This is a genomic window from Klenkia brasiliensis, from assembly GCF_900100695.1.
GTDB lineage: Bacteria > Actinomycetota > Actinomycetes > Mycobacteriales > Geodermatophilaceae > Klenkia > Klenkia brasiliensis.
Window position 1 is genome coordinate 393599 of record NZ_FNCF01000002.1, and the last position, 226724, is coordinate 620322.

227 protein-coding genes and 4 tRNA genes are annotated in these 226724 nt (G+C 75.8%); 122 read left to right on the forward strand and 109 right to left on the reverse strand.

What is annotated here, in order from left to right:
- Positions 1 to 76 precede the first annotated feature (76 nt).
- The 13 genes from BLT39_RS06205 to BLT39_RS06265 form a co-directional block, all read right to left on the reverse strand.
- Positions 77 to 1261: a protein kinase family protein gene (locus tag BLT39_RS06205; RefSeq protein ID WP_131801418.1), complete on the reverse strand. Its 1185-nt coding sequence runs from the start codon at positions 1259 to 1261 to the stop codon at positions 77 to 79.
- A gap of 142 nt (positions 1262 to 1403) precedes the next feature.
- On the reverse strand, positions 1404 to 2357 hold the full coding sequence (locus BLT39_RS22935; protein WP_242658199.1) for a methyl-accepting chemotaxis protein: 954 nt from the start codon (positions 2355 to 2357) through the stop codon (positions 1404 to 1406).
- A 1-nt stretch (position 2358) separates the two neighbouring features.
- A complete protein-coding gene (locus BLT39_RS06215) occupies positions 2359 to 2925 on the reverse strand; it encodes a PAS domain-containing protein (protein WP_091060554.1) in 567 nt (188 codons plus the stop codon).
- A gap of 75 nt (positions 2926 to 3000) precedes the next feature.
- Positions 3001 to 4287 carry an MFS transporter gene (locus tag BLT39_RS06220; protein ID WP_091060559.1) on the reverse strand — a complete coding sequence of 429 codons (1287 nt, stop codon included), beginning with the start codon at positions 4285 to 4287 and terminating at the stop codon, positions 3001 to 3003.
- Positions 4288 to 4331: 44 nt separating this feature from the next.
- Positions 4332 to 5336, reverse strand: a complete 1005-nt coding sequence (locus BLT39_RS06225) for a sugar phosphate isomerase/epimerase family protein (protein ID WP_091060563.1) — start codon at positions 5334 to 5336, stop codon at positions 4332 to 4334.
- Entirely contained in the window at positions 5336 to 6511 is a 1176-nt protein-coding gene (locus tag BLT39_RS06230) for a Gfo/Idh/MocA family protein (protein WP_091060567.1), read from the reverse strand. The genes BLT39_RS06225 and BLT39_RS06230 overlap by 1 nt, the downstream gene beginning before the upstream one ends.
- Positions 6512 to 6577: 66 nt before the next feature.
- Positions 6578 to 7600 carry a substrate-binding domain-containing protein gene (locus BLT39_RS06235; protein WP_242658200.1) on the reverse strand — a complete coding sequence of 341 codons (1023 nt, stop codon included), beginning with the start codon at positions 7598 to 7600 and terminating at the stop codon, positions 6578 to 6580.
- A gap of 73 nt (positions 7601 to 7673) precedes the next feature.
- Entirely contained in the window at positions 7674 to 8774 is a 1101-nt protein-coding gene (locus BLT39_RS06240; protein ID WP_091060574.1) for an ABC transporter permease, read from the reverse strand.
- Positions 8771 to 10306 carry a sugar ABC transporter ATP-binding protein gene (locus BLT39_RS06245; protein WP_242658201.1) on the reverse strand — a complete coding sequence of 512 codons (1536 nt, stop codon included), beginning with the start codon at positions 10304 to 10306 and terminating at the stop codon, positions 8771 to 8773. Before BLT39_RS06245 ends, BLT39_RS06240 begins: the two co-directional genes overlap by 4 nt.
- A gap of 141 nt (positions 10307 to 10447) precedes the next feature.
- Positions 10448 to 11620, reverse strand: coding sequence for an ROK family protein (locus tag BLT39_RS06250; RefSeq protein WP_242658202.1), 1173 nt, complete (start codon positions 11618 to 11620; stop codon positions 10448 to 10450).
- Between the two features lie 41 nt (positions 11621 to 11661).
- The gene (locus tag BLT39_RS06255) at positions 11662 to 12618 is read right to left on the reverse strand and encodes a DUF389 domain-containing protein (protein WP_207507663.1); all 957 of its coding nucleotides are present in this window, start codon (positions 12616 to 12618) and stop codon (positions 11662 to 11664) included.
- 21 nt (positions 12619 to 12639) lie between these two features.
- Entirely contained in the window at positions 12640 to 13200 is a 561-nt protein-coding gene (locus tag BLT39_RS06260) for a hypothetical protein (protein WP_091060577.1), read from the reverse strand.
- A 22-nt stretch (positions 13201 to 13222) separates the two neighbouring features.
- Positions 13223 to 15577 carry a 4Fe-4S dicluster domain-containing protein gene (locus BLT39_RS06265; RefSeq protein ID WP_091060580.1) on the reverse strand — a complete coding sequence of 785 codons (2355 nt, stop codon included), beginning with the start codon at positions 15575 to 15577 and terminating at the stop codon, positions 13223 to 13225.
- 204 nt (positions 15578 to 15781) lie between these two features.
- On the opposite strand from BLT39_RS06265, the gene BLT39_RS06270 reads away from it, so the two are divergent.
- The 8 genes from BLT39_RS06270 to BLT39_RS06305 all read left to right on the forward strand — a co-directional run bounded on the left by BLT39_RS06270 (position 15782) and on the right by BLT39_RS06305 (position 24306).
- Positions 15782 to 16837 (forward strand): GGDEF domain-containing protein, encoded by a 1056-nt coding sequence (locus BLT39_RS06270; protein WP_091060583.1) that lies wholly within the window; start codon positions 15782 to 15784, stop codon positions 16835 to 16837.
- A gap of 131 nt (positions 16838 to 16968) precedes the next feature.
- A complete protein-coding gene (gene dnaK, locus BLT39_RS06275; RefSeq protein WP_091060586.1) occupies positions 16969 to 18846 on the forward strand; it encodes a molecular chaperone DnaK in 1878 nt (625 codons plus the stop codon).
- Positions 18843 to 19586: a nucleotide exchange factor GrpE gene (gene grpE, locus BLT39_RS06280; protein WP_091060589.1), complete on the forward strand. Its 744-nt coding sequence runs from the start codon at positions 18843 to 18845 to the stop codon at positions 19584 to 19586. Before dnaK ends, grpE begins: the two co-directional genes overlap by 4 nt.
- Positions 19587 to 19680: 94 nt before the next feature.
- The gene (dnaJ, locus tag BLT39_RS06285; protein ID WP_091060592.1) at positions 19681 to 20907 is read left to right on the forward strand and encodes a molecular chaperone DnaJ; all 1227 of its coding nucleotides are present in this window, start codon (positions 19681 to 19683) and stop codon (positions 20905 to 20907) included.
- A gap of 1 nt (position 20908) precedes the next feature.
- Positions 20909 to 21337 (forward strand): heat shock protein transcriptional repressor HspR, encoded by a 429-nt coding sequence (locus BLT39_RS06290; protein WP_091060595.1) that lies wholly within the window; start codon positions 20909 to 20911, stop codon positions 21335 to 21337.
- On the forward strand, positions 21334 to 21882 hold the full coding sequence (locus BLT39_RS06295; RefSeq protein WP_242658203.1) for a MarR family winged helix-turn-helix transcriptional regulator: 549 nt from the start codon (positions 21334 to 21336) through the stop codon (positions 21880 to 21882). Before BLT39_RS06290 ends, BLT39_RS06295 begins: the two co-directional genes overlap by 4 nt.
- 151 nt (positions 21883 to 22033) lie before the next feature.
- Positions 22034 to 22504 carry a MarR family winged helix-turn-helix transcriptional regulator gene (locus tag BLT39_RS06300; RefSeq protein ID WP_091060598.1) on the forward strand — a complete coding sequence of 157 codons (471 nt, stop codon included), beginning with the start codon at positions 22034 to 22036 and terminating at the stop codon, positions 22502 to 22504.
- Between the two features lie 47 nt (positions 22505 to 22551).
- On the forward strand, positions 22552 to 24306 hold the full coding sequence (locus tag BLT39_RS06305) for an MDR family MFS transporter (RefSeq protein ID WP_091060603.1): 1755 nt from the start codon (positions 22552 to 22554) through the stop codon (positions 24304 to 24306).
- Between the two features lie 56 nt (positions 24307 to 24362).
- Here BLT39_RS06305 and BLT39_RS06310 read toward each other — a convergent pair whose 3' ends face one another.
- The 3 genes from BLT39_RS06310 to BLT39_RS06320 form a co-directional block, all read right to left on the reverse strand.
- The gene (locus BLT39_RS06310) at positions 24363 to 24686 is read right to left on the reverse strand and encodes a hypothetical protein (RefSeq protein WP_091060607.1); all 324 of its coding nucleotides are present in this window, start codon (positions 24684 to 24686) and stop codon (positions 24363 to 24365) included.
- 109 nt (positions 24687 to 24795) lie between these two features.
- Entirely contained in the window at positions 24796 to 25239 is a 444-nt protein-coding gene (locus BLT39_RS06315; protein ID WP_091060611.1) for an OsmC family protein, read from the reverse strand.
- Between the two features lie 61 nt (positions 25240 to 25300).
- Positions 25301 to 25762, reverse strand: a complete 462-nt coding sequence (locus BLT39_RS06320; RefSeq protein ID WP_091060615.1) for a MarR family winged helix-turn-helix transcriptional regulator — start codon at positions 25760 to 25762, stop codon at positions 25301 to 25303.
- A gap of 137 nt (positions 25763 to 25899) precedes the next feature.
- Here BLT39_RS06320 and clpB point away from each other — a divergent pair, with 137 nt between their 5' ends.
- From clpB to BLT39_RS06335, 3 genes are all read left to right on the forward strand, one after another.
- Positions 25900 to 28533 (forward strand): ATP-dependent chaperone ClpB, encoded by a 2634-nt coding sequence (clpB, locus tag BLT39_RS06325; RefSeq protein ID WP_091060619.1) that lies wholly within the window; start codon positions 25900 to 25902, stop codon positions 28531 to 28533.
- Between the two features lie 132 nt (positions 28534 to 28665).
- A complete protein-coding gene (locus tag BLT39_RS22695) occupies positions 28666 to 29406 on the forward strand; it encodes a hypothetical protein (RefSeq protein ID WP_091060623.1) in 741 nt (246 codons plus the stop codon).
- An 88-nt stretch (positions 29407 to 29494) separates the two neighbouring features.
- Positions 29495 to 30115 carry a hypothetical protein gene (locus tag BLT39_RS06335; RefSeq protein ID WP_091060626.1) on the forward strand — a complete coding sequence of 207 codons (621 nt, stop codon included), beginning with the start codon at positions 29495 to 29497 and terminating at the stop codon, positions 30113 to 30115.
- A gap of 3 nt (positions 30116 to 30118) precedes the next feature.
- On the opposite strand, the gene BLT39_RS06340 is transcribed toward BLT39_RS06335, so the two are convergent.
- Positions 30119 to 30553 (reverse strand): hypothetical protein, encoded by a 435-nt coding sequence (locus BLT39_RS06340; protein ID WP_131801419.1) that lies wholly within the window; start codon positions 30551 to 30553, stop codon positions 30119 to 30121.
- A gap of 97 nt (positions 30554 to 30650) precedes the next feature.
- On the opposite strand from BLT39_RS06340, the gene BLT39_RS06345 reads away from it, so the two are divergent.
- Complete coding sequence (locus tag BLT39_RS06345) at positions 30651 to 31289, forward strand: fasciclin domain-containing protein (protein ID WP_091060632.1); 639 nt, start codon at positions 30651 to 30653, stop codon at positions 31287 to 31289.
- 35 nt (positions 31290 to 31324) lie between these two features.
- Positions 31325 to 31879: an orotate phosphoribosyltransferase gene (gene pyrE / locus BLT39_RS06350; protein WP_091060635.1), complete on the forward strand. Its 555-nt coding sequence runs from the start codon at positions 31325 to 31327 to the stop codon at positions 31877 to 31879.
- Here pyrE and BLT39_RS06355 read toward each other — a convergent pair whose 3' ends face one another.
- On the reverse strand, positions 31880 to 32491 hold the full coding sequence (locus tag BLT39_RS06355; RefSeq protein WP_242658205.1) for a DedA family protein: 612 nt from the start codon (positions 32489 to 32491) through the stop codon (positions 31880 to 31882).
- An 80-nt stretch (positions 32492 to 32571) separates the two neighbouring features.
- On the opposite strand from BLT39_RS06355, the gene BLT39_RS06360 reads away from it, so the two are divergent.
- The 7 genes from BLT39_RS06360 to ppsA all read left to right on the forward strand — a co-directional run bounded on the left by BLT39_RS06360 (position 32572) and on the right by ppsA (position 41620).
- Positions 32572 to 33993 carry an FAD-binding oxidoreductase gene (locus tag BLT39_RS06360; RefSeq protein WP_091060638.1) on the forward strand — a complete coding sequence of 474 codons (1422 nt, stop codon included), beginning with the start codon at positions 32572 to 32574 and terminating at the stop codon, positions 33991 to 33993.
- Positions 33994 to 34012: 19 nt separating this feature from the next.
- A complete protein-coding gene (locus BLT39_RS06365) occupies positions 34013 to 35377 on the forward strand; it encodes an FAD-dependent oxidoreductase (RefSeq protein WP_091060642.1) in 1365 nt (454 codons plus the stop codon).
- Positions 35378 to 35440: 63 nt separating this feature from the next.
- Positions 35441 to 36472, forward strand: a complete 1032-nt coding sequence (gene fbaA / locus BLT39_RS06370) for a class II fructose-bisphosphate aldolase (RefSeq protein ID WP_091060645.1) — start codon at positions 35441 to 35443, stop codon at positions 36470 to 36472.
- Positions 36469 to 36876, forward strand: a complete 408-nt coding sequence (locus BLT39_RS06375) for a DUF3151 domain-containing protein (protein WP_091060649.1) — start codon at positions 36469 to 36471, stop codon at positions 36874 to 36876. The genes fbaA and BLT39_RS06375 overlap by 4 nt, the downstream gene beginning before the upstream one ends.
- Positions 36877 to 37176: 300 nt before the next feature.
- Positions 37177 to 38169: a type IV toxin-antitoxin system AbiEi family antitoxin domain-containing protein gene (locus BLT39_RS06380; protein WP_091060652.1), complete on the forward strand. Its 993-nt coding sequence runs from the start codon at positions 37177 to 37179 to the stop codon at positions 38167 to 38169.
- Between the two features lie 173 nt (positions 38170 to 38342).
- Positions 38343 to 39254 (forward strand): pyruvate, water dikinase regulatory protein, encoded by a 912-nt coding sequence (locus BLT39_RS06385; RefSeq protein ID WP_091060657.1) that lies wholly within the window; start codon positions 38343 to 38345, stop codon positions 39252 to 39254.
- Entirely contained in the window at positions 39251 to 41620 is a 2370-nt protein-coding gene (gene ppsA, locus BLT39_RS06390; protein WP_242658206.1) for a phosphoenolpyruvate synthase, read from the forward strand. The genes BLT39_RS06385 and ppsA overlap by 4 nt, the downstream gene beginning before the upstream one ends.
- Here the strand turns inward: ppsA and BLT39_RS06395 are convergent.
- Together BLT39_RS06395 and BLT39_RS06400 are read right to left on the reverse strand one after the other, a co-directional pair.
- Positions 41617 to 42459: an ATP-binding cassette domain-containing protein gene (locus BLT39_RS06395; protein ID WP_242658207.1), complete on the reverse strand. Its 843-nt coding sequence runs from the start codon at positions 42457 to 42459 to the stop codon at positions 41617 to 41619. The two genes, ppsA and BLT39_RS06395, sit on opposite strands and share 4 nt — an antisense overlap.
- A 10-nt stretch (positions 42460 to 42469) precedes the next feature.
- Positions 42470 to 43519, reverse strand: coding sequence for an ABC transporter permease (locus tag BLT39_RS06400; RefSeq protein WP_242658208.1), 1050 nt, complete (start codon positions 43517 to 43519; stop codon positions 42470 to 42472).
- 78 nt (positions 43520 to 43597) lie between these two features.
- On the opposite strand from BLT39_RS06400, the gene BLT39_RS06405 reads away from it, so the two are divergent.
- A complete protein-coding gene (locus BLT39_RS06405) occupies positions 43598 to 44839 on the forward strand; it encodes an MFS transporter (RefSeq protein WP_165640175.1) in 1242 nt (413 codons plus the stop codon).
- On the opposite strand, the gene BLT39_RS06410 is transcribed toward BLT39_RS06405, so the two are convergent.
- Positions 44830 to 45450, reverse strand: coding sequence for a hypothetical protein (locus BLT39_RS06410; protein WP_091060667.1), 621 nt, complete (start codon positions 45448 to 45450; stop codon positions 44830 to 44832). The genes BLT39_RS06405 and BLT39_RS06410 overlap by 10 nt on opposite strands.
- A gap of 64 nt (positions 45451 to 45514) precedes the next feature.
- Between BLT39_RS06410 and BLT39_RS06415 the strand changes: the two genes are divergently transcribed.
- Complete coding sequence (locus BLT39_RS06415; RefSeq protein ID WP_091060671.1) at positions 45515 to 46804, forward strand: adenylosuccinate synthase; 1290 nt, start codon at positions 45515 to 45517, stop codon at positions 46802 to 46804.
- Positions 46805 to 46951: 147 nt separating this feature from the next.
- Complete coding sequence (locus BLT39_RS06420; RefSeq protein WP_131801420.1) at positions 46952 to 47821, forward strand: DUF559 domain-containing protein; 870 nt, start codon at positions 46952 to 46954, stop codon at positions 47819 to 47821.
- Positions 47822 to 47906: 85 nt separating this feature from the next.
- Here BLT39_RS06420 and BLT39_RS06425 read toward each other — a convergent pair whose 3' ends face one another.
- On the reverse strand, positions 47907 to 48920 hold the full coding sequence (locus BLT39_RS06425) for a glycerophosphodiester phosphodiesterase family protein (protein ID WP_091060679.1): 1014 nt from the start codon (positions 48918 to 48920) through the stop codon (positions 47907 to 47909).
- A gap of 156 nt (positions 48921 to 49076) precedes the next feature.
- On the opposite strand from BLT39_RS06425, the gene rsgA reads away from it, so the two are divergent.
- Together rsgA and purD are read left to right on the forward strand one after the other, a co-directional pair.
- On the forward strand, positions 49077 to 50060 hold the full coding sequence (gene rsgA, locus BLT39_RS06430; RefSeq protein WP_091060682.1) for a ribosome small subunit-dependent GTPase A: 984 nt from the start codon (positions 49077 to 49079) through the stop codon (positions 50058 to 50060).
- Between the two features lie 11 nt (positions 50061 to 50071).
- Positions 50072 to 51343 carry a phosphoribosylamine--glycine ligase gene (purD, locus tag BLT39_RS06435; protein WP_091060685.1) on the forward strand — a complete coding sequence of 424 codons (1272 nt, stop codon included), beginning with the start codon at positions 50072 to 50074 and terminating at the stop codon, positions 51341 to 51343.
- 10 nt (positions 51344 to 51353) lie between these two features.
- Here purD and BLT39_RS06440 read toward each other — a convergent pair whose 3' ends face one another.
- Entirely contained in the window at positions 51354 to 52832 is a 1479-nt protein-coding gene (locus BLT39_RS06440) for an AI-2E family transporter (protein ID WP_165640176.1), read from the reverse strand.
- Positions 52833 to 52931: 99 nt separating this feature from the next.
- Here BLT39_RS06440 and BLT39_RS06445 point away from each other — a divergent pair, with 99 nt between their 5' ends.
- The 3 genes from BLT39_RS06445 to BLT39_RS06455 are packed head-to-tail and all read left to right on the forward strand — an operon-like array spanning position 52932 to position 55734.
- The gene (locus BLT39_RS06445; RefSeq protein WP_242658209.1) at positions 52932 to 53573 is read left to right on the forward strand and encodes a mismatch-specific DNA-glycosylase; all 642 of its coding nucleotides are present in this window, start codon (positions 52932 to 52934) and stop codon (positions 53571 to 53573) included.
- The gene (gene purB / locus BLT39_RS06450) at positions 53570 to 54877 is read left to right on the forward strand and encodes an adenylosuccinate lyase (RefSeq protein WP_091060689.1); all 1308 of its coding nucleotides are present in this window, start codon (positions 53570 to 53572) and stop codon (positions 54875 to 54877) included. Before BLT39_RS06445 ends, purB begins: the two co-directional genes overlap by 4 nt.
- On the forward strand, positions 54874 to 55734 hold the full coding sequence (locus tag BLT39_RS06455; protein WP_207507667.1) for a phosphoribosylaminoimidazolesuccinocarboxamide synthase: 861 nt from the start codon (positions 54874 to 54876) through the stop codon (positions 55732 to 55734). Before purB ends, BLT39_RS06455 begins: the two co-directional genes overlap by 4 nt.
- Here BLT39_RS06455 and BLT39_RS06460 read toward each other — a convergent pair.
- Together BLT39_RS06460 and BLT39_RS06465 are read right to left on the reverse strand one after the other, a co-directional pair.
- Positions 55701 to 56384, reverse strand: coding sequence for a PilZ domain-containing protein (locus tag BLT39_RS06460; protein WP_131801421.1), 684 nt, complete (start codon positions 56382 to 56384; stop codon positions 55701 to 55703). The genes BLT39_RS06455 and BLT39_RS06460 overlap by 34 nt on opposite strands.
- Before the next feature lie 7 nt (positions 56385 to 56391).
- Complete coding sequence (locus tag BLT39_RS06465) at positions 56392 to 57066, reverse strand: PilZ domain-containing protein (RefSeq protein ID WP_091060697.1); 675 nt, start codon at positions 57064 to 57066, stop codon at positions 56392 to 56394.
- Between the two features lie 105 nt (positions 57067 to 57171).
- Here BLT39_RS06465 and purS point away from each other — a divergent pair, with 105 nt between their 5' ends.
- From purS to BLT39_RS06485, 4 genes are read left to right on the forward strand one after another with little or no spacing between them, the layout of a single operon-like run.
- Entirely contained in the window at positions 57172 to 57411 is a 240-nt protein-coding gene (gene purS, locus BLT39_RS06470) for a phosphoribosylformylglycinamidine synthase subunit PurS (RefSeq protein WP_091060700.1), read from the forward strand.
- A gap of 3 nt (positions 57412 to 57414) precedes the next feature.
- On the forward strand, positions 57415 to 58083 hold the full coding sequence (purQ, locus tag BLT39_RS06475) for a phosphoribosylformylglycinamidine synthase subunit PurQ (RefSeq protein ID WP_091060704.1): 669 nt from the start codon (positions 57415 to 57417) through the stop codon (positions 58081 to 58083).
- Positions 58080 to 60347, forward strand: a complete 2268-nt coding sequence (gene purL, locus BLT39_RS06480) for a phosphoribosylformylglycinamidine synthase subunit PurL (protein WP_091060708.1) — start codon at positions 58080 to 58082, stop codon at positions 60345 to 60347. Before purQ ends, purL begins: the two co-directional genes overlap by 4 nt.
- The gene (locus BLT39_RS06485; RefSeq protein ID WP_091060712.1) at positions 60347 to 60736 is read left to right on the forward strand and encodes a sterol carrier family protein; all 390 of its coding nucleotides are present in this window, start codon (positions 60347 to 60349) and stop codon (positions 60734 to 60736) included. The genes purL and BLT39_RS06485 overlap by 1 nt, the downstream gene beginning before the upstream one ends.
- Before the next feature lie 76 nt (positions 60737 to 60812).
- Here the strand turns inward: BLT39_RS06485 and BLT39_RS22305 are convergent, their stop codons facing one another.
- Together BLT39_RS22305 and BLT39_RS06490 are read right to left on the reverse strand one after the other, a co-directional pair.
- Complete coding sequence (locus tag BLT39_RS22305; RefSeq protein ID WP_165640177.1) at positions 60813 to 60962, reverse strand: MFS transporter small subunit; 150 nt, start codon at positions 60960 to 60962, stop codon at positions 60813 to 60815.
- A complete protein-coding gene (locus tag BLT39_RS06490) occupies positions 60959 to 62371 on the reverse strand; it encodes an OFA family MFS transporter (protein ID WP_091060716.1) in 1413 nt (470 codons plus the stop codon). The genes BLT39_RS22305 and BLT39_RS06490 overlap by 4 nt, the downstream gene beginning before the upstream one ends.
- Before the next feature lie 164 nt (positions 62372 to 62535).
- Between BLT39_RS06490 and BLT39_RS06495 the strand changes: the two genes are divergently transcribed.
- Genes BLT39_RS06495 through purM form a run of 5 tightly spaced genes read left to right on the forward strand, consistent with a single transcriptional unit; the run spans position 62536 to position 67636 of the window.
- Entirely contained in the window at positions 62536 to 63627 is a 1092-nt protein-coding gene (locus tag BLT39_RS06495; RefSeq protein WP_091060719.1) for an S-(hydroxymethyl)mycothiol dehydrogenase, read from the forward strand.
- On the forward strand, positions 63624 to 64232 hold the full coding sequence (locus BLT39_RS06500) for an MBL fold metallo-hydrolase (protein ID WP_091060722.1): 609 nt from the start codon (positions 63624 to 63626) through the stop codon (positions 64230 to 64232). Before BLT39_RS06495 ends, BLT39_RS06500 begins: the two co-directional genes overlap by 4 nt.
- Positions 64233 to 64240: 8 nt before the next feature.
- Positions 64241 to 64948, forward strand: a complete 708-nt coding sequence (locus BLT39_RS06505; RefSeq protein WP_278246954.1) for a DUF72 domain-containing protein — start codon at positions 64241 to 64243, stop codon at positions 64946 to 64948.
- Positions 64949 to 65006: 58 nt separating this feature from the next.
- Positions 65007 to 66587, forward strand: coding sequence for an amidophosphoribosyltransferase (gene purF, locus BLT39_RS06510; RefSeq protein WP_091060726.1), 1581 nt, complete (start codon positions 65007 to 65009; stop codon positions 66585 to 66587).
- Positions 66584 to 67636, forward strand: a complete 1053-nt coding sequence (gene purM, locus BLT39_RS06515) for a phosphoribosylformylglycinamidine cyclo-ligase (RefSeq protein ID WP_091060729.1) — start codon at positions 66584 to 66586, stop codon at positions 67634 to 67636. The genes purF and purM overlap by 4 nt, the downstream gene beginning before the upstream one ends.
- A gap of 78 nt (positions 67637 to 67714) precedes the next feature.
- On the opposite strand, the gene BLT39_RS06520 is transcribed toward purM, so the two are convergent.
- Positions 67715 to 67933, reverse strand: coding sequence for a DUF3073 domain-containing protein (locus BLT39_RS06520; RefSeq protein ID WP_091060732.1), 219 nt, complete (start codon positions 67931 to 67933; stop codon positions 67715 to 67717).
- 183 nt (positions 67934 to 68116) lie between these two features.
- A complete protein-coding gene (locus tag BLT39_RS06525) occupies positions 68117 to 69187 on the reverse strand; it encodes a Glu/Leu/Phe/Val family dehydrogenase (protein WP_207507668.1) in 1071 nt (356 codons plus the stop codon).
- Between the two features lie 67 nt (positions 69188 to 69254).
- Between BLT39_RS06525 and BLT39_RS06530 the strand changes: the two genes are divergently transcribed.
- From BLT39_RS06530 to BLT39_RS06550, 5 genes are all read left to right on the forward strand, one after another.
- Positions 69255 to 70016, forward strand: a complete 762-nt coding sequence (locus tag BLT39_RS06530) for a GntR family transcriptional regulator (protein WP_207507669.1) — start codon at positions 69255 to 69257, stop codon at positions 70014 to 70016.
- Between the two features lie 58 nt (positions 70017 to 70074).
- Entirely contained in the window at positions 70075 to 71049 is a 975-nt protein-coding gene (locus BLT39_RS06535) for a sugar ABC transporter substrate-binding protein (RefSeq protein ID WP_091060737.1), read from the forward strand.
- Positions 71046 to 72089 (forward strand): ABC transporter permease, encoded by a 1044-nt coding sequence (locus tag BLT39_RS06540; RefSeq protein WP_091060740.1) that lies wholly within the window; start codon positions 71046 to 71048, stop codon positions 72087 to 72089. Before BLT39_RS06535 ends, BLT39_RS06540 begins: the two co-directional genes overlap by 4 nt.
- On the forward strand, positions 72086 to 72874 hold the full coding sequence (locus BLT39_RS06545; RefSeq protein ID WP_242658212.1) for an ATP-binding cassette domain-containing protein: 789 nt from the start codon (positions 72086 to 72088) through the stop codon (positions 72872 to 72874). The genes BLT39_RS06540 and BLT39_RS06545 overlap by 4 nt, the downstream gene beginning before the upstream one ends.
- Before the next feature lie 178 nt (positions 72875 to 73052).
- Positions 73053 to 74318 carry a M23 family metallopeptidase gene (locus BLT39_RS06550; protein ID WP_091060743.1) on the forward strand — a complete coding sequence of 422 codons (1266 nt, stop codon included), beginning with the start codon at positions 73053 to 73055 and terminating at the stop codon, positions 74316 to 74318.
- 60 nt (positions 74319 to 74378) lie between these two features.
- On the opposite strand, the gene BLT39_RS06555 is transcribed toward BLT39_RS06550, so the two are convergent.
- Together BLT39_RS06555 and BLT39_RS06560 are read right to left on the reverse strand one after the other, a co-directional pair.
- Positions 74379 to 74888 carry a hypothetical protein gene (locus BLT39_RS06555; protein ID WP_131801422.1) on the reverse strand — a complete coding sequence of 170 codons (510 nt, stop codon included), beginning with the start codon at positions 74886 to 74888 and terminating at the stop codon, positions 74379 to 74381.
- A 100-nt stretch (positions 74889 to 74988) separates the two neighbouring features.
- The gene (locus BLT39_RS06560) at positions 74989 to 75522 is read right to left on the reverse strand and encodes a hypothetical protein (RefSeq protein WP_091060750.1); all 534 of its coding nucleotides are present in this window, start codon (positions 75520 to 75522) and stop codon (positions 74989 to 74991) included.
- Positions 75523 to 75587: 65 nt separating this feature from the next.
- On the opposite strand from BLT39_RS06560, the gene BLT39_RS06565 reads away from it, so the two are divergent.
- The 5 genes from BLT39_RS06565 to BLT39_RS06585 all read left to right on the forward strand — a co-directional run bounded on the left by BLT39_RS06565 (position 75588) and on the right by BLT39_RS06585 (position 81090).
- Entirely contained in the window at positions 75588 to 76457 is an 870-nt protein-coding gene (locus tag BLT39_RS06565) for an MBL fold metallo-hydrolase (protein WP_091060753.1), read from the forward strand.
- Positions 76458 to 76488: 31 nt separating this feature from the next.
- Positions 76489 to 77799, forward strand: a complete 1311-nt coding sequence (locus tag BLT39_RS06570; protein WP_091060757.1) for a class I adenylate-forming enzyme family protein — start codon at positions 76489 to 76491, stop codon at positions 77797 to 77799.
- Positions 77800 to 77825: 26 nt separating this feature from the next.
- Positions 77826 to 79412, forward strand: coding sequence for a GMC family oxidoreductase (locus BLT39_RS06575; protein ID WP_165640148.1), 1587 nt, complete (start codon positions 77826 to 77828; stop codon positions 79410 to 79412).
- Positions 79413 to 79474: 62 nt separating this feature from the next.
- Complete coding sequence (locus BLT39_RS06580; protein ID WP_131801424.1) at positions 79475 to 80419, forward strand: MinD/ParA family ATP-binding protein; 945 nt, start codon at positions 79475 to 79477, stop codon at positions 80417 to 80419.
- Entirely contained in the window at positions 80416 to 81090 is a 675-nt protein-coding gene (locus tag BLT39_RS06585; RefSeq protein WP_091060764.1) for a GNAT family N-acetyltransferase, read from the forward strand. The genes BLT39_RS06580 and BLT39_RS06585 overlap by 4 nt, the downstream gene beginning before the upstream one ends.
- 1 nt (position 81091) lies before the next feature.
- Here BLT39_RS06585 and BLT39_RS06590 read toward each other — a convergent pair whose 3' ends face one another.
- On the reverse strand, positions 81092 to 81592 hold the full coding sequence (locus BLT39_RS06590; protein ID WP_091060767.1) for a hypothetical protein: 501 nt from the start codon (positions 81590 to 81592) through the stop codon (positions 81092 to 81094).
- Between the two features lie 10 nt (positions 81593 to 81602).
- Entirely contained in the window at positions 81603 to 83267 is a 1665-nt protein-coding gene (locus BLT39_RS06595; RefSeq protein WP_091060770.1) for a right-handed parallel beta-helix repeat-containing protein, read from the reverse strand.
- A 68-nt stretch (positions 83268 to 83335) separates the two neighbouring features.
- Between BLT39_RS06595 and BLT39_RS06600 the strand changes: the two genes are divergently transcribed.
- Together BLT39_RS06600 and BLT39_RS06605 are read left to right on the forward strand one after the other, a co-directional pair.
- On the forward strand, positions 83336 to 84253 hold the full coding sequence (locus BLT39_RS06600; RefSeq protein ID WP_207507670.1) for an SseB family protein: 918 nt from the start codon (positions 83336 to 83338) through the stop codon (positions 84251 to 84253).
- On the forward strand, positions 84250 to 84642 hold the full coding sequence (locus BLT39_RS06605) for a hypothetical protein (protein ID WP_131801425.1): 393 nt from the start codon (positions 84250 to 84252) through the stop codon (positions 84640 to 84642). The genes BLT39_RS06600 and BLT39_RS06605 overlap by 4 nt, the downstream gene beginning before the upstream one ends.
- 21 nt (positions 84643 to 84663) lie before the next feature.
- Here the strand turns inward: BLT39_RS06605 and BLT39_RS06610 are convergent, their stop codons facing one another.
- The 5 genes from BLT39_RS06610 to eccCa all read right to left on the reverse strand — a co-directional run bounded on the left by BLT39_RS06610 (position 84664) and on the right by eccCa (position 93903).
- A complete protein-coding gene (locus BLT39_RS06610; RefSeq protein ID WP_131801426.1) occupies positions 84664 to 85359 on the reverse strand; it encodes a hypothetical protein in 696 nt (231 codons plus the stop codon).
- Between the two features lie 5 nt (positions 85360 to 85364).
- A complete protein-coding gene (locus tag BLT39_RS06615) occupies positions 85365 to 86996 on the reverse strand; it encodes a type VII secretion protein EccE (RefSeq protein ID WP_091060781.1) in 1632 nt (543 codons plus the stop codon).
- Positions 86993 to 89062 carry a WXG100 family type VII secretion target gene (locus BLT39_RS23270; protein ID WP_091060786.1) on the reverse strand — a complete coding sequence of 690 codons (2070 nt, stop codon included), beginning with the start codon at positions 89060 to 89062 and terminating at the stop codon, positions 86993 to 86995. Before BLT39_RS23270 ends, BLT39_RS06615 begins: the two co-directional genes overlap by 4 nt.
- Position 89063: 1 nt before the next feature.
- Positions 89064 to 89840 (reverse strand): hypothetical protein, encoded by a 777-nt coding sequence (locus BLT39_RS06625; protein WP_091060790.1) that lies wholly within the window; start codon positions 89838 to 89840, stop codon positions 89064 to 89066.
- 100 nt (positions 89841 to 89940) lie between these two features.
- Positions 89941 to 93903 carry a type VII secretion protein EccCa gene (gene eccCa, locus BLT39_RS06630; RefSeq protein WP_091060793.1) on the reverse strand — a complete coding sequence of 1321 codons (3963 nt, stop codon included), beginning with the start codon at positions 93901 to 93903 and terminating at the stop codon, positions 89941 to 89943.
- Positions 93904 to 94025: 122 nt separating this feature from the next.
- Between eccCa and eccD the strand changes: the two genes are divergently transcribed.
- From eccD to BLT39_RS06650, 4 genes are all read left to right on the forward strand, one after another.
- Positions 94026 to 95381 (forward strand): type VII secretion integral membrane protein EccD, encoded by a 1356-nt coding sequence (eccD, locus tag BLT39_RS06635; protein ID WP_207507671.1) that lies wholly within the window; start codon positions 94026 to 94028, stop codon positions 95379 to 95381.
- 12 nt (positions 95382 to 95393) lie between these two features.
- Entirely contained in the window at positions 95394 to 96821 is a 1428-nt protein-coding gene (eccB, locus tag BLT39_RS06640; protein ID WP_091060800.1) for a type VII secretion protein EccB, read from the forward strand.
- Positions 96822 to 96996: 175 nt separating this feature from the next.
- Entirely contained in the window at positions 96997 to 97299 is a 303-nt protein-coding gene (locus BLT39_RS06645; RefSeq protein ID WP_165640178.1) for a WXG100 family type VII secretion target, read from the forward strand.
- 28 nt (positions 97300 to 97327) lie between these two features.
- Entirely contained in the window at positions 97328 to 97624 is a 297-nt protein-coding gene (locus BLT39_RS06650; protein ID WP_091060807.1) for a WXG100 family type VII secretion target, read from the forward strand.
- Between the two features lie 59 nt (positions 97625 to 97683).
- On the opposite strand, the gene BLT39_RS06655 is transcribed toward BLT39_RS06650, so the two are convergent.
- Positions 97684 to 98991, reverse strand: a complete 1308-nt coding sequence (locus BLT39_RS06655) for a S8 family serine peptidase (protein WP_165640179.1) — start codon at positions 98989 to 98991, stop codon at positions 97684 to 97686.
- Positions 98992 to 99123: 132 nt separating this feature from the next.
- Here BLT39_RS06655 and BLT39_RS06660 point away from each other — a divergent pair, with 132 nt between their 5' ends.
- From BLT39_RS06660 to BLT39_RS06670, 3 genes are all read left to right on the forward strand, one after another.
- Positions 99124 to 99522, forward strand: a complete 399-nt coding sequence (locus tag BLT39_RS06660) for a YbaB/EbfC family nucleoid-associated protein (protein ID WP_207507672.1) — start codon at positions 99124 to 99126, stop codon at positions 99520 to 99522.
- Between the two features lie 2 nt (positions 99523 to 99524).
- Positions 99525 to 99899 (forward strand): hypothetical protein, encoded by a 375-nt coding sequence (locus tag BLT39_RS06665; protein ID WP_091060813.1) that lies wholly within the window; start codon positions 99525 to 99527, stop codon positions 99897 to 99899.
- An 85-nt stretch (positions 99900 to 99984) separates the two neighbouring features.
- Positions 99985 to 109902 (forward strand): WXG100-like domain-containing protein, encoded by a 9918-nt coding sequence (locus tag BLT39_RS06670; RefSeq protein ID WP_091060816.1) that lies wholly within the window; start codon positions 99985 to 99987, stop codon positions 109900 to 109902.
- Positions 109903 to 109911: 9 nt separating this feature from the next.
- Here the strand turns inward: BLT39_RS06670 and BLT39_RS06675 are convergent, their stop codons facing one another.
- Genes BLT39_RS06675 through BLT39_RS06690 form a run of 4 tightly spaced genes read right to left on the reverse strand, consistent with a single transcriptional unit; the run spans position 109912 to position 112293 of the window.
- Complete coding sequence (locus BLT39_RS06675) at positions 109912 to 110496, reverse strand: hypothetical protein (RefSeq protein WP_091060819.1); 585 nt, start codon at positions 110494 to 110496, stop codon at positions 109912 to 109914.
- On the reverse strand, positions 110493 to 111107 hold the full coding sequence (locus BLT39_RS06680; protein ID WP_091060822.1) for a hypothetical protein: 615 nt from the start codon (positions 111105 to 111107) through the stop codon (positions 110493 to 110495). The genes BLT39_RS06675 and BLT39_RS06680 overlap by 4 nt, the downstream gene beginning before the upstream one ends.
- Positions 111104 to 111661: a hypothetical protein gene (locus tag BLT39_RS06685; protein ID WP_091060824.1), complete on the reverse strand. Its 558-nt coding sequence runs from the start codon at positions 111659 to 111661 to the stop codon at positions 111104 to 111106. Before BLT39_RS06685 ends, BLT39_RS06680 begins: the two co-directional genes overlap by 4 nt.
- Positions 111658 to 112293, reverse strand: coding sequence for a hypothetical protein (locus BLT39_RS06690; protein ID WP_091060829.1), 636 nt, complete (start codon positions 112291 to 112293; stop codon positions 111658 to 111660). Before BLT39_RS06690 ends, BLT39_RS06685 begins: the two co-directional genes overlap by 4 nt.
- Before the next feature lie 63 nt (positions 112294 to 112356).
- Here BLT39_RS06690 and BLT39_RS06695 point away from each other — a divergent pair, with 63 nt between their 5' ends.
- Positions 112357 to 113427 (forward strand): hypothetical protein, encoded by a 1071-nt coding sequence (locus tag BLT39_RS06695; protein WP_091060833.1) that lies wholly within the window; start codon positions 112357 to 112359, stop codon positions 113425 to 113427.
- Between the two features lie 8 nt (positions 113428 to 113435).
- On the opposite strand, the gene BLT39_RS06700 is transcribed toward BLT39_RS06695, so the two are convergent.
- The 3 genes from BLT39_RS06700 to BLT39_RS06710 all read right to left on the reverse strand — a co-directional run bounded on the left by BLT39_RS06700 (position 113436) and on the right by BLT39_RS06710 (position 114862).
- Complete coding sequence (locus tag BLT39_RS06700; RefSeq protein ID WP_091060837.1) at positions 113436 to 113660, reverse strand: hypothetical protein; 225 nt, start codon at positions 113658 to 113660, stop codon at positions 113436 to 113438.
- A 108-nt stretch (positions 113661 to 113768) separates the two neighbouring features.
- Positions 113769 to 114254: an SSI family serine proteinase inhibitor gene (locus tag BLT39_RS06705; protein ID WP_091060842.1), complete on the reverse strand. Its 486-nt coding sequence runs from the start codon at positions 114252 to 114254 to the stop codon at positions 113769 to 113771.
- On the reverse strand, positions 114251 to 114862 hold the full coding sequence (locus BLT39_RS06710; RefSeq protein ID WP_207507673.1) for a TetR/AcrR family transcriptional regulator: 612 nt from the start codon (positions 114860 to 114862) through the stop codon (positions 114251 to 114253). Before BLT39_RS06710 ends, BLT39_RS06705 begins: the two co-directional genes overlap by 4 nt.
- A gap of 53 nt (positions 114863 to 114915) precedes the next feature.
- Here BLT39_RS06710 and BLT39_RS06715 point away from each other — a divergent pair, with 53 nt between their 5' ends.
- Positions 114916 to 116037, forward strand: coding sequence for an ABC-2 transporter permease (locus BLT39_RS06715; protein ID WP_109502114.1), 1122 nt, complete (start codon positions 114916 to 114918; stop codon positions 116035 to 116037).
- On the opposite strand, the gene BLT39_RS06720 is transcribed toward BLT39_RS06715, so the two are convergent.
- The 6 genes from BLT39_RS06720 to BLT39_RS06740 all read right to left on the reverse strand — a co-directional run bounded on the left by BLT39_RS06720 (position 115934) and on the right by BLT39_RS06740 (position 120486).
- Entirely contained in the window at positions 115934 to 116695 is a 762-nt protein-coding gene (locus tag BLT39_RS06720) for an ANTAR domain-containing protein (protein WP_091060847.1), read from the reverse strand. The two genes, BLT39_RS06715 and BLT39_RS06720, sit on opposite strands and share 104 nt — an antisense overlap.
- On the reverse strand, positions 116692 to 117441 hold the full coding sequence (locus tag BLT39_RS22315; RefSeq protein ID WP_165640180.1) for a GAF domain-containing protein: 750 nt from the start codon (positions 117439 to 117441) through the stop codon (positions 116692 to 116694). The genes BLT39_RS06720 and BLT39_RS22315 overlap by 4 nt, the downstream gene beginning before the upstream one ends.
- Entirely contained in the window at positions 117438 to 117953 is a 516-nt protein-coding gene (locus BLT39_RS06730) for a GAF domain-containing protein (protein WP_165640181.1), read from the reverse strand. The genes BLT39_RS22315 and BLT39_RS06730 overlap by 4 nt, the downstream gene beginning before the upstream one ends.
- Positions 117950 to 118303 carry an STAS domain-containing protein gene (locus tag BLT39_RS22320; RefSeq protein WP_165640182.1) on the reverse strand — a complete coding sequence of 118 codons (354 nt, stop codon included), beginning with the start codon at positions 118301 to 118303 and terminating at the stop codon, positions 117950 to 117952. Before BLT39_RS22320 ends, BLT39_RS06730 begins: the two co-directional genes overlap by 4 nt.
- 192 nt (positions 118304 to 118495) lie before the next feature.
- A complete protein-coding gene (locus tag BLT39_RS06735; RefSeq protein ID WP_091060853.1) occupies positions 118496 to 119683 on the reverse strand; it encodes a 4-hydroxybenzoate 3-monooxygenase in 1188 nt (395 codons plus the stop codon).
- Positions 119684 to 119721: 38 nt separating this feature from the next.
- Complete coding sequence (locus BLT39_RS06740) at positions 119722 to 120486, reverse strand: IclR family transcriptional regulator (RefSeq protein ID WP_242658213.1); 765 nt, start codon at positions 120484 to 120486, stop codon at positions 119722 to 119724.
- Positions 120487 to 120589: 103 nt separating this feature from the next.
- Between BLT39_RS06740 and pcaH the strand changes: the two genes are divergently transcribed.
- From pcaH to pcaC, 5 genes are read left to right on the forward strand one after another with little or no spacing between them, the layout of a single operon-like run.
- Complete coding sequence (gene pcaH / locus BLT39_RS06745) at positions 120590 to 121330, forward strand: protocatechuate 3,4-dioxygenase subunit beta (protein ID WP_091060862.1); 741 nt, start codon at positions 120590 to 120592, stop codon at positions 121328 to 121330.
- Positions 121330 to 121989, forward strand: a complete 660-nt coding sequence (gene pcaG, locus BLT39_RS06750; RefSeq protein ID WP_091060865.1) for a protocatechuate 3,4-dioxygenase subunit alpha — start codon at positions 121330 to 121332, stop codon at positions 121987 to 121989. Before pcaH ends, pcaG begins: the two co-directional genes overlap by 1 nt.
- A 25-nt stretch (positions 121990 to 122014) precedes the next feature.
- Positions 122015 to 123334: a 3-carboxy-cis,cis-muconate cycloisomerase gene (gene pcaB / locus BLT39_RS06755; protein WP_091060869.1), complete on the forward strand. Its 1320-nt coding sequence runs from the start codon at positions 122015 to 122017 to the stop codon at positions 123332 to 123334.
- A gap of 9 nt (positions 123335 to 123343) precedes the next feature.
- Positions 123344 to 124114: a 3-oxoadipate enol-lactonase gene (gene pcaD, locus BLT39_RS06760; protein WP_091060872.1), complete on the forward strand. Its 771-nt coding sequence runs from the start codon at positions 123344 to 123346 to the stop codon at positions 124112 to 124114.
- The gene (gene pcaC / locus BLT39_RS06765; protein ID WP_091060874.1) at positions 124111 to 124518 is read left to right on the forward strand and encodes a 4-carboxymuconolactone decarboxylase; all 408 of its coding nucleotides are present in this window, start codon (positions 124111 to 124113) and stop codon (positions 124516 to 124518) included. Before pcaD ends, pcaC begins: the two co-directional genes overlap by 4 nt.
- Here pcaC and BLT39_RS06770 read toward each other — a convergent pair.
- Both BLT39_RS06770 and BLT39_RS06775 read right to left on the reverse strand, forming a co-directional pair.
- Entirely contained in the window at positions 124508 to 126769 is a 2262-nt protein-coding gene (locus tag BLT39_RS06770) for a diguanylate cyclase domain-containing protein (RefSeq protein WP_165640183.1), read from the reverse strand. The two genes, pcaC and BLT39_RS06770, sit on opposite strands and share 11 nt — an antisense overlap.
- A gap of 113 nt (positions 126770 to 126882) precedes the next feature.
- On the reverse strand, positions 126883 to 128478 hold the full coding sequence (locus BLT39_RS06775; protein WP_091060877.1) for a hypothetical protein: 1596 nt from the start codon (positions 128476 to 128478) through the stop codon (positions 126883 to 126885).
- A 337-nt stretch (positions 128479 to 128815) separates the two neighbouring features.
- Between BLT39_RS06775 and BLT39_RS06780 the strand changes: the two genes are divergently transcribed.
- Genes BLT39_RS06780 through BLT39_RS06805 form a run of 7 tightly spaced genes read left to right on the forward strand, consistent with a single transcriptional unit; the run spans position 128816 to position 135598 of the window.
- Positions 128816 to 130021: a glycosyltransferase gene (locus BLT39_RS06780; RefSeq protein ID WP_207507674.1), complete on the forward strand. Its 1206-nt coding sequence runs from the start codon at positions 128816 to 128818 to the stop codon at positions 130019 to 130021.
- Between the two features lie 16 nt (positions 130022 to 130037).
- Positions 130038 to 131009 carry a glycosyltransferase gene (locus BLT39_RS06785; protein WP_091060880.1) on the forward strand — a complete coding sequence of 324 codons (972 nt, stop codon included), beginning with the start codon at positions 130038 to 130040 and terminating at the stop codon, positions 131007 to 131009.
- Complete coding sequence (locus tag BLT39_RS06790) at positions 131006 to 131797, forward strand: glycosyltransferase family 2 protein (protein ID WP_091060883.1); 792 nt, start codon at positions 131006 to 131008, stop codon at positions 131795 to 131797. The genes BLT39_RS06785 and BLT39_RS06790 overlap by 4 nt, the downstream gene beginning before the upstream one ends.
- The gene (locus BLT39_RS06795) at positions 131794 to 132810 is read left to right on the forward strand and encodes a glycosyltransferase (RefSeq protein ID WP_242658214.1); all 1017 of its coding nucleotides are present in this window, start codon (positions 131794 to 131796) and stop codon (positions 132808 to 132810) included. The genes BLT39_RS06790 and BLT39_RS06795 overlap by 4 nt, the downstream gene beginning before the upstream one ends.
- A complete protein-coding gene (locus tag BLT39_RS22325; protein WP_165640184.1) occupies positions 132807 to 133712 on the forward strand; it encodes a glycosyltransferase in 906 nt (301 codons plus the stop codon). The genes BLT39_RS06795 and BLT39_RS22325 overlap by 4 nt, the downstream gene beginning before the upstream one ends.
- Positions 133706 to 134995, forward strand: coding sequence for a glycosyltransferase (locus BLT39_RS06800; protein ID WP_165640185.1), 1290 nt, complete (start codon positions 133706 to 133708; stop codon positions 134993 to 134995). Before BLT39_RS22325 ends, BLT39_RS06800 begins: the two co-directional genes overlap by 7 nt.
- 45 nt (positions 134996 to 135040) lie before the next feature.
- Positions 135041 to 135598 carry a hypothetical protein gene (locus BLT39_RS06805; RefSeq protein ID WP_091060892.1) on the forward strand — a complete coding sequence of 186 codons (558 nt, stop codon included), beginning with the start codon at positions 135041 to 135043 and terminating at the stop codon, positions 135596 to 135598.
- Here the strand turns inward: BLT39_RS06805 and BLT39_RS06810 are convergent.
- Both BLT39_RS06810 and BLT39_RS06815 read right to left on the reverse strand, forming a co-directional pair.
- Positions 135561 to 137048 carry an HNH endonuclease signature motif containing protein gene (locus tag BLT39_RS06810; RefSeq protein ID WP_242658215.1) on the reverse strand — a complete coding sequence of 496 codons (1488 nt, stop codon included), beginning with the start codon at positions 137046 to 137048 and terminating at the stop codon, positions 135561 to 135563. The two genes, BLT39_RS06805 and BLT39_RS06810, sit on opposite strands and share 38 nt — an antisense overlap.
- A 149-nt stretch (positions 137049 to 137197) precedes the next feature.
- Positions 137198 to 137578, reverse strand: coding sequence for a hypothetical protein (locus BLT39_RS06815; protein ID WP_131801428.1), 381 nt, complete (start codon positions 137576 to 137578; stop codon positions 137198 to 137200).
- A 73-nt stretch (positions 137579 to 137651) separates the two neighbouring features.
- Here BLT39_RS06815 and BLT39_RS06820 point away from each other — a divergent pair, with 73 nt between their 5' ends.
- Positions 137652 to 138371: a Type 1 glutamine amidotransferase-like domain-containing protein gene (locus BLT39_RS06820; protein ID WP_207507676.1), complete on the forward strand. Its 720-nt coding sequence runs from the start codon at positions 137652 to 137654 to the stop codon at positions 138369 to 138371.
- Here BLT39_RS06820 and BLT39_RS06825 read toward each other — a convergent pair.
- On the reverse strand, positions 138344 to 140254 hold the full coding sequence (locus BLT39_RS06825; RefSeq protein ID WP_091061796.1) for a mannosyltransferase YkcB-related protein: 1911 nt from the start codon (positions 140252 to 140254) through the stop codon (positions 138344 to 138346). The genes BLT39_RS06820 and BLT39_RS06825 overlap by 28 nt on opposite strands.
- Before the next feature lie 144 nt (positions 140255 to 140398).
- Here BLT39_RS06825 and BLT39_RS06830 point away from each other — a divergent pair, with 144 nt between their 5' ends.
- A complete protein-coding gene (locus BLT39_RS06830) occupies positions 140399 to 140821 on the forward strand; it encodes a hypothetical protein (protein WP_131801429.1) in 423 nt (140 codons plus the stop codon).
- A 12-nt stretch (positions 140822 to 140833) separates the two neighbouring features.
- Here the strand turns inward: BLT39_RS06830 and BLT39_RS06835 are convergent, their stop codons facing one another.
- The 12 genes from BLT39_RS06835 to BLT39_RS06890 all read right to left on the reverse strand — a co-directional run bounded on the left by BLT39_RS06835 (position 140834) and on the right by BLT39_RS06890 (position 147913).
- Positions 140834 to 141220 (reverse strand): STAS domain-containing protein, encoded by a 387-nt coding sequence (locus BLT39_RS06835; RefSeq protein WP_242658216.1) that lies wholly within the window; start codon positions 141218 to 141220, stop codon positions 140834 to 140836.
- A gap of 55 nt (positions 141221 to 141275) precedes the next feature.
- Positions 141276 to 142841, reverse strand: a complete 1566-nt coding sequence (locus BLT39_RS06840; protein ID WP_091060905.1) for a sensor histidine kinase — start codon at positions 142839 to 142841, stop codon at positions 141276 to 141278.
- 8 nt (positions 142842 to 142849) lie between these two features.
- Positions 142850 to 143605, reverse strand: a complete 756-nt coding sequence (locus tag BLT39_RS06845; RefSeq protein ID WP_091061798.1) for a response regulator transcription factor — start codon at positions 143603 to 143605, stop codon at positions 142850 to 142852.
- Positions 143606 to 143610: 5 nt separating this feature from the next.
- Positions 143611 to 143871, reverse strand: coding sequence for a ferredoxin (locus tag BLT39_RS22330; protein ID WP_165640186.1), 261 nt, complete (start codon positions 143869 to 143871; stop codon positions 143611 to 143613).
- Entirely contained in the window at positions 143868 to 145055 is a 1188-nt protein-coding gene (locus BLT39_RS06855) for an NADH-ubiquinone oxidoreductase-F iron-sulfur binding region domain-containing protein (protein ID WP_091060914.1), read from the reverse strand. The genes BLT39_RS22330 and BLT39_RS06855 overlap by 4 nt, the downstream gene beginning before the upstream one ends.
- Before the next feature lie 5 nt (positions 145056 to 145060).
- Entirely contained in the window at positions 145061 to 145690 is a 630-nt protein-coding gene (locus BLT39_RS06860) for a ferric reductase-like transmembrane domain-containing protein (protein ID WP_207507678.1), read from the reverse strand.
- Positions 145687 to 146610, reverse strand: a complete 924-nt coding sequence (locus BLT39_RS06865) for an FAD:protein FMN transferase (protein ID WP_091060918.1) — start codon at positions 146608 to 146610, stop codon at positions 145687 to 145689. The genes BLT39_RS06860 and BLT39_RS06865 overlap by 4 nt, the downstream gene beginning before the upstream one ends.
- Positions 146607 to 146882 carry a hypothetical protein gene (locus BLT39_RS06870; RefSeq protein ID WP_091060920.1) on the reverse strand — a complete coding sequence of 92 codons (276 nt, stop codon included), beginning with the start codon at positions 146880 to 146882 and terminating at the stop codon, positions 146607 to 146609. Before BLT39_RS06870 ends, BLT39_RS06865 begins: the two co-directional genes overlap by 4 nt.
- A 92-nt stretch (positions 146883 to 146974) precedes the next feature.
- Positions 146975 to 147048 (reverse strand) — tRNA-Phe (locus tag BLT39_RS06875).
- A 29-nt stretch (positions 147049 to 147077) separates the two neighbouring features.
- Positions 147078 to 147151 (reverse strand) — tRNA-Asp (locus tag BLT39_RS06880).
- A gap of 21 nt (positions 147152 to 147172) precedes the next feature.
- Positions 147173 to 147245 (reverse strand) — tRNA-Glu (locus tag BLT39_RS06885).
- A gap of 83 nt (positions 147246 to 147328) precedes the next feature.
- Positions 147329 to 147913: a hemerythrin domain-containing protein gene (locus BLT39_RS06890; RefSeq protein ID WP_091060924.1), complete on the reverse strand. Its 585-nt coding sequence runs from the start codon at positions 147911 to 147913 to the stop codon at positions 147329 to 147331.
- 115 nt (positions 147914 to 148028) lie between these two features.
- On the opposite strand from BLT39_RS06890, the gene BLT39_RS06895 reads away from it, so the two are divergent.
- A complete protein-coding gene (locus tag BLT39_RS06895; RefSeq protein ID WP_091060927.1) occupies positions 148029 to 148682 on the forward strand; it encodes an AMIN-like domain-containing (lipo)protein in 654 nt (217 codons plus the stop codon).
- Between the two features lie 4 nt (positions 148683 to 148686).
- On the opposite strand, the gene BLT39_RS06900 is transcribed toward BLT39_RS06895, so the two are convergent.
- The 3 genes from BLT39_RS06900 to BLT39_RS06910 are packed head-to-tail and all read right to left on the reverse strand — an operon-like array spanning position 148687 to position 151003.
- Positions 148687 to 149007 carry a hypothetical protein gene (locus tag BLT39_RS06900; RefSeq protein ID WP_091060929.1) on the reverse strand — a complete coding sequence of 107 codons (321 nt, stop codon included), beginning with the start codon at positions 149005 to 149007 and terminating at the stop codon, positions 148687 to 148689.
- 18 nt (positions 149008 to 149025) lie between these two features.
- Entirely contained in the window at positions 149026 to 150528 is a 1503-nt protein-coding gene (locus BLT39_RS06905) for a metallophosphoesterase family protein (protein WP_091060932.1), read from the reverse strand.
- A gap of 37 nt (positions 150529 to 150565) precedes the next feature.
- Entirely contained in the window at positions 150566 to 151003 is a 438-nt protein-coding gene (locus BLT39_RS06910) for a GtrA family protein (protein ID WP_091061801.1), read from the reverse strand.
- Positions 151004 to 151208: 205 nt separating this feature from the next.
- Between BLT39_RS06910 and BLT39_RS06915 the strand changes: the two genes are divergently transcribed.
- The gene (locus BLT39_RS06915) at positions 151209 to 152039 is read left to right on the forward strand and encodes a hypothetical protein (protein WP_131801430.1); all 831 of its coding nucleotides are present in this window, start codon (positions 151209 to 151211) and stop codon (positions 152037 to 152039) included.
- Positions 152040 to 152165: 126 nt separating this feature from the next.
- Here BLT39_RS06915 and BLT39_RS06920 read toward each other — a convergent pair whose 3' ends face one another.
- Positions 152166 to 153293, reverse strand: coding sequence for a glycosyltransferase family 2 protein (locus BLT39_RS06920; protein WP_091060939.1), 1128 nt, complete (start codon positions 153291 to 153293; stop codon positions 152166 to 152168).
- Between the two features lie 139 nt (positions 153294 to 153432).
- Positions 153433 to 153936 carry a putative immunity protein gene (locus BLT39_RS06925; RefSeq protein WP_091060942.1) on the reverse strand — a complete coding sequence of 168 codons (504 nt, stop codon included), beginning with the start codon at positions 153934 to 153936 and terminating at the stop codon, positions 153433 to 153435.
- Between the two features lie 18 nt (positions 153937 to 153954).
- On the opposite strand from BLT39_RS06925, the gene BLT39_RS06930 reads away from it, so the two are divergent.
- The 5 genes from BLT39_RS06930 to BLT39_RS06950 all read left to right on the forward strand — a co-directional run bounded on the left by BLT39_RS06930 (position 153955) and on the right by BLT39_RS06950 (position 156714).
- On the forward strand, positions 153955 to 154632 hold the full coding sequence (locus BLT39_RS06930; RefSeq protein ID WP_165640188.1) for a carboxymuconolactone decarboxylase family protein: 678 nt from the start codon (positions 153955 to 153957) through the stop codon (positions 154630 to 154632).
- A 12-nt stretch (positions 154633 to 154644) separates the two neighbouring features.
- Positions 154645 to 154717 (forward strand) — tRNA-Lys (locus BLT39_RS06935).
- A 136-nt stretch (positions 154718 to 154853) separates the two neighbouring features.
- Complete coding sequence (locus BLT39_RS06940) at positions 154854 to 155330, forward strand: DUF2975 domain-containing protein (protein ID WP_091060949.1); 477 nt, start codon at positions 154854 to 154856, stop codon at positions 155328 to 155330.
- The gene (locus tag BLT39_RS06945) at positions 155330 to 155554 is read left to right on the forward strand and encodes a helix-turn-helix domain-containing protein (protein ID WP_091060951.1); all 225 of its coding nucleotides are present in this window, start codon (positions 155330 to 155332) and stop codon (positions 155552 to 155554) included. Before BLT39_RS06940 ends, BLT39_RS06945 begins: the two co-directional genes overlap by 1 nt.
- On the forward strand, positions 155551 to 156714 hold the full coding sequence (locus BLT39_RS06950; RefSeq protein ID WP_242658217.1) for an NAD(P)/FAD-dependent oxidoreductase: 1164 nt from the start codon (positions 155551 to 155553) through the stop codon (positions 156712 to 156714). Before BLT39_RS06945 ends, BLT39_RS06950 begins: the two co-directional genes overlap by 4 nt.
- Here the strand turns inward: BLT39_RS06950 and BLT39_RS06955 are convergent.
- Genes BLT39_RS06955 through BLT39_RS06965 form a run of 3 tightly spaced genes read right to left on the reverse strand, consistent with a single transcriptional unit; the run spans position 156647 to position 158640 of the window.
- Positions 156647 to 156856 carry a hypothetical protein gene (locus BLT39_RS06955; protein ID WP_091060957.1) on the reverse strand — a complete coding sequence of 70 codons (210 nt, stop codon included), beginning with the start codon at positions 156854 to 156856 and terminating at the stop codon, positions 156647 to 156649. The genes BLT39_RS06950 and BLT39_RS06955 overlap by 68 nt on opposite strands.
- Positions 156857 to 156869: 13 nt before the next feature.
- Complete coding sequence (locus BLT39_RS06960) at positions 156870 to 157886, reverse strand: Rossmann-fold NAD(P)-binding domain-containing protein (protein WP_091060960.1); 1017 nt, start codon at positions 157884 to 157886, stop codon at positions 156870 to 156872.
- Positions 157887 to 157938: 52 nt separating this feature from the next.
- Positions 157939 to 158640: an IclR family transcriptional regulator gene (locus BLT39_RS06965; protein WP_091060963.1), complete on the reverse strand. Its 702-nt coding sequence runs from the start codon at positions 158638 to 158640 to the stop codon at positions 157939 to 157941.
- Between the two features lie 71 nt (positions 158641 to 158711).
- On the opposite strand from BLT39_RS06965, the gene BLT39_RS06970 reads away from it, so the two are divergent.
- Positions 158712 to 159461 (forward strand): enoyl-CoA hydratase/isomerase family protein, encoded by a 750-nt coding sequence (locus BLT39_RS06970; RefSeq protein WP_091060967.1) that lies wholly within the window; start codon positions 158712 to 158714, stop codon positions 159459 to 159461.
- A gap of 3 nt (positions 159462 to 159464) precedes the next feature.
- Here the strand turns inward: BLT39_RS06970 and BLT39_RS06975 are convergent, their stop codons facing one another.
- Positions 159465 to 160466 (reverse strand): YihY/virulence factor BrkB family protein, encoded by a 1002-nt coding sequence (locus BLT39_RS06975; RefSeq protein WP_091060970.1) that lies wholly within the window; start codon positions 160464 to 160466, stop codon positions 159465 to 159467.
- Between the two features lie 134 nt (positions 160467 to 160600).
- Positions 160601 to 161254: an FMN-dependent NADH-azoreductase gene (locus tag BLT39_RS06980; RefSeq protein ID WP_091060973.1), complete on the reverse strand. Its 654-nt coding sequence runs from the start codon at positions 161252 to 161254 to the stop codon at positions 160601 to 160603.
- A gap of 80 nt (positions 161255 to 161334) precedes the next feature.
- On the opposite strand from BLT39_RS06980, the gene BLT39_RS06985 reads away from it, so the two are divergent.
- Positions 161335 to 161685 carry a winged helix-turn-helix transcriptional regulator gene (locus BLT39_RS06985; RefSeq protein WP_091060975.1) on the forward strand — a complete coding sequence of 117 codons (351 nt, stop codon included), beginning with the start codon at positions 161335 to 161337 and terminating at the stop codon, positions 161683 to 161685.
- On the opposite strand, the gene BLT39_RS06990 is transcribed toward BLT39_RS06985, so the two are convergent.
- Positions 161682 to 163142: an MFS transporter gene (locus BLT39_RS06990; protein ID WP_091060978.1), complete on the reverse strand. Its 1461-nt coding sequence runs from the start codon at positions 163140 to 163142 to the stop codon at positions 161682 to 161684. The two genes, BLT39_RS06985 and BLT39_RS06990, sit on opposite strands and share 4 nt — an antisense overlap.
- Positions 163143 to 163341: 199 nt before the next feature.
- Here BLT39_RS06990 and BLT39_RS22335 point away from each other — a divergent pair, with 199 nt between their 5' ends.
- Positions 163342 to 163509 carry a hypothetical protein gene (locus BLT39_RS22335; protein WP_165640189.1) on the forward strand — a complete coding sequence of 56 codons (168 nt, stop codon included), beginning with the start codon at positions 163342 to 163344 and terminating at the stop codon, positions 163507 to 163509.
- Positions 163510 to 163513: 4 nt separating this feature from the next.
- Here BLT39_RS22335 and BLT39_RS06995 read toward each other — a convergent pair whose 3' ends face one another.
- From BLT39_RS06995 to BLT39_RS07010, 4 genes are all read right to left on the reverse strand, one after another.
- On the reverse strand, positions 163514 to 165304 hold the full coding sequence (locus BLT39_RS06995) for an acyl-CoA dehydrogenase (protein ID WP_091060981.1): 1791 nt from the start codon (positions 165302 to 165304) through the stop codon (positions 163514 to 163516).
- A gap of 35 nt (positions 165305 to 165339) precedes the next feature.
- Positions 165340 to 166254: an alpha/beta fold hydrolase gene (locus BLT39_RS07000; RefSeq protein WP_091060985.1), complete on the reverse strand. Its 915-nt coding sequence runs from the start codon at positions 166252 to 166254 to the stop codon at positions 165340 to 165342.
- 90 nt (positions 166255 to 166344) lie between these two features.
- The gene (locus BLT39_RS07005) at positions 166345 to 168267 is read right to left on the reverse strand and encodes an MDR family MFS transporter (protein WP_091060988.1); all 1923 of its coding nucleotides are present in this window, start codon (positions 168265 to 168267) and stop codon (positions 166345 to 166347) included.
- A complete protein-coding gene (locus BLT39_RS07010) occupies positions 168264 to 168842 on the reverse strand; it encodes a MarR family winged helix-turn-helix transcriptional regulator (RefSeq protein ID WP_091060991.1) in 579 nt (192 codons plus the stop codon). Before BLT39_RS07010 ends, BLT39_RS07005 begins: the two co-directional genes overlap by 4 nt.
- Positions 168843 to 169010: 168 nt before the next feature.
- Between BLT39_RS07010 and hrpA the strand changes: the two genes are divergently transcribed.
- Positions 169011 to 172955, forward strand: a complete 3945-nt coding sequence (hrpA, locus tag BLT39_RS07015) for an ATP-dependent RNA helicase HrpA (protein WP_207507682.1) — start codon at positions 169011 to 169013, stop codon at positions 172953 to 172955.
- Positions 172956 to 173026: 71 nt separating this feature from the next.
- Positions 173027 to 173191, forward strand: a complete 165-nt coding sequence (locus tag BLT39_RS22340) for a hypothetical protein (RefSeq protein WP_165640190.1) — start codon at positions 173027 to 173029, stop codon at positions 173189 to 173191.
- A 3-nt stretch (positions 173192 to 173194) separates the two neighbouring features.
- Here the strand turns inward: BLT39_RS22340 and BLT39_RS07020 are convergent, their stop codons facing one another.
- Complete coding sequence (locus BLT39_RS07020; protein ID WP_165640191.1) at positions 173195 to 174412, reverse strand: CynX/NimT family MFS transporter; 1218 nt, start codon at positions 174410 to 174412, stop codon at positions 173195 to 173197.
- 135 nt (positions 174413 to 174547) lie between these two features.
- Here BLT39_RS07020 and BLT39_RS07025 point away from each other — a divergent pair, with 135 nt between their 5' ends.
- Genes BLT39_RS07025 through BLT39_RS07035 form a run of 3 tightly spaced genes read left to right on the forward strand, consistent with a single transcriptional unit; the run spans position 174548 to position 178214 of the window.
- Positions 174548 to 176851: a xanthine dehydrogenase family protein molybdopterin-binding subunit gene (locus BLT39_RS07025; protein ID WP_091060994.1), complete on the forward strand. Its 2304-nt coding sequence runs from the start codon at positions 174548 to 174550 to the stop codon at positions 176849 to 176851.
- Positions 176851 to 177354 carry a (2Fe-2S)-binding protein gene (locus BLT39_RS07030; protein ID WP_091060998.1) on the forward strand — a complete coding sequence of 168 codons (504 nt, stop codon included), beginning with the start codon at positions 176851 to 176853 and terminating at the stop codon, positions 177352 to 177354. The genes BLT39_RS07025 and BLT39_RS07030 overlap by 1 nt, the downstream gene beginning before the upstream one ends.
- Positions 177351 to 178214, forward strand: a complete 864-nt coding sequence (locus tag BLT39_RS07035) for an FAD binding domain-containing protein (RefSeq protein WP_091061001.1) — start codon at positions 177351 to 177353, stop codon at positions 178212 to 178214. The genes BLT39_RS07030 and BLT39_RS07035 overlap by 4 nt, the downstream gene beginning before the upstream one ends.
- An 80-nt stretch (positions 178215 to 178294) precedes the next feature.
- On the opposite strand, the gene BLT39_RS07040 is transcribed toward BLT39_RS07035, so the two are convergent.
- A complete protein-coding gene (locus BLT39_RS07040; RefSeq protein ID WP_207507684.1) occupies positions 178295 to 179581 on the reverse strand; it encodes a sulfate adenylyltransferase subunit 1 in 1287 nt (428 codons plus the stop codon).
- 44 nt (positions 179582 to 179625) lie between these two features.
- Between BLT39_RS07040 and BLT39_RS07045 the strand changes: the two genes are divergently transcribed.
- Positions 179626 to 179856, forward strand: coding sequence for a hypothetical protein (locus BLT39_RS07045; RefSeq protein WP_091061004.1), 231 nt, complete (start codon positions 179626 to 179628; stop codon positions 179854 to 179856).
- Here BLT39_RS07045 and cysD read toward each other — a convergent pair.
- The 6 genes from cysD to BLT39_RS07075 form a co-directional block, all read right to left on the reverse strand.
- The gene (gene cysD / locus BLT39_RS07050) at positions 179847 to 180758 is read right to left on the reverse strand and encodes a sulfate adenylyltransferase subunit CysD (protein WP_165640192.1); all 912 of its coding nucleotides are present in this window, start codon (positions 180756 to 180758) and stop codon (positions 179847 to 179849) included. The genes BLT39_RS07045 and cysD overlap by 10 nt on opposite strands.
- 92 nt (positions 180759 to 180850) lie before the next feature.
- The gene (locus BLT39_RS07055; RefSeq protein ID WP_091061007.1) at positions 180851 to 181582 is read right to left on the reverse strand and encodes an inositol monophosphatase family protein; all 732 of its coding nucleotides are present in this window, start codon (positions 181580 to 181582) and stop codon (positions 180851 to 180853) included.
- Positions 181579 to 182310, reverse strand: coding sequence for a PaaI family thioesterase (locus BLT39_RS07060; protein WP_091061011.1), 732 nt, complete (start codon positions 182308 to 182310; stop codon positions 181579 to 181581). The genes BLT39_RS07055 and BLT39_RS07060 overlap by 4 nt, the downstream gene beginning before the upstream one ends.
- Positions 182311 to 182334: 24 nt before the next feature.
- On the reverse strand, positions 182335 to 183870 hold the full coding sequence (locus tag BLT39_RS07065; RefSeq protein ID WP_207507686.1) for a sensor histidine kinase: 1536 nt from the start codon (positions 183868 to 183870) through the stop codon (positions 182335 to 182337).
- 28 nt (positions 183871 to 183898) lie between these two features.
- A complete protein-coding gene (locus BLT39_RS07070) occupies positions 183899 to 184621 on the reverse strand; it encodes a response regulator transcription factor (protein ID WP_091061016.1) in 723 nt (240 codons plus the stop codon).
- Between the two features lie 121 nt (positions 184622 to 184742).
- A complete protein-coding gene (locus tag BLT39_RS07075; protein ID WP_091061020.1) occupies positions 184743 to 185519 on the reverse strand; it encodes a siderophore-interacting protein in 777 nt (258 codons plus the stop codon).
- Between the two features lie 291 nt (positions 185520 to 185810).
- Here BLT39_RS07075 and BLT39_RS22345 point away from each other — a divergent pair, with 291 nt between their 5' ends.
- Both BLT39_RS22345 and BLT39_RS07085 read left to right on the forward strand, forming a co-directional pair.
- Positions 185811 to 186020, forward strand: coding sequence for a hypervirulence associated TUDOR domain-containing protein (locus BLT39_RS22345; RefSeq protein WP_109502118.1), 210 nt, complete (start codon positions 185811 to 185813; stop codon positions 186018 to 186020).
- Positions 186017 to 186436 carry a DUF2795 domain-containing protein gene (locus tag BLT39_RS07085; RefSeq protein WP_091061025.1) on the forward strand — a complete coding sequence of 140 codons (420 nt, stop codon included), beginning with the start codon at positions 186017 to 186019 and terminating at the stop codon, positions 186434 to 186436. The genes BLT39_RS22345 and BLT39_RS07085 overlap by 4 nt, the downstream gene beginning before the upstream one ends.
- Positions 186437 to 186449: 13 nt before the next feature.
- Here BLT39_RS07085 and BLT39_RS07090 read toward each other — a convergent pair whose 3' ends face one another.
- Complete coding sequence (locus BLT39_RS07090; RefSeq protein ID WP_091061028.1) at positions 186450 to 187247, reverse strand: hypothetical protein; 798 nt, start codon at positions 187245 to 187247, stop codon at positions 186450 to 186452.
- A 105-nt stretch (positions 187248 to 187352) separates the two neighbouring features.
- Positions 187353 to 188477, reverse strand: a complete 1125-nt coding sequence (locus tag BLT39_RS22950) for a hypothetical protein (RefSeq protein ID WP_242658218.1) — start codon at positions 188475 to 188477, stop codon at positions 187353 to 187355.
- Here BLT39_RS22950 and BLT39_RS07100 point away from each other — a divergent pair.
- The gene (locus tag BLT39_RS07100) at positions 188476 to 189693 is read left to right on the forward strand and encodes an LCP family protein (protein ID WP_242658219.1); all 1218 of its coding nucleotides are present in this window, start codon (positions 188476 to 188478) and stop codon (positions 189691 to 189693) included. The genes BLT39_RS22950 and BLT39_RS07100 overlap by 2 nt on opposite strands.
- Before the next feature lie 265 nt (positions 189694 to 189958).
- Here BLT39_RS07100 and pstB read toward each other — a convergent pair whose 3' ends face one another.
- The 6 genes from pstB to BLT39_RS07130 all read right to left on the reverse strand — a co-directional run bounded on the left by pstB (position 189959) and on the right by BLT39_RS07130 (position 195904).
- A complete protein-coding gene (gene pstB / locus BLT39_RS07105) occupies positions 189959 to 190738 on the reverse strand; it encodes a phosphate ABC transporter ATP-binding protein PstB (protein ID WP_091061034.1) in 780 nt (259 codons plus the stop codon).
- A gap of 28 nt (positions 190739 to 190766) precedes the next feature.
- Positions 190767 to 191846, reverse strand: coding sequence for a phosphate ABC transporter permease PstA (pstA, locus tag BLT39_RS07110; protein ID WP_091061038.1), 1080 nt, complete (start codon positions 191844 to 191846; stop codon positions 190767 to 190769).
- On the reverse strand, positions 191846 to 192802 hold the full coding sequence (gene pstC / locus BLT39_RS07115; protein WP_091061042.1) for a phosphate ABC transporter permease subunit PstC: 957 nt from the start codon (positions 192800 to 192802) through the stop codon (positions 191846 to 191848). The genes pstA and pstC overlap by 1 nt, the downstream gene beginning before the upstream one ends.
- Positions 192803 to 192924: 122 nt before the next feature.
- Positions 192925 to 194016, reverse strand: a complete 1092-nt coding sequence (pstS, locus tag BLT39_RS07120) for a phosphate ABC transporter substrate-binding protein PstS (RefSeq protein ID WP_242658220.1) — start codon at positions 194014 to 194016, stop codon at positions 192925 to 192927.
- 212 nt (positions 194017 to 194228) lie between these two features.
- Positions 194229 to 195143, reverse strand: coding sequence for a mycothiol synthase (mshD, locus tag BLT39_RS07125; RefSeq protein ID WP_242658221.1), 915 nt, complete (start codon positions 195141 to 195143; stop codon positions 194229 to 194231).
- Positions 195144 to 195163: 20 nt separating this feature from the next.
- Complete coding sequence (locus BLT39_RS07130; RefSeq protein WP_091061054.1) at positions 195164 to 195904, reverse strand: winged helix-turn-helix transcriptional regulator; 741 nt, start codon at positions 195902 to 195904, stop codon at positions 195164 to 195166.
- Positions 195905 to 196102: 198 nt separating this feature from the next.
- On the opposite strand from BLT39_RS07130, the gene BLT39_RS07135 reads away from it, so the two are divergent.
- The 7 genes from BLT39_RS07135 (at position 196103) to BLT39_RS07165 (ending at position 200547) form a co-directional block, all read left to right on the forward strand.
- Positions 196103 to 196822 (forward strand): alpha/beta hydrolase, encoded by a 720-nt coding sequence (locus tag BLT39_RS07135; protein WP_242658262.1) that lies wholly within the window; start codon positions 196103 to 196105, stop codon positions 196820 to 196822.
- The gene (locus tag BLT39_RS07140; protein ID WP_091061057.1) at positions 196819 to 197640 is read left to right on the forward strand and encodes a hypothetical protein; all 822 of its coding nucleotides are present in this window, start codon (positions 196819 to 196821) and stop codon (positions 197638 to 197640) included. Before BLT39_RS07135 ends, BLT39_RS07140 begins: the two co-directional genes overlap by 4 nt.
- A complete protein-coding gene (locus tag BLT39_RS07145) occupies positions 197637 to 198323 on the forward strand; it encodes an LmeA family phospholipid-binding protein (RefSeq protein WP_091061061.1) in 687 nt (228 codons plus the stop codon). The genes BLT39_RS07140 and BLT39_RS07145 overlap by 4 nt, the downstream gene beginning before the upstream one ends.
- Positions 198324 to 198361: 38 nt before the next feature.
- Positions 198362 to 198805 carry a thioredoxin family protein gene (locus tag BLT39_RS07150; RefSeq protein ID WP_242658222.1) on the forward strand — a complete coding sequence of 148 codons (444 nt, stop codon included), beginning with the start codon at positions 198362 to 198364 and terminating at the stop codon, positions 198803 to 198805.
- Between the two features lie 156 nt (positions 198806 to 198961).
- Entirely contained in the window at positions 198962 to 199393 is a 432-nt protein-coding gene (locus tag BLT39_RS07155) for a DUF4395 domain-containing protein (RefSeq protein ID WP_091061064.1), read from the forward strand.
- Positions 199394 to 199418: 25 nt separating this feature from the next.
- Complete coding sequence (locus BLT39_RS07160; protein ID WP_091061068.1) at positions 199419 to 200252, forward strand: sulfurtransferase; 834 nt, start codon at positions 199419 to 199421, stop codon at positions 200250 to 200252.
- 1 nt (position 200253) lies between these two features.
- Positions 200254 to 200547, forward strand: a complete 294-nt coding sequence (locus BLT39_RS07165) for a DUF1416 domain-containing protein (RefSeq protein ID WP_091061071.1) — start codon at positions 200254 to 200256, stop codon at positions 200545 to 200547.
- 53 nt (positions 200548 to 200600) lie between these two features.
- Here BLT39_RS07165 and BLT39_RS07170 read toward each other — a convergent pair whose 3' ends face one another.
- Positions 200601 to 201275 carry a TetR/AcrR family transcriptional regulator gene (locus tag BLT39_RS07170; protein ID WP_242658223.1) on the reverse strand — a complete coding sequence of 225 codons (675 nt, stop codon included), beginning with the start codon at positions 201273 to 201275 and terminating at the stop codon, positions 200601 to 200603.
- A 119-nt stretch (positions 201276 to 201394) separates the two neighbouring features.
- Between BLT39_RS07170 and BLT39_RS07175 the strand changes: the two genes are divergently transcribed.
- The 3 genes from BLT39_RS07175 (at position 201395) to BLT39_RS07185 (ending at position 204746) form a co-directional block, all read left to right on the forward strand.
- Positions 201395 to 202312, forward strand: a complete 918-nt coding sequence (locus BLT39_RS07175; RefSeq protein WP_242658224.1) for an NAD-dependent epimerase/dehydratase family protein — start codon at positions 201395 to 201397, stop codon at positions 202310 to 202312.
- A gap of 137 nt (positions 202313 to 202449) precedes the next feature.
- Complete coding sequence (locus BLT39_RS07180; RefSeq protein ID WP_091061079.1) at positions 202450 to 203034, forward strand: heme-binding beta-barrel domain-containing protein; 585 nt, start codon at positions 202450 to 202452, stop codon at positions 203032 to 203034.
- Positions 203031 to 204746, forward strand: coding sequence for a DUF885 domain-containing protein (locus tag BLT39_RS07185; protein WP_091061082.1), 1716 nt, complete (start codon positions 203031 to 203033; stop codon positions 204744 to 204746). The genes BLT39_RS07180 and BLT39_RS07185 overlap by 4 nt, the downstream gene beginning before the upstream one ends.
- Here BLT39_RS07185 and BLT39_RS07190 read toward each other — a convergent pair.
- A complete protein-coding gene (locus BLT39_RS07190; RefSeq protein ID WP_091061085.1) occupies positions 204733 to 205116 on the reverse strand; it encodes a DUF6992 family protein in 384 nt (127 codons plus the stop codon). The two genes, BLT39_RS07185 and BLT39_RS07190, sit on opposite strands and share 14 nt — an antisense overlap.
- A gap of 27 nt (positions 205117 to 205143) precedes the next feature.
- Here BLT39_RS07190 and BLT39_RS07195 point away from each other — a divergent pair, with 27 nt between their 5' ends.
- Entirely contained in the window at positions 205144 to 205779 is a 636-nt protein-coding gene (locus tag BLT39_RS07195) for a hypothetical protein (protein ID WP_091061087.1), read from the forward strand.
- Here BLT39_RS07195 and BLT39_RS07200 read toward each other — a convergent pair.
- Entirely contained in the window at positions 205760 to 206470 is a 711-nt protein-coding gene (locus BLT39_RS07200; RefSeq protein WP_091061091.1) for a hypothetical protein, read from the reverse strand. The genes BLT39_RS07195 and BLT39_RS07200 overlap by 20 nt on opposite strands.
- A 411-nt stretch (positions 206471 to 206881) precedes the next feature.
- Here BLT39_RS07200 and BLT39_RS07205 point away from each other — a divergent pair, with 411 nt between their 5' ends.
- On the forward strand, positions 206882 to 207547 hold the full coding sequence (locus BLT39_RS07205; RefSeq protein WP_091061816.1) for an SDR family NAD(P)-dependent oxidoreductase: 666 nt from the start codon (positions 206882 to 206884) through the stop codon (positions 207545 to 207547).
- A 3-nt stretch (positions 207548 to 207550) separates the two neighbouring features.
- Here the strand turns inward: BLT39_RS07205 and BLT39_RS07210 are convergent, their stop codons facing one another.
- Entirely contained in the window at positions 207551 to 208396 is an 846-nt protein-coding gene (locus BLT39_RS07210) for an aminotransferase class IV (RefSeq protein ID WP_091061094.1), read from the reverse strand.
- Between the two features lie 243 nt (positions 208397 to 208639).
- Between BLT39_RS07210 and BLT39_RS07220 the strand changes: the two genes are divergently transcribed.
- The 9 genes from BLT39_RS07220 (at position 208640) to BLT39_RS07260 (ending at position 215385) form a co-directional block, all read left to right on the forward strand.
- Positions 208640 to 209611, forward strand: coding sequence for a squalene cyclase (locus BLT39_RS07220; RefSeq protein ID WP_091061101.1), 972 nt, complete (start codon positions 208640 to 208642; stop codon positions 209609 to 209611).
- Between the two features lie 9 nt (positions 209612 to 209620).
- Positions 209621 to 210076 carry a Fur family transcriptional regulator gene (locus tag BLT39_RS07225; protein ID WP_091061105.1) on the forward strand — a complete coding sequence of 152 codons (456 nt, stop codon included), beginning with the start codon at positions 209621 to 209623 and terminating at the stop codon, positions 210074 to 210076.
- Between the two features lies 1 nt (position 210077).
- Entirely contained in the window at positions 210078 to 211178 is a 1101-nt protein-coding gene (ygfZ, locus tag BLT39_RS07230) for a CAF17-like 4Fe-4S cluster assembly/insertion protein YgfZ (protein WP_091061108.1), read from the forward strand.
- A complete protein-coding gene (locus tag BLT39_RS07235) occupies positions 211175 to 212017 on the forward strand; it encodes a beta-keto acid cleavage family enzyme (protein WP_091061111.1) in 843 nt (280 codons plus the stop codon). Before ygfZ ends, BLT39_RS07235 begins: the two co-directional genes overlap by 4 nt.
- Positions 212014 to 212583, forward strand: a complete 570-nt coding sequence (locus BLT39_RS07240) for an RsiG family protein (RefSeq protein WP_091061115.1) — start codon at positions 212014 to 212016, stop codon at positions 212581 to 212583. Before BLT39_RS07235 ends, BLT39_RS07240 begins: the two co-directional genes overlap by 4 nt.
- Complete coding sequence (locus BLT39_RS07245; RefSeq protein ID WP_091061119.1) at positions 212583 to 213533, forward strand: asparaginase; 951 nt, start codon at positions 212583 to 212585, stop codon at positions 213531 to 213533. Before BLT39_RS07240 ends, BLT39_RS07245 begins: the two co-directional genes overlap by 1 nt.
- 65 nt (positions 213534 to 213598) lie before the next feature.
- On the forward strand, positions 213599 to 214075 hold the full coding sequence (locus BLT39_RS07250; RefSeq protein WP_165640193.1) for a helix-turn-helix domain-containing protein: 477 nt from the start codon (positions 213599 to 213601) through the stop codon (positions 214073 to 214075).
- Positions 214072 to 215028, forward strand: a complete 957-nt coding sequence (locus BLT39_RS22350; protein ID WP_242658225.1) for a hypothetical protein — start codon at positions 214072 to 214074, stop codon at positions 215026 to 215028. Before BLT39_RS07250 ends, BLT39_RS22350 begins: the two co-directional genes overlap by 4 nt.
- A gap of 69 nt (positions 215029 to 215097) precedes the next feature.
- Entirely contained in the window at positions 215098 to 215385 is a 288-nt protein-coding gene (locus tag BLT39_RS07260) for a DUF2516 family protein (protein WP_091061123.1), read from the forward strand.
- Between the two features lies 1 nt (position 215386).
- On the opposite strand, the gene BLT39_RS07265 is transcribed toward BLT39_RS07260, so the two are convergent.
- The 3 genes from BLT39_RS07265 to BLT39_RS07275 are packed head-to-tail and all read right to left on the reverse strand — an operon-like array spanning position 215387 to position 217331.
- Positions 215387 to 215581 (reverse strand): PspC domain-containing protein, encoded by a 195-nt coding sequence (locus BLT39_RS07265; RefSeq protein ID WP_091061126.1) that lies wholly within the window; start codon positions 215579 to 215581, stop codon positions 215387 to 215389.
- A 41-nt stretch (positions 215582 to 215622) separates the two neighbouring features.
- Positions 215623 to 216450, reverse strand: coding sequence for a spermidine synthase (locus tag BLT39_RS07270; protein WP_091061130.1), 828 nt, complete (start codon positions 216448 to 216450; stop codon positions 215623 to 215625).
- A gap of 29 nt (positions 216451 to 216479) precedes the next feature.
- Positions 216480 to 217331 (reverse strand): class I SAM-dependent methyltransferase, encoded by an 852-nt coding sequence (locus BLT39_RS07275; protein WP_091061133.1) that lies wholly within the window; start codon positions 217329 to 217331, stop codon positions 216480 to 216482.
- A 35-nt stretch (positions 217332 to 217366) separates the two neighbouring features.
- On the opposite strand from BLT39_RS07275, the gene BLT39_RS07280 reads away from it, so the two are divergent.
- A complete protein-coding gene (locus BLT39_RS07280; protein ID WP_091061822.1) occupies positions 217367 to 218371 on the forward strand; it encodes a UDP-N-acetylmuramate dehydrogenase in 1005 nt (334 codons plus the stop codon).
- Between the two features lie 78 nt (positions 218372 to 218449).
- Here the strand turns inward: BLT39_RS07280 and BLT39_RS07285 are convergent, their stop codons facing one another.
- Positions 218450 to 219220, reverse strand: a complete 771-nt coding sequence (locus tag BLT39_RS07285) for an SDR family oxidoreductase (RefSeq protein WP_091061137.1) — start codon at positions 219218 to 219220, stop codon at positions 218450 to 218452.
- A gap of 70 nt (positions 219221 to 219290) precedes the next feature.
- On the opposite strand from BLT39_RS07285, the gene mshA reads away from it, so the two are divergent.
- The 9 genes from mshA to BLT39_RS07330 all read left to right on the forward strand — a co-directional run bounded on the left by mshA (position 219291) and on the right by BLT39_RS07330 (position 225861).
- Positions 219291 to 220649 (forward strand): D-inositol-3-phosphate glycosyltransferase, encoded by a 1359-nt coding sequence (mshA, locus tag BLT39_RS07290; protein ID WP_242658226.1) that lies wholly within the window; start codon positions 219291 to 219293, stop codon positions 220647 to 220649.
- On the forward strand, positions 220646 to 221146 hold the full coding sequence (locus tag BLT39_RS07295; RefSeq protein WP_091061145.1) for a type III secretion system chaperone family protein: 501 nt from the start codon (positions 220646 to 220648) through the stop codon (positions 221144 to 221146). The genes mshA and BLT39_RS07295 overlap by 4 nt, the downstream gene beginning before the upstream one ends.
- The gene (locus tag BLT39_RS07300) at positions 221143 to 222654 is read left to right on the forward strand and encodes an MFS transporter (RefSeq protein WP_242658227.1); all 1512 of its coding nucleotides are present in this window, start codon (positions 221143 to 221145) and stop codon (positions 222652 to 222654) included. Before BLT39_RS07295 ends, BLT39_RS07300 begins: the two co-directional genes overlap by 4 nt.
- Positions 222655 to 222716: 62 nt before the next feature.
- On the forward strand, positions 222717 to 223046 hold the full coding sequence (locus BLT39_RS07305) for an ArsR/SmtB family transcription factor (RefSeq protein ID WP_091061150.1): 330 nt from the start codon (positions 222717 to 222719) through the stop codon (positions 223044 to 223046).
- Positions 223043 to 223519, forward strand: coding sequence for an SRPBCC domain-containing protein (locus BLT39_RS07310; RefSeq protein WP_091061153.1), 477 nt, complete (start codon positions 223043 to 223045; stop codon positions 223517 to 223519). Before BLT39_RS07305 ends, BLT39_RS07310 begins: the two co-directional genes overlap by 4 nt.
- Complete coding sequence (locus BLT39_RS07315; protein WP_091061157.1) at positions 223516 to 224064, forward strand: maleylpyruvate isomerase N-terminal domain-containing protein; 549 nt, start codon at positions 223516 to 223518, stop codon at positions 224062 to 224064. Before BLT39_RS07310 ends, BLT39_RS07315 begins: the two co-directional genes overlap by 4 nt.
- Before the next feature lie 72 nt (positions 224065 to 224136).
- A complete protein-coding gene (locus BLT39_RS07320; protein WP_091061161.1) occupies positions 224137 to 224760 on the forward strand; it encodes a hypothetical protein in 624 nt (207 codons plus the stop codon).
- Between the two features lie 29 nt (positions 224761 to 224789).
- Positions 224790 to 225089 carry a hypothetical protein gene (locus tag BLT39_RS07325; protein ID WP_091061164.1) on the forward strand — a complete coding sequence of 100 codons (300 nt, stop codon included), beginning with the start codon at positions 224790 to 224792 and terminating at the stop codon, positions 225087 to 225089.
- A gap of 13 nt (positions 225090 to 225102) precedes the next feature.
- Positions 225103 to 225861 carry a phosphoglyceromutase gene (locus BLT39_RS07330; protein WP_091061167.1) on the forward strand — a complete coding sequence of 253 codons (759 nt, stop codon included), beginning with the start codon at positions 225103 to 225105 and terminating at the stop codon, positions 225859 to 225861.
- 54 nt (positions 225862 to 225915) lie between these two features.
- On the opposite strand, the gene phoU is transcribed toward BLT39_RS07330, so the two are convergent.
- Complete coding sequence (gene phoU, locus BLT39_RS07335; protein ID WP_091061171.1) at positions 225916 to 226581, reverse strand: phosphate signaling complex protein PhoU; 666 nt, start codon at positions 226579 to 226581, stop codon at positions 225916 to 225918.
- Between the last annotated feature and the right edge of the window lie 143 nt (positions 226582 to 226724).

Genomic DNA, 226724 nt, shown 5'->3' on the forward strand with positions numbered 1-226724 from the left:
GTCGGGCTCATCTGCTGACGGGGACCACCATCCCCACGCCCGGTGAGGTGCCGAGGAGAGCTCGGTGAGCGCTCTCTCATCGGCCGGCGAGCAGGTCCTCGGCCAGCGCGAGCCGGGCCTCCGTCGCCTGCGGCCACGCCCGCCCCTGCACCCGGAACGGGCCGGTGGCCAGGCCCAGCACCACCGCGGCCACCCGGGGCGCCAGCTGCGCCGGGGGCCAGGGCAGCGCGGCGGTCAGCTCCCGCCGGTAGCCGTGCGCGCCCAGCACGGCCAGGTGGCCCAGCAGGTTCGCCAGGTCGTCGACCCGGTGCCCGGCACCTGCCCCGTCGACGTCGAGCAGGCCGCTGACCTGCCCGTCCGCCAGCAGCAGCTGCGCCTCGTACAGGTCACCGTGCACCGGCACGAGCGGGTGCCTGCCGGGGTCGGCCGCAGCCAGGGCGTCGGCCAGCGCGGACAGCCGGGGGCGCAGGTGCGGCACCACCAGGCCCAGCGCGGCGGCGTGCCCGGCGGCCCGCTCCAGCGGTCCGCGCACCGGCGGCAGCTCGGCCAGCGCGGCCGGCAGCCGGTCCAGCAGCTCGGTGAGGACGGCGGCCGACGGGCGCGTCCCCGGGTCGTCGAGGACGGCGCGCACCGGCGTCCCCGGGCGCTCGGCCAGCACCACCACGCCGTCGTCGTCCGCGGCCAGCACCTCGGGCACCGGCAGCCCGGCCAGCAGCCGGTGCCGCTGCACCAGCCCGTCGACCTCGGCCGGGCGGACCACCTTGACGAACCACCGCCCGCCCGGGGCCTGCACCTCCACCACCGCGCGCCGTCCGGGCCGGTAGGCACGCAGCCGCAGCCGGGCGCCCTGCGCGGGCGCGCCGAGCGCGGGCAGCCACGAGCGGACGGCCGTCGCCGACGTCGCCCGGGCCAGCGCCGGCAGCGCGGGGTCGTGCGGCCAGCGCCACAGCCCGACGTCGGTGCCGGCGCCGTCGGTGAGCACCGCGGCGCCGACCGGGATCCGGCTGCCGGTGGTGGCGGCGAGGGTGTCGGTGAGCGGGCGACCGGCGGCGTCGACCAGCTGCGCGGCGTACTGCACGGTGGCCGAGCCGTCGGCCCGCAGCGACACCGACGTCGCCCGCAGTGCGCGCAGCGACGCGCCCGAGGGCGCCAGCGCCGCCGTCCAGAGGTCGACGGCGGGTTCGCCGAGCAGCAGCCGCAGGGACGGCGGCCAGCGCTGGGCGAGGGCGGGACCGGCGGCGGGGGCGAGCAGCGAGGTCACCGCCCGACCCTGCGCCGGGGGCGTGACGCGCCGGTGAGCGCCGGATGAGGGATCCCTCATCCACCCGCCGCCCGGGGGTATCGGAAGCTCCACCCTGCCGATCGGGCCGGAAGAGAGGGGTGGAGCTCCCGATACCCGGGGGCTACTGGCGCATCGCCGCCAGGAAGCCGGTCATCTCCGAGCTGAGCTGCTCGGCCAGCCGCGACAGCCCCGTCTGGTCGGCCCCCGCCAGGGACGCCGAACCGTCGACGGCGGCCGCGATGCCCTCGACCAGCCCGGTCATGGCCAGCACGGTGTCCCCGACCGAGCTCATCACCGCGGCCACGTCGTCGCAGGAGGCCTGGATGGCCGCGACCTGCTCGGTGACCTTCTCGGTGGCCCGGCCGGTCTGGTCGGCCAGGTCCTTGACCTCGCTGGCCACCACGGCGAAGCCGCGGCCCGCCTCGCCGGCGCGGGCCGCCTCGATGGTCGCGTTGAGGGCCAGCAGGCGGGTCTGCCCGGCGACGCTCTCGATCAGCGCGATGACCTGCGCGATCTCGTGCGAGGACCGGGTGAGGGAGTTGATGGTGCCGCGGGCGGCGTCCACCTCGGTGCTGGCCGCCCCGGCCGCGCCGGTCAGCCCGGCCGCGGTGGCCGACAGCTCGGTGGCGGCGGTGGCCACGCCCTCCGACGTCGAGAGCACGACCGACTCGAACTCGTCGGCCAGCTCCAGCCGGGAGGCCGCGGCGGCGTCGACCCGGCCCGCGGAGGCCTTCATCGCGTCGCGGGCGTCGTTGATGGTGGCGGCGCTGCGGCGGAACGAGCCGGGCAGGCCGGTGAGCAGCACCTTGCGGTGGTAGCGGCCCTCCGAGGCCGAGGTCAGCGACGCGCTGGCCTCGCGGACGAAGGCGTCGGAGACGTCGAGGACCCGGTTGACCTCGTCGCGCAGCGCGACCAGCTCGGGGACGTCGGCGGAGCCGGGCACGGGGACGGCGCGGGCCTCGAGGTCACCGCGGGCGGCCGCGGCCAGGTCCTGGGTCAGCTGGCGCACGAAGGCGCGGTAGACGGCGATCTCGGCGGCGTCGGAGGACGACCCGCCACGGGACAGCAGGGACACGTCAGTTCTCCTCGGCGCCGATGATCGACCAGATGAGGTCCTCGTAGCTGGCGGCGCGCTCGGCCACCAGCCGGGTGAGCAGCTCGGAGGAGGCGGCCACGGCCGCGCGGGCGGTGGGGTGACGGCGCTCCTCGTCCAGCAGCGCGGTGTACAGCGGCCGCACCTGGGCCAGCGCGCCGGGGGAGGGACGGCGGCGGTTGGAGTGGTAGCCCACGATCTGCCCGCGCTCGTCGAAGGAGGGCGTGACGTGCGCCAGGACCCAGTAGTTCGCGCCGTCCTTGGCCAGGTTGTTGATGTAGGCGAACAGCTCCTGGCCGGCGGAGATGGTGTCCCACAGCAGCGCGAACACCGCCCGCGGCATGTCGGGGTGCCGGATGAGGTTGTGCGGCTGGCCCAGGACCTCGTCGAGGGCGTAGGCGCCCACGCGGCAGAACACGTCGTTGGCGTAGGTGATGACGCCGCGGCGGTCGGTCTTGGAGACGATCAGCTCGTCGGCGCCGAAGCTGCGCTCGACGCCGGTCGGTCGTACGGGGGTCCGGCCGCGGGCCGGGGCCTCCAGCGTGGTCATGGGCGTCCGTCTCGTCTCGGGGGGAGTCGCCTCCGTCTTCGGACGGACTGGTTCCGAGTTGAGCCGGGCCGCCGGTCAGCCGCGGTCGACGACGACCGGGGGCTCGGCGCCGGCGGCCTCCACCACGGGGGACCCGTCGGCCGGGCCGGTCAGCCCGGGCACCTCGTCGTCCACCTGGCGGGGTGCGCAGACCAGCCACCCGGTGACGAACAGCCCGGCGACCCCGGCGTAGACCAGCACGAACATGCCGGTGTACCCGCCGGTCCAGCCGCGCAGCAGGCCCACCAGCACCGGCCCGGCCGCCGACAGCGCGTAGCCCCAGCCCTGCACGACCGTCGACAGCGCGTTCACCGTCTCCGGCGTCCGGGCCCGCATGCCCAGCAGCGCGAGCACCATCGCGAAGGTGCCCATGCCGCAGCCCAGCAGCGACATCCACAGCCAGGTCAGGGTGAGCGGCGCGAGCAGCAGGCCGGTCCAGCCGGCGAGGTAGCAGGCCATGAACGCGACCAGCATCGGCCGCTGCCAGGCCTGCCGGACCGTGCCCACCGGCACCAGGGCGTTGAGCGGGATGACGATCAGCGCGTTGACGCCGACCAGCGCGCCGGCCGCCGCGGCGGACATGCCCTCGTCGCGCAGGTACTGCGCCGTCCAGCCGACGATCACGTAGGCCTGCATCGCCTGCAGGCCGAAGAACACCGCCAGCTGCCAGGCCAGCGAGCTGCGCACCAGCGCGCGCAGCCGCACCGCCCGGGCCGGCCCGCCGGACCCGCCCGCCCGCTTCGGCACGGCCAGCCACGGCAGCACCGCGAGGACGGCGAACACCGCCCACACCCCCAGCGCCCAGCGCCACCCGTCGGCGCCCACGGCGGCCGCGACCGGCGCGGTCGAGACGCTGGCGACCGCACCGCCGATCGCCATGGCCGTGCTGTAGGCGCCGACCAGCAGGCCGGTGCGGCCGGGGAACCAGTGCTTGACGATGCCCGGCAGCAGCACGTTGCCCAGCGCCCCGCCGACCATCGTGCCCACCGTGCCGAGCAGGAACAGCCAGAACGAGGGCGCCGCGGCCCGGCCGAGCACGCCGAGCGCCATCACCACCAGCGCGGCGGCCAGCACGTGGCCGTCGCGGAACCGGGCGGCCAGCGGCGGGCCGGCGAACCCGATCGCGGCGAAGCACAGCAGCGGCATCGTGGTGATCAGCCCGGCGGCACCGGAGGAGATGCCCAGGCCCTGCTCGATCTCCTGCAGCACCGGCCCGATGCTGTTGACCGCCGTCCGCAGGTTGAACCCGGTGAGCACGACGGCGACCGCGACGAGCGCCAGCCCCCGTCGGGTCGATCCGGCGGGGGCTGGCGCAGTGGTCACGGGGGTCCATGCTCCACCCGGGCGGAGGGCCCGGGCGGGGCGGGTCAGCTGCGGGAGAAGGCCGCGTCGAAGGCCGCGGACGGCGGGTCGAAGGCCAGCGAGCGGACGAAGGCCAGCGCCTCGGGGGCGCCGACCAGGCGGTCCATGCCGGCGTCCTCCCACTCCACCGAGATCGGGCCGTCGTAGCCGATCGTGTTGAGCATCCGGAAGCAGGCCTCCCACGGGACGTCGCCGTGCCCGGTGGAGACGAAGTCCCAGCCGCGGCGCGGGTCGGCCCAGGGCAGGTGGGAGCCCATCCGGCCGTTGCGGCCGTTGCCGACCTGCTTCTTCGCGTCCTTGCAGTCCACGTGGTAGATCCGGTCCTTGAAGTCCCAGAGGAACCCGACCGGGTCCAGGTCCTGCCAGACGAAGTGCGACGGGTCCCAGTTCAGCCCGAACGCCTCGCGGTGCCCGATGGCCTCCAGCGTGGCCACCGTCGTCCAGTAGTCGTAGGCGATCTCGGACGGGTGCACCTCGTGGGCGAACCGGACTCCGGCGGCGTCGAACTCGTCCAGGATCGGGTTCCACCGGTCGGCGAAGTCCTGGTAGCCCGCGGCCACCATCGACTCGGGCACCGGCGGGAACATGGCCACGGTCTTCCAGATCGAGGACCCGGTGAACCCGACGACGGTGGAGACGCCGAGGGCCTTCGCGGCGTGCGCGGTGGCCTTCATCTCCTCCGCGGCGCGGCGGCGCACGCCCTCGGGGTCGCCGTCGCCCCACACCCGCGGGTCGACCATGTTCTGGTGCCGGGCGTCGATCGGGTCGTCGCAGACCGCCTGGCCGTTGAGGTGGTTGGAGATGGTCCAGACCTGCAGGCCGTGCTGCTCGAGCAGGTCCTTCTTGCCCTTGAGGTACGCGTCGTCCTCGGTGGCGCGGACGACGTCGAGGTGGTCGCCCCAGCAGGCGATCTCCAGGCCGTCGTAGCCCCACCCGGAGGCCAGCCGGCACACCTCCTCGAAGGGCAGGTCGGCCCACTGGCCGGTGAACAGGGTGACCGGACGTGGCATCAGAAGGCTCCTGGGATCGGGGTGTAGGTGGAGTTGTCGGCCGCGCTGCGGGTCACCGCGTCCAGCACGCGCTGCACGGCCAGGCCGTCGGCGAAGGAGGGCGTGGGCTGCACACCCTCGGCCAGCGCGTGCACGAGGTCGACGACCTGGTGGGTGAAGCCGTGCTCGTAGCCCAGCCCGTGCCCGGCGGGCCACCAGTGGCCGACGTAGGGGTGGCCGGGCTCGGTGACCACGATCCGCCGGAAGCCGGCGGTCTCGTCGGGGTCGGCGCCGTCGAAGAAGTGCAGGGTGTTCATGTCCTCGAAGTCGAACGCCAGGCTGCCGGCCGACCCGTTGACCTCGATCCGGATGGCGTTCTTGCGGCCCAGGGCGAACCGGGTGGCCTCGAAGGTGGCCAGCGCCCCGCCGGAGAAGCGGGCCAGGAACAGCGCGGCGTCGTCCACGGACACCGTGCCGGTGCCTTCGCCGGCGGTGCCGGACAACGACCCGGCGGAGGAGGGCAGCGGGCGCTCCTTGACGAACGTCTCCAGGGTCGCGGCGACCCCGGTGATCTGCTCGCCGAGGATGTGCTGGGTCAGGTCGACCACGTGCGCGCCGATGTCGCCCAGCGCGCCGGAGCCGGCCTTGTCCGCCTCCAGCCGCCAGGACATCGGGGCCTGCGGGTCGGCGATCCAGTCCTGCAGGTAGGCCGCGCGGACGTGCCGGACCTGCCCGATGCGGCCCTGCTCGACCAGCTGGCGCGCCAGCGCGATCGCCGGCACCCGGCGGTAGGTGAACCCCACCATCGCGAACACGCCCCGCTCCGCGGCCCGGGCCGCCGCGTCCGCCATCGCCTGCGCCTCGGCGACCGAGTTGGCCAGCGGCTTCTCGCACAGCACGTGCTTGCCGGCCTCGAGCGCGGCGATCGCGATCTCGGCGTGGGTGTCGCCGGGGGTGCAGACGTCGACGAGGTCCACGTCGTCCCGGGCAATCACCTCCCGCCAGTCGGAGGCGCTGTCGGCCCAGCCGAGCCGGTCGGCGGCCGCGGCGGCGCGGTCGGCGTCCCGGCCGACGACGACGGCCAGCTCGGGGGTCAGGGGGAGGTCGAAGAAGCGGGGTGCGGTGCGCCAGGCGTGCGAGTGGGCGGCGCCCATGAACGCGTGGCCGACCATCGCGACCCGGAGTGGGGTGGTCATGCGGGTCCTCCTGGGGTGGGCCGGGGCCGCGCTCGCGCGCGGCCCCGGCGGTCGATCAGGGCTCGATCAGGACTCGAAGGCGCTGTCGATGTACTGGTCGACGTTGTCCGCGGTCACGACGGGTGCCGACAGCTTGATCTCGCGGGGCACCTCGACGTCGGTCAGGTCGGACAGGCCCTTGTCCTGGGCGAGCAGGCGGGCCAGCCGGACGCCGTCCGCGGCCTGGCTGGCCGGGTAGATGACGGTGGCCTGCAGGACCGAGTCGCCGGCCTGGATGCTGCGCATGGCGTTGGCCGAGCCGGCGCCGCCGACCATGAAGAACTCGTCGCGGCCGGCGTTGGTGATGGCGGCCAGGACGCCGATGCCCTGGTCGTCGTCGTGGTTCCAGATGGCGTCGATCTGCGGGGCGGCCTGCAGCAGGTTGGCGGTGACCTCCTCGCCGGACTCCACGGTGAACTCCGCGGCGACCCGGTTGTCGACGTCCAGGCCGCACTCGGCGAGGGCGTCGGAGAAGCCCTGGCTGCGCTCCTGGGTCAGCGGCAGGGAGTCGATGCCGGCGACCTCGGCGACCACCGCGTCGGGCTTGTCGCCCAGCTGGGAGCAGATGTACTGCCCGGCGGAGATGCCCATGCCGTAGTTGTCGCCCAGCACGGTGACGCGGGCGGCGTTGGGGTCGTCGAACTCGCGGTCGACGTTGATGACCGGGATGCCGGCCTGCATGGCCTCCAGCGCGATCGGGGTCATCGCCGCGCCGTCGAAGGGCAGCAGGACGATGGCGTCGACGCCGTCGTTGATGAAGGTCTCGACCTGGCTGATCTGGGCGTTGACGTCGTTGGTGCCCTCGGCGACGCGCAGCTCGACGTCGGAGTACCGGTCGGCCTCGGCCTGGGCAGCCGCGGTGATCTGGGCCATCCAGCCGTGGTCGGCCGCGGGGGCGGAGAACCCGATGACGACGGTGTCGCCCGGGTCGTCGTTCGAGCTGGCGGCGTTGTTGCCGCCGCCGCTGCCGGAGGAGCTGGCCTCGGGGGTGTTGCCGGTGCAGCCGGTGACCAGGGCAGCGGCGCCGACGACGGCGACGGTGGTGGTCAACAGGCGACGGTGCCGTGCGGACATGCGGGTTCTCCTTGAGGTGGTGGTGCGGGGAGGTCGGGGTGCGGGGGGATCAGGGGGCGGGGACGCCGGGGCTGGCGCCGGCGGGGGCGCCCTCCGCGGCGGTCGGCGGCACGGCCCTCGGCGAGCGGCGCTGGCGGCGGCCGGCGGCGACCCGCTGCTGCAGCAGGACGGCGGCGACGATGATCACGCCCTTGGCGACGGCCTGGGCGGAGCTGGACAGGTTGTTCAGCGTGAAGACGTTGCTCAGCGACGTGAAGATCAGCACGCCGAGGACGGTGCCGACGATCGTGCCGCGCCCGCCGACGAGCAGCGTGCCGCCGATGACCACCGCGGCGATGGCGTCCAGCTCCAGCAGCGTGCCGTGGGTGGAGCTGCCGGTCGTGGTGCGGGCCATGAGCATGACCGCGGCGATGCCGCAGGTGACGCCCGAGAGCACGTAGAGGGCGACGGTGTGCCGCTGCACCCGGATGCCGGCCAGCCGTGCGGCCTCGGCGTTGCCGCCGACGGCGAAGGTGCGCCGGCCGAACGTCGTCCGGTTGAGCAGCACCCAGCCCAGCGCCGCGACGACCGCGAACATCCAGACCAGGGTCGGCACACCCAGCGGCGAGCCGGAGAAGAACCGGAGGAAGTCCTGGTCCTGGACGATCTGGGTGCGCCGGTTGGCGATGATCTCGGCCAGGCCGCGGGCCGCGGCGAGCATGGCCAGGGTGGCGATGAAGGCCACGAGCTTGCCGTAGGCGATGACCACGCCGTTGACCAGACCGGCCACCGCGCCGACCAGCAGGGCGGTGCCGACCATGACGACCCAGTGCACGTCGGCGGCCAGGGCCTGCGTGGCGAGCGTGGTGGCCCAGACCGAGGACAGCGCGACCAGCGCGCCCACGGACAGGTCGATGCCGCCGCCGATGATCACGAAGGTCATGCCGACGCTGACCACGCCGGTGACCGCGGCCAGCCGCAGGATGGTCAGCAGGTTGTCGGTGCTGGCGAACCGGTCGCCGGCGGTGGCGATGCCGACGACGCAGAGGATCAGCAGGGCGATGACCAGGCCCGCGTTCCGGCCGGCCGGGCCGGACAGGAAGCCGGCCGCGGCGGGGCGCCGGGTCGCGGTGGACGTCGTCGGGGGTGCCTGGGTGGTGGGGGTGCTCATGCCGCGTCGTCCTCGCTGTGGGTGGGGGTGCCCTGCATGACCAGGTCGAGGACCTGGTGCTCGTCCAGTGCGCCGGCCGGCTCGTCGGCCAGCACGCGGCCCTCGGCCAGCACGAGGACCCGGTCGGCCAGACCGAGGACCTCGGGGATCTCGCTGCTGACGACGACCACGGCGACACCGCGGTCGGCCAGCGCGCGGACCAGCGCGTAGATCTCCGACCGGGCGCCGACGTCGACGCCGCGGGTGGGCTCGTCCAGCAGCAGCACCCGGCAGTCGCGCAGCAGCCAGCGGGCCAGCACGACCTTCTGCTGGTTGCCACCCGACAGCGTGCGCACCTCGCGGTCCACGTCGACCGGCCGCAGGTCCAGCGCCTCGGTCTGCGCGCGGGCGGCGGCCTTCTCCCCGCGGACGGAGAGGAACCCGCCGCGGGCGAACCGGGCCAGGCTGGAGAGGGTGATGTTGCGGTAGATCGGGTCGCCCAGCAGCAGGGCCTGGCTCTTGCGCTCCTCGGGGGCCAGGCCGACGCCGGCGGCGACCGCGGCGGCGACGTCCCCCGGGCGCAGCCGCTCGCCCCCGACCCGCACCTGGCCGCTGGTGGGCCGGCGCGCGCCGTAGACCGCCTCGAGCACCTCGGAGCGGCCCGACCCGACCAGCCCGGCCAGCCCGAGGATCTCCCCGGGGGCGACGGTGAAGGAGACGTCGGCGACGTGACCGGGCACCGTGATGTGCTCGACCTCCAGCAGCGGCTCCGCGGCGGGGGCCGGCCGGTCCTCGCGGCCGGGGAAGACGTACTCGATGCTGCGGCCGGTCATCAGCGCGATGACGTCGCGGGTGGGGGTGTCGCGCGCGGGCAGCCCGGTGGCCACGGTGCGGCCGTCCTTGATGACGGTGATCCGGTCGCCGATGCGGCGGATCTCCTCCAGCCGGTGGGAGATGTAGACGACGGCCACGCCGTCGGCGGTGAGGTCGCGGACGACGTCGAAGAGCCGCTCGACCTCCTCGTTGTCCAGCACGGCGGAGGGCTCGTCCATGACGATCAGCCGGGCGTCCTGGGACAGCGCGCGGGCCATGCTGACCATCTGCTGGCTGGCGGCCGACAGCGCGCCCACCTCGGTGCCGGGCCGGATCTCGGGGTGGCCCAGCCGCTCCAGCAGCGCGGTGGTGGCCCGGTGCGCCGAGGCCGGCCGGGACAGGCCGAAGCGGGAGCGCTCGCGGCCCAGGAAGACGTTGTCGGCCACGGACAGCCCCGCCACCAGGTCCAGCTCCTGGTAGATGGTGGCGATGCCGAGCTTCATGGCCGCCTGCGGGTCGGTGAGCCGCACGGCCTCGCCGTCCCAGCGGATCTCGCCCTCGTCGGGCTGGTGCGCCCCGGCCAGGACCTTGATCAGCGTGGACTTGCCGGCGCCGTTCTGGCCGAGCAGGCAGTGCACCTCGCCGGCCCGGACGTCGAGGTCCACGCCGCCGAGCGCGCGCACCCCGGGGAAGGTCTTGACGATCCCCTGCATCTGCAGGAGGACCTGGTTGTCGCGCACCACGCCGCTGCCCCTCGTCGGGCCGACCGTTGCACTTATGCGCAATGGTGAGCGTTAGTCCGCTCAGCGAGAACCTATGGGCGGCGCACAGCTGTGGTCAAGGTCTCGACGTGGCGTTACCGAAACGAGATTGGCTACGGGTCAGGACAGGGCGACGCGGACGCCGTCGTCGTCCAGGCAGGCCTCCACGGCCATCAGCGCGGCGCCGACCCGGCCGGACAGCTCGGGGGCCGCGCTGAGCTCGACGGCCAGCGTGCGGGCGGCCAGCGGCATCGCCCGGGCGTAGACCGACTCGCGGATCCCCGACAGCAGCGGCAGCCCGGCGTGGGCCACCCCGCCGGTGACGACGATCCGGTGCGGGTTGAAGAAGTTGACCAGGGCGGCCAGCACCGTGCCGATGGTGCGGCCGGCCTGGCGGACGAGCTCCAGCGCGGGTCCATCGCCCCGGGCGGCCAGGCCGACGACGTCGCGGGTGGAGCTGACCGGCAGCCCCGCGGCGAGGGCGTCGCGCAGCAGCGACGCGCCGCTGGCCAGCGCCTCCAGGCAGTTGGTGTTGCCGCAGCGGCACAGCACGGTGCGCCCGTCGGGCGCGGGCACGTGGATGTGCCCGATGTCGCCGGCGCTGCCCTGGGCGCCGCGGTAGACCCGGCCCTCGACCACCACGCCGCAGCCCACGCCGGTGCCGACCTTGACCACCAGGACGTCGAGGTCAGAGCCGGTCACACCCATCTCGCCCAGCGCCATCACGTTGACGTCGTTGTCGACGACCACCGGCACCGGCCACCGGGCGAACGCCTCGGGGATGGGGTGGTCGTGCCAGCCGGGCATGATCGGCGGGTGGGAGGGCCGGCCGGTCGAGAACTCCACCGGCCCGGGGACGCCCACCCCCACCGCGCGGACGTCGGCGTCGGACAGCCCGGCCGCGGCCAGCACCTCCGCGCCCAGCCGGACGGCCTCGCCGAGCACCGCCCGCGGCCCCTCGGCGATGTCGATCGGGTGGCCGGCGGTGGCCAGCACCCGGGCCGAGAGGTCGGTGACGGCGACGTCGACGCTGGTCACGCCGAGGTCCACGGCCAGCACGCAGCCGGCGCGGCTGTTGAACTGCAGCAGGGTCGGCGGCCGGCCGCCGGTGCTGTCCCCGCGCCCGCCCTCCAGCAGCAGGTCGGCGCCGATGAGCTGGTCGACGCGGCTGCTGATGGTGTTGCGCGAGGCACCGGTCAGCGCGGCCAGCTCGGCCCGGCTGCTGGCCCGACCGGCGCGCACGTGCTGCAGCAGCGCGGCCGGCGAGGCGGAGACCGACGGCTGCTGGACCACGCGCGACATGGTGGCACGGCCCCGCCGGGGGACCGCGGCGCTCAGCCCGCCTCGCCGAGGCCGCGGGGGACCGCCCGGGGCACCCGGCGCCACAGCGCCTTGAGCACGAGCAGGGTCAGCACCGCGGCCAGCATGATGCCGACGACGTTGATGCCCAGCTGCAGCACCGAGCGGGCGGCGTCGCTCCAGTCGCCGAACGCGATGCCCAGCGCGAGGGCGGCGACCGCCGGCACCGTGGTCACCGAGATGAAGACGCCGACCAGGCTGGCGGACTTCGAGCTGGTGAGGGCGAGCATGCCGGCCACCCCGGCGATGAAGGCCACCGGGAAGGACCACCGGTCGGGCCGGGTGATGAACCCGGTGGCCGGCCGCTCGGCGAGCAGGTCGGACACGTCGGCCCAGCCCCACCAGCGCAGCAGCAGCGCGAAGCCGACGGTCAGCACGGTGGCGACCGCGAACCCCACGCCGAGCGAGGCCAGCGAGTGCCGGATGACCTCCCGGTCGCGGTGCACCAGCCCCAGCGCGATGCCGGCCAGCGGGCTGAACTCCGGGCCCATGACCATGCCGCCGATGAGCAGCACCGCGGAGTCGGTGATGATCGCCAGCGCGGCCAGCAGGCAGGCGATGGTGAGGAAGGCGCAGAAGGTCCAGGTCAGCCGGGACTCCTCGTCGGCGGTGGAGACCACTTGGTCCCACACCACCGCGTCCGCGCCGTCCCCCGGGGCCTCCTGCTCGGCGCGGTCGGAGGCCGCCGACAGCGAGGTGTCCACCGACTCGATGGCGATGCCGCCGTCCTGGTCCACCCCGTGCAGCTGCAGCTCGTCGACGAGGTGGTCGACCGACTCCCGGGCCACGTCGCACATCACCAGGTCACCGGCCGGGCGGCGGACCGCACCCGGCAGGTGCACCAGGTGGGTCACCCCGGGGTGGTCGTCGAGCAGGGCGTGGACCTCGTCGGCCCGGTCGGCCGGGACGGTGATCCGCAGATGCAGCAGCACACCGTGATCCTGCCGTGCGGGTCAGCGGGTGCCCGACACCTGCAGCGTGGTGGTGGCGACCTGGCGGGTCGTGCCGTCGTCGGCCACGGCGAGGACGGCGACCTCGTGCGGGCCGTCGCCGGCGGGCGCGGCGATCGCCAGGCCGGGGGACAGGCACTGGGTGAGCTCGAGCGCCGGCCCGGCCGCGGTCTGGGTGTAGCTGACCGTGGAGCCGGCGTTGCCGCGGACCGGCTCGCCGTCGACCGTGACCACGTAGGGCACGTCGTCCGGGCCGGCCAGCCGCACGTACATGGTCTGCCCGGCGGTGACCTGGCTGGAGGACACCCCGATCGCGGGGGTGGTGCAGTCGGCGGCCAGCGGCACCTCGTCGGCACCGCGCGAGGAGGTGAAGCCCAGCACCGCGAGCACGACGACGGCCACGGCGAGCCACATCCAGTGATTGCCACGGCGGATGGGCGCCCGGTCCCCGGCCAGCGCGCGCTCGTCGCCGATGTCGCGGGCGAAGTGCTGCGCGGTGCGCCGGTTGCCGGCCGCCAGCTCGGGGTCCTCCCGCCCGCGGACGCCGCCGAAGATGAAGCTCACCCGGTCAGTGTCCCCCCGCCGGCTACTCGGCCGGGGCCGCGCCCGGGCCGGACTGGCCCTGCTGGGTCTCCCCGTGCTGGGTGCCCTGCGGGGCGGTGCCGCGGTCCGTGGCGCCCTCGGCGCCCGGCTGCGGGCCGGACTCCGCCCCGGCCGCCCCCGCCCCCACCGGGGCCATCGAGCGCAGCAGGATCTGGCTGACGTCGAGCACCTCGACGTGCTCGGCGGCCTCGCCCTTCTCCTTCTTGGAGTTCACCGCGTCGGACAGCATCGTGATGCAGAACGGGCACGCGGTGGAGATGACGTCGGGCTCGAGCTCGAGCGCCTCCTCGGTGCGGTTCACGTTGATCCGCGACCCGATCTTCTCCTCCATCCACATGCGCGCCCCGCCGGCGCCGCAGCAGAAGCCGCGGTCCTTGCAGCGGTGCATCTCCTGGGTGCGCAGGCCCTGCACGCTGTCGAGGATCTCCCGCGGCGGGGTGTAGACCTTGTTGTGCCGGCCCAGGAAGCACGGGTCGTGGTAGGTCACCTTGCGGTCGATCGGCGTGACCGGGGTGAGCCGGCCCTCCTCGACCAGCTGGCCCAGCAGCTGGGTGTGGTGCACGACGTCGTAGTCGCCGCCCAGCTGCGGGTACTCGCGGTTGATCGAGTTGAAGCAGTGCGGGCAGGTGGCGACGATCTTGCGCCGGCCGGCCTCCCGGCCCTCGAAGACGGTGTTGAGCGTCTCGACGTTCTCGGCGGCCAGCTGCTGGAAGACGAACTCGTTGCCCATGCGGCGGGCCGGGTCGCCGGTGCAGGTCTCGCCCGAGCCCAGGACGGCGAACTCCACGCCCGCGGTGTGCAGCAGCTCGGCGACGGCCTTGGTGACCTTCTTGGCGCGGTCGTCGATGGCGCCGGCGCAGCCGACCCAGAACAGGTACTCGACGTCGTCGTCGATGGTGCCCTCGACCTGGCGGACCGGGAAGGGCATGTCCTTCATCCACTCGTCGCGGGTGGACGGGCTGACGCCCCACGGGTTGCCGCGGTTCTCCAGGTTGCGCAGCATCACGCCGGCCTCGGAGGGGAAGCTGGACTCGATCAGCGTCTGGTAGCGGCGCATGTCGTTGATGTGGTCGACGTGCTCGATGTCGACGGGGCACTGCTCGACGCAGGCGCCGCAGTTGGTGCAGCTCCACAGCACGTCGGGGTCGATGACCCCGCCCTCCTCGAGGGTGCCGACCAGTGGCCGCTCGGCCTGGGCGTCGTTGGTGCCCTGGACCCGGGCGAAGCCGGAGTACCAGGTCTGCTCCATCGACGGGGCCTCCGGCGTCATGACGGACTCCCCGCCCGCGCTGTCGCCCTTGCCGTCGCCGACCTCGCGGGCCCCCACCAGGTACGGCGCCTTGGCGTACAGGTGGTCCCGCAGGTCCATGATCACCATCTTGGGCGACAGGGGCTTGCCGGTGTTCCAGGCCGGGCACTGGCTCTGGCACCGCCCGCACTCGGTGCAGGTGGTGAAGTCCAGCATCCCCTTCCAGGTGAAGTCCTCGATCTTGCCGCGGCCGAAGACGGCGTCCTCGTCGGGGTCCTCGAAGTCGATCGGGACACCGCCCGACGTCATGGGCTGCATCGGGCCGAGCGCGACCGCGCCGGACTCCTCGCGCTTGAAGTAGATGTTGAAGAAGGCGCTGAACCGGTGCCAGGCCACGCCCATCGTGAGGTTGCGGGCGATCACGATCAGCCACACCAGGCTGACCACGATCTTCACGAACGCGATGACGCTGACCAGGTCGGCGTTGTCCGGGAACAGGTTGGACAGCGCCGAGCTGACCGGGTGCGACCAGCCGGGGGCGTCGTCCAGGCCGGAGGCGATCTTGGCCGCCCGGATGGACAGGATGCAGATGCCGATGACCAGGACGACGGCCTCGACGAAGTAGCCGCGGCCCTCGTTGGAGCCGGTGAAGCGGCCGTTGCGGCCGGTGCGGCGCGGGTGGTCCTTCTGCCGGATCACGATCAGCACCAGGATGCCGAGCACGGTGCCCAGGCCGATCACGTCGACGAACAGGTTCCAGATGCCCCAGGTGCCGATCAGGGGCAGGTGGAAGGCCGGGTCGAACACCTCGCCGAAGGCCTCGACCAGGGTGAGGAACAGGCCGTAGAAGCCCACCATCACGAACCAGTGCGCGGCGCCGATGGTCGACCACTTGAGCATCCGGGTGTGGCCCAGGGACTCCACGGCGAGGTTCTTCAACCGGGGGCCCACGGGGCCGAACCGGGTGCCGTCGGGCTGGCCGGTCTTGATGACCGCCAGCATCTTCCGCACGGCCTGGGTCGCGAGGACCACGGCGACGACGAGCAGCAGCACGCACAGCGTGCCCAGGACGACCTGCAACGGGCCCACGGAACTCCCTCTCCCCACCGGTCGACGACGACCGAGGTGACGTGCCCGGACGATAGTCGAGCGCTCCGACAGGCTACTGGCGAGTAACCCCGGACGGTGCCCGCCGGGTCGCGTTGCCGTCCCCGGGTCCGCCGTGGCAACCTCTGGCGACCGCCCGACCAGCGCCGATCCGCGGCGCTGCGGGTCGGGACGGGGAGGCGGCACGTGCACGGGCAGGTGCGCCGCCGCGTCTACCTCGCCATCTGCGTGCTCGGCCTGGTCGGCTGCGGCTGGCAGATCGCCGGCGCCGAGGGCCACCCGCTGGAGCGCACGGTGTCCTTCCCGCTGCTGGCCGTCTTCCTGGTCGGCGCCGGCGTCGTCCTCGTGCGGCTGCCCGACCGCATCCGGTGGGTCGAGGTCGGCGGGTTCCTCGTGCTGGGCGGCGTGTGGCTGACCACGATGGCCCTGCAGCTGGCCACCGCCGCCGACGACGCCGCGGCCTGGGCCTCGCTGTTCCCCGGGGTGTTCGCCAACCTCTGCCTGCTCGTGGTGCTGGCCCACCTGTGGTTCGACACCCGGTGGGCACTGATCGCCTCCCTGGCCGGGCCGGCCGTGGCCCTGGTGGTGGGGCTGGTCCGCTTCGTGCCCGGCGAGCCCGGGCAGCGCAACTACGCCCCCGACCTGGTCGGCGCGCTGGGCTACGTGGTGGTGCTGGCGATGCTGGCGTTCCTCATGGCGCGCAGCAAGGAGGCGCTGGCGCTCAGCCGCGCCGAGGCCGCCCGGCTGCGGGAGCTCGCGCACACCGACGTGCTCACCGGCCTGCCCAACCGGCGCAGCCTCATCGACGCGCTGCACACCGCCGTCACCGACCGGCGGGCCGGCGGCAGCACCGCCGTCGTGCTGTTCGACCTCGACCACTTCAAGGCGGTCAACGACCGCTACGGCCACGACGTCGGGGACCTGGTGCTGCAGGAGGTGGCCGGGGTGGTGCGGGCCTCGCTGCGCCCGGACGCGGTGTTCGGCCGCTGGGGCGGCGAGGAGTTCCTCGTCGTCGTCCCGCGGGCCGACCTCGACGACGGCGCCGCGGTGGCCGAGCGGCTGCGCCGCGACGTCGCCGCCCACGGCTTCCCGGGCGGGCTGGTGATGACCGCCAGCTTCGGGGTCAGCGTGCTCAGCGACGTGGACTCGGTGGACGCGGTCCTGCTGCGCGCCGACCGGCTGCTCTACGTCGCCAAGGAGGGCGGGCGCGACCTGGTCGTGTCCCGGCTGCCCCGGCCCTGAGGACCCGGGAACACCGCCGAGAGGTTTGCCGTTACGGTGGGCAGGAAAGTTGAGCGGACGCGGCGCAAGGCGCCCGACGCGAGACCACCGGACCTGCACGGCACACCAGCGCACGAGAAGGGCCACATCCCATGGCACGAGCGGTCGGCATCGACCTCGGCACCACCAACTCCGTCGTCACCGTCCTCGAGGGCGGCGAGCCCACGGTCATCGCCAACTCCGAGGGCTCCCGCACCACCCCGTCGGTCGTCGCCTTCGCCAAGAACGGCGAGGTCCTGGTCGGCCAGTCGGCGAAGAACCAGGCGGTCACCAACGTCGACCGCACCATCCGCTCGGTGAAGCGGCACATGGGCACCGACTGGAAGACCGCCGACATCGACGGCAAGCAGTACACCCCGCAGGAGATCAGCGCCCGCGTGCTGCAGAAGCTCAAGCGCGACGCCGAGACCTACCTGGGCGAGCCGGTCACCGAGGCCGTCATCACCGTCCCCGCCTACTTCGAGGACGCCCAGCGCCAGGCCACCAAGGAGGCCGGTGAGATCGCCGGCCTGAACGTGCTGCGCATCGTCAACGAGCCCACCGCCGCGGCCCTGGCCTACGGCCTGGACAAGGGCGAGACCGAGCAGACCATCCTGGTCTTCGACCTCGGTGGCGGCACCTTCGACGTCAGCCTGCTGGAGATCGGCGACGGCGTCATCGAGGTCAAGGCCACCGCCGGTGACAACCAGCTCGGTGGTGACGACTGGGACCAGGCCGTCATGGACCACCTGGTCAAGCAGTTCAACGCGGCCAACGGCATCGACCTGTCCAAGGACAAGCTCGCCATGCAGCGGCTCCGCGAGGCCGCCGAGAAGGCCAAGATCGAGCTGTCGGGCGCGCAGTCGACCAACGTCAACCTGCCCTACATCACCGCCGGCGCCGACGGCCCGCTGCACCTGGACGTCACGATCACCCGCGCGGAGTTCCAGCGGCTGACCCAGACGCTGCTGGACCGCACCAAGGCCCCGTTCAACCAGGCCGTCCGCGACGCGGGCATCTCCGTCGGCCAGATCGACCACGTCGTCCTCGTCGGTGGGTCCACCCGCATGCCGGCCGTGTCCGACCTGGTCCGCGAGCTCACCGGCGGCAAGGAGCCCAACAAGGGCGTCAACCCCGACGAGGTCGTGGCCATCGGTGCCGCGCTGCAGGCCGGCGTGCTCCGCGGCGAGGTCAAGGACGTGCTGCTCCTCGACGTCACCCCGCTGTCCCTGGGCATCGAGACCAAGGGCGGGATCATGACCAAGCTCATCGAGCGCAACACCACGATCCCGACCAAGCGCTCGGAGATCTTCACGACGGCCGACGACAACCAGCCCTCGGTGCAGATCCAGGTCTTCCAGGGCGAGCGCGAGATGGCCGCCTACAACAAGAAGCTCGGCATGTTCGAGCTGACCGGTCTGCCGCCGGCCCCCCGCGGGGTCCCGCAGATCGAGGTGGCCTTCGACATCGACGCCAACGGCATCGTGCACGTCCACGCGAAGGACCTGGGTACGGGCAAGGAGCAGTCGATGACCATCACCGGCGGCTCGGCCCTGCCCAAGGACGACATCGAGCGGATGATGAAGGACGCCGAGGCCCACGCCGAAGAGGACAAGAAGCGCCGCGACGAGGCCGAGACCCGCAACCTGGCCGAGTCCCTCCAGTACCAGACCGAGAAGTTCCTGGCGGAGAACGGCGACAAGATCCCCGAGGACAAGAAGGACGAGCTCGGTGCGGCCCTGACCGACCTGCGCTCGGCCCTCGGCGGCTCCGACATCGCGGCCATCAAGACCGCGCAGGAGAACGTCGCCCGGATCTCCCAGGAGGTCGGCGGTGCGCTCTACGCCCAGCAGGCGGAGAACGCGGCCGGCGCCGAGGGCCAGCCGGGTGCCGCGGGGGCCGGTGCCGCGGGTGCCGCGGGCGCGACCTCGGGCAGCGACGACGACGTCGTCGACGCCGAGATCGTGGACGAGGACACCGACAAGAAGTGACCGACCGACCGCAGGACGAGGAGACCCCGCGCGTCGTCATCCGTGACGAGCGCCGGATCGACCCGACCAGCGGCCAGGTGCGGGAGCCGGCCGGCGAGACCGTTCTGGGCTCGCCGGCCGGCACCGCCGGTCAAGCAGGGTCGACAGCCACCCCAGGGGAGCAGATGAGCGAGCAGAACGGTCCGGCCCCCGAGGCCGGCCAGCCCGACCCGGTGACCCCCGAGGTCCCCGACACCCCGGCCGAGCTGGTCGGTGACGACACCGCCCGGCAGCTGGCCGAGCGGACCGAGGACCTGCAGCGGGTCACCGCCGAGTACGCCAACTACCGGCGGCGGGTCGACCGCGACCGGGTCGCGGTGGTGGACCAGGCGGCCGAGCGCTTCGCCGGCCAGCTGATCCCGATCGTGGACGACATCGAGCGGGCGCGCGAGCACGGTGACCTGACCGGCGCGTTCAAGGTGGTCGCCGACCGCGTGCTGGGCCTGCTCGACGGCCTGGGCGTCGTCACCTTCGGCACCCCGGGCGACCCGTTCGACCCGGCGTTGCACGAAGCCGTGCTGCACGACACCTCCGCCGACGTGCAGGTGCCCACCGCCACCACGGTGCTGCGCCCGGGATTCCGGCGCGGTGACCGGGTGCTGCGCACCGCGATGGTCGGCGTGAGCGACCCCGAGAACCCCGCGCCGCCGGCGCCGGCGGCCGACGGGGAGCAGCAGCCGGGGGACACCCCGGCCGGTTGAGCACGACGCGGGCGGGGCGGCTCCGGCCACCCCGCCCGCACCCGACCATCCCGTCCGGCCACCGGACGCACACCGAGCAGGAGGGGGGCGCCCGATGAGCACCCGGGACTTCATCGAGAAGGACTACTACGCCGCACTGGGCGTCGCCAAGGACGCCGACGCGGCCGCCATCAAGAAGGCCTACCGGGCCCTGGCCCGTGACCTGCACCCGGACAAGAACCCGGGCAACGCGCAGGCCGAGGCCAAGTTCAAGGAGGCCTCCGAGGCCTACGGGGTGCTCTCGGACGCGACCAAGCGCAAGGAGTACGACGAGGCCCGCCGGCTGTTCGGCAGCGGTGGGTTCCGGCCCGGTGGCGGCGGCGGTGGCGGGTTCCCGCCCGGCGGCTTCCCGGCCGGCAGCGCCGGTCAGCCCTTCGACCTCGGCGACCTGTTCGGCGCGGCCTCGGGTGGGGGCGGCGCCCGGGCCGGCGGCCTGGGCGACCTGTTCGGCGGGCTGTTCGGCGGCGGCGGTGGCGGGGCCACCGGCACCCGCAGCCGCCAGCAGGCCGCCTCCGGCCCGGCCCGCGGGCAGGACGTCGAGACCGAGGCGACGCTGGCCTTCGACGAGGCCGTGCTCGGCGTGACCGTGCCGCTGCGCATGCAGAGCCCCGGCTCGTGCCCGACCTGCCACGGCAGCGGAGCCAAGCCCGGCACCGCGCCGCACACCTGCCCGGTCTGCAACGGCGCCGGCGTCACCAGCCGCAGCCAGGGCGCGTTCGCCTTCTCCGAGCCCTGCCGGGAGTGCCGCGGCAGCGGGAGCGTCGTCGACGACCCGTGCGCCACCTGCAAGGGCAGCGGGATCACCGACCAGGTGCGCACGATCACCGTCCGCATCCCGGCCGGCGTCAAGGACGGGCAGCGCATCCGGCTGGCCGGCAAGGGCGCCCCCGGCCGCCGGGGTGGGCCGGCCGGTGACCTGTTCGTGGTCGTGCACGTCACCGGCAGCGAGCTGTTCGGCCGCAGCGGTGACGACCTGACCCTCGACGTCCCGATCAGCTTCGCCGAGGCCGCGCTGGGCACGACGCTGACCGTCCCCACCCTGGACGGCACGGTCTCGCTCAAGGTCCCCGCCGGCACCGCGGGCGGGCGCACCTTCCGGGTGCGCGGCCGCGGGGTGCACGGCAAGGGCCGCACCGGCGACCTGCTGGTCACCGTCAGCATCGCCGTCCCGACCACGCTGGACGCCGACGCCCGGGCCGCGGTCGAGGCGCTGGCCGCCCGGATCGACGAGGACCCGCGACCGCAGGTGACCGCCGCGGTGCGCGCGGGAGGGGGTGTGTGAGGTGAGCGAACCGCGGTCGGTGGCCGACGACGCCCCGGTCTTCGTCATCTCCGTGGCCGCCCAGCTGGCCGGGATGCACGCGCAGACCCTGCGCCAGTACGACCGGCTCGGCCTGGTCAGCCCGGGCCGCACGGCCGGTGGCGGGCGCCGCTACAGCCCGCGCGACGTCGCGCTGCTGCGGGAGGTGCAGCGGCTGTCGCAGGAGGACGGCGTCAACCTGGCCGGCATCAAGCGGATCATCGAGCTGGAGTCCCAGGTCGAGGCGCTGCAGGACCGCGTGCGCGGGCTGCTGGTCGAGGTCGAGGACGCCCGGCACCGCGCGGCGACGGCGGAGGCGGCCGCCACCGGCTTCCGCGCCGACGCCGGCTACGCCTCGCCGGGCACCGCGCTGGTGGTCTGGCGGCCCCGTGGACCGAGGAGCAGCAGGTGAGCGACGGGAACCCCACGCGGCCGGTGCACGTGGAGGACGACGTGAGCACCGCGACGACCACCACCGACCCCGCCGCCCACGAGGCCTACGTCGCCCTCGAGCGCGAGGTGGCCCTGCTGCTCCGGCGGGCCCGGGCGATCCAGGGCCGGCTCGCCGGTGAGCTGCACCGCGGTCTGGACGGCGCCGCCTACGGCCTGCTGGTGCTGCTCGACGACGCCGGTCCGCTGCGCGCCAGCGACGTGGTCGTCCGGCTGGGTCTGGACAAGTCCACGGTCAGCCGGCAGGTCGCCTCGCTGGTCGACGCCGGCCTGGTGGACCGGGTCGCCGACCCCGACGACGGCCGGGCGCAGGTGCTGTCCACCTCCGCCGAGGGGCACCGCCGGCTCTCCGAGATCCGCGACGCCCGCCGGGCGCGCTGGGAGGCCGACCTGGCCGACTGGCCCACCGACGACGTCGCCTCCCTCTCCACCCTGCTGGGCCGGCTCAACCGGCTCGGCGAGGCCCGCGAGGCCCAGGTCAGCGGCGCCGTCCCCGCCGCGGACTGAACCCACCCCGCAGCCCTCTCCCGGCCGCGTCCCCGCACGGGGGCGCGGCCGTCGTGCGTCCTGGGTGACCCACATCTCCGGCACATCGGTTGCAGACCTCAACCAACTGGGTGAAGATGGTTGAGGTCTACAACAACGTCGGAGGTGCAGCGTGCACGTCGCCCAGGACACGGCCGACCGGCTGACCGCCGGTCTGGGTCAGCTCATCCGCGCCGGCCGCCAGATCTCGCACCGGGCCGCCCACGAGCTCTACGGCGACCTGCCCGGCTTCGGCTGGGCCCTGCTGGTCCCCCTCGAGCGCGACGGCGAGCAGCGGTGCAGCGCCCTGGCCGCCGACCTCGGCGTCGACGGGTCCGTCGTCAGCCGGCAGGTCGCCGCGCTCGAGCGCGCCGGCTACCTGGTGCGCCGGCCCGACCCGGTCGACGGCCGGGCCAGCCTGATCGGCCTCAGCGAGGCCGGTGCGGCCGCCCTGGCCCGCACCCGCGAGGTGCGCGGCGAGTGGGCCGCGGCCGCGCTGGCCGACTGGACCGACGAGGAGGCAGCCACCCTGTGCCGCCTCCTCGAGCGCCTCACCGCCGACCTGGGGGTCGGCCGCGCGCCCCGGCCGGAGGCCGCGGCATGAGCACCCCCGCACCCGCCACCCACCACGAGCACGCAGGAGCAGCACGCATGGCGAGCACCACCACCGCCGACCGCGCGGCCGCACGCCCGGCCGAGGAGTCCCCGGTCGAGCAGCAGGGCCGGATGAGCCACCGGCAGATCCTCGAGGCCCTGTCCGGGCTGATGCTGGCGCTGTTCGTCGCCATGCTGTCCTCGACGGTCGTCTCCAACGCCCTGCCGACGATCATCACCGACCTGCGCGGGTCGCAGAGCCAGTACACCTGGGTGGTCACCGCCACCCTGCTGGCCAGCACGGCCTCCACCCCGATCTGGGGCAAGCTGTCGGACCTGATGAGCAAGAAGCTGCTCGTCCAGATCGCCATCGTGGTCTTCGTGACCGGCTCGGTGCTGGCCGGGTTGTCGCAGTCGGTGCCCATGCTGATCGGCTGGCGCGTGCTGCAGGGTCTGGGCCTGGGCGGTCTGCAGGCCCTGGTGCAGATCGCGATGGCCGCGATGATCAGCCCGCGCGAGCGCGGCCGGTACTCCGGTCTGCTGGGCGGCGTGATGGCCGTGGCCACCGTCGCCGGGCCGCTCATCGGCGGCCTGCTGGTGGACACCAGCTGGCTGGGCTGGCGGTGGTGCTTCTTCGTCGGCGTCCCCGTCGCCGTCGTCGCCCTGGTGCTGCTGCAGCGCACGCTGCACCTGCCCACCGTCAAGCGCACCGTGCACATCGACTACCTGGGCGCGGCCTTCCTCACCGCCGGCGTCTCCCTGCTGCTGATCTGGGTGACCCTGGCCGGTGACAGCTTCGCCTGGCTGTCGCTGGACACCGCGCTGATGGTCGGCGGCGGCGTGCTCGCCGTCGTGGCCTTCCTGGTCACCGAGACCCGCGCGAAGGAGCCGATCGTCCCGCTGCGGTTGTTCCGCGAGCGCACCACGACGCTGGCGATCATCGCCTCGGTGGCCGTCGGCGTAGCGCTGTTCGGCTCCACGGTCTTCCTCGGCCAGTACCTGCAGATCTCGCGCGGCTACTCGCCGACCGCGGCCGGTCTGCTGACCATCCCCATGGTCGGCGGGCTGCTGGTCTCCTCCACCGTCTCGGGCATCCTGATCTCCCGCTACGGCCGGTGGAAGGCCTACCTGGTCGCCGGGTCGGTGCTGGTCGCCGCCGGGTTCGGGCTGCTGTCGACGGTCGACCACACCACGAACATGGTGCTGCTGGGCGTCTTCCTCGCCGTCCTCGGCCTGGGCATCGGCATGACGATGCAGAACCTGGTCCTGGCGGTGCAGAACACCGTGGCCGCGACCGACCTGGGTGCGGCCAGCTCCGCGGTGGCCTTCTTCCGCAGCCTGGGCGGCACGATCGGCGTCTCGGTGCTGGGCGCCGTGCTCAGCGCCCGGGTCTCCACGCTGATCACGGCAGGGCTGCCCGCCGGGGCCGCAGCGCAGGCCAGCGGCGGGGACGTGGGCCTGGCGAACCTGGCCGACGCACCGGCCCCGGTGCAGGACCTCATCCGGGTGTCCTACGGCGACGCGACCGGCCGGATCTTCCTGGTGGCGGCGGTCCTGTCGGTGGTCACCGTGGTGTCCGTGCTGTTCATCAAGGAGGTCGCCCTGCGCACCGAGAGCGGCGACGAGCGGGCCCGCGCCGAGCGCGGCGGTGCGCCGGCCCTGGTCGACAGCACCGTCGCGGTGGACCAGCAGCTGGCCGGCCGGCACGCCGTCGGCGGGCTGGATGCCCCCGAGCACCCGGTCCGGGCGACGGTCTTCCTCGACGAGGAGGAGCACGGCCGCCACGAGGCGCCGGTGCCCGCCGGTCGCTGACCGACCCGCGACCCAGCAGGGCCCGCCCCCGGATCCCGGGGGCGGGCCCTGCGGCGTCAGGAGCTGCCGGAGCTCGCGTCGGCCCCGGAGCCCGAGGACGACGTGACGCCGGACCCGGCGGAGAGGCCCGGGTCGGAGCCGGTGGAGGACGAGCCGGTGGACGAGTCGCCGGACGTGCTGGACGTCGAGCCGGACGTGGCGGACGTCGTCCCGCTCGTGGACTCGGCGGTCGTCGCGGTGCCGGTGCCGGTGCCGGTGTCGGCCAGGGCGACCGTGGCGGCGCCGGTGCCGGCCATCACCGCGGCGGCCACACCGGCGGTGGCGATCCGCAGGCGCAGCGTGCCGCGCCGGCGTGCTTCGAACGGGGTCTCGGGCTCCATGGCGACGACGGTGCCCGGGGTGGCCGTGCACCGGCTGTGCGGCGGCTGGGGAACGCAGCAGGGCCCCCTCCCGCGGACGGGTGGGGGCCCTGCGCTGGTGCGGGGTGGGTCAGGAGACGAGCGCGGCGTCCAGCGTGATGTCGACGCCGGTCAGCGCCTTGCTCACCGGGCAGCCGGCCTTGGCGTCCTCGGCGGCCTGCTTGAAGCCGGCCTCGTCCAGGCCGCTGACCTCACCGCGGACGGTGAGCTTGATGCCGGTCAGCTTGAACCCGCCGTTGGCGGAGTCCGGGCCGAGCGAGACGTCGGCGGAGACCTCGAGGCTCTCCGGGGTGCCGCCGGCCTGCGCGATCAGGGCGGAGAACTGCATCGCGTAGCAGGCCGAGTGGGCCGCCGCGATGAGCTCCTCGGGGGAGGTGGTGCCACCGGCCTCGTCGGCCGCGCGCTTGGGGAAGGACACGTCGTAGGTGCCGACCTTCGAGCTGCTGAGCTCGACCTGGCCGGAGCCCTCCTCGAGGGTGCCGTTCCAGGCGGTGCGTGCGGTGCGAGTGGGCATGAGCGCTCCTTCGTCGTCTGGCCGCCGCTCTTCGACGGGCCGTTCGATCGCGCACAACCGATCAGTTCGGTGAACTGTTCCCGTCCGACGAGACGCGGTCCGTGAGGCTCCGCAGCTCGCCCTTCAGGTGGTCGAACTCGGCGATCGTCATGCCCAGTGCCCCGATCATGTCGCGTGACACCTCGACCGCCTGGCTCTCCAGCTCGCGGCCGGCCGCGGTGAGCTGGATGGACACCGAGCGCTCGTCGTCGACGCGGCGGTGGCGGGTGACCAGGCCGGCCGCGGTGAGGCGCTTGAGCAGCGGGGACAGCGTGCCGGAGTCCAGCGCCAGACGGCTGCCGAGCTGGCCGACGGTCTGGCCGTCCTCCTCCCACAGCAGCATCATGACCAGGTACTGGGGATAGGTGAGCCCCATCTTGTCCAGCATGGGGCGGTAGCGGGCGGTGACCGCCCGCGAGGCTGCGTAGAGGGCGAAGCACAGCTGGTCGTCCAGCTCGACGCTGGGCTGTGGGGTGTCCGGCATTCCACAAGCTTAGGGGGCGCAATGCAACCTCGTGATCCGGGCGGTCTCGTTGCGCCTTCCGGGTTGAGCGGAACAGACTCAACTCTGCGATCGTTGTCCCCGGCGACACCCTCCGACGGAAGGACCCCATCCCGACCATGGACAAGCTGACCACCCGCGCGCAGGAGGCCATCGCCGCAGCCCAGCGGCTCGCGGTCGACCGCGGCCAGGCCGCCCTCGAGCCGCTGCACCTCCTGCTGGCCCTGCTCGACCAGACCGACGGCATCGCCGGTCCGCTGCTGCAGGCCACCGGTGCCGTGCCCGGCGAGGTCCGCGCCCGGGCCGAGGCGGCCCTGCGGCGGATGCCCAGCGTCTCCGGCTCGACCGTGGCCGCCCCCTCGCCCTCGCGCGACTTCCTGCGGGTGGTCAACGCCGCGGGCGAGCAGGCCACCGCGCTCGGCGACGAGTTCGTCTCCACCGAGCACCTGCTGGTCGGGCTGGCCGCCGTCGGGGGCGAGGCCGGGTCGGCGCTGACCGCCGCCGGTGCCACCGACGAGGCGCTGCTGGCGGCCTTCCGCACGGTGCGCGGCAACCGCAAGGTCACCTCCGCCGACCCCGAGGGCACCTACCGGGCGCTGGAGAAGTACGCCGTCGACCTCACCGAGCGGGCCCGCGAGGGCAGGGTCGACCCGGTCATCGGCCGGGACACCGAGATCCGCCGCGTCGTGCAGGTGCTCTCCCGCCGCACCAAGAACAACCCCGTGCTGATCGGCGAGCCCGGTGTGGGCAAGACGGCGATCGTCGAGGGCCTGGCCCAGCGCATCGTGGCCGGCGACGTCCCCGAGAGCCTCAAGGGCAAGCGGCTGATGAGCCTGGACCTGTCGGCCATGGTGGCCGGCGCCAAGTTCCGCGGTGAGTTCGAGGAGCGGCTCAAGGCCGTGCTCCAGGAGATCACCGAGTCCGACGGCGAGGTCGTCACCTTCATCGACGAGCTGCACACCATCGTGGGTGCCGGCGCCAGCGGCGACTCCGCCATGGACGCCGGCAACATGATCAAGCCGATGCTGGCCCGCGGCGAGCTGCGGATGGTCGGCGCGACCACGCTGGACGAGTACCGCGAGCACATCGAGAAGGACCCGGCCCTGGAGCGCCGCTTCCAGCAGGTGTTCGTCGGCGAGCCCACCGTCGAGGACACGATCGGCATCCTGCGTGGCCTCAAGGAGCGCTACGAGGTGCACCACGGCGTCCGCATCACCGACGCCGCGATCGTCTCCGCGGCGACCCTGTCCGACCGCTACGTGACCGCCCGGTTCCTGCCCGACAAGGCCATCGACCTCGTCGACGAGGCCGCCAGCCGGCTGCGCATGGAGATCGACAGCCGCCCCGTCGAGGTCGACGAGGTCGAGCGGGTCGTCCGCCGGCTGGAGATCGAGGAGATGGCGCTGGCCAAGGAGGAGGACGAGGCCAGCCAGCAGCGGCTGGTCGCCCTCCGCGAGGACCTCGCCGACCGCCGCGAGCTGCTGGACCAGCTCACCGCCCGCTGGCAGCAGGACAAGGGCGCCATCGACCGGATCCGGGAGACCAAGGAGCGGCTGGAGTCCGTGCGCCAGGAGGCCGAGCGCGCCGAGCGCGACGGCAACCTGGCCCGGGTGGCCGAGCTGCGCTACGGCCAGCTGCCGGCACTGGAGAAGGCGCTGTCCGAGGCCTCGGCGAGCACCGCCGACGCCTCGATGCTCAAGGAGGAGGTCGGCCCCGACGACATCGCCGAGGTCGTGCAGTCCTGGACCGGCATCCCCGCCGGCCGGCTGCTCGAGGGCGAGACGGCCAAGCTGCTGCGCATGGAGGACGTGCTCTCCGGGCGCGTCGTCGGCCAGCCCGAGGCGGTGCGCGCCGTGGCCGACGCCGTCCGCCGCGCCCGCTCCGGCGTGGCCGACCCCGACCGGCCCACCGGGTCCTTCCTGTTCCTGGGCCCCACCGGCGTCGGCAAGACCGAGCTGGCCAAGGCGCTGGCGGAGTTCCTCTTCGACGACGAGCGGGCGATGGTCCGCATCGACATGAGCGAGTACTCCGAGAAGCACTCGGTGTCCCGGCTGGTCGGGGCGCCCCCCGGCTACGTCGGCTACGAGGCCGGCGGCCAGCTCACCGAGGCGGTGCGGCGCCGTCCGTACACGATCGTGCTGCTCGACGAGGTCGAGAAGGCCCACCCCGACGTGTTCGACGTCCTGCTGCAGGTGCTCGACGACGGCCGGCTCACCGACGGCCAGGGCCGGACCGTGGACTTCCGGAACACCATCCTGGTGCTGACGTCCAACCTGGGCTCCCAGGTCATCGCCGACCAGTCGATCCCCGCCGACGCCAAGCGGCGGGCCGTGGACGACGTCGTGCGGGCGCACTTCAAGCCGGAGTTCCTCAACCGCCTGGACGACGTCGTGGTCTTCCGCCCGCTGGGCACCGACGAGCTCACCGGCATCGTCGACATCCAGGTCGCGGTGCTGGCCCGGCGGCTGGCGGCCCGGCGGCTGACCCTCGAGGTCTCCGACGCGGCCCGGGAGTGGCTGGCGATGAACGGCTTCGACCCGGTCTACGGCGCGCGCCCGCTGCGCCGGCTCGTGCAGTCGGCGATCGGGGACCAGCTGGCCCGCGCGCTGCTGTCCGGGGACATCCGGGACGGCGACGTGGTGGCCGTGGACGTGGCCGGCGACCTCGACGCCGGGCTCGTCGTCCGCCGGGCCGGCAGCACCCCGCCGCCGGCCGACGGCGCAGCCGAGCCGCCGCGCGCACTGACCGTCTGACCTGCGGGCCGACCGACGGCGCCCACCGACCCACCCGGTCGGTGGGCGCCGTCGTGTTCCGGGTCGCCGGAGTCCGGGGCAGCCGTCATGATCTTCCCGCCCGGGTGCGCCGGGCCCGACGGAGGAGGACGCATGACGTCAGGACAGAACCCCGGCGAGTGGGGCCAGCCCGGACAGGGTCAGCCGCCGCAGGGTCAGCCGTACGGCCAGCAGCCCGGCTACCAGCAGGGGCAGCCGGGCCAGGGCCAGCAGCCCGGCTACCAGCAGGGCTACGGCCAGCAGCCCGGGTACCAGCAGGGCTACGGCCAGCAGCCCGGGTACCAGCAGGGGTACGGCCAGCAGGGGTACGGCCAGCAGCCCGGCGGCTACCCGGCCGCGCCGAACGCCGGCTGGGGGCCGCAGGGGCCTGGCGGTCCCGCGCCGGCCCGGCCGTCGACGGTCACCAACGGCGTCTACGCCTTCGTCGCGGCCACGGTCCTCGGGCTCATCGGGTCGATCGTGACCTTCCTGAACCTCGACACGATCCTGGACAACGCCTACCGCGACGCCGGCATCGACCCGAACTCGGTGGACGCCTCGCTGTCGGGGGTGAGCAACGGCGCCGCCACCGGGGCCGCCGTCTTCGGACTCATCCTGTTCGCCGCCTACTGCGCGGTCATCTGGTTCGCCTACCAGGGCAAGAACTGGGCGCGGATCGTGCTGTTCGTGCTCGGTGGGCTCAGCCTGATCGGCGGGATCGTCGGCATCGGTGGGAACGGGATCGCCATCCTGACGATCCTGAACATCCTGCAGCTGATCCTCACCGCGGCCGGCATCTTCTTCCTGGCCCAGAAGGCGTCCAGCCAGTGGTACGCCGCCATGAAGGGTCGCTGACCACCACCTGACCGGGGCCGTCGTCCACCTCCCGTGGGCGGCGGCCCCGCGCCGTCCGCCGTCGAGCGAGCAGCACGAGGAGAGCACGATGACCGGCTACGGCCCGCCGCCCGGCTACGGACCCCCGCCCGGGTACGGCCCTCCGCCCGGCTACGGACCCCCGCCCGGGTACGGCCCGCCGCCGGGCTACCCGTTCGGCCCGCCGCGGCCGGTCCCGCCGCCGATGGCCCGCCCGGCCGTCGTCACCGCGGGCGTGGCCGGGTTCGTCGCCGCCGCCCTCGTCGGCCTGGTCAGCTCGGTGGTCGTGCTGGCCAACCGCGACGCCTACGTCGAGCAGGCCCTGCGCGACGCCGGGCTCAGCGGCACCGGGTTCGACTCCGGGTTCGGCGAGGCCTTCATCGGCAGCGTCAGCACCGCGGCGACCACCGCCGCGGCGGTCGTCGCACTGCTGGGCGTCGCGCTCTACGCGACCATGGCCGCCTTCGCCCGGCAGGGCCACAACTGGGCCCGCATCGTGCTGTGGGTGCTCGCCGGCCTGGGGCTGCTCGGCCTGGTCGGCGCCCTGCAGGCACCGCTGGTCGCGGTCACCGTGCTCGGCCTGCTGCAGGTCGCCCTGCTGGCCGCCGGGTCGGTGCTGCTGGCGCTCGGCCCGGCGAACGCCTGGTACCGGGTCCGCGGGCTGCGCCGCTCGGCGAACCTGCCCGGCTGACCGTCAGCCCGCCCGGGTGGGCAGCCACTCCCGGGTCGCCCGGGCCAGCAGGCTGGCCACCGCCGCCACGCACAGCACCAGCACCAGCAGCGAGGAGATCGTCGTCCCGCCGGCGGTCAGCGACGACAGCACGGTGCGCAGGGCGATGAACAGCCCGACCGCCACACCGGTCCAGCGCGCCCAGCTGCGGCGGCGCAGCAGGAACACCGCGGCCAGCCCGGCCAGCAGGCCCAGCACCAGGTACAGCACCTGGCCCAGCACCAGGCTCCGGGTGACCGCGGCGCGGTCGAGGTCCGGCTGGGCCGCCAGGTACTGGTCGACCACGGTGTCGCGACCCACCAGGGTGAGCGCGGTGCTCGCGACGAGCAGCACCCCGACGGCGAGCAGGGTGCCGGCGGCCACCCGCACCGACGGGGGAGGGGGCGCGGCGGAGGTCACCGGCCCACCCTGGCACGGCGTGCACCGCGTCCAGGTGCCGGATGCCCGACACTGGTCCAGGCCCGAGCACGCTCACCGGACACCTGGAGCCCCGACCATGACCAGCACCCGCCCCGCGCGCGGCGCCCTGATCTCGGCCGCCGTCGCCCTCGTCGCCGTGCTGTCCGGCTGCTCCTCCGACGACGGCGGCGGCACCGCCGCCGCCAGCAGCGCCACCGCCACCTCCGCGCCGTCGACGGCGCCCTCGACCGACCCCGTCGGCGCCGGCTGCGCGCAGCTGCCCGCCGACGCCCTGGCCGCGCTGGCCACCCAGCCGGTCGGCTCCGCCCTGCCCGGCGTGCCGCTGCTGAGCACGCTGGCCACCGCGGTCGGTGCCGCGAACCTGACCTCGGCGCTGGACGCGCAGAGCGGGATCACGGTCTTCGCGCCGGTCGACGCCGCCTTCGGCGCCGTCCCCGCCGACCAGACCAACGCCCTGCTGGCCGACCTGCCCCGGCTGACGTCGGTGCTGCAGCACCACGTGGTCAGCGGCCGGCTCTCGCCCGACCAGGTGGTCGGGGACCACACGACGCTGCTCGGGGACACCGTCACGGTGACCGGCTCGGCCGACGCCCCCGTCGTCTCCGCCGACCAGACGCTGCTCGGCGCGGCCGACGCGACGGTCGTCTGCGGCAACGTGCAGACCGCGAACGCGACCCTGTACCTGGTCGACCAGGTGCTCGCCCCCCAGGCCTGAGCGGGCCGGTCGCCGTCCTGCGTAGGGTCGGCCGCATGACGGCGCCGACCTCGCACCCCGACCGGACCCGGCTGCTGGAGCTGATCACCGACCTCGCCGTCGTGCACGGGAAGGTGACGCTCTCCTCGGGCCGGGAGGCCGACTGGTACATCGACCTGCGCCGGCTGACCCTGCACCACGAGGGCGCCCCGCTGGTCGGCCGGGTGATGCGGCAGCTGACCGGCGACCTGCGCTACGACGTCGTCGGCGGGCTCACCCTGGGCGCCGACCCGGTGGCCACGGCGATGCTGCACGCCGCCGGCGACGGCGAGGGCTTCCTGGACGCCTGCGTGGTGCGCAAGCAGGGCAAGGCGCACGGCCTGCAGCGGCGGATCGAAGGGCCGGACGTCGCCGGCCGGACCGTGCTGGTGGTCGAGGACGTCTCCACCACCGGCAGCAGCCCCTTGACCGCGGCCGAGGCGCTGACCGAGGCCGGCGCCGAGGTCATCGGGGTGGCCGTCATCGTCGACCGGGGCGCCCGGGCCGCCGTCGAGGCCGCCGGCTACGAATACCGCGCCGCGTTCTCCCTCGAGGACCTTGGGCTGAGCTGATCAGGCGGGGCGGCCGCTGCGGCGGCCGCGCACGACCTCGATGACCACGGGGACGAGCGACAGCGCGACGACGCCGAGGATGAACAGCTCGACGTGGTCGCGGACGACGGAGACCTGGCCGAGGAAGTAGCCCAGCAGCGTCACCCCGGCCGCCCACAGCACCCCGCCGAGCACCGACCAGACCACGTAGCGGCGGACGTCCATGCGCGAGACACCGGCCATGACGGTGGCGAAGGTGCGCACGATGGGCACGAACCGGGCCAGCAGGATCGTCCGGTTGCCGTTGCGGTCGAAGAAGGCCTGCGCCCGGTGCACGTGCTCGACCTTGAACAGCCGGCTGTCGGGTTTGTTGAACACCGCGGGGCCCACCCGGCGGCCGATCCAGTAGCCGACCAGGTTGCCGGCGATCGCGGCGAGGGGCAGCGCGACCAGCAGCACCCACAGCGGCACGGTGAGCACCCCGCTGGCGACCAGCAGACCCGCGGTGAACAGCAGCGAGTCGCCGGGCAGGAAGAACCCGATCAGCAGACCGCACTCGGCGAACAGGATCACCATGATCCCGATCAGCCCGAAGGTGTTGATCAGGTGCGTCGGGTCCAGGAAGGAGCTCACGGCGCGGGACCGTACGTGCGCCGCCTGTGAAGCAGCTGGACGCGCTGGGGTGTGTCGGCACCAGGTCGTACCGTGGCCCCGTGACCGCCACCACAGCGACGACGACGTCGCCGGACGCCGCCACCCCCGACTGGCTCGCGGAGCTCACCGCCGCGCTGGGCAGGGACAGCGTGCTCACCGACCCCGACGTCACCGCCTCCTACGCCCGCGACCAGGCCATGCTGGCCCCGGCCGGCACCCCGGCCGCGGTGGTGCTGCCGCGCACCACCGCCGAGGTCTCGGCGGTGATGCAGATCGCCTCCGCGCACGGCGTACCGGTGGTGCCGCGCGGCGCCGGCTCGGGGCTGGCCGGGGCGGCCAACGCCGTGGACGGCGCGATCACCCTGGTCATGACGCGCATGGACGAGGTGCTGGAGGTGTCCACCGCCGACCGGCTGGCCGTGGTGCAGCCCGGCGTGGTGAACAAGGCGCTGCGCGACGAGGTCGCCCGGCACGGGCTGTTCTACCCGCCGGACCCGTCGTCCTACGACTGGTGCACGATCGGCGGCAACCTGGCCAACAACTCCGGCGGCCTGTGCTGCGTGAAGTACGGCGTCACCACCGACTACGTGCTCGGCATGGAGGTCGTGCTCGCCGACGGCCGGGTGCTGCGCACCGGCCGGCGCACGGTCAAGGGCGTGGCCGGCTACGACCTGCCCAAGCTCTTCGTCGGCTCCGAGGGCACGCTCGGCGTCATCACCGAGGCCACGCTCTCGCTGCGCCCGGCCCCGCGCACCCCGGTCACCCTGGTCGCCACGTTCTCCAGCACCGCGCAGACCGGCCAGGTCGTGGAGGCCGCGGTGAGCTGCGGCGTCGTCCCCAGCCTCATGGAGGTCATGGACCGCACCTGCATCCGGGCCGTGGACGACATGCTCAAGGCCGACCTCGACCGCGACGCGCACGCGCTGCTGGTCTCGCAGTCCGACGCCGGCGGTGAGGCCGCCGTCGCCGAGATGGAGGTGCTCGCCGAGCTGTGCCGGGACGCGGGGTGCGACCTGGTGCACGTCACCGACGACGCCGCCGAGGGCGACCTGCTGCTGGCCGCCCGCCGGATGGCCCTGCCGGCGCTGGAGCAGCTGGGCACCACCCTGATCGACGACGTCGCCGTCCCCCGGTCGCGGATCGCCGCGTTCCTCGACGGCTGCGACGCGGTCGCCCGCGGGCGCGGGCTGGTCATCGGGGTCGTCGGGCACGCCGGCGACGGCAACATGCACCCGACCATCTGCTTCGACCCCACCGACGCCGAGCAGGCCGAGCGCGCCCACCGCGCCTTCGACGACATCCTCGAGCTCGGGCTCGCGATGGGCGGCACCATCACCGGCGAGCACGGCGTGGGCAACCTGAAGTCGGAGTGGCTGGAGCGCGAGATCGGGCCGGTGTCGCTGGACGTGCACCGCTCCATCAAGCGGGCGCTGGACCCCGACGGCCTGCTCAACCCCGGGAAGATGTTCAGCGCGGGCTGAGCGGGGGCACCAGCGGACGGTGTCGAGACAACGGCTGCTGGTCATCGGGGGCGACGCGGGCGGCATGTCCGCCGCGGCGCAGGCGCGGCGGATCCGCGGCGAGGACGAGTTGGAGGTCGTCGTCCTGGAGCAGGGCGAGGACACCTCGTTCTCCGCGTGCGGGATCCCGTACTGGGTCGGTGGCCTGGTCGGCGGCCGCGGCGACCTGGTCGCCCGGACGCCGGAGGAGCACCGGCGGCGCGGCATCCAGGTGCACACCGGCACCCGCGCCGAGGCCGTGGACCTCGACGCCTGCCGGGTCACCGCCGCCGACGGCCGGACCTTCGACTACGACCACCTGCTGATCGCCACCGGTGGCCGGCCGACCCGGCCGCCGATCGAGGGGCTGGACGCCCCCGGCGTGTTCGGCGTGCACCGCCTGGACGACGGGGAGCGCATCCGGGCCGCGATCGACGCCCTGCCGTCGGACCGGCCCGGCAGGGCCGTCGTCCTCGGCGGGGGGTACATCGGCCTGGAGATGGCCGAGGTGCTGCAGCACCGCGGGCTGTCGGTCGACGTGGTGCTGGCCGACCCGCTGCCGATGGGGTTGCTGGACGCCGACATGGGTGAGCGGGTGTGCGCGGCCATGCGCGGGATGGGCATGGGCGTGCACACCGACCAGGCCGTGCGGGAGGTGCTGCGCGACGCCGACGGGCGGGCGTGCGGGGTGCGCACCGACCAGGGGACCTACGACGCCGACCTCGTCGTCCTCGGGCTGGGCATGGGCCCGGAGGCCCGGCTGGCCGAGGCGGCGGGTCTGGGCATCGGCGTGACCGGCGGCATCGACGTCGACGCCACCATGCGCAGCCGCACCCACGAGAACGTGTTCGCCGCCGGCGACTGCGTGCAGACGTACCACCACCTCACCGGCGAGCCCGCGCACGTGGCGCTGGGCACCCACGCCAACAAGCAGGGCCGGGTCGCCGGCTCGGTCATCGCGGGGCGCCCGGCGCGGTTCGCCGGCGTGCTCGGGACGGCGCTGACGAAGGTCGGCGACCTGGAGATCGGCCGCACCGGGCTGTGCACCACGCAGGCCGAGACGGCCGGGTTCGACTTCCGCACCGACGTCGTCGAGGGCACCACGCGGGCCGGGTACTACCCGGGCGCCGAGGAGATCGCCGTCAAGCTGATCACCGAGTCCGGGTCGGGGCGGCTGCTGGGCGGCCAGGTGCTGGGCGGGCAGGGCGCGGGCAAGCGGGTCGACGTGCTGGCCACCGCGATCTGGGGCCGGATGACCGCCGAGGAGCTGTCGGAGTCCGACCTGTCCTACGCGCCGCCGTTCTCGCCCACCTACGACGTGGTCGCGGTGGCTGCCCGGGTGGTCAGCCGGGCCGAGCGGGGCTGATCCCGCCGCGGGCGCGATACTGACGCCCGAGCAGCTCGTCCTCTCTTCGACAGGAGCGTCACCGTGCCCATCGCGACCCCCGAGGTCTACGCCGACATGATCAGCCGGGCGAAGGCGAACGGCTTCGCCTACCCGGCCATCAACTGCACCTCCTCGGAGACGGTGAACGCCGCGCTGCGCGGGTTCGCCGACGCCGGGTCCGACGGCATCATCCAGTTCTCCACCGGCGGCGCGGAGTTCATCTCCGGCACCCGGGTCAAGGACATGGTCGTGGGCGCCACCGCGCTGGCCGAGTACACCCACGTGGCCGCGCAGCACTACCCGGTCAACGTCGCGCTGCACACCGACCACTGCCCCAAGGACAAGCTGGACAGCTACGTCCGGCCGCTCATCGCGCTCTCCCAGGAGCGGGTCGACAAGGGCGGCAACCCGCTGTTCCAGTCGCACATGTGGGACGGGTCGGCCATCGACCTGGACGAGAACCTCTCGATCGCCGCGGAGCTGATCGAGAAGACCGCCGCGGCCAAGATCGTGCTGGAGCTGGAGATCGGCGTCGTCGGCGGCGAGGAGGACGGCGTCTCCCACGACATCAACGACAAGCTCTACACCGCCCCCGGCGACTTCGTGCAGACCGCGAAGACCCTGGGCCTGGGCGAGAAGGGCATCTACCTGCTGGCCGCGACCTTCGGCAACGTGCACGGCGTCTACAAGCCGGGCAACGTCAAGCTGCGCCCGGAGGTGCTCAAGGAGGGCCAGGAGGTCGTCGTCTCCGAACTGGGCCTGGAGGCCGGCGCCAAGCCGTTCAACTTCGTCTTCCACGGTGGGTCGGGGTCCTCGCAGGAGGAGATCCGCGAGGCGCTGAGCTACGGCACGGTGAAGATGAACGTCGACACCGACACCCAGTACGCCTTCACCCGGCCGATCGCCGGCCACATGTTCAGCAACTACGACGGCGTGCTGAAGATCGACGGCGAGGTCGGCAACAAGAAGACCTACGACCCGCGCACCTACATGAAGGCCGCCGAGACGAACATGGCCGCCCGCGTCACCCAGGCCTGCGAGGACCTGCTGTCGGCCGGGACCTCGCAGTCGTGACCCACGCCCACCGGGACCTGCTGGGCCCGCCGCCGGAGACCCTGCTGCCGGCCAACCCGGAGGCCGACGCCGCGCTGGCCGCGGGCACCCCGGCCGCCGAGGTGGCCGCCGCGCACCCGACGGTGAGCGCCGCCTGGGCCGCGCTGGCCGAGGAGGCGCTGGCCGGCGGCCGGGTCATCGAGGCCTACGCCTACGGCCGCACCGGCTACCACCGCGGCCTGGACGCGTTGCGCCGCAACGGCTGGAAGGGCTTCGGCCCGGTGCCGTGGTCGCACGAGCCGAACCGGGGCTTCCTGCGCTGCGTGACCGAGCTGGCCAAGGCCAGCGAGGCCATCGGCGAGACCGCGGAGACCCAGCGCCTCACCGAGCTGCTGCGCGACTGCGACCCCACCCTCGCGCCGTAGTCCTGCTGTCGTCCGGTCACCGGGGCCGCAGCCGGTCACGGGGCAGCAGCCGGTCACCGGGGCTGTAGCCGGTCACCGGGCAGCGATCCGGTCAGTGCACGCGCTGACCGGATCGCTGCTGCCCGACCGGCTGTACCCGGGCTGACCGGCTGGCTCCGCGGTCACCGACTGCGCACGGGGTGATCGGGTCGCTGGGCGGTGACCGGTCGTGGCCGTCGTGGGCCTGTGGACGGCGCGGTTTCGTCCACAGATCTCCGCCGACGGCACCGAGACCGCCCGGCGTGGGCCAGCGTCTGCGCCATGCACCCCTTCCTGCGCGCCGCCGCGGCCCGGCAGCACGGCGTCGTCACCACCCGCGACCTCGCCCGGGCCGGCATCACGCCGCAGGAGGTGCGGCGGGCCGTGGTCAACGGCGCCTGGGTCCGGTTGCGGCGCGGCGCGTTCGTCGAGGCCACCGCGCTGGCCGCCGCCGACGCGGCGGGGGAGCGGCACCTCGTGGAGGCCGCCGCCGTGGTGCGCACGGTGGACCGTCCCGGCGCGGTGCTCAGCGGGTACTCGGCGGCCACGGTGTGGGGGCTGCCCACGCCGCGGCGACTGGCCGGCACCGTCACGCTGACCGACCCCGACCAGCACCGCCGGGGTCGCGGCTACGTCATCACGCACGGCCCGTTGCCGCCGAGCTCGACCACGGTGCACCGCGGTCTGCCGGTCACCACACTGGCGCGCACGGTCGTCGACTGCGCACGGGCCTGGTCGATGGAGGAGGCGGTCATCCTGGCCGACGCCGCCCGCTGGGGTGACCGGCTGACCGCTGCGGAGCTCGGGGCGGCGCTCGACGCGGCGGCCGACCACCGGGGTGCGGCAGCCGCACGACGGGCGGCGGGCCTCGCGCGGGACGGCGCGGACTCCCCGCTGGAGACGCTGACCCGGCTGCGGTTGCACGAGTCCGACGTCGACGAACCCGACCTCCAGGTGCGGATCAGCGCGGACGGCGTGGTCCACGAGGCGGACGGGTGGTTCGGCGTCCACGGGATCGTCATGGCCTGCGACGGCCGGGGGAAGTACCGGCAGCCGTGGGGGACGACGACGGAGCAGAAGCACTGGCAGGAGAAGCGCCAGCGGGAGGTCCTGGTGGCGGCAGGTGTCCGTTTCTGGACCGTCACCAACGACGACGTCGAGGACGGCTGGCCGCGGGCGCTGGCGCGGCTGCTCGAGCTCATGGCGCGGACCCCGCCCGTCCCGCTGCGCGTCGTGGTGTCCGGCGAGCGCCGCCGGAGGCCGCGCGCCGGGTGATGCGGGAGCAATCCGATCACCGGGCAGCGATTCGGTCGCTGCACGCGCTGACCGGATCGCTGCGCGGTGACCGGATGGACGCAAGGTAACCGGACACCGCACCAGCAGGTCTGCACATATGTTCTGACGGTTGACACTTCTGTGCCGCGACATCCCGTGGCACGATGCGCGGGATGAGCAACGCAGCTCTGCCTCCGGTGGGCGCGCCGGACGACCGCACCGTCGTCCCGGTCTTCTTCCTGTCCGACTCCACGGGCATCAGCGCCGAGATCATGGGCAACGCGCTGCTGATCCAGTTCCCGGAGCTGAGCTTCGACCGCACCCTGGTGCCCTTCATCGCCACGGTGGAGATGGCCCGCGAGGTCGTCGCCCAGCTCGACGAGGCCATGGCGGCAGCGCGGGCCGGCACGGCGGCGGCGCCGCTGGTCTTCTGCACCGCCGTCGTCGACGAGGTGCGCGCCGAGCTCTTCCGCACCACGGCCCCGGTCATCGACCTGTTCGGCATGCACATGGCCCGGGTCGAGGAGCTGCTCGGCGTCCGCGGTCTGCGCGAGGCCCGGCGGCTGCACGGGGTGGGCGACGTCCGCCGCTACAACGACCGGATGGCCGCCGTGGAGTTCGCCATCGAGCACGACGACGGCCAGACCTTCCGGGCCATCGAGCGGGCCGACGTCATCCTGCTGGCGCCCTCGCGCTGCGGGAAGACGCCCACCGCCATGTACCTGGCCCTGCAGCACGGCCTGTTCGTCGCCAACTACCCGCTGGTCGACGAGGACCTGGAGAGCACCGACCTGCCCCGGCCGGTGCGGGAGCACGCGGCCAAGTGCTTCGGGCTGTCCACCACGGTCACCCGGCTGGCCCGGGTCCGCCAGGAGCGCCGGCCGAACTCGCGGTACGCCTCCGAGGCGCAGTGCCGCTTCGAGCTGCGCCAGGCCGCGGCGATGTACGACCGGCACCGGCTGCCCACGATCGACACCTCGAGCTCGTCGGTCGAGGAGATCGCCGCCGTCGTCCTGCAGACCCTCAAGCGCACCCGCCCCGGCACCCGCCGACCGGCGTCCGGCACCCCTGGAGGAAATCCGTGAGCACCGAGAACGTCCGCTGGTTCGCCGAGCTGGGGATGGCCGACCTGGAGGAGGTCGGGGGCAAGAACTCCTCGCTCGGGGAGATGATCTCCAACCTGGCCGACGCCGGGGTGAAGGTGCCCGACGGGTTCGCCACGACGGCGCACGCCTACCGGTCGTTCCTGGGCGACACCGGGCTGGCGGAGCGGATCAGCGAGAAGCTGGCCAGCCTGGACGTCGACGACGTACGGGCGCTCGCGGCGGCGGGCAAGGAGATCCGCGGCTGGATGGTCGACCAGCCCTTCCCGCAGGAGCTGGAGGCCGACATCCGCTCGGCCTACCAGCAGCTGGCCTCCGACGCCGAGCTGTCCTTCGCCGTCCGGTCGAGCGCCACCGCCGAGGACCTGCCCGACGCCTCGTTCGCCGGCCAGCAGGAGACCTTCCTCAACGTCCGCGGCATCGACAGCGTGCTGACCGCGATCCGCGAGGTGTACGCCAGCCTCTACAACGACCGGGCCATCGCCTACCGGGTGCACCACGGGTTCGCCCACGACGCCGTCGCGCTGTCGGCCGGCGTGCAGCGGATGGTCCGCTCGGACATTGGCTCGTCGGGCGTCATGTTCACCATGGACACCGAGTCCGGCTTCCCCGACGCCGTGTTCATCACCAGCGCCTTCGGCCTGGGCGAGGGCGTCGTTCAGGGGGCGGTCAACCCCGACGAGTTCTACGTCTACAAGCCCGCCATGAAGGCCGGCAAGGCCGCCATCCTCAAGCGCGGGGTGGGCGGCAAGGCCACCAAGATGGTCTACACCTCGGATGCGACGGTGGGCCGGACGACGGAGTTCGTGGACGTCGACGAGGCCGAGTCCCGGCTGCTCTCCCTGACCGACGAGGACGTGCTGACCCTCGCCCGGTACGCGGTGACCATCGAGGAGCACTACGGGCGCCCGATGGACATCGAGTGGGGCAAGGACGGCGTCGACGGCGAGCTCTACGTGCTGCAGGCCCGCCCGGAGACCGTGGTGTCGCGGGCGGGGTCGACCCTGGAGCGCTTCACGCTGACCGGCACCGGTGAGGTGGTGGTCGAGGGCCGGGCCATCGGGCAGAAGATCGGTGCCGGCGCGGTCAAGGTGCTCTCCGACATCGACCAGATGGCCGACTTCGAGCGCGGCGACGTCCTGGTCGCCGACATGACCGACCCCGACTGGGAGCCGATCATGAAGCGCGCCTCGGCGATCGTGACCAACCGCGGCGGCCGCACCTGCCACGCGGCGATCATCGCCCGCGAGCTGGGCATCCCGGCCGTGGTCGGCACCGGGAACGCTACGAAGGTGCTCGAGGACGGCCGCGAGGTCACCGTGTCCTGCGCCGAGGGCGACGTCGGCAACGTCTACGAGGGCCTGGTCGACTTCGACGTCAGCGAGACCAAGCTGGACGAGATGCCCGACATCCCCACCAAGATCATGATGAACGTGGGGACGCCGGAGCAGGCCTTCGCGTTCTCCCGCCTGCCGAACAAGGGCGTGGGGCTGGCCCGGCTGGAGTTCATCATCAACCGCCAGATCGGCATCCACCCCCGCGCCCTGCTGGACTTCGACACCCTCGAGGGCCGGCTGAAGGAGGAGGTCGCCGAGCAGATCGCGGCCTACCCCAGCCCCCGGGACTACTTCGTGCAGCGGGTCGCCGAGGGCATCTCGATGATCGCGGCGGCGTTCGCCCCGGAGCCGGTGATCGTGCGGATGAGCGACTTCAAGTCCAACGAGTACGCCAACCTGCTGGGCGGGGAGGCCTACGAGCCGGACGAGGAGAACCCGATGATCGGTTACCGGGGTGCCTCCCGGTACCTGTCGGAGGACTTCGCCGAGTGCTTCGCGATGGAGTGCGCGGCGCTCAAGCACGTGCGCGACGACATGGGCCTGACCAACGTCAAGATCATGATCCCGTTCGTGCGGACCGTCGCCGAGATCGAGGGCGTCGTCGAGCTGCTGGCCTCCCACGGCCTGGTCCGCGGGGAGAACGACCTGTCGGTCGTGATGATGTGCGAGCTGCCGTCCAACGCCCTGCTCGCCGACCAGTTCCTCGACCACGTGGACGGGTTCTCCATCGGCTCCAACGACATGACCCAGCTCGTCCTCGGCCTGGACCGCGACAGCTCCCTGGTCGCCGCGACCTTCGACGAGCGCAACCCCGCCGTCCTCAAGGTGCTCGAGATGGCCATCCAGGCCTGCACCGCGCGGGGGAAGTACGTCGGCATCTGCGGCCAGGGCCCCTCCGACCACCCCGACCTGGCCCAGTGGCTGGTGGAGCAGGGCATCGAGTCCATGTCGCTGAACCCCGACACCGTGGTCGACACCTGGCTGGCGATCGCGGGCGAGGAGAAGGGCTAGCGGCCCCGGCGCAGCTCGGCGGTGAGGGTGGCGAGGGCCTCGCCACCGCTCATCAGCTGGGTCAGGCCCTCGACGTCGACGTCCTCGCGGGTCAGGTCGGCGGCCACCCGGCCGCCGGCCAGCAGCACGAACCGGTCGCCCACCAGGTGCGCGTAGCTCGGCATCGACGTCACGAAGAGCACGGCCACCCCGGCGTCCCGGGCCGCGACCACGGTGCGCAGCACGAGCGCGTGCTGCGCCACGGTCAGCGGCGCGGCCGGCTCGTCGACCACCAGCACCCGGGCGCCGAAGTGCACCGCCCGGGCCACCGCCAGGCTGTGCCGCTGGCCCTGCTGCAGCGCCGCGGCCGGCTGGTTGACGTTGAGCCCCGGCAGCCCGACCCGCTCCAGGGCGCGCGCCGCCCCCTCGCGGGCGGCGTCCAGGTCGATCCGGCGGAACGGCCAGACCCCGCGGGTGGGCTCGTCGCCCAGCCAGAAGTTGCGCCACACCGTCATCAGCGGGACGACGGCCAGGTCCTGCCAGATCGTGGCGATGCCCCGCGCCCGGGCCTGCCGCGGACGCCGGAACCGCACCGGCCTCCCGTCGACGAGCAGCTCGCCCTCGTCGTGCCGCCGCACCCCGGACACCACCTGCACCACCGTGGACTTGCCCGCCCCGTTCTCGCCCAGCAGGCAGGTCACCGTGCCCGGGACCAGCCGCAGCGAGGCGCGGTCCAGCGCGGGCACCTGGCCGTAGCGCACCGTCACGCCGCGCAGCTCCAGCGCCGGCGCGGCCGAGACCGGCGGCAGGACGGGCGCGCCGTCCGGCTCGGGGAAGGGCAGCGCCTCCTGAACGCTCACGACGGCCCGCTCACGAGCGCGGCACCGCGATCAGCCGGCGGCGGGCCACGCCGTTGGCCAGCAGCGCGACCACCAGCAGCACGCCGAGCACCACCTGGAAGGCCTGCGGCGGCCAGCCGGCCACCCCGATGCCGGTGCGCACCGTGCCGTAGAGCAGCGCGCCCGCGGCGGCGCCCACCGCCGAGCCGTAGCCCCCGCCGAGCAGGCAGCCGCCGATCACCGCGACCACCAGGTACTCGATCTCGGCCCCGAAGCCCGGCGCCACCGGCACCCCGCCCTGGCGGACCAGCGCGAGCGTGCCGAGCAGCCAGGCCGCCGTCGCGGTGAGCAGGTACAGCGCGACCGTCGTCCAGGCGGTGGGCACGCCCAGCTCGCGCGCCGCCCGGCGCGACCCGCCCAGGGCGTAGACGGCGTTGCCGAACCGGGTGCGGCGCAGCAGCCAGCCGGCCAGCAGCACCGCCGCGACCCACCACAGGACGTCGACCCGGAACCGCCCGTCGCCCAGCGTGAGCACCGACCCGAAGACCGCGTCGACCGACGTCCAGCCGGGTGCGCCCTCCACGCCGTCGACCAGCGACGTCCCGGCCACCGTCTGCGCGACCACCAGCGTGCCGCCCTGCAGCACCAGGAACGTGGCCAGCGTGACCAGGAAGCTCGGCAGCCCGGTGACCACCACCAGCAGCCCGTTCACCGTGCCGACGGCCAGCGCGGCGAGCAGGGACACCGCCAGCGACGGCCACAGACCCCACCCGGCCTCGGTCACCAGCAGCCCCGTGGTGACGCTGCTGGCCACCGACAGGACGCCGATCGAGACGTCGAACTGCCCGGCCACCAGCAGCAGCGTGATGGCCACCGCCCCGATCCCGATCAGCGCGCTCGCGTCCAGGACCGAGGCCCAGCCGCCCGCGCCGAGCAGCTGCGGCGCCTGCACGCCGAACACGACCAGGGCCACGACGACGCCGGCCAGCGCGGGGGTGCTCGGCCGGGTCAGCAGCCGGCGCCACCGGGACGGCGGGCGCCGGTCCGGCACCCCGAACACCGGGCGCTGGGCAGCGGTCACCACGGGCGACGGGCGACGGTCGGCGGCAGGGGGGCCTCCTCGGGGGTGCAGGAACCCAGTGTCCCCTACGGTGCTGAGGTGGACCCCGTCCGGCAGCGCCGCCGGCTGCTGGTCGCGCTGTTCGCCACCGCGGTCAGCACGCAGTCGCCGTCCCCGCTCCTGCTGCACTACGCCGACCGGCTCGACCTCGGGGCGCTGACCCTCACCCTGTTCTTCGCCGCCTACGCGGTCGGCCTGGTCCCCTCGCTGCTGCTGGCCGGCCCGCTGTCGGACCGGGACGGCCGCCGCCGGGTCGTCGTCGGTGGGGTGCTCGCGGCGCTGGTCTGCACGCTCGTGCTGGTCGCCGCCGACGTCGGGGGCGTGTGGTTCCTCGCCGTCGGCCGGGTGGCGCAGGGCCTGGCCAGCGGCGCGGTGTTCACCGTCGGCACCGTGTGGCTGCGCGAGCTGTCCGGGGGCACCGACGCCGGCGCGCCCGGCCGGGTGCGCCGCGCCGCGGCGGTCGCCAGCGCCGCGATGGCCGCCGGGTTCGCCGCCGGACCGCTGGTCGCCGGCCTGCTCGTGCAGTGGGGTCCGGCGCCGCAGCTGGTCGCGCTGGCGCCCGCGGCGGTCCTCCTGCTGGTCGGGGTGCTGGGTCTGCGCGGGGTGCCCGAGACGGTGACCGAGCGCCGTCCCGGCCGGCTGGCCCTCGGCGTCCCCCCGGTCGCGCGGCGGGCGTTCTGGGCCTACCTGCTGCCGGTGGGGCTGACCGTCTACACCTACGCCGTCCTGTCGCTGACCGTCTTCCCGCTGCTGGTCGCCGAGGCGGGGTTCGGGGCGGTGTTCGCCCTGGTCGGGGTGTCGGCGCTGCTGGTGCAGGGCAGTGCCGCGCTGGTCACGCCGCTGGCGACCAGGCTCGGGCCGGTGGTGTCGGGGCCGCTGGCCGCCGTGCTCGCCGCGGCCGGCTGCGGGCTGGGGTACCTCGCCGTGCAGCCCGGCGGGTGGCCGTGGGTGCTGCCCGCCTGCCTGCTCATCGGGCTGGGGGAGGGGCTCGGCATGACCTCCGGCGTCGCGGTCTGCGACCGGGTCGCCCCGCCGGACCGCCGCGGCGCGCTGCTGAGCGCCTTCTACCTGCCGGTGTACGCCGGGTTCGTCGTCCCGACGGTGCTGGCGCTGGTCAGCGGGGACGCGCTGCGCGGCGGCGTGCCGATCCTGGTGCTCGGGGGCGTCGGGCTGGTGCTCGGCGGCGTGCTGCTCGGGCCCGGCCGGTGGGCGCTGCGGGCGGCCGGGGCCACCACCGCGCCCGCGCTGGTGCCCGTCGTGGAGACCGGGCCTCAGGGCTGAAGGCGCCAGCGCACCCGGTCGTCGGCGTACCAGGTCCAGCGCTGCACCTCGCGGTCGACGGCCACCCCGTCGCGGAGCACCCGCGCCGGGTCGCAGGCCACCTGCAGCGCACGCCCCGTCGTCCGGCCCGGTCGGCGCAGCGGCACGGTGACGACGGCGACCGCGATCTGGTCCGCGACGTCCCACCTCGGCCGGACCTCGATGCGGGTGATGTCGCCGTCGGCGACCTTCTCCGCGTCGTGGTGGGCCTGCGCGCCGAACCGGCGGGCCAGGGCGCGCCCGGGCGCGGCGGACTCGATCCGGCCGTGGTGCAGCAGCACCCCGCCGTGGTCGTCGCGCACCAGCGGCAGCTCCCGCACCGACCCGGTGCCCAGGCCCAGGTCGCGGGCCAGGTCGCGGCAGTCGGCGTCGCCGTCCACGGGCTCCCAGCCGACGGTCACCGCGGGCAGGCGGTCGCTCTTCCACAACCGGGCCAGGACGGCGGCCAGCGCCTGCACCGGACCCTGCACCACCACGGCGTCGTCCACGGCGTCGACGACCGACGCGACGTGCCGGCGGGAGGGACCCTGGCCGGGCGCCAGCCCCCGCAGGTCGAACCGGGCGGTGCTCACAGCGATACCCTGCCACCTGCCAGCCGGGGACCCTCCGGATGCTGACGCGAAGGAGAACGGCCCGATGCCGGCAGTCGTGCTGATCGGTGCCCAGTGGGGCGACGAGGGCAAGGGGAAGGCCACCGACATCCTCGGCGGCCGGGTGCCCTACGTCGTCCGCTACCAGGGCGGGAACAACGCCGGGCACACCGTGATCACCCCGGACGGCGAGCGGTACGCGCTGCACCTGATCCCGTCGGGGATCCTGACGCCGGGCTGCACGCCGGTCATCGGCAACGGCGTCGTGGTCGACCCGCAGGTCCTCATCGGCGAGCTCGCCGGCCTCGAGGAGCGCGGCGTGGACACCTCGCGCCTGGTCATCTCCAGCGACGCGCACCTGATCATGCCGCACCACCGCGCGCTGGACCGGGTCACCGAGCGGTTCCTGGGCAAGTCCAAGATCGGGACGACGGGGCGCGGCATCGGCCCGGCCTACGGGGACAAGGTCGCCCGCGTCGGCATCCGCGCGCAGGACCTGCTCGACCTCGGCATCCTCCGGCAGAAGCTCGAGGCGGTGCTGCGGGAGAAGAACCAGATCCTGGTCAAGGTCTACAACCGCAAGGCCATCGACGTCGACGAGGTGGTGGAGGAGTACGCCGGCTACGCCGAGCAGCTCAAGCACCGCATCGCCGACACCCGGCTGCTGCTGGGCAACGCCCTCGACCGCGACGAGTGGGTGCTGCTGGAGGGCTCGCAGGGCACCCTGCTCGACGTCGACCACGGCACGTATCCCTTCGTCACCTCGTCGAACCCGACCGCCGGCGGCGCCTCGGCCGGCTCGGGCATCGGGCCCACCCGCATCGAGCGCGTGGTCGGGATCCTCAAGGCCTACACCACCCGGGTGGGCTCGGGTCCCTTCCCGACCGAGCTGTTCGACGCCAACGGCGAGTACCTGCGCAAGCAGGGCGGCGAGGTGGGCGTGACCACCGGCCGCGACCGGCGCTGCGGCTGGTTCGACGCCGTCATCGCCCGCTACGCCTCGCGGGTCAACGGCATCACCGACTACTTCCTCACCAAGCTCGACGTCCTGTCCGGCCTGGAGACGGTGCCGATCTGCGTGGCCTACGAGGTCGACGGCGTCCGGCACGACGAGATGCCGATGACCCAGACCGACGTGCACCACGCCACCCCGGTGTACGAGGAGATGCCGGGCTGGTTCGAGGACATCACGCACTGCCGCACCTTCGAGGAGCTCCCCGCGAACGCGCAGGCGTACGTGAAGCGGCTCGAGGAGCTGTCGGGCGCGCGGGTCAGCGTCATCGGCGTCGGCCCCGGCCGCGACGAGAACATCCTCATCCGCGACCTCCTCGACTGACCCCCGCCCTTCCCGCGCGTGGCGGCGCGCGACGAGAACGGGGTTCGCGGGGTCCAGGCACGAGCCGCAACCCCGCGAACCCCGTTCTCGTCGGTCGCCTGTGGACAACGGGCCGTCCATCGCGGCGTCCGGGGCAGGCTGCTCCCCGTGCGCCCGCCCTCCCGACCTGCAGGCCTCGTCGGTCAGGTGTTCCTGGGCGCCGACGCGGTGCGGGCCGGGGTCCTGACGCGGGAGCAGCTGCGGTCCTCCGCGTGGCGGCGGCTCCTGCGCGGTGTCTACGTGGACGCCGCGCTGGCGCCGCACCCCGAGCACCGGCTGCGCGCGGTCGAGCTGGTGGCCCCGCCGGCCGTGGTCTTCGCCGGGCGCACCGCCGCCTGGCTGCTCGGCGTGGACACGGCCTGGGAGGAGGCGCACCCGGTCGAGGTCGTGGTGCCTCCCGGCGCGCGGTGGGGACCGGTGGCCGGCGTCCGCATCCGGCACGCCCGGTTGGTGGCCGGGGACGTCGTCCGGATCGGCCGTCGGCGGGTCACGTCGGCGGTCCGCACCGCCGCGGACATCGCCCGGTCGGGGCCGCCGGCGGAGACCGTGCCCGTGCTCGACCCGTTGCTGGCCCGCACCGGGGTGCTGGTCTCCGAGGTCTGGCGGGTCGTGGGTTCCGGCCGCGGGTGCGCCGGTGCGCGCGAGGCCCTGACCCGGGTCGACCGCCGCGCCGAGTCCCCGCAGGAGTCCCGGCTGCGCCTGCTGATGTGGGCGGCGGGCTTGCGACCGGTCAGTCAGCACGTCGTGCTCGACGCGCAGGGGCGGTTCGTCGCCCGGGTCGACCTCGCGTTCCCCGAGCAGCGGGTGGCCGTCGAGTACGACGGCCTCTGGCACGCCGAGCGCGGGCAGTTCTCCCGGGACCGGCGTCGGCTGAACGCCCTGCAGGCGGCCGGGTGGCGCGTGCTGCACGTGACGGCGGCCGATCTGCACGACCCCGCGGCGCTGGTCGCGCGGCTGCGCGCGCTGCTCGCGGCCTGACCCTCGAGATCGGGGTTCGCGGGGTCGAGGGCGCCCGCAGAACCCCGAGAACCCCGCAGTCGAGCGGCGGGGTCGAGCGGGCCGGTTACGAGCGGGGGCGGACGGGGGCCAGGGCGGGGGCGGCCAGGGCGGCGCGCTCGCGGACGGCGATCTCCGGGTTGTCGGTGATCAGCCCGTCCACACCCAGCGCCAGCAGCAGGCGCGCCTCGGTGCCGGCGTCGCCCAGCCCGGCCGGGTCGGTGCCCCGGCGCAGGTGCAGCGGCAGGAAGGCGTTCTCGGCGCGCACCGTGTACGGCGCCACCGTGAGGCCGGCCCGGTGCGCCTGGGCGACCAGGTCCGAGACGCCGACCAGGGTGCCGTGCCGGTCGCGCTGCAGGATGCGGTGCTTGGAGGGCCCGATGCCACCGGCGTAGGTGCTGATCCCGCGCAGGCCGGCGGGGGTGACCAGGTGGTCGTGCGCGGCCTCGTCGCCGATCAGCTGCACCACCGACGCCGCGGCGCCCAGCCGGGCGCGCAGCTGCTGCATGCCCACCACGTCGAAGCTCTGCCACACCACGTCGGGGGCGGCGCCGACCTCGGCGCAGGCCAGCTCGACCAGCGGCAGCCCGACCGAGGCTGACCAGGTCGGGTTCTTCAGCTCGGCCTGCACGCCCATGCCGCGCGCGCGGGCGATCTCGACGACCTCGGCGAGGGTGAGCACGGTGCCCTCGTGCAGGGTGCCGCCCGGGCGCAGGTGCGGCCAGCGCTCCACGGCCCGCAGCGTGCGCAGCTCGGCCAGCGTGAAGTCCTCCACGAACCAGCCGGTGACCTCCTCGCCGGCGACCTCCTGGGTGCGGTGGCGGCTGGCGAACCGCGGGTGCGCGGCGACGTCGGTGGACAGCGACAGCTCGTTCTCGTGCCGGACGACGAGCACGCCATCACGGCTGACCACGACGTCGGGCTCGACCCGGTCGGCGCCGAGGTCGGCGGCCAGCTCGTAGCCGGCGCGGGTGTGCTCGGGCCGGTGGGCGGCGGCGCCGCGGTGCCCGATGACCACCGGACGCCGGGCGCGCAGGCGCGCAGCGGTGGCAGGGACGGTCGCCAGACCGGTCTCGTGCATGCCGTCCAGAACACCCTCGCCAGGTGTACCGATGGCGAACTGCACCTGACAATCTTCTGTCATGTCAGCTACTTCGGCCTGACCAGGGGGTTCGCAACCCTGTTGTGGCCAGCGTCACCGCCGAAAACGGGTCGACGGGGTGCGGAGCATGGCGGTGTGGCCGTCCTCCACCCGCAGGTCCCCGCCTGGGGCGCCGCCGCGCCGGCGCCGCCGTCCGGTGCCCGGCTGGGCCGCGTCGTCCGGGTGGACCGCGGCCTGCTCACCGTCGTCACCGCCGAGGGCCCGGCCCGGCTGCCGCCCGACCAGCGCCTGCGGGACGGCGCCGCCCCCGCGGTCGGCGACTGGGTCGCGGTCGTCGGCGAGCGGGTCGCCGAGGTGCTGCCCCGGCGCACGGCGCTGACCCGCACGGTCGCCGGCCGGACGTCGGCGGCCCAGGTGCTGGCCGCCAACCTCGACCTCGTCCTGGTCGTGGACACCCTCGTCGAGCACGCCCGGGTCCGCCGCGTCGAGCGCTTCCTGGCCATGGCGTGGGGCAGCGGCGCCGTCCCGCTGGTGGTGCTCACCAAGGCCGACGCGTGCGCGGACGTCGAGGCGGCCGTCGCGCAGGTGGCCGAGGACGCGGTCGGCGTCGACGTGCTGGCCGTCAGCGCGCACACCGGGGCGGGGCTGGCCGACCTGCGCGCCCGGCTGGCCCCGGGGACGACGTGCGCGGTGGTCGGTCCCTCCGGGGTCGGGAAGTCCACCCTGCTCAACGCGCTCGCCGGCCACGAGGCGGCGACCACCACCGAGGTCCGGGGCGACGGACGCGGCCGGCACACCACCACCGCGGCGCAGCTGCACGTGCTGCCCGGCGGCGCCCTGCTGGTGGACACCCCGGGCCTGCGCGAGCTGGAGCTGGCCGACGACGAAGGCCTGGCCGCAGCGTTCGCCGACGTGACCGACCTGCTCACCGGCTGCCGGTTCCGCGACTGCGCCCACGCCGGTGAACCCGGCTGCGCGCTGGGCGCCGCCGTCGACGACGGCCGGCTGGACCCGGCCCGCTACCGGGCCTGGCGGAAGCTGCAGGCCGAGGCCGAGCGGACCGGCCTGCGGCGGGCCGAGCGCCGACGGGCGCGGGGGAGGGCGCAGCGGTCCCGGTAGCGTCCGGGCCCATGCGCGTGCTCGTCATCGGTTCCGGAGCCCGGGAGCACGCCCTGTGCGTCGCCCTGCGGGCCGACCCCGCCGTCACGGCGCTGGCCTGCGCCCCGGGCAACGCCGGCACCGCCGCGGTCGCCGAGGCCCACCCCGTCGCCGCGGCCGACCCCGCCGCCGTCGCCGCGCTGGCCACCGGGTGGTCGGCGGACCTGGTCGTCGTCGGGCCCGAGCTGCCGCTGGTCGCGGGCGTGGCCGACGCCGTCCGCGAGGCCGGGGTGGCCTGCTTCGGGCCCGGCGCCCAGGCCGCGCAGATCGAGGGCTCCAAGGCCTTCGCCAAGCACGTGATGACCGCCGCCGGCGTCCCCACGGCGCAGGCCTGGCCGGTCGGCACCGAGGCCGAGCTGCACACCGCGCTGGACGAGGTCGCCGCGCTCAACGCCCCCGGCAGCCCCTACGTGGTCAAGGACGACGGCCTGGCCGCCGGCAAGGGCGTCGTCGTCACCGCCGACCGGGACGCTGCCCTGGCCCACGGGCTCGCGGTGCTCGAGGGTGGCCACCCGGTGCTGGTCGAGGAGTACCTCGACGGCCCCGAGGTGTCGCTGTTCGCCGTCACCGACGGGACGACGGTGCTCCCGCTGCTGCCCGCCCAGGACCACAAGCGCCGCGACGACGGCGACGGCGGCCCCAACACCGGCGGCATGGGTGCCTACGCCCCGCTGCCCTGGGCGCCCGACGGCCTGGTCGACGAGGTGCTCACCCGGGTGCTGCAGCCGACGGTGGACGAGATGGCCCGCCGCGGCGAGCCGTTCAGCGGCCTGCTCTACGCCGGCCTCGCGCTCACCTCGCGCGGGGTGCGGGTGGTGGAGTTCAACGCCCGCTTCGGCGACCCCGAGACCGAGGTCGTGCTGCCGCTGCTGCGCACCCCGCTGGCCGGGCTGCTGCACGCCGCGGCCACGGGGACGCTGGCCGACCACCCGCCCCTGGAGTGGGCCGACGGCGCGGCGGTGGTGGTCGTCGTGGCGGCGCCGGGCTACCCGGAGTCCCCGCGCACCGGGTCACCGATCACCGGCGCCGACGGCGAGGGCGTGCTGCACGCGGGCACCCGCACCGCCGCCGACGGCTCCGTGCACAGCGCCGGCGGGCGGGTGCTGGCGGTGACCGCGGTCGGCGCCGACCTGGCCGACGCCCGCCGGGTGGCCTACGAGCGGGTCGCCGGCGTCCGGCTCGAGGGCGCGCACTGGCGCACCGACATCGGCCTGGCCGCCCTCGAGGGCCGCATCACCGTCTGACGGGCGCCGCCTAGGAGGCCCGGACGGCGGCGCGGGCGCGGCGGGTGTCCGGCGTCGGCGGCCGCGGGCCCTGGTGCCGGCGCGAGAGGTAGGTGCCGGCCACGTTCGCGCAGGCGATCACCGGGACGGCGATCAGCGCGCCGAAGATGCCGGCGACCAGCAGCCCGGCGGCGATCGCCAGCACCACCGCGAGCGGGTGCACCGACACGGCCCGGCCGAGCAGCAGCGGCTGCAGCACGTGGCCCTCCAGCTGCATGATCAGCACGATGATGCCCAGCGCGATCAGCGCCTTCACCGGGCCGACCGCCACCAGGGTGACCAGCACGGCCACCGAGCCCGCGAGGAACGACCCGATAATCGGGATGAACGCGCCGAGGAACACCAGCGCGGCCAGCGGCACCACCAGCGGCGTGCCCAGGAAGGTCAGCCCGATGCCGATGAACACCGCGTCGAAGGCGGCCACCGCGGCGGTCGCCCGGACGTAGGAGATCAGCGTCCGCCAGGACCGGCGGGCGGCCTCGTCGATGTAGGCCTGCGAGTTGGGCGGGGTGAGCCCGACCAGCCACAGCCAGATCTCGCGGCCGTCCATGAGGAAGAAGAACAGCGTGAACAGGGCCAGCACGATGCCGGTGAGCACCTCGCCGAGCGTGGCTGCGGTGGTCAGCGCCCCGGCGGTCAGGGTCTCCCGGTTGTCCATCAGCGCCTGCTGGATGCTGGTGCTGGCGTTGGCGAGCAGGTCGTTGAGGTCGCCCTGGGTGACCGGGAACGTCTGGACCACGAAGTCCTGGATCTGGGTGAGGCCCTGTCCGACCTGGCTGGCCAGGTCGTCGTAGCCGGCGGCGAACTGCTCGACCACCAGCGTGACGATCCCGGCGACCACGCCGAGCCCGACCAGCAGCATGAGCAGCGCGGCCAGCGACTTCGGCCAGCCGTGCCGGACGAGGAAGGCCGCGCCGGGCTGCAGCAGGGCGGCGAGCAGCAGCGCGACGATGACCGGCACCGCCACGACGGCGACGTAGGCCAGGCCCATGAGCACCAGGTACAGCGCGACGCCGATGGCGACGGCCCGCCAGGACCACGCCGCGGCGATCCGGAGGCCGTTGGGCACCTCGTCGGAGGCGTTGCGGGGGTGCTCGCTGGCCAGCAGGCTGCCGGTCGAGCGGTCCCGGTGCTGCGGGACCGGCGGGGGGCCGCCGGGCCGGGGGGGACCGCTGACGCCGTCGGCGACGTCGCTGTCGGGCGCGGCCGGGTCGGGGGACCCCGCGGGGTGGGCGTCGGCGGGGCGGGGGCCGTCCTCGGTGCGGTCGACCGCCGGCGGCTGCGGCTGCGCCGGGTCCTCGACGTGCTCGACGACGGCGCGGGAGCCGTCCTCCAGCACCAGCACGGTGCCCTCGGGCCAGGCGTGCGGGTCGTGCTCGCCGGCGGCGCGGATGCGCTCGCGGGCGCGGCGCACCAGGGACGTCGCCCGCGATGAGGTGCGGTCGAGCACGTGGACCTCCAGGACGGACGGGTGCGTGGGCGAAGCAGGATGGACCCGCCACGCCGCGCGTCCGGTCCAGGATGCCCGCCGTGGTTGACGACTACACCCATGATCGGGGACGAGATGCGGTTCACCCGTTCGGAGCTGCTGGCCTTCGCCGGCGCCGAGGTCCCCGACCTGCTGCCACCGGGCCGGGTCCGGCTGCTGTTCGTCGGCATCAACCCCGGGCTGTGGACCGCGGCGGTGCAGACCCACTTCGCCCGGCCGGGCAACCGGTTCTACCCGGCCCTGCTGCGGGCCGGCGTCCTGACCGAGCCGGTCGACGCCGGGGCCGGGATGACCGACGCCGACCGGGCACGCTTCACCGGCGCGGGCATCGGGATCACCAACCTCGTCCGCCGGGCCACCGCCCGGGCCGACGAGCTGACGGCCGCGGAGCTGCGGGACGGCGGGGCCCGGCTGGTGCGGCTGGTCACCGAGCGCCGTCCGGCCGTGGTCGCCGTCGCCGGGGTGACGGCCTTCCGGCAGGCCTTCGGCGTCCCTCGGGCCCGGACCGGGCGGCAGGACGTCCTCCCGGCCGGCTGGCCCGACGGCGTGCAGCTGTGGGTGGTGCCCAACCCGAGCGGCCTGAACGCCCACGACACGGTCGAGACGCTGGCCGCCGCGTACGGCGAGGTGGCCCGTGCGGCCGGCGTCGGGTCGGGTGGGGTGCGGCCGGGAAGTGGTCGTGCGGGAGGATCACCGGCGTGATCGAGCGGTACACCCTCCCCGAGATGGGCCGGGTCTGGAGCGACGCCCACAAGTACGCGCTGTGGTGCCGGGTCGAGACCTTGGTGCTGGAAGCGCACGCGGCGGCCGGCCGGGTGCCGGCCGACGTGGTCGAGCCGGTGCGCCAGGCGCCCCCGCCGACCCCGGAGCGGGTGGCCGAGATCGAGGCGACCACGCAGCACGACGTCATCGCGTTCCTCACCGCGTGGGCCGACAACACCGAGCCCCGCAGCGCAGCCGCCTACGTGCACCACGGCATGACCAGCTCGGACCTGCTGGACACCGCCCTGGCCGTGCAGCTCACCGACGCCACCGACGTGCTGCTGGCCAAGGCCGACCGGCTGGTCGCCGCGCTGCGCGACCACGGCCTGGCCCACCGGCACACGCTCAAGGTCGGCCGCACGCACGGCGTGCACGCCGAGCCCGACGTCTGGGGCCACCGGGTCGCCGACCTCGCCTTCGCCGCGGCCCGCTGCCGCGACCGGCTGCGCACCGCCCGCACCGCGGTCGGCGTCGTGGCGATCTCCGGCGCGGTGGGCACCTACTCGCTCATCGACCCCTCGGTCGAGCGGATCGTCGCCGAGGCGCTGGACCTGCGCGCCGCCGACGCCTCCACCCAGGTGGTGCTGCGCGACGGCATCAGCGAGTGGGTCTCGGCGCTCGCGGTGTTCGCCACGGTGTGCGAGGCGGTGGCGCTGGAGGTCCGGCACGGCCAGCGGACCGAGGTGCGGGAGCTGTCCGAGGCGTTCGGGTCGGGCCAGAAGGGCTCGAGCGCGATGCCGCACAAGAAGAACCCGATCCGCTCCGAGCGGATCGCCGGCCTCGCCCGGGTCGTGCGGGCCGCGGTGGTGCCGGTCATGGAGGGCATCCCGCTGTGGCACGAGCGCGACATCTCGCACTCCTCCACCGAGCGGGTCTTCCTGCCCGACGCCGCGATCACCCTGGACTACCTGCTCGACCTCACCGCCGGCCTGGTGGAGAACCTGGTCGTCGACGCCGAGCGGATGCGGGCGAACCTGGACTCCACCGGCGGGCTGATCTACACCTCCGCCGTCCTGCTGGAGCTGGTCGAGGCCGGCATGGGCCGCGAGCAGTCCTACGCGCTGGTGCAGGGCGCGGCGATGCAGACCTGGCAGACCGGCACCCCGTTCCGCGAGACGCTGCGCGCCCGGGCCGCCACCGAGGGCGTGGCGCTGGACGAGGCGCGGCTGGACGACATCTGCCGGCCCGAGCGGTACGTGGCCAACCTCGACCCGCTGTTCGAGCGGCTCGCGGCGCTGTCGTGACCCTCGACCTGCCCCTGGTCGCCCGCGGCAAGGTGCGGGAGGTCTACGACGCCGGGGACGACCGGCTGCTGCTGGTGGCCTCGGACCGGATCTCGGCCTACGACCACGTGCTGCCCACCCCCATCCCGGACAAGGGCGCGGTGCTCACCCGGCTGTCGGTGTGGTGGTTCGACCAGCTCGCGCAGGTGCTGGCGGAGCACGGCGCGCAGCACCACCTGGTCAGCGCCGACGACGTCCCCGCCGAGGTCGCCGGGCGGGCGATGCTGGTCCGCCGGCTGGTGATGGAGCCGGTCGAGTGCGTGGCCCGCGGGTACCTCTCCGGCTCGGGCACGGTCGAGTACGGCCGCACCGGGGCGATCGTGGACGTCGAGCTGCCGGCCGGGCTGGTCGAGGGCTCGCGGCTGCCGGAGCCGGTGTTCACCCCCTCCACCAAGGCCGAGGTGGGGGAGCACGACGAGGCCATCTCCTTCGCCCGCACCGTGGAGCTGGTCGGTGCGCAGCGGGCCGAGCAGCTGCGCGAGCTGACCCTGGCGCTGTACCGGCGCGGGCACGAGGTCGCGCAGCGGGCCGGGATCGTGCTGGCCGACACCAAGTTCGAGTTCGGTACCGACGGCGACGTCCTGGTGCTCGCCGACGAGGTGATGACCCCCGACTCCTCCCGGTTCTGGCCCGCGGCCACCTGGGCGCCGGGTGCGGTGCAGCCCTCCTACGACAAGCAGTACGTCCGGGACTGGCTGACCTCCTCGGGCTGGGACCGGCAGTCCCCGCCGCCCGAGCTCCCCGAGGACGTCGTCGCGGCCACCCGCGAGCGCTACGTCGCCGCCTACGAGGCGCTGACCGGTTCGCCCTTCGCCTGACCCGGGTCGCCGGCCGGGTCGCTGGCGAGCACGAAGTCGCGCAGCTTGACCCGCTGCTCGTCCAGGTCGCCGGTCACGAACACCCGCACGTCGCGGGTGCCGTCGGGCAGCACCGACGCCCGGACGACCGAGACCGGCACGGCGACCCGCTCGTCGTCCAGCAGCAGCGCCAGCTCGCCGGCCGTGCCCGGCTCGGGCAGGTCGCCCGCCGCGGCGTTGCTGACCGGCGGGAGCGCCAGCCGGACGCCGGCGACGCTGAGGTCGACCGTCTGCCCGGACCACCGGGCGTCGGCGAGCACGAGGACGGCGGGCAGCGCGAGGGTGTGCCGGGGGACGGCCCGGCGCGTGCCCTCGACCGACGGGGACAGCGGCACCAGCCGCCAGCTCGGGTGCCCGGAGACGGTCGAGACGACGTCGGCGACCCGGTAGGGGCGGGTGCGGACCTTGTCCCGCCACCCCCACGACACCTGCAGCTCGGTGCCCAGCGCCAGCCGCGGACGCCGTCCGGAGCGGGTCATCGGCACCTCGGCCAGCAGCTCGACCTCGCTGGAGGCACCGGCGGTGGTCACCAGCGGGACGCCGTCGAGCACCACGTGCAGCGACGACCCGCGCTCGGGCCGGTCGCGGCCGAACACGCTGTTGGTGCCCACGACCACGTCACCGCCTCCCGGTGGTCAGCTGCCGGCCGATCTCCTGGGAGGTGGTGGCGCGCAGCTGGAGCCGGACGTCCTCGGGCAGGGTCTCGAAGCGGGCCCGCAGCAGCCGGCAGCCGTCGGGCCGGCGGCGCACGTCGAGCACCCGGCTGCGCAGCTCGGTGCGGGCGCCCCCGAGCACCAGCGCGAGGGTGACCAGCTCGCCGACCTCGGCGAAGGGCTGGGTGGCGTCGCCGAACCCGGTGGTGGGCGGCGCGGCGAACAGGGCCCGCAGGCCGCCCTCGCTGATGTCGGTGGTCGCGCCCAGCACCATCCCGAGCGGGGTCAGCAGGCCCACCGGGACCTCCATCTCCACCCGGGGCGTGGCGCGCCGGTCGCCCACGGAGGCGGCGTCGGTCGGGTGCAGCACCCAGACCGGGTGCGGGCCGCCGCGCACGTCGGCGACGGCGTGCGGGCGGTAGCGGACCGTGCCGTCGGCCATCGTCCACCAGACCAGGACGGCGACGCCCAGGCCCAGCCGCACCCGCCGGCCCTCCGCGTCGGTGCCGACGGCCAGCACCAGCTCCTCGTCGGCGCTGTCCTCGACCCGGGTCACGGCGTGGGCCGGGCCCTGGACGGCGACGACCTCGACCTGGTCGCCGATGGGCGGCCGGTCGCCGACGGTGGACGTGTCGGGCACAGGCAGCCTCCTCTCGTGGGCGGACAGGTCGTGCACGCGGTATCGGCAGCTCCTGCGCCAACTCGCCTCGAAACCTCCACCACCGGGCCCGGTACCCTCGCCCCCGTGCCGCGCGTGGTCGTCGACGTCGTCCTCAAGCCCGAGATCTCCGACCCCCAGGGGCAGGCCGTCCTCGGCGCCCTCGGCCGGTTGGGCCACACGGGGGTGACCGGCGTCCGGCAGGGCAAGCACTTCGTCCTCGACGTCGAGGGCACCCCCGACGAGGCCGAGCTCCGCGAGATCGCCGAGAACCTGCTGGCCAACCCGGTCATCGAGGACGTCGAGCTCCACCTGTCGGAGGACTGAGCCGTGCGCATCGGGGTCGTCACCTTCCCGGGGTCGCTGGACGACGTCGACGCCGCCCGCGCGGTCCGGCTGGCCGGCGGCGAGGTCGTGCCGCTGTGGCACGCCGACGCCGACCTGCCCGCGGTCGACGCCGTCGTCCTGCCCGGCGGGTTCTCCTACGGCGACTACCTGCGCGCCGGCGCCATCGCCGCCCGGCAGCCGCTGATGCGGGCCGTGGTCGACCGGGCGCACGCCGGCATGCCGGTGCTGGGCATCTGCAACGGCTTCCAGGTGCTCTGCGAGGCCGGGCTGCTGCCCGGCGCGCTGACCCGCAACGGCCACCTGCACTTCCGCAACCGCGACCAGGCGCTGCTGGTCGAGCGGGCCGACACCGCGTGGACGTCGTCCTACGCGCAGGGCCAGACCATCGTCGTCCCGGTGAAGAACGGCGAGGGCCGCTACGTCGGGTCCGACGCCGACCTCGACCGGCTCGAGGGCGAGGGCCGGGTCGTGGTGCGCTACGCCGGCGGCAACCCCAACGGCAGCTCCCGCGACATCGCCGGCGTGACCAGCGCCGACGGCCGGGTCGTCGGCCTCATGCCGCACCCCGAGCACGCGGTCGAGGAGCTCACCGGCCCCTCGGTCGACGGCCTCGGCTTCTTCACCAGCGTGCTGGAGGGCGTGCTCTCGTGATCGACACCGTCAGCCACGCGGGGGAGACCCCCGACGAGGAGCAGCCCTACCGCGAGCTGGGCCTGCGCGACGAGGAGTACCTGCGGATCCGGGACATCCTCGGCCGCCGGCCCACCACCGCCGAGCTGGCCATGTACTCGGTGATGTGGAGCGAGCACTGCTCCTACAAGTCCTCCAAGGTGCACCTGCGCACCTTCGGCGACCTGCCCCGCAGCGAGGCGCTGCTGGTCGGCATGGGCGAGAACGCCGGCGTGGTCGACGTCGGCGACGGCTACGCGGTCACCTTCAAGGTCGAGTCGCACAACCACCCCAGCTACGTCGAGCCCTACCAGGGCGCGGCCACCGGCGTGGGCGGCATCGTGCGCGACATCCTCACCATGGGCGCCCGGCCGGTCGCCGTCATGGACTCGCTGCGCTTCGGCCGGGCCGACGCCCCCGACACCGCGCGGGTGCTGCCCGGCGTGGTGGCCGGCGTGGGCGGCTACGGCAACTGCCTGGGCCTGCCCAACATCGGCGGCGAGATCCTGTTCGACGACTGCTACGCCGGCAACCCGCTGGTCAACGCGCTGTGCGTGGGCGTCATGAAGCACGAGGACGTCCGGCTGGCCAAGGCCGAGGGCGTGGGCAACAAGGTCGTGCTCTTCGGTGCCCGCACCGGTGGCGACGGCATCGGCGGCGTCTCGGTGCTGGCCAGCGAGACCTTCGACGAGCACGGCCCGGCCAAGCGGCCGAGCGTGCAGGTCGGCGACCCGTTCACCGAGAAGCTGCTCATCGAGGCGTGCCTGGAGATCTTCGCCGCCGACCTCGTCACCGGCATCCAGGACCTGGGCGGTGCCGGCCTGTCCTGCGCCACCAGCGAGCTGGCCGCGGCCGGCTCGGGCGGCATGCGGATCGACCTGGAGACCGTGCCGCTGCGCGACTCGACGTTGACCGCGGCCGAGATCCTGATGAGCGAGTCGCAGGAGCGCATGTGCGCCATCGTCGAGCCGGCCAAGGTCGAGGAGTTCCTCGCGGTCTGCGCGAAGTGGGACGTGCTGGCCACCGTCATCGGTGAAGTCACCGACGGCGACCGGCTGCTCATCGACTGGCACGGCGAGCGGATCGTCGACGTCCCCCCGCGGACCGTCGCGCACGACGGCCCGGTCTACGAGCGGCCCTACCACCGGCCCGCCGACCTGGACGACCTGCAGGCCGACCTGCCGCCGACCGCCTCGGCCGACCTGCGCGCCGACTGGCTGGCCGTGGTCGGCAGCCCCGACGGCTGCGACAAGTCCTGGGTCACCGAGCAGTACGACCGGTACGTGCAGGGCAACACCGTGCTCGCCCAGCCCGAGGACGCCGGCCTGGTGCGCATCGACGAGACCACGCACCGCGGCATCGCCCTGGCGCTGGACGGCAACGCCCGGTTCGCCCGGCTGGACCCCTACACCGGTGCGCAGCTGAACCTGGCCGAGGCCTACCGCAACGTCGCCGTCTCCGGCGCGGTGCCGCTGGCGGTGACCAACTGCCTGAACTTCGGCTCCCCGGAGGAGCCCGAGGTCATGTGGCAGTTCGCCGAGGCCGTCCGCGGGCTGGCCGACGGCTGCCGCGCGCTGGGCCTGCCGGTCACCGGCGGCAACGTCAGCCTCTACAACCAGACCGGCGACGTCGCGATCAACCCGACCCCGGTCATCGGCGTCCTCGGCGTGCACGACGACGTGCGCACCCGGGTGCGCGGCGGCTGGCGGGCGGCCGGCGAGACCGTGCTGCTGCTGGGGGAGACCCGGCCGGAGTTCGGCGGCTCGGCCTGGGCCGGCGTCGTGCACGGCCACCTCGGCGGGCTGCCGCCGCGGGTGGACCTGGACGCCGAGCGCGCGCTGGCCGGGTTGCTCGCGCACCTGGCCGCCGACGGCGCGGTGACCTCGGCGCACGACCTGGCCGACGGCGGGCTCGCCCAGGCGCTGACGGAGTCGGCGCTGCGGTACGGCACCGGCGCGACCGTGCGGGTCGTGGGCGACACCACGGCGGCGCTGTTCGCCGAGTCGGTGGCCCGCGCCGTCGTCACCACCACCGACCCGGCCGCGGTGCGCGCCGCGGCGGAGGCGGCCGGCGTCCCGGTCACCGAGCTGGGCACCACCGGCGGCGACGCCCTGGTGGTGGAGGGCGTGCTGGAGCTGCCGCTCGCGGAGCTGCGCAGCACCTGGACCCGCACGCTGCCCGACCTGTTCGGCCACCCCGAGGACGTCGTCGGCGCCGTGCCCACCGGAGCGGTCCCCACCAGCTGATGCCGGCGCCCATCCCCGCCGAGGAGCTGCGCGCGGCCGTCGCCGCGTGCCGGCCCTGGCTGGCGGGGGAGGCGGAGAAGCCGGGTCGGGCCGTGCTGGGTGCCGCGGTGAAGACCTCGGCCCGCTGGCTGGCCCAGCAGGTGCCCGGCCGGTCGGTCGAGGTGCGGGTGCCCCCGCACGTGGCGGTGCAGTGCATCGAGGGCCCGCGGCACACCCGCGGCACCCCGCCCAACGTGGTGGAGACCGACGCCGCCACCTGGCTCCGGCTGGTCACCGGGATGCAGACGTGGGAGGACGCCGTGGCCGGCGGGGCGGTGGCGGCCAGCGGCAACCGGGCCGACCTCGCCGCGGTGCTGCCCCTGCGCCCGCTGCGCGACGACCAGCCCTGAGCAGGGGAAGCCCTGCACCCGCCGACGGACCTCGTCAGCGGGTGCAGGGCTTCCCCTGCCTGGTGGAGCGGGTGGATCAGCCGCCGGTGAACAGCGGGGCGGCGGTGATGATCGTGCGGACCAGGCCGTAGACCAGCGGGATGCTGACCAGGAGCCAGGCGAGGACGATCAGCAGGGTCGGGGTGCTGCTGGGCTGGGTGCCGGTGCTGCGCTGGGCCGAGCTCATCGGGCCGCGCTCCTCTCGGGGGTCGGGGTGGTGCCGGCGGCCGCGCCCTTCGGCTCGTGCCACTTGCTGTCGACCGGGCGCACCAGCAGGTTCGCCACGAACCCGACGGCGAGCAGGCCGACCATGATGAACAGCGCGATGCGGTAGTCGGCGGCGACCAGCTCACCCGGGGTGCCCTGGGTGTCCAGCACGCCGTTGACGATCAGCGGCCCGGCCACGCCCGCCGCCGACCACGCGGTCAGCAGCCGGCCGTGGATGGCGCCCACCTGGTAGGTGCCGAAGAGGTCGCGCAGGTAGGCCGGGATGGTGGCGAACCCGCCGCCGTAGAAGCTGATGATGACCGCGGCCAGCAGCACGAACAGCCAGGTAGCCGAGCTGCCGACGGTGGCCAGCGCGACGTAGAGCAGCAGCCCGACGCCGAGGTAGACCATGTAGATCGGCTTGCGGCCGATCTTGTCCGACGTCGAGGACCAGACGAACCGGCCCGCCATGTTGAACAGCGACAGCAGGCCGACGAACCCGGCCCCGGCAGCCGCGGCCACCGTGGAGGCGTCGCCCTCGCGGAAGAAGTCCTGGATCATCGGGCTGGCCTGCTCGAGGATGCCGATCCCGGCAGTGACGTTGCAGAACAGCACGACCCACAGCAGCCAGAACTGCGGGGTCTTGATCGCGTTGGCGGCCGAGACGCTGTCGGTGGTCACCAGCGCCTTCTGCTTGACCGTCGAGGGGTCGAAGCCCTCGGGCTTCCAGTCGTCGGCCGGCACCCGCACGATGAAGGCGCCGAAGAGCATGTAGGCCAGGTAGACGATGCCGAGGGTGACGAACAGCCCGGCGACCGCGCCCCCGCTGGGGGTGGTGGCGGCGGTGCCGTCGTAGGCCGGGTCGTAGAAGCTCATCAGCTGGCGGGACAGCGGGGTGGCGATCAGGGCGCCACCGCCGAAGCCCATGATCGCCATGCCGGTGGCCAGGCCCGGGCGGTCCGGGAACCACTTGATGAGCGTCGACACCGGCGAGATGTAGCCGATGCCCAGGCCGATGCCGCCCAGCACGCCGTAGCCCAGGTAGAGCAGCCACAGCTGGCTGGTCGCGATGCCCAGGGCGCCGACCAGGAAGCCGGCGGACCAGAAGCAGGCGGCGGTGAACATCGCCGCGCGGGGCCCGTTGCGGTCGACCCACGTGCCGAAGACCGCCGCGGACAGGCCGAGCATGACGATGGCGATGGAGAAGACGACGCCGATCGAGGTGAGGCTGGCGTCGAAGTGCGAGACCAGGGCGGTCTTGTAGACGCTGGTCGCGTAGGCCTGCCCGATGCACAGGTGCACCGCCAGGGCGGCCGGTGGGATGAGCCACCGGTTGAAGCCCGGCTTCGCGACGATCCGGTCGCGAGCCAGGAAGCCGGGAACGGCCACGGAGGTCCTCCTGTCCGGGGACGGGCCCCGGGTCTGCTGGGTGCCCGCTGTGTGACGCGGGCCATGCCCGCGCGAGGTTAGTGCGGCACACAACCGTCCGCTCGGCGACCGAGACCAGATCGTCACCCGGCCGGGGGTCCCGTCCGACCCATAGGCTCCGGTGCATGCCGTACGAGGTGCAGGGCGTCGTCGCCCTCAGCAAGGGAGCCCCCGTCAGTCTCGAGACGATCGTCGTCCCCGACCCGGGTCCGGGTGAGGCGGTCGTCGACGTGCAGGCCTGCGGGGTCTGCCACACCGACCTGCACTACCGGGAGGGCGGGATCAACGACGAGTTCCCGTTCCTGCTCGGCCACGAGGCCGCCGGCGTCGTCTCCGCGGTCGGCGAGGGCGTCACCAACGTCGCCGTCGGCGACTACGTGATCCTCAACTGGCGCGCGGTCTGCGGGCAGTGCCGGGCCTGCACCAAGGGCAAGCCCTGGTACTGCTTCAACACCCACAACGCGGCCCAGAGGATGACGTTGAAGGACGGCACCGAGCTCTCCCCGGCGCTGGGCATCGGCGCGTTCGCCGAGAAGACCCTGGTCCACTCCGGCCAGTGCACCAAGGTCGACCCGGCGGCCAAGCCGGAGGCGGCCGGGCTGCTCGGCTGCGGCGTCATGGCCGGCGTGGGTGCCGCCATCAACACCGGAGGCGTGGGCCGCGGCGACACCGTGGCCGTCTTCGGCTGCGGCGGAGTGGGCGACGCCGCGATCGCGGGGGCCAAGCTGGCCGGCGCGGCCAAGGTCATCGCCGTGGACATCGACGACCGCAAGCTCGAGTGGGCCACGGGCCTGGGCGCCACGCACACGGTGAACTCCAAGGAGATCGACGCGGTCGCCGCGATCAAGGAGCTGACCGGCGGCTTCGGCGTCGACGTCGCCATCGACGCCGTCGGCCACCCGGCGGTCTACCAGCAGGCCTTCGACGCCCGCGACCTCGCCGGCACCGTCGTCCTGGTCGGCGTCCCGAACCCGACGATGGAGATCACGCTGCCGCTGATCGACGTCTTCGGCCGCGGCGGCGCGCTGAAGTCCTCGTGGTACGGCGACTGCCTGCCCAGCCGCGACTTCCCGATGCTCGTCGACCTGTACCTGCAGGGCCGGTTCGACCTCGACGCGTTCGTGTCCGAGACGATCGGCATCGGCGACGTCGAGGCCGCGTTCGAGAAGATGCACCACGGCGACGTGCTGCGCTCGGTCGTGGTGTTCGACCAGTGAGCGTCTACATCGACAAGACCGTCGTCAGCGGGGTGTTCAGCCTCGACGGCCAGGACTTCGACGTGGACAACAACGTCTGGCTGGTCGGCGACGAGGAGACCGTCGTGGTCATCGACGCCCCGCACGACGCCGCGCCGATCCTGGAGGCCATCGGCCCCCGCACGCTGGGCGCGATCGTGCTGACCCACGGGCACAACGACCACATCACCGCCGCGGTGGCGCTGCGCGAGGCCACCGGGGCGCCGATCTGGTTCAACCCCGAGGACCGGATGCTGTGGGACGTCGTCCACCCCGACGCGCAGCCCGACCACGACCTGGTCGAGGGCACCACCTTCGACGTCGCCGGCACCCAGCTGGTCGCCATGCACACCCCGGGCCACTCGCCGGGCAGCACCTGCCTCTACGCCCCCGAGCTGGACACCGTCTTCACCGGCGACACCCTGTTCTGCGGCGGCCCGGGTGCGACCGGCCGGTCCTACAGCGACAAGCCGACCATCCTGAACTCCATCCAGGAGCGGCTGCTCACCCTGCCCGGCGACACGGTCGTGAAGACCGGCCACGGCGACGACACCACGGTCGCGGCCGAGGTGGACAACATCCACTGAACGCACGGATCGGTACCTCCGGCTGGAGCTACGACCACTGGGACGGCGTCCTCTACCCACCGGGGACGCCGTCCCGGGACCGGCTGGCCCACTACGTGGCCGAGTTCGACACCGTCGAGCTGAACGCGTCCTTCTACCGCTGGCCGCGCGACGCGACGTTCGCCGGTTGGCGGCAGCGGCTGCCCCCCGGCTTCGCGATCAGCGTCAAGGCCGCCCGCGGCCTGACCCACGCCAAGCGGCTGCACGACCCGGAGACCTGGATCGGCCGGATGGCGTCGGGCTGGCACGAGCTGGCCGACCGCCGCGGCGTGCTGCTGGTGCAGCTGCGCCCGGACCACCAGCGCGACGACGACCGGCTGGCCTGGTTCCTGGCCCACCTGCCGCCGTGGCTGCGGGTGGCGGTCGAGCTGCGGCACCCCACCTGGCAGCACGACGACGTGTTCGACCTGCTCGCCCGGCACGGCGCGGCGTACTGCGTGGTCAGCGGGGCCGGCATCCCCTGCGTGCTGCGGGTGACCGCCCCCTTCGCCTACGTGCGCTGGCACGGCCCCGACCACGAGCACCTCTACGCCGGCTCCTACCCCGACGAGGACCTGCACTGGTGGGCCGACCGCATCCGGGAGTGGGGGAGCACCGAGGTGTTCGGCTACTTCAACAACGACGGCGAGGGCCATGCCGTCCGCAACGCGCGGAGGCTGCGCGAGCTGCTGCGCTGAGCTGCGGGTCACCCTCGTGGTGCTGACGCACCCACCTGCCGCCGGTACCCTCGCACCCGTGCCTCGCGGTGATGGACGGCTGACGCACGACCTCGACCCCCAGGACGCAGGACCCCAGGACGCGTGCGGCGTCTTCGGTGTCTGGGCGCCGGGGGAGGAGGTCGCCAAGCTCAGCTACTTCGGCCTGTACGCCCTGCAGCACCGCGGTCAGGAGGCGGCGGGCATCGCGGTGTCCGACGGCGCCTCCGTCGTGGTCTACAAGGACCTGGGCCTGGTCAGCCAGGTCTTCGACGAGTCGACGCTGTCCAGCCTGCGCGGCTTCCTCGCCGTCGGCCACACCCGGTACTCCACCACCGGCGCGTCGACCTGGGAGAACGCCCAGCCGACGTTCCGCACGACCGGCGGTGGCAGCGGCATCGCGCTGTGCCACAACGGCAACCTGGTGAACACCGCCGAGCTGGCCAGCCGGGCGGCCGACGAGGGCGTCTCGGGGGCCTTCTCGGCCACCACCGACTCCGACATCGTCACCGCGCTCATCGCCGCGAAGCAGGACCTCTCGGTCGAGGCCGCCGCGATGCAGGTGCTGCCCACCCTGCGCGGCGCGTTCAGCTTCACCTTCATGGACGAGACCACCCTCTACGCCGCCCGCGACGCCCAGGGCGTGCGCCCGCTGGTGCTGGGCCGGCTCGAGCGCGGCTGGGTCGTGGCCAGCGAGACGGCGGCGCTGGACATCGTCGGCGCCTCCTTCGTCCGCGAGGTCGAGCCCGGTGAGCTCATCGCCATCGACGAGGACGGCCTGCGCTCCCAGCACTTCGCCCCGGCCGAGCCCAAGGGCTGCGTGTTCGAGTACGTCTACCTGGCCCGCCCCGACACCACGATCTCCGGCCGCGGGGTGCACGCCGCCCGCGTGGAGATCGGTCGCCGGTTGGCCCGGGAGCACGCCGTGGAGGCCGACCTGGTCATCCCGGTGCCCGAGTCGGGCACACCGGCCGCGGTCGGCTACGCCGAGGCGTCGGGCATCCCCTACGGCCTGGGCCTGGTGAAGAACTCCTACGTGGGCCGCACCTTCATCCAGCCTTCGCAGACCATCCGGCAGCTGGGCATCCGGCTCAAGCTCAACCCGCTGCGCGACGTCATCCGCGGCAAGCGCCTGGTCGTGGTCGACGACTCGATCGTGCGCGGCAACACCCAGCGGGCGCTGGTGCGCATGCTGCGCGAGGCCGGCGCGGTCGAGGTGCACGTGCGCATCGCCTCGCCGCCGGTGAAGTGGCCCTGCTTCTACGGCATCGACTTCGCCTCCCGGGCCGAGCTGGTCGCCAACGGCCTGGACGTCGACGGCGTGCGCGCCTCGATCAACGCCGACTCCCTGGGCTACGTCAGCGAGGCGGGCATGGTCGCCGCGACCGAGCAGCCGGCCAGCCGGCTGTGCTCGGCGTGCTTCACCGGTGAGTACCCGATCCCGCTGGGCGAGCCCGAGGTGCTGGGCAAGCACGTGCTCGAGGGGATCACCAAGCGCACGCTGCCGGTCATCGACGACGTCGACCGCGAGGCCGCCCGCGCGGTCAGCGGCTGGACCGGCCAGCAGGCCGGCAGCCCGAGCGTGGCCGGTGGCGCCGACGACGCCCTGACCCGCCCGTGACCGGGGGCTTCACCTACGCCGCGTCCGGCGTCGACATCGACGCCGGCGAGCGGGCGGTGGCGCTGATGAAGGGCGCCGTGGAGGCCACCAACCGGCCCGAGGTGGTCGGCGGGCTCGGCGGGTTCGCCGGCCTGTTCGCCCTCGACGTGCAGAAGTACCGCCGTCCGCTGCTGGCGTCCTCCACCGACGGCGTCGGCACCAAGATCGCGCTGGCCCGGCAGCTGGACCGGCACGGCACGGTCGGGATCGACCTGGTCGCCATGTGCGTGGACGACCTGGTGGCCTGCGGGGCCGAGCCCCTGTTCCTGCAGGACTACGTCGCGTGCGGCACCGTCGTCCCCGAGCGGATCGCGGCCATCGTCACCGGCATCGCCGAGGGCTGCCGGCTGGCCGGGGCCTCCCTGGTCGGCGGGGAGACCGCCGAGCACGGCGACCTCATGGGGCCCGACGACTACGACCTGGCCGCCACCGCGGTCGGGGTGGTCGAGGCCGACGCGGTGCTCGGCCCCGAGCGGGTGCGCGCGGGCGACGTCGTCGTGGCCATGGCGTCCTCGGGCTTCCACTCCAACGGCTACTCCCTGGTCCGCCGGGTCGTCGCCGAGGCCGGCCTGGACCTGCACGCCACCCCGGCGGGGCTGGACCGCGAGCTGGGCACCGAGCTGCTGGAGCCCACCCGCATCTACGCGCTGGACTGCCTGGCGCTGGTCGCCGAGCTCGGCGTGGAGGGCGTGCACGCCTTCGCGCACATCACCGGCGGCGGGCTGGCCGGCAACGCCGCGCGCGTCGTCCCCGACGGCCTGGAGGCCGTGCTGGACCGCGGCACCTGGGCCCTGCCGGCCGCGGTGCAGCTGCTGGAGTCGCACGGCGTGCCGCGCACGGAGTCCGAGCGGGCGTTCAACTGCGGCGTCGGCATGGTCGCCGCCGTCGCCCCCGAGGTGGCCGACCGCGCGGTCGAGCTGCTCACCGGTCGCGGGGTGCCCGCCTGGGTGGCCGGGACCGTGCAGGCCGGTCCGGGCGCCTCCGCCCGGCTGGTCGGCTCCTACCGCTGAGCAGCACGACAGCACCGCCGTCCCGGGGGACGGCGGTGCTCGTGGTGGTGCGGTCCAGCAGAGGGTCGACGACCCCGGTCAGCGGCTGGCGACCCAGCCGTCGTCCGCGTCGTCGTCGTCGTCGATCCATCGCGAGGCGATGTCGTCCTCGTCGTCGTCCTTGACCGCCTTCGCGGTGTAGGACGACGGCTGGCCACCGAGTTCCCGCTGCAGCGCAGTCAGGTCGGTGGAAGGTGAGCTGTACTTGAGCTCACGGGCCACGCGTGTCTGCTTGGCCTTCGCTCGGCCGCGCCCCATGGCTCGACCCCCTCGTGACGGAGTGGCGGCCGTCCAGCACTGGGCTTGGACGGCCCGTGTGGCGACCCCGACTGAGTGATTGTGTCCGGGGACGAGCTTACGTCACGGATCGGAGGTCGGCACACGTCCTCGCCGCGCGTCCCCCGGACGGGCAGGTCAGCGGTCGCGGAGGTGACGCGGGTCTCAGCGGGTGGCGGGCAACCGGATGGTCGACAACCGCCCGACCGACCGCATCCGCTCCTCCGCGAGGCGGTCCGCGGCGACCGCCGGCGAGACGCCCTCGGCGTCGGCGGCGGCGAAGACGCGCAGCGCGACGTCGAAGATGGTGGCGGCCTTGGCCTCGGCGCGGGCGAAGGAGAACCCGTGCCGCTCGTCCTCGACCTGGACCACGCCGCCGGCGTTCACCAGGTAGTCGGGGGCGTAGAGGATGCCGCGGTCGGCCAGCGCCTGCGCGGTGCCGTCGGAGGCGAGCTGGTTGTTGGCGCCGCCGCAGACGATCTCCGCGGGCAGGACGGCGACGGTCTCGTCGTCCAGCGCCCGGCCGAGCGCGCAGGGGGCGTAGACGTCGTGCGGGGTGCGCACGAGCTCGGCGGTGTCGGCCACCGCCCGCACCCCGGGGTGCTTGGCCCGCACCCGCTCGACCGCGGCGGCGTCCACGTCGGTGACGACGACGGAGGCGCCGTCCTCGACCAGGGAGTCGACCAGCCAGGAGCCCACCTTGCCGACCCCGGCCACCGCGACGGTGCGCCCGGCCAGCGTCGGGGCGCCCCAGCGGTGCTGCGCGGCGGCGCGCATGCCCTGGAAGACGCCGAACGCGGTGAGCACCGAGGAGTCGCCGCAGCCGCCGACGGCCAGCGACCGGCCGTGGGCGAACCGGGTCTCCCGGCCCACGACGTCGAGGTCGGCGTTGTAGGTGCCCACGTCGCAGGCGGTCAGGTAGCGGCCGCCCAGGGCCTCGACGAACCGGCCGTAGGCCCGCAGCAGCGCCTCGGTCTTGTCCACCTGGGGGTCGCCGATGATGACGCCCTTGCCGCCGCCGAGGTCGAGGCCGGCCAGGCTGTTCTTGTAGGACATCGCGCGGGACAGGGCCAGCGCGTCGGCGACCGCGGCCTCCTCGGTCGGGTAGGGGAAGAACCGGGTGCCGCCCAGCGCCGGGCCCAGCGCCGTGGAGTGGATCGCGATGACCGCCCGCAACCCGGACTCCCGGTCGTTGCAGAAGACCACCTGTTCGTGCCCGGAGCCGAAGATGTCCACGTCCGGGAGCCTACGAGCCGGGCCCGTGCCACTGTGTGGCCCAGGTCGCAGAGGGAGGATCCACACCATGAGGACCGGCGACGGCGTGCCCGACCCGGTCGCCGGGCTGCGGCTGGACCGCTCCAGCCCGGTCCCGCTGCACCGGCAGGTGGCGCAGTGGCTGGAGGCCGGCATCGCGTCCGGGCGGCTGCCGCCGGGCACCCGGCTGGACAACGAGGTCGCCCTGGCCGACTCCCTGGGGCTGTCCCGGCCGACCCTGCGGCAGGCGATGCGCTACCTGGTCGACAAGGGCCTCATCGTGCGCCGCCGCGGGGCCGGCACCCGGGTCGGCCAGCCGCTGGACCTGCCCGCCCCCGTGCCGGACAGCAGCTACGACGAGCTGCGCCGGGCCCACCAGGAGCCCACCACCCGGGTGCTGTCGCTCACCGCCGGGCCCGCCGACGCCGCCACCGCGCGCACCCTCGCCGTCCCGGCCGGGTCGGCCGTGCTCACCGTCGAGCGGCTGCGGGCCGTGGACGGCGCCCCCATCGCCCGGCTGACCAACTGGCTGCGGGTCGGGCTGCTCGACCTGGACGCCGGCGAGCTCGAGCACACCGGTCTCTACGCGACCATCCGGGACGCCGGGATCGACCTGCACGCCGCCCGGCAGGTCATCGGCGCCCGGCCCGCGACGGCCGCGGAGGCCGAGCTCCTGGGCACCGAGCCGGGCGGGATCCTGCTCACGATGGAGCGCACCACCTACGACCAGCACGGCACGCCCGTGGAGCACGGCCGGCACGTCTACGTGGCGGCGCGGTGGTCCTTCGAGATGAGCCTGCTCACGCCGTGAACCCGGGGCATACATACTGGTTGCTTTGGTAGGTCCCCGTCACGAGGAGAAGCACCACATGCGCATCACCCGATCGGCCGGCGTGCTCGCCGTCGCCGGGGTCCTGGCCCTGGCCGGTTGCAGCGGCACCGGCCAGGAGGACTCCTCCGGCGAGGGCGCCGCGGCCGCCACCGACCTGGACATCGCCGTCATCACCCACGGCGCCCCCGGCGACTCCTTCTGGGACGTCGTCCGCTCCGGCGCCGACCAGGCCGCCGCCGACCTCGGTGTCACCGTCGACTACAACAGCGACCCCGACCCGACCCGGCAGGCCGAGCTGATCGACAACGCGGTCTCCCAGGGCGTGGACGGCATCGTGGTGTCGATGGCCAACCCCGACGGCCTGCGCGACTCGGTCGAGGCCGCCGTCGCCGCCGGCATCCCGGTCATCACCATCAACTCCGGCCAGACCCAGTCCGCGGAGTTCGGCGCGATCACCCACGTCGGCCAGGACGAGACCACCGCCGGCCAGGCCGTCGGCGAGCGGCTGAACCAGGAGGGCCAGACCGGCAAGGTGCTCTGCGTCATCCACGAGGCCGGCAACGTGGGCCTCGAGGACCGCTGCTCGGCGGTCGCCGCGACCTACGGCGGCACCGTGGAGAACCTGCAGGTCGACGGCACCGACACCGCGCAGGTGCAGGACACCATCCTGTCCAAGCTGCAGTCGGACCCCAGCGTCTCCGTCGTGCTGGCGCTGCAGGGCCAGGTCGCGGTCGCGGCCGTGTCGGCCACCTCCGACGCCGGCTCGTCGGCCGAGGTCGACACCTTCGACATCTCGAAGGACGTCACCGACGCGATCTCGGCCGGTGACATCACCTTCGCCGTCGACCAGCAGCCCTACCTGCAGGGCTACCTGCCGGTGTCGTTCCTGCAGCTCTACGCCACCAACGGCAACGTCGTGGGCGGCGGGCAGCCGGTCAACTCCGGCCCGGCCTTCGTCACCTCCGACAACGTGGACGACGTCGCCCGGTACGCCGCCAACGGCACCCGGTGACCACCACCGCCCCGGCCCGGGACGCCGACCGCGAGGCGGCGCCCACCGGGCGGGCCCCCCGTGCGCTCCGCCGTCCCGAGGTCGGGGCGGCCGTGGCGGCCCTCGCCGTCCTGGTCTTCTTCGCCGTCGTCGCCGAGCAGTTCCTCACCCCGTCCGGGATCGGCACCTGGCTGAACTCGGCGTCCCGGTTCGGGATCATGGCCGTCGCGGTCGCGATGCTCATGATCGGCGGCGAGTTCGACCTCTCCGCCGGCGCGATGACCGGCGCCACCGGCCTGCTGGTCGGCGTCGCCACCACCGGCTACGGCCTCAACGTGTGGGTGGCCGTGCTGGTCGCGCTGGTCGTGGCGGTGGCCATCGGCGCGCTCAACGGGTTCCTGGTGGTGCGCACCGGGCTGCCCAGCTTCATCGTCACGCTCGGCACGTTCTTCGTGCTGCAGGGCATCGACCTCGCGCTGGTCAAGCTCGTCTACGGGCAGGTCGCGGTGCAGGGCTTCTCCGACGTGCCCTACTTCGACTCCGTGCGGCCGCTGTTCGGCGGGGTCATCAGGGTCGGCGGCGCCAGCATCTCGGTGTCGGTGCTGTGGTTCCTCGCCGTCACCGCCGTGGCCACCCTGGTGCTGCTGCGCACCCGCGCCGGGAACTGGGTCTTCGCCGTCGGCGGCGCGCAGGCCAGTGCCCGCGCCACCGGCGTCCCGGTGGCGCGCACCAAGATCGGCCTGTTCATGACCACGGCCGGCGCGGGCTGGCTGGTCGGCATGATCAGCCTGTTCCAGTCCTCGACCGTGCAGAGCTCCACCGGCGTCGGCGACGAGTTCATCTACATCATCTGCGCCGTGGTGGGCGGGTGCCTGCTCACCGGCGGCTACGGCTCGGCCGTCGGCGCCGCGCTCGGCGCGCTGATCTACGGCATGACCCGGCAGGGCGTCGTGTACGCCGGCTGGGACTCCAACTGGCTCTACGCCTTCCTCGGCGTGATGCTGCTGGCCGCCGTCCTGGTCAACAACTGGGTGCGGCAGCGGGCGGAGCGGCTGCGGTGAGCGCGCTGATCGAGGTCACCGACCTCGGCAAGAGCTACGGCAGCGTCGTCGCCCTGCAGGGCGTCACCACCACCGTGCGCGCCGGCGAGGTCACCTGCGTGCTGGGCGACAACGGCGCCGGCAAGTCCACCTTCATCAAGATCCTGTCCGGGGCGCACGAGCACTCCGAGGGCACCTTCGCCGTCGACGGCGTCGAGCAGCACATGGCCAGCCCGCGCGACGCGCTGGCCCTGGGCATCGCCACCGTCTACCAGGACCTGGCCGTCGTCCCGCTCATGCCGGTCTGGCGCAACTTCTTCCTGGGCTCGGAGCCCCGGAAGGGTCCGTTCCGGATGCTGGACGTCGACCTGATGAAGCGGACGACGCGGGACGAGCTCGCCGCGATGGGCATCGCGCTGCGCGACGTCGACCAGCCGATCGGCACGCTGTCCGGCGGTGAGCGGCAGTGCGTGGCCATCGCCCGGGCCGTGCACTTCGGGGCGCGGGTGCTCATCCTCGACGAGCCCACCGCGGCGCTGGGCGTCAAGCAGTCGGGTGTGGTGCTGCGCTACATCGCCCGGGCCCGCGAGCGCGGGCTGGGCGTCGTGTTCATCACCCACAACCCGCACCACGCCTACCCGGTGGGCGACCGGTTCCTGGTGCTGCGCCGCGGCCGGAGCATCGCCGACCGGGTCAAGGCCGACATCACCCGCGACGAGCTGGTCGAGCTGATGGCCGGCGGGGCGGAGCTGGAGGCGTTGGGCCACGAGCTGGAGCGCACCCCGGGGGTCGACCCGGTGGTCTGAGCCCCGGCGTTCAAGTCGGGGCCGTTCCGTGTCGATGGGACAGGGACAGACGGAGCGGGCCGGGAGGCACGTGACGGACTGGTCCCAAGCTGCCCCGGCGTGTTGCGCGTGTGACTCGTGGGGCGGATGGGACAGTCCATCGGCTCGCCCGCCATCCCTCTTCCCCAGGGAGCGCCCCATGTCGCAGCGTCCGCTGCGTGCCCTGCTCGTCGCCTCCGTGACGGCTGCCGCCGTCGTGCTCGGCGCCGGCCCGGCCCTGGCCGCGCCGCCGGCACCGGGCAACCCGAGCGACGGCGAGATCACCGCGGCCCAGGCCGCCCAGGACGCCGCCGCCGCCGAGGTGGGCCGGGTCGCCGGGCTGGTGGCCGCCGCCGAGGCGCAGCTGCAGCAGGTGCAGGTGCAGGCGGAGTCCGCCGGCATCGCCTACGAGGCCGCGCAGGAGGCGCTGGCCCAGGCGCAGGCCGCGGCGCAGGAGACCGCCGCGCAGCTGGCGGCCGCGACCGAGCAGGTCACCGCCGCGCAGGGCCGCCTCTCCGACTTCTCCCGCGACAGCTACATGAACGGCGCCGCGCTCACCAGCGAGGTCGTGCTGCTCGACGTCCGGGGGCCGGGCGAGCTGGTGCAGCGGGCCGCGATGCTGGAGTGGGTCGCGGACAACCAGCTCGACGTGCTCGGTGACCTGGAGAACGCGCAGCTGGTGCAGGCCAACGCCGACTCCGCCGCCCGGCAGGCGGTGGACCAGCAGGCCGCCGCCGAGCAGGCCGCCGCCGACGCGAAGGCCGCCTCCGACGCCCAGGTCGCCGTGCAGCAGACCGCGTTCGCCGAGGTGAGCGCGCAGAAGGCCGGCTACGACGCCCAGCTGCAGGCCGCCCAGGTGCAGCTGCTGTCGCTGCAGGGCGCCCGCAACGCCTACCAGGCCTGGCTGGACCAGCGGGCCGCCGAGGAGGCCGCCGCCGCGCGGGCCCAGCAGCAGGCGGCCGCCGCTGCCGCCGCCGCGGCCGCCGGTGCCCGGAACGCGCCGTCGGCGTCCGGGGCGCAGGCCGGCTACGTGCTGCCGGCCGCCGGCCGGACCAGCAGCTGCTACGGCTCGCGCTGGGGGACGACGCACTTCGGCGTGGACATCGCCGCCCCGATCGGCACCCCGGTCTACGCGGCCACCGCGGGCACCGTGCAGCGGGCCGGCGCGGCCACCGGCTTCGGCCAGGCGGTCTACGTGCTCGGCACCGACGGCGCCGTGACCGTGTACGGCCACGTCAGCCGCTACTACGTGCGGGCCGGGGACCGGGTCCAGGCCGGCGAGCAGATCGCCGACGTGGGCAACGAGGGCCAGTCGACCGGGCCGCACCTGCACTTCGAGGTGCACCCCAGCGGCGCGATGTACAGCGGTGCGGTGGACCCGGTGCCGTGGATGTCGGCCCGCGGCGTGGTCATCCGCGGCTGCTGAGCACCCGGACGCGACGGAGGCCCGGTCCCACCAGGGACCGGGCCTCCGTCGTGCCGGGGGTCAGCTCGTCGGGCTCGCGGTGCCCGCGCAGTTGGCGTCGGTCCAGGCGCTCAGCTCGTCCTCGGCCGGCTGGGCCGTGCTGCCGAGGTCGCTGGCCGCCTGCTGGAAGGCCGCCTGGCCCTCGGGCGTGGTGAGGTCGTTGGCGGTGGCCGCCTGGGCCAGCTGGTCGTAGGCGTCGCGCAGCGTCTGGAAGGCCGGGGCGATGTCGGCCGGCGGCTCGAGGGTGTCCAGCGTCGACACGAGCTGGGGCAGGAGGGTGGCGAACTGGTCGGGGGTGGCCGTCTCGACCTGGTCCTGCAGGCCCGACAGCGCGGCCTCGCCCTCGGTGCAGAAGGCCTGGGCCTCGGCGTCGGCCGAGCCGGTGGCGTCCGCGCTGCTGCTGGGGGCGGCCGAGGAGGTGCCGGCGGCGCTGCTCGAGGGGGCGGCGGCGGTGTCGTCGGAGCCCCCGCAGGCGGCCAGGCCGAGCAGGGCGGTCGCGGACAGGGCGGCGAGTGCTGGTCGCAGGCGCATGCCCAGCACCGTATCGGCCGGGCCGAGCCGTCGCCGGGCCGTCACCGGGCTGTCACCGGGCACCGCCGGCCGCGTGCGCGGGCCGGCGGTGCCGCAGGCGTCAGCTGGTGGGGGAGGCGGACTCGGTGCTGCCCAGGGTCCCGCCGCAGTTGGCGGCGACGTAGGACTGGATCTCGCCCTGCGCCGGGCCGGCGGAGGTCTGCAGCTGGTTGACCTGGTCGAGGAAGGCCTGCTGGCCCTCGGGGGTGTTCAGGTCCAGGCCCTGGATGCTGGCGGCCAGCTGCTCGACCGCGGAGGTGGCGGTGCCCCAGGCGTCGGCGATCTCGGCCGGCGGCTCGATGGCGGTCAGCCGGGAGGCGGCGTCGGCGAACAGGCCGGGGATGGCCGAGGGGTCGGCGGTGGCGGTGACCGCGTTCTCCAGGTCGCTGAAGGCGTCCTGGGCATCGGTGCAGAACGCGGCGGCCTCGGGGTTGTCCGAGGCGGAGGTCTCGGCGGCGCTGCTGCTGGTCGCCGCGGAGGACGAGGAGGAGCTGGACGAGGCGGCGGTGTCGTCGGAGCCACCACCGCAGGCGGTCAGCAGGGCGAGGGCGGCGGCCCCGGCCAGGGCGGTCTTCAGGGGGGTCGTCAGGCGCATGGGGGCAGGCTACGGACCGGCTGGGCGTCCGCCCTGCTCATCGGCCGGGTGTCTAGAGTCCGGCTGTGGACGCCCCCGTCGACCCCCGCCGCTCCTGGTCGCTGCCGGCCCCCGGCGAGCTGCCGCGGGTGGCCGACCCCGAGCCGCTGGTCACCCGGGTGCTGGCGCCCAACCCCTCGCCGATGACGCTGGACGGCACCAACACCTACGTCGTCGGGGCCCCGGGCAGCGGGCAGGCGGTCCTGGTCGACCCCGGGCCGGACGACGCGGCGCACCTGGCCGCGGTGCAGGCGGCGCTGGCCGCCCGCGGCGCCGAGGTGGTCGGCGTGCTGGTCACCCACCACCACGGCGACCACGCCGAGGCGGCCCTGCCGTGGGCGGCCCGGTTCGGGGTGCAGGTGGCGGCCGGCAGCGGCGACGTCGCCGGGCCGGACGGCCGGGTGCTTGCGGACGGCGACGCGGTGGCCCTGGCCGGCACCCGGCTCGACGTCGTCGCCACGCCGGGGCACACCCGCGACCACCTCGCCTTCCGCACCGAGACCGGGTCGGTGCTGGTGGGCGACCACGTGCTGGGCCGGGGCACCTCGGTGCTCGCCCACCCCGAGGGCGACGTGCTGGCCTACCTGGACTCGCTGCGCCGGGTGCACCGGCTGGGCCCGTCGGCCCTCTACTGCGGGCACGGCCCGGAGCTGACCGTGGACGTCGGCGCGGTGCTGGAGTTCTACGCCGCGCACCGCGCGTACCGGGAGTGGCAGCTGCTGGACGCGCTGCTGCCGGAGGCGCGCACCGTGGCGCAGCTCGTGGCGCACGTCTACGCCGAGGTGCCGCGGACGGTCTGGCCCGCCGCCGAGCAGTCCACCCGGGCGACCCTGGCGAAGCTGTCGGCCACCGGCCAGGTGGTCCGCGGCGCCGGGGACAGCTGGCGCCTGGCCTGAGCACCCCGCCGCGCCGTGCGACGCTGACCGGGTGAGCGAGCACAGCGCGGTGCCCCTCGTCCGGGCCGCGGACAGCGAGGCCGACCAGCGGCGGGTGGCCGGGGAGCTGCGGGCGCGCGGCATCGGCCGCGGGGAGCGCCTCGTGGTCAGCGCGGGCGCCTCGCCGCAGCTGCTCGCCGTCGTCCTCGGGGCGCTGCGCTCCGGCGTCGTCCCGGTGGTGCTGGACCCGGCCCTGCCGGCCGCCGAGCGGGCCGCCCTGGTGGCCGACGCCGACCCCGCCCTGGACGTCGGGGACGACCCCGGTCGGCTGGTCGGGGACGCCGACGCCGACCTCGCGGAGTTCCCGCTGGCCCGGCCGATGCACTACACCTCGGGCACCACCGGACGCCGCAAGGGCGTGTGGTCCGGCGTCCTGGCCGACGACGACGCCCGCGCGCTGGCCCGCGAGGAGATCGACCTCTGGGGGTTCACCGGGACCGACCGGCACTTGCAGCTCTCGCCGCTGCACCACTCGGCGCCGCTGCGGTTCGCCACCCACACCCTGCTGGCCGGCGGCGAGGTGCTCCTGCCCGGTCCGTTCGACGCCACCCGCCTGGCCGCCACCATCACCGCGCAGCGGCCGACCACCACCTTCTGCGTGCCCACCCACCTGCAGCGGCTGCTCCGCGAGGACGTCGACTGGTCCAGCTTCCGGCTGCTGGCGCACGCCGGCGCGCCCTGCCCCGAGCCCACCAAGCGCGCGGTGCTGGCCGCGCTGCCCGACGGCGCGGTGCAGGAGTTCTACGGCTCCACCGAGGTGCAGTTCACCGTCTGCAGCACCGCTGACTGGCTGGCCGCCCCCGGCAGCGTCGGGCGCGCCCGCCCCGGCCGCCGGCTGTCCACCGACGAGCGCGGCCAGCTGTGGTGCGAGGTGCCGCGGTGGGCCCGGTTCGAGTACTGGCGCGCCCCGGAGAAGACCGCGGCGGCCTGGGACGGCGACCGGGTGACCGTCGGCGACCTGGGCCGGGTCGACGACGACGGCACCGTCTGGCTGGACGGCCGCCGCGAGGACCTGGTCATCTCCGGCGGGGTGAACGTCTACCCGGCCGAGGTCGAGGCGGTGCTGGACGGCCACCCCGACGTCGTGGAGTCCGCCGTCTTCGGGGTGCCCGACGACGAGTGGGGCCAGCGGGTGGTCGCCGCCTACGTCGGCCCGGTGGCGCCCGAGGAGCTGTCGGCATGGGCGCGGGAGCGGCTGGCCCCGGCCAAGCGCCCCAAGTCGGTGCACCGCATCCCCGACCTGCCGCGCACCTCCACCGGCAAGGTGCGCCGCCTCGACCTGCCCGGGGTCCTCGGCCTGTGACCGGCCGGGCGGACGCGGACTTGGACGTGGACGCGGACGTGGTCGTCGTCGGCGCGGGCTCGGCCGGGTGCGCGCTGGCCGCCCGGCTGGTGGACGCCGGCCGGCGGGTGCTGCTGCTCGAGGCCGGCGCCGACCACCGCCGCCCCGAGGACTTCCCGGCCACGATCCGCGACGCCGCCACGATGGGCGCGGCCGTCCCCGGCCACCCGGCGAACTGGGACCTGACCGGCGAGCTGGTCGAGGGCGTGCGCTGGCCGGTGCCCCGCGGCCGGGTTCTCGGCGGGTCCAGCGCGCTCAACGGCACCTACTTCATCCGGGCCACCCGCACCGACTGCGACGGCTGGGCCGCCCGCGGCAACGACCTGTGGTCGCACGCCGCGCTGCTGCCGGCCTTCCGGCGCTGCGAGTCCGACCCGCTGCACGGCACCACGGGGCCGGTGCCGGTCAGCCGCAGCACCGACCCGCACCCGGTCGCCGACGCCTTCACCGCCGCCTGCCGGGAGCTGGGCTTCCCCGCCGAGCCGGACAAGAACGCCGACGCCCCGCCCGGGGTGGGGCCGGTGCCGGTCAACGTACGCGACGGCGTGCGGGTCAACACCGCGATGGCCTACCTGTCCCCGCGGCGCGGCCACCCCGGGCTCACCGTGCGCGGGGACAGCCCCGTCGTCCGGGTCCTGGTGGAGCGCGGCCGGGCGGTCGGCGTCCGGTGCGCCGACGGCACCGAGCACCGCGCCGCCGAGGTGGTGCTCTCGGCCGGCGCCGTGGGCTCGCCGCACCTGCTGCTGCTGTCGGGGATCGGCCCGGCCGACCAGCTGCGTGCCCTGGGCGTCGACGTGCTGGTCGACGTACCGGGCGTGGGGGCGGAGTTCACCGACCACCCCGACCTCTACGTCACCTACGCCCCGGCCCGCCGCACCCCGATGCCGCGCGGGATGCTGCCGCTGACCACGGCGCTGAACACCCCCGACCACCTCGAGGTCATGCCCTGGCTCAAGCCGTTCTCGAAGGTGATGCTGTCCCGCTCGCAGGGCGGGGCGCTGTCCGGGCTGGCCGAGGTGCTGCGCCGGCCGGCCGCCACCCTGCGGGCCGTCCGGCACGCCGACCCGCGGAAGGTGCTGCAGCACGCCCGGACCCGGGACGACCTGTACCTCGGCGTCGCGCTGCAGGCCGAGGACAGCCGGGGCCGGATCAGCCTGACCAGCACCGACCCGGCCGTGCAGCCGCGCATCGAGTACCGGTACCTGTCCACCGGCGGCGACCGGCGCCGGATGCGCGAGGCGGTGCGGCTGGCCGCCGACCTGCTCGCCACCCGGGCGATGTCGCCGCTGGTGGCCGGCCGCACCGACCTGCCCGACGACGTGCTGGGCGACGACGCGGCGCTGGACACATGGACCCGCGCCCACCTGGCCACCGCGGTCCACCTCGCCGGCAGCGCCCGGATGGGCCCGGACGGCGACCCCGGTGCCGTCGTGGACCAGCACCTGCGGGTGCGCGGCGTCGAGGGGCTGCGGGTCGCCGACACCTCGGTGCTGCCCGTCGTGCCCACCCGCGGACCCGCGGCCACCGCGGTGGCGATCGGGGAACGGGCCGCCGAGCTGATGGGCGCGGCCTGAGGCCTCCCGCGCCGTATCCTGCGCACCATGAGGCGCACGGGGTCCGGGGAGCTGCTGCCCCGGTGAGCTCGCCGTACCCCCCGATGCCCTACTCCGGCCAGCAGGGTGCCCCGCACCTGGACCCCGGTGTCGCGGGCCTGGACGCCCCGCGCGCGCCGCAGCGCCGCCGGCTGTTCGGCCGCGGCCTGGCCGAGGGCGAACCCACCCCGAGCGCCGCCGACGTCGCCGCCTGGACCGGGCTCCTCGGGGCGCCGGTGCCCTCGCCGCGGCGGATCGGCGTCGTCGCGCTCAAGGGCGGGGTCGGCAAGACCACCCTGGCGGTGCTGCTGGCCAGCACCATCGCCCGGTCCCGCCCCGACCCGGTGCTGCTGTTCGACACCGACACCACGTTCGGGTCCCTGGCGCTGCGCACCGGGGTGCCGCTGCAGGCCTCGGTGCACGAGCTGGCCGCCGCCGGCGACCCCGGCCGGTTCGAGGTCCTCGCCGGCGCGCTGGCCCGGTCCCCCGACGGCGCCTGGGTGCTGCCCAGCGGCCGGGACCCGGAGCAGAGCGCGGCGCTGACCGAGGAGCGCTACGTGCAGGCGATGAACGCCGTCCACCGGCACTTCGCCGTCATGGTCACCGACTGCGGGGCGGGCCTGGCCACCCCGCTCATGCGGCGGGTGGTCAGCGGCTGCCACAGCCTGGTGCTGGCCACCTCGCCCGGCGTCGACGGCGTGCTGGCCGCGCACAACGTGCTGCGCTGGCTGCGGGCCAGCGGGTTCGCCGCCCTGGCCGACCGCAGCGTCGTGGCGGTGACGAACGTGCCGGCCCGGGGCGCGGCCGTCGACCTCGTCGAGGCCCGCAACCGGTTCGCCGGGCTGGCCGGGGACTTCCTGACCGTGCCCTCCGACGCGCACCTGGCCACCGGCAGCCAGCTGCGGCTGGAGGCACTGGACGCCGGTACCCGCGCGGCCGCCGTCCGGCTGGCCGCGTCGGCGCTCGGGGCGGCGCTCGCCACCCGATGACCGAGCTGGACGACCCGGTCGGCGGCTCGCTGCGCGGCGCGCACGCCGCGCTGGCCCGCACGGTGGGCCGGGTGGCGACCTACCCGGCCGACGTGGCCACCTTCTGCGCGGTGCCCGCCGACCCGACCGACCAGGACTGGGCCGACCTCGCCCGGCTGGTCGGCCCCGGCGGGCTGGCCGACCTGTTCACCGCCCCCGGCACCCCGCCGGCGGACTGGGCGCCGGAGTTCGCGATGCCCGGCCGCCAGCTGGTCGCCCCCGACCCCACCGGGGACGTCGACCCGCGGGTGGTCGAGCTCGGCCGGGCCGACGACGCGGCGATGCTGGAGCTGGCCACCCGCACCCGGCCCGGCCCGTTCTTCACCCGCACCGCGCAGCTGGGCACCTTCCTCGGCATCCGGGACGGCGGGGAGCTGGTCGCCATGGCCGGCCAGCGGCTGCGCCCCGGCGGGTGGGTGGAGATCAGCGCGGTCTGCACCGACCGGCGCGCCCGCGGGCAGGGCCTGGCCGCGGTGCTGGTCGCCGCGCAGGTCGCCCGCACGGTCGCCGACGGCGGACGGCCGTTCCTGCACGTGGTGGACACCAACGCCGGTGCCCGGGCGCTCTACGCCCGGCTGGGCTTCACCGAGCGGCGGCGCGTGGTGTTCCGCGGGTTCCGGGTCCCCGCCTGACTCAGCCGGTCGCGGTGGGCGGCGGGACGATGCCGCAGGTGTCGGCCAGGTAGGTCTGCACCCGGGTGGACGCCGGCCCGACGGCGGCACCGACCTGCTGCAGGGTGCCGGCCACCGCCTGCTGGCCCTCGGGGGTGGTGACGTCGACGCCCTGCACGGCCTGGGCCAGCTGCCGCCCGGCGTCGACCAGGGTCTGCCAGTCGGCGGCGACCGCCTCGGGCGGGGTGACGGCCTCGAGCTGATCGGTGGCCTGGGTCAGCACCGACGACAGCTGGGCCGGGTCGGCCTGGGCGTCGGCGACGGCCTGTTGGTTGGCCCGCAGCGCCACCTGGGCCTGCTGGCAGAAGGCGGCGTCGGCACCCGCCGTCCCGCCCGCCGTCCCCGTGGGGGAGGCCGCCGCGGACGAGGACGGCGCAGCGGCGCCCCCGTCGTCCGACCCGCCGCAGCCGGGCAGCAGGAGGAGGGCGGCGGCGGTAAGGGCGGCGGGCAGGGCACGGCGCATGCCCGGGACGCTAGTCGGCGACGGCGGTCCGGACGTCGTCCACGGTGAGGGTCTGCAGCTCCTCGAGCGTGGGCTGGCGGCCGGCGAGCCGCAGCCGCTGGGACTGCACCTTGCGCAGCTTCTCGAACAGCTTGCGGGCCTCGCGCGCGTTGCCGAAGTCCGACCCGCGCGGCACGGTCTCGAAGTGCAGCCGGAGCAGGGTGGCGGCCTGCGGCCCCAGCAGGTAGTCACCGCTGGTGATCATGCTGGTGATGATCCGGGTGAGCTGCTCGGGGTCGTAGTGCTCGAACTCCACGGTCTTGACGAACCGCGAGGCCAGGCCCGGGTTCGCGTCGAGGAACTGCACCATCTCGTCGGTGTAGCCGGCGGCGATGACGGCCAGGGAGTCGCGGCGGTCCTCCATCAGCTTGACGATCATGTCGACCGCCTCCTGGCCGAAGTCGTTGCCGCCGCCCGCCTGGCGGGTGAGCGTGTAGGCCTCGTCGAGGAAGACCACCCCGCCGGCGGCCTCGTCGAACACCGCGGCGGTCTTCTCCGCGGTGTGCCCGATGTACTGGCCCACCAGGTCGCGGCGCGAGACCTCCTTGAGCGGTCCGCCCGGGAGCACGCCCAGGGCGGCGAGCAGCTGGCCGTAGATGCGCCCCACGGTGGTCTTGCCGGTACCGGGGGCGCCGGCGAAGACCAGGTGGTGGCTGGCCCCGCCGACGGCGAGGCCGGCGGCCCGCCGCCACTCGTTGACCTGGATCTCGTCGATGACCGCGCGGACCTCGGCCTTCACGCCGGCCAGCCCGACCATCGCGTCGAGCTCGGCCAGCAGCTGCTCCACCCGCTCGGGGTCGCCCTTCGCGGCCGGGGAGCTGCCGACGCCGACCGACGCCGCCGCAGGCGCCTCGGTGACCGTGACGTCCGCCCCGACGGCGACCGAGACCCCGGCGTCCCCGGTGCGCTCGGTGCGGCACGCCTCGACCCGGCCCGACGTCCCGGCGCCGAACTCGACGTCGGGGCCGCCGGTGCCGCGCACCGAGCACCGGCGCAGCGTGGCCGAGGCCCCCTGCGCCACCGCCACCCCCGGGCCGCCGGAGGTCTCGACCTCGCAGCCCTCCAGCACCGGGCGGGCCGAGGCGTAGGCGTAGACCCCGCGGGCACCGGACCCGCGCACCACGCAGTCGCGCAGCACGGGGTCAGCGCCCAGCCGGACCACCACCGCGTCGTCGGCGCTGTCGCTGACGGTGACCCGCTCCAGGGTGCCGCCGGAGTCCTCGACGACCAGGCCCTGCTGGGCGCCGGTGACGGTGCAGTCGGTCATCTCCAGCGTGCTGCGGTCGGTCACCCGCACGCCCGCGCCGAAGCCGGCCTCCAGGACGCAGTCGGCGAGCACGAGCCGGGAGTCCTCGGCGTCGACGACGTGCGCCTGCCGGCCCACCAGCACCAGCCCGCGCACGGTGACCGAACCGCCGCGCACCCGCAGGGTCGGCTCGAGCGCCGACCCGCCGAGCCGGACCTCGGCGTCGGGGGCCGCGGCGATCACGACGTCGCGCGCCCGGACGTCGAGCACCTCGTCGTAGCTGCCGGCGGCGACCACGACGGTGGCCCCGTGCGGGGCGTCCAGCAGCGCCTCGGCGAGGGTGGGGTAGGCCCCGGGGCGGTCGGCGTCCACGTGCAACGTGCCGCTCATCGTCGGGTCAGCTCCTGTCGTCGGACCGGCCCGACCCTAGTGCGCGGCCCGGCCCTAGGCTCGCGGAGGTGACCGGGCCGACCGACGCGGACCCGGCCCCGGGCGGCCTGGACGGACCTGCCTTCGGGGCCGCCCTGGAGGCCGCCGCCGAGGCCGGGGACACCGCCGCCTGCCTGGCCCTGCTGCGCACCGCGGAGCTGGCGCTGCCGCTGTCCCCGGGCGCCGCCGCCGGCACCGAACCCCCGGCCTGGCCGACCGCGGTGGCCGACGGGCGCACCTGGCTGCTGGCCTACACCTCCGTCGACCGGATGGGGGAGCTGACCGGCGGGCAGGTGCGGCACTGCCGGGCCGTCACCTTCACCGAGCTGGCCGCCGGCTGGCCGGACACCCGCTGGGGGCTGGCGGTGGACCCCGGTGCGGCCCACCCGTTCCTCCTGGAGTCCGGGACGGTGGCCCGGCTGGCCGCCCCGACCCTGGTCGAGGACGCCCTCGCCGAACCCGACCGGCTGCCCCCGGTGGTGCAGCAGGTGCTGTCCCCGGCCGAGGTGGCCGGCCGGCTGGCCGACGGCGACGGCCGGGTGTCCGGGTACGTGCAGCACGCCCGCGACACCGCCCACGTGGGTGCGCCCACCGCCCTGCTCGACGCGGTGGGCCGGGCGCACGAGGCCGACGAGCTGCTGTCGGGCACCGGCTCGGTGACCGTGCTGCGCTGGGCGGTGGTGGGCCGGGAGCTGTACCGCACGCCGCTGGGCGGCACCGACGACGAGCGCTGCGCCGCTGTCGCCGGCTGGGTGGTCGAGGAGCCGCCGTTCACCGGCACCGGGTTCGCCTCCCCGGACTCCCTGGTCCGCGAGTACCGCGTGCAGGGCCTGCTGCTGCCGCACGGCGCACAGCTGCTCGAGCTCGAGCCGGACGGCACGGAACGCCGCCGCGCGCTGTGGGACGGGCTGCGCGAGACCTGGGTGCTCGTCGTGGAGCCCTCGTGAGGACGGTGGGCCACCGCGCGCGGTGGGCCGGCCAGGACTGGCGGGCCACGCCCGAGCAGCGCGGCGACGGCCTGTGGGTCTGGCTGGTCGCCGACCGCCCGCACCCGGGCTTCCTGGCGCTGACGGAGGAGGGGCCGTGGGTGCACGAGGTGCCGGCCGCGGCCTGCGACGCCGTCCTGCTGGTGCGGCTGACCGGCGTGTGGCGGGGCACCGACGTGCTGGTGGTCGACGAGCGCCCGGACGACCTGCTCGTGGAGTCCCGGAGCGGCTCGGTCCTCGAGGCCCGCGCCGCCGGCTTCGAGCGGGTCGCCCGCGGGGTGCACCGGCGGTGGGTGCCGCGGGACGAGCTGCGCGGCCTGCGCGAGGAGCAGACCAGGGTCGACGGCTGAGCGGGCGGCTGAGCGGGCCGCTCAGCCCCGCCGCTCGGCCGCCGCGCCGAGCAACCAGCGCTCGACCGACGTGGGGCGCACCCGGGCGCACCGCACCTCGCCCCGGCTGACCAGCACCACGTCGTCGGGGTCCCGCCCGCCCAGCACGGCCTCGCCGTCGGCCAGCCCGAGGGCCCGGCCGACCGCGGCGGCCTGGGCCAGCGGCAGGCCCTGCACCACGGTGACGTCGGCCGAGCCCAGCCCGGCGGTGTTCCAGCGCCCGGCCGTGCCGGCCACGGTGAGCTGCGCCGACCACGCGCCCAGCCGGTGGGCGTCGGCGGCGCCGGACTCGCCGTCCACGACGAGCAGCCGGGGGACCAGCAGCGTGCCCGGCGGCTGCGGCCCCACCCGCCCGGCGACGACGACGGCGTCCGGGCGCCCGGTGGCCAGCGACCCCACGGCGGACCAGCCGCCGGGCCGGGTGGTCTCGACCGCGACGTCCGCGCCGAGGGCCAGCGAGCGCAGCACCAGCACCACGGCCAGCGGCACCGGCGCGACCAGCACCACCGACACGGGTTCGGGGCGGAACAGGTCCAGCTGCACCAGCTCGCCGTCGGGGTCGGGCCCCAGCACCAGCCCGCCGCCGCCGGCGTCGACGTGCAGGGCGTCGAGGGTGGCGGCGTCGGTGCGGGCGGGCGGGGAGGCCGGGCCGGGGACGGCGGGACCCGTGACGGGCACGCGGGTCACCGGACGAACCCGCCCAGCGCGAGGGTGCCGGCCACCCCGGCCCGGTGCTCGCCGTCGGCCCGGCGCAGCCGCGCCCCGGCCGCCCGGGCGGCCTCCCGCACGTCGTCGACGACGGTGCCCTCCGGCTCGTCGGCACCGAGCACCAGCCGCAGCGTGCCCTCCACGTCCAGGTCGCCGTCCGGGGTGCGGCGGGCGGCCACGGCCACGACCGACGGCACGGGTGCGGCGGCGCCGAGGGCGGTCACCAGCCGGGCGCCGCCGGGGTCGGCGCCCAGGTCGGGCCAGTCGGTGACCCGCAGGGCGACGTGCCGGCGGTCGCCCGACGTCCAGCCCCGCCACCCGGCCCGGCTGCCCGAGCCGCCGCCGGGCAGCCGTACCCGCCCGTCCGGGCCGGCCTCGGCCCCGGCCAGCGCGAGCAGCCCGGCCCGCGCCTCGTCGGGGGTGAGCAGGTGGCCCCGCAGCCCGGCGCGGCGGACCTGCCGCTGCACCCGGCGGACGGCGTTGACCACGGTGGCGCGCAGCTCGCCCGGGTCGGTGACCGCAGGGGTGCGCTGCACCTGCAGCACGATCCAGCAACGCCGGCGGGCCACGGCGCGGCCGCCGGTCAGCTCCTGCCAGGACAGGCCGACCGGTGTGCCGGCGCGGGCCCGGCCGGGGGCGGGCACCGTCTGCACCAGCAGCTGGGCGGTGAGTCGGGTGTCGGCGTCCTCGCCGGCCGGCAGCAGCGCGGCCAGGGAGGGCAACCGGACGGTGCCCCGCGCGAACCGGTTCTCGGTGGCCGGCATGGCCTCCACCGCGACCGCGACGCCGCCCGGGTGGTCCAGCAGGGCGGCCGGCTCGCCGTCCACGACCACGGTGTCGACCCAGCCGCCGCCGGCGAGGGCGGCGAGCAGGTCGTCGGCGGTCGCCCGCGGGTCGGCCCCGGCGGTCGGGACGGCGGCGCCGCGCGGGGTGGTCACGTGCCGCAGCCGGCGCCCCACCCGCTGCCAGAGCCACCGACCGTCGTGCCGGCCGAGGGTCAGCACCGCGGCCAGGACCGCCGCGGCGACGACCGGGACGAGGACCGGCCACGGCTCGCGGTGCACCAGCACGACGGCCACCAGGGCGACCTCGACGACGACCAGCTGCAGCACGTGGACCCCGAGCAGGGTCCAGGGCCGCCGCGGCACCACCGGCCGCCCGGGCCGGCGGACGGGCGGGCCCCGGTGGTGGTCCGGTGCCGCCACGGCGTCCGCGGGGCCGGCTGCTCCCGCCGCCGCGAGGTCGGCCCGGTCGTCGAGCACGGCGGGTCGGGAGGTGCCGGTGCCGACGCCGGCGGCCAGGGCGGTGGCCGCCCACGCCGCGTCGGCCCGGACACCGTCCTGCCCGCGGCCGCGGGTGTACGCGGCGGCCGGCGTCAGCACACCGGGCGCCCCGGGTGCCGCGGCCTGCACGGCCTGGACCTCCGGGGCGGGGACCTCGGCGGGCACCGCGGGTGCGGTGGCGGGTGCGGGCCCGGCGGTCCGGGGACGGCCGGTCACCACGCCGGGCGGCTGGGCGGCGGTGCCCGGCCGGGCCGGGTCGGCCGCGGGCGGCGGGACGGCGGCCTGCCCGGGTGGGGGCAGCGGCCGGGCGGCGGGGTCGCTCACCGGTCACCGCCGCCCAGCGCCGGGCCGGCGCGGCGGGGTGCCGACCGGTCCTCGGGCCGGTCGACGACGCCGGAGGGGGCCTGGTCGACGTCGAAGAGCTCGGCGTCGCCGACCTGCTCGGGCCGCCGCACGGTCTCCTCGTCCTCCTCGCGCCGACGGGTCGGGCGGGGTGCCACCGGGCCGCCCGCGGGTCGCCCCGCGGTGCGGGTGGCCGCGGGCCCGGTCGTTGGGGTGCGCCCCTGCAGCCCGGCGCGGACCTGGCCCCGCACGGACTCCGCCGGGCCCGGGGCCGGGGTGCGCTGGGCCGGGCGGCTGCCGCGGCCGCCGAGACCACCGGGTGCGGGGGTCCACGGTTCGCCGGGGAGGCCCGACGGCGGGCGGCCGGCCGGGCCCGCGGTGCGCGCTCCGCCGAGCGACGGAGGCACCCCGGGCCGGCCGGGCGCGCCCGGGCCGCCGGGTCCACCCGGGCCACCCGAGGGCAGGCGGGGGGCGGTGCGGCCGTCCAGACCGGCCGCCGGGCGCGCGGGGGCGCCGGGGAAGCGCTGACCACCGGGACCACCGGGGCCACCGGGGCCACCGGGCCGGGCGCCACCGGCGGGGCCGCCCGGCGAGCCGGGCCGGGCACCGCCGGGCGGGCCGCCGGGGGCGCCGGGACGGGCACCGGCCGGGGGCCCAGCGGGGGCGCTCGGGGACCCGGGACGGGCACCGGCGGGCGGTCCGCCGGGGGCGCCGGTACGGGCCCCGCCACCGGGGCCGCCCGGGGCAGCAGGGCTGCCGGGGCGGGCTCCGGCGCCCGGGCCGCCGGGGGCGCCGGGCGCGCCGGGAGCGGCTCCGGACCCGCGGCCGGGCAGCTGGGGTGCCGCCCCGCCGCCACCGCCACCGGCGGGCGGTGCGGCGGGGGCGGTGCGGCCCTGCAGGGCGGACGGGGCCCCGGGCGGGCCCGCCGGGCGGGCGCCGGCGGCGGCCGCGGACGGGGGAGCGGCCGGTGCGGTCCGGCCGGCCAGCCCGGCGGGCATCGCCGGCACGACCGGACGTGCGGCAGCGGCCGCCGCGGCGGCACCGGCGGCTGCGGGAGCCACCGGCGGCGCCCCGGGCCGGGCCGCCGCCGGGGGGACGGCGACCGGGGCGACCGCGACGATCGGCGGCACCACCGGTGCGACCGGGGCAGCGGGGGTCCCGGTCGGGGCGACGGGCGCCGGCGGGGCGACCGGGGCGGGGGCCACCGGGACGCCGACCAGCGTCGGGTCGCCGGGCGCGGTGCCCGGCGCCGTCCCGGGTGGCGCGGACGGCGCCGCGCCGGGCGCCGCCCCCGGGGCGCCGGGCGCTCCCGGGGCACCCGGCGCTCCCGGGGCACCGGGTGCGGCGGGGGACCCGGGTGCACCGGGCGGCACGAGGCCGTAGGCGCCGGCCATCGCGGCGTCGCTGGGCAGGGGCGCGTCGGTCGGCCCGGTGAACGCCGGGGCCTCCGACAGCCGCGCGGACGCCACGGCGTAGTCGGTCATGAGGGGGTTGACCACCTCGTCGAGCGCCCGCTGCGTGAAGTGCCGCAGGTTCTGCTCGTGCCGGTCGTCGCCGATGTCCTCGAACTCCAGGCCGAACAGGCCACCGTTCTCGTCGTCGTCCTGGAGCTCGGCGGTCTTCTGCTCGTACTCGCGCCAGAGGGCGGTCATCGCCGCCTGGTACGTCTCGATCGTCCCCGCCAGGCCGTCGAGGGTCCCGCTGTTCTGCGCGGCGGCCTGCTGCCACTGCTCCAGCGACCAGGTCGTCTGGCCGACCCGGGTCAGGAACGCCCGGGAGGCGTCGGAGTCCCAGTCGTCCTGCAGCGCCTCCGCACGGCGCACCAGGGTGTCGCGCTGGGAGCCGAGGAGCGTGGCGAGCGAGCCCCACGACTGCGCGGCGGCCCGGATGCTCTCCGGGTCCTCCATCTGGACGACCATCGGGTAGAGCTGCTTGATGGTGTAGTCCTCGGGGTTCGCCGCGCCCTGCGTGGCCTGGGTGTAGCTGGCCCGCTCGACGTCGTAGTCGGCCTGGTACCCCTCGGGCGTGTAGCCGAAGTCGCCCGGCACGTCAGGAGGACGGCGTGGGTGACGGCGTGGGGGACGGCCCCGGGGTGGCGGTCGGGACGCCGGTCCCGTTGCTGCCGCTCGGCGAGTTCGTCGGCCCCGACGTGGTCGGCGTCGGCGCGTGGCCCGGGGTGGGGGTCGGCGTGGGGTCGGCCGCCGCCTGCTCCCGCTCCTCGCGCTCGGACCGGAGGTCGATGGCCTCCTGGTCGTCGTAGCCGTCCTCCTCCGCGCGGTCGTCGTGCGCCTGCACCTGCTGCGTGGGGGTGGGCGCGACGCAGACGTTCGCCGGGGTCGTCGTCACCGTGGGGGTCGGGTCGTAGCCGTCCTGGTAGGTGCCGTAGTCGTCCGGGTCCTCGCCCATGCGGCGGAGCATGACCCGGCGCTGGGCCTCGGCGCGCGCGGCGTCCTGCTGCGCGCGGGCGGCCCGCCGCGCGATGGAGTCCTGGCCCGGGGCGGGGGTGAACGCGGCGTCGACGCCGTCCATCAGCACCTGCTGCTCGGAGTCGCCCTCGCGGTAGTTCTGGGCCACGGTGATGCCCGCGTAGCCGAGCGCCGTCAGCCCCTGCGCGGTGTCCTGCACGAACCTGAGGGAGGCCTCGGCCAGGCTGCCGTACCGGGAGCGGGCCAGCGCCGCCTCGGGGAACCCGCTGCCGCCGATGTTGGCCGACATCAGGCCGGTCATCGAGCTGCTGAGACCGGAGGTCAGGTCCTGCGACTGCTCCGCCGTCTGCTTGCCGAAGTCCGAGATCTTGTCCGGCCGGGCGAACGTGCCCTCGCTCATGTCGTCTCCCGATGCTCGTCGTGGTGGCTGCACCCTCGTCGCGCGACGGGAAGGGTACCGGTCCGGCCCGGTCCGCCGCTCGCGCGCGGACCGCCCGGGGTCACAGCTCCGGCGGCAGCCAGGCCAGCTGGACCAGCTCGGTACCGCGCCGGCGGGTGACCAGCCAGCCGCGTCCCGGGGGCTGCGGACCGGGCTTGACCGCGCCGACGAGCGCGCCCTCGCCCTTGTCGCCGTCCATGACGATGCCGGGGGTGGCCAGCTCGCGCAGCCGCAGCAGCACCGGCTCGAACAGCGCCCGGTTCGCCCCGCCGCTGCGCCGGGTGAGCACCAGGTGCAGCCCGATGTCGCGGCCCTGGGCGAGGAACTCCAGCAGCGGTGCCAGCGGGTTGGGGCTGGCCGCGGCGACCAGGTCGTAGTCGTCGACCACCAGGTACAGCTCGGGTCCGTCCCACCAGCTGCGGTCGCGCAGCTGCGCCGGGGTGACGTCGGGCCCGGGCAGCCGGCCCTGCATCACCTGGGCCACCTCGGCGACCATCTCGCGGGCCGTCGGGGCCGACGTGGCGTAGCCGATGCTGTGCTCCTCGCTGACCGCGCCGAGCAGGCTGCGCCGGAAGTCGACGGTCAGCACCCGGACGTCGTAGGGCGTCCACTGGTCGGTGACCCGGCGGACGAAGGACCGCAGGAAGGTGCTCTTGCCGCACTCGGCGTCGCCGAACACCACCAGGTGCGGCTCGCTCTGCATGTCCAGGTGCACCGTGGACAGGTCGCTCTCGGTGATGCCGACGGCGATGCCGCGGTTGGGGTCGGCCAGCAGCTGGCCGTGCTCGACCAGGGCCGGCAGCAGGCGGACGCCGGGGGCGACCGGGCCGTGCCAGCGGGTCTTGACGGCGTCCACCAGCCCGGCCACGCCGTCGGCGAGGTCCTCGGTGCCCTGCTCGCCGTCGATGCGGGGCAGCGCGGTGAGCACGTGCAGCTTGTCGGCGGTGATGCCGCGGCCGGGCGTCTCGGCCGGCACGTTGACCGCGGTCCGGCGGTCCAGCAGGGAGTCACCGGGGTCGCCCAGCCGCAGCTCCACCCGGGTGCCGAACAGGTCGCGGATCGCCGGGCGCAGGTCCAGCCAGCGACCGGCCGACACCACCACGTGGATGCCGTAGGACAACCCGCGACCGGCCAGGTCGGTCACCGCGGCCTCGATGTCCTCGAAGTCGTTGCGCACGGTCAGCCAGCCGTCGACGACGAGGAACACGTCCCCGTAGGCGTCGTCGGCGACCTGGCCGGAGCGCAGCCGCCGCCGGTAGGTGGCCATGCCGTCGACGCCCAGCTGGGCGAAGGCCAGCTCCCGCCGGGCCAGCAGGGTCTGCAGCTCGGCGACCGTGCGCCGCACCTGGTCGGCGTCGCTGCGGGCCGACACGCTGCCCACGTGCGGCAGCTCGCGCAGCCCGGCCAGCGTGCCGCCGCCGAAGTCCAGGCCGTAGACCTGCACCTCGCGCGGGGTGTGGGTCAGCGCCAGGGAGGCCACCAGGCTGCGCAGCGCGGTGCTCTTGCCCGACTGCGGGCCGCCGACGACGGCCACGTGGCCGCCGGCCCCGGACAGGTCGAGCACCAGGGGGTCGCGGCGCTGGTCGGCGGGCTTGTCGACGACGCCGACGGCGACCCGCAGCCCGCCCCACAGGTCGGGGGCGTCGACGGTCATGCCCCGGTCGGGGTGCTCGACGAGCGGGGGGAGCAGCTGGTCCAGCGTCGGCGGCTCGGCCAGCGGCGGCAGCCAGACCTGGTGGGCCGGGGTGCCGCGGCCCTCCATCCGGTCGACCAGCACGTCGAGCAGGCTCTCCCCGACCGCGGTGCCCTCGTCGGCGGCCGCCTCGGCCTCGCCCTCCGCAGGGGTGACCGGCACCGGCGGCGCGAGGTACTGGGTGTCGTAGGTGTGCACCACCGGCCCGGCGGCGGCACCGACCTCCCGGCGCTCGGTGGGGCGCTTGTGCACGCCGCTGACGTAGGCGGCGCGGAAGCGCTCGAGCGGGTCGGTGCCGTACTTCATGAACCCGTGGCCCGGGGCGCGCGGCAGCTCGAAGGCGTCGGGGGCGGCCAGCACGACCCGGCTCTCCATGGCCGAGTTGGTGCGCAGCCCGATCCGGTAGGACAGGTGCGTGTCCAGGCCGCGCAACCGGCCCTCCTCGAGCCGCTGGCTGGCCAGCAGCAGGTGCACGCCCAGCGAGCGGCCGACCCGGCCGATCTGCACGAACAGGTCGATGAAGTCGGGCTTGGCGCTGAGCAGCTCGCTGAACTCGTCGCAGATGATCAGCAGGGTCGGCACGGGGGGCAGGGGCACCCCGGAGGTGCGGGCGCGCTCGTAGTCCCGCAGCGAGCTGTAGTTCCCGGCCGAGCGCAGCAGCTCCTGGCGGCGCAGCAGCTCGCCGTTGATGGCGTCGACCATGCGGTCGACCAGCGGCAGCTCGTCGGCGAGGTTGGTGATGACGGCGCTGGTGTGCGGCAGCCGGTCGAGCTTGGTGAAGGTCGCGCCGCCCTTGAAGTCGACGAGCACGAAGTTCAGCGTCTCGCTGTCGTGGGTGACCGCCAGGGCGAGCACCAGGGTGCGCAGCAGCTCGGACTTGCCGGCGCCGGTGGCCCCGACCAGCAGCCCGTGCGGGCCCATGCCGTCCTGCGCGGACTCCTTGAGGTCCAGCTCCACCGGGGCGCCGTCCGGCCCGACGCCGATCGGCACCCGCAGCCGGTCGCGGTTGGGGCGGGGGGCCCACCCCTGCTCCACGTCGTAGCCGTAGGGGTCGGCGATGTCGAGCAGGTCGGCCAGCCCGGTGGCGGTGGTCAGGGCGGCGTCGCCGCCGCGGCTGCCGGCGGAGAGCCGGAAGGGGGCCAGCTGGCGGGCCAGGGACTCCGCGAGCGGGCCGGCCAGCTCGTCGGCCCGGCCGATCTCGGCGGTGCCGTCGGTGGTGCGGCTGCGCAGCGTGCCGTCGTCGTCGACCTCCAGCACCAGGGTGCCGCGGTCCAGCAGCCGGGGCGGCGGGGTGCTCAGGTCCAGCACGGTGACGCCCTCGACGCCGCCGTCGGTCATCAGGTGGCTCGAGCCGGCGACCTCGCCGCCGTCGAGGACGACGACGACGTGCGGGCCGGGGACCGGCACGCCCGACCCGCTGGGGTCGAACCGGGGCCGGACGGCGAGGAAGTCGTCGAGCAGGGCCTCCAGCGCCGGCACCGTGGGGGAGACCAGCCGCAGCCGGCCCAGGGCGTCGGTGCGCTCGGGGTGCTGGCCGTGCGGGAGCCACTTGGTCCACTCCCACCCGGCCCGCTCCTCGGTGCCGGCGGCGACGGCGACCAGCAGGTCGTCGGGGCTGTGGTGCACCGCGAGCTGGGCGACGACGGCCCGGGCCAGCGACCGGCGGCGCGCCGGCGGACCCAGCACGTGCACCCGGCCGAAGCCGTTGACCGCCATCGCGACCGGGAGCTCGGGCACCACGGAGTAGGTGAGGACGAACCGGCGCAGGGCGCTGGCGCACAGCGGCTCGAGCTCGTCCAGCGGCCGGGTCTGCGGCGGCACCACGGGGGTGGCCAGGGCCTGCGGGCCGCGGCCGATGCGCACCACGCCGAAGTCGGCGTGCTCCCGGCGGCGTTCCCAGAGCCGGTGGCTGGCGGCGGTGACCCACAGCTGGTCGGGCTCGGGGTGCCGGTAGAGCATCGCCTCGCGCTGGGCCTGCGCGGTGCGCCGCACGCTGCGGCGCTGCAGCGCCAGGTGCCGCATGTAGGCCCGGCGGTCCTCGGCCAGCTGCCGCTTGGCGGAGCCGCCGGAGTTCATCAGCCCCATGGCGACCATGCCCAGGGCGGAGACGCCGAGCAGGCCGCCGGCGACGTAGCCCAGCGGGCCCCCGCGCCCCTGGGTGAACAGCAGCGCCATCGCCCCGGCGCCGGCCAGCATCGGCAGCATCATGAGGACCTGGCCCCAGCGCCGGCCCTCGGTGGGGATCTCCGGGGGAGGGTCGAGCACCACCTCGCCGCTGGGCAGCTCGGGGGCCTCGCGCCGGGGCTGACGGCGGAGCACGACGGTGCTCATCGGTTCCTCCTGACCGCGAGAGTGATCCGTATCGTATGGGCCGGCCGGGGAAGCGGGCCGCTGGACCGACGACGGACGGGTGGTGCGATGTGACGCGGTCCCTCGGCGGTGGACTGGCGCGGGTGACGGTGGCCTCGCCGCAGCGCCGGGTGGACGTGGCGCTGCCCGACGCCGTCCCGGTGGCCGAGCTGCTGCCCGCCCTGCTGCGCAACGCCGGCGAGGGCCTGGCCGACGACGGCCAGGAGCACGGTGGCTGGGTGCTGCGCCGGGTCGACGGCCAGCTGGTCGACCCGGCGCGCTCGCTGGCCGCCCAGGAGCTGCGCGACGGCGAGGTGCTGCACCTGGTGGCCCGCCAGGACGACTGGCCGGAGCTGGACTACGACGACGTCGTCGACGCCATCGCCGGGTCGGCACGGGCCACCAGCCCGGACTGGGGTCCGGCCGCCACCCGCCGCACCGGGGTGGGCGTCGCGTGCGCCGCCCTGCTGCTGGCCCTGGGCCTGGCCGTGACGGGCCCCGACCACGCCCTCGCCGGGGTCGCCGCGCTCTGCCTGGCCGTCGTGGCGCTGGCCGGCGGCGTGGTGCTGGCCCGGCTGGCCTCCGACGCCGAGGCGGGGACGGCGCTGGCCGTGGTGGCGATGGTCTCGGCCGCCGCCGGCGGGGGCCTGGTGGGCCTGGGCGAGCAGCCGCTGTCGGCGCTGGGCCCGGCGCAGGTGCTCACCGCCGCGGTCGCGCTGGTGCTGGTCTCGCTGGTCGGCGTGGTGGGCGTGGCCGGGCGCACCCAGTACCCGGTCGGCGGCGTGGTCGTCGGCGTGCTCGGCACGGTGGCGGCGCTGCTGGCGCGCGCCGGGTCGGTCGACGGGGTGGACGCGGCCGCCGTCGTGGCGGTCCTGGTCGTCGTGCTGGCCCCGCTGGCCCCGCTGCTCTCGCTCCGGCTGGGCAAGCTGCCGGTGCCGGCCCTGCCCGCCACGACGGAGGACCTGCTCGCCGACCCGCCGCCGGTCGGGCGGGCCCGGGTCGAGGCCCGCGTGCGGCGCACCGACGAGCTGCTGACCGGCATGCTCGGCGGTGGCGCGGCCGCCGCCGTGCTCGCCACCCCGGTGCTGCTGACCAGCGGCCGTACCTCGGCGCTGTGGCTGGTCGGCCTGGTGGCGGCGGTCTCCCTGCTGCGGGCCCGCTTCTTCCCCGCCGCCCGGCACCGCCTCCCGCTGCTGCTGGGCGGCCTCCTGCCCGCGCTGGCCCTCGGGGTCGCCGCGGCCGCGCTGCCCGGGCCCTGGGTGCTGGCCGGTGCCGTGCCCGCGCTGGTCGTCGTGGCCGGGCTCGCGGTGGCGGCCGGGCTGGTGTTCCGGCACCGCGCGCCCGGCCCCTACCTCGGCCGGGTCGCCGACGTGCTCGACGTCGTCCTGGTGCTGGCCGTGGTGCCGGTGGCCTGCGCGGTGCTCGGGCTGTACGGCTACGTCCGCGGCCTCTACGGCTGACCGGGGTCGTCCGTGGCGAGCAGGCGGGACCTCTACCAGAGCTACCAGTTCCTGGTGAAGCGCGTCGTCTCCGGCGTCGTGCTGCGCGAGACCGACCCCGCGCAGAGCCCGCTGCGCCGGATGGGCGGGGCGGTGTTCGGCAGCGTCATGGTCGCGGTCCTCGCGCTGGCCGTCGCGGGGATCGTCGGCGTGGTGTCGCCCGGGGGGAACGACCGCTGGAAGGACCAGCCGGCGGTCATCGTGATGGAGGAGACCGGGGCGCGGTTCGTCTGGCTCCCCGACCAGGCCGACGTCTACCACCTGCACCCGGTCGGCAACTTCGTCTCCGCCGCGCTGCTGGCCGGGACCTCCGACGTCGTCGAGGTCTCCCGCGCCTCGCTGGCCGGCGCCCCCCGCGGGCAGGCCCTGGGCATCGACGGCGCCCCCGACGCCGTCCCCGACCCGGACCAGCTGGTCGGCGCGCCCTGGACGCTGTGCGCCGTGCCGGTCGACCTGGCCAGCGGGGAGCAGGTGACCCGCACCGCGCTGGTCGTCGGGGGGACCGCCGACGGCGGGCGGGACGTCGGCGACGCGGGCTTCCTGGCCCGCGACGTCGACCGGGGCACGCTGCACTACGTCTGGGACGGCGTGCAGTACCCCGTCCCCGACGAGGGCGCGGTGCTGCAGGGGCTCACCCTCGGCGACGAGGTCCAGGTCCAGGTCGGGACGGCGTGGCTGTCGGGCCTGCCGGAGGGCGCCCCGCTGGCGCCGCAGCCGGTGGCCGGCCGCGGGCAGCCCTCCACCGCGCTGCCGGGTGCGGTCACCGGCCAGGTGGTGGTGGTGCAGTCGGAGTCGGGCGGGCAGCTGTACTACCAGGTCGCCACCGACCGGCTGGTCGGCATCAGCCGGGTGCAGGCCGACCTGCTGCTCGCCGACCCGACGCTGTCGGCGCTGGCGTACGGGGGCGCGCCGCCCACGGCGCTGCCGGTCAGCCCGGCGCAGACCAACGGCGCGACCCTGGTGCCGCTGCCCGAGCGCGGCCCGGTCGACCTGCCGGACGAGCAGCCGCCCACCCTGCCCGTGACCTCGGCGACCGAGACGGTGTGCGCGGCCTTCGACGGAGTGGGCCAGCGGCCGGCCGTCGCGCTCGGTGCCGACGTCGACGCGTCCGGCGCCGCGCTCAGCGAGCAGCGGACCGCCGACGGCACGGTGCTGGCCGACGCGGTCGTCGTCCCGGCCGGTGGCGGTGCACTGGTGCGGGCGCAGGAGTCGGACTCCGCGGCCGACGGCTCGTTGTTCCTCGTGACCGACCAGGGCCGCGCCTACCGGGTCCCCGACGCGGCCGTCGCGGGGGTGCTCGGGTACGCCGGCGTGACCCCGGTGGCCCTGCCGGCCGCGCTGGTCGCCCGGGTCCCGGCCGGGCCGCCGCTGAGCCCTGACCTGGCCCGGGGCGCCGGCTGAGGGTCCACCCCGGGCTGTGGACAACGGTTCGCACGCTGCGGATCTGTCCAGTACCGTTCGCCGTGCTCACCGACGCCCCGCCGGCGTCACCACGATCCGACCCGGTCGAGACACCCGGCCGATCTGGAGGGATGAGGAACAGATGGCAGATGGAACAGGTGCCAGCCCGGAGCAGATGGCGACCTTCGCCCGGTCGGCCACGGACGCCTCGGAGCAGCTCAACGCGCTCTTCCGCACCCTGAACAACCAGCTCGCGACCCTCGAGTCGCAGTCGCGCGGCCAGTTCGCGACCGCCTTCGCCCAGGTGAAGAACACGGTCAACACCGAGAGCGCCAACATGAACGCGGCCCTGGGTGCGATCGCGCAGTCCGTCGGCCAGGCCGGTGCCAACTACACCCGCAGCGACGAGGAGATGCGCGGCCAGATGACCAGCGTCGAGAACGTCACCACGGGCATCACCAGCGGCCTCGTCCGCTGACCCGACGCATCGAGAAGAGGGAGCAGACATGAGCGGTGGCGAGTACCAGGTCAGCTGGTTGCTGCAGAACGAGGCCGCGGGCTTCGTCAACGGCGCCTCCTCCGGCCTCGACTCCTCGTTGAGCGAGGTCAACAACCAGGTGAACTCCCTGATGAGCACCTGGACCAGCGACGCGCAGGTCGCCTACGGGGCCCGCCAGGCGCAGTGGAACTCGGCGGCCGACCGGATCAAGGAGGCGCTGATCTCCTTCCAGACGGCGCTGGCCTCCTCGGCCGAGACCTCCCAGTCCACCGAGCAGACCAACGTGGGCATCGTCTCCGGCTGAGCCGGCACCTGCCCGACGGCCGCTCCCCGTTCGCGGGGGGCGGCCGTCCTGCGTCCGGGTCAGGGCGCCGGCGGGGTCCGGAACAGCGCCTCGCCGGGGACGAACTCCGGGTCGCGCTCGACGCGGCGGGGCGGCGGCAGCGCACCGGACCGCCAGCGGCGCCGGCGGAGGCGCGGGACGAGCACGGCGACGAGGACGACGGCCGCTGCGGCACCCAGCAGCGCCAGCGACCAGCGCACCGCGGTCGCGCCCGCGCGGTCGGCCACCTCGGCCCGGGCCTCGGCGGCGCGGTCGACCGGCGGCGGGCGGTAGTCCGGCAGGGCGACGGGGCCCCCGGGAACCAGCGGTTCGGTGACCGCGCGGGCCGGCGACAGCTCGCCGGCCCCGTAGCCGGCCACGCCGGCGGCCGGTGTCGCCGTCCCCGCCAGCTGGGCGGCGACCGCTGCGCTCCGGTCCGCGCCCTGCGGCAGGGCGACGGCGGGGGAGCTGACCAGCACCGCGGCGGTCGCCGCGACGAACGCCGCCGCGAACGCGGTGCCGCTGTAGACGGCCTGGGCGGTCGACCCGGCCCCGACCACGTCGGTGCCCGGCGCCACCACGTCGACGTACCCACCGATCTGGGAGCCCCGGGAGCGCTGGCCGTCACGGTCCACCGCGCCGACGCCGACCACGCCGTCGTAGGCAGCGGGGTACGGGGTCAGCGACGCCGGGTCGGGGACGTCCCCGTCCTCCTCGTCGTGGCCGTCGCCGACCGGGGCGACCACCACGACCCCGGCCGCCAGCGCGTCCGACACCGCCGCGGCCAGCACCGGGGCGTCGCCGTAGACCACCGTGCCCACCAGCACGACCTGCGCCCCCGAGGCGACCGCGTACCCGATGCCGGCGGCCAGCCGGGCGGGGTCGACGGGGTCCGCACCCGGGTCGGTCGCCGGCTGGTCGGTGACCTGGACGGGGAGGACCGTGCTGTCCGGTGCCAGGCCGCGCAGGCCGATGCCGATCTGCTGCCGGGCCGCGACCAGGCTGGCCAGGGCGGTGCCGTGGGTGGTGCAGTCGACGTCGGCCGGGCCGGACCGCACCAGGTCGGCGCCGGGCAGCACGGCCCCGGCCAGCTGGGGGTGGGCGGCGGAGACGCCGGTGTCCAGCACCGCGACCGTCGTCCCCGCGCCGGTGCCGAACGGCCACACCTGCGCCGGCGGGTCGTAGCGCAGCTGCGGCCAGGGCACGTCCTGGATGACCGCGGACGCCGGGAGCGCGGAGTCGCAGACCTGGGCCGCGGCGGCGGGGGAGGCGGTGGCGACGACGGCGGGGCCGGCAGCGAGGGCCAGCGCGGTCAGCGCGGCCGCCCAGCGGGCAGGTGGTCGCCGCACGCGTGCCCCTCCCGGTCGTCGCGGGCGGTCCACCGCGGGGTGCGGGAACCGGCTGGGCCAGTATCGTCGGTGCACGTCCCGTCCGGGTGCCGGGCCCGCCGGCACCTCCGCCCCGTCCGTCGAGGAGGCCGCGTGGAGCCCACGACGTCCGACACCACGGCCCTGCGGGCCTACGCGGAGCAGCTGCAGCGGCAGTTCGAGACGATGGTGACCGAGGCGCCGGCCGTGATGGCCCGGGCCAAGGCCGTGCAGGTCACCGAGAAGTCCCGGGACGGCCTGGTCACGGTCACGGTGGGCCCGCGGGGCGACCTGGTCCGGCTGGACCTGGACCCGCGCATCTACCGCCGTCCCGACTCCCGGGAGCTGGCCGACACCATCACCGCGACGGTGCAGAAGGCGGTCTCCGCGGCCCGGGAGGCCGTCGTCGAGACGTTCTCGGCGATCGTGCCGCCGGAGCAGATGCGCGCGACGCTCGACGGCGACCTGGACACGATCATCGGCGACCTGGACCGACGGACACGAGGAGCCTGACCATGAGCACGCCGAACAGCGGCAACAGCGTCTCGATCGACCCGGCCCAGGCGGAGAAGGGCCTCGCCGAGTGGGACACCGCCGAGGGCGCGCTGACCCGGTCGGTCGGCGACCGGCTGGCGGCGATCCGGGGCATGGAGGCGGCCAAGCCGTGGGGCGGTGACTCCGGCGGGCAGGCCTTCGAGGGCGAGGGCAGGTACCCCGAGAACTCCGCCGCCGTGGCCGCGGCGATGCACCAGGTCACCGGTCAGATCGGCGAGCAGGGCCGCGGTGCCCGGACGGCGGTGACGCGGTCGCTGGCCTCCGACGCCGAGCAGGCAGCGCAGGTGGCACCGGTCGAGGGCCAGGTCTCGGGCGCCGGGACGCCGGGCAGCTGAGACGCGCCGCGGGCCGGCCGCGGCGTGGGACAGTGCTCGCGCGCCCCGGCGGCGCCGAGGGACGCGACCAGGTGCGGGGGGTGACGTGAGCTCCGGCGACGTCACCCCTGCCTGGGAGGTGGGCGACCAGCCCGACTGGTTCGTCGACCTGGTCTCGATGGTCGTGTCCGGTCAGAGCTGGCCCGACGGCAGCGAGACCGCGGTGTGGGCGATCAGCGAGGAGTGGTCGGCGCTCGCCCAGGAGCTGGCCGACGCCTCCAGCGGGCTCACCGACGCCACGGGCAGCCTGATGGCGGGCTGGAGCGCGCCCGCCGCCGACGTCTTCCAGGACCTGGCCACCCAGCTGGTGGCCTCACCGCAGTCGGGCATCCCGGCGTTGGTCGAGAACGCCACGGCGATGGCGCGGCAGACCGACGGCTTCGCCCGCGAGACCCAGTTCGGCAAGATCTCGGTCAACGTCGCCTTCTGGGTGGCGGTGATCGCGGCCTTCATCGCGCTGCTGGCCATGTTCTTCACCGGCGGGGCCACCGGTGGGCTCCTCGGCCCGATCGCGGCGACCGCGCGGACGGCGATCGGCCAGATCATCCAGAAGATCGCCGCCGCGGTGGCCCGCCAGTTCGCGACCAAGGCGATCACCCGGGCGGCGGCGCGGGAGGTCGCCACCGAGGTCACCGAGACCGTCGCCCGGGGCGCCGTCTCGCGGGTGCTCGCCAACCACGTCGTGCAGCACGTCGGTCGCGAGGTCGTCGAGGAGACCCTCGAGGAGGTGCTGATCGACTCCGTCTCCCAGGCGATCCAGATGGGGATGGGCACCCGGGACGACTGGAACTGGAACAGCACCGCCACCGCGGCCGCCGGCGGTGCCTTCGGCGGGGCGCTCGGCGGCGGGGTGGTGGGTCCGCTGCTCGGCCGGGCCGGGCGCAACCTGCCGCTGAACCGGATGGGCCGCGACGCGGTCGGCGACCTGCCCGGGCTGGGCAACGCCGTCCGGCGGTGGCCGTCCAACGCCGCCAACGCCGCGGCCAACAACGTCATCACCTCGCCGGTCGCGAGCACCGTGACCAACGGCCTGGTCAACGGCCAGTGGTCGTGGCCGTCGGGGGAGAGCTACCTCGGCGCCGCGCTGGGCGGCGCCGGCCGGGCGGGCACCATCAGCCCGACCAGCGTGGAGGTCATCTCCGCCGTCACCCGGCCCACGCACGCCCTGGGCAACGCGGTGCTGGACCAGGGCGCGGCCGCCGTCGCCCGCGGCGACCTGGCCCAGGGCCGGCTGGACGCCGCGGCCGCGTCGTCGAACGCCGGGGCCACGTCGAACGCCCCGGTCTCGTCGGGAACCCTCGGCGGTGCGCCCGCGGGTGCACAGGGTGCGGCGGGCCAGCCGGGTGGGACGTCGTCGCAGGGCGGGGCCTCGGCGCAGGGCGGGGCCTCGGCGCAGTCCGCGGGCGGGCAGGCATCGGGTGCGCAGAGCTCGGCTCCGCAGGGCGGCGCCTCGTCGCAGTCCGCGGCCAGCCAATCCGGTTCGACGTCTCAGCCGTCGTCGGGCAGCCAGCAGGGGGCGTCGACGCAGCAGGGCGGCGGCAACCAGTCGACGACGACGTCCCAGCAGGGTGCGACGTCGCAGCAGACCTCGCCGTCCCAGGCGTCGGGCACCCAGCAGACGTCGGGCACCCAGCAGGGCACCTCGACCCAGCAGGGGCTGTCGACGCAGCAGGGCGCCGGCAACCAGTCGACGGCGACGTCCCAGCCCGGTGCGACGTCGCAGCAGACGTCGCCGTCCCAGGCGTCGGGCACCCAGCAGGCGACGGGCACCCAGCAGGGCACCTCGACCCAGCAGGGGCTGTCGACGCAGCAGGGCGCCGGCAACCAGTCGACGGCGACGTCCCAGCCCGGTGCGACGTCGCAGCAGACGTCGCCGTCCCAGGCGTCGGGCACCCAGCAGGCGACGGGCACCCAGCAGGGCACCTCGACCCAGCAGGGGCTGTCGACGCAGCAGGGCGCCGGCAACCAGTCGACGGCGACGTCCCAGCCCGGTGCGACGTCGCAGCAGACGTCGCCGTCCCAGGCGTCGGGCACCCAGCAGGCGACGGGCACCCAGCAGGGCACCTCGACCCAGCAGGGCACCTCGAGCCAGCAGGGCACCTCGAGCCAGCAGGGCACCTCGAGCCAGCAGGGCACCTTGAGCCAGCAGGGCGCCGGCAACCAGTCGACGTCTCAGACCGGTTCGACGTCGCAGCAGACGTCGCCGTCCCAGACGTCGGGCACCCAGCACACGACGGGCACCCAGCAAGCGACGAACACCCAGCAGGGCACCTCGACCCAGCAGGGCACCGGCAACCAGGCGGCGACGCAGCAGGCGTCGGCCAATCAGCAGGGACCAGGCGCCCAGCAGTCGTCACGGTCGCAGCAGCACTCGGGTTCGACGACGCAGTCGGCGCCGACGCAGGCGAACACCACGACGACGGACACCACGTCGACCGGCCCCGCGACCACCGGCCCCGCGACCACCGGCCCCGCGACCACCGGCACCGCGACCACCGGCACCGCGCCCACCGGGACCGCGACGACCGGGACCGCGGCACCGGCCACGCCGGACGGCCACGCGGTCGCGTACAGCCAGGCCGTCGTCGCCGACCTCACGGAGAGGTTGAACAGCGGTCTGCCGGCGTCGGAGCAGCTGAGCCGCGCGGACGTCGAAACTTTTCTTCGCCAGCGCGCCGCGCACCACGGTGGCCTGCACACCGACGCCTCTGCGGGGCTGCTCACCGGCAGCCCCTCGACCACCCTCGCATCGCCGGGCAGCGACGCCTCCCCGACGACCGACGCGGCGCCCGGCAGCACGGACCAGGTGGACGAAGTCCCGTCCACGGCCGCCTCCCCGACCCCGTCGACGGGCACCACGCCCGGCGACGTCGCACCGGGACCGCCCGGTCCACCGCCCACCGGCGGGCCGGTGCGGAGCGACAGGGGGAACCCGCCCGCCGGACCGGCCGACCAGCAGACCTCGGCGGACCAGCAGACGCCGACCGTCGACGTCCAGGCCGGAGGTGCCGTCCGACCGCGCTCGGACCTGCAGGCGGAGATCTGGGCGGAGTCGGCCTACGACACGATCCGGGCGGACACCTCCGACGTCGCCGACATCGTGCGGGCCACCGCCGGGGTGGAGCGGGGCGGCGGCCGCACGGGGTTCACGACGGAGGAGGTCGCCCGGGTCAAGCAGCACGTCTTCGAGGCCGAGCACCGCCTGGGCGTCTACGACGACGACGGGGACCTCGTCCCGGACGCCTACGAGATGGGTCGGTTCGCCCCCGACCCGGACATGGCCGAGACGTGGATGAGGCTCACCAGCTTGTCGGACCCGCGCGACGTCGAGCTCCTGCTGCACGAGCTGGCAGAGGCCGACCACATGGCCAGGAACCCGACGGCCACCTACCCCGAGGCCCACGCGGACGCCGAGGCCAAGCACCCCTGGTACCGCAACCGCCGCGAGGCCACCTACGAGAACACCGACACCTGGAGTGCACGCGATGGCGCTGCTGCTGCGCTACAAGCTGGAGACCCGGACGCCGTCGGCGGTGACCTACCGGTGGGGGAGCGACCAGGACGAGCTGCCCTGGACGGTCACGCTGGACCCCAGCGACCCCGGAGCACCGTCGACGGGGGACGGGGACCCGAGGACGCGCGGGAAGGTGGCCGGCCGGGTCGCCCTGCGGGCGATGCGGGAGGGCGACTGGCCGTCGGGGGGCGCGATCCAGAGCTGACGCCCGACGCACCGACGGACGGGACCGGGGGCGGACGACCTGCACCCGGTGCGCCGGCCGGTCCTGACCCCGAGGCCCCACAGCCGCCGGTCAACGCGGGACCGGACGGGCAGGTGGAGCTCGCCGGCGGCGCCCGGGTCACGCCGTCCTACGCGCTCGCCTCGCTGGACCTGCCGCCGTCCTTCGACCGCGACCTGGCGTCCTACCTGCCGCCCGGGGTCACCCCCGAGGCCTACGACACCCTGCGGACCACCCCGGTGGCCTCGCTGGACGCCGACCAGCGGGCGGTGCTGCGCGCGGTCCGCGACGCCGTCGTGCTCACCGACGGGGACCTGGTGCAGCGCGCGCTCACCGGGGAGCACCTGCGCAACTACCTCGCGAACACCCAGGTGGTCGTCGACGGCCGGGTGCTCTTCGACCCCGCGGGCGCCAAGGGCTTCACCACCCGGCTGTCCGACGTGCAGGACCTGCGCACCCCGGCCGAGGTCGTCGACGGACTCCAGCTCGAGTACGACGACCCCGGCTACGTCGAGCGCAACGGCCGGCCGCCCTACGCCCCCGACGACTCCGCGACCCCGGTGCTCCGGTTCCCGGTCGAGTCCGCGGGCCCGCTGCACGTGCCCTACTCGCCCGAGCTCGGGGGGCGCGACCGGTGGGACGCGCCGTTCACCGGCAACGGCCTGACCGCCAGCCCCGACGTGCGGGTGCCCGAGTTCCTCGCCGACGACTTCCTGCCGCTCCCCGACGGCGCCGAGATCTACGCGGTCGGCGCCGACGGCCGGGAGACGCTGCTCGCCGTCCACGAGGACGGGCAGTGGTTCCCGACGCCCGAGGGAGCCCGCTTCCAGCAGACCAGCACGACCCCCACGACGGAGGACGCCGATGCCCGAGGAACCGACCCGGCCGGACGGCCTGTACGCGGACTGGCAGGGCCGCACGTGGGAGGCCGCGACGACGGGCCGGCCGCCGGGCTCGGTGAAGGTGTTCGCCGAGACCCAGGAGGACCCGGGGTTCAGCCCGACGCTGACGGGCCGGTGGGCCCGGGTGCTCCCGCGCACCGAGGTGGTCCTGTACCGGCTGGCGACGTACGCGCGGTGGCGGGGGGCGCCGTTCCGGGTGGAGGGCGAGGCCCCGTCGGGGGACCTGCGACTGGGGTACCTGGGCCGGAGCGAGCCCGAAGCGGTGTCCCTGGGGCTGACCAAGGCCGGGCCGGGGGTCTACGTGGGGACGGCGCCCCGGTCGGAGCTGACCGACCTGGAGCAGCGCCGGACGGACCTGACGGACCCCTCGACGGCCTGACCGCGGGGGAGGACGTCGTCCGGTCGGCGCTCGGTGCGGGACCCGGTGCCGGGGTCGAGCCGCTCGGTCGGTTCGCCGGCCACGACGTCGTCCGGGTGGCCGGGGCGCTGGCCGTGGTCGGGCCGGCCGGGGCCCTCGACCCGGACACGGCGCTGGGCCAGGTGGCCGCCGCGCTGGCGGCCGACCCGGACCAGCGGCCGACCGCCGCGGCGCTGGCGGACGGCCTGCGCACGGGCACGGTGCGGTACCTGCAGGCGACCGGTGCACCGAACGGGACGACGGACCTCGTCGAGCGGCCGACGACCCCGACCTGGGAGTCGGGGCAGGACGAGACCGGCGTGCCCCGCGACGTCGTGGAGCGGGGGCGCTACACCGCCCCCGGCACCGACGTCGGGACCGCGCTCCGCGCGGCGCACCGGGCAGCGCAGGGGGACCCCGCCGCCTGGGTGCCGGCCGTCAACCCCCACCTGGGCGAGCACCCGCCCGGGGCCACCGGGGCCGAGCAGTGGGCGAACAACTGCGGCGACTGCGCCCGCCGGGTCGCCGACGCCGTCCAGGGGTTGGCGGTGCGGCCGGCGTCGGGCGACCCGCAGCTGGGCGAGTACGCCGAGATGTGGGCGTGGACGGGGGACCGGCCCGCGGCGCAGGCGGTGGCCCCCGCGCCCCCGGTCGACCCGGACGGCCGGCCGGCGGTCGACGACACCAGCGACTTCACCGCCCGCACCTGGGCCGACCTGGGCCGCGCGCTGGACGGCGCCCCGGTCGGCACGGTGGCCGTCGTGGGCGTCGACTGGCACGTGCCCGGCCTGCCCCGCGGGCACGCCGGTGGGCACTGGTTCAACGCCGTGGTCACCGACCGCGGCGTGCTGTGGGTGGACGGCCAGGACGGGACGGTGGCCGGGTGGCCGCCGTCCTACCCGAACGCGATCTGGCGCGGCGAAGCAGTGGTGCGGCGGCCCGGGGCCGCCTGGGAGGGAGTGGACCTTGGCGCAGGACGGGACACCGGGCACACCGGAGGGAGCGGTCGCGGCGGTGCTCCGCCGGACGGGGGTCGACGACCAGGCGACGGAGGGCAGCTGGGCGGCCAGCCCGTTCCGGGACGCCTGGCTGGTGACCCGGCCGACGACGCGGCGCGGGGCCCCGCTGTTCCTGGTGCGGGGCGACCTGGTGCGACCGGTGCACCTCGCCCGGGAGACCCTGGACCAGGCCTGGGAGCGGATGCAGCAGACCTGAGCGACCCGGCCCGGGCGGGAGCCGTCGGCCCGGCGGCGACCGCTCGACCGGCGGACGTCGCGGTCCGCGCCGACGAGCTGGTGCGGCTGGCCGAGCAGGTCACCTCGCCCGACCGCGGGGTGCGGCGGCGGGCCGCCGCCGCGGCCGCGGAGCTGCTCCCGCTGCTGGGCCTCGACGAGGGCCGGTACGCCGCCGACGGCACCCGCACCGGCGGGTCCCCGGACGTCGAGGCCACCGTCGCCGCCCTGCCCGCCGACGCACGCACCGCCGTCGCCGTCCTCGCACTGGCCGCCGACCCGGCCCTGCTGCCCAGCGGCCTGCCCGGCCTCGGCGCCGCCGTGGTCAAGGTGGGGCTCGGCGGGGTCACCGCAGCGGTGGCCACGGGCGGCACCGCGGTCGCCGTGGGGCTCGCCACGGGAGACGCCGGGCGGGTGGTCACCGCCGGCATCAGCGCCGCGGCCGCCGTGCTGGGCCAGGTCGCGGCCGCCCGCGCCGACCGCCGGCTGGCCCGGCTGGCCGAGCTGGTGCGCGCGGTGGACGACGTGCGCCGCGGGCTGCCCCCCGACGCCGTCGCCGTCCACGACCGGGCCGTCGCCGACGCACTGCGCCGGGCGGGTGCCGACCGCGCCACCGCCGACGCCGCCCTCGACGCGCTGGCCGACGTCGCCGGCCGGTCCGTGCCTGCGCGACCCGTGGCCGCCGTCGCCGGTGCGCTGCGCCAGCGGCTGGCCGGCATCTCCCCGCCGACTGGTCCCGGGCGGGCCGCGCGCGTGGGCACCGACCCCGACCGGGCCGCCCAGCTCGACGTCCCCGGGGCGACCACCCCGGCGTTGCGGGCCTGGGCGGGCAAGGCGTTCACCGGCCCGCTCGTCGTGGCCACCGTCGCCGGGGTCGGGTTCGCCGTGGCCGCGGGGCTCGGCGCGGTCGCGGTCAGCGCCGTCACCGTCGGGTCTCTGGTCGCCGCGGTGGCCGCGGCCGGGGTGACCACGGCTGTCGAGCACGCCCAGGCGCGGCACAAGGCCGGTCTGGAGGCGGGCCGCGCCGCGGTCGAGGAGGCCCGTCGGCGGGCCCGCGCGGTGGCCGAGGACGCCGCCCGGGCCGCCGCCGACGACCGGGACGGGGCCCGGGTGGCCGCGGAGACCCGGGCGGCCGACCGCCTCGCCCGTCGGCTGGACGCGCTCCTCGCCGACGTCGCGGCCGGGGCCCGGCCCACCACGCCGCCGACCACCACCGACCCGACGAGCACCGACCCGACGAGCACCGACCCGACGAGCACCGACCCGACGACGGGTGCCGGCGACCAGCTGGCCCCCGGCCCCCGCACCGGGCCGCTGGACTCGGCCGACCTCAGCGCGGCCGACCGCGCCCGGGTCGCCGACCTGCAGGCGGCGGTCGACGCGGCGGAGGCCTCGCGGGGCCGTGCCCGCACCGCGGCCGTGGCCCGGGCCCGCGCCCTGGCCGTCGACCTCGGGCTGGCGAGCCCGCCGACGACCGGCGCGGACCCCGACGCCCTGGGCTGGCCGCACCGGCGAGCCGCCCTGGAACCCGGCCTGCAGCTGCAGCTGGCCGCCCTCGACGAGCTGCCCAGCGCGGTGCCCGGCCCCCGCTGGGCCCTCGCCAAGGGGCTGGCCGGGTCGCTGCTGCCGTCGGTGGCCGCTGCCGTCCTGGGCGCAGCCACCCTCGGCGTCGCCCCGGCGGTCGGGCTGGCGGTCGGCCCGGTCGCGCTGGCGGTGAGCGCCGCCCTGGCCGAGCGGGCGAGCGCGGTCGGCAAGCAGGCCGGCAAACGACCCGGCAGCCTGTGGTCCCCGGCGGCCGCCGCCGCCCTCGACGCCGCCCGGGCGCAGCGGGCAGCCGCGGCCGACGCCGCGGCGACGGACCTGGCGCGGCAGGTCGCGGAGAACGAGCGACGGCAGGCCGCGCTGGCGGAGCTGGCCGAGCAGCGCGCACCCCGACCGGCCCGGCGGCGCCGGACCGCGACCGCGCCGCCGCCCCCCACCGCTGCCGCGGTCGTCGACCCGGTCGGCGGGCCGCGAACGCCGTCGGCCCCCGCGCCGACGACGGCGCCCGCGCGGACCACCCCGGCCGGGAAGCCGCAGCTGGGGGCGGCACTGGCCCGGGTCGCGGGTCCGGTCACCGTGGTCGTCGGCGGCGCCGCGACGGTGCTCGCCGTGACCACCCCGCTGAACCCGCTCGACGCCCTGTCGCCCACGGCGTGGCAGGCCCTGTCCGCCCCCGTGGTCCCGGTGGCGGCCGCGGCGGCCGGCGCGGCCACCGCCGCCGTCGCGGCGCTGGCCGCGGCCGCCGGCGAGGTGGTCGCCGGGCGGTCGGCGTTCGACCGCGAGGCCGCCCGCGCGCGGGCCGCCGATGCCCGGCGGACCCGCTGGACGCGGATCGCCGACGCCGCCGACCGGGCGGCGGAGGCCGCGGAGGTCCGGGCCCGCGCCGACCTCGACGCCGCCCGCGCCGACCTCGCGGACGCCCGCGCCGAGCTGGACGCGCGGGCCGTGCGGGCCCACCGGCCCGGCCTGCTGCAGCGGCTGCTGGACCGCGCCGCGGCCGTGGTCGCCGCCGTGGAGGCCGCGCTGGGCCGGCTCCCCGACCACCCGGACCGCACCGGTCCGGCGGACGCCACGCCGGTGGACACCACGCCGCTGGACACCACGCCGCTGGACGAGGCGGTGCTGGCCCGACGGGTCGAGGTGCTCGAGCTCGTGTCTCCACCCGAGCGGGCCGCCCGGGTGCAGGAGGTGGTGGCCGAGGCCCGCCGGCTCGGCCTGCTGGACCCCGGCCCGGACGCCGCCCGCCGGCGCACCGCACTGCCCGCCGCGCTGGCCGCGGTGTCGGCGGCCCTGGTCGGCACGACGGCGGTCCCCGGTGCCCTCGAGGGCGAGCAGTTCTGGCGCTGGGTGCGCACCATCAGCAACGCGACCGGCTGGTGGCCCGAGGAGGGCTGCCCGTGCCCACCCGGCGCGCTGTGCCGCTGCCCCGACCCGGTAGCTCCCCGTTCCCCGGCCGCCCCCGAGCCGGCCGCCACGCACCCGTCGACTGGGACCCGCCCGCCGGCCGGGGCGCGCCCGACGGCAGAGGCCCGCCCGAGCCCTCCGCCGGCGCCGCGCCCGGCCCGGCCGCCGCTGCCCTACGCCCCGCCGCCCACCGCCGCCCCGGCCCCGGCGCCCGCCCCGGCCCCGGCGCGGGCCCCGGCGCCCGCCCCGGCCTCGGCGGCCGCGGCTCTCCCCGCGGACGTACCGGCCCCGGTCGTCGACGTCGAGGTCTGGTCGGGCGGCGTGGGCCGCACGCTCGCCGCCGTGGTCACCGTCCTCGCGCCCGGCGGCGCCTCGGTCGACCTGCTGGTGCGCTGGGTCGACCCCGGGCGCGGCGGCCGGCCGGTGCTGGTGCTGTCCGAGGTGCCGGGCGGGTCGTTCTGGTGGGGCGTCCCCGCCGCGGTGGTGCAGGCCGCCGCGCAGGCCGTGGCGGCGCTGCAGCCCGACCCGGCCCAGCTCGACGACGCCGTCGTCCTCGGCGAGCGGGGCGGCCCGGAGCCCGGCCTCGCCGAGCTGCCCGTGGCGCTGGGCGGCGGGCCGGCGCGGCTGGTCCCCGGCCGCGGTCCCCGTCAGCTGCCGGCCGGCGAGGCAGCCGCGGCCACCGCGGCGTTGCGGCTGCGCCCGGTGCCCGACCTGCTGGGCCGGCTGCGCCAGGTGCTGGCCCGCCGCTGACCGGCCCGGTCAGCCCCGGGGGTCGGCCAGGTCCAGGTAGCCGCAGTGGTGGCTGAGCAGCACCGGCAGGTCACCGACCACGTCGGCGAGCGCGGCCCGCACCGCCGCGGGGTCACCCAGTGCGCCGGCGGCGAGCTCGGCGGCCTCCTGCAGGTCGGCCGCCGTGCCGGTCGACTCCCAGCGCAGCGCGGTGGCGAGGGGGAGCTCCAGGACCGGCCAGCCGGGCAGGCCGAGCGCCCGGGTGGACGGGTCCCGGCCCGCGCCGATGCCCACCAGCAGCGGGCGGGCCACCAGCCGGCGGGCGAGGTCGGCGAGGTCGTCGGCGGACGGCGGGACGTGCACCAGCAGCGACCGCCCGGCCAGCCGCGCCACGACCGCCTCGGGCTCGGCCACCCCGACCGCGGCGGCGTGGGCCAGCAGCAGGTCGTGCCCGCAGAGCGGGTCGTCGCCGGCCAGGCCGTGCGCCAGGTCCCACACCCGGGCCTCGTCCTCGTCCAGGGCGTGCCGCGCCCAGCCGAGCCGCACCGACCCGGCGACGGCCGCCGGCACGGTCTCGGGCCCCAGCCGGAACCCGACGGGGAGGACGACGGTCACGGCCGGCCGACCGCGAGGTCGACGTAGGCCGCCGTGGTCGACAGCAGCGCCGGCAGCGACTCGACGAGGTCGGCCAGCAGCAGGTCGGCGTCGACGGCCCCCGGTGCATCGACGCCGGCGGCGAGGTACCCGGCGGCGTGCCAGGTCACCGATGCCCAGAGGTCGGCGAACAGCGGGCCCCAGGCCCACACGTCGCGCAGCGGGCGCGACAGCTCCGCGACCGGGTGGCCGGGCAGGCCGACCTGGTGCAGCGCGGCCCGGCCCGGCACCTCGCCGAGCCCGGGCTGCAGCGGGTGCAGCGTGTGCGCGGCGGCCCAGTCCCGCCGGCCGTCCGGGGTGTCCTCGAGGTCGGCGACCGCGCCGAGCTCGCGCAGCTGCGCCCAGCCGGCCGTCGTGCCCGCGTCGTCCAGGCCCCAGCCGCGGGCGAGCGCCTCGACCTCGACGGGGTCGCCCGACCGCCGGGCGGCGTCCCACAGCAGGGTGGCCGGACCGCCCAGCTCGAGCTGCTCGCCGTCCACGTGCACGAAGCCGCGCACCGCAGCCGGGTCGGCCTGCCCGGAGAGGGACAGGTCGACGACCGTGAGCCGGCGGCCGAGCGGGACGACCCTCACGCCGGTGGTCCGGACCCGGCGTCCCGGGGCACGTCGAGGTAGAGCACGCCGGCGGCCAGCAGCTCCGGCAGCCGGGCGACCAACCGCTCCAGGACGGCGTCCGGGTCGTCGCCGGCGACGGCGGAGGCGCCGGCCAGCCCCGCGGCGGCCGCGGCGAGGTCGGGGAACAGGTGCGCCCACGCCCAGATGTCGAAGGCCTCCGGGTCCAGGGTCGCGACGGGGGCGACCCAGGTGCCGACCACCCGCCCGCCGTCCTCGCCGCCCAGCGTGCCGAGGCCCAGGGGCTGCACCCGGTGGGCCCGGGCGAACGCGCCCCGCGCCTCGGGGGTGTCCTCGACCCGGACCAGCAGGCCGCGCCCGACCAGGGCGTCGACCACCGCCGGGTTCCGCGCGTCGCCGGGCTCGCCGACCGCGAGCTCCCAGGTGCTGCGCTCCACCTCGCCGTGCAGCTTCGGGGTCGCCCAGCCCACCCGGACGACGTGGTGCCGGGCGAAGGCGCCGGGGGCGGGGTGGAAGGGGCCGAGGGCGTGGCCCACGCGCAGCAGCAGCGTCACGCCGCCACCCCCCAGGTGTCCAGGCAGACGGCGCCGGTGGCCAGCAGCGCGTGCAGGGCGGTGAGCAGGCCGGTCAGCAGCTCCTCCGGCTCGACCAGGCCGGGGTCGGTGGCACCGGCCCGGGCCGCGACGGCCGCCGCGGCCGCGCACGCCCGCCACAGGCTGGTCTCCAGGTGCGCCCACGCGACCAGGTCGTAGGTCGTGGAGCTGGCGACGGCGAGCAGGTGGTCGGCGGTGCCCAACCGGTAGACCAGCGGCTGCTGGGCGGTGTTGCCCCGGCCGGTGGTCAACGGCAGCAGCCGGACCCGGTCGGCGAGGTCGCGCGCCGACGGGCCGCCGGGCTCGACCCGGGCCAGCAGGCCGCGCCCGACCAGCGACCCCAGGTGCTCCTCGGCGCCGGCCAGCCCGGCCTGGTCGGCCGCGGCCAGCACCCCGGCCGTGCCCCAGGGCGCATCGCCGCCCGCGGGGTCGCCGTGGGCCAGCGACCAGACCGCGAACTCCGCCAGGCCCAGCTCCTCGACGTCGGCGCCCAGCCGCACCTGCACCGCCCCGCGGTCGGCGTCCAGGCCGAGGGAGTGGCCGAGCGGCAGCAGCAGCTCCACCGGCGACGGGGTCTGCGCGGCGTCGGACATCGCCGCGACCCTATCGCCGCCGGGCCCCTGCCTGCCCGGGGCGCGTGTGCCAACCTCGGCCGCATGACCGCCCCGCGCCGGCCGCCGCTCACGGAGAGCCGCAAGGTGCTGGCGGCCGCCCGTCCGCCCGAGGGCACCGGGCCGACCACGGCCGCCGTGCTGCGCGGCCTGGCCCGGGTCCGCCCGCCGCTCCCGGTCCTGCTCGCGACGGCCCTGCTGGCCCTGGTCCCGCTGGCCCTGCTGGCCGTGGCCGGGTGGTGCGCGGTGGGCATCGCCGGGGGTGACTGGCCGCTGCTGGGCAAGCTGGCCGGCGGGACCCTGCTGTGCGGGGTGCTGGTCCTGCTCGCCGCGCTGGCCCACCGCGGCACCAAGCGGGTGCTGCACCTGGGGTCCTACGCCGAGGGCTTCTTCCCCGCCCGGCTGCTCACCATCGCCTGCGTGGTCACCGGCCTGTTCCTCGCGAAGTACGTCCTCCTGGACGGCGAGCCGACCGACCCGACGATGGTGCTGCCCTTCGTCGCGCTGGCGGTGGCCTGGGCGCCGTGGCCGCTGCTCCTGCTGCCCTCGGCGCAGGCCTGGCCGCGCCGGGTCGCGCTGCGCTGGTCGCGTGCCGCCCGGGACGCCGACGAGGCCGTGCTGGTGGCGCTGCTGGCGCCGCACCCGTGCCCCGGCGGGGTGCCGCCGTGGCCGTGGGCGGTGGACCCGCTGGTCGCCGAGACCGGGCCGGGGTGGCGGGTGCACGGCCCGTGCCCGCGCTGCGGGGCGCCGGTCGACGTCCCGGTGCGGGCTGCGGACGTGCCGGCCGAGGGGCTCGGCGGCGGGGACCTGCACGCCCTGCGCACGCGGCTGGCCCCGGCGCCCGGCGAGGGCCCGGACCTCCCCGCGCGGCTCGACGACGGGTCCCTGCTCCTGCTCCGGGCGCGCTCGGCCACCGGGGTGGACGTCCAGGACCGGTTGTTCGCGCTCGTCCCCGACGGGGCCGACGCCGTCCCGGGCCGGCGGCGCACCGGCACCCCCGTGCCGCTGCTGACGCCGGAGTCGGAGTTCGGCCGCCCCGTGCTGCAGGAGCGCCGCGAGCAGCACGCCGCGCTGCTGGCCGCCGCCGACGCGGAGCTGGCCCGGCGCGGCCGCTGACCTCGGGCCTAGCGCTGGGCGCGGATGTGGGTGCTGGTCTGGGACAGCGGGTCCCAGGCGTCGGGGTGCCGCTGCCCGGAGTCGACCACCCAGCCGGGGGTGCGCGCGGCCGACCGCGATGCCGTCGTCGTGCCGCGGCGGTCCGCCGGGCGGGCGCTGAGCTTGACGATCAGCGCGAGCAGCCCGACCAGTGCCAGGAGCACACCACCGATGATCACCAGCGTCGACATCATGACCTCGACGCTAGGTGACGGCCCGGTCCGTCGCCCCGACAGATGTCACCGAACATCACCGCGCAGTCGCGGACAGTGTGCCAATCCTGGTCCCACCCGCCCCAGGTGTCACCGGGTGGTGGACAGCAGCTCCGACAGCGCATCCCAGCGGCTGATCGCGCAGCCGTCGCTGCGGCTGAAGGCGGCGTCGACCGGTTGACCGGCCACCGTGCCGCTGACCGTGGCGGTCTGCGGGCCGTCGAACTGCTGGGTGCACACCGCCCCGGGGTCGGGGGCCGCGAACCCGGCCGGGCCGACGGCGGCGACCTGGGCGCAGGCGGCGTCCGGGTCGGGCACGTCCCCGCCGGTGGGGTCGCAGCTCAGGGTGCCGACGACGACGGACTCGCCGCTGCCGTCGGGGTCGACGACCACGGTGAGCGCGGTGCCGCCGACGGCGGGTGCGCCCGGGGACGCGGTCGTCGTCCCCGGCGCGGAGGAGGACGTCGGACCCGAGGACGCCGGACCGGAGGACGTCGCGGGTGCGGAGGTCGGGTCCCCGCCGCCGCACCCGGCCAGCAGCAGCACCGCGCCCGCCGCCAGCAGTGCCCGCCTCACGGCGCGGCGTCCAGGAGGTCGGCCAGCACGCGCGGCAGGACGTCGTCGGGCACGGCCCCCGGGTCGGGCAGCGACTCCAGGGCCAGGCCGTGGGTGAGCGCCAGGATCACGACGGTCAGCCTGCCCGCATCCCACCCGGTCTGCACGGGGTGCTCGGCCAGGAACCGCTCGACGGCTGCGGCGACCCGGGAGCGCAGCTCGCGCCGGGAGGCCGTGAACGCGGTGCGGACGGCGGGGTCGCGCACCGCCCGCTGCCAGAACTCCAGGTAGAGCAGCTGCCAGGCGGGGTCGGGCCGGGACAGCTGCGCGCCGACGGCGGCTAGGGCGCCCGGCAGGTCGGTGGTGCCGGCGAGCGCCTGCTCCACGGCGGCGACCCGGGCGGCGCCCTCGGCGGTCATCAGCGCCAGGAACAGGTCGTCCTTGCTGCCGAAGTTGGAGTAGACCGCGCCCTTGGTGAAACCCGCCGCGGCGGCGACCAGGTCGGTGCTGGCCCCGGCGAACCCGCGCTCGGCGAAGACCCCCCGCGCCGCCTCGAGCACCCGCGCCCGCACCTCGTCGCGGCGCGGGCGGGTGCGCACCGTCACGTCGGTCCCCCTTGCCCCGGTCACGGCCACGAGCATACTGGTCCGTATCGGATACGCACCGGTATCGAGGAGTCGGGATGAGCGCACACGGTCAGCACGAGGCACCGCGGCGGGAGCTGCTGCCGGGGGTGACCCGCCGCGCCGCCGTCCTGGTGGTCGGCGTCCTGCTGCTGCAGTTGGGCTTCGTGCTCAGCTACGTCGGGGCCTTCCACGCCCCGGTCCCGCGGGAGGTCCCGCTCGCCGTCGTGGCCCCCGCCGGTGCCCCCGCCGGGACCGCCGAGCAGCTCGTCGCCCAGCTGGACGGGCTCCCCGGCCGCCCGCTGGACGCCACCGCCCACGGCAGCGAGGACGACGCTCGGCAGGCCCTGGCCGACCGCGACGTCGACGGCGTCCTGCTGGCGGGCAGCGGGTCGCAGGACACCCTGCTGGTGGCCGGCGCCGAGGGCGGCGCCGTGGCCACCGCCCTGGAGCAGGTGCTCACCCAGGCCGACGCGGCCCAGCAGCGCACCCTCACCACCACGGACGTGCTGCCCGCCGGGGACGGCGACGCCCGCGGCCTGTCCGCGTTCTACCTCGCCGTCGGCTGGGTGGTCGGCGGGTACCTCGTCGCCTCGATCATCGGGGTGAGCGCCGGGTCGCGGCCGGCCACCCGCGGACGCGCCGGCACCCGGCTGGTGGCGCTGGCCCTGTACGCGCTGGTCAGCGGGCTGGGCGGCGCGCTCATCGCCGGCCCCGTGCTCGGCGCCCTGGACGGCGGGCACACGCTCGAGCTGACCCTGTTCGGCGCCCTGCTGGTGTTCGCCGTGGGCGCCGCGACCGCCGCCCTGCAGGTCTGGACCGGCCTGGTCGGCATCGGGCTGGCCATCCTCGCCTTCGTGGTGCTGGGCAACCCCAGCGCCGGCGGCGCCTACCCCGCCCCGTTGCTGCCGCCGTTCTGGGCGGCCATCGGCCCGTGGCTCCCGCCGGGTGCGGGCACCGGCGCCGTCCGCGGCATCGTCTACTTCGACGGGGCCGGCGTCGGGCAGGCCGTGGCGGTGCTCGCCGCCTACGCCGTCGTCGGCACGGCGGCGACCCTGCTCGGGGCCGGACGGGGCATCACCGCCGCGCCGACCCCTGAGCCGACCCCGGAGCCGACCCCGGAGCCGACCCGGGACCGGGCGGCCGGTGCGCCTCCGGCAGGTCGGGCACCAGCCCGGTGAACAGGATCTCCTCGGCCAGCTCGCCGAGCCGGGTGTTGGTGTGGTTGCTCAGCATGCGCAGCAGCTCGGCGGCCTGCTGGTAGGGCAGGCGCCGGCTGATCATGGTGATGCCGATGGCCGCGCCGATGGTGCGGTTGGTGGTCAACGCGACCTGCAGGTCGGCGACCTCGAGGCGGGCCCGCACCACGCAGACCGCGGCGGCGAGGTCGGGCACCACGTCGGCGAGCGCACCCCCGGCCGCGGCCTCCAGCAGGTCGTCGTCCGCGCCGTAGACGGTGAGCACGGCCCGGGCCCGCTCCGGGCCGGGCAGCGCGGTGGCCACGACCGAGCGCACCGGAGGGGTGCCGTGCGCGGTCGGCAGCCGCCACCGCTGGTCGGTCCACAGGTCGTTGCTCACCACCGGCCGGCCCGAGGCGTCGGCGGCCGCGGGGAAGGCCGGGCCCTGGCCGACCTTCGCCTGCAGCCGGTCGACGTCGGGCCCGGCGGGCCCGGCGCCGGCCCAGGGGCGCAGCCGGGGACCGGCGACGGTCACCACGGTCGCCGACACGGCCCCGGGCAGCGCCCCGACCTGCTCGGCGAGCAGGGCCTGGGTGAGCGCGGGCAGCTGATCCTCGGCGCAGGCGGCCGCGCGGGAGGCGGCCGGCAGGACGGCGGTCACGACGGCTCACCGGGCAGGCGCCCCGTCAGGGTGAGGCCGCGGGCGACGTCGGCGATCGGCCGGCGGGAGGACCGGGCGGCTCGGCGCAGCGCGGCGAAGGCGTCGCGTTGGTCGAGGCCGTCGCGGGCCATGAGGTAGCCCACGCCGCGCTCGATGGGCGCGCGGTGGCCGATCGCGTAGTCCAGCTGGGCGGCCAGCCGTCCGGCCTGGTGGGCCTGCACGCCGACCGCCAGGATCGTCTCGGCGACCCGGCCGAACCGCTCCAGCGCCCGGACCTGCTCGCCGGTCCACCCCATCGGCGCCGAGTGGTGCACGTCCAGGCTGCCGACCACGGTGCCGTGCAGGCGCAGCGGGGTGCCCAGCAGCCCGCCGATGGGTCCGGTCGCCGTTCTCGCCTCGACCGCCCGGGCCAGCGCCGCGCCGAACCGCGGCCACCGCTGGTCGGCGGCCACGTCCCCGGTGGTGGTCGTGGTGCCCTGCTCGAAGGAGTCCACGCAGGGGCCCTCGCCGGTGGTCAGCTGGGCCTCCTCGATCGCCCAGCTGGTGTCGTCGGTGGCCACGACGTAGCGCAGCCCGCCGTCCTCGTCGGCGAGCATCAGGCCGCAGCCGGCGATGTCGAACAGGCCGGCGCAGGCGTCCACCACCCGCTGCAGCGAGGCGTTGAGCAGGTCCTCCCCGGCGGCCCGGGGGTCCTCGCCGAGGTCGCGCAGGGTGCGCGCGAGGGTGTCGGCGTCGATGGCGCTCACGAAGCGGCTCCGTCCAGGTCGGCGAGTCGGTCGGTCAGGTGGGCCACGTCCTGGCCGCGGCCGGCCGCGGACAGCAGCAGCAGGTCGGCGACGAGGGCGGCGAAGGTCTGCAGGGCGGCCTGCTGCCGGTCGGTCCAGCCGTGCGGCCAGGCGTCGACCGCGTTGAGGTTGCCGATCACGGCGTCGTCGGCCACGACCGGTGCGCTCAGCACGGCGCGCACGCCGTCGCCGCGGACGAGCGGGACCAGACCGGCGTAGTCGGGGACGGCGAGGACGTCGGGGACGGCGACCGGGATGCCGGCCCGCTGCACGTCCGGGCCCGGGCCCACCCCCGTGGCGGCCTGGGCGCGCTCGAGCGCGGCCGCGGCCGCGCCGCTGGTGGTGACGGTGCGCATCTGGTCGTCGCTGTCGCGCAGCAGCAGGCCGACGCACTCGACCTCGAGCAGGGCCGCGACCGAGTCGACCAGGTCCTCCAGCCGCCGCGCCACCGCTGCGGTGCCGGCGCCGTTCACGCGGCGGCCCCGGGCGAGGTGGCCGGGACCAGCTCGAGCCGCCCCGGGAAGCTGCGGCAGACCAGCCGCAGGGAGCGCGGCGGGTCCAGCACCAGCAGCCGCCCGCCGGCGTCCTCGACCTCGCCCTGCAGCCGGACCAGGGCGCGGAAGCCGCGGGCGTTGACGAAGTCGCAGCCCTCCAGGCGGGCCAGCACGACCTCCCCGCGCCGGACCCGCCGGCGCAGGCAGCCGGCGAGGTGGGCCGCGGCGGCGTCGTCCAGGGGTGTGCTGACGCGCACGACCACCTGACCGGTCGTCACGTCGACCGGTCGGCGGGAGGTGGACAGGTGGTGTCGTCGGGTGGTGAGCACGGCGCGCTCCGTCCGTCGTCGACCATGAGGTCACCGCGGACACAGGGCGGTGGGTGGTACGTCCCCGCGGTTCTGCAGGAACGGCACCGACTGTTCTACGTATTCAGCCGATGGACAACCGCACGGGGCGAACGGTCGGCCGCACGGAACGAAGTGCGGGCCACCCGGCTGTGCAGCGCCGGGCCGGGCGCGTCACCGCTCGATCGGCAGGCCCGTGTAGTTCTCCGCCAGCTCGCGCTGCGCGGCCTCGGAGGCGAACACCCGGCGCAGCTGGGAGAGCTGCAGTTGGTGGTCGAAGTCGTCACCGCCCTGCGCCGCCGACACGGTGTGCAGCATCGAGGTCATCCACCAGGAGAAGTGGGTGCACCGCCAGATCCGGCGCAGCGCGGTGTCGGAGTAGGCGTCGACCAGGTCGGTCTCCTTCTCCTGCAGCAGCCGGACCAGGGCGGTGGCCAGCAGCGTCACGTCGGCCACCGCCAGGTTCAGACCCTTGGCGCCGGTGGGCGGCACGATGTGCGCGGCGTCGCCGGCCAGGAAGAGCCGGCCGTGCCGCATCGGGGTGGAGACGAACGACCGCATCGGCAGGATGGACTTCTCGGTGATCGGGCCCCGGTTGACCGACCAGCCGGACAGGCCCAGCCGCTCGTCCAGGGCGTCCCAGATGCGCTCGTCGGACCAGTCCTCGATCTTCTCGGTCGGGTCGACCTGCACGTAGAGCCGGGACACGCTGGGCGAGCGCATCGAGTACAGCGCGAAACCGTCGGGGTGCCAGGCGTAGACGAGGTCGTCGGTGGCCGGCGCGGCGTCGGCCAGGATGCCCAGCCAGGAGAAGGGGTAGACCCGCTCCCACACCTTCCCGCCGGTCGCCGCGGTGACCAGCGGCCGGGAGACGCCGTGGAAGCCGTCGGCGCCGACCACGACGTCGCACTGCAGCTCCTGCGCGACCCCGTCGGCGTCGGTGAAGGTGATCCGCGGGGAGTCGGTGTCCACGTCGTGCGGCTGGACGTCGGTGACGCAGAACAGCAGCGGCGGGCCCTCGTCCAGCTGCGTGGCGATCAGGTCCTTGACCACCTCGGTCTGGCCGTAGACCCACACGGTGCGCCCGCACAGCGCCTCGAAGTCCAGGTGCACCCGCTCGCCCGGGATCTGCAGGTGGATGCCGGTGTGGTGCAGGCCCTCGCGGTCGAGCCGGTCGCCCACGCCGACGTCGCGCAGCGTCTGCACGGTGTGGCTCTCCAGGATGCCGGCGCGGATGCGGGCCTCCACGTAGGCCCGGTCGCGGTTCTCCAGCACGACGGAGTCGATCCCCTGCACGTGCAGGAGCCGCGACAGCAGCAGCCCGGCCGGTCCGGCCCCGATGATCCCCACCTGAGTACGCACGACCGGAGTGTGACCACGGTGACGTCCCAGCGGCGAGGTCAGGTTGCCGCTGAGCGGAATTCCTCCGTGCGGGCCAGGGCGCGGCCGATGCCGCGGGCGGCCACCTGCAGGACCGGCACCAGCCGGGGCAGGTCGCGCTCGGCCCGGTGCGTGGGGACGACGATGCCCAGCGCGGCGGCCACCGGTGACCGGCCGTCGGTCAGCTCCACGGTCACCGGGACGGCGACCGACGCCGCGCCCAGCGACATCTCCTCCGACGTCCGGGCCGACCCCGACCGGCGCACCTCGGCCAGCTCCCGGCCCAGCCGCACCGGGTCGACGACGGTGTGCCGGGTCTGCCGCTCGAGGGCCTGCAGCGCCTGCTCCACCACCTCGGGCGGGGCGGCGGCCAGCAGCACCTTGCCCACCCCGACCGCGTGCAGCGGCAGCCGGCTGCCGACCTGGCTGACCACCGGCACCGACTCCCGGCCCGACACCCGGTCCACGTAGAGGGCGTGCAACCCGTCGCGGACGGCCAGGTGCACGGTGTCGCGGGTGGCGGTGTGCACGTCGAGCAGGAACGGGCTGGCCACCTGGCGCAGCTCGGCCTGGACCGGGGCCAGCAGGCCGAGGTCCCAGAGCCGGCGGCCGATCTCGTAGCGGCCGTCGGCGCGGCGGGCCAGCGCGCCCCAGGAGGTGAGCTCGGCCAGCAGCCGGTGCGCCGTGGTGAGCGGGGTGCCGCTGCGGGCGGCGATCTCGGACAGGGTCAGCCGCGGGTGGTCGACGTCGAAGGCCTCGAGCACCCCGAGGGCCCGGGAGGTCACCGACCGACCTGCCCGGGTGCCGCCTCCGGCCATCCGGCTCTCCTTCCACCCAGCGGGAAGGTCAGGGTGCCAGACGCCGCGGCGATCTCGTACGTTCCCGGGCATGACCGGGACCACATCCAGGCTGGTGCTGCCGCGCTACCTGCGCGAGGAGGACGGCCACCGCACCCCCGTCGCCTCCGACGGCTACCGCTCCACCGCGCTGCGCGCGCCGCTGCGCACCCCGGTCGACCTGCCGCACCGGCTGACCGAGGTCACCGGCCCGGTGCTCGGCGAGGACCGGGTGACCCCCGGGGACGCCGACCTCACGCTGCGCGCCGGGGGCGAGGCGCAGGGCCAGCGGATCATCGTGTTCGGCCGGGTGCTCGACAGCGGTGGCCGGCCCGTGCCCGGTGCGCTGCTGGAGATCTGGCAGGCCAACGCGGCCGGCCGCTACCGGCACGTGGTCGACAACTGGCCCGCGCCGCTGGACCCGCACTTCGACGGGCTGGGCCGCGTGGTCACCGACTCCCTGGGCCGCTACGAGTTCACCACGATCAAGCCCGGCGCCTACCCGTGGGGCAACCACCACAACGCCTGGCGGCCGGCGCACATCCACTTCTCGCTGTTCGGCCAGGCCTTCACCCAGCGGCTGGTCACGCAGATGTACTTCCCGGACGACCCGCTGTTCGGCCAGGACCCGATCTTCAACGCCATCCCGCCGGCCGCCCGGCACCGCGCGGTCGCCGGGTTCGACCTGGGCCGCACCCAGCCGGACTGGGCGCTGGCCTTCGAGTGGGACATCGTGCTGCGCGGCACCGACCAGACGCCCTTCGAGACCGACGACGACGGGGACGTGGCCTGATGGGGTTCGAGCACGACTCACCGCTGGTGCGCGACGCGGACGAGACCAACGAGCGGCGGCCGGGCACCCCGCGCCGCGGCACCGGCTTCCTCGACGAGCCGCCGACCCTGCGCACCACGCCCAGCGCGACCGTGGGCCCCTACCTGGCCATCGGCCTGACCTGGCCCGACGGCGCCGACGCGGTCGCCCCCGGCACGGCGGGGGAGGTCTGGCTGCGCGGCACGGTCCGCGACGGCAACGGCGACGTCGTCCCCGACGCGGTGGTGGAGACCTGGCAGGCCGACCCCGACGGCCGGTTCGCCCACCCCGGCGACCCGCGCGGCTCCGCCTCGACCCCGGGGTTCCGCGGCTTCGGCCGCTCGGCCACCCCGGGCGGGGAGTTCGCCGTCCGCACGCTCAAGCCGGGCCCGGTGCCCGACGGCGAGGGCGGCCTGCAGGCCCCGCACGTCGACGTCTCCGTCTTCGCCCGCGGCCTGCTCGACCGGGTGGTCACCCGCATCTACTTCGCCGACGAGGCTGAGGCCAACGCCGCCGACCCGGTGCTCTCGGCGCTGCCGGAGGACCGCCGGCGCACGCTGGTCGCGCGGCGCACCGAGGACGGCTACCGGCTGGACATCAACCTGCAGGGCGACGCCGAGACCGTCTTCTTCGCCGTCTGACCACGGCCCCTGTGAGGATGACCGCATGAGCGGGCTCTGGGACGGCACCTTCGCCCGCGGGGGTGCCGCCGCGGCGGTCTCCGACGACGCCTGGCTGCAGGCGATGCTCGACGTCGAGGCCGCGCTGGCCCGGGCCGCCGCCCGCTGCGGCCTGGTCAGCGAGACCGCCGCCGCCGAGGTCACCCGGGTGGCCGGCACGCCCGGGGCGCTGGACGTCGCCGCGGTCGTCGCCCGCGCGGCCGACGCCGGCAACCCGGTGCCGCCGCTGGTGCGGGTGCTCACCGATGCGGTGGGCCCGCACGCCGCCGGCGCGGTGCACGTCGGCGCCACCAGCCAGGACGTCGTGGACACCGCGATGGTGCTGCTGGCCCGCCGGGCGGTCGCCGCGATCGACGCCGACCTGGCCGCCGCGGCCGCGGCCTCCGCCCGGCTGGCCGCCGACCACCGCGACGACGTCGCGATCGGCCGCACGCTGCTGCAGCAGGCGCTGCCCACCACCGCCGGGTTCCGGGCCGCCGCCTGGCTGGCCGGCCTGGACGGCGCCCGCGCCCGCCTGGCCGCCGTCGACGCGTCGTTGCCGGTGCAGTACGGCGGCGCGGTCGGCACGCTGGCCGCCACCGACGGCTCGGGGACCGACGTCCGGGCCGCGCTCGCCGACGAGCTGGGGCTGACCACCACCGCCGTCCCCTGGTTCACCGTGCGGCTCCCCGTCGCCGACCTGGCCGGGGCCCTGGGCGCCGCCGCGGGCGTGGTGGCCACCGTGGCGCTGGACGTCGTCCTGCTGGCCCAGACCGAGGTCGCCGAGGTCGCCGAGTCCGGCGAGGGCCGCGGCGGGTCCAGCGCCATGCCGCACAAGCGCAACCCGGTCGCGGCGATCTCCGCCCGGGCCTGCGCCCGCCGCGCCCCCGGCCTGGTCGGCACGCTGTTCGCCGCCATGGAGCAGGAGCACGAGCGCTCCGCCGGGGCCTGGCACAGCGAGTGGCCCACCCTGTCGGCGCTGCTGGCCACCACCGGGTCGGCCGCGGCCTGGCTGGCCGACTGCCTGGGCGGGCTCCGGTTCGACACCGCCCGGATGGCCGCCGTCGTCGAGGCGGCGGGCGGCGCGCAGCTGGCCGGGGCGCTGGCCGACGCGCTCACGCCGTCCCTGGGCCGCGGCCCCGCCCACGACGCGGCCGCCGACGCCGTGCGGCAGGCTGCCCGGGAGGGCCGGTCGCTGGCCGACGTCGTCGCCGGGCGCACCGACGTCGACGTCGACGCGCTGCTGGCCGGTGCCGCCCCGGACACCGGCCAGGCCGGCGCGCAGGTCGACGCCGCCCTGGCCGCCCACACGATCGCCGAGAGCTGAGGAGCCCCGTTGCCCATCGACGTGCACGCCGTGGTGGAGGGACCCGAGGACGCCCCCGTCGTCCTGCTGTCCAACTCCCTCGGGACGACGCTGGAGATGTGGGACCCGCAGGTGCCCGCGCTCGCCGAGCGGTTCCGGGTGGTCCGCTACGACACCCGGGGCCACGGCCGGTCGCCGTCCCCGCAGGGGGACTCGACCGTCGACGACCTGGCCGACGACGTCCTCGCGCTGCTGGACCGCCTGCACGTCGCCCGCGCGCACGTGGTGGGCCTGTCCATCGGCGGCATGACCGGGCTGCGGCTGGCCGCCCGCGACCCGGAGCGGGTCGACCGGCTGGCCGTGCTGTGCACCTCGGCCCACCCCGGCAACCCCGACGCCTGGACCGATCGGGCGGCCACCGCCCGCAGCCAGGGCACCGGCTCGCTGGCCGACGCGGTGGTCGGCCGCTGGTTCACCCCCGGCTGGGCCGCCGAGCACCCCGACGTCGTCGCCCGGATGCGGCAGGGCATCGCCGACTGCGACGACGAGGGCTACGCCAGCTGCTGCGCCGCGGTCGGCGCGCTGGACCTGCGCGACCAGCTCGACGCGGTCACCGCGCCCACCCTGGTGGTCAGCGGGGCCGACGACCCGGCGCTGCCGCCCGAGCACCAGGAGGCCATCGCGGCCGGCATCACGGGCGCGGCGCTGCTGACGCTGTCCCCGGCCGCGCACATCGCCAACGTCGAGCAGGCCGAGCACGTCACCGCCGCGCTGCTGGCCCACCTGGGAGGCATCCGATGACCCACCCGGGCCCGGACGGGCCCACCACCGACGAGGCCCGGCGCGAGGCCGGCATGCGCACCCGGCGGGAGGTGCTCGGCGACGCCCACGTCGACCGGGCCGTCGCCGGGGTGACCCCGCTGACGGCCGACTTCCAGGACTTCATCACCCGGGTGGCCTGGGGCGACCTGTGGCAGCGCCCCGGCCTGGACCGGCGCACCCGCTCGATGCTCACCCTGGCGATCACCGCGTCGCTGCGGCACTGGGACGAGTTCGCGCTGCACGTGCGGGCCGCGGTGCACAACGGGCTGACCGACGAGGAGGTCGCCGAGGTCTGCCTGCACACCGCGGTCTACGCCGGGGTGCCCGCCGCCAACCACGCCCTCGCCGTCGCCAAGCCCATCCTGGCCGAGCTCAGGAGCTGACCAGCGGGCCGCCCTTGACCAGGTACATCCGCTGGTCGGCGGTGTGCAGCAGGGCCTCGAAACCGGCGCCGTCGTCCGGGGAGACCGCGCAGCCGATGCTGGCGCCCACCCGAACCGGCTCGCCGCGCAGGTCGACGGGCTCGCCGAGCGCGGTGGCCAGGGTCGCCGCGACGCGGGCGGCCTCGGCCGCCGCGGTGTCGATCGCCAGCCCGGGCAGCGCGACCAGGAACTCGTCGCCGCCGAGGCGGGCCAGCAGGTCGGTGCGCCGCACCGAGGACCGCAGCCGGGTGCTGATCTCGACCAGCAGCTCGTCGCCGGCGGCGTGGCCGAGCCGGTCGTTGACCGCTTTGAACCCGTCGAGGTCGACGAACAGCAGGCCCACCGCGGTGCCGGCGGCGTCGGCCTCCCACAGCGCGAGCTCCACCTGCTCCTGCAGGCGGCGCCGGTTGGGCAGCCCGGTCAGCGGGTCGGTCCAGGCCAGCTGCTCGATGCGGGCCAGGTACTGCCGGGTGCGCTCCTGCTCCCGGGCCAGCCGCTGCTGGGCCTCGACACGCGCGGTCACGTCGTTCTGCACGCCGATGTACTGCACCACCCGGCCGGCGGCGTCGGTCACCGGTGCCAGGTGCAGCTCGTTCCACCACGGCGTGCGGTCGGGCCCGCGGTGGTTGAGCAGGGTCTCGCGGCACTCCCGGCCGGCGTCGAGGGCCTCGCGGATGCGGGACACGGCGGCCAGGTCGGTGTCGGCGGTCTGCAGGAACCGGCAGTTGCGGCCGAGCACCTCCTCCCGCGGGTAGCCCGAGAGCTCCTCGAACGCCCGGTTGACGTAGACCAGCGGCTGGTCGGGCAGGTCCATGTCGACGATGACCACCCCGCTGGTGGTCGCGGCCAGCGCCCGGTGCAGCAGGCCCTCGCCGGCGGCGGGGGCGAGCGCGGGGAGCTCGGGCAGCCGGGGCGCGGTGGCGGCGGCCGCCGTCCGCTCGACCGGCACGGCCCGGCGCTGCTCGCGCGGCACCACCCGGGCGACCAGCGCGTGCGCGGCGCGGGCGACGGTGTCCCGGTCGTAGGTCAGCGCGAACTCGAAGGTGCGCTCGAGGTCGGGGCCGGTGTCGCCGAGGTCGCGGGCCAGCAGCGCGGCGCTGAAGTGCGGCGCGATGACCGCCACGTCCCACTCGCCGCGCACCTCGTCGGCGACGGACAGCTCGGCGCCGCGCACGCCGGCCACCGGCTCGGCCGACAGCCCGTCGCCCAGCGCGCAGACGAACCCGGTGCGCTCGGCAAGGCCGCGGTAGCGGGCCACGGTGGACGGGGTGAAGTGCCGGGCCTCCTGGAAGGTCGAGGCGACGACGGCGGTCTCGCCCAGCCGCAGGGCGTGCCGCTCCAGCTGCTTGGACAGCTCGATGAGCAGCTTCTTGGGGGAGCGGCGCAGCACGGTGCCCGGCGGCAGGCAGCCGAACGGGGACACCTCGGTGCCCGGCGGGTCCAGCGGGGCGGGCGGCAGCAGCAGCTCCCCGGTCGGCAGGTGCGCGGCCGGCCCGGGCTGCGGGCGGCCGAACATCCAGCCCTGGCCGAGGGTGGCGCCCAGCGCGAGGGCCTGCACCAGGTGGGCGTCGGTCTCGATGCCCTCGGCCAGCACCACCGCGCCGGTGCGCTCGGCGTAGGCGTTGACCGCGTTCATGACCTCGGCCACCTCGGGGCCGGGACGGTCCTGCACCAGCCGCAGGTCGAGCTTGACCACGTCGGGGCGCAGCAACGGCATGAAGGCCAGCGACATCGCGTCGGCCCCGACGTCGTCCAGGGCCAGGCCCCAGCCGATCTCACGGATGCGCTGCACGGTCTGCAGGAGCTCGGCCGGGCGGGCGGCGATGGCCCGCTCGGTGATCTCCACGACGACCCGCAGCTGGCTGGGCGCGGACTCCGCGATGGCCAGCAGGTCGGCGAGCGGGGCGCTGTCGAGCACCTCCGGCTCGACGTTGACGAACACCGTCAGCGGGGCCAGCAGCCCCTGCTCGACCGCGCCGCGGAAGGCCGCCGTGCGGCAGGCGGCGTCCAGCTCGGCCAGCCGACCGGCCGCGCGGGCGGCGGCGAAGAGCTCGACGGGGGACCGCAGCGGGCCCTCCGGCCCCCGCGCGAGGGCCTCGTAGGCGACGACGGCGCCGCTGTCGAGGTCGACGATGGGCTGGAAGACGCTGGTCACGGCCTCGTCGGCGAGGACGTCGTGGATGGTGGTGATCGGAGGACCCCGTCCGGACATGGCCGTCCCCCCGGGTCCCCACGGCTGGGGACGGGACGGCGCTCACGGGGGTCATCGGCCGGGACGGGCGCGAGCACACCCGTCCCGGCCGGGCCCTCACCCGGATGGGGGCGTCAGCCGGCCGGGACGGTGACCGGGAAGGACAGCGTGCCCGGCTGGAAGTCGACCGTGGCGCCGTCGGGGTAGGTGAAGACCCCGCCGAAGGTGATCGTGCCCGCGGTGAAGTCGGCCGGGACGTCGAAGGCGGTGGCCACCAGCGCCGGGTCGTCCACGATGTCCTGGGCGGGCACCACCGTGCCGTCGGGCAGGGTCAGCGAGAAGTACTGCGGCGGGCCCTCGCCGGCGCTGAAGGTGTCGGCGACCAGGTCGGTGTCGATCACCAGGAACGCCCGGTCGGGCGCCGAGGGCCGGGCCGTGACGTTGGTGCCGGCGAACCAGCTCAGCGAGGCGCTCTGCACGGTCACCGTGAACGTGAACGGCGTGGTCACCCGGCCCGGCGCGCTGATCACGCCGGGGATCTGCTGCGGGCCGACCGGGTCGGCGGTGCGGTTGCTCCGGGTGGTCACCTGCAGGTTGTCCGCACCGGGGGTGCCGTCGACCAGCGACAGCGTCTGGGTGTTCTCGCCGTCCACGACGACGAGCCGGACGTCGGCGTCCTCGGGGGCCGACAGCAGGCCCTGGACGGAGGCGCCCGGGGTGACCAGCGAGGGGTCGACGGGCACCTCGTCGCGGCCGTCGACGGTGTAGGACAGCAGCGGGGCGTCGTCGGCGTAGCCCTCGCCGCGCTCGAGGGTGTACTCGAAGACCCGGAAGACCTCGCCGTCGGCGGGCCGACGGGCGTCGTCGCCGGTGTCCACCCGGTCGGCCGTGCCCAGGCCGGTGACCGTCACCCGGGCGGATGCGCCCGACAGCGTCGCCGGGCCGTCGGGCGCCTCGAGCTGCACGTCGTCGAACGGGCCGTCGGCGGTGAAGCCGGGGTCGGCCGCGCGCGGCTCGGGGGCGGTGAGGTCCCCGGCGCCGTCGGGTGGGGTGCGGCCGTCGGGCCGGGTGAGCAGCTCGCGGTCGGCCAGCGGCTGCGGCTCGGGGTCGGCGGGCTCGGTCGCGACGTCGAAGGTGACGTCACCGCCGCCGCCGGACGGGGTGAGCGGGAACTCCAGGTAGGTGGCCGAGGGGTCGCCGTCGACGAAGAGCACCGGCCCGCAGACCAGGTCGTCCTGGACGTCGGAGGTGTCGGCCGACAGGAACCGGTACCAGCAGCCGGTGTCGTCGCCGCTGGCCCCGCCGCGGTCGGCGACGTAGGCGTCCAGCGCCGCCTCGCCGTCGTCGATGGCCCGCTGGGGCTCGGCGACGGCGCGGCCGGCGTAGCTGAGGTCGTCACCGCGCAGGAGGAGGAACAGGCCGCCGCCGACCAGCAGCAGGACCAGCAGCGCCGCGCCGCCGACCAGCAGCGGGGTGCGCCGGCTGCGCGGCGCCGGCCGGGGTGCCCACGGGGCAGGGCCCTGGGCGGGGTTCCACGCGCCCTGCGGGAGAGCGGGCGGGGGGCCCGCGGGGACGGCGCCGAACTGCTGCGTCGGCTCCCGGCCGTCCCAGCCCGGCTGGTGCGGCGGGGGACCCTGCTGCCAGCCGCCGGGCGCACCACCGGGCGCACCGCCGGGGCCACCACCGGGGTTCCCCCAGGTCTGCCAGCCACCGTCGCCGCGCTCGGTCACACGCCCCTCCTCCTGGCCGGGCGGGTGCCGGGGACCCGCTCCGTGCAGGTCGGAACGCTATCGGACCCGCAACGGCACCGTCCGGTTCGCGCAGGCCGGGGGGTGGAAACCGCGCTTGCGCTCCCCGGATGGGGTGACCCCGGCCACCTCGACGACAGGTCGAGGTGCGGGGGGAGGGGGGGTCTGTGAAGATCGCGGAGTTCGGTCCCTCGTGGTCCGTGGGCGCTCCGGGGGGCGTGCCGGTCACGGAGATGCCTCATGAAGCGGGGCGGCCGTCGTCCCTGCCTCGCCGGCGCACCCCGCGAGGTGCCCCGCTGCCAGGAGGTGTCGCTCGCCCGTGCCCGAGGACCTCGCCCCGACCCTGCGCGCCCGCACCGCCGGGCGCCGCCGCTCCCGGCTGCACGCCGTCCCGCCCGTCGCGACGACCCCGTCGGTGGCGGCCGACCCGGGCCGGCGGCTGCGGATCGCGCTGATCGCCTCCAGCCGCTACCCGATCGCCGAGCCCTTCGCCGGTGGTCTGGAGTCGCACGTCTGGCAGCTGACCCGGTCGCTGACCGCGCGCGGGCACGACGTCACCCTCTTCGCCGCCCCCGGCTCGGACCCCCACCTGTCGGTGGAGCGGCTGCCGGTCCGGCCGCTGCGGATCAGCGCCACCGCCCGGGCCGACGTGAGCATGGCCCCCGACGTGTTCCTCGAGGACCACCACGCCTACCTCGCGCTGATGCTGGACCTCACCGGCCACCGGGCGCTGGACTTCGACATCGTGCACAACCACGCCACGCACTACCTGCCGCTGGCCATGGCGCCCGCCCTGCAGGTGCCGATGGTGTCGACCCTGCACTGCCCGCCCACGCCGTGGCTGGAGTCCGCGCTGCAGAGCGCCGGCCCCACCCCGGCGCACCTGGTCGCGGTCAGCGGGCACACCGCCGCCGCGTGGCAGGGCAGCCCGGCCGTCGGCCAGCGCGTCGGCGTCGTGCCCAACGGGGTGGACCTGGACCGCTGGGTCGCCGGCCCCGGCGGCGGCCCGCTGATCTGGTCGGGCCGCATCGTGCCGGAGAAGGGCACCCACCTGGCCGTGCAGGCGGCGCTGGCCGCCGGCCGCGAGCTGCAGATCGCCGGCCCGGTGGTCGACCGCGGCTACTTCGACCGCACCATCGCGCCCTTCCTCGGCCGCGGGGTCACCCACCTGGGCCACCTGGACCACCCCGAGCTCGCCGCCGCGGTCGGCCGGGCCTCGGTGGCGCTGGTGACCCCGTGCTGGGACGAGCCCTACGGCCTGGTCGTCGCCGAGGCGCTGGCCTGCGGCACCCCCGTCGTGGCCTTCGCCCGCGGCGGCATCCCCGAGATCCTCACCCCGCAGTGCGGCCGGCTGGTGCCGGCCGGGGACGTCGCGGCGCTGGCGGCGGCCATCCCGGAGGCCGAGCAGCTCTCGCGGGCGGCGGCCCGGGAGCGGGCGCGCGCACACTGCTCGGTGGACACGATGGTCGACCGGTACGAGCAGCTCTACGGCTCGCTGGTCAGCGCGGCGGTGGCCACCGCGTGAGCAGGAGGGGGACCCGGTGATCGGCTGGTACGTGCACCACCAGGGGCGCGGGCACCTGCACCGCGCAGCTGCGGTCGCCGCGCAGCTGGGCACCCCGGTGGTGGGCCTGTCGTCGCTGCCGTCCCCGGGCGAGCCGTTCGCCGACTGGGTGCCCCTCGCCGACGACGCCGGCCACCCCGTCGAGGAGGTCACCGCCGGCGGCGCGCTGCACTGGGCCCCGCGCGGGCACGACGGCATGCGCCAGCGGATGGCGCGGCTGGCCGCCTGGGTCGAGCAGGCCCGGCCCGCGGCGGTCGTCGTCGACGTGTCCGTGGAGGTCAGCGTCTTCCTGCGGCTCATGGGCGTGCCGGTCGTGGTCACCGCCATGCCCGGGGACCGCACCGACGCCCCGCACACCACCGGCTACACCGTCGCCGAGCGGGTGCTCGCCTTCTGGCCGCAGGACGTGCTCGACCCGCCGTGGCTGTCCCGGCTGGGCGACCGGGTGGTGCACGTGGGCGCGGTGTCCCGCTTCGACGGCCGCGAGCCCGCCGAGCCGGCCCCCGGCACCGCGGTGCTGCTGGCCGGCGGGGGCGGCAGCGCGGTCACCACCGAGGACGTCGCCGGCCTGCGTGCGGTCACCCCGGGGCTGGACTGGACCGTGCTGGGCGGCCCCGGCGACTGGTCGGCCGACCCGTGGCCGGTGCTGTCCTCGGCCGAGGTGGTGGTGACCCACGCCGGGCAGAACGCGCTCGCCGAGGTGGCCGCGGCCCGCCGTCCGGCCGTGGTGGTCGCCCAGGAGCGCCCCTTCCGCGAGCAGCACCGCACCACCGACGCGCTGCACCGCTCGGGCATCGCCGTCGGCCTGCCCCGGTGGCCGGACACCGCGGCCTGGCCGCGGCTGCTGGAGCAGGCCCGGGCACTGGGCGGCGACGGGTGGGCCCGCTGGTCCCCCGGGGACGCCGCCCGGCGCGCGGCGCGGGAGATCGAGGCGGTGGCGCGCACGTGAGGACGGCGGTCGTCACCGTCGTGCACGGCCGGCACGACCACCTCGCCCGGCAGCTGGCCGGCTTGGCCCGGCAGACCCGTCCCGCCGACGACCACGTGGTCGTCGCGATGGGCGACGCCGGCGTGCGCGCCGTGGTGGGGGACCGGGCGCGGGTCGTCGACCTCCCCGCCGGGCCGCGACTGCCGCTGGCCGCCGCCCGCAACGCCGGCGCCGCCGCTGCGCTCGCCGCGGGCGCCGGCCACCTGGTCTTCCTCGACGTCGACTGCATCCCCGCCCCGGAGCTGGTGGCCCGGTACTCAGCCGTCGCCCAGGACGGCGTGCTCGACTCGGGACCCGTGAGCTACCTGCCGCCGGCCGCCGACTACGACCTGGACGACCTGGCCTCCCTCGCCGACCCGCACCCCGCCCGGCCCGTCCCGGCCGACGGCGAGGTGCTGGCCGCCGAGGACCACCGGCTGTTCTGGTCGCTGTCCTTCGCGCTGACCGCGGCGACCTGGACCCGCCTCGGCGGGTTCTGCGAGGCCTACGCCGGCTACGGCGGCGAGGACACCGACTTCGCCGAGACCGCGCACGCCGCCGGCGTCGGGCTGCGCTGGGTCGGCGGTGCCGCGGCGTTCCACCAGCACCACCCGGTGTCCCGGCCCCCCGTCGAGCACCTGGACGACGTGCTGGTCAACGGTCGCGTCTTCGCCGACCGCTGGGGCTGGTGGCCGATGCAGGGCTGGCTGGAGGCCTTCGCCGAGCGCGGCCTGGTGCGGCGCTCGGGCGAGGACTGGGTGGCCGCGTGATCCGCGTCGCGACCGTCCCGTACGCCCACCCGTACCTCGACGCCGTGCTGCCCGCCGGCGTGGTGCGGGTCGGCCCGCCGCCCCCGCCGGAGGACCCGTGGGCACCCAGCCCGTGGCTGGACCCGGCGTACCTGACCGCGCACGCCGACGAGGTCGACGTGGTGCACCTGCACTTCGGCTTCGACCACATGACCCCCGACGAGGTGCTGGCCTGGACCGAGGCGGTGCGCCGCAGCGGGGTCGCGCTGGTGGTGACCGTGCACGACCTGCGCAACCCGCACCACTCCACCCGCGAGCGGCACGACCGGCACCTGGCCGCCCTGCTGGGCGCGGCCGAGGTGGTGCTCACCCTCACCGAGGGCGCCGCCGACGAGATCGCCGAACGGTTCTCCCGGTCCTGCATCGTGGTGGCGCACCCGGGTCTGGTGACCCCGCTGCCCGACGTGGGGCGGGAGCCGCGGCTGGTCGGGGTGCACCTGAAGTCGCTGCGCACCAACCTGCTCGACCCGCTGGACGTCGTCCGCTCGGCGGCGTCGGGTGCGGTGTCCGGGGGCGGGCGGCTGCGGGTGGACGTGCACGACGACGTCGACCTCGACGCCCGGGTGCCCGGTCTGCGCGAGGGCGCGGAGGCCGGGGAGTACGAGCTGGTCGTGCACCCGCGCTTCGACGACCGGGAGCTGACCGCCTACCTGCAGACGCTGACGGTGTCGGTGCTGCCGCACCGGTTCGGCACGCACTCCGGGTGGCTGGAGGCCTGCCGGGACGTCGGCACCCGGGTGGTGGCCCCCACCTGCGGCCACTACGCCGACCAGTGGGACGACGTCGTCCTCTACGGCAACGACGAGGTGCGCGGCCTGGACGCCGGGTCGCTGACCGCCGCCGTGCTCGTCGCCGTCACCCGGCCCTGGCCGGCGCGGGCGGACGCGGCCTGGCGGGCCGAGCAGAAGGCCCAGCTGCGGCAGGTGCACGACCACGTCTACGGCCGGGTGGCGGCCGACCGCGCACGCGCGTGAGGGTCGGCCACCTGGTCGTCGGCCCGCCGGAGCACGGGGTGACCCGGTACGCGCGCGAGCTCGCCGAGGCCGCCGGCGACGCCGCCGACCCCGACGTCGTGCACGTGCACTACACCGACCGGCTGTTCGGACCCACCGCCGAGGAGTCCGCCACCGCCTTCGCCGCCCGGGTCGCCGAGCTCGGCCGGCCGGTGGTGGTGACCCTGCACGACGTGCCGCCGGACGACGGCTCGGTGCTGCAGCAGCGGCGCGCCCGGGCGTACGCGGCGGTGGTCGACGCCGCGGCGGCGGTGGTCGTCAACAGCGACCACGAGGCGACCCGGCTGGCCCGGTTCTCCCCGGTCCGGCCGGCGGTGGTGCCGCTGCCGGTGCAGCCGCTGCCGCCCGGGCCGGTGCCGCCTCCGGACGGCCAGGTCGTGGTGCTGGGCTTCCTGTACCCGGGCAAGGGCCACGAGGAGGCGCTGCGGGCGCTGCCGCCGGGCACCGGGCTCACCGCGCTGGGCCGGCCGTCGGACGGCCACGCCGACCTGGTGGACCAGCTGTCGGCGCTGGGGCCGCTGACCGTGACCGGCTACGTGCCCGACGAGGAGCTGCCCGCCCGGCTGCGCGCGGCGTCGGTGCCGCTGGCCCCGCACCGGCACGTGTCGGCGTCGGGCTCGATCGGCTCGTGGCTGGCCGCCGGCCGACGTCCGCTGGTGCCCGACGTGGCCTACACGCGGGAGGTCGAGGCCCGCTCGCCGGGGACGCTGTGGCTCTACGACGAGCTGGGCCCCGCGCTCGCGCACGCCCTGGCGGAGCCGTCGCTGACCTGGCTGGCTCCCGGGACGCCGGTCGGCCCGTCGTGGGTGGCGACGGTGGCGGCGTACCGGGCGGTGTGGGCCGGGGTGTCGACGGCGTGCTGAGCCCGCCCGTCGTCCGGGGGAACGACTGGTCGGTGCTGGCCGACGCCCGCCCCGCGGAGCCGCCCACGGTGAGCGTGGTGGTGCCGTACTACCGGGCGCAGGCGCAGCTGGACCTGGTGCTGGCCGGCCTGGCCGCGCAGACGCACCCGGCCACCCGGCTGCAGGTGGTGGTGGCCGACGACGGCTCGCCGGAGCCGCCGGGGGTGGGTCCCGGCGTGGTGGTGGTGCGGCAGGAGGACCGGGGGTTCCGGGCCGCCGCCGCCCGCAACCTCGGCGCCGGGGCCGCCGAGGGCGACGTGCTGCTGTTCGTCGACGGGGACACGGTGCCCGAGCCGGGCTACGTCGAGGAGCTGGCCGCGCTGCCCGCGCTGCTGCCCGACGCGCTGGTCACCGGCCGGCGGCGGCACGCGGACCTGACCGGCTGGACGCCGGAGCGGCTGCGGGCGTGGTTCGCCGGCCGGACGGCGCCGGAGGAGCTGACCGAACCGGCCTGGCTGCGGCAGGCAGGGTCGCTGCTGGACGCCGACGACCGGTCCTACCGGTTCGTGATCAGCGCGGTGATGGGGACGTCGCGGGCGCTGTTCCGCGAGGTCGGCGGGTTCGACGAGACCTTCGACGGCTACGGCGGCGAGGACTGGGAGCTGGCGCACCGGTTGTTCACCGCCGGTGCCGTGCTGGCGCACCGCGAGCGGGCGGTGGCCTGGCATGACGGCCCGGACTGGGGCCTGCGGGGGGACGACCCGGTGGCGGCGCGGAGGGAGAAGAACGCCGAGACCCGGTCGCTGGCCCGGCTGCTCCCCGACCCCGCGGCGCGCGGGGTGGGCGGCTGGTGGCGGTACCCCGACGTCGTGGCCCGGCTGTCGCCCGGGTCGGACGTCGACGCGACCGTGCTGGGCGTGCGGTCGCTGCTCGCGGCGGGGCTGGACCTGCAGGTGTGGGGAGTCGACCCGGACCTGCTGGACGGCGACCCACGGGTGCACGCGGGGGAGCCGCCGGCCGCGGTGCTGGCCCGGTGCCGGACCCAGGTCGCGCTGTCCGGCCCGCTGCGCTGGGCACCGGGTGGCCTGGCCGGGCTCGTCGAGCGGGTGCGCCCCGGCGGGGTCGGCCGGCTGACGGGGTCGGTCGACGGGGTGCAGGTGGAGGTGGCGGCGACCCGGGCGCTGCGCCGGTGCGCCCGGTGGGGTGTCGACATGTCGACCCTGTTCGGGGAGGCGGTGGTCGACGTCCCCGCCGAGCCGCTCGGCCAGCACCCCGACCTGGCGCACTGGCTGCCCCGGCTGTGACCGCGCCGGGTTGACCTGCGCTGCGCTGCCCTCGATGGTGTCCGCGTGACCCAGTCCGACCGGGTGGTGCCCGCGGTGAGGCCTCCGGCGCGACGCGTGCTGGGCGCCGCGGCGGTGTGGGGTGCCGTGCTGGGCGGCGTCCTCGGTGTGCTGACCGCCGACCTCGCGCCGGCGGCGGACCTCTTCTACGGAACCCTGCTCGGCGCGCCCCTGGGAGCCTGCGCCGGCGTGCTCTGCGGGGCCGCAGGTCTCGCGGCGGCGGCCCTGGCCCGGTCGGGGAAGGCGCCGCCGCAGGCCGAACGGGCGTCGTTCGTGGTGGTCAGCTGCGGCAGCGGTCTGCTGGTCTGCTGGCTCGCCCTCGCGGGCGCGCCGTGGTCGTGGGCATCCGCGACGCCGTGGGTCGTCATCGCGGGCCTGGTGGGCGCCGGCGTGCTGGGGGACCGCGTCCTCGCCCACCGGGTGGCCGGGGACGTACCGGATCGTCGGGGCCCGGCCGCGCCACCCCGGTCCTGGCGGCGCGACGGGCGCCTGGGCCGGACGTGGTGGGGCCATGGCCGACTCGGGCTCAGCTGCAGGTCGGCGCCCCGGCCGGGTAGCCGGTGATGATCTCGGTGCCGTCGGCGCGGGTGGTGCGCCATCGGCGTCCGTCTGGGTCCCACCGCACCGAGTAGCCGTGGTGCACCTTCGTGTGGTGCCGTTCGCAGAGCAGGGCGGTGTTCTCGACGCTGGTCTCGCCGTGGTCGGCGATCCACTCGTCCACGTGGTGGGCATCGCACCACCAGCTGGGGGCGGTGCACCCGGCGAAGACGCACCCGCCGTCGCGGGCCTCGGCGGCCCGGCGGATGTGCGGCGGGACCAGCCGCTGGGACCGGCCGATGTTCAGCGGCATGCCGTCGGGGCCGAGGAGCACCCGGGTGATGACCGAGTCGCAGGCGACCCGCCGGGCGGTCGTGTTGGAGACCTGCTGGCCGGAGCCCAGGCGCGCGGAGCCCGCGACCTCGTCGGTGTCGAGCAGGTCCTCGGCGGCGATCGTGACCGCGACGTGCGCCCGGTTGCCGCGCAGCACCGGCGTGGTCGCGGCGGCCAGGGCGTTGTCGCAGAGCTGCACCAGGGCGTCGGCCATCTGCTGGGCGTGGCTGCGGTCGTCGTCCTTGGTCCGGCCGGCCTGCTGGTAGGCGGTGAGCGCGGTCAGCACCTTCTCGAACCCGACCGCGTCCCAGCGCCCGTGCGCCGACCCGCCCGAGCCGTCGGTGTCGCGGCTCAGGTGCAGCTCGCGCCGGCGGGTGGGGTCGGGCTCCGGGCCGTCGGGGTCGATCCAGTCCAGGGTGCGCTTGACCACCGCCGGGAGGGCCTCGGGCTGCGGACCGGTGGCGCAGGCGGTGAGGGTGGCGTCCAGCCCGTCGTCCCCGTGCACGTCGACGCCGAGGTCGGCCGCTGCCGCCAGCCGGGCGGGGGTGGCCACGCGGGCCACGACGGCGGTCTGGTCGGGGGTGGTGCGGCCAGCGGACGCCGCGGCGTCCCACTGCGGGAGCTGCTCGAGCGTGCGGCCGGCGCGGACCAGCCGGGACGCGGTCGCCGGGCTCACGCCCAGGTGCCCGGGCATCCAGGACCGCAGCGACTTCTGGCCGTCGAACTCGGCGGCCTGTGCGTTCTCCGCGGCCCGGACGGCGTGGGCCAGCGCCGTGTCGACGACGTTGGCCAGCTGCTGCAGCCCGCGCACCCGGGCCAGCAACGCCGGCGCGACCACGCCGGCACCGCCGGGGGGCGTCACCGCCTCGACCACCTCCCGAGCGGCAGCGAGCACGGCTGCGACGTCGTCGGGGACGGTCATCGACACCTGCCTGGCCGCGTCCCTGTCGGCGGCCCGCGCAGCCCGGTCGGCCGCGGCGGCGGCCGCACGCGCGGGGTCGGCGGCCCGCTCCGCTGCCCGGGTGGCTGCGACCTCGGTGTCGAGTTCCGCCCAGGCCGCCGCCACCGCGGAAGGACGGGACGCGGAGAACATCCCGGAGTCGGGAAAGGGGTCGAACGGCGCGCCGTCGGTCAGCTCTCCCACCGTCGCCCACCCCCTCCGCCTATTCGATCAGGTGTTCGAATTCTACCTCCCCGGAGTCGACGCGACAACACCAAACAGCAGGTCGAATTAGGTTTTCGCTGAGAGCCCAGGAGCGACACACGGCCGCCCGGGCGCCAGCGGGGGAGTGGTCAGCCGTCCTGGCCTGGCCGGGCCGCGCTCCAGCGCAGGTCGTCCCGGGGGGCGGGTGGCGCGCCGGGGACGCCGGCCCGGGTGCGCATCCAGGCGTGGAGGCGGTCGAGCACCCGCTGCGCGCGGTCCTCGTCGGCCCGGAGCTCGGCGAGCTGCGGGAAGCCGTCGTCCGTGGGCACCCCCTCCGCAGCCGCGGCAGTGGCGAGCGCCTGCACCCACCCGGGCCCGAACGCGGACTCGGCGCCGTCGGTCACGACGGCGTGGGCGGCGTCGACCTGGGCGCCCGACTCGAGCAGCAGCTCGACCTCGACCCAGGCCAGGAGGGTGTACAGCGACGGCCCCGGCCAGCGGTTCGCTGCTCCGTCCACGGGGGGCTCCACGCCGGCAGGGTGGCACGGCTGCGCACCGGGCGCCGGGTCCGATGAGGAACGGCCCGGACGGCGGTCCTCACCGGTGGACGTCCACCACGAGAACGAGGTCACCGTGAAGCTGCTGCTCACCTCCGGCGGGATCACCAACCCGACGATCCACGAGGCCCTGGTCGACCTGCTCGGCAAGCCCGTCGAGCAGGCGAGCGCGCTGTGCATCCCGACCGCGCAGTGGGGCCACCCGGTGTGCGGTCCGGCGTCGGCGCGGGCCTTCGTCGCGGGGCAGCCACCCTCGGGCTCGATGACCGGGCTCGGCTGGGCATCGCTGGGCCTCCTGGAGCTCACCGCCCTGCCCACCGTCGACCGGGACCGCTGGGTCGGCTGGGTCCGGGAGGCCGACGCGCTGCTGGTCGACGGCGGCGACGCGACCTACCTGCACCACTGGCTGCGCGCCTCCGGCCTGGCCGACCTGCTGCCCGAGCTCACCGACACCGTCTGGGTCGGTGTCAGCGCCGGCAGCATGGTGCTGACCCCGCGCATCGGCGACCTGTTCGTCGAGTGGTCCGGTGCCCCCGACGACCGGACCCTCGGCCTCGTGGACTTCTCGCTCTTCCCGCACCTGGACGCGTTCCCGACCAACACCGTGGCCGCCGCCGAGGAGTGGGCCGCGGACATCGGCGGCCCGGCGTACGCGATCGACGAGCAGACGGCGCTGCGGGTGGTCGACGGCCGGGTCGACGTCGTCTCCGAGGGCCGGTGGCGCCGCTTCCCCAGCGGTCAGGACGCCGGGGACGTCAGGTCGTAGACGGTCTCCCCGTCCACCGTCTGCGCGGTGAAGGTCGCGGCCACCCACTGCCCGATCCGGCTGGCCGGCCCACCGCCCCCGCGCCCGGTGCCGTCCCCGATGAACCAGTGCACGTCGCCGGCCGCGACCCAGGCCTGGAACTGCGCCAGCGTCGGGCTCGGGTCGCGGCCGCTGAAGCCGCCGATGGCCATCACCGGGTCCCCGGTCGCCAGCTGGTACAGCGCGGCGGTCTGCGACCCGATCGTGGCGGCGACCCACCGGTAGGACCCGGCGCCGGGCTCCAGGAGCGCGACGACGTCCGCCGACGCGGTCCGGTCCCCGCCCGCGCCGGCCGGTCGGTCACCACGGCCCGTCGTCGCCTGCCCGCCGGGGAACTGGCCGTCGTCCGAGCCGCTGGGGACGCCACCCGGGGAGCCGCTCGACGGCCGGGTGCCGCCGCCGCGGGGACCGGCGAAGGCCGACGTCCCACCGGCCACGGTCGGCCCGGCCGTCGGCATCGACCCGGTGTGCGACGTCGCGACGGTCTGCACCGCGTACGCCGTCGGCCCCGCGAGGACGGCGACCACCGCCACCGCCGCGGCGAGCCGGCGCAGCCTGCCGATCACCAACCCGACCGCCGCGGCCAGGCCCAGCACGAGCACCGCCCAGCGCAGCCACGGCAGGAAGTCCGCCGACCGCCCGAGCAGCACCCACGCCCACACCGCGGTCACCGCGGCCGTGGCCGCGAGGACCACCCGCGCCCCGCGCTGCCACGCCAGCCCGGCCCCGATGCCGACCAGCGCGGCGACCGCGGGCGCCATCGCCACGGTGTAGTAGCCGTGGAACGTCCCGCTCATCAGGCTGAGCACCAGCGCGGTCACCACCAGCCAGCTGCCCCACACGAGCAGGCCGGCGCGCACCTGGTCGGTGCGCGGGCGGCGGGCCGTCCAGACCAGCCCGGCGACCAGCGCGATGATCGCCGCCGGCAGCAGCCACGCCACCTGGCCCCCGAGGTCGGCGCCGAACATCCGCAGCAGCCCCGGGTCCCCCGAGCGCGGACCGGCGCCGCTCCCGTCGAGCCGGTCCAGCCCGTTGTAGCCCAGCGCCAGCTCCAGCACCGAGTCGTCGGTCGAGCCGCCGACGTAGGGCCGGGAGCCCGCCGGCCACAGCTGCACGACCGCCACCCACCAGCCGCCGGCCACCAGCAGCGCGGCGCCCGCGGCGAGCAGGTGACCCAGCCGCCGCCGCACCGGCCCGGGCGCGACCACCAGGTACACCAGGGCGAAGCCGGGCAGCACCAGGAAGGCCTGCAGCATCTTGGCCAGGAAGGCCGTCCCGACCAGCGCGCCGGCCAGCACCACCCAGCGCAGCGCCCACGGGCTGCCCAGTGCCCGCACCAGCGCGTACCCCGCCGCGGTGAGCAGCAGCACGAGCAGCGCGTCGGGGTTGTCGAACCGGAACATCAGGACGGCGACCGGGGTCAGCGCCATGGCCGCCCCCGCCAGCAGCGCCGGTCCGGCCCGGCCGACCGTCCGGCGCACCGCGGCCACCACCAGCGCCACGGTGGCCACGCCCATCAGCGCCTGCGGCACGAGCAGCGACCACGAGCTCAGCCCGAACAGCCGCACCGACAGGCCCATGACCCACAGAGACGCCGGGGTCTTGTCCACGGTGATGGAGTTCCCGGCGTCCAGCGAGCCGAAGAAGAACGCCTTCCAGCTCTGCGACCCGGCCTGCGCGGCCGCGGCGTAGAACTCGTTGCCGTACCCGTTGGCCGACAGCCCCCAGAGGTGGAGGACGGCGGTGGCCGCGAGCAGCGCGGCCAGGGCGGGCCGCGCCCACCGCGGCCGCGCCGGTCCGGGGGTGCCGGCGGGGGCGGCCGGTGCGTCCAGCAGCGAGGTCACCGGCACACGGTGCGCCCACGACCTGCACAGCGGCCGGGGAGGACCCCCGTGATGGCTGTGCGGCCGTCCGGACCGGGTGCACCAGGTCGCGCCGGGCGTGCTGAGCACCCATCGTGTGGGCCACCCACCGACCCGGAGGACGACGTGCCAGCAGCCAGGCAACCCGAGGACGCGGCCGACCTGAGGTCCTGGCGGCGCACGGGTCTGGTGGTCGGGTACGCGGCTCTGCTCTGCTTCACGGCCGCGGTCGTCGTCCGGGTCGCCGTCGGCCGCAGCACCGCGACCACGGTGCTGGCTGTGGGCGCAGTCCTGACGGCGATCGTGTCCGCGATCTACCTGCAACGCGTCGCGTCCGATCCCGGGATGGCGGGCCTGCCGACCACGGCCCGGCTCCGGCGGCTGGGGTCGCTGGCGAGCACGTCCTACGTCGTCGCGCTGCTGGTCAACGCATTCGTCCCCGACGGGGGCGGGCCGTGGGCGCTGCTGCCGGCGGTGCCGGGCAGCGTCGCCGTCGTCGCCGGGGTCGCCGCCCTGGTGCTGGCCACCAGGACCCGGGTCCCCGGCTGACGACCTGCGGGGTCAGCTGCCGGGCGGCCGCTCGTCGCGCACGTGGAAGCGGTGCCACAGGCCCGACAGCTGCAGCGGGCGGGCCACGACGGTGCTGCCCACCAGCAGCTCCAGCTCTGCGCCGCGGCCCTCGAGCATGCGGTGCAGCTGGACGACGGTGGACAGGCCGGCGGAGTTGAGGAACGTGACGCCGTGCAGGTCCAGCAGCACCCGTGACGGCGGGTCGGCACCCAGCAGCAGGTCGGTGACCTCGCGGATGACCGGGCGCCGGGCCTCGGCGGTGAACTCGCCGGTGACCGTGAGGCGGGCGCCGTCCGGGCCGGTCCGGTCCACCCGCACCTCCGGGGCGTCGGGGGCGGACTCGGCGGGGGCGGGCGGCGGATCACCAGGACTCGTCACGCCGCGCCCCTACCCGGCGACGACGCAGGTCACGCCTCGGCGTGCCGGGAAGTGATCACCGGGCGTCGTCGACCAGCGACGCGTCGGCCTCCAGCTCCGGGTCGAGGTCGGCCGTCACCACCGTCGCGTGCGGCAACCGGATGGTGAACGCCGTCCGGCCGGGGCCGCCGGCGACGGCCACCGTGCCGTGGTGGGCGGTCACCACGGCGTCCACGATGGCCAGCCCCAGCCCCGTGGAGCCGGCCTGCCGCGAGCGGGAGGAGTCGCCGCGGGCGAACCGCTCGAACACGTGCGCCTGCAGCTGCGGCGGGATGCCCGGGCCGTCGTCGACGACCTCCACCACCGCCCAGCCGTCCTCGGTGCGCAACCGCGCGGTGGCGGTGGTGCCGGCCGGGGTGTGCGTGCGGACGTTGGCCAGCAGGTTCGCCAGCACCTGGTGCAGCCGGGCGCCGTCCCCGGGCACCACCACGCCATGGTCGGGCAGGTCGACCCGCCAGCGGTGGTCCGGGCCGGCGACGTGGGCGTCGGAGACGGCGTCGACCAGCAGCGCGGCCAGGTCCACCTCGTCGACCGACAGGTCGCGGCCGGCGTCCAGCCGGGCCAGCAGCAGCAGGTCCTCCACCAGCCCCGACATCCGCACCGCCTCGGACTCCACCCGGCGCAGCGCGTGGCCCACCTCGGGCTGGACGTCGGCGTGCTGGCGGCGGACCAGCTCGGCGTAGCCGCGGATGGAGGCCAGCGGCGTGCGGAGCTCGTGGCTGGCGTCGGCGACGAACTGCCGGACCTGGGTCTCCGACGCCTGCCGGGCGGCCAGCGAGCCCTCGACGTGGTCGAGCATCGTGTTCAGCGCGGCCCCGACCTGGCCGACCTCGGTGCGCCTGTCGGTGTCGGCCGGCGGCACCCGCTCGGCCAGCTGCACCTCACCGGTGGACAGCTCCAGCTGCGAGACCCGGGTCGCGGTGGCCGCGACCCGGTCCAGCGGCCGCAGCTGCCGCCGGATGGTCAGCCCCGCGGCCAGCGCGGCGAGCAGGACGGCGACCACCCCGGCGACCAGCTCGACCAGCACCAGCCGGGTCAGTGCCTTGCTGACCCCCTCCAGGGGCAGACCGGTGACGACGACGGCGCCGTCGTTGACCGTCTCGGCGACCACCCGGTACTCGCCCAGCCCCTCGCCGAGGTCGACCGTCTCGGGCCGCGTGTCGGCGGTGAGCCCGGCCAGCAGCGCCTTCTGCGCCGTGGACAGCCCGGTGTAGTCACCGGCCCGGTCCACGAGGACGGCGTTGGTCACCTGCCCGCCCTCGACGTAGGCCACGACGGTGCCCTCGCCCTGCCCCGGGCCGCCGAGCTCCTCGGGGCCCTGCACGGGTGGCTGACCACTGGCCGGCGCGCCACCGGGGGGCTGGTCGTCGTAGTCGTAGACCTGGCGCAGCGCACGCTCCCCGGCCCCGCCGAGCCCCTCGTCGACCTGCTGCACCAGCTGGTGCCGCAGGGTGAGGGTCGAGGCCAGGCACACCACGCCCAGGACCAGCACGGTCGGGACGAGGAAGGCCACCAGCAGCCGAGCCCGCAGCGAGAGCCGCCGGCGGGCGGGTCGGGCTGCGGGCTCGGTGCGGGCGGTCATGCGTCCTGTCAGACGGCGGGCTTGATCACGTAGCCGGCGCCCCGCAGCGTGTGGATCATCGGGGTGCGGCCGGCGTCGATCTTGCGGCGCAGGTAGGAGATGTAGAGCTCGACGATGTTGCCCTGGCCGCCGAAGTCGTACTGCCAGACGCGGTCGAGGATCTGGGCCTTGGACAGCACCCGCTTCGGGTTGCGCATCAGGTAGCGCAGCAGCTCGAACTCGGTGGCGGTCAGCCGGATGTCGTCGCCGCCGCGGGTGACCTCGTGCGACTCCTCGTCCAGGGTCAGGTCGCCCACGACCAGCAGGCCGTCGTCGGTGACCGCGCGGGAGGTGCGGCGCAGCAGGCCGCGCAGCCGGGCGGCGACCTCCTCCAGGGAGAAGGGCTTGGTGACGTAGTCGTCGCCACCGGCGGTGAGACCGGCGATGCGATCCTCGACGGCGTCCTTGGCGGTGAGGAAGACGACCGGCACGAGCGGGGAGTCCGCGCGCAGCCGGCGCAGCACCTCCAGGCCGTCCATGTCGGGGAGCATGACATCCAGGACCACCGCGTCGGGGCGGAACTCCCGCGCGGCGCGCACGGCCTCGGCGCCGTCGGCGGCGGTCTTGACGTCCCAGCCCTCGTAGCGGAGGGCCAGGGAGAGCAGCTCGCAGATCGAGCGCTCGTCGTCGACGACGAGCACCCGCAGGGCGCTGCCGTCCGGGCGGGTGAGCTGGGCCCGGGAGGCATTGGCGGTCCCGGCGGGGCGAGAGTCGATCGCGGTCATGGCGCTCACTGTGGGGTCCTTCCCTGCGCGCTTCCTGTGAACCTTCCAGGAAGTGGCTGTCGGGCATCGGTGCGCTCCAGCAGGAGGGCCCGCGCCGGGCAGGCCGCGACGGCGCGGCGGGCCGGCCGGTGCAGCTCGCGGGGCAGCTCCCCGGCGGCCAGTAGCGGGTAGCCCCACTCGTCCAGCGCGACCGCCTCGGGCAGCAGCTCGGCGCAGGCGCCGTGGCCGGTGCAGGCGATCGGGTCCACCCGTAGCCGCTCGCTCACCGGGCACCGCCCGGCACGGGCAGGAACGCGGGCACCCCGGGGACGGCGGTGCACCGGCCGGCGGCGTGCTCGGCGAGCTCGGGGGTGAAGACCCGCAGCGCGCTGGCCACCAGCCGCACGCTGCCGTCGGGGTGCGTGCACGCCCCGCGTCCGACCACCAGGCCGGCCCAGCGCTCCAGGTCGGCCAGCAGGCCCGGGGGCCGCGGTCCGGGCCGGGCCAGCAGCTCCAGGGCGGCCGCGATGCGGGGCAGGCCGTTCAGGCACGGCCCGCACTGGCCGGCCGACTGCGCCGCCAGGTAGCCCACCACGGCGGCCGTCTCGCGCAGGCCGCACCGGTCGGCGGGCAGCGCGGCCAGGACGCCGGCGCCGAGCGAGGCGCCGACCGAGGCCAGACCGGACCGCTCCAGCGTGAGGTCGGCCGCGACCGCGGTCGGCAGCCAGCTGCCGTGGTACCCGCCGACCAGCAGGGCGCGGGTGCCCGGGTCCAGGGGCAGCACGTTGACCAGCCGGGCACCCAGCGGCACCTCCGCGACGTCCACCCGCCCGGCGGTGTGCCGGGTGACCAGGGTGTGCCCGGCCGCGGCGTCCCCGCGGGCCAGCAGGGCCAGCCGGGCGAGGGTCTCCACGTTCTGCACGAGCGTGGGGCGGCCCTGCACGCCGCGGTGCCGCACCGGGGGCACCTTGCCGCGGGGGAGCGGCGGACCCCCGTCGACGGCGGACACCAGCGCGCTCTCCTCGCCGGCCAGGAACCGGTCGGGCAGCCCGACCAGCCGCACCCGGCCGCGGTCCCCGCGCTCGGCCAGCGCCCGGTCCAGCCCGCCCAGCTGCGGGTGCCCGGCGGCGAGGACGACGGTGTCGGCGCCGACCGCGCGGGCGGCCAGCTGCAGGCCGTCGAGCACCAGGTGCGGTGAGCGGGCCAGCAGGGTGGCGTCCTTGGCCGAGGCCGGTTCGCCCTCGCCGCCGTTGCCGACGACGACGGCCGGCACCCGGGCGGCCCGCGCGGCCTCGGCGACCGCCTGCAGCTTGCGGGCGGTGGGGAACCCGGCGCCGCCGCGGCCGGTCAGCTCCCCGGCGACGGCGGCCGGGTCCCCGTCGTGCGGCAGCGGGCCGTGGGTGGCCAGGTGCGCGGCCAGCGACGGGTCGCCGGTCCCGAGCAGGCCGCGGGTGAGGGGTGGGGCGCTCATGGGGGTCACCTGTTCCGGAAGGCCGGGACGCGCCCGGCGGGGAGGGTGGAGCGGGTCCGCGCCAGCGCGGCGGGGGCGCGGTCGAGGGCGGGCCGGGCACGCAGCCGCCCGCCCAGGGCGACGGCGGAGGCGACCGCGACGGCCACCGCGCAGCCCACCGCGCCGGCCAGGACCCACCCCGAGCCGAGGTCGGTGCCGGCGCCCAGGCCGTGCACGAAGGCCAGCGGCCACAGCGCGTAGGACGTCCAGTGCACCCCGCGCCAGACCCGCACGGGCAGCCGGCCGCGCAGCAGGCTGGTCACCACGACCAGGGCGGTCAGGTCGACGGCCAGGGTGCCCAGCCCGACCCAGAAGGTCTCGTACCCGGCGACGAAGGGGACGACGGTGTCCAGCCAGCCGATGCTGACGTAGCCGTCGACGACCGCGCTGGCCACGTGCACGACCAGCAGCACCGCCGAGACCAGGGAGACGTTGCGGTGCAGCCCGACCGCGCCGAAGCGGGGCAGGCCGGGCAGCCGCACCTGCCGCTGCACCAGCACGCCGAGCACGATCGTCAGCGTCATCAGCAGCAGGGAGACCAGGCCGGTCGCGCGGTTGAGGTACCAGAGGAAGGCCCCGTCGGACAGCACGCTCACGCCGGCCACCCCCCGGTGGTGACGACGTCCCCGTGCTCGGTGACCAGCCGGGCCGGCAGGCCGAGCTCCCGCAACCACGGCAGGGCGGCGTGCCCGCGGACGACGGCGGCGGTGCTCACCGTGTTGGCGTCGGTGCAGCTGCCGGCCGCCACGCTCACGGTGCGCCAGACCGGGCGGGCGGGCTGTCCGGTGCGGGGGTCGACCAGGTGGTGCACCTCGACCCCGCCGCGCCGCCAGCGCCGGGCGCGGGTGCCGGAGGTGGCCAGCCCGCCGTCCACGACGGAGACGACGGCGGAGCCGGTCGGCGCGGGTGCGTCCGGGTCGCCGGTGACGTCCTCCACCCGGATCCGCCAGCCGCCCTCCGGTGCGGGGCCCGCGACCGCGACGTCGCCGCCGATCGAGACCAGGGCGCCGGCGCCGGTGCGCGCGGTGACCGCGGCCGCGGCGCGGTCGGCGGTCCACGCCTTGGCGGTGGCGCCGAGGTCGAGCCGGGTGCCCCACGGGGTGCGCACCCGGTCGCCGTCCAGCTCCACGGTCCACCAGCCGGCGACCGGGGCGAGCACGGGCGGCACGGTGCCGGGGTCGACGCGGTCGCGGTCGCGGTCGTAGCCCAGGGCGAGCAGGGCGCCGCCGACGGTGGGGTCGACGTCCCCGTCGGTGAGCCGCGCGGCGCGCAGGGCGACGGCGAGTGCCTCGGCCAGCAGCGGGCCGACCGGCGTCCAGCGGCCGGAAGCCGCGTCCACGGCGGCCAGCTCGCTGTCGGGCCGGAACCGGCTGCACGCCCGGTCGACGGCGGCGAGCTCGGCCGCGACGACGGCGCGCGCCTCGTCGAGGGCGGCGGGCTCGGTGACGGCGAGGCGGACCCGGCAGGTCCAGGCGGTCCAGTCGGCGGTCGCCACCCCGTCGCGGAGGGCGGTCACGAGGAACCGCTCGAGGTGTGCGCGTGGCCGCCCGAGCCGTTGCCGACCCCGCTGGAGGGGGGCACGGGCCGGCTGCCGCCGCCCGGGCCGGTGGTCGTGCCGCCGTCGGTGGTGACCGCGCCGGACGGCGCCGCGTCCTCGGCGGCGGCCGGGTGGGCCTGGGCCACGGCGACGGTCAGCGCGCCGGTGCCGACCAGGGCGCCGCCGGCGACCGCGGCGGTGACGAGCCGCACGCGCCGGGTGCCGGTGCGGCGGGGATCGGTGGGTTCCACGGGTCCTCCTCGGGTGACGAGGAGGACGCTGCCCGGCGCGACGGTGAGGAGCCGGTGGGGATCGTGTGCGGAGTCTGTGCGACTCAAGGGGGTGGCCAGGGGCGGGGTCGAACCGCCGACCTCTCGCTTTTCAGGCGAGCGCTCGTACCGACTGAGCTACCTGGCCCCAGCCCGACATCCATGGACATCGGTCGGCGACCCTGACGGGACTCGAACCCGCGACCTCCGCCGTGACAGGGCGGCGCGCTAACCAACTGCGCTACAGGGCCTTGCTGTGCTGCTGTGGTGCGTGCCCCCAACGGGGTTCGAACCCGTGCTACCGCCTTGAAAGGGCGGCGTCCTGGACCACTAGACGATGAGGGCTCGTGCTCGCTGGAGGCAGGGAGAACCATACATGCCCGCCGGACCCCGTCGTGACGGGGGGCCCGGCGGGTCGCCTGCAGGGGTCAGTGGGCGGTCACCGAGGACCGGTCCACGGGGTGCGCGACGGGGTCGGCGACCGGCGAGGAGCGGTACTGCTCGATGTACTCCTCGGGGTCCTTGTCGTAGGTGATGCCCTCGCCGGAGTCGTGCGCGTACCGCCAGTCCAGCCAGCGCAGCGCCAGCTCGGCGCGCAGCTCGACCGAGGCGTTGCGCCGGAAGTCCGGCAGCGCGTCGTGCTCCTCCTCGGCGAGGTGGTCGTCGTTCTCCTCGCGGGCCTTGCGCACCGCGGCCCACCACGCCTCGGTGCCCGGCTCCTCCTTGTCCGCGGCGGCGACGGCGTCGCGGATCTCGTCGTGGTCGCCGATCGCGTCGTCGGTCTCGTCGACGACGTCGCCCTCGGTGGAGTCGTCGTCGCCGGAGTCGCCGTACTTCAGCAGGTAGGGGTAGAAGACCTCCTCCTCGCAGGCGGCGTGGACGTCGAGCATCCGGGCCAGGCCCTTCCAGATCATCCCCAGCGCCCGCGGGTCGTCCCAGCAGTCGTCGAGCAGGGCGAACTGGCGCCGCATGGTGTGGTGGTCCTCGAGGACCAGGTCGCAGACGTCGAGCACGGGGAGCCTTCCGGTTCGGGGGTGTTCCGGGCGCAGCCGTCCCCGGTCGCGGCCCCGGCGAAACGCGGCCGCGCCGCTGTCCCGCCCGGGCGCCCGGGACTGCCACCCTGGGCGCATGCGCTCCGCAGCCCGCCACCTGGCCGCCGTCCCGCTGTCCGCGCTCGTGCTGCTGGCCGGCTGCGGCGGTGGCGGGACCGACGAGGCCTCCAGCACCGCGTCGGCCACGGCGGGGGCGAGCACGTCCTCCTCGGCGTCCGGCACGTCCGCGGCCCCGGCCACCAGCACCGGGCCCACGGCCGGTGCGGAGCCCGGCGCCTCCGCCGCGCCTGCCTTCCCGGCCGACACCGCCGCCGACACCGGCGAGGCCGTCGCGGGGGAGGGCCCGACGGTGGTGACCGGCATCCGCGTCCAGCAGCAGGAGGGCTACACCCGCACGGTGTTCGACCTCTCGGGGACAGCCACCCCCGGGTGGGACGTCGCCTACACCGGTACCCCCACCCAGGAGGGCAGCGGCAGCCCGCTCGAGGTGCCTCCGGGGAGCTACCTGCGCGTGTCCCTCACCGGCATCACCAACCCCTACGAGGCACCCGACGTGCAGGAGGCCACGGTCGGCTACGTGGCCACCGCGACCGACCCGGTGCAGGGCGTCTACTACGACTCGGTCTTCGAGGGGCAGGCGCTGGCCTACGTGGGGCTCACCGCCGAGCGGCCCTTCCGGGTGTTCGCGCTGAGCAACCCGACCCGCGTGGTGGTCGACGTCCAGCAGTAGCGGGTCAGCCCAGCGAGGCCGTCAGCTCCACCGAGTCGTCCCCGACGCTGGTGCAGGTCAGCGACAGCGGGCCGGCGCTGACCCTCTCGCCGGTGGCGCAGGAGACCTCCGCGTCGCCGACGGACAGGGTGGCCCGGCCGTCCTGCGTGCCGGCGAACACCAGGGAGGTGCCCAGGATCGACGCCTCGGAGCCCTCGCCGCTCAGCGTCGCGGTGCACGAGTTGCCCGAGCAGGAGACGTTGTCGGAGCTGAGCGAGCACCCGGCCACCGCCGCGGCGGCGACGAGCAGGGGGACGGCGAACCGGGCGGCGCGGAGGGACGTCATGCCCGGTCACGGTAGGGGTCAGGGGGTCGGCAGCGCGGGACCCTGCACCGGCTCGTCGGTCGGCGCGGGCTCCTCGCCGTCCCCGGTGGGCAGCGGGTCGACGTAGGTGCGCTGGATGGTCACCTCGGACTGGCCCAGCCCGCCGAGGGTGATCTCGTCGTAGGCGGTCAGCTCGCCGGTGGCCGGGTCGAGGTAGAGCACGGTGCAGCTCAGCGGCGTGGGGTCCTCGCCCTGCAGCCCGCGCAGACCGGCCCCGCCGGTGGAGCCCTCGACCATCAGCCGGGTGCCGTCCTCCAGCACCGACACGTCGCGCTCGTGGGTGTGCCCGGCCAGCACCAGCGGGACGACGCCGTCCAGCGGGTCGGCCTGCGGCGGCTCGTGGACCATCGCGATGGCCGGCGGCTCGTCCAGCGTGGCGATGTACTCGGCCAGCTCCTCGCCGGACTGCTCGAGCGTCTCGCCGTCCTCGTCGCCGTCCTTGTCCGGGGTGAAGCGGGGGTCCGGCGCCCCGGCGACCGTGATGCCGGCGACGGTGGTCGAGCTGTCGTCGAGGACGACGGCGTTGGGCTGGGCCGCGACCGCGGCGGCGGTGACCGCGGAGTCGTGGTTGCCGCGCACGTACACGTAGGGGACGCCGAGGCCGCCGATCCAGCCGAAGGTCTGGTTCTCCACCGGGCTGCCCCAGTCCACGACGTCCCCCGTGTCGAGCACGGCGTCGACGTCGAACTGGCCCACGACCTGGCTGACGAGGTCGGCGCCGGCCGGGTTGAGGTGCAGGTCGGAGACGTGCAGGAGGGTCACGCTGTCGCCGGTGGTGCTGGGGTCGGGCAGCGTGGAGACCGCCGAGTAGAGCGTGCTGACGTTGCTGACCAGGTCCTCCAGCGAGGCCCGGTAGGCGTCGTAGCGCGCGACGATGTCGCGGGCCGAGCCGATCAGGCTGTTGGCGTTGACCAGCAGGCCGGTGTAGGTCGGCTGGGACAGCGCCTCGGGTCGCCAGGTCGCCGCACCGAGGCCGGCCGTGCCGGCCAGCAGCAGCGAGGAGAGGCCCAGGGCGACCCACTGCTCGCGGCGGCGGCGGAAGACGACGAGCGACAACACCAGGGCGCCGCCGACGCCGGCCCCGGCGGTGGTCCACGCGAGCTCCGCCACGGCGGCGCGCAGGTCCTCGCTGACCCGGTCGACGACGCCGTCCAGCTGGCTGGGGTCGGTGGCCAGTGCCTGGGCGCGGGCCTGGTCGACGCGGCGCAGCTGCACGTCCAGCCGCAGCGGGCCGTCGTAGGCGTCGACCGCCAGCGAGCCCAGCGGCGGGATCTCCACCTCGGCGCCGCCCGAGGGGGCCGGGGTGAAGGCGACGGTGGCGTCGAAGGGGCCGATCGGTGCCTGCACGTGGCCCAGCAGCGCGATGCCCAGCGTCGCACCGACGACCGCCACGACGACCCGCTGGGACCACCGCACCACGGCGCGCAGCCGACGGCGGCCGGTCCCGTCCTCCTCGGGTGCGGCGTCCGCGGGCTCGGTCACCGGACGACGGTAACGAGCGGCCGCCCGTCGGCGCTGGTCAGCGGCGGCTGAGGGCCCGGGCGGTGAACACCCAGGCGCGCAGGGCGACGAACCGGGCGAGCCCGATCGCGCCGGTCACGGCCCCGATGAGCAGCACCTGCAGCTCCCAGGACGCGTCCCCGGTGAGCTGGTCGAGACCGGCCAGCGCCAGCGAGGTGGCGACCAGGCCGATCGCGGCCAGCCCGCCGCCCTCCCACTGCGCGGTGAACCAGCCGACCCGGCCGTCGGCGTGGAAGGTCAGCCGGCGGTGCAGCTCGTTGGCCAGCAGCGTCGACCCGATGGCGCCGGCCAGGTTCGCCGGCTGGTCGCCGATGCCGTCGAGGGCGAGGAAGAGCAGGGCGTAGAGCGCGCTGGAGACCGCGCCCACGAAGACGAAGCGGGCGAACTGGGAGCGGCCGTCCTCGCCGTCGCGCAGCCCCGCCAGGAGGGTGCCCAACCGCGACCGGTCAGCGTCCTCCGCACGGGGGCGGTGGAGCAGGGTCGCGCAGGTCACGTGGGTCTCCGGTCATCCAGGGCAGATGGTTGCGTCTGCCCACAGTCTTCGGGTCCAACCGGTGATCCGGCTGTGCATTCCCGGTGCCTGACGTTAGCCCGGTGATGGTTGTCACAAACAACTGCCGCGCCGGTCCTAGGGTGCCGGCATGAGGGGCGTGCCGGTCACCGTCGTCGTCCTCGGGCTGCTGCTGGCCGGCTGCTCGGCCGACCGCGTCCCGGCTGCGGCGAGCCCCACCCCGGTCCCCGCTTTCGACGAGGTCCCCGGCATCTCCGGGGAGGTGGTCCGGCTGCGCACCGACGACGCGGTCGGCGGGCAGGTGCAGGTGCGGCTGACCGACACCGGTGGGGACCCGTTCACCGTCACGGCGGTGGGGCTGGTGAGCGCCGCGTTCGCCGAGCAGCCGATGTCCCCGCGGACCGCGACCTACGCGCCCGGCCGCACCATCGACCTGCCGGTGCCCGTCGGCGCGGTCGACTGCGCCGCCGACGTGCACCCGGTCGGTGCCCGGGTCGAGCTGGACCGCGGCGCCGGTCCGGAGGAGGTCGTCGTCCCGCTGGACGGCGACGCGCTGGACCTCGTCGCCGGGGAGCAGTGCGCCGCGCAGCGCCTGGCGCAGCACGTGGCGATCGCGGTGGAGGGGTTCACCGACGACGGCGACGGCGTCCGGGGGACCGTCGTCCTCACCCGGGTCGACGACGGCGGCGACGTCCGGGTCGACGCGCTGGGCCGCAGCGTGCTGCTCGAGCCGGCCGCGCCGGACCTGCCGGTGACCCTCGCCGCCGACGAGCAGGAGCTCGCGGTGCCGATCACCGTCGGGCTGGCCAGCTGCGACCCGCACGTGCTGGCCGAGACCAAGAAGCCCTTCGTCTTCCCGCTGACCGTGGAGGCGGCGGGGGAGACCGCGGTGGTCGACCTGCCGCTGTCCGACGCCCAGCGCGGGCAGCTGCAGGCGCTGGTCGACCGCGTCTGCCGGTGACGGCCCGGCCCCGGACGCACCTCAGGGGGGAGGGCGCGTCCGGGGTCGGGGTCGTGCACCCGCGACCGCGGTGGGGGGCCGCGGCGCAGGCAGGAGGGGTGACCGGAGGGGGCCGGCCACCCCTGGTCAGGGGACGCGCAGGGCGCGGGCCCAGCCGGCCGCCGTGCAGCCGACCCGCAGCCACAGGTCGACCTCGCCGGGGACCACCAGGGCACCGGCGACGACGTCGGCCGGGGCGCGGTGCGGCAGCCGCCACGCCCGCACCCCGCCGGCCACCGCCGCGACGGCCGCGACCACGAGCCAGGGCCAGAGCGGGGCGCCGGCGACCAGGGCGACCCCCAGCAGGGCCAGCAGGCCGAGCCGGGCGGCGGCGGCGACCAGGAGGGCGAGCCGGGCGCGCCGCAGCCGACGGGTGTCGCCGGACCGCAGCGCCAGGGCGTCGCGCTCGGCACGGACCCGGCGGCGGCGGGCGAGGGCGGACACGGTCAGCACCGGCCCGGCGTGCACCCGGGCGGACGGCGCGGTCGAGGTCGGGGCGCCCGCGCGGCGCAGGTCGCGCATCAACTGGGGGTCGCCGTCGAGCAGGTCCCACGGGCCGGGGGTGTCCCGGCGGGCGGTGACGGCGTGCAGGGCGGCGGAGTCGAAGAGCCCGACCTGGCCGTCCAGGGCGTACTCCGCGCGCTCCCCGCGCAGCGCGCCGAGGGTCCAGTCGGCCAGCTCGGCCGGGTCGCGGCGGACCAGCCGCCGGGCGACCGGGGTGGAGCCGAGCTCCTGGTCGACGCCGTAGCGGGCGACGACGCCGCCGGGCCGGCCGGCGAGGGTGCGCTCCAGCTGCTCGAGGCAGTCGGGGGCGAGCACGGTGTCGGCGTCGACCACGGCGACCAGGTCGGCGCCGGTGCGGAAGCGGCGCCAGCCGGCGGTGAGCGCGCCCGCGCGGCCGTCGGGGTTCTCCACGGTGCGCATGACGGTGACGCCCTCGAACCCGCGGGCGACCTGCTCGGTGTCGTCGAGGCAGTCGTCGGCGAGCACCACGACGCGGTCGGGGACCCGGGTCTGCGCCTGCAACGAGCGCAGCGTCGCGGCGATCGTCGCCTCCGCGTCCTGCGCGGGGACCAGCACCAGCAGCCGGGCGGTGTGCGCCGCGGCCGGTTGCGCACGGTGACGGCTCAGGCGGGTCAGCAGGCGGGGGCGCGGGGGCAGCACACGGCCCTGGAGCAGCGGCCGGGTCGGGGAGACCGGGTGCTTGCCGGGCATGTGGGGGCTCTCGCTTCCTGCAGGACGTGCGCGGGGACCCGGACGACGCTAGGTGACCCTGCGTGGCCCCGGCATCCCTCGATCGGTGCGCGCGCGACCCCGGACGGGTGATCGCCGGTCCTGCGACCACGCTGGGTGATCAGGCGGTGAAGACCGACCAGCACAGGGCGTCGCGGCGCTGCTGGTCCTCCAGCACCAGGTCCCGGACGGCGGCGGGCAGCAGGTCGCGCTGTGCGTCCCGCTCCCGCCGTCCGGCGTCGAGCCCGTCGGCCGCCCGGACCGCCTTGATCGCGTAGGCGGCGGCGCCCAGGTCGTGCTCGGCGACGTGCGCGACGACGGCGGCCTGGCCGGCGGCGTAGGCGGCGAACCGGGCGGCACCGCGCAGGTCGCGGGCCGCGCCCATGGCGTGCCCGCCGGCGGCGCGGGTGACCATCATCGGCAGCTCGCCGCGGGTCCAGGCCCGGACGGCGGCCAGCGCCTCGGCGGGGCGGGCGTCATCGGGGCGCTCGGCGGTGAACAGCGGCAGCACCCGCTCGGCGCAGGCCGCGGCCCACAACGCGAGCAGGTGGTGGTGCTCGTCGGACAGCGCCCCGCCGCGGCGCACGGTGACCAGCCGGGGGTCGCGCACCGGCGGCAGGATCACGGACCCGATGATGCCTGCGTGACCGCCACCCCCGGGGCAGATCCCGCCCTGTACGAGTCAGACCCCGTCTTCGTCGAGCAGTTCAACGCCTGGGTGCGCGACGAGGTCGACGCCGACTGCGCCGTGCTCACCCCGCGGGTGCGGCAGCTCGTGCGGCTGGCGTCGGTCGTGGGCGCGAACGGCACACCCCGCTTCGAGGTGCTCGCCGACGGTGCACTGGACGCGGTGCTGACGCCGGTGGAGCTGAAGGAGCTGGTCTACCAGGCGGTGCCGTGGGTGGGGTACGCGACGGTGTCCGACGTGCTGCGCGCGACCAACGACCTGCTGCGCCGACGGGGCGTGCAGCTGCCGCTGCCCGAGCAGGCCGGGACACCGGCGGAGCCCCCGGCCGCAGCCGCCACGACCGGCGACACCGCCCACCTGGACCGCTACGTCACCGGCTACCTGCACCGGGACGTGCTCGGCCGCGGCGGGCTGGACGCGGCGGACCGCGCGCTGGTGACCGTCGCGCTGCTCGTCGGGCTCGGGGCCGAGCCGGCGCAGCTGGAGGAGCAGCTGGGCGACGCCGTCGACGCCGGCCACGACCGCGCCGTCCTGCTCGGCGTCCTCACCGCCCTGGTGCCGGCCGTGGGCCTGGCCCGGGTGCGCGCCGCGGTCACCGTGCTGGACGCCGTCCTCCCGGCGGCCGCGCCGTAGGCTCGCGCCACCGGGCCTCTAGCTCAACTGGCAGAGCAGCGGACTTTTAATCCGCGGGTTGTGGGTTCGATCCCCACGGGGCCCACCCACGAGGTGCCGCCGGTGATCACCCCGGCCGAGGTGCGGTCTCCCGTTGCGGATGGCAGCGGTGGACCCGGGGTGATCACGGGCGCGCGGCGTGTGCTATTGACATTCGATAGTTATCCATCGATTGTCGATGCATGCCTCGTCTGCGGGTGGTCCCGCTGCTCCGTGTCTTCCTGGTGGCCCTGTTCGGGGTCGTGCTGGTGCTGCAGCTGTTCTCCTTCCCCGGCCAGTTCGCGTACATGGCCCGCGTGGACGCCGAGCTGGCCTGGCTGCGCTGGCCGCTGACGCTGGTCGCCGGCGGCACGCTGCTCGGCTTCGAGGTCGTGCTGGTCGCCACCTGGAAGCTGCTCGGCATGGTCGAGCGCGACCGGATCTTCACCCCCGACGCGCTGCGCTGGGTGGACGTGGTCGTGCGGGCGACCGCGGGCGGGGGAGCGGTGTTCGCCGCCGGCTTCCTGCTGGTGGGGCACAACGCCACCGACCCGGGCGTGCCGCTGCTGCTGTTCGTCGTGCTGCTCGGCATCGTGGTCGTCGAGCTGGTGGTCCTGGTGCTCCGCTCGCTGCTGCGCCAGGCCACCGAGCTGCGCGCCGACCTCGAGCAGGTCATCTGATGCCGATCGTCGTGCGCATCGACGTGCTGCTCGCCGAGCGCCGGATGGGCGTGGGCGAGTTCGCCGAGAAGGTCGGCCTCACCCCCGCGAACGTCGCCGTCCTGAAGAACGGCAGGGCCAAGGCCGTTCGGTTCAGCACTCTGGAGTCCATCTGCCGGGTGCTGGACTGCCAGCCCGGCGACCTGCTCGAGTGGGTCGACGAGGACGCCGAGGTCCTCTCGTGACCGACGTCCTGGTCGTCGGCGCCGGACTGGCCGGCCTGCACACCGCCACCGGCCTGGCCCGCCGCGGCCACCACGTCCTCCTGGTCGACCGCCGCTCCCGGCTGGACGGCGCGGTGCGCACCACCGGCATCTTCGTGGCCCGCACCCTCGCCGACTTCCCGCTGCCCGAGGCCCACCTCGGTCCCCCGATCAGCCGGGTGGTGCTGCACCCGCCCTCGGGGCGCCGCGCGGTCACCCTGGACAGCCCCCGCACCGAGTACCGGGTCGGCGACATGGCCGGCCTCTACCTGGCCGCCGCCCGCGACGCCGTCGAGGCCGGCGTCCGGATCGCGCTGTCCACCCGCTTCCTCGGCCGGGACGGCGACGGCTGGCGGCTGGCCGGCCCGGACGGCGACCGCACCGTGCGCGCCCGTTTCCTGGTCGGGGCCGACGGCGCCCGCTCCCGGGTGGCCGCCGAGCTGGGCCTGGACCGCAACCGTCACCTGCTGGTCGGCGCCGAGGTGGTGTTCGCCGTCACCCGGCACGACCGCCCGCCGGCCTTCCACTGCGTCCTCGACCCGGTGCTCGCGCCGGGCTACCTGGCCTGGGTGGTCGACGACGGCGAGCACGTGCACGTCGGCACCGCCGGCTACCCCGACCGCTACCCGCAGGGCCTGGCCGCGGCGCTGCGCCGGACCACCACCACCGCGCCGGGCCTGCACCACGCCGTGCCCGTCGACGCCGAGCGCCGCGGCGGGCCCATCCCGGTCGGCGGCCTGCTGCGCCGGATCAGCTCCCCCGAGGGCCTGCTGGTCGGTGACGCCTCGGGCGCGGTCTCCCCGCTCACCGCGGGCGGCCTGGACCCCTGCCTGCGCCAGGCCGCGCAGGCGGTCGACGTGCTGGACACCGCGCTGCGCACCGGTGCGGCACCGGCCGGCTACGACGGCGCCGCGCTGCGGAAGGCCTTCCGGGGCCGGCTCGGCCTGCGGCACGGGCTGGCCGCCGTCCGCTCGCCGTGGCTGGTCGAGGCCGGGTTCCCGCTGCTGGCCACCCCGCCGGGGCGGGCGCTGGCCGGGGCGGTGCTGTTCGGGGACCGCTCGTTCCCCGACGCGGTCAGCGACGCCCGCGCAGCCGAGGTGCCAGCACGACCGCCAGCAGCACCAGGGCGACGACGAGGATGACGATGTCGCCCCACGGCCAGATCGAGCCGGTGTCGCCCCGGGCCAGGCCGTACACCGCGTAGGCGCCCACCAGCACCGGCACCGCGGTCCACCAGACCGGGGTCTTGGCGGGCTGCGGGGTGTCCTCGGCGGGCTCGGTCATGCCTGCACGGTAGTCAGCGCGACCGCCAGGCCCGGATGAGCTCCTTCTCCCGCTCCGCGGTCAGCCCGGCCGCCAGGCCGTCGGACAGCGCGTGGTCCCAGGCCCACTGCAGGGTGTCGCGGGCGGTCTCCTCGGCCGGGCGGAACGCCAGGCCGGCGGCCAGCGCGGCCGAGCTGTCGACCGCGTCCTGCGGGATCTGGTCCTCGGGGAACCACAGCGGACGGTGCTCCTCGGGGACGTCGGTGACCTGCCCGCGCAGCCAGTCCTCGTCGGTCCACACCAGCTCGACGTCACCCGGGCGCGCCCCGGCGGCGACCAGGCAGGCGTCCAGCACCTCGCCCAGCGTCTCGCGGCGGCCGGGCCCCACGGCGTTGAAGGTGCCCGAGGCGCCCTCGGCCAGCATCGCCACGACCCAGTCCGCGACGTCGCGGGCGTCGCTGTACTGCACCGGCCGCGACGGGTCGCCGGGCACCAGCACCGGGCCCTCCCTCGTGCCGGCGCGCGCCCGGGCGAACCGCAGCGGCCAGTAGCTGAACCGGTCGGAGGGGTCGCGCGGGCCGACCATGATGCCCACCCGCGGCAGCAGCACCGGCCCGTCGAAGACGTCCCCCAGCAGCTCCTCGGCCGCCAGCTTGGCCAGCGACCGCTCCTGCAGCGGGTCGTCGTCGGCCTCGGTGCCCGCGCTGCGCACCGGTGCGGACTCGTCGGGGACGGCGGGGCCCGCCGGGGCGTAAACGCTCATCCCCGACACGTAGCCGTAGGTGCCCACCCGCCCGGAGAGCAGCTCGGCGGTGCGGCGGACCGCCGGCGAGCCGGGGCGCGGGTCGGTGAAGGTGTCCAGCACGGCGTCCCAGGTGCCCGACCCCAGCGCCGACAGGTCGCCGTCCCGGTCGCCGGTGAGCACCACCGCGTTCTCCACCGAGCTCTCCCCGGACCGGTTGAGCACGGTGACCCGGTGGCCGCGGCCCAGCGCGGCGGTGACGGCGTGGTGGCCCAGGAAGCCACCACCGCCCAGGACCAGCAGGTGCACGGCGGTTCCCCTCGTCGGCGGTCGCGGCCGCCTACCCGGGCGTCCGGGGGGCTCAACCCAGCGCGTGGGACACCCGGTCGGCCGCGGTCACCAGCGCGGCGCCGACCTCGGCGTCGTCGACGGTCTGGTCCACGAAGATGACCGCCAGCGCGCCCGCGGCCGACCCGTCGGGGCGCCGCACCGGCGCCGCGACCGCCCGCATGCCGGGGATCACCTCGCCCAGCGAGGACGCCCAGCCCCGGGCGCGCGCGGCCACCAGCTCCGCGCGGTCGTCGTCGGCGGGCGGCTCCGGGACCAGCAGTGCCAGACCGGTGGCGCCGAGGTGCACGGGGTGCCGGTTGCCCGGGCGGAAGGCCACGTGGGCGGGGGAGTCGCGCGGCTCGACGGCGTTGACGGTCACCGCCTCGGCGCCGTCGCGGACGACGAGGAACGCGGTCATGCCCAGCTCCTGCACCAGCCGGGCCAGCTCGGGGGTCGCCGCGGCCTGCAGGGTGCGCCGCACGGCCCGGGACAGCCCGACCACGCCCAGGCCCACGCCGTAGCTGCCCTCGGCGTCCCGCTCGACCAGCCGGTGGGCCTCCAGGGTGCGCAGCAGCCGGTAGGCGACCGACCGGTGCACGCCGACCGCGGCCGCGACGGTGGCGATCGACTGCGGGGTCCGGGTGGTGGCGAGGTGCTCGAGCACGCGGATGCCCCGGTCCAGCGTCTGCGAGGCGGGGACGTCGGGGACGTCGGGGACCTCGTCGTCGGCCACCCGTCCCCCTCCGCTCTCGGTGGGCACATCGAACCACGCGGTCACCGACCGGTCGTGGTCTGATCAGCGGCATGGCTGACAGCGAGGTCCTGCTCGAGGTGGACGGCGGCGTCGCCGTCGTCACCCTCAACGCCCCCGACCGCCGCAACGCGCTGACCCCGGCGATGGCCGCGGAGTTCATCGCGGTGCTCGACGAGGTCGACGGGAGGGACGACGTCGGGGCGCTGGTGCTCACCGCGGTGGGCCGGAGCTTCTGCGCCGGCGGGGACGTGCAGACCCTGCTCGACGCCGGCCAGGACCCGGCCGCCGGGCCCGCCTGGGACGGCATGGGCGCCATCTACGACTCGTTCTACCGGCTGGGCCAGGTCCGGGTGCCCACGGTGGCCGCCGTCCGCGGGTCGGCCGTGGGCGCCGGGATGAACATGCTGCTGGCCGCCGACCTGCGGGTGGTGGCCGACGACGCCCGGCTGATCTGCGGCTTCCTCAAGCGCGGGCTGCACCCCGGCGGCGGGCACTTCGTCATCCTGTCCCGGCTGATCGGCCGGGAGGCCGCCGCGGCGATGGCGCTGTTCGGCGAGGAGGTCAGCGGCGCCCGGGCCGCCGAGCTCGGCCTGGCCTGGGCGTCGCTGCCCGCCGACGACGTGGAGCCGCGCGCCCGGGAGCTGGCCGCGCGGGTGGCCGCCGACCCCGAACTCGCCCGGGTCGCGGTGGCCAACTTCCGCAAGGAGACCGGCCCGCCGCACGTCTCCTGGGAGATCGCGACCCAGTTCGAGCGGCCGGCGCAGATGTGGTCGATGCGCCGGTCCGCCGACCGGGGCTAGGCGCTACGTCGTCCGCTGGTCCTTGGGCTCCGCGCGGGCGTCGAGCTGGATCTCCTTGTCCGCGCGGGGCACGCCCTCGCGCAGCTCGACGGTCCGCTCGCGCTCGGCGTCGAGCTCCAGGCCGACCAGCAGCACCAGGTTGGTGATCCACAGCCAGACCAGGAAGACGACGACGCCGGCCAGCGCGCCGTAGGTCTTGTTGTAGCTGCCGAAGTTGGCCACGTAGAAGGCGAACAGCGCCGACGCGACCAGCCAGACGACCAGGGCGAAGGCCGCGCCGGGGGAGACCCAGCGGAAGCCGCGCAGCCGCACGTTGGGCGTGGCGTAGTAGAGGACCGCGATCATGATCGCGACCAGCACGACCATCACCGGCCACTTGGCGATGTCCCACACGGTGGTCGCGGTGCTGCCCAGGCCCAGGGCGTTGCCGACCGCGTCGGTCAGCGGGCCGGTGGCCACCACGGCCAGGCCGATGACGACGACGAAGAGGATGCCGATCAGCGTGACCAGCAGCTGCAGCGGCTTGAGGACGTAGAACTTCCGTCCCTCGGGCGTCTCCCAGATGACGTTGGCCGCGCGGGTGAACGCCCCGACGTAGCCCGACGCCGACCACAGCGCCCCGGCCAGGCCGATGACCAGGCCGAAACCGGCGGTGGTGGTGCTGCCGGCGACCTGCTCGATGACGCCGGAGAAGGTCTGCGACGCGGTGCCCGGGGCGACCTGGTCGAGGATCTGGGTCAGCGCGTCGGTGATCTGCCGGGGGTCGAAGACCAGCCCGACGATCGAGACCAGCGCGATCAGCGCCGGGAACATCGCCAGCACGAAGTAGTAGGTGAGCGAGGCCGCCCAGTCGGTGAGGTTGTCCTCGCTGGTCTCGGTGACCAGCCGCTTGAGCGTGCCGCCCGTGGTGGCCTTGGGGTCGGCGCCGGTCGGGGCGTGGTCGGCCCGACCGCCCGCGGAGATCTTCTCGTCGCGGGGCGGGGCGCCCCGGTTGCTGCTGGACATCGGAGCACTCCGGCGGCTCGCAGGTGACGCGGTTTGCTCCCGCTGGCCTCCTCCCTGCCCCCGATCCCGGAACGGAAACGGACGCCGGTCGACGGGATCGCCCGCCGACCGGCGCCCGGTCAGGCCGTGGTGGGTCAGGCCGAGGTGCGGACCGAGCTCAGCCGGCGGCCGTGCTCGGCGGCCTCCTGCTCGGCGGAGGCCTTCAGGTCCGCGGCCAGGTCGGCGAACTCGTCGAGGGCGGGGTTGACCCCGACCAGGGTGAACTCGCGGGTGACCACGGTCAGGTCGAGCTGCCAGACGTCGGCCAGGATCCGGCGCAGCCACCCGGTGGCGTGGTCCCAGCCCTCGCGCGGCGTGCCGGCGCTGTAGTTGCCGCCGTGCACGGTGACCAGGACGGCGGGCTTGCCGGCGAGCGGGGGCTGCTGCCCGGGCGCCATGCGGGGGTCGGTGATGACCAGGTCGACCCAGGTCTTCACGTGCTGGGAGACGCCGAAGTTGTACAGCGGGACGGCGAGCAGCAGCGCCTCGGCGTCGACCAGCTCGTCGGTCAGCGTGGCGGCCAGGGCGACCGCCTCGGTCTGCTCGGGGGTGCGCTGGTCGGCCGGGGCGTAGGAGCCGTTCACCGCGGCGGCCCAGGCGGTGGCCGGGAGCGGCTCGGTGCCCACGTGCCGGCGGGTGACCGGGGCGTCGGGGTTCCCGGCGCGCCACTCGGCCTCGACGATGTCGGCGATGGCGCGGCTGGCCGAGCCCTCGGTGCGGATGCTGGCGTCCAGGCGGAACAGGGACATGGCTACCTCGCTAGGTCTGTAGAGGTCGCTAGGGAAAAACGAGCGACCGGTACGAAGCTAGCATGAGTAGGCTGGGGGGCGTGAGCGACGACGTCCAGCACTCCCCGCGGACGTGCGACGCCGCCCTCGCCCAGGCCTTCGGCTTCCTGGGCAAGCGCTGGAACGGCCTGGTCATCGGGGTGCTCAGCACCGGTCCGGCCAGTTTCAGCGAGCTGCGCCGCGCCGTCGGCGGGATCAGCGACTCCGTGCTGTCCGACCGGCTGTCGGAGCTGGCCGCCGCCGGCCTGGTCGAGCGCACCGTCGACGCGGGCCCGCCGGTCGGGGTGAGCTACGCCCTCACGCCGTCCGGTGCGGCGCTGTCCCCGGTGCTCGACCAGCTGGCCGACTGGGCGTCGACGAACCTCGCCCCGCGCTGCCCGACGGCCGACTAGCGGATCCCGGAGACCGGCGACCACTCGCCGGCGCAGGCGGTCGCCCGCTCGACGTCGGCGAGCTCGTCGGGCCGGCGCCGGGAGCTGCGCCGGCCCCACAGCGCGACCAGCCCGGTCACCAGGGCGCTGCCGCCGCCGAGCACGGCGACCACGGTGAAGGAGCCGTTCGAGGGCAGCCCGGTCGCGTCGGCGGAGCCCGCGACCACCGTGATGATCAGCGCGCTGGCCAGGGCGCTGCCGACCGACCGGGTGATGGAGTTGACCCCGTTGGCCACCCCGGTCTCGCTCGGGTCGACGGCCTGCACCACCAGCGCCGGCAGTGCGGCGAAGGCGACGGTGACCGCGAGCTGGGTGAGCAGCCCGACGAGCACGACCACCCAGGGCACCGACCGGGCGAGGGCGAAGAGGGTGAAGCCGACCAGCCCGGAGGCCGCCCCGATGAGCAGCGTGGTCTCCCCGCCGATGCGGGACACGACCTGCCCGGCGAAGGGCGCCAGCACGATGCCGACGACCCCGCCGGGCAGCAGGTAGACCACCGCCGCCTCGAGCGTGGACGCCCCGAACCCGTAGCCCGCCGCGGCCGGCACCTGCACGAACTGGGTGACGGCGAGGAAGGAGGCGAACAGGCCGAACCCGGTCATCAGCCCGGCGACGTTGGGCACCAGCATCCGGCGGTCGGCCAGCAGCTGGGGCCGCACCAGCGGGTGGGTGCGCCGCCGCTGCAGCAGCACCCAGCCGGCCAGCACGACCACCGCGCCGGCCAGGCAGCCCAGGGTCGCCGGCGACGCCCAGCCCCAGGTGTGGCCCTGCGACAGCGGCAGGAGGAGCAGCACCAGCCCGGTGCCGAGCACGACGGCGCCCCACCAGTCCACCCCGCCGGTCGCGCTGGCCGGCCGGTCGGGCAGTGCCCACGCGGCCAGGGCGAGGGCGACCAGCGCGATGGCCAGGCCCAGCCAGAACGGGCGGTGGTAGTTGCCGCCGTCGCGGGTGAGCAGGCCGGTGACCACCAGGCCGATGACGCCGCCGACCGCGAGCGTGCTGGACACGACGGACATCGCGATGGTCAGCCGCTCCGCGGGCAGCTCGCGGCGCAGGATCGAGATGGACAGCGGGAACAGCCCGTAGGAGGCGCCCTGCAGCACCCGGGCCACCAGCAGCAGCGGCAGCGACGTCGTCAGCACCGCCAGCAGCGTGCCCGCGCTGATCACGACCAGGACGCCGAGCACGACCCGCCGCTCGCCGAGGGTGTCGCCGAGCCGGCCGATGACCGGGGTGAGCACCGCGGCGGCGAGCAGGTTCGCGGTCAGCACCCAGCCGGCCGCACCCGCACCCACGCCCAGCTGCTGCCCGATCACCGGGAGCATGGGCACCACCAGCGACTGCAGCAGCGACAGCGTGGTCACCGCCAGCGAGAGGGTCAGCACCAGCAACCCGGCGCGCGGGGCATCGCGGGTCACGGGACCTCCGGGTTCACATCGGTAGCCTGACGCAGCAATGGGACCACGCCGTCCGGAATTGTGAGCACTGTTACGGGATGTTCACCTGGGTTCCGGGTGATGCGGGGTTCGGTTGCCGAAGATGCGGGCAGTGGACGTCACGGATGACGTACCGGCGGGTCCACCGCCGGGTTCTCGAGAGGATGGGGAGACCAACCCGATGCTGCTGTGGCCGGTCGTGACCCTCGTGGGTTTCCTGCTGCTGACCGCCCTGGTGATCGCGATGGGGACGCAGTCCACCTCCCGGTACGAGACCGAGAAGCGCACCGCCGCGGCTCCCGTCCCCCGTGGCCGGCACGCCGCCGCCGCGGAGTCGCTGTCCGCCTGACCGGTCAGAGCCAGCCCGGGTCGGCGTCCAGCGTCGTCCGGTCCAGGCTCGCCAGCAGGTCCAGCTGCGGACCCGTCCGCGGCAGCTCGTAGCGCTGGAAGTACCGGGCCGCGGCCCGCTTGCCGGCGTAGAAGTCCCCGTCGGCGTCGCCGGCGGCCAGCACCTGCTCCAGCCACAGCCAGGCCACGACGACGTGGCCGACCGCCTCCAGGTACACCGTCGCGTTCGCCAGCGCGACGTCCGGGTCGCCGGCTCCCCACAGCGTCGCCGTCACCTCGCCCACGCGGGCCACGGCCGCGTCCACGTCGGCGGCCAGGTCGGCCCACTCCGTGCCGGCCGCCCGCGCCGTCGTCGCCCCGATGGTGGTCGCCAGCAGCCGCAGCCCCTCACCGCCGCCGGCCACCACCTTGCGGCCGAGCAGGTCCAGGCCCTGGATGCCCGCGGTGCCCTCGTGGATCGGGTTGAGCCGGTTGTCCCGGTAGAACTGCTCGACCGGGAAGTCGCGGGTGTAGCCGTAGCCGCCGTGCACCTGGATCGCCAGGTCGTCGGCGACCAGCCCCCACTGCGAGGGCCAGCTCTTCGCGATCGGGGTGAGCACCTCGAGCAGGGTGTGCGCGGCGGTGCGCTCCTCGGGCGTCTCCGCCGTCTGCTCCTCGTCGACCAGCTTCGCGCAGTACAGCCCCAGTGCCAGCCCGCCCTCGACGTAGCTCTTGGCCGCCAGCAGCATCCGCTTGACGTCGCTGTGCTCGACGATCGGCACCGGGGGGGCCAGCGGGTCCTTGCCGGCCGGGGGTCGGCCCTGGGTGCGGGTCCGGGCGTAGTCCAGCGCGTGCAGGTAGCCGGTGTAGCCCAGGGCGGTGGCGCCCAGCCCGACGCCCACGCGGGCCTCGTTCATCATGTGGAACATCGCGGCCAGGCCGCGGTTCTCCTCGCCCACCAGCCAGCCGACGGCGCCGGGGCGCCCGCCGGGGCGGTGCACGCCCTCGCCGAAGTTGAGCAGGGTGTTCGTCGTCCCGCGGTAGCCCATCTTGTGGTTCAGCCCGGCCAGCACGACGTCGTTGCGCTCGCCGATCCCGTCCCCCTCGGGCAAGAACTTGGGGACGACGAACAGGCTGATGCCCTTCACGCCGGCCGGTCCACCGGGGACCTTCGCCAGCACCAGGTGGACGATGTTCTCGCTGAGCTCGTGGTCGCCGCCGGAGATCCACATCTTGGTGCCGGTGAGCCGGTAGGAGCCGTCCTCCTGCCGCTCGGCGCGGGTGGTGATGTCGGCCAGGCTCGACCCGGCCTGCGGCTCGCTCAGCGCCATGGTGCCGAACCAGCGGCCCTCGGCCATCGGCCGCACGTAGGTGTCGATCTGCTCCTGGCTGCCGTGCGCCAGCAGCAGGTGCGCGTTGGCCATGGTGAGGAACGGGTAGGCCGAGCTGCCCACGTTGGCGGCCTGGAACCACACGGTGGCGGCCTTGCTCACCACCTGCGGCAGCTGCAGGCCGCCCAGCTCCTCGGGCAGGGTGCCGGCGGTCAGGCCGGCCTCGCCGAACACCTTGAGCGCAGCGGCGACCTCGGGCACCAGCACGACCTTGCCGTCGACCACGTGCGGCTCGTGCTCGTCGGCGGCGCGGTTGTGCGGGGCGAAGTGCTCGACGGCGATCTCCGCGGCCAGGTCGATGACCGCGTCGAAGGTGCCGCGGTCGTGCGCGGCGAACCGCTCGCGCTTGGTCAGCTGCTCGACCTGCAGCCACTCGTGCAGCAGGAAGTCCAGGTCGCGACGGGACATGACCAGGGACGCGCGCATGGGGGACCTCTCGACGACGGTGTCTGCCCCCGAGGCTAGGCCGCCAGGAACGCCCGCAGCGCGCGCAGGGTCTGCTCGGGGGCCTCGTCGACCAGGAAGTGGCCCGCGTCTACCGCCTGCCCCTGCACCAGGTCGTCGCGCTCGGCCCGCTCGCGCCATACCGCGACGACGTCCTCGGGCCCGGTGCCGACGACGCTGCGCCCGCCCCAGAGCACCAGCAGGGGGCAGCCGACCCGGTGGCCGGCGGCGGCGTCGGCCGCGTCGTGCTCGAGGTCGACCGAGGCGCCGGCCCGGTAGTCCTCGAGCATCGCGTGCCGGGTGGCCGGGTCGGCGAAGCAGCGCTCGTACTCCGCCAGCTGCGCGGGGGAGTGGGCGTCCAGCGGCCCGCCCCAGCCGCCGAGCAGGCTGTGCAGGTAGCCGGTCGGGTCGCCGGCGATCAGGTTCTCGGGCAGCGGTGCGGGCTGCAGGTAGAGGAACCAGTGGTAGTAGGCGGTGGCCAGCCGGCGGTCGACGTGCGCGTAGACGTGCGCGGTCGGCAGCACGTCCAGGACGGCGGCGCGGGTGACGTGGTCGGGGTGGTCCAGCGCCAGCCGGTGGGTGACCCGGGCGCCGCGGTCGTGGCCCACCACGGCGTAGCGCTCGTGGCCCAGGTGCGCCATCAGCGCGGCGGCGTCGGCGGCCATGGCGCGGAAGGAGTGCGGCGCGTGGTCCTCGGCGTCGGCGGGTTTGCCCGAGTCGCCGTAGCCGCGCAGGTCGGGCACGACCAGCGTGTGGTCGCGGGCCAGGTCGGGGGCGATGCCGGCCCACAGCGCGTGGGTCTGCGGGTAGCCGTGCAGCAGGAGCAGCGGCGGACCCGCACCCCCGGTGACCGCGTGCACCCGCGTGCCGCCGTGCCGGTGCTCGACGTCGAGGTCGAGCACGTCGAAGCCGGGGAACAGTACATCACCCATGGGCGCACCCTGCCCGAACGCGACCGCCCCCGCAGCGGCTGCGCTGCGGGGGCGGTGCGGTGGTGGTGCGGTGGTGCTGCGGGGTGGACGTCAGTCCTTGGGGCGGCCCGCCGGCAGGTGGTCGGCGGGGATGCTGTCCAGCCCGGTGGGCCGGCCGTCGTCCCCCTCGTGCCGTCCGTGGTCGGCGTCGACGTCCTCGTGCCGGCCGGCCGGCTGGTCGGTCACCACGGCGTGCCGGCCGGTGTCGGTCGTCGCCGAGGTCGGGGCGACCGAGGTGGGCGCGGCGGCCCCGGCGGCGTTCGCCGCGACGGTCGCCGGCTGCTCGGTGGGGGCGTCCGCGGTGGGCGCGCCCTCGGCGGCACCGGACTGCCGGGCCTGGACGCCGGACTGGTTGCGCAGGGCGACCTGCGGCAGCCAGAACAGGACGACGAACCCGACGACCAGCGCGGCCGCGGCGAGCAGGAACACGAAGTCGATCGACGTGGCGAACCCGTCCTTGAACGGCAGGGCCAGGGTCGGGTCCAGCCGCTGGACGAAGGAGGTGTCCGCCAGGTCGCTGCCCGCGCCCTGCAGCTGCTGGAGCTGGTCGGGGTTGGCCTGCGCGGCCTGCTGGAACGCCGCGCTGGACTGGGCGTCGGCGTAGGCGTTGCCGATGTTGGTCGGCAGCGAGCTGAACAGCACCGAGAGGAAGATCGCGGTGCCCAGGGTGCCGCCCATCTGGCGGAAGAAGGTCACCGAGGAGGTGGCCACGCCGATCTCGCGGGGGCTGACGGCGTTCTGCACGGCCAGGATGATCGGCTGGAAGTTGAAGCCCAGGCCGACACCCATGGCGAGCATGAACGGCACCATGACCCAGTAGTTGGTGTCCGCGCCGACGACGAAGGACAGCGAGACCAGCGCGCCGATCATCAGCACCAGGCCGATGAGCGGGAACTTCTTGTACTTGCCGGTCTTCCCGATCACGATGCCGGAGCTCATCGCGCCGGTCATGATGCCCAGCACCAGCGGGATCATCTGCAGGCCGGCCTCGGTGGCCGAGGAGCCGTGCACGATCTGCAGGTACTGCGGCAGCAGCAGCAGGCCGCCGAACATGCCCATGCCGACCACGATCGAGCTGACCGCGCTCACCGAGAACGTGCGGTTGGTGAACATGCGCAGCGGCAGCAGCGCGTCGTCGCGGTAGGCCCGCTCGGCAAGCACGAAGGCGACGAAGCCGACGGCACCGATGGCGTAGCAGACGACCGCGCTGGTCGAGCCCCAGCCCCAGGTGCGGCCCTGCTCGGCGACGATCAGCAGCGGCACCAGGAACGCGACCAGGGTGATGGCGCCCGGGTAGTCGATGCGCCGGCTCTGCCGGGTGTGCGGCAGGTGCAGGTTCTTGAAGACCACGGCCAGCGCCAGGATGCCCAGCGGCACGTTGACCCAGAAGATCCAGCGCCAGCCCGACAGGCCCAGGATCGACTCCTGGCCGGCGAGGGCGCCGCCGATGACCGGGCCGAGCACCGAGGAGGTGCCGAAGACGGCCATGAAGTAGCCCTGGTACTTCGAGCGCTCACGGGGCGGCACGATGTCGGCGATGATCGCCAGCGCCAGCGACATCAGGCCACCGGCGCCGATGCCCTGCACGGCCCGCCAGGCGGCGAGCTCGTACATCGAGGTCGAGATGCCGCACAGCGCGGAGCCGACCACGAAGACCGCGATCGCGAACAGGAAGAACGGACGCCGGCCGTAGATGTCGGACAGCTTCCCGTAGAGCGGGGTGGCGATCGTCGAGGTGATGAGGAAGGCCGTGGTGGCCCAGGCCTGCAGGTCGTAGCCCTGCAGGTCGTCGGCGATGGTGCGGATGGCCGTGGAGACGACCGTCTGGTCCAGCGCGGCCAGGAACATGCCCAGCAGCAGCCCGACCAGGATGGTGATGATCTGGCGGTGGGTGAAGGTGCCGTCGGCGCCGGGCGCGGAGGCCGCGGCCCGACGGTCGGCGGAGGACTCCGCGCGATCGGTGGTCTGGGTCATCGGTCCTTCTCGGGGGTGGGTCGGGTCCGCTGCGCGCCGGCGGCGCCAGCAGGGTTCTGGGGGGCGGGCGTGCCCTGGGCGGCGGCCGCCACCGCGGGCAGGGCGTCGGTGAGGTCGCTGACGAAGCGGTCCAGCAGGCTGCCGAAGGTGGCGAGCTCGCTGTCGGACCAGTCGGCGGTGACGGTGTGGAAGAGGGCTTCGCGCTCGCGGTGCATGGCGGCCACCACGGACTCGCCGGCCGGGGTGATCACGAGCTGGCTGGCCCGGCCGTCGCTGGCGTCGGCCACCCGGCGCACCAGGCCGTTCTCGACCAGTAGTGCGACGTGCCGGCTGATCGTGGACGGGTCGGCGTGCACCATCTCGGCGAGCGCGCCCTGGCGCTGCGGGCCGAGACGGAGCAGCGGGAACAGCAGCACGTGGGCTGCCCGCTCGCGGGAGTCGCCGCCGGCGGTGATGGCCGTCTTGAGCGCGTGGATGACGCGCATCAGGCGCGAGATCTGGTCGGAGACCGTCGAGACGTCGCCCGGCCGGCTGCACACCCCGTCGAGATCCGGCGCGAGGAGGGAGTCGGTCATGCGTGCTCCTCCCGGGTAGGGGTGACCCGCGGTCGCGGGACGGTTGGACAGTACAACTCGTTGCGCGGTACATGCAATCAGTTGCAGGGTGCATGTTGATGTGAGGTGGGCAACTGGTTGCGCCCTGCACCGACAACCGGGTGGCGGGGAGGTGGGACCCTGGAGGGCGTGCCTGCCGAGACCGACGAACTGCGGTCCCGGCTGCCCGCGCTGACCCTCGACGACGAGCACCGGCTGCGCCGGCGGCTGGACCAGCTGCGCGGGGTGCGCGACCCCGCCGCCCGCGCCCGCGAGCACGAGCAGCTCGCCGCCGACGTCGCGCGGGCCGAGGCGCGCATCGCCGCCCGGGCGGCCGCCGTCCCCGCCGTGCCCTACCCCGAGCAGCTGCCGGTCAGCGGACGGCGGGACGACATCGCCGCGGCGATCCGGGACCACCAGGTCGTCGTGGTGGCCGGCGAGACCGGGTCCGGGAAGACCACCCAGCTGCCGAAGATCCTGCTCGAGCTGGGCCGCGGCGTGCGGGGCCGGATCGGGCACACCCAGCCGCGCCGGATCGCCGCCCGCACGGTCGCCGAGCGCATCGCCGAGGAGCTGGGCTCCTCCCTCGGCGAGGTCGTCGGCTACAAGGTGCGGTTCACCGACCAGGTGAGCGACACCAGCCTGGTCAAGCTGATGACCGACGGCGTGCTGCTGGCCGAGGTGCAGCGCGACCGGTTGCTGCGCCAGTACGACACGATCGTCGTCGACGAGGCGCACGAGCGGTCGCTGAACATCGACTTCCTGCTCGGCTACCTGGCCCAGCTGCTGCCCCGCCGTCCCGACCTCAAGGTCGTCATCACCTCGGCGACCATCGACGTCGACCGGATCGCCAAGCACTTCGGCGACGCCCCGGTGGTCGAGGTGTCCGGCCGGACCTACCCGGTCGAGGTGCGCTACCGGCCGGTCGTGGACCCCGACGACCCGGACGCCGACCCCGACCGCGACCAGGTGACCGCCATCGTGGACGCCTGCCGCGAGTTGGTCGCCGAGGGCCCGGGCGACGTGCTGGTGTTCCTGGCCGGCGAGCGCGACATCCGCGACACCGCCGACGCGCTCGGCGACGCGGCCCTGCAGGCGGAGGTGCTGCCGCTCTACTCCCGGCTCTCGGCCGCCGACCAGCACAAGGTCTTCCAGCCGCACACCGGCCGGCGCATCGTGCTGGCCACCAACGTCGCCGAGACGTCGCTGACGGTGCCCGGCATCCGGTACGTGGTCGACCCCGGCACGGCGCGGATCAGCCGGTACTCGGCGCGCACCAAGGTGCAGCGGCTGCCCATCGAGGACATCAGCCAGGCCTCGGCCCGGCAGCGCTCGGGCCGCTGCGGCCGCACGTCCGACGGCATCGCGATCCGGCTCTACTCCGAGGAGGACTTCGAGAGCCGGCCGGAGTTCACCGACCCGGAGATCCTGCGGACGTCGCTGGCCTCGGTGCTGCTGCAGATGGCCTCGCTCGGCCTCGGTGCCGTGGAGGACTTCCCGTTCCTCGACCCGCCGGACCGCCGTGCGGTGGCCGACGGGTACGCGCTGCTCGACGAGCTGGGCGCGCTGGCCGACGGCCGGCTGACCGGGACCGGCCGGGCGCTGGCCGCGCTCCCGCTGGACCCGCGGCTGGCCCGGATGGTCGTGGAGGCCGACCGGCGCGGGGTGCTGGAGGAGGTGCTGGTCATCGCCGCCGGGCTCACCGTCCAGGACGTGCGCGAGCGCCCGGCCGACGCGCAGGCCGCCGCCGACCAGCTCCACGCCCGGTTCGCCGCGGAGGACTCGGACTTCCTGTCGATCCTCAACCTCTGGCGCTACCTGGTCGAGCGCCAGGCCGAGCTCTCGGGCAACCAGTTCCGCCGCACGGTCAAGCGCGAGTACCTGCACTGGCTGCGGATCCGGGAGTGGCAGGACCTGCACGGCCAGCTGCGCGGCACCGCCCGCCGGCTGGGCATGACCCTGCAGGACGGGCGGGGTGACCTCGCTGCCGAGCCCGACGAGCGGGGCGTGCACGCGGCGCTGCTGTCCGGGCTGCTCTCGCAGGTCGGGCTGCAGCAGGACCTGGGCAAGGACGCCTCGCCGGGGGACAAGCGGCGGGGGTCGCGGGAGTACCTGGGCGCCCGGGGCGCGAAGTTCGTCATCGCGCCGGGCTCGGTGCTGACCCGCAAGCCGCCCCGGTGGGTGGTCGCCGGGGAGCTGGTGGAGACCAGCCGGCTGTTCGCCCGCACCGTCGCCCGGGTGGACCCCGAGACCATCGAGAAGCTGGCCGACCACCTGGTGAAGCGGCAGTACTCGGAGCCGCGGTGGGACGCCAAGCGCGGGTCGGTGGTGGCCACCGAGCGCGTGACGCTGTACGGCATCCCGCTGGTCGTGGGCCGCCGCGTGCAGTACGGCTCGATCGACCCGGTGCTCAGCCGCGAGCTGTTCATCCGGCACGCGCTGGTCGAGGGCGAGTGGCACACCAACCACCGGTTCTGGGCGCACAACCAGGCGGTGCTGGCCCAGGTCGCCGAGCTCGAGGAGCGGGCCCGACGCCGCGACCTGCGGGTGGACGACGAGACCGTCTTCGAGCTCTACGACGCCCGCATCGGCGCCGAGGTGGTGTCCACCCGGCACTTCGACACCTGGTGGAAGCAGGCCCGCAGGCGCGACCCGCACCTGCTGGACTTCACGCCCGAGATGGTCACCGACGCCGCCGTCGCCGAGGAGGTGCGGGCCGGGGACTTCCCCGACGAGGTGCACCTGACCCACGGCCTGGTGCTGCCGCTGTCCTACGCCTTCGACCCCGGCGCCGAGGACGACGGCGTGACCGTCGACGTCCCGCTCGGCGTGCTGGACACCGTGGCCGCGGAGACCTCGGGGGCGTCGCTGGCCTGGACGGTGCCCGGCCAGCGGGAGGAGCTGGTGACCGCGCTGCTGCGCGGCCTGCCCAAGCAGCTGCGCCGCGGCCTGGTGCCGATCCCCGACCGGGTGCGCGAGGTGCTGCCGCACATCGACCCCACCGAGCCGTTGCTGCCGGCCCTGGAGCGCGAGATCCGCCGGGCGGTGGCGGTGCAGGTGCCGCCGGACGCGTGGGTGCCGTCGTCGGTGCCCGACCACCTGCGGGCCACCTTCCGGGTGCTCGACGACCGGGACCGGACACTCGCCACCGGCAAGGACCTGGACGCGCTGCGGGCGCAGGTCGCGGGGGAGTCGCGCCGGGCCCTGGCCCGGGCGTCGGCCGACGTGTCCCGGACCGGGCTGACCTCCTGGACCCTCGGCACGCTGCCCGAGACCGTCCAGGTCGACCGGCAGGGCCACCTGGTGACGGCCTACCCGGCGCTGGTCGACGAGGGCGCCACGGTCGGCGTCCGGGTGGTGCCGACCGCGGCCGAGGCGTCGCGGCTGAGCTGGGCCGGGGCGCGCCGGCTGCTGCTGCTCACGGTGGGCTCGCCCGCGGGCAAGGTGGTCAAGTCGCTGCAGCCCCGCAGCCGGCTGGCCCTGCAGTTCAACCCGGACGGCGAGATCCCCGACCTGGTCGCCGACTGCGTGGACGCCGCCGCCGACGAGCTCATCGCCCTGCACGGCGGCCCGCCGCGGACCCAGGAGGCCTTCGACGCGCTGGTCGAGGCCTCGCGCACCCAGCTGCACACGCTCACCGCCGAGGTGGTGCGCCGGGTGGAGACCGTGCTGACCCAGGCCCGGGAGACCGCGATCGCCATCGGCGCGGCACCCGGCCGGGGCGTGCCGGCCGCGGTGGTGGCCGACCTGCGGGCGCAGATGACCGGGCTGCTGCACCGCGGCTTCGTCGCCGCGACCGGGCGCAAGCGGCTGCCCGACGTCGTCCGCTACCTCACGGGCATGGCGGTGCGGCTGGAGAAGCTGCCGGCGAACGCCGCGCGCGACGCGCTGTGGCAGGCCCAGGTCGAGGCGGTGTGGGCGGAGTACTTCGAGGTGCGCGGCCGGGTGCCGCGGGTGGGCGGGCCGGAGGACCCGGTGACCCGGATCCGCTGGATGGTCGAGGAGCTGCGGGTCAGCCTGTTCGCCCAGTCGGTGGGCACCCCCCGCCCGGTCAGCGAGCAGCGCATCCACAAGGCGATCGACGCCCTGGGCTGAGGCGTCGGTTTGCGATCCGGCGGCTGCGGGGACCGGTCAGCAGGACCGTCCACCGACGAAGGGCTCCACCGATGAGCAAGCACAGCGCCGAGACGCACGCCGCCGGCGAGGGCGTCAGCGACCGCGAGATGGTCGAGGCCGTCGCCGAGCAGACCGACAGCGCGTCGGTCAACGCCCAGCACGCCGGCAAGGACTGGGACGGCGACCCGTCCGAGGCCCCCGAGCCGACGGAGTGAGCCTCAGGCCCGCGCCGCGTCCTCCGGCAGGACGACGGCGCGGGCCGCGCCCCACCCCGCCCAGGCCATGGGCACCAGCAGCGCCAGCAGCAACCCGACCGACCACGACCAGCCGCCGGTGAGGTCGTGCAGCGCCCCCAGCACCACCGGCCCCAGCGAGGCCACCAGGTAGCCCAGGCACTGCGCCACCCCGCCCATCCGCGCGGCGGTCAGGGGCGTGGCACTGCGCAGCACCACCAATGTCAGGCCGAGGGCGAACCCGCCGCCCTGCGCCACCCCGAACAGCGACACCCACACCACCGTGCCCGCCTCCGGCGACACCAGCAGGCCGGTCAGGCCCACGACGTAGCAGGCCAGCACCACCCCGACCAGCGGCCGCTGGCCCCGGCCGCGCAGCTGCAGCCGCCCGGCCAGCGTGGGGCCCAGGAACGCACCGACCGCGCCGGTGACGGTGGTGACCGCAAGCAGCAGACCGGCCTCGGCCACCGGCAGGCCGGCGTCGACCAGCAGCGTCGGCAGCCAGGCGCTGAGCCCGTAGAACTGGGTGCTCTGCATGCCCAGGAACAGCGTCACCCGCCAGGCCAGGCCGTGCCGCAGCAGCCCCCACGCCGTCCCGGGCGATGCCCCGGCCCGGTCGGCCCGGCCGGTCCCGGCCACCGGCAGCCACACCGCCAGCGCCAGGACGGCGAGCAGCCCCCACGAGGCCAGCGCCCCGCGCCACCCCCAGCCCAGCGCCAGGCCCAGCGGCACGGTGAGCCCGGCGGCGAGCGCGGCCCCGACGTTGAGCGCCGCGGAGTACACGCCCATCACCAGGCCGGGCTCGGCGAACTCGCGCTTCACGTACGCCGGCACCAGCACGTTGGCCACCGCGATCGCGCCGCCGGCCACCACGGTGCCGGCGTACAGCGCGGTGACCGGGGGCAGCAGGCGCAGCGCCGTCCCCGCGGCCAGCAGCACGAGCGACGCCGCGACCGCCGTCCCCAGGCCGACCCGGCGGGCCAGCTGCGGCGCCACCGGCGCGAAGGCGCCGAAGCAGAGCACGGGCAGCGCGGTCAGCAGGCCGGCCAACGCGCTGGACAGGCCGGTGTCGGCCCGCAGGTCGCCGAGCAGCGGGGCGACGCCGACCAGCGCCGGACGCTGGTTGAGCGCCACCACGACGACGGCGACCAGGACCAGCAGCAGCCGTCCGCGGGTCCGGGCAGGGGCCAGCGCGGTGCTCACCGGGCCAGGGGACCACGACACTGGCACCGGGTGCCGACCAGGGTGGTCCGGCTCACACGCAGCATGCGAGAGTGACGGCGAGCACCCCGCCCGCGGGGCGCGTTCCACCCGTCGTCCAGCTACGGAAGCGAGCGCATGAGCATCCTCGGCACCCGGGTCGTCCGCACGGAGGACCCCCTCTTCCTCACCCGTGGGGCGGTCTACACCGACGACCTCACCGACGAGCGCCTCACCGGCGCCCTGCACGCCACCTTCGTGCGCTCCGACGTCGCGCACGGCACCGTCACCTCGGTCGACGCCTCCGCGGCGCGGGAGGCCCCCGGCGTGGTGGCCGTCTACACCGCCGAGGACCTCGGTGACCTGCAGCCGGTGCCCCCGCCGCTGCCCTTCCTCGACGCCGGCTTCTCCCGCCCGTGGCTGGTCCCGGTCGGCGGCCGCGTGCACTTCGTCGGCGACCTGGTCGCCGTCGTCCTCACCGAGGAGCGTTACCAGGGCGAGGACGCCGCCGAGCAGGTCGTCGTCGACATCGACCCGCTGCCGGCCGTGGTCACCACCAAGGCCGCCGCCACCGACGAGGTGGTGCTCTTCCCCGAGGTCGGCACCAACAAGGTCGCCGCCTTCGGCGAGCCCGCCCCCGAGGACTTCTTCGCCGACTGCGAGGTGGTCGTCCGCCGCGAGATCGTCAACCAGCGGGTCGCCGCGGCGCCGCTGGAGACCCGCGCCGCCTCGGCCGCCTGGGGCGAGGACGGCCGGGTCACCATCTGGTGCACCAACCAGGGCGCGCAGCAGGCCAAGGGCCAGATCGCCGGTTGGCTGGGCCTGGACCCCGCGCTGGTGCACCTGATCACCCCCGACGTCGGCGGCGGGTTCGGCGCCAAGATCGGCGCCGACCAGGAGTACGCCTTCGTCGCGTGGCTGGCGCAGCAGGTGGGCCGCCCGGTCCGCTGGAGCGAGAGCCGCTCGGAGAACATGACCGGGATGCTCCAGGGCCGCGCCCAGGACCAGGTCGTCACCATCGGCGGCAGCCGCGACGGCAAGGTCACCGCCTACAGCCTCGAGGTCACCCAGGACTGCGGCGCCTACCCCCGCATCGGCACCGTGCTGCCCACCCTGACGATGCTGATGGCCGCCGCGGTCTACGACATCCCCAAGGTGCACGCGCAGGCCACCTGCTACGCCACCAACGGCACCTCGATCGGCGCCTACCGCGGCGCCGGCCGGCCCGAGGCCACCGCCGCGGTCGAGCGGGCGATGGACCTGTTCGCCGCCGAGATCGGCATGGACCCGGCCGAGGTGCGCCGGATCAACTTCATCCCGACGTTCACCGAGCCGGTGCAGACCGCCTCGGGCGCCACCTACGACAGCGGTGACTACGAGGCCGCGCTGGACCGCGTGCTCGAGGCCGCCGGCTACGCGGAGCTCCGGGCCGAGCAGGCCCGCCGCCGCGAGCGCGGCGACGTCCGGCAGCTGGGCATCGGGGTCTCGGCCTACGTCGAGATCACCGGGGCCGACTCCGGCCACGGGACGTCGGAGAACGCCGAGCTGGAGGTCCACCCCGACGGGACGGCGACCGTGCTCACCGGCACCTCGCCGCACGGCCAGGGCCACGCCACCACCTGGGCGATGCTGGCCAGCGAGCAGCTGGGCATCCCGGTCGAGAAGATCACCGTGCTGCACGGCGACACCGACCGGATCCCCGACGGCGGCGGCACGATGGGTTCGCGCTCGCTGCAGCAGGGCGGCGCGGCGGTGCACCAGGCCGCCGTCGAGCTGGTCGAGGTGGCCCGCAAGCGCGCCGCCGAGCTGCTGGAGGCCAACCCCGACGACCTCGAGGTCGACCTGGCCAACGCCGGCCTGTCGGTCAAGGGCACGCCCGGCGTGGGCGTCACCTGGGCCCAGCTGGCCGCCGACGAGCAGCTGATCGTGCAGACCACGTTCACCGCCAACGCGCCGACCTTCCCGTTCGGCGCGCACGTCGCCGTCGTAATGACCGACGTCGAGTCGGGCAAGGCCGTGGTCACCCGGCTGGTCACCGTCGACGACGCGGGCACGATCATCAACCCGCTGCTGGCCGAGGGCCAGCGGCACGGCGGCATCGCGCAGGGCGTCGGCCAGGCGCTGCTGGAGGAGATCCTCTACGACGAGGACGGCAACCCGCAGACCTCGACGTTCGCCGACTACCCGTTCGTCTCGGCCACCGAGCTGCCCAGCTTCGAGCTGGTCGAGATGGCCACGCCCACCCCGATGAACCCGCTCGGCGCCAAGGGCATCGGCGAGGCCGGGACCATCGGCTCCACCCCGGCGGTGCAGTCCGCCGTCGTCGACTCGGTCGCCCACCTCGGCGTCCGGCACGTCGACATGCCCGCCACCTCCATGCGCGTCTGGCGCGCGATCCGCGAAGCCCAGAACTCCGGCGCCCAGAAGGGGAGCACCAACTGATGCAGGTCTCGATGACCGTCAACGGGCAGCAGCGGACCGACGAGGTCGAGCCGCGCACCCTGCTGGCCCACCACCTGCGGGACAACCTCGGGTTGACCGCGACCAACATCGGCTGCGACTCCACGTCCTGCGGGGCGTGCACCGTGATCGTCGACGGGCTGACCGTCAAGAGCTGCACGGTGCTCGCGCTGCAGGCCGAGGGCTCGCAGGTCACCACGCTGGAGGGGCTGTCCACCGACGGCGAGCTGCACCCCGTGCAGGCCGCCTTCCGCTCCGAGCACGGCCTGCAGTGCGGGTTCTGCACCTCGGGCATGGTGATGGCCGCCGTCGGCGTGCTGGCCGACAACCCGACCCCGACCGACCGCGAGGTCCGCGAGGGCCTGGAGGGCAACCTCTGCCGCTGCACCGGCTACCACAACATCGTGCGGGCGGTGCTCAAGGCCGCCGAGTCCGGTCCGGCCGCGGGCCAGGTCCCCGGCGCCCAGCAGGAGGTGTCCGCGTGATCCCCTCGCCGTTCGAGTACGTGCGGGTGTCCACCGTCGACGAGGCCGTCGCCGCCCTGGCCGAGCACGGCGAGGACGCCAAGATCCTGGCCGGCGGGCACTCGCTGCTGCCGATCATGAAGCTGCGGCTGGCCGTGCCGTCGGTGCTCATCGACATCTCCGGGGTGCCGGAGCTGTCCTACGTGCGGGTCGAGGGCGACGAGGTCGCCATCGGGGCCACCACCCGGCACCACGAGCTGGAGAAGTCCGAGGTCGCGCAGGCCGAGGTGCCGCTGCTGCCGCACGTCGCCTCGCGGGTCGGCGACCCGCAGGTCCGGCACAAGGGCACCCTCGGCGGCACGGTCGCGCACTGCGACCCCGCCTCCGACCTGCCCACGGCACTGCTGGCCCTCGGCGCGACCGTGGTGGTCCAGGGCCCCTCGGGGCGGCGGTCCATCCCGATCACCGAGTTCTTCCTCGGGTTCTTCGAGACCGCGATGGAGGAGGGGGAGCTGGTCGTCGAGCTGCGGGTGCCGCGCACCGGCTCCGCCGGCTGGGCCTACGAGAAGTTCACCCGCCGGGAGAACGACTGGCCGATCGTGGCCGCCGCCGCGGTGCACCTGCCCGACGGGTCCACCGGGGTGGCGCTGGCCAACATGGGCGGTGTCGTGCTGCGGGCCTCGGCGGTCGAGGCCGCGCTGGCGGAGGGGAAGAGCATCGAGGAGGCCGCCGAGCTGGCCACCGAGGGCACCTCGCCGTCCTCGGACATGCACGCCGACGCCGAGTACCGCTCGCACCTGGCCCGCCTGCTCACCAGGCGCGCCCTGAAGGTGGCCGCCGGCGAGACCGAGGCGAGCACCGCGGAGTCCACCGCCGCCTGAGAATCGTCACCCGACGCCAGGGGCCCACGTCCGCCCGGACGTGGGCCCCTCGCGTCGTCCGACGGGTCGAGCGCGGCGGCTCAGAGCATCCCGGCGCCGACGGTGGCGTTGGTGGCCTCGTCGACCAGGATGAAGCGGCCGGTGGCGCGGTTGCGGGCGTAGTCGTCGACGAACAGCGGCTGCGTGGTGCGCAGGGTGACCCGGCCGATGTCGTTGAGGCCCAGCTCGCCGGCCTCGACGTCGTGGTCGAGGGTGTTCACGTCGAGCCGGTGGTGCACCGACTTCACCACCGCCCGCACCGAGCGGGTGGTGTGCTTGAGCACGAGCTTGCGCCGGTCGCGCAGCGGCTCGTCGGTCATCCAGCAGACCACCGCCTCCAGGTCCTGGGTGACCGTGGGGCCGCCGTCGGCGGGGCAGAGCAGGTCGCCGCGGGAGACGTCGACGTCGTCGGCCAGCCGGACGGTCACCGCCATGGGCGGGAACGCCTCCTCGACCGGGCCGGAGGGCGAGTCGATGCCGGCGACGGTCGTCGTCCGGCCCGAGGGCAGCACCTGGATGGCGTCGCCGACGCGGAGCACGCCGCTGGCCACGGTGCCGGCGTAGCCGCGGTAGTCGCGGTGCGCGTCGGACTGCGGCCGGATGACGTACTGCACCGGGAAGCGGACGTCCTCGTAGTTCACGTCGCTGGCGACCTCGACGTGCTCGAGGTGGTGCAGCAGCGAGGGCCCGTCGTACCAGGGCATGTTCTGCGAGGCGGTGACCACGTTGTCCCCGGCCAGCGCCGAGATCGGGACGACGGTGATGTCCGGGACGTCCAGCCGCGCGGCGAACGCGGTGAACTCGTCGCGGATCGCGGTGAAGACGTCGGCCGACCAGTCGACCAGGTCCATCTTGTTCACCGCGACGACCAGGTGCGGGACCCGCAGCAACGCGGCCAGGAAGGCGTGCCGGCGGGACTGCTCGAGCATGCCCTTGCGCGCGTCGACCAGCACGATCGCCAGGTCGGCGGTGGAGGCGCCGGTGACCATGTTGCGGGTGTACTGCACGTGCCCGGGGGTGTCGGCCAGGATGAACGTGCGCCGCGGGGTGGTGAAGTACCGGTAGGCGACGTCGATGGTGATGCCCTGCTCCCGCTCGGCGCGCAGGCCGTCGGTGAGCAGCGACAGGTCGACGTGGTCGCCGCGGGAGGCCCGCGAGATGGCCTCGTACTGGTCCTCGAAGACGGCCTTGGAGTCGTAGAGCAGCCGGCCGATGAGCGTGGACTTGCCGTCGTCGACCGACCCCGCGGTGGCGATGCGCAGCATGTCCTTGCGGGCGGTGGCGATCTCCGCGGCGGCGGCGGACAGGTCGTCGGCGGGGGCGCTCACGCGGCCACCTCCTGGGTCTCGGGCTGGCTGGGGACGGCGCGGGGATGGAGGCTGACCGGGTGTTCCTCGCCCCGCTGGTGCCCGCGCTGCTGGTGGTGGTCGTCGGCTACGTGGCCGGCTACGGGGCGACCACCCTGGTGGACCACGCGCTGGGCGGTGCGCTGGGACCGCGCACGCCCGAGGTCGTGGGCTGGCTGACCGGGCTGGTCCTGCTGGTGGGCGTGCTGTGGTGGCTGCTGCGCCGGCGCCGCCGTGCGGACCGGCATCAGAAGTAGCCCTCCTTCTTGCGGTCCTCCATCGCCGCGTCGCTGACCTTGTCGTCGCCGCGGGTGGCGCCGCGCTCGGTCAGCCGGGTCACCGCGATCTCGGCGATGACCTCCTCGACGGTGGTCGCCGTCGAGCGCACCGCGGCGGTCAGGTTCGCGTCGCCCACGGTGCGGTAGCGCACCGACTCCCGGGACACCGTCTCGCCGGGCTTGGGGGAGATGAACTCGTTGACCGCGTAGAGCATGCCGCCGCGGTCGACGACGTCGAGCTCGCGGGCCAGGTACAGCTCGGGGATCGCGATCTGCTCCTGCGCGATGTAGGACCAGATGTCCAGCTCGGTCCAGTTCGACAGCGGGAAGACCCGGATCGACTCGCCCAGGTGGATGCGGCCGTTGTAGAGGTCCCAGAGCTCCGGCCGCTGGTTCTTGGGGTCCCACTGGCCGAACTCGTCGCGGAAGCTGAACACCCGCTCCTTGGCCCGCGCCTTGTCCTCGTCGCGGCGGGCGCCGCCGAACAGCGCGGTGAACCCGTGCTGCTCCACCGCGTCGAGCAGCACCGGCGTCTGGATCCGGTTGCGGGAGCCGTTGGGCTCCTCGCGCACCGTGCCCGCCGCGATCGCGTCGGGCACCGAGGCCACCACCAGCTCGACGCCGAGCTCGGCGACCCGGCGGTCGCGGAAGGCCAGCACCTCGGGGAAGTTCAGCCCGGTGTCGACGTGCATGACCGGGAACGGGATGCGGGCCGGGGCGAAGGCCTTGCGGGCCAGCTCCAGCATCACGATGGAGTCCTTGCCGCCGCTGAACAGCAGGACCGGCCGCTCGAGCTCGGCGGCCACCTCCCGGATCACGTGCACGGACTCGGCCTCGAGCGTCTGCAGCTGGGTGAGGTGCAGGTCGGCGGTGGTGGTCACGCGCGGGCGCTCCGGGAGTCGGGGACGGCGGTCAGGACCTCCAACCACACCGACGTGGTGGGGATTCCGGCGACCAGTGTCCGGTACGCGCCTCAGCGCACGGCAGCCAGCACCCGCTCGGCCAGCTCGGGGCGGCACACCACCAGGTCGGGCAGCCACGTGCCGGGCCCGTTGTAGACCAGCGGCGACCCGTCCAGCCGCGACGTCCACAGCCCCGCGGCCCGGGCGACGGCGACCGGGGCGGCGGAGTCCCACTGGTGCATGCCGCCGGCGTGCACGTAGGCATCGGCCTCGCCGCGGACGACGGCCAGCGTCTTGTAGCCCGCCGAGCCCAGGGGCACCAGGACGGCGTCCAGCGCGGCCGCCGCCACCCGGGCCACCTCGGGCGCGCGGGAGCGGGAGACCGCCACCCGCAGCGGGCCGTCGGGCACCGGGGGCACGGCGGGCGCCGGGTCGGTGGTCAGCACCTCGTCCAGCGCCGGCAGGCCCACCGCGCCGACGGTGAGGTCACCGGCGGCCCGCTCCCACAGCGCCACGTGCACCGCCCAGTCGTGCCGGTCGCCCGCGCGGTACTCCTTGGTGCCGTCCAGCGGGTCGACCACCCAGACGCGGTCGGCGGTGAGCCGCGCCGGGTCGTCGGCGGCCTCCTCGCTGAGCACGGCGTCCCCCGGCCGGTGCGCGGCGAGCACGGCGGAGATGGTCCGCTGCGCGGCGGCGTCCCCGGCGTCGCCCAGCGCGCCGTCGCGCAGGTCGCCGTCCCGCAGCGGCAGCAGCACCTCGGCCGCGGCCCGGGCGGCGGCCACCGCGACCTGCACGTCATTCACAGGGTGCTCCCGTCGGTGGCCGCCTGGGCGTGGCCGGGGGCCCGGCCGCCGTCGGCGGTGGTCAGGTCGCCGAAGTAGCGCTCCAGCAGCTCGGGGCGGGGCGAGACGAAGACGCCCTCGCCGCGCACCAGCTCGCGGTCGGGCTCGGCGGCCAGCGCGACGGTGCCGGTGACGACGGTCTTGCGGCCGGAGACGTCGGCGACCCGGCCGACGAGCACCAGCGGGGTCTGCAGGGGGACGGCGCCGCGGTACTCCAGGCCCAGGTGCGCGGTCATGCCCCACCGCCCGGCCAGGAACGCGGTGCTGCCCAGCAGCTGGTCCATCAGCATGGCGGTCATCCCGCCGTGGCTGTGCGCCGGCGGGCCCTCGTGCCGCAGCCCCAGCGTGCACTCGCCGACCACGGTGTCGCCCTCGCGGCGGAACTGCACCGGCGGGGCGAACCCGTGGCCCACGCCCGACACCGGGGAGTACGTGCGGCGGAAGGTCGGCAGGTCGTCCAGGGCCGAGAGCGTGTGCCGGTCGCGGGTCGTGGCGGCCAGCCGGGCGGTGAGCTCGCGGACCCCCGCGGCGACGTCGGCCTGCTCGCCCGGGGCCACCGTGGTGGCGACGCTGGTCTCCAGCAGGTCGCGCACCGCGGCGCCCAGCTCGGTGACCGCCGCCTGCAGCTCCGGGTCGGGGGAGAAGGTGTCCGGCGGGCTGGCGCCCCAGGGCGTGGCGGGAGAGGTCACCCCCGGAGTGTCACACCCGGGCGGTCAGCCCTGACCGGTCGGCCCCGTGCGGGGCAGCCGGACGGTGAAGGTCGCGCCCTGCCCGGGGGCGGTGGTCAGGGTGACCGTGCCGTGGTGGGCGGCGACGAGCGAGGAGACGATCGACAGGCCCAGCCCGCTGCCGCCGGCCACCCGTGCCCGCGAGGCGTCGGCGCGGTAGAACCGCTCGAACACCCGCTCGGCGTCCTCGGGGGACAGCCCGGGGCCCTCGTCGGCCACCGCGACCAGGACGACGTCGGGGTCGGCCGGGTCCTCGGCCACCCGCACCGTGACCGGGGTGCCCGCGGGGGTGTGGGTGAGCGCGTTGGTGACCAGGTTGGCCAGCACCTGGCGCAGCCGGCCCTCGTCGCCGAGCACCACGGGGACCTCGGTGAGGGAGTCGTGCATGTCCAGCGTGATCGGCCGGTCCGGTGCCACCGCGCGGGCGTCGTGCACCGCGTCGTCGGCCAGCTCGCCGAGGTCGACGGGCAGGGCGGCGACCGGGCGCTGCTGGTCGAGGCGGGCCAGCTGCAGCAGGTCCTCGACGAGGGCGCCCATGCGCGAGGCCTCGGACTCGATGCGGCCCATCATCCGGTGGGTCTCGGCCGGGTCGGCGTAGGCGCCCTGCCGGTACAGCTCGGCGAACCCGCGGATCGAGGTCAGCGGCGTGCGCAGCTCGTGGCTGGCGTCGGCGACGAACCGGCGCATCCGGCCCTCCGACGCCCGGGCCTGCTCCTCCGAGGCGGCCTGGGCGCGGAAGGCGCCCTCGATCCGGCCGACCATGCCGTTGAACGCGCGGGCCAGCCGGCCGACCTCGGTGCGGTCGTCGCCCTCCGGCACGCGCTGGGAGAGGTCGCCGGCGGCGATGGCCGCGGCGGTGTGCTCGACCTCGACCAGCGGCCGCAGGGAGGTGCGCACCAGCACGTAGCCGGTGACGCCGAGCAGCACCAGCACGACCAGGCCGACGACGACCTCGACGACCACGAGGTGGCCCAGCGTGGCCTGGTCACCGGACAGGTCGAGGCCCACCGCGACGACCTGGCCGCTGGGCAGGCTGCTGGCGAGCATCAGCCAGCTGGTGCTGCCGTCCCTGGCGTCGAGGGTGAACGGCGCGTCGTCGTACTGCGAGATGGTGCCCGGGTTGACCGCGCCCAGCTGCGGCAGGTTGCTCTCCGACTGGTTCCCGCCGTTGACCACGACCCAGGAGTCGTCGGACACGCTGCAGGCCAGCAGCTCGGGCCCGGCCGGGCGGAAGGGCGACTGGCAGTACTGGGCGGTCTCCTGCGGCTGCTGCAGCAGCGACTGCACCCGGTCCTGCAGCTGTTCGCGCTGCTGCTCGATGAGGTAGCTGCGCAGCATGGACGTGCCCGCCACGCCGGTGACCGCGAGGGCGAGGGCGACCAGCAGGACCAGCAGCGCGACCAGCCGCACCCGCAACGGCACCCGGGTGCGCGCCCGGCCGGCGCCGGGGCGGCCCGCCGAGGACCCGGACGGCCGGACGGGCGGGGAGGCCTGCTCCCCGCCCGTCGCGGTGGTGGTCACCGGGCTCGTCGTCGTGTCGGCGGCGATGTCAGCTCCCGCGGGGCAGCCGCAGCGAGTAGCCGACACCGCGCAGCGTGTGCAGCAGCCGGGGCTCGGTGGTGTCGATCTTGCGCCGCAGGTAGGAGATGTAGGACTCCACGACGTTGGCCTCGCCGTTGAAGTCGTAGTTCCAGACGTGGTCGAGGATCTGCGCCTTGGACAGCACCCGGCCCGGGTTGCTCATCAGGTAGCGCAGCAGCTTGAACTCCGTCGGCGACAGGCTGATCAGCTCGCCGGCCTTGAGGACCTCGTGCGACTCCTCGTCCAGCTCGATGTCGGCGAAGACCAGGCGCGGGGCCTCCTCGACCTTGCGGGCGCCCTGAGTGCGGCGCAGCACGGCGCGGATGCGGGCCAGCACCTCGTCGAGGCTGAAGGGCTTGGTGACGTAGTCGTCACCGCCCAGCGTCAGCCCGGACACCTTGTCCTCGGCGGCGTCGCGGGCGGTCAGGAACAGCACCGGCGTGTGCGTGCCGTTCTGCCGCAGCCGGCGGACGACGCCGAAGCCGTCCAGGCCCGGCATCATCACGTCGAGCACGAGCAGGTCGGGGCGGAACTGCGCGGCCGCGGCCAGGGCCTGCTGGCCGTCGGCGGCGGTGGCCACCTCGAACCCGGCGTAGCGGAGGCTGGCGGAGAGCAGCTCGCGGATGTTCGGCTCGTCGTCGACCACGAGGAGTCGCGCCTCGGGCGCTCGCTGGCCCACGCTGCCGGTCATGTGTCCTCCAGCGTTCCGTTCGGGCGCGCTCGTCGTCATGGGCACACGGTGCGCACAGGGTCTGAGGTCGGACTGGACGCTACCTGTGAGAAGACTGCGAGTGGTGCAGCGAACCGGCAGGTCAGCCCGCGGGTGACATCGCCCGGCCGCGGCGCCAGTAGCCGATCGCGTGGTGCTGGGCCCGGCCCAGCCCCCACCGGCCGCGCAGGTCGGCCCGCACGGCGCGGACGGCGGCGGACTCCGCGGCCACCCACGCGAAGACCTCCTCGCCCGCCGGCGGGGTGAGCGCGGCGACGGCGTCCGCGAGCAGCGGCACGGTGCCGGGCTCGGCGTCCCCGCGGTGCAGCCAGCGCACCTGCACCCCCGGCGGCACCGGCAGCGGCTGCTCCTCGGCCGGGCCGGCGACCTCCAGCAGGGCCACGCCCCGGGTCGACGGGGCCGCGGCGGCCAGGATGCGGGCGACGGCGGGCAGCGCGGTCTCGTCGGCGGCCAGCAGCAGCCACGGCGCGGACCCGGCCCCGAGCGGTGCGGTGCTGGCCAGCCCCAGCACGTCCCCCGGCGCGGCCGCGGCCGCCCACGCGGCGGCGGGCCCGTCGCCGTGCCGCACGAAGTCGACGTCCACCTCGCCGGTGACCGGGTCCTGGCGACGGGCGGTGTAGCTGCGCAGGCTGACCCCGTGGCTGCCCTGGGGCCAGACGATGCGCCCGTCGCGGGCCACGGCCGGCCACTCCGGGGCGCGGTCACCGACCCGCGGCACCAGGACGGCGAGCGTGGGTGCGGCGGCCGCGACCACCTCGGGGGCGCCCTGCAGGGTGACCCGGACGACGGAGGGGGTGACCGGTGCGGAGCGGAGCACGGTCAGCACGTCGACGGGGCGGGCGCCGGTCGGGTCGGTCACGACCGGCCAGCCTAGGCGGCGGGAGGGGCCGGCCCGGCCGGTCCCGGGGGAGGGGACCGACCGGGCCGGCGATCGCGGGGTCGGCGCTCACGCTGCGTGAGCGACGAGGCGTCCGGCGGACGGATGCTCGACCCGGTGACGACGCTACGTGAGCAACGGCGCGCTGCCGCGCCGTCCGGCACGGGTCTCACCCCGACGGGGGACCACCGGACCGGTCACGGCCGCCAGGTGTGCCACCCCCCGGCGGTGGGCAGGGTCCGCGGACACCGGCCCCGAGCGCAGGAGGACCACGTGAGCGACGACCTGAAGAAGGGTGACGACGTCACCTGGAAGACCCACGGCACCGAGACCGAGGGCACCGTCACCCGCAAGATCACCGACGACACGGAGGCGGGTGGCCGCACCGTGAAGGCCAGCGACGACGACCCGCAGTACGAGGTGAAGAGCGACAAGTCGGGCAAGAAGGCCGTGCACAAGCCCGACGCCCTGGAGAAGCAGTGACCGGCCCGGGGGAGGACCGGCAGACCTCCGCCACCCACGGCGCCCGGGTGGACGACGTGCTCGCGGCCGAGGTCGAGCCGATCACCCGCACCGGGCACAGCGGGCGCAGCGAGGAGTCACGGGAGGTCGAGCCGAGCGGTGAGGACCAGCCCGACGTCGACCTCGCCCCCGACGGCACGCTGACCGGCGGAACGCCGGTGGGCATCGACCAGGCCACCGTGCAGCTGCGCACCGAGCTGGCCCGCTGGCTGGACCGCGCCGACTTCCCGGCCACCGGCGCCGACCTGGTCGAGGCCGCCCGGGACCACCGGGCCCCCGACGCGGTCGCCGACGAGCTGGCCCGCCTGGAGCCGACCCGCAGCTACGACCGGGTCGGCGAGGTCGTGCGGGCCCTCGGCCACCCGACGGAGGGCTGAGCGGGGCCGGGGGTCAGCGCCGCCGGCCCCCGGCCTCCTCCTCCGCGATCTCCTCCGCACCGCGGCGGCGGAACAGCTTCGACCCCGGGAAGCCCTTCGCCAGCTCGCGGAGGTCCTGCACGGTGTCCAGCAGGGCGTGCACGTCGGGCGCGACGCCGTCCAGCGAGGCGAGCACCGGGAGCACGTCCTCGTCCAGGTGCGCGACCAGGGTGGGCAGCCGGTCCACCAGCTGCACCAGCGCCTCGACCTCGGCGGGGTCCAGGTCGTCGGCGAAGCGCTGCAGCAGCGGCGCCAGCTTGGTCAGCGTCGGCTCGTAGGAGGCCAGCAGCGGGCTCGTGCGGTCCAGCAGGCCGCCCGCCGACCCGACCAGCTCGTCGGCCCGCTCCCGGGTGGCCCGGGCCTCGGCGACCAGCGCGTCCGCGCCCTCCCGGGTCGACCGTGCGCCGGCGACGAGGTCGTCTGCGCCCTGCCTGGTGCCCTGCGCCTGCTCGACCAGTGCGTCCGCGGCCCGCAGCGTGCTGCCCGCGCCCGCCACGGCGGCGTCGGCGGAGGCGCGGGTGGCCTCGACGCCGCGGATGAGCGCCTCGGCCCGCTCGCGGGTGCCCGCGACGTCGGCGACCGCGGTCTCCGCCCGGTCCACCACCGCATCGACGCGGTCCAGCAGCGCGCCCACCCGGGTGAGCAGCTGCTCGGCCTGCCCGATCGCGGTGACCACCCGCGGGACGAGGGCGAGGGACTCGGTGACCAGGTCGCGCAGGCCCTCGGCGGCGCCCATCAGGTCCGACGGGCCCGGCAGCTGCGGGAGTCTCACCGCTGCGACGCTACGCAGCGGCGACGCGGGCGGCGACCGGGCGGACGGGCGTGGTGACGGCGGGTCGACATGTCGACCACGGCGTGTGAATCACATCGGTGTCGTTCAGCCCGTAGTCTGTGCGGACGGCGCCGCGGACGGCGTCGACGCGGAGCCGGCCGATCGCCATGTCGACCGGCCGGGGGACCACGACAGCGGGGTGCGGACACCGGTGGCGGAGCAGGACAGGCGCGGGGGACCCGACGAGGCCCTCGCCGTCCCCCCGCGCGCCCGGGGCGCCACGACCGACTCCCAGCTCACCGTCGAGGCGCTGCTCGCGCGCTCGCGCGAGGCCGCCGTCGCGGGCACCGGCGGTCGCCGGCGGGCCGACCGGCGGGCCTCCTCGCCCGCGCCGCCGTCCCGACCGGCGTCCTCGGCCCCGCGGCCGAACACCACCACGCCGCCTCCGCCGGCCCGGCCCAGCGCCCCGCCGCCGGCGGCCCGGCCGACCCCGGTCGCGCGGGCCGTCGCGCCCGCCCGGCCCGCGCCGCCGTCCGACCCCGCCCCCGTCGACGTGCCGCCGTCGACCTCCGCCCCGGCGCCGCAGTCCGGTCCCGCACTGCCGCAGGCACCGCGGCCCACCGCGCAGCCCGTCCCGAGGCCCGTCCCGCCGCCCGCCGCGACCGCCCGTCCGGTGGCCCCGCCCCCCGTTCCCCCGCCGGTGTCGTCGCCGTCGTCCCGGCAGGTGTCCTCGCCCGTGGCGTCGCCGGCGTCGCCCCCCGTGTCGTCGCCGGGGACCAGCGAGCTGCCCGCCTCGGGGATCGTCGCCGGTGCCGCGCCCAGCACCAGCGCCGTGCCCGCGCAGACCGCCGGGCCGCGACCCACGATGCCGCCGGTCCCGCCGGCCGGCGAGACGCCCCCGGCTGCCGCAGCCGGACCCGCGGCCCCCGCCGCACCGGCGGACCGCGCGCCGGTGCCGTCGTCCTCGCCCTGGCGCCCCGGCCGCGCCCAGCGCCAGGCCAGAGCGGCCACCGACCGGTCCGCGCCGGTCCCGCCGCTGCCGGGCACCGAGCGGGGCCGGCGGCCGTCCGCCCCGGTGCCCCCGTTGCCCGGCACCGAGCGCGCCCGGCAGTCGGCCCCGGTGCCGCCGCTGCCCGGACTCCGGCCGTCGGCCCCCTTGCCGCCCATCCCGGGCCGCGACGTCCCCGTCCCGGTGGTCCGCCGCACGCGGGCCGAGAAGCGGGCGGCCATGAGCCCGCTGCAGCGGCGGCTGGTCCGGGCCGCCGTGGTGGTCGCCGTGCTGGTCGGCCTGGTCGGCGGGTTCTACGTCGGGCTGTACTTCTACGCCGACCGTTCGGTGGACCGGGTCGCGGCGCTGTCGACCGACGCGCCGGAGATCCTCGCCCCCCAGCTGCAGGACGGCGCGACCACCTGGCTGGTGCTCGGCACCGGCGCACCCGGCCAGGACGGCGCGGCGGCGCTCAGCGCGTCCCTGGTGCGGCTGACCGCCGACGGCGGGCGCGCACTCGTGCTCGACGTCCCCTCGACAGCGCTGGTGGACACCCCCGAGTGCCGCGCGGACGACGGTGACCTCCGCCAGCCCGTGACCGAGCCGCTGGCGCAGTCGCTGGCCGACGGCGGCCCCGGCTGCCTGGTGCGCGCGGTGCAGCAGTTGTCCGGCCTGCGGGTCGACCACTACCTCGACGTCGACCTGGGCCGCGCCGGGGACGGGGTGGCGGCCTCGTGCCCGACCGACGCGCTCCCGGTCGCGACCGTCAGCACCCTGTTCAACCCCGTCCGCGCGGTCTCGCTGGCCACCGGCGCCGCCGACGTCGCCACCACCGACGAGGGCACCTCGCTGGCCGACCTGCGCGGGCTGGCCGGCGCCCTGCGCGAGCTGCCCGCCGGCGGGGTGGAGCGCAGCTCCCTCCCGGTCGCGCGGGAGGGCTACCTGGCCGCCGGGAGCACCACCGCCTCGGTGGTGCTGGACGGCACCGCCACCCGGGACCTGTTCGACGCGGTCATCCGCACCGGCGAGCTGCCCCCGCCCGCGGAGGTCCAGTCCGCGGCGGCGGCCACCGGGCCCGACGTGGCCGTCACCCTGCCCCCGAGCAGCGTGACGGTGTCCGTCCTGGACGCCACCGGCGACACCACCGACCCGGCGACCGGCGCGGGCGCGGACGCCGTGGCGGCGCTGACCGCGCAGGGCTTCGTGCCGGGCCCGGTCGGCATCGAGCCGGCCGCGGTGCCGACCAGCCTGGTGCGCTACGCCCCCGACGCGGTGGAGCAGGCCCGCACGGTCGCCGCCGCCGTCCCGGACGCGGTGCTCGAGCCGACGACCACGCCCGGCGCCGGCGTCCAGCTGGTCGTGGCGAGCCCCGACCTGGCGGTCTCGCCGGTCGCCGTGGGGGCCGCCGTCCCCGACACCGCGCCCCCCGCGCAGGCCCCCACCGCCACCTGCGGCTGACCGGCCGGACGGCGTTCAGCTGCCACTCGCCCGAGCTGCACCCGGGAGGTGCACCGGGTGACGGCTGAGGGGGAATGCCTGGCCTCCTCGTTCCCCCTCAGCCGTCACTCGCCGATCTGTCCGTCTGGGCGGGGATCGGGTGACAGCCGACGGGGGACGTCGGGGCGCCAGGTGCGCCCGACCTCGTCACCCGGCCGGGGACCGCGGAGACGACGGAGCCCCCGCCGACCGGGTGGTCGACGGGGGCTCCGGTGGGGTGCGCGGCTCAGCCGAAGCGGCCCGAGATGTAGTCCTCGGTCGCCTTCTGGTCCGGGTTGGAGAAGATCTTCTCGGTCGGGTTGAACTCGATGAGCCGACCGGGCTGGCCCACGCCGTTGAGGTTGAAGAAGCCGGTCTGCTCGCTGACGCGGGCGGCCTGCTGCATGTTGTGGGTGACGATGACGATGGTGAAGCGGTCCTTCAGCTCGGTCATCAGGTCCTCGATGGCCAGCGTCGAGATCGGGTCCAGGGCCGAGCAGGGCTCGTCCATGAGCAGCACCTCGGGCTGGACGGCGATCGCGCGGGCGATGCAGAGGCGCTGCTGCTGGCCACCGGACAGGCCCGAGCCCGGGCGGTCCAGGCGGTCCTTGACCTCGTTCCAGAGGTTGGCGCCCTTGAGGGAGGACTCGACCAGGTCGTCGAGGTCGCTCTTCTTCATCTTGCGGGCGTTGAGCCGGACGCCGGCGACCACGTTGTCGTAGATGGACATGGTCGGGAACGGGTTGGGCCGCTGGAAGACCATGCCGATCTGGCGGCGGACGTCGACCGGGTCGACGTCGGAGCCGTAGAGGTCCTGGCCGTCGATGACGACCTTGCCCTCGACGCGGGCGCCCGGGATGACCTCGTGCATGCGGTTGAGCGACCGCAGGAAGGTCGACTTGCCGCACCCCGAGGGACCGATCAGCGCGGTGACGCTGCGCGGCTCGATCGAGACGTTGACGCCCTCGACGGCCTTGAAGTTGCCGTAGAAGATGTCCAGGTCCGAGACGTCGATGCGCTTGGCCATGTCTGGTCCTTTACTCCTGGTTCCTCGGTCAGCGACCGGTCTTGGGGGCGAAGAATCGGCTGATCAGGCGGGCCACGACGTTGAGGGCCATGACGATGATGATGAGCACGAGGGCTGCTGTCCAGGCCCGGTCGATGCCGAACTGCGGCGGGACACCGGGCTGGGTGAGCTGGTAGTAGGCGTAGACCGGCAGGGTGGCCATGCGCCCGTCGAAGGGGTCGAAGTTGGTGGCGGCAGTGATGCCGACGATCACCAGCAGCGGGGCCGTCTCGCCGATGACGCGGGCGATGGCCAGCGTCACCGAGGTGCCCAGACCGGCGATCGCGGTGGGCAGGACGACCTTGGTGATCGTGCGCCACCGGGGCACGCCCAGGGCGTAGGAGGCCTCGCGCAGCTCGTTGGGCACGAGCTTGAGCACCTCCTCGGAGGACCGCACGACGACCGGGATCATCAGCACCGACAGCGCGACCGCGCCGCCGATGCCGAACCGGACCCCGGGGCCGAAGAAGATGGCGAAGAACGCGTAGGCGAACAGGCCGGCGACGATCGACGGGATGCCGGTCATGACGTCGACGAAGAACGTCAGGGTCTTCTTGAGCTTGCCGCGGCCGTACTCGACCAGGTAGATCGCGGCCATCAGGCCGATCGGCACCGAGATGAGCGTCGCCAGGGCGGTGATGATCAGCGTGCCCATGATGGCGTGGTAGGCGCCACCGCCCTCGCCGACGACGCCGACCATCGAGTTGCTGAAGAAGGTGCCGTCCAGCCGGGTGATGCCGTTGCTGACCACCGTGTAGACCAGCGAGACCAGCGGCACCATGGCGATGGCGAAGGCGGAGCTGACCAGGCAGGTGACGAGCCGGTCGGTGGCCTTGCGGCTGCCCTCGACGACCCGGGAGCCGACGTAGGTGACCAGGCTGCCGAGCACGACGCCGTAGACGGCGAACAGGCCCCAGGACCAGCCCGAGAGGGCGGTGAGCAGGCCGGCGACGACGAGGCCCGCGACGAACAGCGCGGTGCCGCCGAAGCGGGGCAGCCGGCGTCGGGTGCGGACGGCGGGCGCCTCGGGCTCGGGCGCCTCGCGGCGGGGAGGGGCCGTGGTGGTCATCAGTTCGCTCCGGAGAAGTCGGCCCGGCGGTTGACCACGTACCGGGCGAGCATGTTGACCGCGAGGGTGATCACGAACAGCACGAGGCCGGTGAAGATCAGCGTGCTCACGCCGAGCCCGCTGGACTCGGGGAACTGCAGCGCGATGTTCGCCGCGATCGTGGAGGGGTTCGACGAGCTGATCAGGTTGAAGGTGATGCCGCCGGAGACCGACAGCACGATGGCGACCGCCAGGGTCTCGCCGAGCGCGCGGCCCAGGCCGAGCATCGAGCCGCCGATGACGCCGGACTTGCCGTAGGGCAGCACCGCCATCTTGATCATCTCCCAGCGGGTGGCGCCGAGGGCCAGCGCGGCCTCGCGGTGCAGCGCCGGCGCCTGGGAGAAGACCTCGCGGGAGATCGCCGAGATGATCGGCAGGATCATGATCGCCAGCACCAGGCCGGCGGTGAGCATCGTGCGGCCGGTCGCCGAGGCGGGGCCGGCGAAGAACGGGATGAAGGACAGGTTGTCCTCGGCCCAGGCGTAGAAGGGCACCATCGCCGGCGCCAGCGCGGCCAGGCCCCAGAAGCCGTAGACGACGCTGGGGATGGCGGCGAGCAGGTCGATCAAGTACCCGAGCGTCGCAGCGATCCGCTTGGGCGCGTAGTAGGTGATGAACAGCGCGATGGCCACACCGAGCGGGGTGGCCACGAGCAGGGCGATCAGCGCCGCGACGAGCGTGCCGAAGACGAGGGGCCCGACGTAGGACCAGACGCCCTCGCCGCCGGCGATCTCCTCGGCCGGGGCGGAGATGGCGTCGAGGGACTCGGCGACCAGGAACGCGGCCACCCCGGCGAGCACGAGCAGGATCAGGATGCCGGCGCCGGTGGACAGCCCGGCGAAGGTGCTGTCACCGCGGCTGCGGACGGGCTTGGACTGCTGGGCGTCCTTGCGGCGCTGGGTGTCGAGCGAGGTCACGTGGACTCCGTGCGGGCGTGGCGGGCGGTGCGGGGCGGGTGGTGCGGGGCGGTGCGGGGGCGGTGCGGTGGGCGACGCGCGAACGGCCCGGGCGCAGTGTGCGCCCGGGCCGTCCGTCTGCGTCAGGAGCCGGAGGTGATGGCGTCGATCGCGGTCTGGGCCTGCTCGCGCAGGGAGTCCGAGATCGGGGCGTTGCCGGCGGCCTGGGCGGCGGCGTTCTGGCCGTCCTCGCTGATGACGTAGCCGAGGAAGGCCTTCACGAGGTCGGCCTGGGTGGCGTCGTCGTAGGAGATGCAGCCGATGTGGTAGCTGACCAGGACGATCGGGTACTCGTCGGCGCTCTCGGTGGTGCGGTTGATGTCGTAGGCGAAGTCGAACTCACCGCGCCCGGACTGCAGCTCCGAGTTCTCCACCACGGCGGCGGCGGCCTCGGGCGACGGGGCGACGAAGTCGCTGCCCACGCCGATGTTGGCCACACCCAGGTCACCGGCCTGGGACTCGTCGGCGTAGCCGATCGCGCCCTCGCCGGCCTGGACCGCGGAGATCATGCCCGAGGTCTGGTTGGCGGCCTCACCACCGGACAGCGGCCACTCGCCGTCGGGCTCCGAGGTCCACACCGAGGGGGACGCCGCGGAGAGGTACTGGGTGAAGTTGGTGGTGGTGCCCGAGTCGTCGGCGCGGTGGACGGGGGTGATGGTCGTGGACGGCAGGTCCGCGCCCTCGTTGTCCGCGGCGATGGCCGGGTCGTCCCAGGTGGTGATGGCGCCGGTGAAGATGCCGGCCAGCACGTCGGGGGAGAGGTTCAGGTCGTCGACGCCGGGGAGGTTGTAGACCACGGCGATGGCCGAGATGTAGTCGGGCAGCTCGAAGATGCCGGCCGAGCCGCAGCGGTCCTCGGCGGCGGTGAGCTCGTCGTCCTTGAGCGCGGCGTCGGAGCCGGCGAAGTCCACGCCACCGGCGATGAACTGCTCGCGGCCACCGCCGGACCCGACCGGGTCGTAGTTGACGGTGACGTCGGGCTGGACGGAGGAGAACCCGGCGGTCCACCCCTGCATCGCGGCCTGCTGGCTGGAGGCGCCGGCGCCGTTCAGGGTGCCGCTCAGCTGCTCCTGGCTCTCGCCGGCCGAGCCGGTGGCCGCGGAGGTGCCGCCCTCGTTCGAGGCGCCGCAGGCGGCCAGGGCGAGGGTGCTGGCGAACGCCGCGGACAGGGTCACGGCGCGCGTCTTGGTGCTGAGCTTCAACTCAGTGCCTTTCCGGTGGTGCCCGGACGTCGGTGCCGGGCAGTGAGGTCCAACGGAGAGGACGCTAAGGAGCCGAGGTGGACGGATCTGGCTGCGTCGGTGAACGCGGGATGAACGGGTGCTGAGGCTTGGCTCACGCCCGGCGGTACAGCGCGCGGCCGCCGGGTGAACTCAGCCGGTTCGGCTCAAGGTCGGGACGCGGACCGGTGCCACTGGACGTCGGCGGAGAACCGGGTGAAGCCCGACTTCTCGTACAGGGACACCGCGGCGGTGTTGTCGGCCTCGACGTAGAGGAGCACCTCGCGCAGCCCGCGGCCGCGCAGGTGCGCCAGCCCCAGGTCGGTCAGCGCGCGGCCCAGCCGCAGGCCCTGAGCCTGCGGGGCGACGCCCAGCACGTACACCTCGCCGACTGCCTCGTCGGCGGCGTCGCCGGGCGGGTGGACCTTCGTCCAGTGCGAGCCCAGCAGCACGTCGTCGTCGCCGGTGCTGCGCCAGGCGAGCAGGAAACCGGCCGGGTCGAACCACTCCTCGGCCTCGCGCAGCTCCAGGTCGCGGCGGGTCATCCCGCCCTGCTCCGGGTGGGAGGCGAAGGCCGCGGCGTTCACGGCCAGCCAGGCGTCCTCGTCGACGCCGGGCCGGAAGGGCCGGACGACGACGTCGTCGGGGAGCGCGGGGGAGGGCTCGGGGTCGACGTCGGCCAGGGGCATGCGCATCTGCAGCAGCGTGCGGGCGCGGGCCCAGCCCCGGGCGGTGGCCAGCTCGGTCGAGCCCGGCAGCTCGCCGTGCGCCCAGACCGCCAGCCGCGCGTGCCCGGCCAGCTCCTCCAGCTGCGCGGCCGTCGCGGTCCCCAGTCCGCGCCGCCGCCGCTGCGGGTGGACGACGAACTCGGCCTGCCAGCCGTCGGCGTCCCGGTCCAGCCGCGCGTAGGCGGCCACCGCGCCGTCGGCCTCGAGCAGCACGTCGCGGCCGTCGTCCGGCCCGCCGTGGCGCAGCCGCAGCTCGGCCTCCTCGCTCAGCGGGCGCACGCCGTCGGCCTCGGCCGCGGCGCGCACGAGGGCGACGGCGCGGTCGAGCTGGGGGCCGGTCAGCCGCTGCGCCACGACCGGGCGCGGATCAGCGGTCAGGAGACGACCGGCTCGTCGGTGGTCTCGGCGGCCACGTTGGCGGCGGCGGTGGCGTCGGCGACCTGCTGGTCGAGCTTGTAGCCGACGTTGCGCACGGTGCCGATCAGCGCCTCGTGCTCGGTGCCGAGCTTGGCGCGCAGCCGGCGGACGTGGACGTCGACGGTGCGGGTGCCGCCGAAGTAGTCATAGCCCCAGATCTCCTGCAGCAGCTGGGCGCGGGAGAACACCCGGCCCGGGTGCTGGGCCAGGTACTTCAGGAGCTCGAACTCCTTGTAGGTCAGGTCGAGCGGGCGGCCGCGCAGCTTGGCGGAGTAGCTGTGCTCGTCGATGACCAGCTCGCCGGCCTTGGTGACGCCGCCGTCGTCGGCCGCGGTCGGGGTGCTGGCGGCCTGGCGGCGGGCGGTGGCCCACTTCAGCCGGGCGTCGACCTCGGCGGGGCCGGCGGTGTCGAGGACGACGTCGTCGACACCCCAGTCGGCCGACAGCGCGACCAGGCCACCCTCGGACAGGACGGCGACCAGCGAGGCGGCCACCCCGGTGGAGGACAGCAGCGCGCACAGCGTGCGGGCCGAGACCAGGTCGTGGCGGGCGTCGACCAGCACCACGTCGCCGGCGTCGCCGTCGAGGAGGCTGGACAGCTCGGGTGCGACGACCCGGACCTGGTGGGCGAGCAACCCCAGCGCAGGCAGGACCTCGGTGGTCGCCTGACGGGCGGAAGTCATGAGCACGAGCCGCATGCCGTCTCCTCACAGGTGGCGTCGACACCGGTGTCGGGGGGAGAGCGCAGACTATCCGACGTGAGGCCCCGCGTGACCCGAGCGATACCGCAGCGTGACGTGACGGTGCGCACGGCGGACGGGGTGCGGCTGCACGGCATCGTGGTGCCGCCGGCGCCGCCCCGTCCACCGACGGCGGGTGAACGCCCGTTGACGTTCGTGGTGGCCCACGGGTTCACCAACTCCACCGCCCGCGCCCCGTTCCTGCGGCTGGCCGGCTACCTGCGCCGGTTCGGGGAGGTGCGAGGCCTGGACTTCCGCGGCCACGGCCGCTCCGGCGGGGAATCCGGGGTGGGCGGGGACCCCGAGCTGCTCGACGTCGACGCCGCGGTCGCCGCCGCCCGCGCCGACGGTGCGACGACGGTGGTCACGGTGGGGCTGTCGATGGGGGGCGGTGCCGCGCTGCGGCAGGCCGCGGTGGGTGCGCACCGGCCCGACGCCGTGGTGAGCGTGAGCGCGGTCAGCCGCTGGTTCGTCCGCGACACCGTGCCGATGCGCCGGGTGCACTGGCTGCTGGAGACCACGGCCGGACGACGGCTCGGGAGCCGTGTGCTGGGCATCCGGCTGGGCGCGCCCTGGCCGACCAACCCGCCCGCACCGGTGCAGCTGGTCAGCTCCATCGCCCCGCTCCCGTTGCTGCTGGTGCACGGCGACCGGGACGCCTACTTCCCGCTGGAGCACTTCCGCACCCTGGCCCAGGCCGCCGGCCCGGCCGCCACGGTGTGGGTGGTGCCCGGCATGGGGCACGCCGAGAACGGGATGACCGCGCCGCTGGCCGAGCGGATCGGCCGGTGGGCGCGGGAGTCGGTCGGCCGCGGCCCGCTCTGCGACGATGACCCGGTGACCCGCGCCGCCGTCCCCGAGCCGGCGCGGCGATGAGCTCCCCGGCGGCGCCGGTCGAGCTGTCGCGCACCGCGCACCACCTGCCGGCCGCCGGCGGCGTGCTGGTGGCCACCGCCCTGCTGGCCGGGCTGCCGCTCGCCCTCGGCGACACCGGCCGGGCCGTCGCCGTGGCGGCGCTCCAGCTGGCCCTGGTCGCCGCGTGGGTGCTGGCCACCGGCATCCGCGGGTTCGTCGGCTCGCTGGCCATCGGCGTGGCCGCCGCGGTCGGCGCGGACCTGCTGCTCGGGCTGCCCGAGCAGCCCGACCTGGGCTCGTTGCTGCTGGTGCTGGGCCCGGGGTTCCTGGTGTGCGTGCTGCACCAGATGGCCCGCCCCGCCCCGCGCCGCTACCTGGTCGCCTCGCTGGCCGGCGTCCTGCTGCTGCTGTGCGCGGTGACCGCGCCGGCCGTGCTGCTGGCGCTGGGCCGCGCCCCCGGCGGCGACCGGCTGGCCACCACCGCCGTCCTGGTCGTCGGGGTCGCGCTGCTGGTCGGCCACGCGGTGGACCTCCTGCTGCCGCGCCCGGCGCTGGCGCCCGGCGTGCCGCGCGGTCTGCCGGGGGTGCTGCTCGCCGTCCTCGCCGGGGTGGTGGTCGCCCTGCTGCGCCGGCAGTCCGCCGACCCGACCGGGGCGCTGGCCGCGGCGCTGTTCGGCGCCGTCCTGGCCGGGGTGGCCGCGCTGGTCGCCGTCGGCGCCTCCTTCGGCGCGGTCGACCGGCCGCGGCGCGGCTGGGCGCTGCCCGCGGTGCAGGCGGTGCTGCCCTTCGCCGCGGCCGCACCGGTGGCCTGGTTCCTCGTGCTGCAGACCAGCCTGTGAAGGGGCTGCTGGTCACCCTCGGGGTGCTCGTCGTGCTGCTGGTCGCCACCGACCGCGTGGGCGTGCTGGTCGCCGAGGACCAGGTCGCCGCCCAGGTGCAGCGCCAGGCCGGGCTGGCGGGCGAGCCCTCGGTCGACATCACCGGCTTCCCGTTCCTGACCCAGGCCGTGGCCGGCCGCTACGACGACGTGCGCATCGCGCTGACCGCCGACGACCTCGGCCAACCCGCCGGCACCTCGGCGCAGGTGTCCCTGCAGGGCGTGCGGCTGCCGCTGTCCGACGTGGTCGGCGGGCAGGTCTCCCAGCTGCCGGTGGACCGGGTCGACGCCCGCGCGTCGGTGCCCTTCGACCTGCTCGCAGCGCAGCTGGGTGGCGACACCACGCTGACCGCCGAGGGCGACGGGCTGCGGATCACCAAGACCGTCGAGGTGCTCGGCCAGACCGTCCCGCTGACCGCCGCGGGCACCGTGACCCTGGACGGGCAGGACCTGGTGGTGACGGTCGACTCCGCCGCCGGCGCAGGCATCGACGTCCCGCAGTTCCTCGTCGACGCCGCCCAGGACCTGCTCGACTTCCGGTACCCGCTGCCGGCGCTGCCCTTCGGGCTGGAGCTGACGGGGCTGCAGGTCACCGGCACCGGGGTCGACGTCACCGCCGGCGCGGACGACGTCGTCCTGCAGTAGCGGGAATCCGCACCGGACCGGTCACGTTGGAGCCGGTCGTGGACGCAACCGGAGCGGCCGTGCTCGGTGCCGCCCTCGTGCTGGCGGCGGTCGCCGCCTGGTGGCTGCGGACCCGCAGCGGGGCGGTGCGGACGACGGGAGGAGCAGCCGTGCAGGAGCTGGACGTGCTGCGCGGGCTCGGTGTGCGACCCGAGGACGCCGACCTGACGGTGGTCCAGTTCGCGACCGCGTTCTGCGCGCCCTGCCGTGCGACGAAGGCCCGGCTGACCCAGCTGCAGACCCGCCACCCGGGCCTGGCGGCGGTGCACGTGGACGCCGAGAGCGAGCTGGAGGCCGTCCGTGCGCTGGACGTGCGGCGCACCCCGACGCTGTTCTACCTCGACCGCAGCGGCGCCCTGCTGGGCCGCAGCAGCGGTGCACCCCGGCCCGACGAGCTGGCCGCCCTGGTGGCCGCGCACGCCCCGGCCCAGGGGCCCGCGTGACGGGTGTTGCTACTCTGCGCGCCGTGGGCACCCTGCTGACTCAGCGACGCACAGTCGACCTGTGCCGCCTGGGCAGCTGCCTGTGTCGCGCCTCCCTCCGAGGCTGACCTCCCGCCTCGACGAGCCCTCACCCCGCTCCTCGGAAGGCCCCCACCCGTGACACCCATCCGTCAGGTCGACATCCGTGGCCCGCGCTTCGCCGCCTGGGTCACCACCGTCGTGCTCGCCGTCGTGCTGCTGACCGGCAGCGGCTGGCTGCTCGCCGCGCAGGCGGTCGTCTTCGCCGTCGGCGCGTTCGCCGGTCTCCGGTACGCCCCCTACGGCGTGGCGTTCCGCACCCTCGTCGCCCCGCGGCTGGGGCCGGTCCGCGAGACCGAGGACGAGGCGCCGCCGCGCTTCGCCCAGCTCGTCGGGTTCGGCTTCGCCCTCGTGGGCACCCTCGGCTACCTGACCGGCGCGCCGGTCGTGGGCGCCGTCGCGACCGGGCTGGCCCTCGTGGCCGCCCTGCTCAACGCGGCCGTGGGCTTCTGCCTCGGCTGCGAGCTGTACCTGATCGTCCGGCGGGCCCGTCCCGCCCGTTCCCACTGACCCCCACCCGCAGGAGGAGAAACCCATGAGCCGCAGCGACGTGCTCGTCAGCGCCGACTGGGCCCAGGAGCACCTGGGCGACGCCGGCCTGGTCTTCGTCGAGGTCGACGAGGACACCAGCGCCTACGACAAGGGCCACCTCGAGGGTGCGGTGAAGCTGGACTGGAAGACCGACCTCCAGGACCCGCTGCGCCGCGACTTCGTGGACAAGGAGCAGTTCGAGCAGCTGCTGTCGGCCAAGGGCATCTCGAACGACGACACCGTCGTGCTCTACGGCGGCAACAACAACTGGTTCGCCGCCTACGCCTACTGGTACTTCAAGCTCTACGGCCACGACGCGGTCAAGCTCGTCGACGGCGGCCGCAAGAAGTGGGAGCTGGACAGCCGTCCGCTCTCCGACGCCGAGGTCACCCGCCCGGCCACGCAGTACACGGCCAAGGAGCCCGACACCTCCATCCGCGCCTTCCGCGACGAGGTCGTGGCCGCCATCGACACCAAGAACCTGGTCGACGTGCGCAGCCCCGACGAGTTCGCCGGCAAGCTGGTCGCCCCCGCGCACCTGCCGCAGGAGGGCGCGCAGCGCCCCGGCCACATCCCCTCGGCGGTCAACGTGCCGTGGAGCAAGGCCGCGAACGAGGACGGCACCTTCAAGAGCGACGAGGAGCTGGCCGCGCTCTACGCCGACGCCGGCCTGGACGACGGCAAGGCCACCATCGCCTACTGCCGCATCGGCGAGCGCTCCTCGCACACCTGGTTCGTGCTGCACGAGCTGCTCGGCCACGCCGACGTGAAGAACTACGACGGCTCCTGGACCGAGTACGGCTCGCTGGTCGGCGTCCCGATCGCCAAGGGCGCCTGACGTGTGCGGGGCCCCGAAGCAGGGCGGCGCGCTCGCCGGGATCGACCTGTCCACCCAGACGGTCATCCAGGGCTCGGTGTGGCACGACGGCGCGCCGGTCGCCGGCGCCTACGTGCGGCTGCTGGACGCCACCGACGAGTTCACCGCCGAGGTGGTGACCTCCCCGGAGGGCGAGTTCCGGTTCTTCGCCGCGCCCGGTGAGTGGAAGCTGCGCTCACTGGCCCCGGTCGGCCGGGCGGAGCGGGTGCTCTCGGCCGAGGTCGGGCTGAACGAGACCACCCTCGCCATCGCCTGAGGCACGGCACGTCGGAGGCCCGGGACCCCTGCGGTCCCGGGCCTCCGCTGCGTCTAGAGGCCCAGCAGGTCGGCCAGCTCGCCCACCTGCTCGGTGAAGAAGGCGTCGGCGTCGGCGACCGTGCCCTCGAAGTGCCCGAACAGCTCGAAGCTGACCATCCCGAACAGCGAGCTCCACACCAGCAGCGCCCGGGAGCGGACCCCGTCGTCCAGTGCCTCGTGCTCCCCGCCCAGCACCGCCGCCGCGGCGGGCAGGACCAGGGCCGTCCGCCGTCCCTCGGCCGGGGGCAGCAGGCCCGCCCGGGCCGCGTCGCCCAGGACGCCGCCGAGGACCGCACCCACCCGGGTCGCCGCCGGCACCGTGTCGGCCGGCGCGGCGTAGCCCGGCACGGGCGAGCCGTAGAGCAGGGCGTACTCGTGCGGGTGCGCCCGCGCCCAGGCCCGGACGGCGGCGCACACCGCGTGCCACCGGGCCCGGGGCTGCGCGGCGGGGTCGTCGGCCGCCTCGGCCGCGGCGCCCAGGGCGTCGTAGCCCTCGACGATCAACCGGGTGAGCAGGTCGTCGCGGCTGGGGAAGTAGCGGTACAGCGCGGACGACGCCAGGCCCAGGTCGCGGGCCACCGCCCGCAGCGACAGGCCCGCGGCGCCGACGGTGGCCAGCTGGCCGCGGGCGGACCCCAGGATCTCCTCGGTCAGCGCGGCCCGTGCGCGCTCCCTCGCGGTGCTCACCACACCTGGACGGTAACACCGCTCGCGATCGAGAGCACTGCTCTTGACAACCGAGAGCGGTGCGCTGCACGGTGTCCGCGGAACGAGAGCACCGCTCTCGTCGAGCCGAGGGAGTCGTCGTGGGACTGCACGTGGTCGTGGGCAAGGGACCGGTGGGCACCGCCACCGCGCAGGAGCTGGTGCGCGCCGGGCACCGGGTGCGGGTGCTGTCCCGCAGCGGCGGGACGTCGACCGCCGACGTCGAGCACCGCGCGGTGGACGCCGCCGACGCCGACGCGCTGGCGGCCGCGGCCCGGGGCGCGGACGCGCTGGTCAACGCGGTGAACCCCGCCTACTCCCGGTGGGCCAGCGACTGGCCGCCGATGGCGGCGGCGATGCTGGAGGCGGCCACCCGCACCGGCGCGGTGCTGGTCGCGATGGGCAACCTCTACGTGCACGGCCGCCCGACCGGCCCGATGACCGCGGCGACCCCGCTGGCGGCCACCGACACCAAGGGCCGGGTCCGGGCGCGGGTGTGGACCGACATGCTCGCCGCGCACGAGGCCGGCCGGGTACGGGTCGTCGAGGCCCGCGCGTCGGACTTCGTCGGCCCCACCGTGCCGGTCGAGCACTCCCACGTCACCCGGCAGCTGGCCACCCTGCGCCGTGGCCGCCGGGCCTGGGTGATCGGCGACCCGGACGCGCTGCACAGCTGGGCCCACCTGCCCGACGTCGGCCGGGTGCTGGCCGCGCTGGCCACCACGCCCGCCACCTGGGGCCGGCCGTGGATCGTGCCGAGCAGCCAGCCCCGCAGCCAGCGGCAGGTGCTCACCGACCTCGCCGCCGCGATGGGCGCCCGCCCCGCCCGGGTGTCGGGCCTGCCCTGGCCGGTGGTGACCGCGCTGGGGGCGGTGTCCCCGCAGCTGCGCGAGGTCGCCGCCATCCGGCACCAGTGGGACGCCGACTTCGTGGTCGACGGCTCGGAGACCCTGCGCGAGCTGGGCACCGAGCCGACGCCGTGGGACGAGGTCTGCCGGGCCACCGCCGCCGCGGCCTGACCGGCCGGCCGCGATTACGGTGGCGGCATGGGTCTGGTCACCGCCTGGGTTCTCGTCGCCCTGGCCGTCCTCGCCGCGCTGTGGTGCGCGACGGGCGCGGTCAGGCTGACCCGTCGCGAGCGCAGCGGGGGTGCGCGATGACCGACGCGGGGGGCACCCCGACCCCCGAGGGCCTGCCCACGCAGCCGGCTGCGGGCCGCACCGAGCTGCCGGTCGAGGAGACCACCGACGTCCGCACCGGTCCCGAGGTCGCCCACGAGCTGCTGTCGGTGCTGCCGCTGCTGGGGGAGTGGCACGGCGAGGGCCAGGCGGCGGGCGCCCAGGGCGACCACCGGTTCGGCCAGTGGGTGCGCTTCGCCCACGACGGCAGGGACTTCCTGGCCTACGAGTCGCGCACCTGGCGGATCGGCGAGGACGGCCGGCCCGCCGGCCCGGACACCCGGGAGTCCGGCTTCTGGCGCCCGCGCGGCGAGGAGGAGGTCGAGCTGCTCACCGCCTCGCCCGACGGCCTGGTCGAGATCTACGTCGGCCGGGCCCGGACGACGACCAGCTGGGAGCTGACCAGCGACGTCCTCGCCCGCACCCCCGACCACCCGGACACCACGAAGGCCGCCCGGCTCTACGGCATCGTCGAGGGCGCGCTGATGTACGCCGTCGACCGCGCCGGTGCCGACGGCCGGCTGCGCCCGGTCATGTCCGCCCGCCTGGAGAGGATCCGATGACCACCACGCAGGGACCGACCCGCCCGACCACCCCGCGCCAGGTCGCCGACGCCTACGTCGACGCCCTCTGCGACCTCGACCCGATCGCCGGCACGGCGCTGGGCACCCGGCCCGGCGACGACCGGCTGCCCGACCTGTCCCCGGCCGGCCTGGAGGCCTCGGCCCGCCTCGAGCGCGACACCCTCGCCGAGCTGGACCGCGTGCTCGCCGAGGACCCGGCGCTGGCCGAGGACCCGGTCGAGCTCCGCTGCGCCCGGCTGCTGCGCGAGCGGCTGACCGCCTCGCTGGACCTGCACGAGGCCGGCGAGGGCCTGCGCGAGCTGTCCAACCTGTTCTCCCCGGTGCACTCCGTGCGCCAGGTCTTCTCGATGATGCCGCTGGCCAGCACCGAGGACTGGGCCGTGCTGGGCCGCCGGCTGGCCCGGGTGCCCGAGGCCTACCGCGGCTACCTGGCCACCCTCACCGAGGGCGCCTCGCAGGGCCTGTTCGCCGCCCCCCGCCAGGTCGAGACCGTCATCGGCCAGCTCGGCGAGTGGCTGGCCGGCCCCTACTTCGCCGGGGTCGTCGCGGGCGGCCCCGACGAGCTGCGCACCGAGCTGGACGACGCCGCGGCCGCCGCCGACGCCGCCGTGGCGGAGGTGCGCGACTTCCTGCGCGACACCTACCTGCCGCAGGCCCAGGGCACCCCCGACGCGGTCGGCCGGGAGCGCTACGCCCGCTTCGCCCGCCGCTGGAACGGCAGCGACCTGGGTGCGGGCACCGGCCTGGAGGACGCCTACGCCTGGGGCTGGGCCGAGCACCGCCGGATCCGCGAGGAGCAGCGGTCCGCCGCCGAGCTGGTCCGGGCGGGGGCCACCCCGATGGAGGCCATGCGCTGGCTCGGCGAGCACGGCGAGGCCGTGGACGGCGTGGAGGAGATCCGGCAGCGGCTGCAGGCGATGATGGACGAGGCCGTCGCCGCCCTGGACGGCACCCACTTCGACATCGCCGACCCCATCAAGCGCGTCGAGGCGATGATCGCCCCGCCCGGCAGCGCCGCCGCGCCGTACTACACCCGGCCGTCGCTGGACTTCTCCCGGCCCGGCCGCACGTGGCTGCCCACGCTGGGCAAGGACCGCTTCCCGCTGTGGGACCTGGTCTCGACCTGGTACCACGAGGGCGTCCCCGGCCACCACCTGCAGCTGGCCCAGTGGGCCTACGTCTCCGGCGACCTGTCGGTCTTCCAGACCGCCGTCGGCGGGGTCAGCGCCAACCTCGAGGGCTGGGCGCTGTACGCCGAGCGGCTGATGGACGAGCTGGGCTTCCTGACCGACCCCGGCGCCCGGCTGGGCTACCTGGACGCCCAGCAGATGCGCGCGGTCCGGGTGGTCGTCGACATCGGCATGCACCTGGAGCTGCCGATCCCCGACGACGCCGACGGCGCGCTCGAGGGCCACCGTGGCGAGCCCTGGACCCCCGAGCTGGCCCGGGCGTTCTTCGGCGAGTACTGCGGCCGGGACAGCGACTTCCTGGACAGCGAGCTGGTGCGGTACCTGGGCATGCCCGGGCAGGCGATCAGCTACAAGCTGGGGGAGCGGGCCTGGCTGGAGGGCCGGGAGGCCGCCCGCGCGGCGAGGGGCGACGCCTTCGACCTCAAGGCCTGGCACATGGCCGCGCTCTCGCAGGGCAGCCTGGGCCTCGACGACCTGGTGGACGAGCTCAGCCGGCTGTAGGTCGCAGGGCGGCCGCGGCCGTGCCGTCCAGGGCGAGGAGGAAGGCGCCCTGGACCAGCACGGCCGCGCCGTCGCCGCGCCAGCGGTCGCCGCGGAGCAGGGCCGCCCCGGCGACCAGGTAGCCGACGTCCAGCCCGGCGTTGACCAGCAGGACCCTCCGCAGCCGCGCCGGGTCGGTCGGCCCGCGCCGTCGGCGGTTGCGCGCCCCCGCCGCCGCGATCACCCCGTCGACGGCACCCCAGCCCGCGGTCTGCCGGCCGAACGCCCGGGTCGCCGGCCGGGCGGCGAGCACCCCGCCGAGGACGACGGAGCCGGCGGCCCAGGCGCCCAGCACGGTGGTCAGCCGGGTCTCGACGGTGGCGGGGTCCATGCCGGCGATCGTCCTACAGTGCCGGGTGTGGAGCTCGCCGTCGCCGACCTGCCCCCGCTCGACGTGCTGCGCGGCCGGTGGGCGGCGGCCGCGGCGGTCGTCGCCGCACTCGGCTTCCCCGAGGCCGCGCACGCCCGGGACGCCGGGTCCTGGCGGTGGGACGACGGCGGCGGCAACTGGGCCGAGGTCGCCCTGCTGGACGCCGACCGGGCCGTGCTGCTCGGCTGGGACCGCACCGCCCGCGGGTCGCTGTCCCGCCGGCCGGACGGCGAACCCACCGGCGAGCTGCTGACCGGCGCCCCCGACTGGTGGGCGGAGCCGCTGCGCGGGCGGACCGAGGACGTCGCCTTCGTGCTGGGCTGGTCGGCGGGCCGCTGGGAGCGGGTGCCCGCCGACCTGGAGCCCGGTCTGCGCGGCGGCGGGCTGGCCGGCCTGCCGGTGGACGCCGAGCAGCTCTACGGGATGGTCGACTCCTACGTCGAGGGCGTCTCCGACGACCAGGGCCTCGGTGACTGGCGCACGCCGTGGCCGGCGGTGGCCGCGCTGGGGCAGGCCGGGCCCGACCTCACCGTGCAGCAGCTGGCCGACGTCCTCGGCCCGCTGCGCGCCGACCTGCCCACCGGGGTGGTCGCCGCCCGGCGGTTCAGTCCGGCGGCGGGTTGACGGTGTCGGCGTCGTCGCCCACGGGCTGGGTGACGGTGGCCGGGACGGACTCCAGCCGGGGGTCGGCGAGCACGTCGGCGACGCAGGCGGCCGACCCCACCAGGTAGGTGCTCACCAGCTCGACGTCGGTGGCCACGCACCAGGCCCGGTCGGCCGGCCACCACAGCCCGGCGCTCTGCTCCCACGGCTCGACGGCCATGTTGGCCGCGGCGAGGCCGACCGGGCCGCGGACCAGCCAGAAGCTGCGGGCGCCGACGGTCAGCCGCGGCTGGGGTGCGGTGATGTAGCCGAACCCGTCCCAGACGCCGAAGAAGCAGTCGTCGGGGGTGCCGGTGTGCCGGGCGAGCACCTCGGCCAGCGGCCCGGCGACCTGCTCGGGCAGGTGGCCGCGGGCGGGCGCGCCCTCCCAGAGCGGGCTCTGGTCGGCCTCCTCGTAGAAGTCCAGCGAGCCGGTGATGCCGCCCCACTCCATGAGCGGGTGCGCGGCGGTGCCGTTGGCCGCGGCGACGTCGGCCCAGCGCACGTCGACGTCGTCGTCCCCGTCGTACTGCGCGGCCGGGTGCAGCACCCGGGCGGCGGCGGGGAACAGCGGCGGCAGCAGCCCCGCGACGCCCAGACCGGGGCGGACGGCGTCGGCGACCCACCGACCGGGGGAGACGTCGGCCTCGGGGTCGCGCCCGGCGAACTGCACGGGGACCAGCCTAGAGAAGCTCGACCGGGTCGGGGAACGGACAACCCCCGGGCTGCTCCGCCATCCCCGCCGGCTCGATGAGCACTTGTGGCGGGGGGCGGGCCGACTGGACTGGGTCGGCGGCCCGGGGGTCGGGTGAACTGTCCGGTTCTCGCTCGCCGCCGTACGACGGACGGGCGATGCCACACGCGTCAGTCCGGCTTGATCCGGCGCTGAGCGGGCGGCCCATCTGGACGGCGGCTAGCGGACAGCCACCTCACGAGTCCTGAACGACATCAATTGTTCGGACCACCTCCTCTCCCGTGTACGGCCACGGTACGACCGTTCCAACGGTCCCCGCAACGCCCTTTTCCCACGGCTTCCCGGCGGTGGTCAGGTGTGCACGACCCGGTCGTGGGACACCCCTGCACGGTGGACCTCGACCGCACGCACGCCGTCCTCGTCGGTGCCGGCCCCGGGCTCGGTGCCGGCATCGCCCGCCGCTTCGCCCGGGAGGGCTTCGCGCTCACCCTGGTGGCCCGCTCGGCCGCCACCCTGGAGCCCCTGGCCGCGGAGCTGCGGGCCTCGGGCGCGCGGGTGGACACCGTCCCCGCCGACGTCGCCGACCCCGCCGGGCTGGCCACCGCACTGGCGCCGGTGGTGGCCGCCCGGCCCGCGGTCGTGGTGCACAACGTCGGGCTGGTGGTGGCCGACGACCTGCTGGTCGACCCGCCCGCGCACTTCGCGCACGCGCTGGCGGTCGACGTCGTCGGTGCGGTCGCCGTCGCGCAGCTGTTCACCCCCGCCATGCGCGCGGCCGGCGAGGGCACGTTCCTGGTCACCGGCGGCGGCCCGGCCCTGCACCCCGACCCCGCGCACGCGTCGCTGACGCTGGGCAAGGCCGCACTGCGCAACGCCGTCGCCGTGCTGCACGAGCAGCTGGCCGCCGACGGCGTGCACGCGGCCGGCGTCACGGTCGTCGGGGTCATCGAGCCGGGGACGCCGCTGGACCCCGACCGGATCGCCGAGACCTACTGGGAGCTGCACACCGAGCCGCGCGGGGCGTGGTCGGTCGACCGGGTCGTGGACGGCAGCTAGGCGTCAGGGCCGGGCGAGCAGCTCCTGCACGCGGGCGGTCAGGCCGGCGTCACCGCGCTCCACGCCGTCCAGCGCGGTCACCGGGGCCGCGCCGCGGATGCCCGACAGCAGCCAGACGGCGTCGGCCCCGTGCAGGTCGGCCACCGTGCCGGGCGTGACCGCGGTCGGCCAGCCGTCGGCCCGCGCGGCGGCGAAGAGACGGGCCTGGGTGGTGCCGGCCAGGATGCCGGTGTCCAGCGGCGGGGTGTGCAGGGTGCCGCCGGCCGCCCAGACCACCGTGGACGTCGGGCCCTCCAGCAGCCGGCCCTCGGCGGAGGTGAACACCACGTCGTCGGCGCCGACCGCGTGCGCGTGCCGCTGCGCGGCCATGTTGACCGCGTAGGACAGCGTCTTCGCCCCGCCCAGCAGCCAGGGCGCCCCGGCGCGGACGTCGGCGGCCAGGCCGTAGGTCAGCGCGACCACGCGGACGCCGTCCCGCCGCTGGGCCAGGACGTCGGCCCCCACCGGGGCGAGCAGGGCCAGCGCGGTCGGGGTGGTGCCGTCGCCGCGGGTGAGGAACAGCCGGCAGACGCCCTCGACGTCGGCGGGCCAGCCCTCGGTGGCCGCGGCGACCAGCGCGCGCCAGGCGTCGTCGGGCACGGCGGGCAGGTCGAGCAGGGCGGTGGAGCGCTGCAGCCGGACCAGGTGGTCGGCCAGCCGCGGGGTCGCGCCGGCGTCGACCAGCACGGACTCGAAGACGCCGTCCCCGCGGGCCAGCCCCGCGTCGAACGCCGTCACCACCGGCTGGTCGGCCGGCACCCGTACCGCGCCGCCGTCCCGCCACACCGCCACCGCACGCTGGTCGACCACGCGCCCAGCCTGCCTCACACGACGACGGCGGTCCCGTAGATCGTGCAGATCTCCAGCTGCTCGCGCCGCCAGCGCAGCAGCGGCACGAAGAAGACGGTGAACTGCTTGTACCGCTCCACCCGCGCCCAGACGGTGGTGTTGCCGCAGCGCGGGCAGGTGCGGGTCGCCCCCGGGCCCAGCTCCTTCTGCTTGCTGCCGAACCCGAAGAAGAAGATAACCCTAGGAGGGGTCTAGGGTCCCGGCATGGCGGACGACGTCCTGGCCTGGCTGCTCGACTCCGACCCGGCCCTGCGCTGGCAGGTGCAGCGCGACCTGGCCGACGAGCCGCCCGAGGTCTGGCGGGCCACCCGCGCCCGGGTCGCGATCGAGGGGTGGGGGGCCCGGCTGCTCGCGCTGCAGGACGTCGACGGCCAGTGGGCCGGCGGCGCCTTCTTCCCCCGGGTGGGCGGCGAGGTGCACTGGCCGGCCGAGGGCGAGGGCCAGCCCTGGACGGCGACCACCTGGTCGCTGACCTCCCTGCGCGAGTGGGGCCTGGACGCCGGGGCGTTGGCCGGCACCGCCGAGCTGCTCGCCGCGACGTGCAGGTGGGAGTACGACGACCTGCCGTACTGGGGCGGCGAGGTCGACGTGTGCATCAACGCCACGACCCTCGCCAACGGGGTGTGGCTGGGTGCGGACGTCGAGGCGCTGGCGGCCTGGTTCCCCGAGCACCAGCTGCCCGACGGGGGCTGGAACTGCGAGTGGGTGGAGGGCTCGACCCGCTCGTCGGTGCACTCCACGCTCAACGCCGTGCGCGGGCTGCTGGCGCACGAGGTGGCCACCGGTGGCAGCGACGAGCTGCGCGCGGCCCGGCGCCGCGGCGAGGAGCACCTGCTGGCCCGCCGGCTGACCCACCGCTCCGACGGCACCCCGCTCCAGGCGTGCCTGACCCCGCCGGTGTGGCCCTCCCGCTGGCGGTTCGACGCACTGCGCGCGCTCGACCACCTGCGCGCCGCGTCGCTGCACGACGGCACGCCGCCCGACCCGCGCGCCGCCGACGCGGTGGACCGGCTGCGCGCCGGCCGGCAGCCCGACGGGCGGTGGCTGCAGGGCCCGGTCCAGGCCGGCGCGGTGTGGTTCCCCGTCGACGCCCCGGCCGGCGAACCGTCGAGGGGCGTCACGCTGGGCGCGCTGCGGGTGCTGCGCTGGTGGGACGGGCACGCCGACCGGGCCTAGGCTCCCGGCATGGCCGACCACGACCACGGACCGCCGCCGCTGGCGCAGCAGCTGCGCTCCCGCGGGTTGCGGCTGACCACCCAGCGGCAGCGGGTGCTGGAGGCGGTCGGCGCGCTCGAGCACGGCACGCCCGAGCAGATCGGCTCCTGGCTGGCCGAGCAGGCCGGGCCCGACGGCGCGGCCCCGGACACCTCCACCGTGTACCGCAACCTGGAGCTGCTGGAGCGCCTCGGCCTGGTCTGGCACACCCACCTCGGCAAGGGCGCGCCGGTCTACCACGCCGCGCAGCACCCGCACCTGCACGTGGTCTGCGCGAACTGCGGCCGGATCGACTCGGTCGACCCCGCGGTGATGGACGGCGTCGCGGAACGTCTGGCCGCCGACCTGGGTTACAGCCTGGACGTGGGCCACGTGGCGCTGTCCGGGACGTGCCGGGACTGCCGTGCGGCCGGATCGGAGTCCTGAGGTGCCCTCCCCGCTGCTGAACCGTCCCGGCGCCGTCGCCACCGAGGGCGGCCAGGTCGCCGCGCACTACGGCGACCCGCTGCCCGAGCAGCGCCGGGCCGCCGAGGGCGCGGTGCTGGTCGACCGCAGCGACCGCGACGTCGTCGCCGTCCCCGGGCCCGACCGGCTGTCCTGGCTGCACAGCCTGCTCAGCCAGCACCTCGAGCGGCTGCCCGACGGCAGCGGCACCGAGGCGCTGGTGCTGTCCCCGCAGGGCCACATCGAGCACCACGTCGTGGTCGCCGAGACCGGCGGCACCACCTGGCTGGACACCGAGCCCGGCGCCGGTGCCGCGCTCGCGGGCTGGCTGGACCGGATGCGGTTCATGCTCCGCGTCGAGCCCGCGCTGGTCACCGCCGACTGGGCGGTGCTCACCCTGCTCGGCCCGCGGGGGGACGACGTCCTCGCCGCCGCCGGGCTGCCCGTGCCCACCGGGGTGACCCCGCTGGAGCGCGGGGGCTGGGTGCGCCGGATGCCGGAGGTGGGGGACGGCGTCCCCGCGGTGGACCTGCTGGTGCCCCGGGCCGACCTCGCCGCGCGGGCCGACGCCCTGCTGGCCGCCGGGGCGACCCTGGCCGGGGTGGACGCCCACGCCGCGCTCGCCGTCGAGGCGCACCGGCCGCGGGTGGGTACCGACTCCGACCACCGCACCATCCCCAACGAGACCCCCTGGCTGGCCAGCGCGGTGCACCTGGAGAAGGGCTGCTACCGCGGCCAGGAGACCGTCGCCCGGGTGCACAACCTGGGCCGCCCGCCGCGCCGGCTGGTGCTGGTGCACCTGGACGGCATGGAGGAGCAGCTGCCCGAGCCGGGCACGCCGGTCACCGCCGGCACCCGCGAGGTGGGCCGGCTGGGCACCGTGGTGCGGCACCACGAGCTCGGCGTGGTCGGGCTGGCGCTGGTGAAGTCCTCGGTGCTGGAGAAGGAGCCGCTGCCGGAGCTGCGCGCGGCCGGTTCGGTCGTGGCCGTCGACCCCGACGACCTGGTCGTCACCCCCGACGACACGGTGCTGGCGGCCCGGGAGCGCGTCCGCGCGGTCCGGTCTGCGACGATCGGCCGGTGACCACGGGCACCCTCATCACGCTCGCCCCCACCGGGGCCGAGTCGGCGAAGGCCGACGTCCCGGCCCTGCCGGTGACCGTGGAGGAGGTCGTGGCCACCGCCCGCGACTGCGAGGCCCTGGGTGCCGCCGTCGTCCACCTGCACGTCCGCGACCTCGACACCCGGCCCACGCTGGACCTCGGCCGGGTGCGCGAGGTGGTCGCCGCGGTGCGCGAGAGCACCGACCTGGTGGTGCAGCTGTCCTCCGGCGGCGCGGTCACCGACCCGCTGCCCGACCGGGTGGCCGTGCTGGACGCCGACCCCGACGCGGCCTCCCTCTCGCTGGGCACCGTGAACTTCGGCCGGGACGTGTTCAGCAACCCGTGGGACCTGATCGTCGAGCTGCACACCCAGATGCGCGACCGCGGCATCGTCCCGGAGTACGAGGCCTTCGACCTGGGCCACCTGGCCACCCTGTCCCGCCTGCTGGACCGGCACGGCCCGCCGGCCGGCGGCCACGTGCACGTCGACCTGGTGATGGGCGTGCCCGGCGGCATGCCCGGCACCACCGGCGCGCTGGCCGCCTGCCTGCCCGCCATCGAGCCGGGCTGGACCTTCGCCGCCACCGGCGTCGGCCGCACCTCGCTGCCGGTGATGCTCGCGGCGCTGTCGGCCGGCGGGCACCTGCGGGTCGGCATGGAGGACACGCTGACCTACGCGCCGGGCGAGCCCGTCCGCGACAACGCCCAGCTGGTCGCCCGCGCCGCCGGCCTGGCGAGGATCGCCCAGCGCCCCGCCCTGACCACCACCGAGGCCCGCGAGCTGCTGGGCATCCGCACCCGCCAGGAGGCAACCCGATGACCACACCGCAGCCCGGGACCGCGGCCGCGGGCGGCACCGCCGTCGACGCCCTGCTGGACCCCGCGTTCCTGGAGGGCGTGCAGCAGCGCCCCATGCTCGACGTGCGGGGGCTGCGCCGCCGCGCCGAGCAGTCCGAGGTCGACCTCTCCTACACCCGCCGCCTGCTGCAGGGCCGGCTGGACATCGTCCGCCGGGAGCTGCAGCGCCGGGCCGAGCACGACGGCCGCTCGCTGGTCGACCTGCTGCCCGAGATCCTCTCGGAGAAGGGCCGCGGCCCCGCGCACGGCCTGGGCCGGCACCAGACCGTGCAGCCCGGCGACCCGGTGGCGCTGGAGCAGTGGGTGAACTCCCTGGCCCCCGGCGTGGACCTCTCCGACGTCGGCGAGCTGCCCGACGACCAGCTGGAGACCGCGGCCCGGTCGCTGGCCGAGGGCGAGCGCGGGCTGTCCGAGCGGCGCCGCGGCGTGCAGCAGGTGATGGACGCCCTGGCCGGTGAGCTGGGCCGCCGCTACCGCGACGGCGAGGCCGACGTCGCCCAGCTGCTGGCCGCGGAGGGTCGCCACTGATGTACCCGGACAACCCCGTGCTGGTGGAGGTGCACCGGTCGGGGTTCCTGGAGTCGGTGCACCGCGGGTCGCTGGTCGTGCTGGACGCCGACGGCGGCGTGCTGCACGCGGTCGGGGCGGTCGACGTCCCCACCCTGCCCCGGTCGTCGAACAAGCCGGTGCAGGCCACCACCTACCTCGACGCCGGCTGGGTGCCGCGCTCGACGCAGGAGCTGGCCATCGCCGCGGGCTCGCACTCCGGCGAGCCCGGCCACGTCGAGCTCGCGCTGTCGATGCTGGCCGCCGCGGGCCTGGGCCCCGACGACCTCGGCTGCCCCGCCGCGCTGCCGTCGGACGAGGCGGAGCGGGCCCGCTGGCTGGTGGCCGGCCGCGCCCCCGAGCGGGCCGCGATGAACTGCTCGGGCAAGCACGCCGCGATGCTGTCGGCCTGCGTCGCCGCCGGCTGGCCGACCCAGGGCTACCTGGACCGCGCCCACCCCCTGCAGCAGGCGATCGAGGCCCGGCTGGGCGAGGCCGGCGGCGTCCCGGTCAGCGCCGTGGTCGTCGACGGCTGCGGCGCCCCGCAGCACGCGCTGCCGGTGTCCGCGCTGGCCCGCGGCGTGCTCTCGCTGGTGCAGGCCGACCCCGGCACCGCGGGCCGTGCGGTGGCCGACGCCGTGCGGGCCCACCCGTGGCTGGTCGCCGGCACGGGCAAGGACGACACCCGGCTGATGGACGCCGTCCCCGGCCTCCTGGTCAAGGGCGGCGCCGACGGCGTGCACGTGGCCGCGCTGCCCGGTGCCGGCGCGGTGGCGCTCAAGCTGGACGACGGCGGCGAGCGGGGCCGGATGCCGGCCCTGTGCGCCGGCCTGGCCCGGCTGGGGGTGGACGCCGACCTGCTCGCGCCCTTCGCGGTGCTGCCGGTCAGCGGTGGCGACGGCGTGGTCGGCGAGGTCCGCGCGGCCCTCTGAGGGGTCGCTCACACCTGCTAGCTCCCCGCTTGCAGGAGCAAGCAGGCGGGTCTACGGTCGGGACCGTGCAGAACCCGTCGGAGATCGTCAGCCAGGTGCGCGACAGCGTCACCCACGCTGCCGCGTCCGCCGCGGCCGAGGCGACCACGGTGTCCACCGTGGTCAGCTCGCAGGTGGGCGACTTCATCCGCACCCAGCGCAACGCCGCCCAGGTGTCGCTGCGCGAGCTGGCCCGCAGCGCCGGGGTCAGCAACCCCTACCTCTCGCAGGTGGAGCGGGGACTGCGCAAGCCGTCGGCGGAGATCCTGGCCCAGATCGCCCGGGGTCTGAAGATCTCCGCCGAGACGCTCTACGAGCAGGCCGGGATCCTCGACCGCCGGTCCGGCACGCCGGACACGGTCACCGCGATCCGGTCGGACCCGGCGCTGAGCGAGCGGCACAAGGCCGTGCTGCTCGACCTCTACGAGTCCCTGGCCGACAGCACCGCCAGTCCCCCCACCCCGCAGCACGCCCCGCTCTCGACGAAGGAGGAGCACCCGTGAACGCCACCGAGGCCCGCGAGCTCACCAAGAAGCGCGCCCAGCGCACCGTCCGCGACGTCCAGCTGACCGCCAAGGCCGCCGGCGAGTACGCCGTCAGCACCGGTCGCACCGGCGTGCTGGCCGCCATCGGCGCCGGCGACGTCGCCGTCGACCGCGTCCGCACGGCCCTGGAGACCCTGCGCGACCGCGCCGAGGCCCTGCCCGGCGAGGCCCAGGCGCAGGCCGACGCCGCCGTCAAGGAGGCCCGCGCCCGCGCCGGGGCCACCCGCGAGCGCGCCACGTCGCTCCTCGGCCAGGCCCGCGGCCGCGCCGAGGACGCCGCCGACCGCGCTCAGGGCGCCGCGCGCCCCGAGGCCGTCAAGGACACCGCCGTCGAGGTCCGCGGCACCGTGACCACGCTGGCCGGCGCCGTCCGCGACCAGGCGCTGACCACGGTCAACGGCCTGGCCGCCCGCGGCGAGGAGGTCGTCGAGGACCTGCGCCGCCAGCCGGGCTTCCGCAACCTGGTGGGCAAGGCCGAGCGCGCCGTCGACGCCGTCGAGGACACCCTCGAGGACGCCCTCGACACGACCGAGGAGGCCGTCGGCGACACCGCAGACGAGGTCACCTCGGTCGCGCAGAAGAGCAAGGCCGAGGCCGGGGACGCCGCCGACGAGGTCACCTCGGTGGCCCAGAAGAGCAAGGCGCGCACCAGCAAGGCCGTCACCGAGGTCAAGCGGGACGTCCGCCGCGAGGCCCGCTCGGCCAAGCGCTCGATCCGCTCCACCGCCGGCACCGCGCCGCAGACCCCGGCCGAGCGCACCCCCGCGAAGCGGACCACCGCCGCCACGAAGAGCACCCCCGCCAAGGCCGGCACCCCCGCCAAGGCCACCGCGCCGTCGGCCCGCAGCAGCGCGCCCTCGGCCTCGAGCAACGCCCCCTCGGCGTCCAGCTCGGCCCCCAGCTCGAACTGAGCGACCGCCACGGGCCCCGCAGCGATCTCGCTGCGGGCCCCGTGGCGTACCCGCAGCTACGCTGGGCGCATGGCGGGCTTCGACAACGCGCTGTTCGCGGTCATCCTCTACGCGGTGCTCGCGCTCGGCGCCTGGGCGACGGTGGACGCGATCATCCGCCCCGCCGCGGGCTACGTGGCCGTCGGGAAGCTGACCAAGCCCGCCTGGGTGGCCATCACCGCGCTCGCCACGGTCATCGTCTACGCCTTCGGCGTGCTGTCGTTCCTGGGCCTGCCGGCCGTCGTCGGCATCATCGTGTACCTGGTCGACGTCCGGCCGGCGCTGCGCGGCCTGCAGTCGGGCAACAGCAGCTGGTGACTCAGCCGCGGGGCATGACCACCCAGAGCACCAGGTAGGCGATGAACTGCGGCCCGGGCAGGACGCAGGAGATCAGGAACGCCGCCCGGACGACGGTGCGGGACAGCCCGAAGCGGCGGGCCAGGCCCGAGCACACGCCGGCGATGACCTTGTGCTGGGTGTCGCGGGAGAAGCTGCGGTGTGCCGGAGAGGTCATGCCGACACCGTAGGGTGGCCCGCTGGCAGCCGCCTGGCGGATCAGCCGAAGATGCCTGGTGGGGGCTCCGGCGAGGCCACCGCGGAGGCGTCCGCGACCGGCAGCGCGGTGCCCACGAAGGCGTCCAGGTCCCCGCCCGCGACCACCCGCGACGGCATCGGGTCCCCGGCGCAGCGCCGGGTGAGCGCTGCGACCGGCAGCGCGGCGTCCGAGGCGACCGCGACGGTGTTGCCGTGCCGGCGACCGCGCAGCGTGCCGGGCTCGGCGGCCAGCAGGACGTGGCCGAACACCGACCGCAGGGTCGCCGCCTGGGTGCGCAGGAAGCGCAGCGGCGGGCCGTCGGAGACGTTCCACGCGGTCACCCCGCCCGGCCGCAGCACCCGGGCGACCTGGACGGCGAACTCGGTGCTGGTCAGGTGGGCCGGGGTGCGGGCGCCGGCGAACACGTCGACCAGCACCAGGTCGGCGCTGGCGTCGTGCATCGCCTCCAGGCCCGCCCGGGCATCGGCGGCACGCACCCGGACGCGGGCGCCGCGGGGCAGCGGCAGGTGCTCGCGGACCAGCTCGGTGAGCGGCTCGTCGACCTCCACCACCCGCTGCCGCGACCCCGGCCGGGTCACCGCGACGTACCGCGGCAGGGTCAGCGCGCCCCCGCCCAGGTGCACCACGTCCAGCGGCGCGCCCTCCTCGGCGGCCAGGTCGACCACGTGGCCCATCCGGCGCACGTACTCGAACTCCAGGTGCGCCGGGTCGTCGAGGTCGACGTGCGACTGCGGGACGCCGTCCAGCATCAGCACGTAGCTGCGGTCGCGGTCGGCGTCGCCCAGGATCTCGGCCACCCCGCCGGCCACCGCCACCTGCCCGGGCATGACGGGGTGCTCGGGCGCCCTGCGCCTGCTCACGAGGTGGGTGCGACGGCCGACCAGCGCACGGTGACCTCGCCGTGCCGCCAGCGCCGGGTCGACCCCACCAGCGGCCAGCCCTGCGCCGACAGCGCCTCGACCGCGGCCACCCACCGCTGCCGCGGGCCGAAGGTCGACAGCCCCGCCGCGGACGCCCAGGCCGCGTCGAACGCGGCCAGGAAGGCGTGCACCGGCTGGCCGGGGACGTTGTGGTGGATGAGCGCCTTGGGCAGCCGCTCGGCCAGGTCGGAGGGCCGGTCGATGTCCGAGGGCCGGACGGCGAGGGTGAGGGTGAGCGGCCCCGACTCGTCCAGCGCCACCCAGCAGGCCCGCCGTCCCCACTCGTCGCAGGTGCCCTCGACCAGCAGCCCGCCCGGGCCCAGCGCCGCGCACATGGTCGCCCAGGCCCGGGCCGCGGACTCCTCGTCGTACTGGCGCAGCACGTTGAACGCGCGCACCAGCACCGGCGCGAGCCCGGCGAGCTCGAACCCGCCGACCCGGAAGTCCACCCGCGGCGGGTCCCGGTCGGCCGCCACGGCGGCCACGCGCTCGGGGTCGATCTCCAGCCCGACGACCTCCAGGCCGTCGACCTCGGGGCGCAGCCGGTCGACCAGCTCCAGGGTGGTCACCGCCGAGGCGCCGTAGCCCAGGTCGACCACCAGCGGGCGGGCGGCGTCGCGCAGCCGCGGCACCTGGGTGGCCAGCAGCCAGCGGTCGACGCGGCGCAGCCGGTTGGCGTTCGTGGTGCCGCGGGTGGGCAGGCCCAGCGCGCGGGCGCGGCCGGCGGCCAGCCGGGGCTTCTTCGGGGTCGGGGGCAGGACCGCCTTCCGGGAGTGGTCGCTGCTCACCCGACCGGAGGGTAGTCCCGGTTAGCGTGGGGGCCGTGCTGGTGCATCAGGGGACGCGGTTGGCCGAGCTCACCACGTTGGCGGTGGGGGGCCCCGTCGAGCGGCTGGTCGAGGTGCACGACGCCGACGAGCTGGTCGCCGCGGTGCGCGACGCCGACGCCGCCGGGCGCCCGCTGCTGGTGCTGGGCGGCGGCTCCAACGTGGTCGCCCCCGACGCGGGCTGGCCCGGGGACGTCGTCGCCGTCCGCTCGCGCGGGGTGGTGCGCACCGGCGACGCGCTCGAGGTGCAGGCCGGCGAGCCGTGGGACGACCTGGTCGCGCACACCGTCGCCGAGGGCCTGGCCGGGATGGAGGCGCTGTCGGGCATCCCCGGCAGCACCGGCGCCACCCCGGTGCAGAACGTGGGCGCCTACGGCCAGGAGGTCGCCCAGACCATCACCGCCGTGCGGGTGCTCGACCGCCGCGACGGGTCGGTGCGCACCCTGTCCCCGGCCGACTGCGGGTTCGGCTACCGGGACTCGGCGCTCAAGCGGAACCCCGGGGCGTTCGTCGTGCTCACCGTGACCTTCGGGCTGACCGCGTCGGAGCTGTCGATGCCGGTCGGGTACGCCGAGCTCGCGAAGCGGCTGGGCGTGGAGGTGGGGCAGCGGGCGCCGCTGGCCGACGTCCGGGCCGCGGTGCTGGAGCTGCGCCGGGGCAAGGGCATGGTGCTCGACCCGGCCGACCCCGACTCCCGCAGCGCCGGGTCGTTCTTCACCAACCCGGTGGTGCCCGCGTCGATGGCGGTGGAGGGCTGCCCGAGCTGGCCGGCCGGGGACGACGTGAAGCTGTCGGCGGCGTGGCTGGTGCAGCACGCCGGCTTCGGCCGCGGCACCCGCGACGGCCACGTGGGGACGTCGTCCCGGCACTCGCTGGCGCTCACCACCGAGCCGGGCGCGACCGCCGACGAGCTGCTCGCCTTCGCCGGCCGGGTCGTGGACGCCGTCCGGGAGAGGTTCGGCGTGACGCTGGTCCCCGAGCCCACCGCCGTCCGCCCCTGACGACCCCACCAGGTATCGGAAGCTCTACCCCGTTCGACGGGCCGGACCGGCCGGGTGGAGCTTCCGTTACCTGGGCGCTCAGGCCTCGCGGTGGACCTTGTGCTGGGCGGCCTGGGCCCGCGGGCGGACCACCATCAGGTCGATGTTGACGTGGTGCGGGCGGGTGACGGTCCAGGCCACGCAGTCGGCGACGTCCTCGGCGACCAGCGGCTCCCGCACGCCCTCGTAGACCTTCGCGGCCTTCGCGGCGTCGCCGGTGCGGTTGAGCGCGAACTCGTCGGTCTTGACCATCCCGGGCGCGATCTCCACGACGCGCACCGGCTCGGCGACCAGCTCCAGCCGCAGCGTCTCGGCCAGGGTGTGCACGCCGTGCTTGGCCGCGGTGTAGCTGGCCCCGCCCTCGTAGCTGACCAGGCCGGCGGTGGAGCCCATGAGCACCACGTCGCCGGCGCCGGAGGCGCGCAGCGCGGGCAGCAGCGCCTTGGTCACCCGCACGGTGCCCAGCACGTTGACCTCGAAGGCGCGGGTCCAGGAGCTCAGGTCGGCCTCGGCCACGGGGGCGGCGTCGAAGGCGCCGCCGGCGTTGTTGACCAGCACGTCGACCCGCTCCAGGGAGTCGGCGAGGGCCTGCACCGACGCGTCGCTGGTGACGTCGAGCTCGACGGCGCGCCCGCCGGTGCGCTCGGCCAGCTCGGTCAGCCGGTCCAGCCGGCGGGCGGCCAGGACGACGTCGAAGCCGTCGGCGGCCAGCCGGGCCGCCGTGGCGGCACCGATGCCGCTGGAGGCTCCGGTGACGACGGCCACACGGCCGGTGCCGGGGAAGGGGAGGGCGGGGGTCTCGGCGGGCATGCCCCCAGTCTGCTGGTGCAGGATGGGGAGCCGACAACGCGCCCGCCCGGGCGCCCGCGGGAGGAGTGGCGTGCCTGGTCGTCGCCCCCTGCGCCCCACGGGCCAGCGGACCGGGCGCAGCCCGCTGCCGCGCCGGGTCGCCACCCTGAGCGTGCACACCAGCCCGCTGGACCAGCCCGGCGCCGGTGACGCCGGGGGGCTCAACGTCTACGTCGTCGAGGTCTCCCGGCGGCTGGCCGCGCGGGGCATCGCCGTCGAGGTGTTCACCCGGGCGACGTCCTCGGACCTGCCGCCGGTGGTGGAGATGGTCCCCGGCGTCACGGTGCGGCACGTGTCGGCCGGTCCGTTCGAGGGCCTGGGCAAGCACGACCTGCCCGCGCAGCTGTGCGCGTTCACCGCCGCGGTGCTGCGCGAGGAGGCCCGGCACGAGCCCGGCCACTACGACGTGCTGCACAGCCACTACTGGCTCTCCGGGCAGGTCGGCTGGCTGGCCCGTGACCGGTGGGGCGTGCCGCTGGTGCACTCCGCGCACACCCTGGCCAAGGTCAAGAACGCCGCGCTGGCCGACGGCGACGAGCCCGAGCCGCGCGCCCGGGTGATCGGCGAGGAGCAGGTGGTCGCCGAGGCCGACCGGCTGATCGCCAACACCGCCGAGGAGGCCCGCCAGCTGGTCCGCTGGTACGACGCCGACCCCGCGCGCACCCTGGTCGTCCCGCCCGGTGTGGACCTCGAGCGCTTCGCCCCGGGCGACCGGGCCGCGGCCCGCCGGGCGGTCGGGGTGGCCGACGACGCCCTGGTGCTGCTGTTCGTCGGCCGCATCCAGCCGCTCAAGGCCCCCGATGTGCTGCTGCACGCCGCGGCCCGCCTGCTGGCCGACGAGCCGGGGCTGCGGGCCCGGCTGCAGGTGCTGGTGGTCGGGGCGCCCAGCGGCAGCGGGCTGGCCGAGCCCCGGCAGCTGCAGGAGCTCGCGGTCTCCCTCGGCATCGCCGACGTCGTCCGGTTCGTGCCGCCGCAGGCACCCGCCGCGCTGGCCGAGCACTACCGCGCCGCCGACGTCGCCGTCGTCCCCAGCCACAACGAGTCCTTCGGGCTGGTGGCGCTGGAGGCCCAGGCCTGCGGCACCCCCGTGGTGGCCGCGGCCGTGGGCGGGCTGCCCACCGCCGTGGACGACGGCGTCTCGGGCGTGCTGGTCGACGGCCACGACCCGGCCGACTACGCCGCGGCGATCCGCAAGGTGGTCGAGCAGCGCGACCTGCTCGCGGCCGGCGCGCGGCGGCACGCCGCCCGGTTCAGCTGGGACCGCACCACCGAGTCCCTGGTCGACGCCTACGCCGCGGCCATCGGGGAGATGCGCGCGGTCGTCCGGCCGCCCCGCGAGCGCGTGCGCGCCGCGGTGCGGGCCTTCTCGGTCGGGGGGCCGGCCCGGTGAGCACCGTCGCCGAGCTGGAGCGGGTGGTGGACGCCGCGCTGCGCGACGCCGAGCTGGTCTACGAGCACCCGGCGCCCGGCCGCTTCCTGGTCGACCTGCCCGGCACCAAGAAGCTCAAGACGGTGTGCGGGCTGGTGATCGGCGAGCACGGGCTGCGCATCGAGGCCTTCGTCTGCCGGCAGCCCGACGAGAACCGCGAGCAGCTGTGGACCTGGCTGCTGCAGCACAACGCGCGGATGTACGGCGTGGCCTACTCCATCGACGCCGTCGGCGACGTCTACCTCACCGGCCGGGTCAGCGCGGCGTCGGTGACCGCAGCGGAGGTCGACCGGCTGCTGGGCGCGGTGCTCAGCTACGCCGACGACCACTTCAACACCATGCTCGAGATCGGGTTCGGCACCTCGATCCGCCGCGAGTGGGACTGGCGGGTCAAGCGCGGGGAGTCCCTGCGCAACCTGGAGGCGTTCGCCGACTTCGTGCGCCGGCCACGGGGGTGACCGACCGGCCGGCGGGCTACGAGCGCCGCTGGTGGGTGCTCACCACGATGATCGTCTGCCTCATGGTCGTGATCATGGGGAACACGGTGCTCAACGTGGCCCTGCCGACGCTGCAGCGCGACCTCGCCGCGACGCAGAGCCAGCTGCAGTGGGCCATCGACGCCTACATCCTGGTCTTCGCCGGGCTGCTGTTCAGCTGGGGCGTCATCGGCGACCGCATCGGCCGCAGGCGCGCGCTGCTGGTCGGCCTGGGCATCTTCTCCCTCGGGTCGGTGCTGGCCGCCTTCGCCGGGTCGGCCGGGGAGCTCATCGCGTGGCGGGCGCTCATGGGCGTGGGCGGGGCGGCCGTGCAGCCGGCCACCCTCGCCGTCATCAGCAACGTCTTCCCGCCGGGGGAGCGCAGCCGGGCCATCGGCATCTGGGCCGGGGCGGCCGGCATCGGCATCGCGGGCGGGCCGCTGGCCGGCGGGCTGGTGCTGGAGCACTTCTGGTGGGGTGCGGTCTTCCTGCTGGGCATCCCGGTGGCCGCGGTGGGGGCGCTCGGCGTGGTGACCCTGGTGCCGGAGTCGAAGGACCCCGCGCCCGGCCGGCTCGACGTCCCCGGGGTGCTGTTGTCGATCGCCGGTCTGGGCGCGCTGGTGTTCGGCATCATCCGCGGCGGCGAGGGCGTGGGCTGGACGACGCCCGGTGTGCTCGGCCCCCTGCTCGGCGGCCTCGCGCTGCTCGGGGTGTTCGTCTGGTGGCAGCGGCGCACTCCGCACCCCGCCCTGGACGTCTCGCTGTTCCGGCTGCCGGCCTTCTCCGCCGCGGCCGGGGCGCTGGCGCTGAACTTCTTCGCGCTGCAGGGCGCCACGTTCTACCTCGTCTACTACCTGCAGGGCGCGCTGGGCTACACCCCGCTGCAGTCGGGGGCGTCGCTGGTGCCGATGGCGGTGGCCATCGCGATCGCCTCGCCGCGGGCCTCCCGGCTGGCCGACCGGTTCGGCGCCAAGCTGGTCTGCGCCGCCGGCTTCGGGCTCATGGCGACCGCGTTCGCGGCCAACCAGCTGCTCGACCTGCAGGCCCCGGTGTGGCTGGTGCTGGCGGTGCTCTTCCTGCAGGGCCTGGGCCTGGGCACCGTGCTGGCCCCGGCCACCGAGTCGATCATGAGCGTCGTGCCGCGGGAGAAGGCCGGCGCCGGGGGAGCGGTGAACAACACCGTCCGCCAGGTCGGCGGGGCGCTCGGGGTGGCCATCCTGGGGTCGCTGGTGGCCGGGGTGTACGCCGCCCGGCTGGGCGACGCCGTCGACGTGCTGCCCGAGGCCGCCCGCGAGCAGGCCCGCCAGTCGGTGGTCGCCACGCTGGAGGCCGTCCGGGTCACCGGGGCCACCGAGCTCGTGCAGCCCGCACGGGAGGCGTTCGTGGCGGCGATGCACACCACCGCGATCGGGACGGCCGCCTCGGCCGCGTTCGCCGCGGTCGTGTGCCTGGTCTGGCTCCCCGGCCGGCGTCCGCAACCGAAGGGTTGACGACGGCCCGGGGGTGAGGCCATGCTGGCGTCTGCAACCGATCGGTTGCAGAAGGAGGATCGATGGCCGACCAGCTGTCCCGGGTGTTCGCCGCCCTGGCCGACCCCACCCGGCGCGACATGGTCGCGCGGCTGACCGTCGGCGACGCCACCGTGGGCGAGCTCGCCGCGCCCTACGACGTCAGCACCCAGGCCGTCTCCAAGCACCTCAAGGTGCTCGAGGGCGCCGGCCTGGTCAGCCGCAGCCGCTCGGCGCAGACCCGGCCGGTCCACCTCGAGGCCGAGGTGCTGGACCTGATGACCGCCTGGGTCGAGCGGTACCGCCGCCGCGCCGAGGAACGCTTCACCCGCCTGGACGCCGTCCTGGCCGACCTGCAGGAGGACCCGTCATGACCACCGCCACCACGGCCCGGATCGAGGCCGACCCCGCCCTGCCGATCATCCGGATCACCCGGGACTTCACCGGCACGGTGGCGCAGCTCATGCGCGCCCACCTCGACCCCGACCTCTACGCCCGCTGGGTCGGCCCCGACGACACGACCACCCGGATCGACGTCTGGGACGCCCGCGACGGCGGGTCGTGGCGGTTCACCGGTGTGCGCGGGGACGAGGAGTGGTCCTTCCGCGGCTGCTTCCACCGCATCGGCACCGACACGATCGTGCAGACCTTCACGTGGGAGGGGATGCCCGAGGACGTCAGCCTGGAGACGCTGCGGTTCGAGGACCTGGGCGGGGGCCGGGTGCGGCTGCACGCCCAGTCGCTGGTCGACTCCTTCGAGGGTCGCGACGCCTGGCTGCGCAGCGGCATGGAGACCGGCGTGGACCAGGGCTACGCCAAGCTCGACGCCCTGCTGGCCGCGGCGTGAGCGCCCTGGACCGGTTCGACCGGGTCACCGGCCGGTTCACCGACGTCGTCGCCGGGGTCAGCGACTGGGCCGCCCCGGCCCCGGTCGAGGGCTGGACGGCGGCCGACGTGGTGGGCCACCTGGTCGACTGGCTGCCCGGGCTGCTCGCCGCGGACGACGTCGTCCTCGCCGTGGAGCGGACCGGTGACCCGGCGCAGGACTGGGCCCGGCACACCGCCGCCGTCCGGGCCCTGCTCACCTCGCCGCGCGCCGCCGAGCCGTTCACCCACCAGCACCTGGGCACCCTGCCGCTCGCCGAGGCGGTCGACCGGTTCTGGACCACCGACGTCCTGCTGCACACCTGGGACCTCGCCGCGGCCAGCGGCCAGGACGCCGGCCTGGACGAGGCCGAGTGCGCGCAGCTGCTGGCCGGGATGGAGCCGATGGACGACCTGCTGCGCTCCTCGGGCCAGTACGGCCCGCGGGTGCCGGTGCCCGAGGACGCCCCGGCGGTGGACCGGCTCATGGGCTTCGTCGGCCGCGACCCGTCCTGGCAGCCGGGGTAGCCCTCGGGCGCTCGGGCACGTACAACGGAGGGGGTCGTCCACCACCGCGGCCGTCGCCGACGAGAGGACCGCATGGCCGCCCGGAACCGCCGACCGCTGCTGCGCGCCACGCTGGGCGCCCACCTCGCCGGCGAGGTCGACCCAGTCGCCACCACCGAGGCCGCCCGCGGGGTCGCCTACGCCCTGGTCGACCGGGCACGGGGCACCGACGACCCCGAGGTGACCCGCCGGCTGGTCCGGCTGGCCGACGACCAGGGCCTGGACGAGCTGGCCGAGCTGTGGGCCGACGCCCCGGCGGTCTCGCTGCCCGGCGCGCTCTGGCGGCTCTACCTGCTGCGCGCCTGGGTGCAGCGGGACCCGGTGTCGGCCGCCCGCCAGTTCGGGGCCGGCCAGGGCCGGGTGCTGCCCCGCGAGGTCGTCGCCGGCCTCGCCGACCCGCCGGGCCCCGAGGGTGTCCGCGACCTGGCCGACGCCGTGCTCACCGGCGTGTTCGAGGGTGACCTGGACGTCGCCCTGGACCGGGCGGCCGCGTTCTGCTGGGTCGTCGCGGGTGGCCGCGCGGTGCAGGCCGACGACCTCGACGACACCGACCCCGACGCCGCCGACCGGGTCACCCGGGGCGGGCACGCGCTGGCCCGCACCGCCGACCAGCTGGCCGCCGCGGCCCGGCGCTGGCGGGCGGGCACCCTCACCTGATCCCCGGCGCACGCCTACCGTCGACGGCGATGGCCGACGAGACGGAGCTGCGCAGCCGCACCCGGGCGCTCACCGGGGTGGTGGGGGCGACCGCGCTGGTCTACCCGCTGCTGGTCTGCGCGGTGCAGGTGGCGCTGGCCCAGTTCCTCACCGACGACCCCGGGGCGGCGGTGGGCTGGGGGGTCGCGGGGACGGCGCTGTGCGTGGCCGTGGTCGCGGTGATCCGCTGGAGCACCGGACGCCGGGTGCGCAGCCCGTGGCTGCTGGCCGGCCTGGTGCCGCCGGTGCTGTTCGAGGCCTGGCTGCTCTGGCCCCTGCTGACCGGGTGAGCCGTCGGGCAGGATGGGCGCCGTGACCGGAACTCTGGTGCTCCTCCGCCACGGCGAGAGCGAGTGGAACAAGGCCAACCTCTTCACCGGCTGGGTGGACGTCGCCCTCTCCGAGAAGGGCCGCGCGGAGGCCACCCGGGGCGGTGAGCTGCTCAAGGGCGAGGGCCTGCTGCCCGACGTGCTGCACACCTCGCTGCTCAAGCGCGCGATCACCACCGCCGAGCTGGCCCTGGCCGCGGCCGACCGGCAGTGGATCCCGGTGACCCGCTCCTGGCGGCTCAACGAGCGGCACTACGGCGCCCTGCAGGGCAAGGACAAGGCCGCCACCCTCGCCGAGTACGGCGAGGAGCAGTTCATGACCTGGCGGCGCAGCTACGCCACCCCGCCGCCGCCGATCGACCCCTCCGACGAGTACAGCCAGGACGCCGACCCCCGCTACGCGTTCCTGCCCCCGGAGGCGCGGCCGGCCACCGAGTGCCTGGCCGACGTCGTCGTCCGGATGCTGCCCTACTGGTACGACGCGGTCGTGCCGGACCTGCGGGCCGGGAAGACGGTCCTGGTCACCGCGCACGGCAACAGCCTGCGGGCGCTGGTGAAGCACCTGGACGGCATGGGTGACGACGAGGTGGTGGGCCTGAACATCCCCACCGGCGTCCCGCTGCGCTACGACCTCGACGACGACCTGCGCCCGACCAACCCCGGTGGCACCTACCTCGACCCCGAGGCCGCCGCCGAGGCGATCAAGGCAGTGGCCGCCCAGGGCACGAAGTAGCACCCACGACGAAGGGCCCCGGGACGACGTCCCGGGGCCCTTCGTCGTGCGGGCTCAGCTGGCGGCGGCGGCCATGGGCAGCGGGCGCTCACCGGTGACCAGGTAGACCACCCGGCGGGCGACGCTGACGGCGTGGTCGGCGAAGCGCTCGTAGTAGCGGCCCAGCAGCGTGATGTCGATGGCCGACTGGATGCCGTGCGGCCAGGTGTCGTCGAGCAGCTCGCGGAACAGCTGCTGGTGGCTGCGGTCCATCAGGTCGTCGTCGGCCTCGAGGCGCACCGCGGCCTCGATGTCGCGCTTGGCGATGATGGTGCCGGCCTGGGCGACCAGGCTCTCGGCGGTGTGCCCCATGTCGAGGAAGACCGGGCGGACCTCCTGCGGCACCGCGTGGTCGGGGAAGCGCATCCGCGCGACCTTGGCGATGTGCTGGGCCAGGTCGCCCATCCGCTCGAGGTCCTGCACGGTGGCCATCGCGGTGGTGACCGAGCGCAGGTCGGTCGCGACCGGCGCCTGCCGGGCCAGCAGCGTGAAGCAGCGGTCGTCGACGTTCTCGCGCACCGCGTCGATGTGCGCGTCGCCGGCGATGACCAGGTCGGCCAGGGCCACGTCGGCGTCCAGCAGGGCGGTGGTGGCCTTGCTCATCGCCGAGCCCACCGAGTTGGTCATCTCGACCAGGCACGTGGTGATGTCGTCGAGCTCTTCGCGGTAGGTGTCCCGCATGGTCCCCTCCAGTGCGTCCGCCGGGCACAGCCGGGGGCAGTCGTCGACGGGGCGCGGCGCGGGCCAGGTGGCTGCGGCTCGGCGGCCCCGCCTGCGAGTTTAGGGACCGGCGGAGTTCCGTGGTGGGGCCAGCAGGTGAACGC

Coding starts and splice junctions, on each gene's coding strand:
- BLT39_RS06215 (WP_091060554.1), bottom strand. CDS start 2,925: ATGACCACGCTGGAGGCCCCGGCCCGCGGCCGGACCCCCGTACGACCG.
- BLT39_RS06225 (WP_091060563.1), bottom strand. CDS start 5,336: ATGCCACGTCCGGTCACCCTGTTCACCGGCCAGTGGGCCGACCTGCCC.
- BLT39_RS06230 (WP_091060567.1), bottom strand. CDS start 6,511: ATGACCACCCCACTCCGGGTCGCGATGGTCGGCCACGCGTTCATGGGC.
- BLT39_RS06240 (WP_091060574.1), bottom strand. CDS start 8,774: ATGAGCACCCCCACCACCCAGGCACCCCCGACGACGTCCACCGCGACC.
- dnaK (WP_091060586.1), top strand. CDS start 16,969: ATGGCACGAGCGGTCGGCATCGACCTCGGCACCACCAACTCCGTCGTC.
- dnaJ (WP_091060592.1), top strand. CDS start 19,681: ATGAGCACCCGGGACTTCATCGAGAAGGACTACTACGCCGCACTGGGC.
- BLT39_RS06305 (WP_091060603.1), top strand. CDS start 22,552: ATGGCGAGCACCACCACCGCCGACCGCGCGGCCGCACGCCCGGCCGAG.
- BLT39_RS06310 (WP_091060607.1), bottom strand. CDS start 24,686: ATGGAGCCCGAGACCCCGTTCGAAGCACGCCGGCGCGGCACGCTGCGC.
- BLT39_RS06315 (WP_091060611.1), bottom strand. CDS start 25,239: ATGCCCACTCGCACCGCACGCACCGCCTGGAACGGCACCCTCGAGGAG.
- BLT39_RS06320 (WP_091060615.1), bottom strand. CDS start 25,762: ATGCCGGACACCCCACAGCCCAGCGTCGAGCTGGACGACCAGCTGTGC.
- clpB (WP_091060619.1), top strand. CDS start 25,900: ATGGACAAGCTGACCACCCGCGCGCAGGAGGCCATCGCCGCAGCCCAG.
- BLT39_RS22695 (WP_091060623.1), top strand. CDS start 28,666: ATGACGTCAGGACAGAACCCCGGCGAGTGGGGCCAGCCCGGACAGGGT.
- BLT39_RS06335 (WP_091060626.1), top strand. CDS start 29,495: ATGACCGGCTACGGCCCGCCGCCCGGCTACGGACCCCCGCCCGGGTAC.
- BLT39_RS06345 (WP_091060632.1), top strand. CDS start 30,651: ATGACCAGCACCCGCCCCGCGCGCGGCGCCCTGATCTCGGCCGCCGTC.
- pyrE (WP_091060635.1), top strand. CDS start 31,325: ATGACGGCGCCGACCTCGCACCCCGACCGGACCCGGCTGCTGGAGCTG.
- BLT39_RS06380 (WP_091060652.1), top strand. CDS start 37,177: ATGCACCCCTTCCTGCGCGCCGCCGCGGCCCGGCAGCACGGCGTCGTC.
- BLT39_RS06385 (WP_091060657.1), top strand. CDS start 38,343: ATGAGCAACGCAGCTCTGCCTCCGGTGGGCGCGCCGGACGACCGCACC.
- BLT39_RS06415 (WP_091060671.1), top strand. CDS start 45,515: ATGCCGGCAGTCGTGCTGATCGGTGCCCAGTGGGGCGACGAGGGCAAG.
- BLT39_RS06425 (WP_091060679.1), bottom strand. CDS start 48,920: ATGCACGAGACCGGTCTGGCGACCGTCCCTGCCACCGCTGCGCGCCTG.
- purD (WP_091060685.1), top strand. CDS start 50,072: ATGCGCGTGCTCGTCATCGGTTCCGGAGCCCGGGAGCACGCCCTGTGC.
- BLT39_RS06445 (WP_242658209.1), top strand. CDS start 52,932: ATGATCGGGGACGAGATGCGGTTCACCCGTTCGGAGCTGCTGGCCTTC.
- BLT39_RS06485 (WP_091060712.1), top strand. CDS start 60,347: ATGCCGGCGCCCATCCCCGCCGAGGAGCTGCGCGCGGCCGTCGCCGCG.
- BLT39_RS22305 (WP_165640177.1), bottom strand. CDS start 60,962: ATGAGCTCGGCCCAGCGCAGCACCGGCACCCAGCCCAGCAGCACCCCG.
- BLT39_RS06495 (WP_091060719.1), top strand. CDS start 62,536: ATGCCGTACGAGGTGCAGGGCGTCGTCGCCCTCAGCAAGGGAGCCCCC.
- BLT39_RS06520 (WP_091060732.1), bottom strand. CDS start 67,933: ATGGGGCGCGGCCGAGCGAAGGCCAAGCAGACACGCGTGGCCCGTGAG.
- BLT39_RS06530 (WP_207507669.1), top strand. CDS start 69,255: ATGAGGACCGGCGACGGCGTGCCCGACCCGGTCGCCGGGCTGCGGCTG.
- BLT39_RS06535 (WP_091060737.1), top strand. CDS start 70,075: ATGCGCATCACCCGATCGGCCGGCGTGCTCGCCGTCGCCGGGGTCCTG.
- BLT39_RS06550 (WP_091060743.1), top strand. CDS start 73,053: ATGTCGCAGCGTCCGCTGCGTGCCCTGCTCGTCGCCTCCGTGACGGCT.
- BLT39_RS06555 (WP_131801422.1), bottom strand. CDS start 74,888: ATGCGCCTGCGACCAGCACTCGCCGCCCTGTCCGCGACCGCCCTGCTC.
- BLT39_RS06560 (WP_091060750.1), bottom strand. CDS start 75,522: ATGCGCCTGACGACCCCCCTGAAGACCGCCCTGGCCGGGGCCGCCGCC.
- BLT39_RS06585 (WP_091060764.1), top strand. CDS start 80,416: ATGACCGAGCTGGACGACCCGGTCGGCGGCTCGCTGCGCGGCGCGCAC.
- BLT39_RS06590 (WP_091060767.1), bottom strand. CDS start 81,592: ATGCGCCGTGCCCTGCCCGCCGCCCTTACCGCCGCCGCCCTCCTCCTG.
- BLT39_RS06595 (WP_091060770.1), bottom strand. CDS start 83,267: ATGAGCGGCACGTTGCACGTGGACGCCGACCGCCCCGGGGCCTACCCC.
- BLT39_RS06625 (WP_091060790.1), bottom strand. CDS start 89,840: ATGAGCGAGGGCACGTTCGCCCGGCCGGACAAGATCTCGGACTTCGGC.
- eccCa (WP_091060793.1), bottom strand. CDS start 93,903: ATGAGCACCGTCGTGCTCCGCCGTCAGCCCCGGCGCGAGGCCCCCGAG.
- BLT39_RS06645 (WP_165640178.1), top strand. CDS start 96,997: ATGGCGACCTTCGCCCGGTCGGCCACGGACGCCTCGGAGCAGCTCAAC.
- BLT39_RS06650 (WP_091060807.1), top strand. CDS start 97,328: ATGAGCGGTGGCGAGTACCAGGTCAGCTGGTTGCTGCAGAACGAGGCC.
- BLT39_RS06665 (WP_091060813.1), top strand. CDS start 99,525: ATGAGCACGCCGAACAGCGGCAACAGCGTCTCGATCGACCCGGCCCAG.
- BLT39_RS06690 (WP_091060829.1), bottom strand. CDS start 112,293: ATGTCCGACGCCGCGCAGACCCCGTCGCCGGTGGAGCTGCTGCTGCCG.
- BLT39_RS06695 (WP_091060833.1), top strand. CDS start 112,357: ATGACCGCCCCGCGCCGGCCGCCGCTCACGGAGAGCCGCAAGGTGCTG.
- BLT39_RS06700 (WP_091060837.1), bottom strand. CDS start 113,660: ATGATGTCGACGCTGGTGATCATCGGTGGTGTGCTCCTGGCACTGGTC.
- BLT39_RS06715 (WP_109502114.1), top strand. CDS start 114,916: ATGAGCGCACACGGTCAGCACGAGGCACCGCGGCGGGAGCTGCTGCCG.
- pcaH (WP_091060862.1), top strand. CDS start 120,590: ATGACCGGGACCACATCCAGGCTGGTGCTGCCGCGCTACCTGCGCGAG.
- pcaG (WP_091060865.1), top strand. CDS start 121,330: ATGGGGTTCGAGCACGACTCACCGCTGGTGCGCGACGCGGACGAGACC.
- pcaB (WP_091060869.1), top strand. CDS start 122,015: ATGAGCGGGCTCTGGGACGGCACCTTCGCCCGCGGGGGTGCCGCCGCG.
- pcaC (WP_091060874.1), top strand. CDS start 124,111: ATGACCCACCCGGGCCCGGACGGGCCCACCACCGACGAGGCCCGGCGC.
- BLT39_RS06770 (WP_165640183.1), bottom strand. CDS start 126,769: ATGTCCGGACGGGGTCCTCCGATCACCACCATCCACGACGTCCTCGCC.
- BLT39_RS06840 (WP_091060905.1), bottom strand. CDS start 142,841: ATGACCGCCCGCACCGAGCCCGCAGCCCGACCCGCCCGCCGGCGGCTC.
- BLT39_RS06845 (WP_091061798.1), bottom strand. CDS start 143,605: ATGACCGCGATCGACTCTCGCCCCGCCGGGACCGCCAATGCCTCCCGG.
- BLT39_RS06855 (WP_091060914.1), bottom strand. CDS start 145,055: ATGAGCGCCCCACCCCTCACCCGCGGCCTGCTCGGGACCGGCGACCCG.
- BLT39_RS06895 (WP_091060927.1), top strand. CDS start 148,029: ATGCGCTCCGCAGCCCGCCACCTGGCCGCCGTCCCGCTGTCCGCGCTC.
- BLT39_RS06900 (WP_091060929.1), bottom strand. CDS start 149,007: ATGACGTCCCTCCGCGCCGCCCGGTTCGCCGTCCCCCTGCTCGTCGCC.
- BLT39_RS06915 (WP_131801430.1), top strand. CDS start 151,209: ATGAGGGGCGTGCCGGTCACCGTCGTCGTCCTCGGGCTGCTGCTGGCC.
- BLT39_RS06920 (WP_091060939.1), bottom strand. CDS start 153,293: ATGCCCGGCAAGCACCCGGTCTCCCCGACCCGGCCGCTGCTCCAGGGC.
- BLT39_RS06940 (WP_091060949.1), top strand. CDS start 154,854: ATGCCTCGTCTGCGGGTGGTCCCGCTGCTCCGTGTCTTCCTGGTGGCC.
- BLT39_RS06945 (WP_091060951.1), top strand. CDS start 155,330: ATGCCGATCGTCGTGCGCATCGACGTGCTGCTCGCCGAGCGCCGGATG.
- BLT39_RS06955 (WP_091060957.1), bottom strand. CDS start 156,856: ATGACCGAGCCCGCCGAGGACACCCCGCAGCCCGCCAAGACCCCGGTC.
- BLT39_RS06970 (WP_091060967.1), top strand. CDS start 158,712: ATGGCTGACAGCGAGGTCCTGCTCGAGGTGGACGGCGGCGTCGCCGTC.
- BLT39_RS06975 (WP_091060970.1), bottom strand. CDS start 160,466: ATGTCCAGCAGCAACCGGGGCGCCCCGCCCCGCGACGAGAAGATCTCC.
- BLT39_RS06980 (WP_091060973.1), bottom strand. CDS start 161,254: ATGTCCCTGTTCCGCCTGGACGCCAGCATCCGCACCGAGGGCTCGGCC.
- BLT39_RS22335 (WP_165640189.1), top strand. CDS start 163,342: ATGCTGCTGTGGCCGGTCGTGACCCTCGTGGGTTTCCTGCTGCTGACC.
- BLT39_RS06995 (WP_091060981.1), bottom strand. CDS start 165,304: ATGCGCGCGTCCCTGGTCATGTCCCGTCGCGACCTGGACTTCCTGCTG.
- BLT39_RS07000 (WP_091060985.1), bottom strand. CDS start 166,254: ATGGGTGATGTACTGTTCCCCGGCTTCGACGTGCTCGACCTCGACGTC.
- BLT39_RS07005 (WP_091060988.1), bottom strand. CDS start 168,267: ATGACCCAGACCACCGATCGCGCGGAGTCCTCCGCCGACCGTCGGGCC.
- BLT39_RS07010 (WP_091060991.1), bottom strand. CDS start 168,842: ATGACCGACTCCCTCCTCGCGCCGGATCTCGACGGGGTGTGCAGCCGG.
- BLT39_RS22340 (WP_165640190.1), top strand. CDS start 173,027: ATGAGCAAGCACAGCGCCGAGACGCACGCCGCCGGCGAGGGCGTCAGC.
- BLT39_RS07025 (WP_091060994.1), top strand. CDS start 174,548: ATGAGCATCCTCGGCACCCGGGTCGTCCGCACGGAGGACCCCCTCTTC.
- BLT39_RS07030 (WP_091060998.1), top strand. CDS start 176,851: ATGCAGGTCTCGATGACCGTCAACGGGCAGCAGCGGACCGACGAGGTC.
- BLT39_RS07045 (WP_091061004.1), top strand. CDS start 179,626: ATGGAGGCTGACCGGGTGTTCCTCGCCCCGCTGGTGCCCGCGCTGCTG.
- BLT39_RS07070 (WP_091061016.1), bottom strand. CDS start 184,621: ATGACCGGCAGCGTGGGCCAGCGAGCGCCCGAGGCGCGACTCCTCGTG.
- BLT39_RS07100 (WP_242658219.1), top strand. CDS start 188,476: ATGAGCCCGCTGCAGCGGCGGCTGGTCCGGGCCGCCGTGGTGGTCGCC.
- BLT39_RS22950 (WP_242658218.1), bottom strand. CDS start 188,477: ATGGCCGCCCGCTTCTCGGCCCGCGTGCGGCGGACCACCGGGACGGGG.
- pstB (WP_091061034.1), bottom strand. CDS start 190,738: ATGGCCAAGCGCATCGACGTCTCGGACCTGGACATCTTCTACGGCAAC.
- pstA (WP_091061038.1), bottom strand. CDS start 191,846: ATGACCACCACGGCCCCTCCCCGCCGCGAGGCGCCCGAGCCCGAGGCG.
- BLT39_RS07130 (WP_091061054.1), bottom strand. CDS start 195,904: ATGCGGCTCGTGCTCATGACTTCCGCCCGTCAGGCGACCACCGAGGTC.
- BLT39_RS07140 (WP_091061057.1), top strand. CDS start 196,819: ATGAGCTCCCCGGCGGCGCCGGTCGAGCTGTCGCGCACCGCGCACCAC.
- BLT39_RS07160 (WP_091061068.1), top strand. CDS start 199,419: ATGAGCCGCAGCGACGTGCTCGTCAGCGCCGACTGGGCCCAGGAGCAC.
- BLT39_RS07180 (WP_091061079.1), top strand. CDS start 202,450: ATGACCGACGCGGGGGGCACCCCGACCCCCGAGGGCCTGCCCACGCAG.
- BLT39_RS07185 (WP_091061082.1), top strand. CDS start 203,031: ATGACCACCACGCAGGGACCGACCCGCCCGACCACCCCGCGCCAGGTC.
- BLT39_RS07190 (WP_091061085.1), bottom strand. CDS start 205,116: ATGGACCCCGCCACCGTCGAGACCCGGCTGACCACCGTGCTGGGCGCC.
- BLT39_RS07220 (WP_091061101.1), top strand. CDS start 208,640: ATGGCGGACGACGTCCTGGCCTGGCTGCTCGACTCCGACCCGGCCCTG.
- BLT39_RS07225 (WP_091061105.1), top strand. CDS start 209,621: ATGGCCGACCACGACCACGGACCGCCGCCGCTGGCGCAGCAGCTGCGC.
- BLT39_RS07240 (WP_091061115.1), top strand. CDS start 212,014: ATGACCACACCGCAGCCCGGGACCGCGGCCGCGGGCGGCACCGCCGTC.
- BLT39_RS07245 (WP_091061119.1), top strand. CDS start 212,583: ATGTACCCGGACAACCCCGTGCTGGTGGAGGTGCACCGGTCGGGGTTC.
- BLT39_RS07260 (WP_091061123.1), top strand. CDS start 215,098: ATGGCGGGCTTCGACAACGCGCTGTTCGCGGTCATCCTCTACGCGGTG.
- BLT39_RS07265 (WP_091061126.1), bottom strand. CDS start 215,581: ATGACCTCTCCGGCACACCGCAGCTTCTCCCGCGACACCCAGCACAAG.
- BLT39_RS07270 (WP_091061130.1), bottom strand. CDS start 216,450: ATGCCCGGGCAGGTGGCGGTGGCCGGCGGGGTGGCCGAGATCCTGGGC.
- BLT39_RS07285 (WP_091061137.1), bottom strand. CDS start 219,220: ATGCCCGCCGAGACCCCCGCCCTCCCCTTCCCCGGCACCGGCCGTGTG.
- BLT39_RS07305 (WP_091061150.1), top strand. CDS start 222,717: ATGGCCGACCAGCTGTCCCGGGTGTTCGCCGCCCTGGCCGACCCCACC.
- BLT39_RS07310 (WP_091061153.1), top strand. CDS start 223,043: ATGACCACCGCCACCACGGCCCGGATCGAGGCCGACCCCGCCCTGCCG.
- BLT39_RS07320 (WP_091061161.1), top strand. CDS start 224,137: ATGGCCGCCCGGAACCGCCGACCGCTGCTGCGCGCCACGCTGGGCGCC.
- BLT39_RS07325 (WP_091061164.1), top strand. CDS start 224,790: ATGGCCGACGAGACGGAGCTGCGCAGCCGCACCCGGGCGCTCACCGGG.
- BLT39_RS07330 (WP_091061167.1), top strand. CDS start 225,103: ATGGGCGCCGTGACCGGAACTCTGGTGCTCCTCCGCCACGGCGAGAGC.
- phoU (WP_091061171.1), bottom strand. CDS start 226,581: ATGCGGGACACCTACCGCGAAGAGCTCGACGACATCACCACGTGCCTG.